Source organism: Haloarcula salina (assembly GCF_049603855.1).
In the GTDB taxonomy this organism is placed as follows: Archaea; Halobacteriota; Halobacteria; order Halobacteriales; family Haloarculaceae; genus Haloarcula; species Haloarcula salina_A.
The window spans coordinates 334,799-553,809 of record NZ_CP187146.1; the positions used below are offsets into that span (position 1 = coordinate 334,799).

The window sequence follows — 219,011 nt, forward strand, 5'->3', positions numbered from 1 at the left end:
AGCTCACCGACGAGCGAGTAGTAGTTGAAGTTCTTCGTACACATCAGCGCGATGGTGTAGTCGACCGCGCGGACGCCGTCCTCCTGGGCGGCGTAGTCCCAGTCGAAGTCCTGCAGGGCGCGGATTCCCTCGATCTCACACGGCGTTCCGACGAGCGCGAGCGACGCCTCGGCGAGCGGCACGTCGAGCTTGTGCGCCCAGCGCTCGAGGTTGAGGTTCCCGAGCGCGAGCGTCTGGTTGTAGAAGCTCCCGGCGTTCTCGATGCATTCGGCGGGCGTCGTCGCGAGGAACGACTCGGCCTTCCACTCGGCGTCGTCGCTCTCGGTCGCGATGAGCGCGCCGTCGATCTCGCCGGCGTCCAGCAGGTGACACAGGACCGAAGTTACGAGGCCACCGTCCTGGGCGTTCTCGCGCCAGTCCTCCTCGACTTTCGCGGAGTACTCCGTGATGGGGTCGCCCGCGCCCGAGACGTTGTCGTCGCCGCCGGTGATCTTCCACTGGCGCTCGTACCGCAGGCCCCCGCGCGGGCACACGTCCCAGCACAGCGAACAGCCGGTACACATCTTCACGAGCTCTGGCAGGTCGTCCTCGCCGACGCCGATGGAGTCGCTCGGACAGGCCGCGACGCAGGTCCCACACTGGATGCAGCGGTCGGCCTGGATGACCGCCTCGTCCAGTTCCATGAACCACGTCTTCCCGTCCGGTTCCTCGATGTCGCTCATCTCCGCACGGATGCCGTAGCCGGGCGTGTCGAGGTCGACGCCGTCGGGCACGCCGACGCGCTCGTCCGGTTGGCTGCTCTCCACGTCCTGACTGGTGCCCGATGCGGGCTCCGTGAACTGGATCGGCTTGAGTTTCCCGTCCGGTTCGACGTTCGCCGCGCCGGTGCCGCCGTCCGGTCGAGCGCGCTCCGTGCCGTCTCGAGTGCGTTCGCCACCGCCACAGCCACACGAGTCCCCACAGCCACAGCCGTCGCTCCCATCGCCCGGCACGCCGGGCATCGGTTCGCCGCCGTCGGTCACCAGCGGGGGGTCGCAGCGGCTCGGATCGGCGTCGGCTCGCTCGCCGTCCACCAGTTCGGGCGCGGCGTCGGCCGGTGCGACCTGCCGCCGGTAGCGCCGATCAGTCATCCTCGGCCACCTCCCCGCGGCCGCCGCCGTCGCCGTGCGCGACGCCACCGGCCACGTCGGCGTCGGCGCGCCGCATGACCGAACGGAGGCGGTCGTTGCCGACGCGGCGACACCACTCGTAGAAGCGCTCGCCCTCGTCGCGCTCGTCGGCGTAGGCGTCGAACAGTTCCTCCAGCGCCGGCACGACGGCGTCGGCCGGGACGGCGTGTTCGACCCAGTCGAGGAACTCGTTGTCCGCCCCGAGGCTCCCGCCCAGCCCGAAGTCCATCCCTTCGACGATCGCGTCCCCTTCCTCGTTCGTGGTCCGCTCGGGGTCGGCTACCTGCACGGTCTCGCCACGGAAGCCGATGTCGGCGATCTGGGGCTGGGCGCAGGAGGCCGAACAGCCGGACATGTGCATCCGTACGACATCGATCTCCTCGGGCACGTCGACGCGGCGGTCGAGGGCCTTCGCCCACCGACGGACGCGCCGTTTCGTCTCGATGATGCCGTAGTTACAGAACTCGGAGCCGGTACAACCGACCGCGCCGCGCGAGAACGGGCCCGGGTCCGGCCGGTAGTTCCGGGCGAACGGTTCGTTCAGCAGGTCGCCGAGGTTCTCCTCGGGCACGTGCGTCACGAGGAAGTTCTGGTCCGTCGCGAGCCGTATCGAGGCGTCGTCGGTCCCGAACTCCCGTGCGGCCCGCGCCGCGCGGGCGAACTCCTCGCCGCCCATCCGCCCCGCGATGACGTTGAACCCGACGTAGTGTAGTCCGTCCTCGCGCTGGTCGTGGACGCCGACGTGATCGCCTCGGTATCCCTCCGTGCAGTCGGTGCCGCGGGTCGGCAGGTCGACGGCACAGCGGTCCCGGACCGCTTCCTCGAACCGCTCGGGGCCCAGCTGCTGGACGAGGTAGCGCATCCGGCAGACGCCGCGGTTGTTCCGGTCGCCCAGTTCCTTGAACGTCTGGGCCACGGCGCGACAGAACTCCACGGCGTCTTCCGGCGGGACGAACACGTCGAGGTCCGACGCCATCCGCGGGCCGTCCGAGAGGCCGCCGCCGACCCGGACGTGGAAGCCGTAGTACCGCTTGCCGTCGACCTCGCGGCGGGCCGGCGTCAGTCCCACGTCGTTGATCTGTGACTGCGCGCAGTCCTGCCGACAGCCGGTGACGGTCATCTTGAACTTCCGCGGGAGGTTCGCGTACTCCCGGTTCTCCGTGAAGAACTCCGAGACGGCGTCGACAACGGGTTGAGCGTCGAAGCACTCGTGGTCGTCCAGCCCGGCGGCGGGACACCCGAGCACGTTCCGCGCCGAGTCCCCACACCCCTGAATCGTCGTCAGGCCGACCTCGTCGTAGCGGTCCCAGATCTCGGGCACGTCCTCGACTTCGATCCAGTGCATCTGGATGTCCTGTCTGGTCGTGATGTCGAGGAAGGCGTCGCCCCAGACCGGATTCTGGTCCTCGCCGCCGAACTCATCTGGCGCGGTGGCGTACTCGGCGGCCACCTCCCCGACGACCTCGGCCTGCTCGGGTGACAGGTAGCCGCCCGGGGCCTTCGTCCGCAGCATGAAGTACCCGTCTTGCCGGCCGTGGGCGTACAGCCCGGCCCACTTCAGGCGCTCCCACTCGCCGTCGCCCGCGCGGGCCTCGATCTCCTCGAAACTCAGCTCCTCGTCCGCGTACCGCCTGACGTCTTCGACGACGTCAAGCGGGTGTTTCTCCTGTTTCCAGCGTTCGACTGTGTTCATTGACCACACACCTCAATACTGTGTGGATTGATGATGGACGACCGGCCCCTTCAACGCGCCTCTGCCGGAGAATACGTCCACACCTCCCCCGATGCGGCAACACTGTCCGGGTCGGCAGCGTCGACACTCGTCGGACCGCTGAGGTGTCACGCGGTTCCACGAACGCGGGCCGCGCGGGCGTCGAACGTCGACCGCCTCTACCAGAAATAATTGCCGCGAGGTCGGTGGCTCACTCGCCGATCAGGCTGTCGACGATCTCCTCGGGGTCGAACTGTTCCAGGTCGTCGTAGCCCTGGCCGGTGCCGAGGAAGAGAATCGGCTTGCCGGTGACGTGCGCGACGGAGATGGCCGCGCCGCCCTGCGGATCGGCGTCGGCCTTCGTCAGGATCGCACCGTCGACCTCGGCGGCGTCGTCGAACTCGCGCGCCCGGTTGACAGCGTCCTGACCGGCGACCGCCTCGTCCACGAACAGCGTCATGTCCGGGTCGATGTTGCGGTCGATCTTCTCCAGTTGGGCCATCAGATCGTCGGAGGTGTGGAGTCGGCCGGCCGTATCGCCGAGCACCACGTCGATGTCGTTGGCCTTGGCGTACTCGACGGCGTCGTAGATGACCGCCGTCGGGTCCGAGCCCTGCTCGTGGGTGATGATCTTCTTGTCGAGGTTCTGGGCGTGTTTCTCCAGTTGCTCGTTCGCGCCGGCGCGGTAGGTGTCGCCGTTTGCGAGCACCGTCGAGAGCCCGCGGTCCTCGAAGTACTGCGCGAGCTTCGCGATGGTCGTCGTCTTCCCGACGCCGTTGACGCCGGTGAAGACGATGGTCACGGGCTTGTCGGCCGCCCGCACGCGCTCGTCGAAGTCGAACTGCCCGACGCTGATGACCTCGTACAGCGACTCGCGCAGGGCGTCGCGGACGAGGTTGCCCGTACTGGAGAGGCGACGGCGGGTCTGGCCGGTGAGGTTCTCCTTGACGCCCTCCAGAATCTCGTTGGCGACGCTCATCTCAACGTCGCTCGACAGCAGCGCCAGTTCGAGGTCGTCGAGGTGCGTCTGGAGGTCGTCCTCGTCGATGACCGTCTTCCCGGTGGCCATGAGCTTCGCCTTGGCGGCGAGCCCGCGACCGTCGTCGGACTCGTCGGCCGCTGGCTCGGACGCCGATTCGTCGGAGGCGCTCTCCGGGGGTGCCGCGTCGGTCTCGCCGTCCGCGGGGCTGTCCGGCATCGACTCTGCGTCGGGTTCCGCCTCGACGTCGGGTGCTGTGTCGGCCTCGACCGTCTCCTCGATTTCGGCGCCGACTTCGGATTCCGTTTCGGATTCTGCGTCCGCTTCGACCTGGGGTTCCCCCTCGGTCTCGGCTTCGGGTTCCGCTTCGGCCTCAGCTTCCGCCTCGGCATCCAACGCCTCCTCGTCGACGTCGTCCTCGACGTCGCTCGTGAACCCGCTAAGTTTGTCCTTCAGTCCGTCGAACATGCGGCCTTACTCGTCGTCCTGCTCTTGTTGCTGCTGCATCATCTGCTGCATCTGCTGCTGTTGCATCTGCTGGGCCTGCTGTTCGAGTTCCTCCATCTCGGTCTCGACTTCGGCCTTCTCTTCCTGCAGCTCGCCGATGTGGTCGTCGAGGGTCTCCTGTTTCGTGCCCAGCGTGTCGATGGCTCCGTCCTGCTCACGCTCGGCGGAGTAGCCGCCGCCCAGCGAGACGACGACCTCGTCGATGTCGTCGATGGTCGCACGGATGTACGCGTCGCCGCCGACCGGGACCTGCACCGTCGAACCGGATTCGAGGACCTTGATGGCCTCGATGGCCTCGTCGATGTCGGACTTCTTCTCGCGCAGGCGCTCGATCTCCTCGTCGATGGCGTCGATCTCCTGCTCCATCTGCTCGATCTCCTGTGCGACCTGCTGCATCTGACCGCCGCCACCGCCACCGCCGCCCATCATGCTGCCACCTCGTCGATGGTGATCTGGGTGCGCTTGAGGTTGTGCTGGGAGCCGAAGTCGGCGTAGACGCGCTCCGTCGCGACGTTTTCGTTGGGCGCTTCGACCTCCTTCTCGAACTCCTGCGGGCCGTCTCGGGCCGGGAAACTACCGCGAACAGTGAACGTGCTCATACACGCAGGTGCGGGCAGGGCAGGGAAGTATCTTCCCCTTCCGCCCGTGTGCGGTCGCACAACAGCGCGGCCGGAGCAGCCTCGAACGAGACTACTCCGATGTGTCTGGTGCGTACACCATGTCGCCGCCGCACTCGGGACAGGACGGCCGGAGCACGTCGGTCGAGTAGTCGCACTTCCGGCAGACGAGTCGAGTCGGGTCGTCGACGGCTGGGGTTCGTTGAACCATGTGTGTCAATTAGCCCGGTGACATATTATATCTTGACACGAATTGTCATGGACTATGTGCCGGCGGTCCCTAGCCGGCGCTATGAGTCGGACGACCTATCAGTGTCAGTGCGGTGCGACACTGCGATACAGGCAGGACCTGACGCTGGACCCGAGCGCCACGAGTCGGTCGTGGACCTGTGGGGACTGCGGGCTCCCCGTTCCGGGCGTCGTCGCGGAGCAACTCAGCCACCAGCACCCGTCCTGACGAGACGGCTACGGATAGAACAGTGGTCGGCCACTCGGGCCGGGCCGTCAGTCGATGTACCCGAGCGCCGCGTCGATGCGGCCCAGTTCGGGGCCGGACGTCTCGGAGCCACAGACGTAGCCGTAGTCGTTGGCGACCAGCCCGGAACCGACGAGCGGGCCGCCGTAGTTGATCGTCCCGATGTCGGCGGGCACGTCGAGGACGTCTTCGAGCGCGTCGAGTTCGCCGTCGGTCGCCTTCGGGTGACAGAGCACGCCGTTGTTGGTGGCGACGGCAGCGGTCCCGACGGTGTTGACGCCGGCGATGACGCCGCGTTCGACGGGCACGTCGAGGCCGTCGCGGACCGCCTGCACGGCCTCTTGTGAGAGGTCGGGGTGGACGTACGCGCCGTGGTCGTTACAGCAGACGACGTTGCCGGCGGCGTTGATCCGGCCGGGCAGTCGCGTCACCGGGAGGTCGACGACCTCCTGGATCCGCTCGATTTCCGTCTCGCGGACGCGCTCGGTGACGACGAGCCCGTTCGCGTTGCCGACGGCCAGCGCGCCGACCGTGCCGGACTGACCGACCGTCGTCGGCACGACCGGCACGTCCAGTTCCTCGCTCAGGTCCTCGACGAGCGATTCGTCTAAGTCGGGGCGAACCAGCACACAGTCGTCGGTCGCACGGGCGAACACGCCCACGTACGACGACCCGGAGAATGCCGCGCGGAGCAACGTTACTCGGCGGTTTCTGCTTCGACGACGGCTTCGCCCTCTTCTTCGAAGCGGGCGGCGCGGACGCGAATCTTGCTCGGTGTCTTGGCGCGGCCGCGGGCCCAGGCCGCCTCGTTGATCGAGGGGTCCAGACGGACGGCGCTCTCGTCGACCGAGAAGTGCTTGGCGAGGTGCTCGCGGATGAGGACCATCGCCTTGTCGGCGCGCTTGTGGTTCGGTTCTGCCCGTGCGTCGCGGAGCGGGACGGTCACGACGCGCTCCTCGAAGTCACTGGCGCTCATTATTCGTCAGTGTCGTTGCGCCGCCAGTGGCGTCGCTTGTGGTTTCGCTGCACGTCGCGGTCGGTCTTGAGCATGACCCAGGCCGGGACGCGACTGTTCTGGTTCTCCAGTTTGGCCAGTCGCTTCTTCTTGGCCTTCGACTTCTTACTCATGGTGTGCTGCCTCTTCCGCGCCGCGGCTTAAATTCCTTCCTTTTTGCACCCGTGCCGTCCCCGTTATCAGCGGCCATAACTGCGGACGTAGAACTAAGTGCAGTCATTTCCCTGATTTTCGGTAGATGAATCGCCGGACGTTCCTCCGCACGGTCGGAGCAGGGGTCACAGCCGCGGGCTCGGGCTGTCTGGGGGGCGGCGGTCAAGTCGTCGTGAGCGTCAAGCAGGACGTAACCGTCGATCCGCAGAGCGCCTGGATGAAAGAGGAGATCCCCGACGTGTCCGATCCCGGCGGGGAGATCCAATACATCGTCAAGGCGGACGTGCCGTTCAGCGTGTACTTCTTCACCGACCGGACCGCGTTCGAGCGCTACGACGCCTACATCAAGGGCCGGGAGCCCGACGAGACCCCGCCGGGGAACCCGGAGTTCAGCCAGACTGCGATCCAGCCAGCGGGGTCCGACATCTACGAGGCGTCGACCGCCAACGGCGGGGCGCGCGAACCGCTGGAGGAGCCCGGGCCGTACTTCTTCGCCGTCGACCACTCGAACTACCGCATGGAGACGCGCGTCGAGGAGTTCGACGACCCGCTGACAGCGTTCGTCGACCTGACCGTCATCGAGAAGCGCCTCCCGATCTAGACGAACGCGAGCGGGATCATCGCGAGCACGCCGACCGCGATGCCCGTCGTCAGTTCGCGCTTGCCGCCGCCGGGCAGGCCGGCCCCGTACTCCAGTGCTTCGGGAACGAACTCCGTGAGGACGAGGTACACCATCGCGCCGGCGGCGAAGCCGAACCCGAAGGGGAGGAAGGCCTTCGCCAGCGTGACGAAGTAGTAGGCGATGACGGCTCCGAGCGGCTGGGGCAGCGAGGAGAACACCGCCCACCACACCATCTTCCACTCGCTGACGCCGAGCGAGCGGAGCGGAATCGCGATGGCGGTCCCCTCCGGGATGTTGTGGATGGAGATGGCGACGGTCATGAACACCGCGAGCAACGGCACGGAGAGACCGGCGACGGCCATCATGCTCCCCGGTTCGGTCGACTCCAGTCCCAGTTCGGCGAACGAGACGCCGACCGCCACCCCCTCGGGGAAGCTGTGGACCGTCAGGATGCCCAGTATCAGCAGGAGCTTCTTGAAGTCGGCCTGCTCGAACTCCTGTGGCGAGTGTTCGAAGCCCTCCAGCGCACGGTGGGCGACCACGACGAGGCCCACGCCGGCGAGGATTCCGGGCACGAGCAGAACCGGCGAGCCGTAGGCAAGCCCCTCGCGGACGAGGCCGAACAGCGACGCCGCAACCATGATGCCGGACGCCAGCCCCCACAGGAGGACGTTCCACCGGTCGGAGAACTCCTCGACGAGGAAGAACGGCACAGCACCCAATCCGGTGGCCAGCGCCGTCAGCAACCCGGCGACGAACACGAACGCGACGTTCTCGAAGGCGACCATGCCGGTGCTACGCCGCTCGGGCGGTTAAGAATTATCACGAAGTTGATTGTTTTCGGTGGGCCTAAACGGTCCCCGGGAACGACGTAATATCCCTTATACAATATCGTCGGTCAATATGCACTAGTGGACAACACTTATCCAGATATTCTCTCAACTATGGTGTATGTCAAAAGCAGCTCGGCCAAATAACGCAAATTCCTACGTCATCGAGGCGAATAGTGACGAGGATGTGGAGTTCTCACTTCGAGCGATGAACAGCGGGAACCGATACGACGTGGTGGACTACGCCGACCCGATCCTGGCGGAAAAGTTACAGGCTCGCGAACCCGGGAACTCCGTCCGGGTCGATCTCGCGCCGGTCGACGAGGCGGCGAACCGCTGGGCGGTCACGCGACACCTCCCGGGCGCGTCACCCCGAATCGGTCTCGGTCGCTGAAACGGACTGCCGTGGGGCGGTTCCGACACCGCACACCTCGGACCCAGCTCACAGCGACACCGACGCCAGCGTCCGATACGTCGGGCCGTCGCTCCCGAGGACGCTCTCTTTCAGGCGAATCTCGTCTACCGTCATGAGGCCCACGTCCGGGTCGTCGGTCTCGACGACGCGCTGGACCGTCTCTTTTCCGCCGGCGTGGTCCATCCGAGCGATGGTCGCGTGGGGCGTGAAGTCGTGGTCTTCCGGGTCGAACCCCAGGTCGACCGCGTGTTCTTCGACCGCCTCGTGGAGCGCGGTCAGTTCTGCGTCGCCCGCGCCGTCTCGGACGCCGACCCAGACGACGCTGATGTAGTCGAGCGACGGGAACACGCCCAGGCCGCCGACCCTCGCATCGAACGGTTCGACACCGCTGTCGGCGACGGCGATTTCGAGTGCCTCGACCACTTCGTCGACGCGCTCCGGGTCCGTGTCGCCGAGGAACTTCAGCGTGACGTGGGCCTGGTCCGGGTCGGTCAGGCGGAGGCCCGACACGCCCTCGAAGCGCTCCTGTACGGCGGCGACGGCGTCGCTCAGTCCGTCGAGGTCGACGCTGACGAACAGGCGCTTGCTCACGTCTCGACGTTCCGCCGGCGGGCGCAAGAAACCACCGACGCACGGGGTTCCGACGGCGCGAGCCGGGTACGTAGCCCTTAACCGGATCGGTCGCCAAATCAGGTGTATGACAGAGCACGACCCCGACGACCACGCGTTCTCCGAGGGCCAGGGGTTCGACGACCCCTACGAGGGGTTCGACCTCGAACCCCCGGAGTTCGAGGTTGACCCGGACAAGGTCGACCCCGTCGACTCGCGCGTCGTCACCGACATGCTGGACCGGCGGAACATCCCCTCCGACGCCGTCGACCCCGAGCAACTGCTCGACGTGGGACTGGAGTACATGCACATCAACCGCCACGAACAGGCCGCCGAGACGTTCGAGCGCGTCGCCCAGTACACCGAGGACGACCGCCTCGAACAGGAGGCCTGGACGAACAAGGGCGCGGCCCACGCCGAACTCGAAGAGTGGGACGCCGCCATCGGCGCGTACCGGGAAGCGCTCGACTTCGGCGATGAGAGCGAGGCGCAACGCGCCTCGGAAGACGTGAGCGGTGCAACTGCGAACAGCGACCACGCCGCGACCGCCGAGACGAACCTCGCGTACGCGCTCTGGGAGTCCGGGCGCTCCGAGCAGGCGCTCGAACACGCCGAGCGCGCCGTCGAGATCGACCCGCGGTTCGCCGAAGCCTGGTACAACCGCGGCTTCTTCCTGCTCGAACGCGGCCTGTCCGAGGACGCGCTCGAAGCGTTCGACAACGCCATCCGACTCGGCTTTCGCAACGCCGACGTGCTGGAGGAGAAGGCCCGCGCGCTCGAGGAACAGGGCGAGTACGACCGCGCCGAGGAACTGGCCGAGGAAGTCGACGAGATGCGCGAGCAGGCCGAACAGCAGCTGCTTGAATGATACTCAACGAACGCGACACCGACGAGGGGTTGCTCGTCTCCGTCTGCGACCCGGACATCATGGGCGAGACGTTCGAGGACGGCCCCGTCTCGCTGACCGTCGACGAGGAGTTCTACGGCGGCGAGACCGCCTCGGAGGACGAGATCATCGACAGCCTCGCGCGCTGTTCCGTCGCCAACATCGTCGGCGACGACGCGGTGGGCGTCGCCGTCGAACACGGCTTCGTCGACGAGGAGAACGTCCTCGACGTGGGCGAGACGCGCCACGCGCAGTTGCTCTGGCTGTAGTCACACCCGCCGCGACACCTCTTTTGTCCGGCCGCTCGGAACGGCCCGTATGTACTCCAGAGACCACGCCATCGTCTCCGCCGTCGTCGGGGCCGGCGGCGTCGTCGGCCTCTCGGTTCCCGTTCCCTGGTGGGCGGCGCTCGGCTACGCGGTCGTGGTCGGGGTCGCCATCGACGTCGACCACTTCCTCGTGGCGCGACTGGAGACCGGCGACTGGGCCGCCCTCCGGCGCTGTCTCCGGAACCCGCGCCTCGTCGTCAGCGGCCAGGACGAGATCTTCGACCCGTTCGACCTCTGGCCGCTCCAGCGCCTCCTGAGCCACCACGTCATCGGCGGCCTCGCAGTCGGTGGCCTCTGGCTCGGCTCCGAACCACTGGCGCTGTTCACCGCTCTCGTCCTGTACGCGCACGTCCTCGCCGACCTCGTCTGGGACAACTATCGACTGGAGACCTACCGTGAACAGCACGCGCGGGCCGCAGAGCGGGCATCCGAGTGAGCGCCCTCCCGGTCCGTCGCAGCGGCAAGTCTAGGCGAACCGAAGGAATGTTGCCCGTCGAGTTCCTGTATTCCGGTAATGGGACACTCCGAATCCGAAGCGCTCGACGTCGAGCGAATCCGCGAGGACTTCCCCATCCTCAAGCGGGAGTTCGACGGCGAGCAGGTGGTGTACCTCGACAACGCGGCCACCACGCAGACGCCCGAGCCGGTCGTCGAGACCATCGCCGACTACTACCGGACGACCAACGCTAACGTCCACCGCGGCCTCCACCAGCTCAGCCAGGAGGCCAGTATCGCCTACGAGGACGCCCACGACCGCGTCGCGGAGTTCATCGGGGCCTCCGGCGAGCGCGAGGAAGTGATCTTCACGAAGAACGCCACCGAGAGCGAGAACCTCGTCGCCTACGCCTGGGGTCTGAACGAACTCGGCCCCGAGGACGAGGTGGTCCTCACGGAGATGGAACACCACGCCTCGCTCGTCACGTGGCAACAGATCGCAAAACGGACCGGCGCGACCTGCCGGTACATCCGCGTCGACGAGGACGGCACGCTCGACATGGACCACGCCCGGGAACTCATCTCCGACGACACGGCGATGCTCAGCGTCGTCCACGTCTCGAACACGCTCGGGACCGTCAACCCCGTCGCGGAACTGGCCGACATCGCCCACGACCACGACGCCTACATCTTCGTCGACGGCGCGCAGTCGGTCCCGAACCGCCCCGTCGACGTGGAGGCCATCGACGCCGACTTCATGGCCTTTTCGGGCCACAAGATGGCCGGGCCGACCGGCATCGGCGTCCTCTACGGCAAGAAACACCTCTTAGAGGAGATGGAGCCGTACCTCTACGGCGGGATGATGATCGAGAAGGTCACGTTCGAGGACTCGACCTGGCACGACCTCCCCTGGAAGTTCGAGGCCGGCACGCCGGTCATCTGCCAGGGCATCGCGCTCGCCGAGGCCTGTGACTACCTCGACGACATCGGGCTGGAGAACATCCGCCGCCACGAGAACGAACTCGCCCAGTACGCCTTAGAGCGCCTCGACGCCGAGGGCGACGTGACGGCCCTCGGGCCGCCGGCCGGCGTCGAACGCGGCGGCCTCGTCTCGTTCAACCTCGATTCGGTTCACGCCCACGACCTCTCCTCGATCCTCAACGACTCCGCCGTCGCCATCCGCGCCGGCGACCACTGCACCCAGCCGCTCCACGACAAGCTCGGCGTCCCGGCCTCCGCGCGCGCCTCTTTCTACATCTACAACACGCGCGAGGAAGTCGACAAGCTGGTCGAGGCTATCGACGACGCACGGCAGTTGTTCGCGTAATCGGACGGTCTGTGACTGACTGAGTGCGGCCGTTCCGTGAAAACGTGGCCTCTCGATACACGAGAGGAGCTCGACAAGCTGATCGAGGCTATCGACGGCGTACTGCACGAACGCAGTGAGTGCAGTGCCAGCGAGACATCGTCTCGCCCGGCACGGCAGCTGTTTGCATAACCAGGCGTGCCGCAAGCGAGCCGATTTTCGCTCAGACCTTCACGCAATGCTGGCCGCAGACCGGCCGACGAGAAAAGCGGAGAAAAACGGTGCGTTCGGGGCTTATTCGAGGTCGAAGCGGTCGAGCGTCATCACCTTGTGCCAGGTGTCGACGAAGTCCTGAACGAACTTCTCCTCGCCGTCGTCGGCGGCGTAGACCTCGGCGACGGAGCGGAGTCGGGCCTTCGAGCCGAAGACGAGGTCGACGCGGGAGCCTCTCCACTCGACCTCGCCGGTCTCGCGGTCGCGCAGTTCGAAGACGTCCTCGGACTCATCGGACTTCTCCCACCGGTAGCCCATGTCGAGCAGGGTCTCGAAGAAGTCGTTGGTCAGCGTCCCCGGCTGGTCGGTGAAGACGCCGAGGTCGGAGCCCTGGAAGTTCGCGTCCAGCGCCCGCATGCCGCCGACCAGGACCGTCATCTCGGCCACCGAGAGGTCCAGCAGGTCGGCCTTGTCCACGAGCAGTTCCTCGGCGGTGGCGTCGTGGTCGCCGCCGATGTAGTTGCGGAACCCGTCGGCGTCCGGCTTGAGCGCCTCGAAGGACTCCACGTCGGTCTGCTCCTGCGTGGCGTCGGTCCGGCCGGGCTCGAACGGGACCTCGACGTCGTAGCCGGCGTCCGCCGCAGCCGTCTCGACTGCCGCGTTACCACCGAGCACGACGAGGTCGGCCAGCGAGACTTTCGTCTCGTCGGTCCGGGAGTCGTTGAAGTCGGCCTGAATCCCTTCGAGGGTCTCGAGCACCGTCTCGAGTTCCGCGGGCTCGTTGACCTCCCAGCTCTTCTGGGGTTCGAGGCGGATGCGGCCGCCGTTGGCGCCGCCGCGCTTGTCGCTGTCGCGGTAGGTCGACGCCGCCGCCCAGGCGGTCTTGACCAGCTGCGGGACGGTCAGGTCCGAGTCGAGGATCTCCGCTTTGAGCTCGGCGACCTCCTCGTCCCCGATCAGGTCGTAGTCCGCGTCCGGGATCGGGTCCTGCCAGAGCATCACTTCGTCGGGGACCTCGGGACCGAGGAACCGCTCGGGCGGGCCCATGTCACGGTGGATCAGCTTGTACCACGCTCGCGCGAAGGTTTCCTGGAACTCGGCGGGGTCCTCCTGGAAGCGTTCGAGGACCGCCCGGAAGTCCGGGTCGTGCTTGAGGGCGATGTCCGTCGTCAGCATCATCGGCGTGACCGAGTCCGGTGCGCCCTCGACGTCGGGAACGGTGTTTTCCAGTTCGTCGCCGACCGGCTCCCACTGCCACGCACCGCCGGGACCTTTGACCGACGTCCAATCGTGCTCCAGCAGGTTGTCGACGTAGCCCATGTCCCACTGGGTCGGCGCCTGGGTCCACGGTCCCTCGATGCCGCTGGTGATCGTGTCGGGGCCCTTGCCCTCACCGTACTCGTTGTCCCAGCCGAGGCCCTGCTGTTCGATCGGCGCGGCCTCGGGCTCGGGACCGAGGTTGTCGCCGGAGTCGGCCCCGTGGACCTTCCCGAAGGTGTGCCCGCCGGCGATGAGGGCGACCGTCTCCGCGTCGTCCATCGCCATCCGGCTGAACGCCTGCCGGATGTTCTTCGCCGACCCCTCGACGTCGGGTTCACCGTTTGGACCCTCTGGGTTGACGTAGATGAGTCCCATCACGGTGTTGCCCAGCGGCTCTTTGAGGTCGCCATCCTCGTCGAAGCGCTCGGGGGACATCGTCTCCCACTCGTCTTCGGGGCCCCAGTCGACGGCGTCGTCGCCCTTGAAGTCGTCTTCGCGGCCGCCGGCGAAGCCGAACGTCTCGAAGCCCATGGACTCCAGCGCGACGTTGCCGGCGAGGACGATCAGGTCCGCCCACGAGAGCTGTCGACCGTACTTCTGCTTGATCGGTTCGAGGAGTCGGCGGGCCCGGTCGAGGTTGACGTTGTCGGGCCAGCTGTTGAGCGGCGGGAAGCGCTGTCGGCCGCCGGCGGCACCCCCGCGGCCGTCGATTGTTCGGTACGTCCCGGCGCTGTGCCACGCCATCCGGATGAACAGCGGGCCGTAGTGGCCGTAGTCGGCCGGCCACCAGTCCTGCGAAGAGGTCATGACCTCTCTGAGGTCCTCCTTCACCGCCTCGAAGTCGAGCTTCTCGAACTCCTCGGCGTAATCGTAGTCGTCGTCGTACGGACTGATGTCCTGCGTGTTCTGATCGAGTATCTCGAGGTTCAACTGGTCCGGCCACCAGTCTTGATTGGTTCGGTTCATCACGAGGCATTTGTTCCTTTCCCCTGTTAAAATTATCTAATTCTGAAAGCGATTGTTGGCAACAGCAAAATCATTCTTTCTCGTTTATCAAGCTTTCTCGGGACAATCGGTAGTGGGATTTCGTTCGGCCGGGCGACCGGCGTCACAGACGCACGGATCGGAACCGACGTATCGGCCACTGTGGGCGCTGTGAGCTAACTCTACGGGTCGATCGACGGAATGCGCGTCACAGCGCGGTCACCGTGGTCACGGACGCAAGACGCGGTGGAGAGGAAGCCTTTTCCGGCCGACAGTCGTACCTCGGGACAACAATGGGTATCGGTGGCTCAGACATGTACCGGCAGCAGATCCTCGATCACTACAAGAACCCGCGCAACTACGGGGAGATCGAGGAGCCGACGTTCACGCACGTGGGCGAGAACCCGATGTGCGGCGACGAGATTCGGATGGACGTCGTCCTCGACGACGACGAAGAGACGATCGAGCGCGTGGCGTTCCGGGGCGACGGCTGTGCGATCTCGCAGGCCTCGGCCTCGATGCTCTCGGAGAAACTCGCCGGAATGACCGTCGAGGAACTGGACGCGATGGACCGCGATGACGTGACGGAGATGCTCGGCGTCGACATCTCGCCGATGCGCGTCAAGTGCGCTGTCCTCGCCGAGAAGGTCGCCCAGGACGGGGCCGACATCTACTTCGGCGAGAAAGAGATCGACCGGACGTCGACCGAGGACTGAGCGCCGTCTCGTTTTTCCGCGACCGACCCGTGAGCAGCGTGCTTGGCGTCTGGATAGCACAGGTGACGGCGCGTGCTGTCGTGGTTAGGCCCCGGTGGGTTCCGGGTGGGGTGTCGTCACTTCGAAGCGCGCGCCGCCGTCTTCCCCGGTCGTCAGCGCGATGTCCCATCCGTGCGCTTGCACGATGCGCTCGACGATGGCGAGACCGAAGCCGCTCCCCTCCTCCGCGGTCGTGACGCCGAGGTCGAAGACCGATTCGCGCTTCGCCGGCGGGACACCCGGGCCGTCGTCGGCGACGAAGAAGCCGTCCGCGGTTTCGCCGACGGTGACTGTCAACGTCCGGTCGCTGTCTTCGTCGATGGGCATCTGTGCCCTGTCCGGTGCGCCGTGCTCCACCGCGTTCCGAAAGAGGTTCTCGAAGACCTGCCGCAATCGGTCGGGGTCCGCCAGCACCGTGATCTCGGTCTCGACTGCGAGCCTCGCACCGTTGGTCCTGACGGCGGCCCAGGCGTCGCGACAGCACGTCGCCAGGTCGACCTCCGTCTTCTCGTCGATGGTCTGGCCCTCGCGGGCGAGTCGGAGCAGGTCGTCGAGCATCTGCTCCATCCGCGCGACGGACTCGCTGGCGTCGTCGAGGTAGTCCAGGTTCCCCGTCTGTCTGGCCAGTTCGACCTTCCCGCCGACGACCTGCAGCGGGTTGCGGAGGTCGTGGCTGACGATGCCCGTGAAGGCTTCGAGTTGCCTGTTCTGGTTCTCCAGCGCCTGCTTTCGTGCCCGCCGTTCGGTCACGTCTCTGAGGACGACCACCGTCCCGCGGACGACCCCGTAGCGGTCGGTTACCGGGGTCGCCCGGACGTCGTAGGTCACGGGAACGTAGCGACCCCCGGCACGGAGCGCGGTCGTGACCTCCGCCCCTTCGAACGCTCCCGACCGCGTGCCGTTTTCGATGGCCGCGGCGAGGTCCGGGATCGCAACGTCTTCGAGCGTCGGCTGTCGGGTCTGCCCGACGAACTCGCTGGCCGCGCCGTTGTAGTCGACCACGCGGCCGCCCGAGTCGACGACGAACACGGGGTCTGCCATGTCTTCGAGGAGCGCGTTGGCCGCCAGCGGCGTCACGTCGAGGAAGTCGTACCGGTACAGCGCCACGCCGACGCCGACGGCCTGTGAGGCGAAGAACACCGGCGTGAGATCGAGTCGGGGATGCGGCGAGAGCCCGGCGAAGTACGCCACGTTCGCGACGACGATCAGCGCCGTCACGCCGAAGATGACGCCAGTCTGCTTGCGGTAGAGGTTCCGCGTGTGGATGAAAAACCGGCTCAGGAGCGCGAAGCTCACGCCCAGAATGCCATAGAGGACGAGCAACTCGGCGAAGACCAGCGGTCCGAACGTCGCGTATGGAAGGCGCAACCCGGCGAAGCCGGCCACGTCGCGGGCGGTGTAAGCGATGTCCCACGGATTGAGGGCGTAGAGGCCGGCGTAGATCGGCGCGTGGGCCACCGCTACTCGCTCGACGACGTCGGGAATCCACTCGCTGTCGCCGGTGTACTCCACGACGAACCGGAACCAGAACACCGCGGCGAGCGGGGCAACGAGCGCTACGGGAGTCATCCAGAAAACCGAGAGGCCATCTGTCGGACCCACCAGTTCCAATAGGGCCAACAGTGCCCAGGTCCCGTCGAGGACCATCAACCACGCGAATCGATCTGAGACGGGGTGGTCGGCCCGCCGCCACGAGTACCACGCGAAGCCGAAACTGCCGACGATCGCGATGACGTGAAGCGCGAGCAAAACGACACCGACGCCCGACAACATAGGCGAATCGATCCTCTGGACCGAGATATAGGCTTGGCCTTATATATCATGCGTGATAATGCCGGGCACCGCTCTGTACGGTCGAGTCGGCGCCGCGACGGATCGCTACGGCTCGTAACGGACGGCCCGCTCAGGCCAGGAAGACGTGTCGCGGCCGGTCGGCGAGCACGTCGCGGCCCCAGCTCACCGTGTCCGAGAAGGCGTCAGAGCGGAAGAACGCCATTGCGTCGTCCTTCGAGTCCCACTGACTCGCGATGAACATGTCGTTCTCGTCGTCGGTGTTCGCGAGCAGCGAGGTCTCGCGGTGACCGTCCATCTCTTCGAGCAGATCGCCCACCGTCGCGAACTTCTCGACGAAGTCCTCGCGATGCTCGGGCTTGACGGTGTAGAACATCCCCATCGTGCCGAAGCCGTCGCCCTCGCCGGCGCGGCCGACGACGCCGGGAAGGTCGGTCAGGTAGCCGCTCGCGGTCTCGGCGGCGTCTTCGGTCTCCCACAGGGAGGCGACGGCAGCGAGGTCGTCGCCGCCGTACACCGTCGTCCGGACGTGCGTGTCGTAGCGGTCGAAGGCGCTCCGGAGGTCCGCGACCTCGCCGTCGAGCGTCTCGGCGTCGGCCTCCGAGTAGACGACGAGCGCGTACACGTCCTCGCCGTGGGGTTTGCCGGCGTAGACGCCCTCGGCTTCGAGCTGGTCGCGGATGGACTGCGAGGACTCGGCTGGCCCGTGGCCGCGGTCCTCGCTGTCGCCGCCGTCGCTCGCGCCGAGCGGACCGCCGACCGTCTCCTCGATGCCGTCGATGTCGGTCAGGAACCCGGCGGCGGTCTCGGCGGCGTCCTTCGCCGTCCAGACGCTGACGACGTGGGTCTGGCCGCTGTCGGCGCGGACCGTCGTGGTCACGTGACGGTCGTAGTGGTCGAAGCTCTCGGCGAGGTCCGACACGTCGTCGACGATGTCCTCCGCGTCCGCCGAGGACCGGAAGACGAGCGCGTAGTCGCCGGCGTCGTAGTCCTCGCCCTCGACCATGCCGAGCCGGCCGACGCGCTGGACGGCGTCGTCGACCTCTTCGAAGTCGGCCGAGACGTCCGGTCGCCCGCCGCTCGAACCGCCAGACCCGCTCGGGTGGTCGGCGTCCTCGTCGGGCGCGTCCTCGGCGTGCGGGTGATCGCCCTGCCCGGCGCTTCCGGGGTGGGCGTTGCCGTGGCCCTCTGCATCGCCACCGGCGTGTCCGTGCGCCGACGCGCCCTGACCGCCGTCGTGCTCCGCGGCGCTGGCCGTCGCGGCACCGGCATCCGGTTCGGCCGCGGTCGGTCCCGAGTCAGTGGGGACGCGCTGGCCGGCCAGGACGGCCGGCAGGTCAGCGGGCGCGAACTTCCGACCGACGTAGAACGGGCCGAACTCGGCGTACTTCGACGAGGACGGGTCGAAGCGCATCTCCGTCAGCAGTTCCTTGATGTTCCGCATGTCGTCGGACCAGAGCGTGATGCCCCACTCCCAGTCGTCGAAGCCAATGGAGCCGGCGATCATCTGGTTCACGTCGCCGCCGTAGCCCCGGCCGATGTCGCCGTGGCGCTTGATGTGGGCCGCCCGCTCCTCGAAGGCCGTGTCGTACCAGTTCTGCTCCGGCTGGCGGCGCTTGCTCATCGGGTAGAAGCAGACGAACTCGTCGTCGGGCAGGTCGGGATGGAGGCGGGCCTGGATGTACTGCGCGAGGCCGGAGTCGTCGTCGACCTCGCCCTCGAAGTATTCCCGGGACTTCTCCGTGTAGCCGGAGGCCTCGGTCACCGAGAGATAGGAGTACTCCCGCTCGGTGAAGGCGGCGAACTCGGTCTGCTCGAAGTGGCGCTCGGCGGCGTCGAGGTCGCCCATCGTCGGTCGCAGGTGGAGGATCATGATGTCGGCCTTGTGCCCCATGACCGTGTACACCGCCGTCTGGCCCTCGTCGGCGTCCTCGACGGCCTCGTAGGCTTCGAGGAAGTCGATGCCCTCGGAGAGCGCGCGGTCGCGGACCCGCTGGGGAGCCTCCCGCCAGGCGTCCCAGTCGATGCTCCGGCAGTCGTGCAGCGCGTACCAGCCCTCTTCGGTGGCTGGGGGCTTGCGCTTGTCCATAGCCGACGGTTACAGGTCGATACTAACGAACCTTCCCATCTCCGCGTCGGGCGACGCCGACTGCTGGCTCGGCAGTTCAGGCCGCCCTTTTATTAGCCAGTCGTTGCAGCGGACGAATGTGGTCCCATGAACAACCCAATCGACAGACGGGTCGCGACTGCCCTCCGTTCGTACACGGTCCTCGCGGTCGTCGCCCTCCTCGTCGCCGCCGCGGTCGTTCCGTACGCGGCGTCGGTCGCTGCGACCGACGAGCAGTACGTCGCGGTCGTGAACGTCGACGAGACGATAACGAGTTCGAGCGCACAGAGCACCGTCCAGGAACTCCGCGATCTCCGGAGCAACGAATCGGTCGAGGCGGTCGTCCTGCGGGTGTCGAGCCCCGGCGGGAGCGCCGCCGCAAGCGAGTCGATGTACCTCGCGGTCAAGCGCCTCGCGGCCGAGAAGCCGGTGTACACGAGCGTCGGCCAGTACGCCGCCTCGGGCGCGTACTACACGGCGGTCCCGAGCGACCGCATCTACGTGACGCCGGCGAGCCTCGTCGGTCACGTGGGCGTCATCGGCACCGTCCCCGGTGACGGACTGAGTTCTTCCGCGACGACCGGGCCGGACAAGGCCCACCGCGGCATGACGCGCGACCAGTACTTCGCCAGCCTCGAGTCGATGAAGCGCTCGTTCGTCGGCGCGGTCATGACCGAGCGCGGCGACCGGCTGACGGTCTCCCGCCAGACCGTCGCCGAGGCGTCGGCCTACACCGGCGGCCGCGCTGTCCAGACCGGCTACGCCGACGAAATTGGCGGCCTCGAAGCGGCCATCGCGGGCGCGGCCGAAGCCGCCGGCCTCTCGGAGTACCAGGTCACGTATCGCAATCCCGCACAGGCCCAGAGCCTGCTGCTGCTCTCCGGCTCGAACGGGGCCGGACAGAACGCCACCGTCGCCGCCGAGCGCGCGCCCTACACGTTCCGCGGCGTCGACTCGGTCCACTTCCTCATGATCTACGGAACGCCGGAACACCAGCGCGTCGTCTACAACAGCAGCGCGACGGGGGGTGCCTGACGATGGCGCTCACCGGAACGGTCGCCCGCGTCGGCTTCTTCGTCGCCGTGGTCGTCGTCGCGTCCGCCGTCGGGGCGGCTCTGGTCGGCAGCGGCGGTCAGTCGGCCCCCGCCGTCTCCGAGGTCGACGCCCAGTCGTTCAACAGCGACGGGGCCGTCGCCGACGTGCCGGCGGAGAACGGCACGCTCTCGATGTCGGCCGACGCCGACGGGGCGGTCGTCGTCATCGACACCGCCCACTCGGCGAGCATCGACCGCGAAGAACTGTCGCCGCTCGTCTCGACGCTGACCGAGAACGGTGCGACGGTGCGCTACCACGTCGGCGAGCGCCAGGGCGGGCGGCCGCTGAACGCCTCGCTGCGCTCGGCCGACGCCCTCGTCGTCGTCGGGGCCCAGCAGCGCTACACCGAGAGCCAACTGGACGGGCTGTCGGCGTTCACCGACGCCGGCGGCCGCGTCCTGTTGCTGAACGAGCCCTCGCAGGCGACCGCCGCCGGCCTGGGCATCGTCGTCTCTCTCGGCAGCGAGGGCGTGACCAGCCCGATGGCCCCGCTGGCGAGCCAGTACGGCCTCGCCTACGAGAACGGCTACCTGTACAACATGCACCAGTACGACACCAACTACCGGAGCGTCTACGCGACGCCGTCCGGCGACTCGGCGCTCACCGAGGGCGTCGACCGTGCGGTGTTCCACGCCGCCATCCCGGTCAGCGGCGGCGAGCAAGCCGTCACGGCGACGGAGCGAACCACGCTCTCACAGACCAGACGACAGGGGACCTACGGCGTCGTCGCCCGGTCCGGTCCCGTGGTCGCCGTCGGCGATACGAACGTCATCAGCCAGGAGTACCTCTACCGTGCCGACAACGAGGAACTGGTCGGGAACCTGCTCGACTTCCTCGTCTCGGGCCAGAAGTCCCCCGCGAACGCCCCGCAGCCGGCCGGTCCGTCGCAGTCCGGTCCCGATGCAACCGTTCCCGGGAGCGGCGGTGCGACCATCGGCGGGGGCGGCGGTGCGCCGGCACCCCAGCCCACCCCCGAGTCGACGGTCGCCCCCGAGTCGACAGCAACGCCCGAACCGACGTCGACCCCTGACCCGACAGCGACTCCAGAATCGACGCCTGCCGAGTGAGGCACGCGAGTCCCGTTTTTTCGGCACCGACGCCTCGATCGTCTCCGACAGCACCGCCCGCCGCTCAGTCGTCCAGCCCGAAGACGCGCCGCAGTTCGGTCTCGATCTCCTCGACGTACGTCGAGAGCACGGCGTCGAGCTTCTCGTCGTCGACGATGATCGCCGTCAGGCGGTCGGTGGGGTCCTCGGGCAGCTCAACGGTGAACTCACCGTCCTCGTAGAATGGCTCGGACTCGTTGAGGATCTGCTGGTCGATGGCGTGGACCAGTTCCGAGTCGTAGGTGTCGTTCATCCGCTCGAAGGCGTTCTTGTACGCCTTCTGTAGCTCCGGGAAGTAGTTCGCGTACTTGTCCTCGAATTTCTCTGGGTCGAACTCCGTCATTGCCCGGACGGTCGGCGGCCGGGAATAAAGATGGCCCGATACTAGCGCTGCATGGTCCGGGCGTCCTTCTGTGGCAGATACACGGTGAGGTACGCGACGAAGCAGATGCCGAAGACGCCGCCGAGGACGAGGTACACCCGGACGTCGAGACCCGCCACGATTGCGAGTATCTCTTCGAGCGTGGCCCGCGGGCTCGCGAAGCCGAACGTCTCTGTGTAGGCCAGAAGCCCCGCGAGGGCGACCAGTGCAACGTCGAACAGGCCCCGAGAGTCCATCGGGTGGGTATCGGAGAACGACACGTATAATTTTATTGCTGATACTCGGTCGTGGCGAGAGAAACACACACTCATCACCCGAACGGCGTGTTTGGCCCCGCTCGTGCTACGACAACTGGTCGCTGATAATCTCGTCGGCGGCCTCGACGAAGGCGTCCTCCTCGCCGGCCGGCACGGTCGCGCCCGCCGCGATGTCGTGACCGCCGCCGTCGCCGCCGACGGACTGGGCGGCCTCTCGCATCACGGCCGAGAGGTCGACGCCGCGACCGACGAGCGGTCCCGTCGCGCGCGCGGACACCTTCGTCTCCTCGTCGTCCTTGCTGGCGAAGGCGATGATGGGCTTGTCCGAGTCGACGCCGTCGGTGCCAAGCGCCATTCCGGCGACGATGCCGACGATGGTCTCGCGGACGGCGTCGCCTGCGTCGAACCACTGGACCGACCCGGCCTGCGTGACGCCGCGCTCTTTGACGAGCGTCAGCCCCTCCGAGAGATTGCGGCGGTGGTTCGAGAGGAGCCGCCGGGCGCGTTCCAGGGGGGCGTCGCGCTCGCCGAGACACACCGCCAGCCCCACGTCCGCCCGCTCGTACCGGGCGGTGGCGTTCAGCAGCGTCGAGAACTCGCTGGCGTCGCGCAGTTCCGTCCCGCTGGGCTCGGCCGGCAGGGTGTAGGTGGTCCCGACGAGGGTCTCGATCTTGTCCGCCGGGACGCCGCGCTCGACCGCTCGCCGGACCAGGGCGCTCGCGACGGTCTGGCGCTCGTCGTCGGTGAGGTCGGCCCACGTCCGCCACTCGCCGTCGGCCTTCAGGTCGAGCCCGAGGCCTTCGAGGAACCGGGTCGCGCCGGCCTCGTCGTTGGAGATGCCGGGGATGGGGACCTCCGTCGCGTATTCGAGGAGTTTCGGGAGTGGGCGGGTCTGCTTGCCGTACAGCGAGAGGTCGGTCCCCTCCTCGACGACGCCGGCTTCGATCCCTTCTTCGACCAGTCCGGCGTTCGCGCCGACCAGCTCGCCGCCGACGGCCTGCATGTCCCCGACGGCCCCGACGACGGCCAGCGAGGCGAGGTCCCGGTTGTCGGTGTCCTCGTCCGCGAGCGCGCGGGCGAGGACGTACGCCGCGCCGGCGCCCGAGAGCTCCGACGCGCCGTCGATGCCCTCCAGCAGCGGATTGAGGTGCGTCTCGAAGTCGGCGTAGCCGTCGGTATCCATCACGGCGTCGGGGTGGCAGTCCGCGGGGTCCGACGGCTGGTGATGGTCGGCGATCACGGCCTCGAAGTCGCCCGCGGCGACGTGTTCGGAGATCACGTCGAGCTGGCCCGAGCCGAAGTCGGTGAACAGCACGGTGTCGTACTCGCGGGCAGCGATGCTCGCGATCTCCGTCGCGTCGAGTTGCTTCTTGAACACCGTCTCGACTGGAATGTCGGCCCGCGACAGCGCCGTCGTGGCGACGGCGGCGCTGGTCAGCCCGTCGGCGTCGATGTGGGACGCGAGCAGGACGCGGTCGGCCGCTCGGAGGCGGTCGGCACACGCCGTCGCGCGGTCGGCGAGCGCGGGGACCGGGCCGGTCGTTGTCATCGTACCGGGGGTAGGTGCGCCCCGGGATAAAAACGTTCAGACGCGGAGCGCTCGCGGCGTCGAAGTCCCGGAAACGCCGCTATACCGCTCGCCCGACGCTCCGCATGGCCTCGCGCTCATCCGACGTTGCGCTGGTCGGTGAGCGTGACGGTCCGGTCGGCCGTCGTCACGGTGGTCTGGACGGTGATCCAGCCGCCGGCCCGCTGAATGGCGAAGCCGTCCCGGTAGGACAGTTCGACGCGCCGCGTCGCGGTGTAGGTGTCGTCGCCGTCGAGCGTCCCGACGGGTTCGGATCCCGACCAGACCGGTTCGCCGCCGGTGTCGTTTCCGGCGTAGATGCGCGTGGTGACCGTGACGTTCCGTGCCGTCCGGTCCTGGCGGTTCGTCAGCGTCGAGGTCACGTCGCGGCAGGTCCGTCCGCAGGACTCGATGGCGTCGACGGCAAACGAAAAGGGAGGACGGCTCTGCGTCTCGCGCTCGGTCGCCGAGGGCTGTTGTGCACCACCGCCCGTTCTCTCGTCTCCGGCGGCCGCGTCGGCGTCTGCCGCCGGCGTCTCGGTCGGGAGCGGCGCAACCGGCTCACTCCCGCCGGGGACCGGGCCGACGCCCGCGACGAACGCCGCGACGCCGCCGGCGAACACCAGCGCGCAGACGCCGCTGACTGCGAGCAACTTCTCGTTCATTGCCTGTCCGTCCGGCCCGATCCCATATCAAGCGGGGAGACGTTGGACGCGAGTTTCGCTCACTTCGCTCGATTAACCACGTGTTAAGCCGTGGAGACACCGCGCTATTATAATGGTGTCAACCGTACGACTGGACATGTCTTCGTTCGCGACCAGAGAGCAGCCGATTCAGACACTCGATTGGGCGGGACAGCCATGAGTCTGCTCGGGCGGTTCCTGTTCGTCGTCAGGTCGAAGCTCAACGCCCTCCTGAACCGGGCGTCCGACCCGTCGGCGGAACTGGACTACTCCTACGAGCAGTTGCGAGACGAACTTCAGGACGTGACCCGCGGCATCGCCGACGTGACGACCCAGAAGAAGCGACTGGAGATCCACCGCCGTCGCCTGCGCGACAACGTCGAGAAACACGACGCCCAGGCCCGCTCGGCGCTCCAGCAGGGCCGCGAGGACCTCGCGCGGCGCGCACTGGAGAAGAAACAGGTCAACGTCGGCCAGATCTCGGAGCTGACGGCCCAGATCGACGATCTGCAGGAGACCCAGGACCGTCTGGTCGGCAAGCGCGCCGAACTCAGCAGTCAGGTCGAGCGGTTCCGAACGAGAAAGGAGACGATGAAGGCCCGCTACGAGGCCGCCGAGGCGTCGGCGCGGGTCTCCGAAGCGTTCACCGGGGCCGGGGACACGATGGCCGACGTACACCGGTCCATCGAGCGAGCGACCGAGCGCACGGAGCGCATGGAGGCCCGCGCGGCCGCGCTCGAAGAACTGGAGGAGAGCGGCGACCTCGAGTCGGTGCTGGACGAGGGCGACTCCATCGACCGCGAACTCGACCGCCTCTCCAGCGAGCGGGCCGTCGACAACGAACTGGAGACGCTCCGCGCCGAGATCGAGGGGACACGCGAGCGGGCAGAGGCGTCGGAGTAGCGTCCGGAGAGGAGACCTGGTGCGGGCAGTCGGTCGCCGCTTCCCGACCCGTCACTCGCGGTGCGTAGGCGCCGCCGCTTCGACGACCTCGCAGGCCAGTGCCTCGAAGTCAGCGCGCTCCGGAACCACGTCGACGACGATTCCGTGATCCTCGGCCGTCTCGCGCGTCGGCTCGCCGATCGCGCCTACCGTCGCCTCGTTCAGGCCGGACACCGCCTCGTCCCGGACGCCGCGTTCGGCGGCCGCCTCGAGGAAGTGCTCGACCGTCAGCGAGGAGGTGAACAGCGCCGCGTCGAGGTCGCCGGCGGCCGCCAGATCGGCCGACTCGCCCGACCCCTCGGGGCGGACGAGCCGATAGAGAATCGTCTCGTGGACGTACGCGCCGGCCGCCTCCAGCCCGTCGGTCAGCACCGCCGAGCCGTGGTCCGAGCGGGCGACCTCGACGCGCGCGCCGGCCACCTCGGCGTCGAGCGCCGCGACGAGTCCGGTCGAGGAGTACTCCTCGGGGACCACGTCGACGGTGTAGCCGGCCTCGCGGAGCGCGTCGGCGGTCGATTCGCCGATGGCACACACCGTCGCCGTTCCGGGCTCCCAGCCAGCGCCGGCGGCGAGTTCGACGCCGGTCTTGCTCGTCAGGACGACGTAGTCGGCGTCGGTCCGGGGTGCGACCTGCTCGCCGCCGTCGGTGGCCGGCTCGACCGCGAGCATCGGGTCGGGGACCGCGTCTGCGCCGAGCGATTCGAGGAGTTCCACGGCGTCGGCCAGTCGTTCGTCGTCGGGGCGAAACGCGGCGACGCGAAGGCGCGGGGCCTCGCGCATCAGTACCCCTCCAGGAACGACACCACCCGCTCGCGCTCGCCGGCCACGTCACCGATGACAGTGATCGCGGGCGGCTCGATATCGCGTTCGTCGCGGACCGAGACGATGGTGTCGAGCGTCCCGGTCGCCACGCGCTGTTCGGGCCGGGTCGCGCGCTCGACGAGCGCGACCGGCGTCTCGGGGTCCATCCCCGCCTCGCGCAGCGCCTCGGTGTACTGGGGCAGTTTGCCGACCCCCATCAGGACGACGAGCGTGCCGCCGGTCGCGGCCAGCGCCGCCCAGTCGACGGCCGACTCGTCTTTCGTCGGGTCCTCGTGGCCGGTGACAAAGGAGACCGACGAGGCGTGGTCGCGGTGCGTGACCGGGATGCCCGCGGCCTGGGGTCCGGCGATGGCGCTCGTGATTCCCGGGACGATCTCGACCGGAATCTCGTTCTCGGCGAGGTGCGCAAGCTCCTCGCCGCCGCGGCCGAATACCGTCGGGTCGCCCCCTTTCAGTCGGACGACGGTCTTGCCCGCTTCGGCGAGTTCGACCATCCGCGCGTTGGTGTACTCCTGTGGCGTCCACTCGCCGCCAGCGCGCTTGCCAACGTCCTCCCGTTTCTCCTCGGGGATCGCGCCGAGGATTTCCGGGCCGGGGAGCTTGTCGTGGAGCACCACGTCGGCCTCCTCCAGCAGGCGCTTTGCCTTGACCGTCAGCAGGTCGGGGTCGCCGGGTCCCGAGCCGACGAGGTACACCTTGCCGACCTCGGTCATGCGTCGTCTTCCTCCCGCGCGGTCGCGGCGTCGTCGTCCGCGCCGCCGGTCTCCCGCTTCGCCTCGGCGATGAGGTCGTCGGCCCCCCGCTCTGCGAGTTCGTCGGCGAGGTCCTGGGCCGCCGAGATGTGGCGCTCCGCCGGGAGGTCGCGGGCGACCGAGACCTCCTCGTCGCCATCGCGCGAGAGCACGCGGACGCGCGTGTGAACCACGCCGCCCTCGACCGTGGCGTGGACGCCGATGGGGGCGACGCAGCCGCCGCCCAGTTCTTCGAGAATCGTCCGCTCGACGGTCGTCTCGACGCGGGTCTTGGGGTCGTCGAGGCGCTCCTTGATGTCGAGCGCGAGGTCGCCGTCGACGGCGGTGATGGCCAGTGCGCCCTGGCCCGGCGCGGGGACGAACCGGTCGGGGTCGAGGTCGCTCAATTCGACGTAGCGCGTGAGGTCGGCGCGGTAGAGGCCGGCCCTCGCCAGCACGATGGCGTCGTACTCCACGTCGAGGTCGCGCTCCATCGAGCGCCGTTCCAGTTCCGTGAGGTCGTCGAACCACTCCTCGACCGTGCGGTCGTAGGGGTGATCCTCGCCGTCTGTCTCGTCAGCTTCGTCCACGTCGCCACCCGCCTCGCCCTTGCGCTCCTGTTCGGCCTCGTGGCGCTCCTGGTGGTCACGCTGGAGCGACGGGGCGAGTAGCTTCTCGATGCGCGTGTCGACGTTGCCCCGCAGCGGTTCCACGGTCAGGTCGGGCCGCTCGGCGAGCAACTGGGCGCGTCGGCGCAGGCTCGACGTGCCGACAGTCGCGCCCTCCGGGAGTTCGTCCAGCGAGCGGCCGTCGGGCGTCACCAGCACGTCGTCGGCCGGGCCCCGCTCGGGGACGCCCGCGACGACGAGGCGCTCGGGGCGCTCGGTCGGCATGTCCTTCATCGAGTGGACCGCCGCGTCGAGGTCGCCGTCGAGCACCTTCTCGTCGAGGCTCCGGACGAACGCGCCGGTCTTGCCCAGTCGGTGGATGAGTTCGTCCCGGATCTGGTCGCCCGTCGTCTCCACCTCGACGAGTTCGACCGAGAGCCGGCGGCTCGACAGCGCGTCCCGAACCGTCTCCGCCTGCCGCAACGCGAGGTCCGATCCTCGCGTCGCCAGTCGCAGCGTCTCCCCTCGTGTAGTCATACTCGACACTCCTCGGTCAGCGCGTAAAAACGCACTTCTTCGTCGGTTCGATGGAGCTACGCAGTTCGTTCGGCGAGGACCGTCTCGGACACGAACTGCGAAACGAACCCCGCGAGGAACGTCGTCACGCCGCCGGCGACGAGGGCGAAGTCGATCACGCTGTTGAGCGTCTCGACGGGACCGACGCTTATCGTGAGGACCACGTACGCGTGCAGGAGGACGTACATGACTGGGAGGAAGATCGCCGAACAGAGCACCCCGGTCGCCGTCGCGCGCCGAATGGGTGGCGGGGTCCGTCTGAGGATAGGGAGGGTGTTGGTCAGGGCCATCTGCTGTGACATTGTTGGCGACGCAGGTAGTTCTAGGGGGGACTCCGCGGGCCGGTACGGAGTGTTACCACGGCTCGTTCTTCAGGCCGAGGAAGTACGCGATGGCGTTGGTCACGACGTGGAGCACCGGCGTCGCCACGAGGACGACGACGAGCACGGGGAGGGTGAACGTCTCGCCGAACCACGACGGCGCGGCGACGAACGCACAGACGAGCGCGCCGACGACGAAGTCGAGCTGGTCCAGTCCGGGGAACGCGGCCCCGCGCTCGCGGCCCGACCGGCGCTTGAGGAACGAGGCCCCGATGTCGCCGACCATCGCGCCGAAGGCCAGCCCGACGCCGGCCAGCAGTGGGAAGGTCGGTAGCGTGTAGCCGACGGCGGCGCTCACGCTCGGTGACAGTGCGTTGAGGGCGACTGCGAGCGCCGCTCCGGCGAGCGTCCCGGCCGCGGTTCCGCGCCAGGTCTTGCCGTCGCCGAGGAGGCGGCTGTCGCCCCACGTTCGGCCGCCGTCGATCGGTCTCCCGCCGCCGGCGAGCACCGCGGCGTTGTTCGGAACGTACGCCGGCAACATCGCCCACAGCGCCCACACGACGGTCCCAACAGTCTCCATGTTCGCCGCGACTGTCCCCGTGGTCTTAATCGGTGTGGCTCTGGGCGGGCGCGACGGGGACGGTGACCCTTCCAACGGCGCGTCGCGACCTGTTCGACGAGCCGACGGCTCCGAGCCGTCGCGTCCGAAAAAAGCGAGTGCTGGCCTCAGAACGGCGCTTCGGGACCTTCGTCTTCGTCGCCGCCGACATCGCCGCCGCGGGACTCGCCGGGGAACGACGGGCTCATGCCGCCGCTGCCGCCGGCCATGCCCTCCTGCTGGTCCATCCCGGTTCGCGCGGTGACTTCCTCGATCTCCGGGATCTCCTTGGTCATGCGCGTCTTGATGGCCTGAATGGTCATCGGGGAGATGCCACAGCCGGAACAGGCACCGCCGAGCCTGATGGTGACGCTCCCGGACTCGCGGTCGATCTCCTCGATGGCGGCGCTGCCGCCGTGCATCTGGATCTGCGGGAAGTTCCGACGCAGGAAGTTCGTGATGCGCTCGCGCAGGTCGTCTCCGTCCTCTGTCTCGGTGCTCATAGTGACTCGTATTCGGTCCCGGGAGGGCTTAGACCTTTGGACTGACCCGTTCGCCCGCCACCCCTCGCGGCCGTCGTCGACTGCCGTCTGAAGGGGTTACCTCGGGCATACCTGACACTTCTATCGGCGCGGCTGCTACCGGACCGTATGGCAGACGACCGAGCCCAGATGCGGCCGTTCGAGTGTGTGATCTGCGACGGCGTAGCGCTCGCGAGTGAGCCGCCGCGCTGCTGTGGCGAGGCGATGGCCACCGTCGAGCCCACCGACGCGATCGTCGACCCATCGCTGGAGACGCTCACGCGCACGGTGTTCGAGATGTCAGGGACCGAACTCGAAATCTGCCTCTGCGTCATGGCGGGCGGTGAGCTCACCGTGGCCGAACTGGCGGAACAGATCGAGTACGACCGGAGCGTGGTGGCGCGCCACCTCAATCACCTCGCCGACCTCGGCGTCGTCGAGAAACGCCGACGGATCCGCCCCGCGGGCGGACACGTGTACGTTTACACGCCGCGGGACCCCGAGACCGTCCGAGCGCGCCTACGCGAGGCGTTCCTGTCGTGGGTCGGCCTCGCCGCCGGCCAACTGGACGGGCTTACCCGGGAGAAGGTGGAGTCGATCGCCGAGTCCGAGACGGGTGAGCGCCGCTGGCGGGTGTTTCAAGAGCCGAATAGCACCGGCTGAAACGAGTTACACGCCGAGCACGCCGTCGTCGTTCGCTCGGGCATACACTGATCAGCGGCCCCGCTGGCTCTCAGAGTCGGTCGGCGGTCAGCGCGTACACGCCGCCGAGGACGACGCCGAATCCGACGTGCCACAGCAGCGACGGCGGCGCGAAGTTCGGGACCGGCGGCGATGCGGGGGAGCCGACGACTCCGAGCCAGACCGGCATCACCAGCGCCGCGAACACCGCCCAGGTGGCGATGCCCCAGCCGATGCCGAGTCCGAGAAGCGAGCCGGTCGAGTCCGTCTCCAGTAGGCGGGCCAGGCCGGCGAAGACGACGCCGAACACCGCGCCGTGGGCGAGGTGCACTGCGAGTCCGGCGGCCGGGTTCGGCGGCGGCGCGAGCGCGTACAGCGAGGGAATCGCGACCGCGAGCGTCGGCGGGTTCATCGCGAGAATCAGCGCGCCCATGACGGCGCTACCCGCGATGCCACCGAAGACGCCTGCTTTCCAGTTGCCGATTCCGAGGTCGTGTGATCTTGTCGTTTCGGTCGTCGTCGACATGCGGCTGAACCCTCGCCGGGCGAGCGAAAAGAGCCGGTGAGGGTGTTCGGGACCGGGCCACGTTCCCGTAAGAGCTATGAGTGGTCCACCGAACGGGAATCAGGCGGCAAAGTTTCAAGCCCGGCCCTCCCGCATCGGGAGTATGGCAGACGATGGCACGGCGATGCGTCGATTCGAGACGCCCGATGTCGAGGATCTCCCGGAGGACCTGCGCGACCGGATCGAGGAGGAGACCGACCGCGCGGGCTTCACGCCGAACATCTTTCCGGCGCTTTCGTATCGGCCGTCGCACTTCCGGGCGTTTTTTGCGTACCACGACGCGCTGGTCGAGGAGACTGAACTGGAACGCGAGGAGATCGAACTCATCATCGTGGCGGTCAGCGGCGTCAACGACTGCCTCTACTGCGTCGTCGCCCACGGCGCGTTGCTTCGCATCTACGCCGACGCGCCGCAACTGGCCGAGCAGGTCGCCACCAACCACCGGACCGCCGACATCAACGAGACCCACGCGGCCATGCTCGACTTCGCCGTGAAACTCACCGAGTCACCGGAACGCATCGACCAGCGGGACTTCGAACGCCTCGAAGAACTCGGCTATAGCCGGCGAGCGATCTGGGACGTCGGCAGTGTCGCCGCGTTCTTCAACCTCTCGAACCGACTGGCCCATCTGGCCGACATTCGACCGAACGAGGAGTTCTACGACCTGGGCCGCTGAGCGCTCGTCACGACGCGTCGAACGGTCGGACCGCGTCGCTCCCACAGTCGGGACAGATCATGTCGTCTTCGCCGGTCGCCAGCTGTGCGAACTCCGTCCGGCAGTCGCGACACCGGTACCGGTAATGACTCCCTTCCGACCCGAATAGACGGGATACTGTGCTAATTATCCCCATACTAAACCTCTCGGCTCCACGTCCGAAAATATTCCGGCTCAGCGACAGCTTAGCGCCCGATCTAATACATATAGCGTCGCTCGTGGCGACCACCTATTCATCTAGCAGTTTCGGTCTTGCCCGTCTAGGGCATCCCTTCGTCCATGAACAAAACCCTCTATCTGATGCAGAAGGACAGCGAAACGCGGATCGAAGTCGACGCGGACGGGTACGACCGGATCATGGAGAACGGGCTCGTCGTCGGCCACCACATGAGCAACCCCATCGTCAAGCTGACGTAATCGATTCGCAGTACGCGGTCGCGAGGCCGTCGACATCCGGGAGTTTTTGCCGCTGGATGCAGAACCCGTCTCCAATGAGCGACGCCGACGGCGGTCCAAAGCAGGTGTCGGACCCGGCCTACCACAGCGAGAACCACACGGCGGCCCAGACCTGCGGCTGGACGAAGAACGCGCTGCGCGGCGAGGGCAAGTGCTACAAGTACATCTTCTACGGCATCGAGTCCCACCGCTGCATTCAGATGACGCCGGTCGTCAAGTGCAACGAGCGGTGCGTGTTCTGCTGGCGCGACCACGCGGGCCACGCCTACGAACTCGGCGACGTGGAGTGGGACGACCCCGCCGCGGTTGCCGACGCCTCAGTGAAACTCCAGCGCAAACTGCTGTCGGGCTTCGGCGGCAACGACGAGGTGCCCCGCGAGGTGTTCGACGAGGCGATGGAACCGCGTCACGTCGCCATCTCGCTCGACGGCGAACCGACGCTGTATCCCTACCTCCCCGAACTCATCGAGGAGTTCCACGACCGCGACATCACCACCTTCCTCGTCTCGAACGGGACGAACACGGAGATGCTGGAGCGATGTGACCCCACGCAGCTATACGTCTCCGTCGACGCCGCCGACCGCCAGACGTTCGATTCGACCGTGAAGGCCGTCGAGGACGACGCCTGGGACTCGCTCGTGGACACGCTCGACGTGCTGGCCGAAAAAGACGAGACCCGCACGGTCATCCGAACGACGCTCGTGAAGGGCCACAACATGCACCACCCCGAGTGGTACGCGGCGATGTGCGACCGGGCCGACGCCGACTTCGTCGAGATGAAGGCGTACATGCACGTCGGCCACTCGCGAGGCCGTCTCGACCGTGACTCGATGCCCGACCACAGCGAGGTCAGGGCGTTCACCGAGGAACTGGGCGAATACCTGCCCGACCACGACGTGCTCAAGGAAGTCGAGGAGTCCCGCGTGGCGATGCTCGCACGCGAGAAGGAGACCTGGGTCCCGAAACTGGAGAAGTCGAGCGAGTTCTGGGAGCGGGACCCGGTGGCGGAGTACTGAGTGGGTTTTTCGCCCACGTTTTTGCGCAAGGGTGTGCAGAGCACACCCGCAGTGGAAAAAGGTGGTCTCGGGAGCGGGACCCGGTGGCAGAGTACTGAGCCGTCTTCCGCTCCGAATCGGTTCGCCACTGGATTCAAAGGTGGCCGGCCCGAACGTCGAAGTAGCATCGTTCTCGCAACGCTTCGTGGGTTGTCCCCCGTTCCATTTATGGGATGCATCCCACATTCGGTATGCTTATCAGACGCGACTCCCTAACTCGGCACATGGCCGAATCGACGGGACAGGGCGTCGGTCGAGACGAGCTGGCGACGCTGAAGCTGCTCGCGCTCGACGGCGCGCTCGACGAGCCGACGAAGGTGTCCTGTGCCGACCTCGCGGGTCGGCTGGACGCCTCGAACCAGACCGCCTCGCGACGTCTCCAGCGGCTGGAGGACGCAGAGCTGATCTCTCGGGACATCGTCAGCGATGGCCAGGAAGTCACGCTCACCGGCAACGGCGAGCGCCGCCTCCAGTCCGAGTACGCGGACTACCGGCGCATCTTCGAGGCCGACGCCGGCGTCGACCTGACCGGCATCGTCACCTCCGGTATGGGCGAGGGTCGCCACTACATCACGCTGCCGGGCTACATGGAGCAGTTCATCGAGCGTCTGGACTACGAGCCGTTCGCGGGCACCCTCAATCTCGAACTCACCGAGGAGAGCGTCCGCAAGCGCGCGCGAATGGGCACGCTCGAACCGGTCACCATCGAGGGCTGGGAGGACGACGAACGGACCTACGGGCCCGCGTACTGCTACCCTGCCTCGATTCAGGCCGGCGATGGGGAGTACGAGCCGGCCCACGTCATCGCGCCCGAGCGGACACACCACGGCGAGGAGCAACTGGAGGTCATCGCGCCGGAGAAGCTTCGCGAGGTGCTGGACCTCGAGGACGGCGACGAGGTGATCGTTCATGTCTCGGAGTGAGGACGCCGCCGTCGACGCCGACAGCGTGGCCGACGCCGTCGCCGCCTTCGCCCGCGGCGAGCCGGTGCTCGTCCACGACGCCGCCGACCGCGAGGGCGAGACGGATCTCGTCTACCCGGCTGGCGCGGTGGCCCCCGAGGACGTGGCGCAGATGCGAAACGACGCCGGCGGGCTGGTCTGCGTCGCCCTTTCGGACCGTGTGGCCGACGCGCTCGGCTTGCCGTTCATGCAGGAGGTGCTCGACCACCCGACCGCGGCCGACCACGATCTCGCGTACGACGAGCGATCGTCGTTCTCGCTGACGGTGAACCACCGCGACACCTTCACCGGCATCACGGACGAGGACCGCTCGCTGACCATCCGCGAACTGGCCGCCGCCGCAACGGACCCAGACTCCGAGGCGTTCAGCGAGGCGTTCCGGTCGCCGGGGCACGTTCACCTCCTCCGCGCGGCCCCCGACGGCCTGACCGACCGCGAGGGCCACACCGAACTCGCGCTCGAACTCGCCGACGCGGCCGACCTGCCCGAGGCCGCCGTCGTCTGCGAGATGCTCGACGACGAGACCGGGGCGGCGCTCCCCCCGGCGGCCGCGCGGGCCTACGCCGACCGCGAGGGCCTGGTGTACGTCGAGGGGGCCAGCCTGCTGGACCGCTTCGCCTGAGTTCGGTTTTTCCTCGCCGGCGACACCGGCACGTTTGTCACCGTCGACGCCCTCGTTCCGACGATGCGACGGGTCACGCTGTCTCTCGCGCTCGCCGCCCTGCTCGTTCTCGCCGGCTGTAGCGCGCTCTCCGGCGCGCCGGCACAGCCGACCGACGCCGGACTCGGCGGGCAGTCGGCGGTCGACGCCCCCGACGCGGATCTGACGGTGTCGGTCACGGCGGTGGTCGACGGCGACACGATCCGCGTCGCGTACGCCAACGGCACGACGGACACCGTCCGTCTCGTCGGGATCGACACCCCGGAGGTCCACGTCGAGAACGATCCGGCGGAGTTCGAGGGCGTCCCCGAGACGACGGCCGGGTCGGCCTGTCTCCGGGACGCCGGCGTCGACGCGTCGACGCTCGCCAAACAGCGACTTCTCGGCGAATCCGTGGGGCTGGCGTTCGATCCCGCGCTCGACCGGCGGGGCTACTACGACCGCCTGCTGGCCTACGTCGTCGTCGACGAGACGCTGTACAACTACCGCCTCGTCGCCACCGGCCACGCGCGGGTGTACGACAGCGACTTCACCCGGGCCGAGGCCTTCTACGCCGCCGAGGAGACGGCCCGGACGGAGCGCCGCGGGCTCTGGCGCTGTACGAACCCCGAGGCGGTGACGGGGACGCCGCTCGCCGACGGCGGGACGGTCACCGCCGCGCCGAACGGCCTCGCGATCACCGACATCCACGCCGACGCCCCGGGCAACGACAACGAGAACCTGAACGGCGAGTACGTCACGCTCTCGAACACCGGCGACGCGCCGGTCGACCTGTCGGGCTGGACGGTCGCCGACGAGGCGGGCCACCGCTACGCCTTCGAGAATCTCACGCTCGACCCCGGAGCGTCGGTCACGCTGTACACCGGGCAGGGGACCGACACCGCGACCGAGCGCTACTGGGGGCGCTCCGGCGCGGTCTGGAACAACGGCGGCGACACAGTTACCGTTCGGAACGCAGGCGGCGACCTCGTGCTGGAGCGCTCGTACTGAGCCGGAGGTATAACCGAGTCGAGTGCCAACGATACCCATGAAGATCGGGCGGCTGACCCCGAATCCACGCGCGGTCGACTGGGGCCTGTTCGCCGCGGTGACGACGCTGCTCTCGACCGGCGTTGCGACGATGTTCGCCGGGACACCCAGCGCCGCGTGGATCATCGACGTCCACGCCCTCTCGGGGGTCGTGCTGGTCCTGCTCCTGCCGGTGAAGCTCCGTCGGGTGGCCCACCGCGTCGCCCCGTCGCGGCTCAGCGGCGGCCGCGCGCTGTCGCTCCTGCTCGCGGCCGTCGTCCTCGGCGCGCTCGGGACCGGGATCTGGTGGGTGTTCGGCGGCTCGCTCGACCTCGGGCCGTGGGGGCTGTTTCACCTCCACGTCGGCCTGGGACTGCTCGTTCCGCCGTTGCTCCTGTGGCACCTCCGGGAACATTTTCACTCCCCGGCGACCGTGACGCGCGGCGGGCGACGGGACGTGCTCCGGTACACCGGGCTGCTGACGGCCGGCGCACTCCTCTGGCGCGTCCAGGGGCCGGTCAACGACGCCATCGAGACGGCCGGCGCGGACCGGCGCTACACCGGGTCGCGCGAGGAGGGAACCGGCGACGGGAACCGATTTCCGGTCACGAGCTGGGTCGCCGACGACCCGGACCCCATCGACGCGACAGACTGGTCGCTGTCGGTCGGCGGCCGCGTCGCCCGCGAGCGGACCTACGACGCCGGCCAACTCACGCCGGACGCGACCGACCGAGCCATCCTCGACTGTACGAGCGGCTGGTACTCGGGCCACGAGTGGACCGGCGTCCGCGTGGGCGACCTGCTCGACGCCGCCGGCCCGGCCGACGACGCCGCGTGGGTGCAGTTCCGCTCGGTCACCGGCTACCGCTGGAGCCTCCCGCTGCCGGAAGCCCGCGACGCCCTGCTGGCTACCCACGTCGACGGTGAGCGCCTGGCCCACGGCCACGGCTACCCGCTTCGCCTCGTCGCGCCCGGACGCCGTGGCTTCCAGTGGGTGAAGTGGGTGGAGTCGGTCAGGGTCAGCGAGCGCCGCGAGGTCGGCGAGTGGCTCGCGATCTTCGTCAGTGGACTCTGAGCCGCGTGGCGGGCGCACGTTTTACGGCGCTGTGCGGGTCGAAAGGGAGGCTTACCGACGATTGATGTCAGTGAAGCGACTGCTAACGAAGTAGTGACCCCCGGTAGAGCGGGGCATGAACTGGCGTGGTTCCCCCGAGCGCGCGGCGCTGCCCTCCAACGTCGACGCGCACCTCTGGCTGGTCGCGGTCGCCTTCTTCGGCGTGGGCGATCTGGTCACGACGACCATCGGCTACAGCGTCGCCGGCGTCGTCGAACTCAGTCCGGTCGTCGCGCTCCTGCTCGAACAGCGCGCGCTCCTGTCGCTCACACTCCTGAAAACCGCGGTCATCGCGGCGTTCTTCGCCATCTGGAAGTACGCCTCGTGGCCGTACTCGGTCGGGATCCCGCTCGGACTGGCGCTCCTCGGCGTCGCGGTGACGGTGTGGAACACCGGCGTCATCCTCGTCGCCGTCACCGGGTGACGACGCCCAATCCACGCTTCTGGAAGAGTCCAAGCGCCTCAGCCGTCGAGGTCGATCTTCAGCGTCGCTGATTTGGTATCGTTGTTGAGTTCGACCGTTTGGTGGTCGCGGTACTCCTGCTTCTCGAGCGTGTCAGGGTCGTACTCCGTCTCACCCTCGGGGAGTAGGTAGCCGGCCAGCGTGATCGTACAGGACTTGTTGTCGGTCTCTAGTTCCACGTCGACACTTGCCGTGTTGTCGGAGTCATTGAAGCCGAGATTCTCCCACTTGATCTCACAGTCCTCTCTCGTTCGCGTTCCCGATGAATCGAGGTTCTGCTGGTTACTCCCGTCTTCGCAGATGGTGAAGTTTTCGAACCGTCGTGCGTCACCGTACCCCGCCTCATCGGGATCGTCGTCACCACCGAATTCTTTGATAACAGGACCTTCGACGAGGTCGATCTGGTAGCACTCCAGTTCGTCCCCGCCGGTCCCGCAGAACGAGACGTTGCTGATGGCCGCCTGCTGGCCGCCTGGGTTCGTCGGCGCGCACAGTTCCGTCCCCGCCGGGTCGTCGTCGTACGTCGCGGTGTCCGGCCCGCCCTTGATGCACACCTGCTCGACCTCGTCGTGGGTCGAGAACTCGAAGCACATGACCTCGCCGCCCTCCTTCTCGGTGACGCTCTCGATGGTCACGCTGAAACTGTCGCCGTCGGACTCGAAGGTGTACGTCTCGCCGTCTTCCGGCGCGCCCTCGATCTTGCCGCAGAACGTCCCCTCCGGACATCCGTCACAGGTGCATGGGCCGACGCCGTTGTTGCCGTTGGCCCCGTTTCCGTTCGTGCCGCCGTTCGCGTGATCCGGTCTCGCGGCACCGACGCCGGTCCCGAGCAACGCGCTCGCGGCCCCGCCGCCGATGACGCCGAGGAGTCGACGGCGGTCGATAGACTGTGCTGGGCCTGTTTTGTCAGTGTCTCCCATGGGGACCATTCTAAATCAGGCCATGATAGTTATTTGAGGATTATCTCGCTCTCACGACGGCGCTGTCGCGGTACTATCGCCTTACCCGGGATCGGGCCAATCGACGGCATGCAGACGGTTCGCGACGGTTATTTCGCCCAGTTCTGTCGATCGACGCCGTCCGACCCGGTCAGAGCAGCGCGTCGATAGTCGCCCAGAGGTCCGGGCCGTCATCGCCGTCCTCGTAGTGGATGGGGACGAACCCGGCGGCGCGTGCACCCTCCACGTCCGCCTCGTACTCGTCGCCGACCATGACGTACTCGTCGGCCGGCACTCGCTCCTGGACGGCGTCGAACGGGGCCGCGTCGGGCTTGTGCGCGCCAACTTCGTAGGAGGCGACGACGGCGTCGAACAGGTCCGTCAGACCGTGGTGGTCGAGTTTGCCGACCTGCCAGTCCCGGACGCCGTTGGTGACGACCGCGAGCCGGTTGTCCGCGTCGTCGGCCAGTTCCGCGAGGCTCTCGCGGGCGGCGTCGGGAACCGTCGTCGCGGCGTAGTCGTTCTGCCGGAGCGTCTCGACCATCGCGTCCGGGTCGGCGTCCGCGCCGGCCGCCTCGACGACCGCGGCCATCGACCGACGGTAGGGATCGGGCGCCAGCGCGTCGAACGCGGCCCGGAAGGCGTCTTCGCCCACCGACTCCAGATCGCTGGTGAACGCGATTCCGTGCGCCTCCAGCGTCTCGCGGACGACGGACTCGTAGGGTTCGGGATAGTGGACGACCGTCCCGTCGAGGTCGAAGCAGAGCGCGGTGGTCATTTGTCCGACGGACTGACCGGTGTGCCGTCCTCGGTCGGCGGGGCGACGTAGTCGATGTACGCCTCGGCATCCGGTTCGCGGACCGTCACGGTCACGTGGATGTCGCCCAGTTCCGAGGGGTCGCCGACGGCGAAGTTCACGCGGCCCTCGAAGGCGGCCTGTTTCTTCACGTCGAAGGCGAACGTATCGCCTTCCAGCGAGTCGAAGAAGACCGAGCGGGCGGTGTCGAGAATCTCGGCCCGGTGAAGCAGTTCGGAGAACTCCTCCATCGCGTGGACCTCCGCGACGAGTCCACCCTGTCGGTGGTCGAGGTCGGCCTCGGGGAAGAGGTTCCGAACCGCGTCCGCGACCCTGTCGGTCACCTCGGTGTCGTTGACCGGGGCCTCGATGCGCACGTCGACGCTGTAGACCGCGCTCATCCGTCGACCGCCTCCGGGCCGTCGCGGAGCAGCGTCCGTACCGTCCGCTGGAAGGCCGCCAGCGTCTCCGTGTTCTCGATGGTCACGTCGGCCATCTCCATCGCCTCGCCCATGCCGAAGCCGAGTTCGCGCTCGTCGCGGTCCTCGAGCGACTCCCCGCCGTCGGCCGCCGACGCGTCGCGGCCCCGCAGGTCGAGGCGCTCGGCGCGCAGTTCGAAGGGGGCGTCGACTTCGACGAGGAGGAAGTCGTCGCCAAAGGCCGACGCGAACGCCTCGGCCTCCACGTCCGAGCGGAGGCCGTCGACGAGAACCGTGTCGTGGTCGTCGAGCGCGTCCTCGATGATGGGGAGCGACCGCTCGGCGATGGCGGCCGGTCCGTTCTCCTCGCGGAGCGCCTTCGCGACGGTTCCGTGGTCCGCCGCGGGGTCGAGGCCCCTGTCGCGACACTCCTCGCGGATCACGTCCCCCATCGTCACCACCGGGACGCCCATCTCGGCGGCGACGTTGGCCGCCTCGCTCTTGCCGCTGCCCGGTAGCCCGACGATGCCGATAACTGTCATTGGCGGCCGTAATCGAGCGGCGGGCAAAAGCCTCCCGTTCGGTTAGCGCTCGCGGACGACGACGAACTCCGCGAGGTCGCGCAGGTACTCCATCGACTGGGAGTCGGGCGCGTCGACGGTCGACAGCGCCTCCAGCGCGGCGTCGGACTCGGCGTGGGCGCGCTCGTTCGCCTCCTCCGGCGTCAGGTCCGTCACCTCGACCAGCGACGGGCGCTCCATCTCCGCGTCGTGGCCGGTGGGCTTGCCCAGCGTCTCGGCGTCGGCCGTCGCGTCGAGCACGTCGTCGCGCATCTGGAACGCGACGCCGACCCGCTCGGCGTACCGCCCGACGGCCTCGACCGTGTACGGGTCCGAGTCCGCGGCGATTGCGCCCAGTTCCGCGGCCGCCCGGAACAGCGCGCCGGTCTTTCGCCGAGCCAGTTCCATGTACTCCTCCTCGTTCGAGGGCTGGTCGATCAGCTCCATCGCCTCGCCCTCCCCGAGCTCGACCATCGACTCGGAGACGGTCTGCATCGCCCGCTCGTCCGTCGAGAACAGGTCGAACGCCTCGCCGAGCAGGCCGTCCGAGGCGATGATCGCCGGCCCGTGGCCGAACGCCGCCCACGCGGCCGGGGTCCCCCGGCGAAGCTCCGACTCGTCGATGATGTCGTCGATGACCAGCGAGGCGTTGTGGACGAGTTCGATGCCCACTGCGTAGTCGACCGCGTCCGCCGGCTCCTCCCCGAGCGCTTCACAGACGAGGACCGTCACCGTCGGGCGGACCCGCTTGCCGCCGGAGAGCGCCACGTGGCGGATTTCCTCGGCGAGTTCGTCCGGCTCGACGCCGTCGAGGACAGCCTGTAGCCGTTCCTCGACCCGGTCGCGCCGGCGCTCCAGATACTCCATTATCGCCCCCTTAGGACTAGCGTAAAAAGTACCTTGCCACCCGCGACGGCGGTCGTCTGTCCGTTGTCCCCGACGGACGGGCCCGACCGAGACTCAGCCGCCGAACTCCTCGATGAGCGCCGGGACCACGTCGAACAGGTCGTCCTGGATGCCGTAGTCGGCGATGTCGAAGATCGGCGCGTTCGGATCAGTGTTGATCGCGACGATGGTGTCCGAGCCCTTCATGCCGGCGACGTGCTGGACGGCCCCGGAGATGCCGATGGCGATGTACACGTCCGGCGTGACGACCTGTCCGCTCTGGCCGACCTGCCGGTCTTTCGCCAGCCAGCCGTTGTCGATGAGCGGTCGGGACCCGGAGACCGTCGCGCCGAGCGCGTCGGCGAGGTCGAAGATCATGTCGAGGTTCTCCTCCTCCTCGATGCCGCGGCCCACCGACACCAGCACGTCGGCGTCGGTGATGTCCACGTCGCCGCCGCCGACCTCCTCGAAGCCGGTCACGGTCGACCGGACCGCGCTCTCGTCGACCGTCGCGTCGACGGCCTCGACGGTCGCGTCACCGACGCCCTCCGCCGCCGGCCACTCCGACGGACGGAGCGTCACGGCCGCCTGCTCGGCGTGTACGTCGATGGTCGTCTCGACCTTCGAGCCGTACAGCTCTCGCGTCACGGTGAGCCCGTCGCCGGCGTCGAGGGCGACCGCGTCGGTCACCAGCGGCCGGTCGAGGCGGCTGGCCACGGCCGGTGCGTAGTCCAGTCCGTTGACCGTGTTCGGCACGAGCAGGACCGCTGGATCCAGGTCCTCGGCGAGCTGGGAGACCACCTGCGTGTACACGTCGTGGTTGAACTCCTCGCCGGCGTCGACCGTGTGCACGGCGTCGACGCCCTCCCGGTTCAGCCGCTCGCCGAAGGCCTCCACGTCGCCGCCGATGACCGCCGTGTGCAGGTCGCCGTCCAGGCTGTCTGCCAGTTCGCGGCCGGCGGTCAGCAGTTCGAGGCTCACGTCGCGGAGTTCGCCGCGCCGGTGCTCGGCGACTGCGAGGACCGACATCAGCTCCCCACCCCCTTCTCGCGGAGGAGCGAGGCAAGCTCTCCGGCCGTCTCCTCGGCGCTCCCCTCGAACACCGTCGCCTCGCTCTCGCTCTCCGGTTCGTACAGCGAGGTCTGTTCGAGCGGGCTATCGAGTGACGCCGCGTCGAGGCCGACGTCCGACAGCGACTTCGCCGCCAGCTCCTTGCTCTGTGCCTGTCGGATGCCCCGGAGGCTCGCGTATCGCGGGTCGTTGATGCCGGTCTGGATCGTCAGCACGGCGGGCAGTTCCACGTCGGTCAGCTCCTCGACGCTCCCCTCCAGTTCCCGGCGGACGTGGGCGACGCCTGCGTCTCGGTCGAGGTCGAGGGCGTTGACGACGGCGGCCCACTCGAAGTCGATCTTCTCGGCGAGCGTGACGCCAGTCGCGCCGAACCCGTCGTCGGCCGACTGGACGCCGGTCAACACGAGATCAGGGTCCTCGTCGGCGGCCACGGCGGCGACGATCTCGGCCTTCGTCTCGGGATCGAGCAGCCCCGCCTCCGCGAGTGCGTCGTCCCAGACTCGGATCGCGCGGTCGGCCCCCTTCGCCAGCGCTTGCCGGATCGTCTCCTCGGTCCCCTCCGGCCCGATCGTGACGGTGACGACCTCCACGTCGTCACCGGCCTCCTTGATCTGGACGGCCTCCTCGACGGCGTACTCGTCCCATTCGTTGAGATCGGCCGTGACGTAGCGCTCGTCGATCCCGAGCCCGTCGATTTCGAACTCGTCGTCGACGACCGCCACCTCCTTCACCGTGACAAGGACTTTCATACTGGCCCGTGCGCCCGGACCGCGAATAAACGTTTCCGAACCAGAAACCACCGCGGGGTCGTTTATTGGGCCTGAGCGCCGCGGCGTCCCTACTCGTCGAAGTCGGTGATGTCCTCGTCGGGGAACGAGATGAGGTTCTCCCGGCCGATGCGGAGCTTGTCGATGCGATCGTCTTCGTCCATCGAGGAGAGCAACTGCGAGACCTTCGCGTTCGACCACCCGGTCTCTGTGACGATCCGGGCCTGTTTCATGCGGCCGCCGTTCTCCTCGAGCAACCGCTCGACCCGCTCCTCGTCGCTGAGCAGTTCGACGTCGACGTCGTCTTCCGTCTCGGCCTCGGGTGGGGACTCGGTCACACTCCCCTCGTGCTCGTCGTCGGTCTCGCGTCCCGCCGCCGGCAGCGACCCGGTGTGGCCTTGTCTGACCATGTAGCCCACGGCACCGATAAGGAGCACCGCCAGGACGGCCCCGCCGATCCAGAGTGACCCACCGTCACCGAGGAAGGGTCCCGGCGTGCCCGTTTCGGTCGGCTCCAGCGACTGCTCGCCCGTGTACACGATCGAGAGGTAGCCGGGCTCGAACGTCCGCGGGCCCTCGAACGTGAGCTTGCCGTCGTCGACGGCGCTCGGGGCGCTCTCGACTCCGTAGCCGGTCGGCGGCGAGATCACCAGCCGCTGGTCCTCGGTCAGACTGTTGAACCACGTCCCGCCGGTCGTGTTGAACGCGTCACCGACGACGATGTCCTCGCCGGAGCGCGTCGCGAAGTTCGTCCACGTGAACGCGAGGACGAGTTGCCCCTTCCGGTCCGAGACCGTGTAGTTACGAGAGACCGCGGTGATCTCCATTTCGCGGCCCGTCGCCGTGCTCGCCGCGTCGTTCGCGGTGCGGAACGCGTCCAGCCATCCCACCTCGGCGTCGCCGTTGGCGAAGTCTTCACCGAAGTCGCTGAAATCCCGACTCTCGTTCTCGGTCTCGAGCGCGTACGTGTCCGTGATCGTCCATCTCGCGTCGCCGTTCTCGCGGATCGCTAGCGAGAACGTCGTGTTCTCCGCGACCGGCTCCGGCGTCGCCGTCGTCTGCTGGAGGGGGGCGGCGGCCGACGGTGTCGCCGCGGTCGCGAGTGGGAGGGTCGCCAGCACGGCGACCAGGACGAGGAGGAGGGCACCTGATACCCGCGGGGTCATTCTCGTTCACTGCTCATCAGCCTGGGGGCAAAACCCTTTCCATCCGCGAATAAAACGTCAGAGCGCTCTTTGAAAGGTCTCGTGCCGTCTCAGGCGACTATCTTCGAGTGGAGAATGGTGGGGTTTTTGTACGGTCAGTGAGTAATCGCCGCTGATGCGCCCCCTCCTCGCACCCCTCGTCGCCCTCCTCCTGGTGGTGCCACTCGCCGTTCCGGCGACTGGAACCGTCGCGGCTCCGACCGCACCCGCACAGGCGGCCGGTGGCGAGTCCCTCCCGCAGATCACGGTCGTCGACAACACGACGAACCACCTCTCGATACCCGACAGCGAAGTCCGCGTGACGACCTACAACCGAACCTCGATCGACGTCGGGGTGGCCGTCGCGACGGGCTCCCGTGAGCTCCGCTCTCGCTACGCCGTCTCGAAGTTCGAACAGGAGTTCTTCCGTCGGGATTCCGACGGTGCGCGCGACCAGCTCGTCGCCGACACGTTGGCTGACATCGAGACGCGCGTCGAACGTCTGGAACGGCAGCAAGAGCTCTCGACGCAGCGATACGCGAGCGGCGCGCTCACAACCCAGGAGTTCCTTCGCCAGCGCGCGCTCGTCGACACCGAGTCCAGACAACTGACGCGGCGGCTCGAACGGATCCGAACCGCGGCGGGGACGGCCCCCGATTACTCGCTGTCGCAGGCCCAGCGGTTCCGCCTGGAGAACAATCGCGGCGTCCTCAAGACCTTCCGCGGCCCCATCAGCCGGCAGGTGGCCACTGAAGCCACCGGCGAGGCCGACGCGACCACGATGTACATCGAGGCGTCCTCGACCGGATACATGCTAACGGCGGTCACCGACGGGCAGTACACCCGCGAGACGTATCTCGGGAACGAGCGCCAGCCGGCGTCGCCGGACCAGTTCGCCGACACGCCGGACCCGCTCGGTGCGGTCAACTCGCGGGCCGAAGGCCTGTACCCATGGCTGTACAGCGAGCAGTACCCGGCCGTCCAGACCTACGGCCGAACCGCGATCTATCAGCTCCAGGCCGATCACCCGAACGGCCAGTTGACGGCCTTCCTCGACGGCGGAACGGGGAACGTCTTCTACGAGTACCAGTCGATCGAGCTGTCGACCGTCGAGCGCTCGACCGTTGCCAGCATAACGGACCAGTCGACGCGGCTCCAGGTCAGCCAGTCGTACGAGTCGGGACCGCTCCTGATCGCCGTCTCCGACAACGCGACTGGTGCGCCGGTCGAGGGAACCGTCGCCATCGACGGGCAGCCAGTCGGGACGACCGGCAGGGACGGCGCGCTCTGGACGATCGATCCACAGGGTGACTACACGGTCACCGTCACGACACAGGATGGCGAGCGGGTATCCGTTCGCGTCGGGAACACCGACTAAGGACTGTGTGCCGGCCGTGCCTCACTCCGGCACGGTCGCGATGGTCGTGATCGCGCGTGGGCTGCCGGGACGGGACTGCTGGATGTGGTGCTCGAAGTCCTCGAAACCGGCCTCCGTGAACATCCGGTCGGCCTCAGCTTCGTCGTAGAACAGCATGATGGCGTCGGCCATCTTCTGGAAGAGCGTCGAGTTGGGGTAGTCCGGCCCGACGATGAGGACCCGTCCGCCGGGCTTCGTCAGCCGACGGCACTCGGCGAGTGCGGTCACGGGGTTGGGCCAGTACTCGATAGACCCTGACGACCAGACCACGTCGAAGCTGTCGTCTTTGAACGGGAGTCGCTCGGCGTCGCCGAGGTGAAAGCGGACGTCTCCGTGCTTGCCGAACTTCCGGTAGGCCTTCGAGAGCTGGTGGGGACTCTGGTCGAGCCCGTACACCGTCTCGACGTGTTCGAGGAGACCCTCGGTGGCGAAGCCGGTCCCACAGCCCACGTCGAGGACGCGGTCGTCGGGGGAGAGGTCGAGCATCGCGATCGCCTCGTCGCGCATCCGCTCGTCCCAGATGAAGGGGTTGATCTGGTCGTACACCTTCGAGAGGTACTTGTAGAACGTCCGCGCGCGTGCTTTGTTCTCGAGGACTCCCATTGTCTCGGGGTTAGCGCTTGGCGGTCATAATTCCCCGGATTTCGGCCGGCGTGCCGCCACGGACGGGGACTCTCGACGGGCGAACTTCGCAACTACCAAATAGGCGCTCTGGCAACCCTCACGTGATTAGCAAATGCCACGGCCAGAAGTTCTCGACAGGATACAGGAGGCCGAGCAGGAGGCCGACGAAATCGTCGCAGAGGCCGAAGAAGACCGCGAGGAGCGGATCGACGAGGCTCGCGAGGAAGCCGAGGAAATCCGCGAGACGGCACGCGAAGAAGCCGAGGCGGCGGCCGAGGACCGCCTCGAAACGGCCCGCGAGAAAATAGAGGCCGAGCGCGAGCAGATACTCGAGGACGGCGAGAGCGCCCGCGCCGACCTCGAAGCGCAGGCCGCAGACGAGACCGAGGAGGTCGTCGAATACGTCATAGACCTGTTCGAGGAGGCGGTACATGCTCAGACCTGAGAAGATGTGCCGCGTTTCGGTGACGGGATCGAAGCGGGCGATGGAGGCCACTATCGAGGCGGTTCACGACCTCGAGATGCTCCACGTCACCGAGTACGACGGCTCGTGGGACGGGTTCGAGCCGGGCGACTCTCTCGAGGGGACCAACGAGGCGGCAGACAAGCTCGTCACGGTCCGCTCGCTGCAATCGATCCTCGGCGTCGACGAGGAAGACGCCGGGCCGACGCGTGTCGTCACCGACGAGGCCATTCAGGAACAGCTCGAAGAGGTCCGCACCGAGGTCAACGAACTCGACGACCGCCGCGACGAGATCCGCGACGACCTCCGCGCGGTCGAGGACCAGATCAACACGATGGAGCCGTTCGTCGCGCTCGGCATCGACCTCGACCTCCTGCGAGGCTACGACTCGCTGGCCGTCGCTGTCGGTGAGGGCGACCGCGACGAGATCGACACCACGCTCGTCGAGAGCGACATTCGGACGTTCGACCTGTTCACCGAGGACGGCATCGTCGCCGTCTTCGCGCAGGCCGACGAGGACGAGCTTCAGGACGCGCTCGTCGGCGCGACGTTCTCCCGGCTCGACATCCCCGAGGGAGACGGGAGTCCGACGGCGTACCTCGAGGAACTGGAACACAAGAAACAGCAGCTCGAATCGAAGCTCTCGACCGTCGAGGAAGAACTGGAGGCGCTCCGACTCGACTACGCCGGCTTCCTGCTCGCCGCCGAGGAGAAGCTGGCAATCGAGTCCCAGAAGGGTGAAGCGCCGCTGACGTTCGCGACGACCGAGAACGCCTTCATCGCCGAGGGCTGGATTCCGGACGAGCACTACACCGAGTTCAAGCGGACGGTCGACTCGGCGGTCTCCGAGGCCGTCGACATCGATAAGCTCGAAGTCGCCGAGTACGAGGAGGGCCACGCCCACTCGCGCGAGGAAGTCGAACACGGCGGCGGCGGTGGCGCCGACGAACACGAGGGCGCGACCATCTCCGAGGCTGACGACCAGTCTCAGGAGGCCGTCGCCGACGGCGGTCTCGTGACGATGAGCGACGACCAGCCGCCGGTCATCATGGACAACCCCGGCGTGGTCCAGCCGTTCGAGGACCTCGTCGAGGTCGTCAACCGGCCGAAGTACAGCGAGTTCGACCCGACCGCGGTGTTCTTCCTGACGTTCCCGGCGTTCTACGGGTTCATGATCGGGGACGTTGGGTACGGTATCCTCTACTTCCTCGCCGGGTACGGACTGTACGCAAACGTCGACAGCGACGTGCTCAAGAGCCTGGGCGGCGTCGCGATGTGGGCCGGCGGCTTCACGGTGCTCTTTGGCTTCCTCTACGGCGAGATCTTCGGCTTGCACACGATATCGAACGTCGTCTGGCCCGCGCTGGGCTTCGCAGAAGCACCGGTGCATAAGGGGCTCCAGCCAGCCTTCGGTGACTACGCCATCGCGTGGCTGACCATCAGCCTGCTCGCCGGCATGGTTCACCTCGCCGTCGGGTGGATCTTCGACTTCGTGAAGAACATGCGCCACGGCCTCTGGGACGCGATCACCGAGAGCGGGTCCTGGCTGCTGATGCTCTTTGGTCTGTGGGCGTGGGTGTTCTCCGGTGCCATGGGTTCCGCACCGAACTTCCTCTATACGGCCGAGGAAGGCATCTTCGCCGGTCATCCGTTCGCACTCGGATTCACCGGCGTGCCCGCTGTCAATCTGTTCAGCATCATGGGCTTCCCCATCTCGGCGTGGCTGATCGTGTTCTTCGTCGGTCTCGTGCTGCTGGCGATGGCTGACCTCATCGAGGTCGTCGAGTTCCTCAACGTCCTCGTGAACGTGCTGTCGTACACGCGACTGGCAGCAGTGCTCCTCGCGAAAGCCGGGATGGCGTTCGTGGTCAACCTGCTGTTCTTCGGCGTGTACGTCGTCGAGACCGACCACGGTGCCGAGTGGCACTTCGGAATCAACCACTCGCCGGCGTACATGCTCGAACAGGGGACCTACCACGGTCACGAGGTCTCGCAGGTCATGTTCGGTGGCCTGATGCACTCCGGCGTCGCCGGCGTCGTCGGCGGTCTCCTCGTGCTCGTGCTCGGTCACGTCCTCGTCCTCACACTCGGTGTCACCAGCGCGGGTCTACAGGGTGTGCGTCTCGAGTACGTCGAGTTCTTCGGGAAGTTCTTCGAGGGCGGCGGGAAGCCCTACTCCCCGTTCGGCTACGAGCGGACGTACACGACCGACGACTGAACACTGACCGTTCGACACTTTTTCCGCGTTTCTCCCCAGTAGCTTGGCTACAGTCCGTCCCCGAGAGCGACGGCTGGTATCAGCTCACAACCCCCGGCCAGAGAGTGGCTAAACCGCCGGGACAGCATCTTGGCGAAGCGTTTTGGGAAGCTTTATGAAGTACGTGGCGGCACATACGCCTGTTCGGACACGAGCAACCCCAGAGAGGACTTCAACAACATGATTGAAAACATCGCACTCGTTGTCAACGCTGTACTGCAGGAAGGTACCGCTGCTGCGCCGGCTATCCCAAACAAGGCTGCTGCGGCCCTCGCCGTCGGTCTGGCCGCGCTCGGTTCCGGGTACGCAGAGCGTGGGATCGGTGCCGCCGCAGTCGGCGCTATCGCGGAGGACGACAGCATGTTCGGTCGTGGCCTCATCCTGACGGTCCTGCCGGAGACACTCGTCATCCTCGCGCTGGTCGTCGTCTTCGTCGTTCCTAATTAACGCACCCCCCTTTTCCAACAATGAGCCTTGATACAGTCGTAGAGGACATCCGAGACGAAGCCCGCGCGCGTGCAGAGGAGATTCGCGACGAGGCCGACGAGCGCGCCGAGCAGATCATCGCGGAGGCCGAGGCCGACGCGGAGGAGATCCGCGAGGAGCGCGAGGCCGAGGTCGAGCGCACGATCGAGCAGGAGCGAGAGCAGCGGCTCTCCTCTGCGAAGCTCGAGGCCAAGCAGGCCCGACTGAACGCTCGACGCGACATCCTCGAAGACGTTCGCGAGAGCGTCGAGGACGCGCTCGCCGATCTCGAGGGAGACCGGCGAGAAGAGCTGACGCGCGCGCTGCTCGACGCCGCGACCGACGAGTTCGAGGACGGATCGGACCTGTCGGTGTACGGTCGCGCGTCGGACCAGGCGCTTCTCGAAGATGTGCTCAGTGACTACGACAACGTAACCTACGCTGGTGAACGGGACTGCCTCGGCGGCGTCGTCGTCGAGAGCAGCGAATCCCGCGTTCGTGTGAACAACACGTTCGACTCCATCCTGGAGAGCGTCTGGGAGGACAACCTGAAAGCAATCAGTGAGCGCCTGTTCGAAGACCAATGAGTCCGCGAACGACGGGACAGCGCGGCCAGGGAAGCAACTACGAATACGTCATCGCACGGGTCCGCTCTCGTCGTGCCTCGCTGTTCGACGACGACGACTACCGGAAGCTGGTCCGCATGGGGACGGGCGAGATCGCCCGCTTCATGGAGGAGACGGAGTACGAGACGGAGATGAACGCGCTCGGCTCCCGCTACGGCGGCGTCGACCTCGTCGAGTACGCGCTGAACCGGAACCTCGCGAAGCACTTCGACGACCTGCTGGAGTGGTCAGAGGGCGCGCTGTACGACTACATCGCCCGCTACCTCCGCAAGTTCGACGTGTGGAACGCGAAGACGGTGATCCGCGGACTGTACTCGGATATCGACCGCACCGAGGTCGAAGACGACCTCATTCGAGCCGGCGAGTTCTCCGACAGCCGCATCGAGTCGCTGCTGAACGCCGGGTCCATCGAGGAGGTCGTCGAACTGCTCGACGACACCGTCTTCGGTGAGTCGCTGGCCGAGGCCTTCGAGGTCTACGAGGAGAGCGACGTGCTCGTCCCCCTCGAGAACGCGCTCGACCGCGCCTTCTACGAGACGCTGCTGTCGGGGCTGCCGGCGAACCCGGAGATCGACAGCCCGACCGGCCTGTACGTCGAGTTCCTCGAGACCGAGGTCGACTTCCGCAATCTCAGGAACGCGCTCCGACTGGCCCACAGTGGGGCCGACGTCGACCCCTCGGAGTACTTCATCGAGGGCGGACAGCTCTTCGACGCCCAGGAGGTCGCCCAGCTGTCGACGAACCTCGACCAGCTGGTCAGCGCCGTCCGCGAGAGCAAGTACGGCGACGACTTAGACCAGGCACTCTCGGCGCTCGAAGACGCAGAGAACCTCCTCGACTTCGAGCGCGCGCTCGAAGCCGCGCTGCTCGAGTACGCGGACCGGCTCTCGAACCGCTATCCGCTGTCGGTCTGTCCGGTGCTGTCATACGTCCTCGCCAAGGAGCGCGAGGTCGACAACATCCGCGCCATCGCCCGCGGACGCGAGGCCGGCCTCGGACCCGACGAAATCGAACAGGAACTGGTGATACTATGAGCCAGGAGATCGCTGTCGTCGGCAGCCCGGAGTTCACGACGGGCTTCCGACTCGCTGGCGTCCGCAAGTTCGCGGACATTCCGGCCGAACAGAAAGACGAGCAGCTCGACGACGCCGTCGAGGAGATGCTCACGGACGACGACGTCGGCATCCTCGTGATGCACGACGACGACCTCTCGCATCTCTCGCGCGGCGTCAGGAAGGACGCCGAGACGAGCGTCGAGCCGGTGATGGTCACGCTCGGCGGTGGCACTGGTAGCGGCGGACTGCGTGAACAGATCAAGCGAGCCATCGGTATCGACCTGATGGACGAAGACTAATCATGAGTCAAGCAACAGAATCAGACGTCCGCGAGGACGGCATTATCGAAAGCGTCTCGGGACCGGTCGTAACCGCTCGGGACCTCGACGCCCGGATGAACGACGTCGTGTACGTCGGCTCGGAAGGGCTGATGGGCGAGGTCATCGAGATCGAAGGAAACATCACCACGATCCAGGTGTACGAGGAGACCTCGGGTGTCTCCCCGGGCGAACCCGTCGAAGGGACGGGCTCGCCGCTCTCCGTGGACCTCGGGCCGGGCATGCTCGACGCCATCTACGACGGCGTCCAGCGCCCGCTCGACGTCCTCGAAGAGAAGATGGGATCGGCGTTCCTCGACCGCGGCGTCGACGCGCCGGGCATCGACCTGGAGAAGACCTGGGAGTTCAACCCCGAAGTCGAAGAAGGTGACGCCGTCGAACCCGGCGACATCGTCGGAAGCGTCCCTGAGACTCCGAGTATCGACCACAAAGTGATGGTCCCGCCCGACTACGAGGGCGGCGAGGTCGTCGCCATCGAGTCCGGCAACTTCACCGTCGAGGAGACGGTCGCCGAACTCGACAACGGCGAAGAGATCCAGATGCGCCAGGAGTGGCCGGTCCGCAGTCAGCGCCCGGCCGCGGAGAAGGAGACGCCGACCGAGCCGCTCATCTCCGGCCAGCGCGTCCTCGACGGCCTGTTCCCCATCGCGAAGGGCGGAACGGCCGCGATTCCGGGTCCGTTCGGCTCCGGAAAGACGGTCACGCAGCACCAGCTCGCCAAGTGGGCCGACGCGGACATCGTCGTCTACGTCGGCTGTGGCGAGCGCGGCAACGAGATGACCGAAGTGATCGAGGACTTCCCGGAACTGGAAGACCCGACCACCGGCAACGCGCTGATGGACCGGACCTGCCTCATCGCGAACACGTCGAACATGCCCGTCGCGGCCCGCGAGTCCTGTGTCTACACGGGAATCACCATCGCGGAGTACTTCCGCGACATGGGGTACGACGTGGCGCTGATGGCCGACTCCACCTCCCGGTGGGCCGAGGCCATGCGCGAAATCTCCTCGCGACTCGAGGAGATGCCCGGCGAGGAGGGGTACCCCGCGTACCTCTCGGCTCGCCTGAGCGAGTTCTACGAGCGCGCCGGCTACTTCAACAACATCAACGACACCGAGGGCTCCGTGTCGGTCATCGGGGCCGTCTCGCCGCCGGGCGGGGACTTCTCGGAGCCGGTCACCCAGAACACGCTGCGTATCGTCAAGACGTTCTGGGCGCTGGACGCCGACCTCGCGGAACGCCGGCACTTCCCCTCGATCAACTGGAACGAGTCGTACTCGCTGTACCGCGACCAGCTCGACCCGTGGTTCGTCGATAACGTCCGCGACGACTGGCCGGAGACGCGCCAGTGGGCCATCGACACGCTCGACGAGGAGGCCGAACTGCAGGAGATCGTTCAGCTCGTCGGGAAGGACGCGCTGCCGGAGGATCAGCAGCTCACGCTCGAGATCGCGCGCTACCTGCGCGAGGCGTGGCTCCAGCAGAACGCCTTCCACGACGTGGACACCTTCTGTGAGCCCGAGAAGACCTACCGCATCATGGACGCCATCCAGACGTACAACGATGCGGCCTTCGAGGCGCTCGACGCGGGCGTCCCGGTCGAGGAGATCACCGACATCGACGCCGCGCCGCGGCTCAACCGTATCGGTGTCCAGGAAGACTACAACGAGTACATCGACGAACTCGAAGACGACATCGAGTCCCAGCTCCGGGAGCTGTACTAACAATGAAAGAGTACCAGACAATCACGGAAATCAGCGGACCGCTGGTGTTCGTCGAGACCGACGAGCCGGTCGGCTACGACGACATCGTGGAGATCGAGCTCAGCGACGGCGAGACCCGCCGTGGCCAGGTGCTCGAATCCGCGAGCGACTACGTCGCTATCCAGGTGTTCGAGGGGACCGAAGGCATCGACCGCGACGCCTCGGTTCGCTTCCTCGGCGAGACGATGAAGATGCCCGTCACCGAGGACCTCCTCGGACGGGTCATGGACGGGACCGGCCAGCCGATCGACGGCGGGCCCGAGATCGTCCCCGACGAACGACGCGACATCGTCGGCGAGGCGATCAACCCCTTCTCGCGGGAGTACCCCGAGGAGTTCATCCAGACGGGTGTCTCGGCCATCGACGGCATGAACACGCTCGTCCGCGGCCAGAAGCTGCCGATCTTCTCGGCGTCCGGTCTGCCGCACAACGATCTGGCGCTCCAGATCGCGCGACAGGCGACGGTGCCGGAAGAGGAAGAGGCCGGCGACGACGACGAGGGCTCGGAGTTCGCCGTCATCTTCGGTGCGATGGGTATCACGGCCGAAGAGGCCAACGAGTTCATGGACGACTTCGAGCGCACTGGCGCGCTGGAGCGCTCCGTCGTCTTCATGAACCTCGCGGACGACCCGGCCGTCGAACGGACGATCACGCCGCGACTGGCGCTGACGACCGCCGAGTACCTCGCCTTCGAGAAGGACTACCACGTCCTGGTCATCCTGACGGACATGACCAACTACTGCGAGGCGCTGCGCGAGATCGGTGCCGCGCGTGAGGAGGTCCCGGGCCGCCGTGGCTACCCCGGATACATGTACACCGACCTGGCCCAGCTCTACGAGCGCGCCGGTCGGATCGAAGGCCGCGAGGGCTCCGTGACTCAGCTGCCGATCCTCACGATGCCCGGCGACGACGACACGCACCCGATTCCGGACCTGACCGGGTACATCACCGAGGGGCAGATCTACATCGACCGCGACCTCAACAGCCAGGGCGTCCAGCCGCCGATCAACGTCCTGCCGTCGCTGTCGCGTCTGATGGACGACGGTATCGGCGAGGGTCTGACCCGCGCCGACCACGCCGACGTGAAAGACCAGATTTTCGCCGCGTACGCGGAGGGTGAAGACCTGCGCGACCTCGTGAACATCGTCGGTCGCGAGGCGCTGTCGGAACTGGACAACAAGTACCTCGACTTCGCCGACCGGTTCGAGGAGGAGTTCGTCGACCAGGGCTTCGACACGGCCCGCGACATCGACGAGACGCTCGAACTCGGCTGGGACCTGCTCTCGATGCTCCCGAAGGATGCGCTCAACCGCATCGACGAGGACCTCATCGAAGAGCACTACCGCGAAGACGAGTCCGCAGAGGCCGTCGAGGCCGAAGCGTAACGCGGTCACGCCGTTCGATTTCTCCCCTTTTTCGCCCGATCAGCGCCAGCGATATCCAACTGGTTGGGCAATCGAACGTTCAGCTGACAGTCCTCAGCTGGAGCTGTACGATCTGGGGCTGTTGGCGGGCGACGACCGGAACACCATCGCCACGCTGGTGAGCCGCGACGTGCCGATGATCGAGGTCGGCACAGGCGACGAGTCGGGGGCGACGCCCGCCGACGACTGACCGCGCTGAGCGGTCGTCTCGGACCGCTTCGGTGGGTGTCCGGCCCGTTCGGACCGGGATAACTGGAAACCGTTAACTGCCTACGTCGAAAAGAGCCCCGTAATGGCTAAGGACGTCAAACCCACGCGCAAGAACCTGATGCAGATCGAGGACCGCATCGAACTGTCCGAGCGTGGGCACGACACGCTGGAGAAGAAGCGTGACGGACTCATCATGGAGTTCATGGACATCCTGGACCAGGCACAGGACGTGCGCGAGGACCTCGACGGGTCCTACGAGCGCGCCCAGCGCGCCATCAACATGGCCCGTGCGATGGAAGGCGACGTGGCCGTCCGCGGCGCGGCCTCGGCGCTGAAAGAGCACCCGGAACTGACGACCCAGTCGAAGAACATCATGGGCGTCGTCGTCCCACAGATCGAGTCCAGCAAGGTCCGCAAATCCCTCGACGAGCGCGGGTACGGCGTCATGGGCACCTCCGCACGGATCGACGAGGCCGCCGAGGCCTACGAGGAACTGCTGGAGAACATCATCCTCGCAGCCGAGGTCGAGACGGCGATGAAGAAGATGCTCGAAGAGATCGAGACGACCAAGCGCCGCGTCAACGCCCTGGAGTTCAAACTGCTCCCGGACCTCTACGACAACCAGGAGTACATCGAGCAGAAGCTCGAAGAACAGGAGCGTGAGGAGATCTTCCGCATGAAGAAGATCAAGGCCAAGAAGGAAGAAGAGGAAGACGCCGTCGCCGCCGCCGAGGAGGAAGAGGAGCCCGAACCCGTCACCGCCGACGACTGACCGCTCTCTCCGCGTTCTTTTTGTCCGCGCCCGTCCGTGAGCCGATATGGCCTGTCCAGCCTGCGGCGGCGACACGATTTCGATTCCCGTCCCGTCAGAGCTACGCGAGTACCTCCCCGGTGAGACGACCGGCACGGCGCTCTGTCGGGCCTGTCTGTCGATTCACCCCGCCTCGGACCCGCCGGCCGAGCCGCCGGACCTCTCGGCCGTCGACGACGCGTTCCCTGAGAACCCGGCCGCGGCCGTTCCGCTGGCGCTGCTCGTGGGCCTGCTCGACTCGCTGGCGCTGAATCGACAGGAGATCACCGCGCTGCTCGAACGCGTCGAACGCGAGGGCGTCGACCCGCTCCTCGCCGTCGACCGACTCGCCGACAGCTACGGCGACAGCGCGCACGTCGACCTGGCGGCCCGCCGCCGGCAGCTCGAACAGTTGCTGTGAGCGGACGGACGCCGGGACCGATCGGTCGGCCTTACGGCGGACTCGCGTTCGGATCTTCGACAGCGGTCGCCCAGGCGGCCAGCCACTCGCGGAGGCCACTGTCGGGGACCTCAAGCGAGTGCGTGTTCTCGGGTAGGTCCGGGTATCCCCCGAAATCGGTGTCGTCAGCGACCCAGTAGTCGTACGGCGAATCGAGTCGGTCGTTGCCGGCCCGCTCGCTGATTTCGGTGACGATTCGCCGGTCGTTTGCCGTCCGGTCGGCGGGTCGTGCGCCGGCGTTCGCGAGGTTGTGCGCTTCCACGTCGGACGAGGACATGGCGTCGAGTCCGTCCGGCCACAGCGGTCTGGAGTCGAGTTCGTTGCCGCTGTATTTCGGTGTGCCCGAGTCGAGCGGTGGCGCTGCGACCGTGTTGTCCTCCATGTAGGCGTTGCCGCCCTCGAAGACTCTGTCGCTGGTGTCGATCTGGCCGAGGTACGTGTTTCCGACGAAACTCGCCTCCGTATCGCCGTCCATGTTACTGCCGCCGTCGAAGAAATACGCGAGGTTGTTCGCAACGACGGCGCTCGAGCCGGTTTTCAGCCTGGGCATCCGGCGACGGCACTTTGCCCAGACGTTGCCGGCGAGGGTGACGTCGGCCGCGTCGTCGCCGACGAGCGTCGCGTAGTGGTGGTCGGTCCTGTCGCCGTAGGGGCTGTACAGTCCCTCGTAGACGAGGTTGTTCGTGACCGTCGTCTGGCTGGTCTTGTAACCGACGGACAGACACTCGTCGGTTCCCCACGAGGCGGTGACGTGATCGATCACGTTGTTGTGGGTGTCGTAGGCCGTATTGACCGCGTCGTTGCCCTGGATGTCGCTGTCTGCACCCGGGCCGATCCGTGAACGGATGTGCTGTAGAACGCAGTTGTCGGCGCTTATCTGAACGCGGCCGTTGACGAAGGTGATTCCTGGTGAGGGAGCCGTCTGTCCCGCGACCCAGCAGTCGTCGACGGTGATCTTCAGCGGCGACCCGCCCAGGTCGACCGTCCCGCTGGTTTCGAAGACGACGACGCGCGGACCACTGCCGCCGATGGCCGTCTCGACCGCGCTTCGTGTCGGTTCGGTGACGGTCCTGACCGAGACGTCGTCGTCGAGCCAGGGTGCCGGATCGGCGAACCCCGAGTCGAGGCCGAACTGCGACGGCCCGCTGGTGGGCGGTTCCGATGGTTCTTCGGTCTCTTGGTCGGTGGGGTCGCTCTCGAAGCGCCATCGCTGACTGGCGGTGTCGCGCCACTCCATCTGGTGGACGTTCGCGCCGTCGTCCTCGGACCCGCCGCTTACGGCCATCACCTTGCCCGAATGCACCGATCGAATCCGGTACGCTCCGTCACCGGCGGTCTCGATGTTCCAGCGCTGGTTCTCGCTCCCGTGCCAGTCCCACTGGACGATGTTGGCTCCGTTCGCCTCTCGTCCTTTGTTGAGGTCGGCGGCCTTGCCCGAGTGTGTCGGCGTCAGGCGATAGGAGCCGTCGTCGAGCGACTCGACGGTCCACCGCTGAGACGGTTTGCCCTGATACGGTTGCTGGATCAGTGACGCCCGGTTTTCCTCGGAGCCGTTCTCGACGGTGAGTACCTTGCCGGAGTTGGCGTTTCGGACGCCGTAGGTCCCGGGATTGATCGGTTCGCCACCGTCGTCGGAATCCGTTTCAGTGGGCGTCTCACCCTCTTCGGAATCCGTTTCGGTGGGCGTCTCACCGTCATCAGTATCCCTCTCGGTTGGCGTCTCGCTACCGCCGCTCGTAGAGACGCCCCCCGCCGGATTTACGTTCCCGATGTCCCGGTTCTCTTCTGGGGAGAGCCCGGACAGTTCGTCGAACGTCGCCGAACACAGCGTCCCCCAGTCGAAACTCGACACCGCGAGACCGACGTACGTCTCGTCACTGAATTCGATGCGGCTGCTGGGGAGCCGACAGACCCGGGTCCAGTCGCTGCCGTCGGTCGAACCGTAGCCGACGATCGCGTCGTCCTCACGGGCAAGTCGGATCCAGTTACCGTCGGTCGTTCCGATTCCGATATCGCTCTGGGTCGTGCTGTTGGTTTCACCACCGGCGTCGGGCCGCCACTGGACGGAGCTTTCGTTGTCCGGCGTGTAGCGGATCATCACGTTCTTCGCGTCAGGCGCGACACCCTCTCTGACCAGTATTCCGGCTTTCGCCCAGTCACCGGTATCCTCGATGTCGGTGATGCGGACGGTCACCTCGAACGACCCGCTGACTTGTTCGTAGTAGAAGTGACACTGGTCCTCGGTTCCCCAGACGTCCGATCCACCACCGTCAATCGTAATTGTCTCTGATGCCGCCAGCGATTTGCCACCCAGCACTGCAGTTCCCACACATCCCACCGTGAGTGATTGAAGGAATCTCCGACGCGTGTTCATTCGTGTCGTCTCCCTGCCATTGCATCAGCGTATTATAGGAATTATTACTTATGGCTTTCTAATACCTCTATTTACGGGAATTTCTACTACTATTACACATAAAAGTTACATTACCTGTCAACCAGGGACACAACCGGGGCGGATTATCAAACCCCGGAAATTCACGTTCAATGGCGCGCTATCGAACGTGAGATTTTCACAATTGGATACCTCCCTGATTCGTGAGGTTGCTTCGTCACGGTAGACAAACACTTATAGTGATCGCTATCTAGATATAGGAAAAATATCCGATAGAATATATGTCGAGTGATTACTAACAGAGACTGGTCGGAAATCTAGCAGTCGTGCAGCGGACCGAGTCGGTACCGGTTCACCATCGTTCGCCGTTCGGCCGGCGGCTCGCGCATCCACGGTGGAGAGAGCACGAACGCCCCGGCAACCGCTTCGTGATAGCGGTGGGATCGCTGTCGTCACTTCAGAGAGGTCCTCGTTCGCGACGGTGTGACTCCCGTCTACCCGTGGAGAACTTGAGCAGATTCCGCTGTGGGTAGCTGACGAAACGGCCGCCTTGAGAACGAGTGGGAGCGCTAGACGCCGGTCGAGTACCGCAGCAGGCCGGCGACGCCGCCGAACGCGGTCAGGAGCTGCTCGCCCTTCTCGAAGTCCGTCGAGATGAACACCGTCTCGGTCCCGCGCTGGTCGGCCAGTTCCATCAGGTGGTCGATGGCGTCCTCGCGCTCGCCGTCGGCGGCGTCGACCGTCGCGGCACAGCGCGTACAGTCGTGGCCCGCTGTTTCGGTGTTACTGTCGATCAGCTCGTACTCGTCGTGGCCGTTCTCGCAGGTGTAGGCGACCACGTCCTTCCGGAGGTCCTCTGAGATGAGCAACTCTTCGACGGCCCCCATGTTGAGGTTCTTCCGCGTCTGGTCGAACCCGTAGGTGGCCTTCTCGCCGTCGTGGAGTTGCTTGAAGAACTCCTCCATGACCTCCTTGTCCTGGAGCATCTCGTGTTCGGCCAGCACGTCGTCGGCCGCGTCGACGAGGTCGTAGAGCCCAGACTCGTCGGTGTAGGCCACGTCGAACTTACCGAGCACCATGTCCTGCAGTTCGTGGTGGAGGTAGTCGCCGTCGAGGAACTCGTCTTTCGTCGGCGAGGGGCCGCCGACGAGGACGCCGTCCATCTCGTGGCGCTCGGGGACGAACAGTTCGTTGGCCATCCCCGCGACCTCCTGATAGAAGTTGTCGATAGCCTCCAGACGCAGGCGGGCGAATCGCTGTGCTGACTGGCCACCTTTGCGCTGCTTGCCGGGGACCAGCGAGGAGGCGGACTTGACGGGCTCGACGCGCTTGCCCTTCAGCCAGCCGACGTTTGCTTCCCGCCGGTCGAGCACGACGAGACCGAACAGGCCTTTGTCGGCCAGCATGTGCTCCAGCGGCTCGGTGAGGAACTCCGAGTCACAGTGATAGCGGAAGGACTCGATGGGGTCCGGCGGCGACTCCAGGACTTTCGTCACCATGTCCGTCCGGCCACCGCCGGTGTCGAACGCGCCCGAGAACAGCACGAGGCCGTTCTCCGGCGGTGTGTTATCGTAGTAGCGGAGCCGGTCCTTGATCGACGTGAGCGCGTCCTGCACCGCCGTCCGGGTGTCCTTCGATTTGATGTTCGAGGCTTCGGAGTGCTCCTGGGTGACGTGGGCAACGACGTCGCTGATCTGCTTGTCCTCGGGAACGTAGATAGAGACGAGCTGGGTCCCCGAGCCCTGGTAGTCCTTGAGCTCCTCGATGACCTTTCGGAACTCGTATTTCTGTTTGTCAGACTGCTCCTGTTCCTGCTGCTCGCTCATTACTTTGTCTAAGCCGAGGTGGTGTAAGAACCTGTTGACAGGGAGCGCGAGGGGGCGACCGAAGGGAGCGCCCTCGGTAGAGCGAACGGCGAAGCCGTGAGCCGCGGGAGGCGCGAGGGGCGGACCGAAGGGAGGGCTCTCGAATAGAGCGAACGGCGAAGCCGTGAGCCGCGGAAGGCGCGAGGGGCGGACCGAAGGGAGGGCTCTCGAATAGAGCGAACGGCGAAGCCGTGAGCCGCGGAAGGCGCGAGGGGCGGACCGAAGGGAGGGCCCTCGGTAGGGTGACCGGTGAACGGATGAACCGCCCGTAGCGGGCTGGCCGTCACAGCGACTGAGATCGAATCCCGCTCGTTGTGGCGCGTCGGCGCGTGACAGCCGGCTTTATATGACTGCCTGTGTTGTACCCAAGCAATCAGAATATGGCGGGGTACGTGTGTACGATCGCAGGCGGAAAAGGCGGCGTCGGGAAGACGACGACCGCGGTCAACGTCGGCGCCGTCTTACAGGAGTTGGGTCACGACGTCGTCGTCGTCGACGCGGACCTGGGTATGGCGAATCTCGGATCGATGCTCTCGGTGGAGCCGGACAAGAGCCTCCACGAGATTCTGGCCGGAAACGCGGCGGTCAGCGAGGCGCTCACCGACGCGCCGGGCGGCCTCACCGTCATCCCGGGCGAGCAGTCGCTGGAAGCCTTTGCCGACGCCGACCCGGCGAAGTTACGGAAGGTCATCAAGACGCTTCGCAACGCCTACGACGTGGTGTTGATCGACACCGGGGCCGGACTGAGCCACGAGGTGGCCGTGCCGCTGGGGCTGGCCGACGGCGTCGTCCTCGTGACGACCCCGGACGACGTGGCGGTCGGTGACACGGTCAAGACCGCCGAACTCGCCAATCGGATCGACGGCCCCGTCACCGGGGCGATCATCAACCGCGCGACCCGCCACACCGATGTCGCGGACATCGCCGACCGGCTCGAATTCCCGCTGCTCGCGGTCATTCCGGACGATCCGCAGGCGACGACCGACGAGCCGCTCGTGCTCAACGCGCCGGAGAGCACGGCCGCAGAGGCCTATCGACGACTGGCCGAGATGCTGGAGGGGGTCTTCTTCGAGGGCGCCGTCGTCGACGACGACGTGGACGCAATCGTCGACGAGGAGTGGTTCCTCGACGACGAAGAACTCGACTCGGACTCGGACGACGACTCCGGCGGCGTGTTCGGCCTGTTCAACTGACTTTTCTCCCCGTCACATCGAGGTCGGTGCCTCGACGCCCAGCGCGTCGAGCGCGTTCGCGACCGCAGTCCGCGTTCCGGCGACGAGCGCCAGCCGTGCGGCCCGGGTTTCCGGGTCCGCGTCGAGTACCGGGCACTCCCGGTAGAAGGCGTTGAACGTCTCGGCGAGGTCGCGGGTGTAGGTGGCGACGGTGTGGGGCGTCAGGTCGTCGGCGGCCGCCTCGATGACGGCCGGGAACCGGGCGAGTTCGCGGAGGAGGTCACGTTCCTCCGGCTCGGAGAGCGGACCGAAGTCCGGTTCCGCGGGGACCTCGCTCGCCACGTCGTCGAGGATGCCACAGCAGCGGGCGTGGACGTACTGGACGTACGGCGCGGACTGGGCCTCGAAGTCGAGGGCGCGGTCCCACTCGAACGTGATGCCCTTCGTCGGCTGTTTCGAGACGATGTCGTAGCGGACCGCGCCGATACCGACCTGGCGCGCGATGCGCTCGACGTCCGCGTCGTCGAGGTCGCCGCGGGTGCGGTCGTCGAGGCGGGACTCGACCTCGTCGCGGGCGCGGTCGATGGCCTCGTCGAGCAGGTCGTCGAGGTCGATGCCGGTCCCCTCGCGGGTACTCATCCCGCCCTCGGGGAGGTTCACCCAGGAGTAGAACACCTGCTGGAGCTGGTCGGTGTCGTTGCCCAGCAGGTCGAGCGCGGCGTCGAGCTGGTCGGCCTGGAGCTTGTGGTCCTCGCCCAGCACTGTCACGGCGCGGTCGTAGTTCTCGAACTTCCACTCGTGGTGGGCCAGGTCGCGGGTCGTGTACAGCGAGGTGTCGTCCGAGCGCAGGAAGACGAGGTGCTTCTCGAAGTCGGGCAGGGCCAGTTGCCAGGCGTCTTCCTCGTAGACGGCGCAATCGAGGGCCTTGAGGCGGTCGACGAGGGCGTCGGTGTCGCCGTTGCGCATGAACCGCGTCTCCTTGACGAACTCGTCGAACTCGGCGGGCAGGCGTTCGAGCGTCGTCCGCATCCCGCCCAGCACCGTGTCGACGACCTCGGCGACCCGCTCGTAGGTCTCCTCGTCGCCGTCTTCGAGGCCCTGCAGGATGGCCTGCACTTCCGCTTCGGCTTCCTCTACGTCCTCCGGATCGCCGTCTTCGAGGACGGCGTTGCCCTTGCGGTAGTACCGCACCATCTCGTACTCGGGGGAGTCCCGTTCAGGCTCGGGCAGGTCCTCCTCGTCGAAGGTCTCGTAGGCCCAGGTGAACACGGCGATCTGGCGGCCCGCGTCGTTGACGTAGTAGTGGCGGTCGACGTCGTAGCCGGCGTAGTCCAGCACGCGGGCGACGGCGTCGCCGATGATGGGGTTTCGCGCCCGGCCGACGTGGACCGGGCCGGTCGGGTTCGCCGAGGTGTGCTCGACGACGACGCTCGTCTCGCGGTCGGGGAGCCGGCCGAACCCGTCGTCGGTCACCGCGTCGAGGGTCTCCGCGAAGTACGCCTCGCTCGGCAGGAAGTTGACGTACGGGCCTTGCGTCGTCACGGCGCTGACGTAGGTGAGCCCGTCGGCGTCGATCGCGTCGGCGATGTCGGCGGCGACCGACGGCGGCGGTGCGCCGACCTCGCCGGCCAGTCGGAAGGCGGCGCTCGACGCGAGCACGGCGTCGACGCCCTCCGGGGGCTCCTCGATACCGAGGTCCTCGGCCGGCAGGTCGAGTGCTGTGAGCGCGTCGGCGAGGGCGTCCTCGACCTCCGCGCGGAGCTGCAGGAACATACGCCCGGCTTTCGCGGCGGGGAGTAAATGGGTAACGAAACCCCTTACGCGAGCAGCCGCGGCCCGAACACCATCACCAGCAAGCCGGCGATCATCGACACCGTGACGGCGATCGAGACGGCCGTCGTCACCCGGCGGCCGTCAGAGACGGGCAGGCGGGAGACGAACGACTCCGTCGCCGCTCTGAGGATGTGGCCGCCGTCGAGCGGGAAGGTCGGGATGAGGTTGAACTGGCCGATGACGAGGTTGATCCAGCCGGTCCAGAACAGGACGTTCGCCAGCAGGAACACCGGTGTCGTCCCGAGCGCGGCCAGCGGCCCCTCGACGGTGAAGAAGTTCGCCGCGATGCCGGTGAAGCCGGCGAAGTTGTAACCGAAGCCGCCGGCGACGCCGATGAAGGGGAGCAGGAGCGTGCTGAACACCCGCTGGGCGAACGAGAAGTCGGAGACGGACGTGGGAGTGTCGGGCGACCCGCCGAGGAACTCGAGGAACGCGGCGGCGGGGTAGGCGTCGATGCCGAAGTCGCTAACCTGCATCCCGCTGATGCCTCGCTGGATGCTGATACCGACGATGCCGTCGCCGGCGTCGTTCTCGCCGAGCGTCACGTCGAACGTCTCACGCTGGCCGTCGACGTAGCCGACGACGGTCACGCTGTCGCCCGGTTCGCCGCCGTCCAGCGCCTCGACGAGCGCGCTCCCGCTGTGGGTTCGCTGGCCGTCGACGGCGGTGATAATCATCGACTCACCGCCGGGCCCGCCGGCCTCGGCCAGCGGGCTGTCCTCGACGACGAGGACGTACGCCCCGAGCGGGGTCGTGACGGACTCGCCGCCCTCGGTCTGGAGCGTCGCGACGGTGTGGTTTCGCGCGGCCCGTTCGAAGCCGCTCCCGGTCGCGACCGCCGTGTCGTTGACCGAGACGACGGTGTCACCGGTCCCGAGCGGCGCGCTCTGGAGCGCGGCCGAGACGACCACCGACCGCTCGACCGTTACCGGAGCGGCGTTTCGCCTCGACACCTCGACCGTCTGCGCGTCGCTCTCGGCCAGCGCCCGTTCGAGTTCTTGGCCGTTCTCGACGGGCTGGCCGTCGATGGCCGTGATGACGTCGCCCGCTCCGATCCCGGCCTGGTCAGCCGGTGCGCCCCTGAGCGCGCCGCCGACCGGGACGCCGTCGACGACGGCGATCGAGCCGGCGATCGGCCCGAAAAGCAAGAGCAGCGCGACGAGCGCGAGCGCGAAGTTGTTCGTCACGCCCGCCGTGTACATCCGGACCTGTGCGCCGCGGTCGGCCCGTAGAAGTTCGTCTTCGTCAGGTTCGACGAACGCGCCGATGGGTACGATCGCGAGCAGCGCCAGCCCCATCGACTCGATGTCGATGTCCTCGACCCGACAGAACAGGCCGTGGCCGCCCTCGTGGACGACGAGGCCGAGCAGCAGGCCGAGGACGATTTCTGGGGCGACCGACAGCGGGAGGAAGTCGTTGACGCCGGGGATCGCGAGCGCGTTTCGCGGTTCGTTCAGCGCCGAGGGCTGGGGGTCGACGATCGCCTGGTAGGCCCCCAGCGCGACCAGCAGGAAGGAGCCGACCATCACGACGAGACCGAAGCCGACGCCGAGATTTCCCCACGCTCGCCAGGCCCGTTTCGGTCGCGCGAGCCAGTCGAGCACGGCTTTGCCCTTCTGCGTGTGAATCGTCGTTATCGGGCCGCTGAAGCGGACGTATTCCGGCACGACGCCGCGGGACCGCAACGCCATCGCGAGGAGGGTGTACGCAACAAGGCCAGCGAGGACCCACGTCAGCGTGCTCACCATTTGTCAGAAGGACGGTCCACCCAAGCAAGAGGGTTTGGTTTGGCGTACCGCCGTCGGCAAACGGTGAAGGGGCTGGCCGTCGAACCGCCGGACAATGTACGAGCACATCGCCATCGCCGTCGACGGGAGCGAGGAGGCCGAGCGGGCCGCGAAGCGAGGCTTCGACCTGGCTCGCCGCTTCGACGCGTCGGTCGAGGTCGTCCACGTCGTCGAACACCGCTCCCTTCGACTCACGAAGTCGTCGACGGAACGCGAGCGGCTCCGGGAGCGCGGCGAGTCGATACTTGCCGAGACGGCCGCTCTCGCCGGGGACTGCCCGGTTTCGACGACGCTCCTCGAGGGCAAGCCCGGCGTCCAGATCAGCGAGCACGTCCAGGAGACGGACGCGTCACTCCTCGTCCTCGGCCGGCAGGGGGCGACGGGGCTGGGGAAGCGACTCCTCGGTGGCGTGACGGAACACGTCGTCCAGCACGGTGGCGTCCCCGTCCTCGTCGTTCCCGCCGACGCCGAACCGACCGGGGAGTACTCCCGGGTCCTCGTTCCGACCGACGGGAGCGAGAACGCCGAAGCCGCGACGCCCCACGGTGGGGCGATCGCTTCCCAGTACGGCGCGGCCCTCCACGTCCTCAGCGTCGTCGACCTGCAGGCCGCGGGCGGGGCGTTCAACGCCGGCGGGCTGGAAGACGAGTTCGTCGACCGCCTCGAACGGGAGGGGCGCGAGGCCGTCGACGCCGTCGCCGAAGACGTCGCGGCCAGTGCGCCGGACGTGTCGGTGGAGACCGCCGTCAACCAAACGGCGTCGCTCGACGGCATCGCCGTCGGTATCCGCGAGTACGTCTACACCAACGACGTGGACATCGTCGTCATGGGGTCACACGGGCGGTCGAACCTGAAGCGCCAACTGCTGGGGAGCGTCACCTCGCAGCTACTCCGCGACATCGACGTGCCCGTGCTCGTGGTGAACAGTCGGGTGTGACGACTCGAAGTCCCGTCGACGGTGAGCGCCTCCGCCGCCTGCGATGTCCGCTCTCCCCGTAGTGACTCCCTGAACCGAATCCGTCCACGAAAACCATCCACCCGTTCTTTGGGTATTGAGAGCGCAACACATAGTGGTGCCAGTCGATGACAGAAGACTGCGGTATCTGCGGCGAGACCGTCCCGTTCGACGCGACGGTGCACGCGATGGTTCACACGCGGACCGAGGCGGGCGTCGTCGAGGCCTACGTCTGCCGGGAGTGCTACGACGAGCACCTCGGGCCGATGTTCGAGCGGGTCACGGAGAAAGGGCCGTCGGCCTGAGTGATCTTCGGCCGTGAACGGTCGAGTAAGCTGTTCTTACCGGCCGAGATCGCGTCTTGCTACCGTTCTCGCCGGAGCCGGGAAACGACGAACTCCCGGTCGAGCTTGGCCATGAACGGGCCGAGCTGCGGTCCCTCGGTGTCGTCGAACAGCAGCCGGTAGCCGGCCGAGAAGAACTCGCCGATGTCGATGTCGTTTCGCTTCGCCGTCTCGTAGATTTCACCCTGGATCGCCTCGCCGTCGTGGCCCTCGGCGACGAAGTCGGCCAGTTCGTCCAGCGCCGCCGCCGTCGCGTCGTCGAACGTCGCGTCGGGCAGCTCCGCGCGCTTCAGTTCGTAGTTGAACTCGTTGTCCGTGCGCCGCGCCCACTCCCGGGCGCGCTCGACGCGGGCGAGCGCCGCCTCGACGGCCCACTCCGGCGCATCGTCGGGGATGTGCCCCTCCTTGCGTGCGATCTCCTCGCGCAGGTCGGGGTCGTCGGTCATCCCCAGCACTGCGGCGAACGTGTAGGGGATGCGCACTCGCTCCTCTCGGGGCTCGTCCACGACCATCGGGTACGCCCGTTCGGCGAGTTCGCGCTCGTCGTCCTCGGCATCGACCTCGCCGAAGTACTGCCGCTCGAACCGATCGAACTCGTCGACGAGCTGGTCGACGTGCGCGACGGAGAAGTCCCGCTGCTTGCGCGGGTCCTTCACGAAGAAGTACCGGAACACCTCGGGTTCGAGGATGTCGAGCACCTCGTCGACGGTGATGACGTTGCCCGACGACGAGGAGAGGGGCTCGCCGTCCAGCGTGAACCACTCGTAGACCATCGGGACGGGGGGCTGAATGTCGAGGACGTTCTCGGCGATGTCCTCGCCGGAGGGCCAGGAGCCCTCGGCGTGGTCCTTCCCGAACGGCTCGAAGTCGACGCCCAGAAGCTCCCACTGGCCGGGCCACTCGAAGCGCCACGGGAGCTTCCCGTCGCGCAGCGTCGCCGTCCCCTCGTGGCCACAGCCCTCGATGGTCTGGTCGCCGGCCTCCACGTCCTCGCAGACGTAGCTGACCTCGCCGGCCTCCAGGTCGACCGCCGTGACCCCCTCGGTGAGCTTCCCGCACTCGGCGCACTGGGGCAGGAACGGGACGTAGTCGTCGTCGACCTTGTTCTGGTACTCGGCGAGCACCTCGCGGGCGCGGTCCGCGCGTTCGAGCACGCGGCGCGTGACCGCCTCGAACTCCCCGTCGGCGTACAGCTCCGTGTTGGAGACGAACTCCACGTCGACGCCGACCAGGTCGGCGCTCTGTTTCAGGAGGGTCGTGAAGTGCGCGCCGTAGGAGTCACAGCAGCCGAACGGATCCGGGATGTCCGTGTAGGGCTTCCCGAGGTTCCGGCCCAGCGCGCCCGCGTTGACCTCGCCCAGGCCGACGACGTTCCAGTCGAGGTCAGCAAGCTGGCGGGGGACCTTCCGCAGGCGGTCCTTGTCGTCGGCGGTGAACACCTGTCGGACCTCGTGGCCGCGGTCGCGCAGGGCCTCGGCGACGTAGTATCCCCGCATGATCTCGTTGAAGTGGCCGATGTGGGGCACGCCGGACGGCGAGACGCCGCCCTTGATGACGATTGGGTCCTCGGGGTCGCGCGCCTCGACGGCGTCGGCGACCGAATCGGCCCAGAACGCCCGGGTGCCGCCGCGGCCGACCTCGTAGGGGTCTTCTGCCATCTACGCCTCCGGCACGATCTCCGTCCCGTCGAACTCGTCGTCTTCGACCGCGCTGACGACGCGCTGGGGGTCCGTCCCGTCGAGCACGACCGTTCGGATGCCCGACCGCTGGATGATCTTCGCCGCGAGCAGGTCCACCGGCGCGCTGCTGCCGGCGTCCATCTCGATGTCGGCGATCACGTCGACGAGTTCGCTCGCCCCGAGTTCGTCGAACCGGGTCGCTTCCTCCTCGTCGTTGGGGTCCGCGTCGTAGACGCCCGGGACGGACGTGGCGTAGACGAGCAGGTCCGCGCCGACGTACTCGGCGAAGGCGGCCGCCACGGCGTCGGTCGTCTGTGCGGCGACGATGCCGCCCAGGACGGGGATGTCGCCCCGACGGATCGCCTCGCGGCCCTCGTCGTAGCTCTCGGCCGGCGTCGGCGCGGCCCGGTCGTCGAGCGCGGCGATGAGGAGCCGGCCGTTCAGCCGGGTCACGGCGATGCCGAGCTGGTCGAGTTCGATCTCGTTTGCGCCCAGTTCGCGGGCGCTCTCGATGTAGTCGCGGGCGGTCGGGCCGCCGCCGACGACCGTTCCGAGCGTGTGTCCCTGTGCGTCGAGCGAGTGAATGGCGTCCGCGTAGGCAGCTACCCGGTCCGAATCGAGGTCCGGGGCCAGTACGCTTCCGCCGACTGAGACGACGACTTTCATTAGCCCGGCGTAACCGCGATGCACTCTTAAGGGTTGTCAAGACCTCTCGCCGCCGTCTGTACCGAGGGCGATCCCGGCTGACACGCGTCTGACAGCGACGGGGGCGCTACCGGCGATTTATACCGTTTACCCGGCCGAGCGTAAGTGATATTCTGCTTTTACAGACCCGAAAAAATGGGTCAGATGGGAGGTGCAGAAACGTCCTGAGAATGCTCGATAAAACGTCTAAAGAAATCTAGAACGTTCGTAAAACGTGCGTTTTACTCCGATTTCGCCTGAAAGTGGCCGAATCGACCTGAAGGTTCCCTTCTTTATATACTCCCAGCGGGGTTACGGGTGAGTGAGGTGACACAGATGAGCGCTACCGTAACGCCCTCCGGCGAGGAAGAGCCCTCCAAAGAAGAGCGTCTGAAGTCCTTCCTCGCGGAGAAGGCCGCAGACGGCGAGATGTATTTCAAGAGCAAGTTCATCGCAGACGAAGTCGGACTCTCCCCCAAGGAGATCGGTGCCCTGATGGTGAAGCTCAAGGACAGCGCGTCCGAGATCGAGGTCGAGAAGTGGTCGTACACGAGCGCGACCACCTGGCGCGTCGAACCGGCGTAACGGATTGGTCCCCGCTGCCCGTTTTTGGTTTCGCACCCCGCGAGCGGTGCCGCCGTTCGCGGAGTATTAGTGGCAGCGACGTGTACCGGTAGTCGATGAGTGGCCCCGCCGGCGACCCGCCGTCGCCCGCACAGCTCTCCGGCGTGTTCCGCGTCTCGTCCGTCCAGCAGACCGACGGGACGGTGCGGTACGTCGGCGACCCGCTCGTGCCACCCGACGCCGTCGTCGAACAGCTCCGCCCAGTCTTTCGCCAGCGGGGCTACGACGTTCGGCTCGAAGGCCTCTCCGCGGCGGAGACGAACGGCGGCGTCGACGCCCAGGCACCTGACTCCGGGCCGATTACCGTCTCGGGCGGTCCCGGCCCGCCACAGCAGTACGCCCTGGTGGCCGAACCGACTGACTCGGTCGACGGCGGCGTGCCGTGGCTCAACGTCGTCCTGTTGCTCGCCACGATCGCCTCCACGCTGTACGTGGGGGCGAGCACCTGGTACTACATCCCCCTCGGCGAGGAACCGCTCCGCATTTTCGAGGCGTGGCCGTTCACGGTCGCCATGCTCGGCGTCCTCGGCATCCACGAACTCGGCCACTACGCCGCGGCGCGGTACCACGGCGTCGACGTGACCCTGCCCTACTTCATCCCGTTCCCCTCGCTGCTGGGGACCATGGGCGCGGTCATCAACATTCGCGGGCGCATCCCCGACCGCGAGGCACTGTTCGATATCGGCGTCGCGGGCCCGCTCGCCGGCCTCGTCGCGACAGCCGTCGTGACCGTCGTCGGCCTCTCGCTCGACCCGATCACGGTCCCCGAGCGGGTCGCAAACAGCGACACCGGCGCGGTCATCACGTTCAACTATCCCCTGCTGTTCCAGGCGCTCGAAGCGCTGGTCCACGCGCTCGGGACCGGCACGGAACTCGGCCCGCGCGAGTCGATTCACCCCATCGTCTTCGCCGGCTGGGCGGGGATGTTCTTCACGTTCCTGAACCTCCTGCCCGTCGGGCAACTCGACGGCGGCCACGTCGTCCGGGCCGTCGTCGGCCAGCGTCAGGAGACCATCGCCGCGGCGGTCCCGGGCGCGCTGTTCGCGCTCGCTGGTTACCTCTATTTCACCCAGGAGCAGGCGGCCATCGGCCTCGGCGTCTGGACGCTGTGGGTCTTCTGGGGGCTGTTCGCGACTGGGCTGGCCTACGCCGGGCCGGCACACCCGACCGTCGACCGGTCCCTCGGTCGGCCCCGGACGCTCCTCGGAATCGCGACGTTCGCCCTCGGGATCGCCTGCTTCACGCCGGTCCCGTTCGAGATCACGCCGATCTGAGCCGTCGGTCGGCCGACCCGGGTCCAGTCAGTGCGAGTAGCCGCGGTCCGGGAGCGGCTCGCCGTCGAGCGTCACCCCGCTTTCGGTGACCGATCCGATGCGGTGGAGCGGGCAGGGCGTCGCCTCGCGCGCCGCTGAAACCGCTGTTTCGGGCATCGTACAGACGAGTTCGAAGTCCTCGCCGAAGAACGCGCCCAGCTCCAGGCGCTCCTCGTCGCTCTCCGCTATCGACGCCACCCGCTCGTCGATGGGTAACGGCTCCTCGACGGCGAAGCCGCAGCCGCTGGCCTCGGCGAGCTGGTGGAGCGAGCGGGCCAGCCCGTCGCTCGAATCCATCATCGCCGTCGCGTGTGGTCGCAGGGCGACGCCCGCTCGCACGCGCGGGTCGAACCGAAAGAGGTCGTTCGCCCGCTCCGTCTCGCCGCGGTCGAACAGCGCCAGCGCGAGCGCCGACCGACCGAGCGTGCCCGTCACGCAGACCGCCTCGCCGGGGCTCGCACCGGAACGCAACACGGGCTCGCCCGCCGTTCCGAGTGCCGTGGTCGCGACGGTGAACTCGTCGTGGCTGTCGAGGTCGCCGCCGACGTACTCGCCGCCGACCGACTCGCAGACGTCGCGCGCGCCGTCGACGAACGCCCCCAGTTCGTCCGGGTCGAACGACGGCGCGCCGTAGGCGGCCACCGCGGCTGTCACGTCGGCACCCATCGCGGCCACGTCCGACAGCGAGGCCCCGACGGCCCGCCAGCCGGCGGTGTAGCGGCTGGTCCCGTCCGGGAAGTCCGTCCGTTCGTGGAGCATGTCCGTCGTGACGACCTGCCCGTCGACCACGGCGCAGTCGTCGCCCGCGGACGGGAGGCGGTCGGCGAGTTCGGCGAGGGCGGTCCGCTCGTCCATGGCGACCTCTCGGACGCCCCGGACCAAAACGCTCGGGATATCGGCCGGTGGGGCGGGGCGGCGGACAGACACCGCCGGCTCGGGGTCGGTGGGTTGAAATCGGAGACTCACGACGTGCCCGGTATGGACGGGAACCGGGTGGCCACGCTCGTCGGGTTCGCGGCGACGCTCGTCGTCCTCGCGGGGCTGGTGTGGGTCGTCGGCATCGACGACACGCTCGCGGCGCTTACCGCGGCCGACCCCGTCGCGCTGGCCGCCGTCGCCGGTATCGCGCTGCTCTGGCTGGTCTCGTGGGGACTCGCGCTGTGGACGGTCCTGCGGGCGCTCGGGTCGCCGGTCGCGCCCCACACCGCGGTCCTCGTGTTCGTCGCCGCGGTGTTCTCGAACAACGTCACGCCGTTTGGGCAGGCCGGCGGCGAGCCCCTGAGCGCGCTGCTCATCTCGACGGCCGCCGACACGGAGTACGAGACCGGCCTGGCAGCCATCGCCAGCGTCGACACCGTCCACTTCCTCCCCTCCGTCGGCTACGCCATCGTCGGATTCACGTTCGTCGCCGCCGGCGCGGTCCAGCTGACCCGGAACCTCGCGTTCGCCGCCGCCGCCGTCGCCGTCCTCGCGATCGGGATCCCCGTCGCCGCCGTCCTCGGCTGGCAGCACCGCTACCGCATCGAGGGCGCGGTCATCAGCGGGTTCACGCCGCTCGTCACCGCGGTCGCGAGAGTCGTTCCGCGGTGGTCACCGCCCGCCGCCGCCAGCATCGAGGCGCGCATCGAGCGGTTCTTCGCGGCCATCGACCGCATCGCGACGGACCGCCGGACGGTCCTCCAGACGTTCGGCCTCTCCGCGTTCGGGTGGGCCTGTCTGGCGGCCTCGCTGTGGACCTCGCTGTACGCAGTCGGCGCGCCGGTCCCCGCCGAAGTCGTCCTCCTGGTCGTCCCTGTCGGGAGCATCGCCAGCGTCGTCCCGCTCCCGGGCGGATCGGGCGCCATCGAGACGGTCCTGGTGACGCTGCTGGTCTCGACGGCCCCCGTGTCCGCGCCCGTCGCGACCTCGGCGGTCCTCATCCACCGCGTCGGGAGCTACCTCCTGCCGACGCTCGTCGGCGGCGGCGTCGCCACCGCGCTCGGTGTCGACCACGCGGCATCGCCGGAGACGTGACGACTGCCACGGCCCGCCGACGGCCGCCCTCGTCGCCGTCCGGGGCGAGTGAACGGTTCACGCCCACCGAGCGGTAACGACGCGTTTAAATGACGGCGACGGAAAGGAATCCCCAATGGCGACACTCTACGACGTTCCCCCCGAGGACCTCATCGAGGCGCTCACGGAGACGCTCGCAGACGACGACGAGATCGAAGCCCCCGAGTGGGCCGCGTTCACCAAGACCGGCGTCGACCGCGAACTCCCACCCGAACAGGACGACTTCTGGGCGCGACGCGCGGCCAGCCTGCTCCGAAAGGTGGCCGTCGACGGCCCCATCGGCGTCAACGCCCTCCGCTCTGAGTACGGCACCGCGAAGCAGGGGACCACCCGCTACCGCGTCCGTCCCCACCAGAAGAGCAAGGGCTCCGGAAACATCATCCGGACGGCGCTCCAGCAGCTCGAAGACGCCGGCTACATCGAGACCAGCGAGGCCGACGGTCGCCGCGTCACCGGCGAGGGCCGCAGCCTGCTCGACGACACGGCCGGCGAGGTCCTCGAAGACCTCGACCGCCCGGAACTCGAACGCTACGCGTAACTGACGGCTCTCACTTCTCTCGACCGACGCACCGATAGCGCTCGCTCCGAAATCGTTTTCCGACCGACTCCAGTAGTTTCACCCAACTATGAGCGGCGAACCAAGTGAGGAGGACATCGAAGAGCTCCGCAAGAAGAAGATGGAACAGCTCAAAGAACAGCAGGAGGGCGGCGACCCGGAGGCCCAGGAGGCTGCCCAGCAACAGGCCGACGCCCAGAAGAAGGCGCTGCTCCGCCAGCACCTCACCGACGGCGCGCGAAAGCGCCTGAACACGGTCAAGATGTCCAAGCCCCAGGTCGGCGAGCAGGTCGAACAGCAGGTCATCGCCCTGGCCCGGAGCGGGCGCGTCCAGGGGCAGATCGACGAGGACCAGATGAAAGAGCTGCTCTCGGAACTGACGCCGGACTCGAAGAGCTTCGACATCAAGCGCCGGTAGATGGACTGCGCCCTCTTGTTCAGCGGGGGGAAAGACTCGACGCTCGCCGCGCTCTTGCTCGACCCCTTCTACGACGTGACCCTCGTCAGCGGCACGTTCGGCGTTCGCGACGCCGAGCCGGCCCGCGAGGCCGCCGCGGCCGTCGGGTTCGACCACGCGACGGTCGACCTGGACCCCGACGTGGCTCACGAGGCCGTCGAGCGGATGCACGACGACGGCTACCCGCGAAACGGCATCCAGCGGGTCCACGAACACGCGGTCGAAACCGTGGCGGCCGGCGAGTGGGTCGCCGACGTGGCCGCTGTCGAGACCCTCGACGCCGTCGCCGACGGGACGCGACGAGACGACCGCGTGCCGACGGTGGACCGGCCGCTCGCCCAGAGCGTCGAGGATCGATTCGGCGTGGACTACCTCGCGCCCCTCGCCGGGATCGGTCGCGGCGCCATCGACGCGATGGCCGCCGATAGGCTCGTCGTCGAGCGTGGCCCCAGCGCCGAGATCCCGAAGGCCGACTACGAGGTGGAACTGCGGGCGCTCCTGCGGGCGGAGCACGGCGACGGGGCCGTCGACGATGTCTTTCCCGATCACACGCAGTCTCGGGTCCGGGGCCTGCGGTAGCTGCCACTGGCTAGTCGCGGCCCACCGGCGAGGGCCCGTTCTCGACGCCGGATACGGCGCTGACCGGCCCACCCGTGACGCCGGTGAACGGACAGCTTCAAGCGCGCCCTGCCTGTAGGCGCGGACATGTACGACTCCGTCAAGGGCTTTCGCGACTTCTACCCCGAGGAGATGCAGGCCCGTCGGTGGGCTATGGACACGCTGGAGGGCGTCGCGCGGCGCTACGGCTTCCGAGAGATCGGCACCCCGGCGCTGGAACCGACCGAGATGTACGTCGACAAGAGCGGCGAGGAGATCGTCGAGGAGCTGTACAGCTTCGAGGACAAGGGGGGCCGCGAGGTCGCTCTGACGCCGGAGCTGACGCCGACCGTCGCGCGGATGGTCGTCGCCAAGCAACAGGAGCTCTCGAAGCCGATCAAGTGGGTGTCGACGCGGCCGTTCTGGCGCTACGAAGAGCCCCAGCAGGGCCGGTTCCGGGAGTTCTACCAGACCAACGTCGACATCTTCGGGTCGTCGGAGCCGACGGCTGACGCCGAGATCCTGGCCGTCGCCGTCGATATGCTCTCCGAACTGGGGCTGTCCGACGACGACTTCGAGATCCGCGTCTCGCACCGCGACATCCTCGCGGGGCTGCTCGAATCGTTCGAGGCCGACGTGGACGTGCCCGCGGCCATCCGCGCCGTCGACAAACGCGCGAAGATCGACCGCGAGGCGTACCACGACGCCCTCGTCGAGGCCGGCCTCAACTACGGCCAGGCCGACAAATTCGACGAGATGCTCCAGGTCGACGCGGACGGTCTGGACGCCCTCGGCGACATCACCGGCTCTGACGACGTCCGGGCGGCGACCGAGAACCTCCGCGCGGTGCTCGACGCCGCCGCGGACTTCGGCGTCCGCGACCAGCTCACGCTGTCGCTGACGACCGCCCGCGGGCTGGATTACTACACCGGCGTCGTCTTCGAGTGCTTCGACTCCACGGGCGAGGTCTCCCGGTCGGTGTTCGGCGGCGGTCGCTACGACGACCTCATCGAGGGCTTCGGCGGTCAGCCCACGCCCGCCGTCGGGTTCGCGCCCGGCCACGCCACGCTCCAGTTGCTCTGTCAGCGCGCCGGCGTCTGGCCCGAGGAGGAGCTGTCGACGGACTACTACGTCCTGCAGGTCGGCGACACGCGGCCGACGGCGGCCCGCATCGCCCGCGAACTGCGCGAGCGGGGCCACGTCGTCGAGTCCGACGTGGCCGATCGCTCGTTCGGCGCGCAGATGGGCTACGCCGACAGCGTCAACGCCGAGACGGTCGTCATCGTCGGCGAGCAGGACCTCGAGAACGACGAGGTGACGCTCAAGGAGATGGACGACGGCGAGCAGGTGAGCGTGCCGCTGTCCGAGTTCCCCGGCGACCGCGACCGGCCGACGTTCGACGACTTCGCGGAGTAGGTCGCACGCACCAGACCGTTCGGCCCGACAGTAGTTTTTTGCGCCCGCCACGATGTCTCTCGGACATGGCCCTCCCGACCATTGCCCTCCCGCGCTGGAAGCTCGCGGCGGTCATCGGCGTCCTGTCGCTCGGCCTCGCCATGCTCGCCAGCGTGGCCGGGCTCGGCTCGACGCTCGCGCCGGTGGCCATCATCACCGGCTGGTTCGTCCTGGTTCCACTCGTCGCCCTCCTCGGTTCGGACCTTCCGCTGATCGAATCTCCGGAACAAGATGGCGACGAACGGACCGAAGCAGACGAAACGACAGTGAATTCGACGAGCCCGGTCGAGCACCTCCGGGAGCGGTACGCCCGCGGCGAACTGTCCGACGAGGAGTTCGAACGGCGACTCGACCGACTGCTCGAGACCGAGGGGCTCTCCGCTGCCGACCACGCGGACGCCGCGGACCCCGCGGCCGACGCTGACGACGCCTTCGAACTCGAACGGGAGTGACTACAGTGCCAGTTCCATTTCGAGTTCGACACGGTCGCGGGTGACCGTCTCGAAGCCGACCGACTCGTACAGTTCGCGCGCGATCTTGTTCGAGCGCGAGACGGTGAGCCAGACCGATTCGAGTTCGCTGTCCCGCCCGTAACCGAGCAGGACGCGAATGAGCTGTGAGCCGATTCCGGCGCGCTGGTAGTCCGGGTGGACGAAGATAGCGAGCTCTGACGTGTCCTCGTAGGGGACGAGGACGGCGTGGCCGACGGCGCGGTCGTCGTGCCAGGCGACGACGTTCAGTCCGTTGTCGAGGAGGTTCCCGAGCCAGGTTCGGATCTCGGGCTTCGTGCGCGGCGGCACGCCCTGGGACCGGGACTCCGACCCGAACGCAGCGTACATCTCGACGAGCGGTTCGTCGTCGCCGTCGTCGTACGCCTCTACGGTCACGGTCCGCCCCGCTTCGTCGGTAAATGTCTTCGGTGGGCGCGGAAGCTCTGTTTCCGCTCCGGTCTCGGCGGCGTCGGTCATAGGGGCCCTATGCACTCACGCCGCCTAAGGTCACCTATCCTTCCCAACATGTGGGATTCCGGGCGAGCCAAGTGTCTCGCCGGCCAAACGCCGGTATGCGCGCCTATCGGGTGGCCTACGACGGCCGAGCGTATCACGGCTTCCAGCGCCAGCCCGACGTGGACACCGTCGAGGGGCGACTGCTCTCGGCGCTCGCTCGACTCGGCGTCTGCGAGCGCGGCGAAGTCCCGCCGGGGTACGCCGCGGCCGGCCGCACCGACGCCGGCGTCTCCGCCCGGGCGCAGACGGTGGCGTTCGACGCCCCCGCGTGGCTCTCGCCGACCGCGTTCAACGGTGAACTCCCCGACGACGTTCGCGCGTGGGCCAGCGCCGACGTGCCCGACGACTTCCACGCGACCCACGACGCGACCGAGCGGGCCTACACCTACTACCTCTACGCGCCGCGGGGCGAGCGCGGGGACGGAGCGGACGGCGACGGCGGACGCGCGGCGCGATTCGACGACGGCCGCTGGGCCGACGCCGTCGACGCCCTCGCCGGCGAGCACGACTTCCACAATCTCACGACCGACGACGACGGCACCGTCAGAGCGGTCGACATCGAGTGGACGCGCGAGGGCGACGTGCTGGTCGTCCGATTCGCGGCGGGCGGCTTCTGTCGCCAACTGGTCCGGCGGCTCGTCGGCCTCGCCGCCGCGGTCGGACGGGGGACGGCGTCACGTTCGCGAATCGACCGGGTACTCTCGCCCGACCCGGTCAGCGGCCCGGACGGCGTCGCGCCCGCGCCGCCGGAACCGCTTGTGCTGACCGACGTGACCTACCCGGACGTTCGATTCACTGTGGACGAGGACGCCGCTGCGTCGGCACGAGCGGCCTTCGAGGCGCGGCGCGGACGGGCGCTCGCCATCGCTCGCGTCGCGGGCCATCTCAGCGACGGACTGTAGCGGGGGCTCGGAACCGGGCCGCCGAATCGATGGCGAGCCACAGCGGTTTTGCGCCCCGCCGTCACAGACTCGCCCATGCGAGCCGTTCAGGTCGCGGAACACGGCGATAGCTCGGTCCTCTCGGTCGCGGAGCGGTCGCGGCCAGACCCGGATCCGGGGCAGGTCCGAATCGACGTGGCCGCGGCCGGCGTCAACTTCGCCGACATCGCGAAGCGCCGCGGGACGTACCCCGGCGGCCCGGACACGCCTTACACGCCCGGCATCGAGGTCGCGGGGCGCGTCGACGCGGTGGGCGACGCGGTCGAGACGTTCGCACTCGGCGACCGCGTCATGGCCTACGTCCCTCGGGGCGGCTACGCCGAGGCCGTCACCGCCGACGCAGCTCGCGTTCGGGCGGTCCCCGACGCGCTCTCGCTCCGGGAGGCTGCGGGCGTCCCCATCCAGTGGCTCACCGCGCACAACGCGCTCTTCGAGTGGGGCGACCTCGCCGCCGGCGAGACCGTGCTCGTGCTCGCGGCGGCCGGCGGCGTCGGGTCCGCCGCGGTGCAGTTGGCGGCGGCGCGAGCGGACGCGACCGTCCTCGGGGCCGCGAGCACCGCCGAGAAGCGCTCGTTCGTCGCCGGCCTCGGCGCGGACGGGACGATCGACTACGCCGACCGGGACATCGCCGACGCCGTCGAGGAAGCGACCGACGGCGCGGGGGTCGACCTCGTGCTGGACGGCGTCGGCGGCGACGCCTTCGCGGAGAGCCTCGACGCGATCGCGCCCGGCGGCCGAATCGTCGCCTACGGGCTCGCCAGCGGCGACGTGCCGCGCGTCTCCACGCCGCGGCTCATCTTCGGGAACCACGCCGTCCACGGGTACCACCTCGGCGAGGCCGCCGACCGCGACCCGGACCGGGTGTTCGGCGCGTTCGACCCGGTCCTGTCGGCGCTGTCGTCGGGCGAAGTCGCCGTGCAGGTCGACCGCGCGTTCGATCTGGCGGAGGCCGCGACGGCCCACGAGCACGTCGAGAACCGGAAAACGAGGGGGAAGGTCCTGCTGGAACCGTAGGAGTCGCGCACCAACGCCGTCCGTCAACCCTCCGAAAGAAATAGGTTGACGACGCGACACCGCTCGGGCATGACCGTCGCCGTCGTGGGCGCGTCGATGACCGAGTTCGGTGTTCGCGAGCCGCGGCTTCGGGAACTGCTCGCGGACGCGGGCGAGGCGTGTCTCGACGACGCCGGCGTCGACCCGCGGGCCGTCGACCACCTCTACCTCGCCGAGTCCGGCGGGGCCTACGAGTCGAAGGGCGGCCTCGTGAACGCGCTGAAATCCGACCTCGGTCTCGGGAGCGCCTACGCCACCGGCATCGAGCAGACCTCGGCTGCCGGCGGGGCCGGCATCGCCGCGGCGTGGCGCTCCGTCGCGTCGGGCGAGAGCGACCTGTCGCTGCTCGTCGGTGGGGAAAAGATGACGCACCTCTCGACGCCGGTCGCCTCGGACGTGGTGTCGGCGATCACCCACCCAGCCGAGTACCGTCACGGCGTCACCATCCCCTCCTTTGCGGGCCTGACCGCGCGGCGCTACCTGGAGCGTTTCGACGCGCCCCGCGAGTCGCTGGCCCGCGTCGCCGTCAAGAACCACCAGAACGGCGTCGACAACCCCAACGCGCACTTTCAGACGGAAATCACGATGGAGACTGCGCTTGAGTCAGCGGTCGTCGCCGACCCGCTCCGACTGTACGACTTCTGTCCCATCTCCGACGGCAGCGCCGCGTTGCTGTTCACCACCGAGGAGCGCGCCCGCGACCTGACCGACGACTACGTCCGGGTCGCCGGCGTCGCGGGCGCGACCGGGCGGCAGGTCGTCCACGAGCGCTCCGACCTGACTGCGATGGACGCCGTCTCCACGGCGGGCCAGCGGGCCTACGAAATGGCCGGCCTCGGCCCGGCGGACCTCGACGTGGTGGAACTCCACGACATGTTCACAATTTTAGAGTTCCTGCAACTGGAGGCGCTCGGACTCGCCGAGCGGGGTCGGGCGTGGCGACTCGCCGAGGACGGGACCGTCGCCCGCGACGGCGCGCTCCCGGTCAACACCTCCGGCGGCCTCAAGTCGAAGGGCCACCCCATCGGCGCGAGCGGCGTGGCCCAGGCCGTCGAACTGTACGAGCAACTGACCGACGCCGCCGGCCCGCGGCAGGTCGACGCCGACGCGGGGCTGGCCTGCAACGTCGGGGGGTTCGGGAACGCCGCCGTCGCGACCGTGCTGGAACGTCGGTGAAACGAAGGCTTACTTCGCCGCCGGTCCAAGAGCGGGCCATGAGTTCGGTACCCGCACGGAGCGACATCGACGAGGCGTACAAGTGGGACCTCGACTCCCTCTACGCCAGCGACGAGGACTGGGAAGCCGCCTACGCGCGGGCGGAGGAACTGACAGCGGACCTGGCGGCCTACGAGGGGCGGGCCACGGAGGACGCCGAGACCCTGCTAGAGACGCTAGAGACCTACGAGGAGCTGATGCGGACGGTCTCGAACGTCGCGGCCTACGCCCGGATGCGCCGGGACGAGGACACGACCGACGACACCTACCAGGCGCTGACCGCGCGCTCGCAGTCGCTGTCCTCGGAGGCCAGTTCGGCGGCCTCGTTCCTCGAACCCGAACTGCAGGACCTGGAGTACGACGACATCGAGGCGATGATCGAGGCAGAGCCGGCGCTGGAACCCTACGAGCACTACTTCGACGACGTGCTCCGGATGAAGCCCCACACTCGCTCGGCCGAGGTCGAGACCCTGCTCGCGGAACTGGGCGAGGTCACCGGCGCGCCGGGCGAGGTGTACAACATGCTCGCCAACGCGGACATGGAGTTCCCGAGCGTCGAGGACCCCGACGGCGACCAGCAGCCCGTCACGCTCAACAACTTCACGACGCTCCAGAAGCACCCGGACCGGGACTTCCGCCAGCGGGTGTACGAGTCGTTCTACGACGAGTGGGAGACGGTCCGCAACGCCGTCGGCACGGCCTACAAGAACGCGGTCAAGACCGACGTGAAGCTGGCCAACGCGCGCGACTACGACACCGCCCGCGAGGCCGCACTCGACGGGCCGAACGTGCCGACAGAGGTGTACGACACCCTCGTCGACACCGTCCACGACAACCTCGATACGCTCCACCGCCACGCCGAACTCAAGCGCGAGGCCATCGGGGCCGACGAACTGCGGATGTGGGACCTCTACGTCCCGCTCGTCCAGGAGGAGTCGCCCGAAATCGAGTACGAGCAGGCCTGCGAGTACGTCACCGAGGCCGTCGCGCCGCTTGGCGAGGACTACCAGTCCCGGCTGGCCGAGGGGCTCGACTCCCGGTGGGTCGACGTCTACGAGACGAAGCACAAGCAGTCTGGCGCGTACTCCGGCGGGACCTACGACTCCCAGCCGTTCATCCTCATGAACTACCAGGACGACGTGGAGTCGATGTACACGCTGGCCCACGAACTCGGCCACTCGATGCACTCCGAGTACACCAGCGAGGAACAGCCGTTCGTCTACTCCGGCTACGAGATCTTCGTCGCCGAGGTCGCCTCGACGGTCAACGAGACGCTGCTGACCCACCACCTGCTCGACACCGTCGAGGACGAGCGACTGCGCCGGCACATCCTCAACGAGTACCTCGAGCGGTTCCGCTCGACGCTGTACCGCCAGACCATGTTCGCCGAGTTCGAACAGCGGACCCACGAGATGTCCGAGGCCGGCGAGCCGCTGACGCCCGACCGCCTTGACGACCTCTACGCCGACCTGAAGGGCGACTACTACGAGCCCGCGGTGCTCGACGACCGCATCGCCCGCGAGTGGATGCGCATCCCGCACTTCTACCGCGCGTTCTACGTCTACCAGTACGCGACCGGCATCTCGGCGGCCGTCGCGCTGGTCGACGGTATCCTGGAGGAAGGCGAGCCCGCCGCAGAGCGCTACGTGGACTTCCTCCGTAGCGGCTCCCGTCAGTACCCGCTCGAACTGCTGCGCGACGCCGGCGTCGACATGGCCAGCCCGGAACCGGTCGACGCCGCGCTGTCGACGTACGGCGACTACCTCGAAGAGTTCGCGAGCCTGCTGTAATCCGCGGTCGGGGATCGTCGGGGTCCCGTCTGTACCCGGCCGGCCTCTGTTTGCCACTGTTTCTCATCCCCGTGACCCGAAGGCACTTTGTGTCTCAACTGTTTAGTACCGCTATCCAAATGTCGCGCAGTCCCTCGCTTCCGGAACGACCACGGTTGGAACTCGATCCCGATATGACGCCTGACGAGCGTCTGGAGGCGCTCCGGGAACACTTCACGGAGATCGTCCAGGTCAACGAACAGCTCACCGAACAACTCGACGCCGCCCGGGACCGCCAGTCTGACCTCACCGACGAGGTCGACCAGCTCGAACGGGAGAACGAGACGCTCAAGACGTCCTCGCTGTACATCGCGACGGCGGAGGAACTGACGGACGACGGCGTCGTCGTCAAGCAACACGGCAACAACCAGGAGGTCCTGACCGAGGTGTCGCCGTCGATCCGCGACGACCTCGAAGCCGGCGACCGGGTCGCCATCAACGACTCCTTCGGCGTCAAGCAGATCCTCGACCCCGAGACGGACGCCCGCGCCCAGGCGATGCAGGTCGACGGCTCGCCCGACGTGAGCTACGACGACATCGGCGGGCTCGAAGAGCAGATCCTCGAAGTCCGCGAGGCCGTCGAGGAACCGCTCATCAACGCCGATCAGTTCCGAGAGATCGGGATCGAACCGCCGAGCGGCGTCCTGTTGCACGGCCCGCCCGGGACGGGCAAGACGATGCTGGCGAAGGCCGTCGCCAACGAGACCGACGCGACGTTCATCAAGATGGCCGGCTCCGAACTGGTCCGGAAGTTCATCGGCGAGGGCGCGCGACTCGTCCGGGACCTGTTCGAACTGGCCACCGAGCGCGAACCGGCCATCATCTTCATCGACGAGATCGACGCCATCGCGGCCAAGCGAACCGAGTCGAAGACCTCCGGCGACGCCGAGGTCCAGCGGACGATGATGCAGCTGCTCTCGGAGATGGACGGCTTCGACGAGCGCGGCGAGATCCGCATCATCGCGGCGACCAACCGCTTCGACATGCTCGACCGCGCCATCCTCCGCCCCGGTCGCTTCGACCGCCTCATCGAAGTGCCGAACCCGAACGTGACGGGCCGCGAGCGCATCCTCGAAATCCACACCGAGGACATGAACCTGGCCGACGACGTGGACCTCGGTGCGTTCGCCACCGAGACCGACGGCCTCTCCGGCGCGGAACTGGCCTCGCTCGCGACCGAGGCCGGGATGTTCGCTATCCGGGACAGTCGGACGACGGTCCAGCAGGCCGACTTCCACGATGCACTGGAGAAGATCGACGGCGACGACGACGCGAGCAGCGTCCCCGTCGCCTTCGCCTGAGTCTCGTTTTCGCCGTCGCTCGGGAACGTCATTCTCCGGCGCTCCCGCGCGAGACGACGTAGCTCCGTCCGCGGAAGCTGAAGCGCCGTTCGCCGTCGTCCGCGCCGAGCACCTCTGACACGCCGTACTCGTCGGTGCGGACCACGACCCGGTCGACGCCGTTCGAGAAGAACGGCAGGGCGGCGCGGAGGCCGTGCCCGTGTGGTCCGAACCGTCCAGACCCCATCAGCTGCTCGGCGACGAGTCGCTCGCCACCGCCGTCGGCCTCGCGGACCGTGAACGACGCGTCCGGCGGGCGCTCGCCGTCGCCGAACCGTTCTGTCGTGACGGTGACCGTCGAGCCGTCGCGCTCGCTGGTGACCGATTCGGGGGGACGGACCGTCACCTGCTCGCCGACGAGTTCGACGAGCGCGGCGCTCTCTCGGGTCTGATGGCCGTAGCCGGCGACGACGGCGTACTCGCCGCCGCCGAGGTATCCGCGGGTGAGGCCGCCGCGCAGCCCGTCGTCGCACGCAACGGGGTCTCCGTTGAACGCCCGGAGCGACCACTCCTCGCGGCCGCCGGCCGGGAGCAGCCCACACTCCGCCGTGTGTACCCGGGGTGCGACGTGGAACCACTGGCCGTCTACGAGCTTGTAGAGGTCCCAGTGACCACACTGGAGCCCCTCGCGGCTGTGGTTGACCATCTCGAAGTCGACGCGCCCGTCGAGGGCGAGCCGTTCGGTCGAGGGGCGGACGAACGCGGCCGTCTCGGCGTCGGCCTCGTGATACCACTGGACCCGGCCGTCGCCGGGGAGAGCGGGAGGCGAGCGGCCGGCGAAGCGGGACTCGGCTTCCGGACCGGGGCTGGTCGTGTCCCAGACCGACAGCGTCGCGTCCTCGCCGAACTCGTACGTCCCGGTCGGCCGCCCGGGCATGCCCGACTCCCCGACGACGGCGTACTCCAGGCGGACCCACTCGCCCGGGGCCAGCCGGCGGGTCTCGGGCATCCACGGCCCCACGTCGGCGACGCGCCAGTACCCGGACTCGTCGCGGACGACTTCGGGGACCGTCGCGGCGAGGGCGTTACCGTCGGTCGGCGCGAGGTGGAGGCTGGCCTCGTGGTCGTAGCCGTCGGGCTGGCTGCCGTGGACGCGGCCGACGGCGGGAAGCCGGTCGACGCGGAACGTGTTCTCGAAGTCGTTGCCGTTCAGGAGCCAGCCCCTGAGCCGCGCGGGGTGGTCGGCCGTCGCGGTCCGGTCGAACCACAGCGCTACCCGCCCGCCGTCGCTCGCTTCGATGTACGGCGAGAGGGCGTACGTCCGCGGTCCGGTCTCTAAGTCGACTACGAGTCGGGGGTCGTCCGGCCGCGGCGGCTCGTCGGGTCGTCGGCCCGTCTCGGTTCCGGTGAGGGGCTGTGAATGGGTCGGCGTGTCGGTTTCGGTGGCCGGCGTCGCGTCGTCAGCGCCGTCGCCGCCGAACGAACAGCCGGCGAGGCCGGCCGCACCGGTCGAAAGCGCGGCGAGGAGGGCTCGTCGTCGCATGGTCGAGAGCGCGCCCGCCGACAGTAAACGCCTTCTGGAGGGTCAGTCGCGGTTTGAGCGACCGATTCGCGTCGCGCCGTCGCGCGATTTAAGCCGTCCCGCCCGGTAGCGACTCGCGTGCACGGGACGGGACAGACGCGACGGGCCTTTCTCGCGACGCTCGGCGCGACGACGGTGGGGACGCTCGCGGGCTGTCTGGCCGAGTTCGACCCGCTGGCGTCGACGGCGCTGGACGAACACGCCGCCACGCAGTTCCGACAGGGACTCCTGAACCAGGGGTACCGGGACGTGTCGCTCCCCGAGTCGGTCGAGCAGGCGTGGGAACTGCCGGCGAACCGCGGCGACCACACCGCGGCGAAGGGCAGCCCGGTGCTGGCTCCGACGGGCGACCTGGTCCTGGCCGACGACACCGGCCGGGTGCGGGCGATTTCGACCGACGGCGAGGTCAGGTGGGAAACGACGATCACGCAGGCGACCCGCGGGAGCCACGGGACGCCCGCCATCGCCAACGACACGGTCTACGTCGGGGCCTACGACGGGGCCCTGTCGGCGCTGGATCTGGAGACCGGCCGGCGGCGCTGGCGAACGGACCTGGGCGACGCCATCGGCGCGAGCCCGACGTACTACAACGGGTCGCTGTACGTCGCCGTCGAACACGCCGCGCCGAGCGGGAGCGTCGCCGCGGTGAACGCAGCGACCGGCGACGTGCAGTGGCGCGATAGCTGGCCGACGAACCACCCACACTCGACGGTGGCGCTGGACCGCGAGCACGGCCGCCTCCTGTTCGGGTCGAACGACGGGTACTGCTATGCCTGGTCGTTCCCGGACCTGGAGCGCGCCTGGCGCTACGACACCGGCGGCGACGTGAAAGCGCCCGTCGCCGTCGCCGACGGGCTCGCCGTCGCCCCCTCGTGGGCCGAGACGATCACCGCCATCGACGTGACCGACGGCTCCGAGGCGTGGACCTTCTCGACGGACGCCGACGCGATGTGCGCGCCGGCGGTCCACGACGGCACGGTCTACGTCGGGAGCCACGACGACCGCGTGTACGCCATCGACCTCGCCACCGGCGAGGAGCGCTGGCGCTTCGAGACCGGCGGCTGGATCATCGGGAGCGTCGTCGCGACGCGAGACCACGTCCTCGTCGGCTCATACGACACGCGACTGTACGCGCTCGACCGCGACAGCGGCGAGCCGGTCTGGACCACGGCGAATCGCGGCCACGTCACCAGCGCCCCGCTGGTCACCGACGACGCGATCTACTACGCCGAGCGGGCCGTCGACGGCGAAGCCGACGACCCCGGGATGTGCTACAAGCTCGTTCAGACGTAGCGAAGCGAAACCCCTTACCTCTCGGACCGTCGAGTGTCGCCCATGAGCACCATTCGGGTCGTCTGGGGGACCGCCACCGGCCCGACCGCGCTGTCGTCGTACGACGCCGCGCTCGCCGAGGCGGGGGTCCACAACTACAACCTCGTCACCCTCTCGTCGGTCATCCCTGCCGGCCCGGACATCGAAGTCGTCGGACGCGCGCCCGACCTGGGGCCGCCCGGCGAAGCCCTCGAAGTCGTCCAGTCGTCGGCCACTGCCGAACCCGGTGAGCGAGCGGCCGCCGGCGTCGGGTGGGCCCGGAGCGCCGACGGGCCGGGCATCTTCTACGAGGTCGACGGGACGAGTCCCGACGAGGTCCGGATGGAGATCCGTGAGGGCCTGGCCGCCGGCAGGGACCTCCGCGACTGGGAGTTCGTCGAGGAAGAGGTGTACGTCGAATCCGTCGCGCCGGAGCGTGAATACGCGAGCGCCGTCGTCCTCGCGACCTACGGCCAGAGTCACCCGGTCGTCTAGCGGGGCCGCGGTCACCCTCGCGGAGTCGTGTCAGCGAGGGAGAAGGCCGCCGGTTTTTTAAGGACCCCACGCCTAGCAACTGAGAACGTTCATGTACGGCAATACGTCGTTCGGTGGGGAGTCCGAAGCGGTGACGCTGACCGCGGAACAGCGCCAGGAACTCAGGCGTGACCTGGCGAGCGTCGCCGCACGGACCCGCGAACTGCTCCCGGGGGAGTTCGTCGTCGGGTCCGAGATCAGCAACGGCGCGACGGGGCCGCGTGCCACCATCGCGGTCCAGCCGCCGGTGGGATCGGTCGTCAGCGCGGATTACACGCCCGAGGATCCCGAAAGCGCTAGTATCTCCGCCGACGAGCGCGACGACCTCGCACAGGGCATCGCCGCCTCCGCCGCGCTTCAGGTGAAACAGGTGATGAACGACGACACCACGCCGACGGCCCAGTAACCGTCTCCACTCCGTTCTCCCGCTGCCGTTCGCTCGTTCCACTTTCGCCCGGCGAGCGACGCTATCCGGCGCCGTCCGGGACGGGCGGATCGTAAAACAGCGCGTAGCCGATCGAACCGGAGGCCGGGAGACTCCCGGCGCTCAGCGCGGTGACGAGGCTGACGGACGTGAGGACCGCGCCGACCGCCGCCCCGACCATCGACAGCGCGATGCTCGCGAGAACGAGATCGGCCGCGGAGAGCGAGCGCGGGTGGCCGGTCATTCCTGTCTGTGCGGAGACACGCCTGCTAATTAAATATTATTACTAGCGGTGGCGCGGGGTGCCGTCGGGTGGACTCATTCGGGGCGCAGGTCGTCGAGATACCCGTTGACAGCCAGCGGTGCGAGCACGCCGACGCCCAGCAACACGGCGAGCAACACCCTGTCGTCCAGCGGTGTCAGCGCGCCGAGCAGGAACGACAGGACCAGTGCGGCGACCACGCAGGCGGCGATGACGCGGTTCTCGCGGGAGACCATAGCGGCGGTTCGAACGCCGGCGGAAAATGTGTGACGGCTCGCCTTACTTGCCCCAGAACGGGTCGCGATTCCGGTGTTTCTCGACGTACATCGACAGGGCCTCACGCTCGTCGACGGAGATGTCCTCTCTGAGCTCCTGTTCGAGGATCTTCGCGTGTTTCTCGGGGATCTCGACCCAGAGGTCGTCGCCCTCCTCGATCTGGCGGCCGACGGTCGGCCCCTCGATGGAGACGGCCATGCGCTCGCCGGCGCGCGCGGAGTCGACGTCCTCGCCCTCGTCCTGGATGGTCTTGAGGTGGCCGACGCGGGTCGGTTCGCCGTCGTCCCACCGGACGACGTTGACGTTCCGGCGGAGTTCGCCGGAGAGGATCTCGACGCCGACGACGGCGGGGTCGGACTGTCGGAAGGTGTGGTCCTGCAGGATGCGGAACTTCGCGGGCCGCGTGATGTTGTCGAGGATCTGCTCCTGCTGGGCCTCCTCGATGGCGGTGACGTGCTCGTCGTAGGCGTCGACGAGCTGGTAGATGACCTCGTCCTCGAACAGTTCGACGTCCTCCTGGTCGGCCAGGTCGCGGGCGTCGTCGAGCACGTCGACGCTGAACGCGAGAATCGCCCGGTGGGTAGACTCGTTGGCCGTGTCGGCGACGCGCACGTCACGCGGGGCGACGGCCCCGACCTCGGCGCGCATGACCGGAATCTCCTCTTCGGCGAGGGTACTGGAGAGGGCTTCGAGCGAGCCGAGCGTGTCGGCCTTGATGACGACGCCCTCCTCCTGTGTCCGCACCTCGATCTCGGCGAGTTCTTCCTCGACCTCTGCGATGACTTCGCTTCGCTCGCGGTTCCTGATGACGCGGATCGGCGCGCCCGCCATCGCATCGTCGAGGTCCGGCGCGGCGATCTTGACGCCGTCGGCGGCGACGACCTCGTCGACCTGCTCGAACTCCTGTTCGGTTCGGATCTCCTCCAGCGGGCGCGGCCGGAGCAGCGCGCGCACCTCGGTGACGATGGGCCCCTGAAGGCCCCCGACGACGATTGTGTCGTCGCTGCGGATGGTCCCGTCGTAGATGATGGCGTCGAGCGTCGTCCCGAAGCCCTGCGTGTCCTTCACTTCGAGGACGGTCCCGACGCCGGGGCCGGCGGTGTCGATCGCCATCTCCTCCTTCATGTAGCGCTGGGACAGCCCCATCATGACGGTCAGCAGGTCCGGGATTCCCTCGCTGGTCTCGGCGGAGACGGGCACGACGCCGATGTTGCCCTGGAAGTTCTGGACCCGCCAGTACATGTCCGCGGAGAAGCCGTTGTCGGAGAGTTCACCGATGATCTCGTAGAGCTTCTCGTTCAGGTCGGACTGGACGCGGTCGGACTGGTTCTCCATCGTCTGCTGGACCGGCGCGCCCTCGGTGGGGTTCCAGCCGGGGACGGTGTCGATCTTGTTGGCGGCGACGATGAACGGCGTCTGGGTCCGCTTGAGGATGTCGATGGCCTCCAGCGTCTGGGGCTGGAAGCCGTCGTTCACGTCGACGACCAGGATTGCGATGTCAGCGAGCGCGCCGCCGCGCGAGCGGAGCGTCGAGAACGAGTGGTGGCCCGGCGTGTCGATGAACAGCAGGCCGGGCAGGTCGAAGTCCGTCGGGTCGACCAGTTCGCCCGCGATTTCGGAGATCACGTCCAGCGGGACGGCGGTCGCGCCGATGTGCTGGGTGATCGCGCCCGACTCGCCGGCGGTCACGGCCGAGCCGCGGATCTGATCGAGCAGGCTGGTCTTCCCGTGATCGACGTGGCCGAGAACGGCGACGATCGGTGTCCGAAGGGTGTCGGTGGGTGGGGTGGCATCCGTGTCAGACATAGATGGCTCCAGAAGTTGTCAGAACGGAGTCGGCCATCGCAGTTAAGTTCGTCGTAATGGCGACGCGGGCCTCGAAAGCACGGTGCGACGGTCTCGGTGAACGCGGGTCGCCGTCACTCGGTGACGGTGAACGAGCCCGTCATCCCGGCCTTCTGGTGCGGGACGCAGTGGTACTCGTACTCGCCGGCGACCTCGAACGTCTCGATGTACTCGTGGCCGCCGGGATACGTGTCGTCGCCGGGCGTCCCGGCCCAGTCGCTGCCGTCCGGCGTCGCGGTCGGTTTGACGTTGTGCCCTCCGCTTTTCCACACCCAGCGCACGGTGCTTCCGACGGGAACCTCGAACGTCTCCGGGTCGAAGCGGAAGTCGCCCGGGCCGACGGCGACCTCCTGGGCGGCGTCGACCGGCGTCGATGTGGGAGTCGGTGTTGCTGTCTCTGTCGGCGTGTCTGTGGCTGTGGCCGTCTCCGTCGGCGTGTCCGTGGCCGTGGGCGGTTCCGTGTCGGCGTCGGTCGGCGACGCGGTGCCCGTCGGTGTCGCCCCGTCGCCGCCGTCGCCGGAACACCCCGCGGTCGATCCCACGACTGCCGCCCCGAGAACACCGAGTAGCTCTCGTCTGGTCCGCTCCATGTCCGGTCCTCGGCTGCCTGCGGTTTAGTACTGCCCCCGTGGCCACCCCCCGGATTCCGTCGGTCACGGACGCACTCGGGCGGTCACACCGTCAGACGTCCCCGTGGCGTTTATGTAACCGCGTTCGGAACAAGGGGGTATGGCTGCGATACTCGCAGAGAACCTCTCGGGGAAAGACGTGATGGGCACCGACGGCGCGGAGATCGGCAGTCTCTACAACATCACGATGGACTTCTCCTCGGGCGCGTTGCACAACCTCGTCATCGACCCCGCGGACTCGCTTCGCAACACAGACTTCGAGTACAGCGACCAGGGCCGCCTGCTCGTCCCCGTCGGGCGGGTCAAGGCCGTCAAAGACCACATGATCGTTCAGCGTTAGATGTACGTTCTGGATTCCTCGGCGTTTATCAACGAGTATCACACCGACGAGCAGATCGCGACGATTCCGCTCGTCCGCGAGGAACTCGAAGACGAGGCGGCCTACCGCTTCGACGCGCTCGAAGGCTCGGGGATGCACCTCCACATCCCCGAGGAGAACACCGTCGAGCGCATCGAGCGCGCCGCCCGCGAGACGGGCGATCTGGCGGAGCTCTCCGAGACCGACGTTCGCCTGATCGCGGCCGCCTTCGAACTCGACAGCCGACTGGTCACGGACGACTACGCCATGCAGAACGTCGCCGAGAAACTCGACGTGAGCGTCGAGGTCATCGCCCGCGACGGCATCACCGAACAGCGGGACTGGCGGTTCCAGTGTGCCGGCTGCGGTCGGGAGTTCGACGACAACCACGACCGCTGTCCGATCTGCGGGAGCCAGCTCTCGCGGAAGAACCCCGCCTAGGCCGTCTGGCCGTCTCTGGCTTCGAGACCGAGTTCGAGGAGTTGCTTGAGGACCTCCTCTTCGGTGATCCCGTACCGGCGGGCGAGCGTTTCGATGGCCCGCGTCTTGTCTTCGTCGCAGACGACTGTGAACCGCCGAGACATGCCCACCCGTACAACGACCGCTCGCATAAACACCCGTCAGACGGCAGTCAGACGACGCAGACGGACGGTTGCCGCTGTGTCTCGGCGGTCGTCGGCTCGGCCGCCGGTCTCCGGAACGAGGCGGCGACGAGCCGTCTCACGCCCCGAGGCCGCCCGTAATCTCCAGGTACAGCGTGAGGAATTGGATCGCGTTGAAGGCCCCGTGGATGAACACGGGGACGAGCAGATTTTCGGTCTTGAGATAGCTCGCTCCGAGCAGCGTCGAGAGCACGAAGACGAGCAACAGTGAGAGGAGCGTCTGCGTCGGCGTCCCGGTGCTGTACTGGCTGAAGTGGACGACGCCGAAGACGGCGCTGGTGAGGACGACGGCGCGGACCTCGCCGAAGCTGTCGTAGAGGTACTTCTGGATGAGGTTCCGGTAGAGGAACTCCTCGCTCGGCCCGATGGTGAGAAAGGACAGCGGCACCATCAGGAGCAGGAACGAGGGGTTCTGCCGGGCCAACTCTTCGACGCTGCTGGTCGCCGCTTCGAGGCCGAGGAGGCGCAGTGCCTGGCTAAACGCGATCAGTGCCACCAGGAGCACGACCACGCCGCCGACCGCGTAGCCCACGTCCCGAAGGGTTGGCACGGTCAGGTCGAGGTCGGCCCACGTCCGGCCGAGGCGCCAGGCGACCGCCGCTCCGAAGGCGATGAAGCCGACGCCGCTCCCGACAGTGATGACGAGGTACGCTGGGCCGGTGACCGTGCCGCCTTCGAGCGCGCCGGCGCTGACGAGGCCGGAAAGCATTGCCCCGAGGAGTGCGAACTGCGCGACGAGCGCGCCGACCACGTACCCGACGAGGCCGATCATCGTCGCGACGGAGAGTGCTCGGGCAACCGCGTACAGCCGGTCGGTCGGGACACCCGTCGCGAGCGCGCGACCGAGCGCGAGTGAAATCGCGCCGATGAGGACGGTCAGGTAGGGGGCGACGCCGATGGCTGTCTCGCCGCCGGCCTGGAACGTCGGCCCGAAGAACGCAACGAGGGTCGCCAGCACCGCGACGGCGCTCGCGGCCGCCGCGCCGAGCCCGCTCTGTCGCGACGTGACGGTCCCGTGACGGGCGAGCGAGAACGCCAGCGCCGCGAGCGCGAACCCGAGGCCCACGACGGCGCGGGCGCTTACCGGGCCAAGCGTCGTCGCCGGCGTCACCCAACTGACGAGGCCGCTCTCGGTCGCGGCGACGGCCACGAGGCCGAGGCCGGCGGCGAGCACCCCCCACTCCGCGGCAGTGTCGTCCATTGTCGGCAGTCGGGGTCGGCGTCCTAAATGGACTCCGTTTCGCCGACTCGAAGCCGCTCGCGGTCGTCGACGACGGCGGTCTCCTCGGTTTCCTCACCACGGACGAGCGCTCGCGTGGCGTTTTTCCCCCACTCGACGGCGGGCTGGGTGAACGTCTCCACGCCCGCGAGTTCGCCGACGAGGACGCAGGCCGCCTCCATCGCGTACAGCAGTTCACCGACGCTGTGGGCGTCGAGGCGGTCGATCTCGACTTCGAGCGCCGGGCGGTCGGCCGCGGGCAGGCTGGCGACTGTCGCCTCGTACTCCGCGTCGATGAGGTCGCCGAGGCCGGTCCCCGAGAGGTACGACAGGTCCTCGTGGTCCGGGTCGGGAATCGCCACGTCGGCGCGCTCGCGCGGCCTGACGAAGGTGACGACCTTGTCGCGCGGGCCGGCCCGGTACAGCTGGAGCTGGGAGTGCTGGTCGGTCGCGCCGAGCGCGCGGGCCGGGGTCTGGCCCCGGCCGTCCTTCCCGAGGCTCTCGGCCCAGAGCTGTGCGAACCACTCGCCGAAGGACTCCAGGCGCTCTGCGTAGGGCATGAAGGCGTTGATCGACGCGCCCCGCTCTTCGAGCGCGTAGCACATCGCGCCGTAGGCGTAGGCCGGCGAGTCATAGAGCGACGGCGCGAGGTCCTCGGCCGCGGCCCGCCCGCCGTCGAGCAGGCCCTCGATGTCAAGTCCGAGGACGGCCGGCGGGACGAGCCCCACCGCCGAGAGCGCGCTGAAGCGGCCGGGGACGCCCTCGGGAACCGGCAGCGTCGGCAGGTCGCGCTCGTCTGCGAGCGCCCGCAGCGGGCCGGACTCGCCCGTCGTGACGACGATGCGCTCGGTCCAGTCGACGCCCGCGTCCTCGTAGGCCGCCCGGACGACGAGGAAGTTCGCCAGGGTCTCCGCGGTGGTCCCGGAGCGCGAGACGACGTTGATGGCGGTGTCGGCGAGCGAGCGGCCAGCAAGCGTCCGCTCGACGTGTTCCGGGTCGACGTTGTCGAGGACGACGTGGCGGCCGGGGTCGTCGGCCAGCGCCTCCGTGATGGTCCGCGCGCCGAGCGCGGAGCCGCCGATCCCGACGGTGATGACCGACTCGGCGTCGGTCACCGGCTCGACGGCGTCCCGGATCGCGTCGGCGTCGGTCGTCTCCGGGAGATTCAGCGACGCGTAGCCGAACTCCCCGTCGGCTCGTCCCCGTTCGATTCGCTCGTGGGCATCGGCGACGCGCTCGTCCAGGTCGTCGAGCGCGTCCCGCTCGATGCCCGGGTCGGCGGCGCTCGCGAGTGCGGCCCCGATATCGACGTGCATACTCGGGCTGTCGAGGGGCGGGTACAAACAACTCCCGGACGGCGGCTGTTCGGCCGGCTCCCGGACAGCGGCTGTCCGGTCGATTTGGGTCGGCGGCGCGACAACGAGACGCTTAACGGCGCGGTGACCCTACGGCCCGCCATGACAGACGCGACGGCCGCCGACTCCGTCACCGGAGAGGACTCCGAGGCGGCGGGCGGTCAGGACGACGGCGCTGAGCCGTACCGCGGGCTCCCCGGCGCGTTCCTGTACGCGTTCCGGGCGACGGACTCGCTGCTGTGCAAGGCGTACGTGCCCGTCGCTCTGCTCCTGTCGGCGGTCATCGCCCTCGTCTTCACGTTCGGCCTGATCGTCCAGCTGGCCGCCACCGGGAGCGTCCGCGGCGGGACGTTCACCTTCTCGCGGACGTTCTTCCTGTTCGTCGGCCTGCTCGTCGTCGCACCGTTGCTCGCGCCGGTGCTTTCCGTGGCTCGCCGCCACCGCCGGACGGGGTCGTCGGTGGCCTACGATCGGGGCATCGCGTTCTCGGCGCTGCTGTTCGTCGGGTCGCTGTACCTCGCGCTGCTCGTCTCCGCACCGGCGGAGCTACGCGAGCCGACGGAGAGCGTCGTCGTCGGCTTCTTCTACTCGCTCACGCCGCTCGCGGGGCTGGTCCCGCCGCTGTTGGCCGTCGGGGTGATGTACCTCGTCCACCGCCTGCTGAAGTAGCGCCGCGTCGCACCGGCGGCGCAGGCTCGCTCCCGCGGTCGAAACGGGGAAAAACGCCCGTCGCCAAACCGGGGGTATGACAGCCATCGAGGGGACGTTCCTGGTCACGCACGCCGACGAGGACTCGGCGACGCTTCGGAACGTCGGCGACTCGCAGGTGCTCACGCTCTCGGACAACCCCGGCGTCGAGGCCGGCGAAGTGATCGAGGGGACGGTCGAACCGGAGCCGCCGATGGAGGTGACCTACACCGTCACCGAGGTCGAAGAACGTCGGACTATCCCGGTCGAGACGGTCGACCTCGCGCCGACGACGCAGGCCACCGACATCGCCGCCGAACAGCCGACTGGCGAACTGACCACGGTCGAGCGCGCCGGCGAGGGCGAGATCCACGTGCTGACCGTGCCCGAAGACGAGACCGAGTCGGCCGCGGCCGACGTTGTCGCAGACGAGGCGACCGTCTCGCGGGCGGCGCGCCTCGGCGTCGACCGCGTCGAGGTGCGCACCGAGCGCGGCGTCGTCAGCGTGCGCTACCTGCCCGACTGAAATCACTTCGAGACCGCGATCCGTCGACCGCTACTCCGTCGGCCCGGCGGCGCTCTGGACCTGCCAGCCGCCTGCGATTCCGCATGCTTCGCGCTCGCTGAAGGCGAACGCCGTGTCGTCGGTCACGCGGGAGCCGCCCTCGACGGACTCGACGCGGAGCGGGAAATCGAGCGTGTCGCCACAGCACCCGACGCCGACGAACTCCGTCCACACGTCGCCGACGGCGGCGCTGTCGTGGACCTTCCTGAGGTACGCGCGGAACGGCGACCCCTCGACTTTCTGGCGACCCCAGCCGCTGAGGTCCGCCGGGTAGGAGAGTTCGACCGTCGTGGCCTCGTCAGTCATGGTGTGCCGTACGTGCCCACACACCAAATTACTGCGGGAGACCGGGGCGCTCCCCGGGCGGATTGAGAAGGCTTATTCGGACCCGTCTCACACCGTTCGCTCATGTTCGAGTTCGAGGTCCCGGAAGTCGATTACACCCGGTATTCGAACCGCCAGTTGGTGGCGGTTCCGCTGGCGGTGCTGGTGCTCTCGCTCGCCGTCGTCGGCGGCTGGTGGGTCGTCACCGGCGCGCCCGTCGACCGGGGCATCGACTTCACCGGTGGGACGGAACTGACGATCGGGTCGAACTCCACGCTCACGAACGACGAGATCGCCGGGACCTTCGAGGAACCGGTGGTCTCCATCCAGGGCATCACCACCACCTCGGACTCCACCTACGAGAACCAGTACGTCGTCACGTTCGACAACTCGACCGACGTGTCCTCTGTCCGGTCGGCGGTCCAGTCGGCCGACGGGATAACCCTACTGGGGAGCGGGACCACGTCGCCGCTGTTCGGCGCGCAGAACCAGCGACTCGCCGTCATCGGCGTCGGCGTCGCGTTCGTGGGGATGAGCCTGCTCGCCTTCGCGTTCTTCCGCACGTTCGTGCCGAGCATCGCCATCGTCATCTCGGCGTTCTCGGACATCATGATCCCGCTCGCGATCATGAATCTGCTGGGAATCCAGCTCTCGCTCGGCATCGTCGCGGCCTTCCTCATGTTGATCGGGTACTCCGTCGACTCGGACATCCTGTTGAACAACCACGTCCTCCGGCGTTCCGGCGGGTTCTACGAGTCGACCTACCGCGCGATGCGGACCGGTGTGACCATGACGCTGACCTCGATCGCAGCGATGGCCGTGATGGCGATCTCTGCGACGTTCTTCGGGATCGGCCTGATGGCTGACATCGGGCTGATTCTGGTGCTCGGGCTGACAGCCGACCTCATGAACACGTACATGCTCAACGTGACGCTGCTTCGCTGGTACAAGTACGAGGGGGTGAACCGATGAGCGCCCTCCGTGAGAACTGGCGCATCGTCGCGCTGGTCGTCCTTCTCGTCGCCAGCGCCACGGCGCTGTTCGTCCCCGGGGTCCCGCCGGGGACGAGTGCCGACGGGGGAGGAGACGCCGGCGGTCCGGGAACTGAGAGCGCCAGCCAGCTGACGAACCTCAACTACGGCATCCAGCTCAGCGGCGGGACCCGTCTCCGCGCGCCCATCGTGGGCATCACCGCCGAGGGCGTCGACGTGCAGGCGACGGAGGCGACCCAGCTCGAACAGACGGTGGCCGACGAACTCGGCGTCGACACCATCGACGTTCGAGTTCGTCCCATCAGCAACGACCGCCAGACGGGAGCCGTCGAGGTCGTCATCGAGAACGTCACCCAGCAGGAACTGCGCGCCGCGCTCGAAGCCAACGGCTACCAGCCGGACACCGTCCGCGACGGCGTGACGCGGGAGACCCGCCAGGAGATGATCGCGACGATCGACGAGAAGCTTCGGACCTCGGCGCTCAGCGGCGCGTCGGTCCAGATCGTCAACGTCCCCGGCGGCGAGCACTTCGTCAGCATCACCGCCCCCGACCGGGACCGCGAGGACCTCGTCGAGATTCTGAACGAGCGCGGTGTGGTCAAGATATATGCCGTGTATCCGGGCGGGGAGAACGGCTCCTACGTCCGTGAGGAGGTGCTCCAGCGCTCTCAGATGGACGATATCTCGTCCGCGAACAGGGAGGGCGTCGGCTGGGCGGTGTACATCACCGTCAGGCAGGACGCGGCGGACGCGTTCGCCCAGCGGATGGTCGACGCCGGGTTCGGTGACGGCGCGTCCTGCGGGAACTACAACCACTCGGACATCCAGCAGACCACCGGCGACGGCTGTCTGGTCCACACGCTGAACGGCGAGGTCGTCACGGCCCGCGGGGTGACCCCCGGCCTCGGCGGGAGCTTCGCGAACGGCGAGTTCGCCAACGACCCGGTGTACGTGATGCAGACCAACGGCTCCGAGCAGGCCAACGAGATCGAACTGAACCTCGAGGCGGGCCAGCTGCCCGCCCCGCTCGACCTCTCTGAGGACTCCGGCGCGTCGCTCGACCCGGCGCTGGCTGAGCGCTTCAAGCAGAACTCCCTGCTGACGGGCCTCATCGCGGTCCTCATGGTCAGCCTCGTCGTCTACGTGCGGTACAAGCGGGTCGAGGTCGTCGTCCCGATGGTCGCCACCGCGCTCTCTGAGGTGTTCATCCTCCTCGGGTTCGTCGCGTTCGTCCAGTACCCGCTGAACCTCTCGCACCTGGCCGGCTTCATCGCCGTCATCGGGACGGGGGTGGACGACCTCATCATCATCGCCGACGAGATTCTCCAGCAGGGCGAGGTCGAGACGGGCCGCGTCTTCCAGAGCCGCTTCCGCAAGGCGTTCTGGGTCATCGGCGCGGCGGCGGCGACGACCATCATGGCGATGAGTCCGCTGATGGTCCTCCCGCTGGGTGACCTCTCCGGGTTCGCCATCATCACCATCGTCGGCGTCCTCGTCGGCGTGCTGGTGACGCGCCCGGCCTACGGCGACATCCTGCGGAACCTCGTGCTGGACGAGGACTGAGCCGCAGTCGCGTTTTTGCGTTCTCTGTCGGGGGAGTCGGCCGTGTCCCCCATCCTTGGTACGCCATCACAAATTACAACCGAATGACTTATTGTCGTCCGTGCCCTATGTTCACATCCCGTTAGATGCGGGGAGCGATCGGACGACGCGCTTCAGACTGTCCGTTCGGGACGGAACGGAACGCGTTGGGGGCAACAACCAAGCGACCGATAACACGGTTCCGAGGTTAACGCTCTGAAGGAGAACCGCACCAGTCCATCGCCGGTCCGGCCGGCAGGATCGGTGTCAAGGCCAAGTACCGGACGCCGCGCGAGGGGCGTTCGAGAACCCAGTACGCCGCCAAACGCTGGTGAAAGCCCAGCTAAAGCCCGTCAGGGCAAGGTCGGTGAGAGCCCGACTACAGGTGGCACGAAGTGCTGGCACGGCCGTACGGACTGCGGAAAACATCTCCCGTCCGACTCCAAGCCGCGTCTGCGGGAATTTTCGGTATTCAGAACTCGCCCAGCGTCGCCTGTTCCGCCGCCGCGAGCACGTCGTCACACGTCGACCACGACCGGCGGGCACAGGCCGGCAGGTCGCCGTGGCGCTCGACGTACTCGGCCAGGAACGTCCGCGTCGTCGGGTCGCTCGGGTAGCCGGATCCGACCGCGCCGTACTCCGCCGCCAGCGCGTCGACATGTGCGTCGCGGGCGACTTTCGCGACGATCGAGGCCGCGCCCACTAGCGGGTCCGTCTCGTCGGCCCCGTGGGCCGCCGTCACGCGCACGTCGGCGTCGACACCGGCGGCGACGCGGCGGCCGAACCGCTCGGCGTCCGTGTCGCCCGCGTCGACGGTGCCTTCGAGGCCGTCTCGAGCCACCTGTGCCAGCGCCTCGGTCTGCGCCGCGACGGTGAGCGCGTTCATGTCCGTCTCCTCGTCGTCGATGCGCTCGACGGGGATCTCGGCGACGCCGACCGTCGCGCACTCTCGAATCTCGCGGTCCAGTCGCTCGCGGCGCTCGGGCGCGATGTCCTTCGAATCGCCGACGCCCTCGGGGAGCGCCGCCGGGTCGGCCCGGACGGCGGCGGCGAACATCGACCCAAGCACCGGTCCCTTGCCGGCCTCGTCGACACCGAATCGCATGGCTGGTCGGTGTTCGTCCGGGGAGAAACCGATTCCGGTCGGCGGGCGGCTCCGACGGAGCGGCCGACCCGCACCGCCTACTCCTTCAGATACTCGTCCTTGGCGAAGGGCTCGTCCTCGCCCTGCACGTCGACCACGTCGAGGGCGGTCACTTCGGCGCCGACGCCGAGCAGGCCGGCCAGACTCGGCTCCGTCCGCCCCTCGTCGCTGGAGACGAGTTCCTTCACGTAGAGGCCGCCCTCGCCGTGGATGCGGAGTTCGGCGTGGCGGTCGTCGATCAGGTCGCCGGTCACCCCGTAGACGCTTCGCGTCCGCGTCAGGTCCGCGCGGCGGTGGGCGACCCGCTGGGGCGTCTCCTGCTTTACCGTCGCGCCGTCGAGTTCGGCCAGTGCGGCCTCGAAGTCGTCGGCTTCGACGGCCTCCTCGAACTCGACGTCCATCCGGTAGGTCTTCGACGCGTCCAGTTCCTTGACGCGCTCGACCATCTCGTGGGTCGCGAGTTCGAGCCCCTCGACCTCGACTTTTCCGTCGGCGAAGGCGTTGACCTCGGCTTCCAGTTGTTCCGTGTCCACGTCCCGCGTTCGCGGCTCCATCACTTCGATGACGAACGGCCGGCCCGATTCGAGCATCAGTGCGTCCACGTCCTCGCGGCCCGCGCCGTGGAACACCGCCTCCTCGCCGTCCATCGCCTCCAGGACGACCGGCGCGGACAACTGCTCGACGCTCTCGTCGTAGCGGTAGCCGGTCCCGTCACAGCCGTCGCAGGGCTCGCCCTGCCACAGCCCCGTCCCGTTGCAGTCGTTGCAGGGCCACTTCGTCTGCGGGATGTCCCGCTCCAGTTTGCGGTAGCGGCCGTAGACGAACGCGGAGTTGACATGGACCTCGACTTCGTCCGTCGAGAGGTCGAGCGTGAACTGGACCGCCGGCCGGCCGAAGTCGACCTCCGCGCCGGTCAGGTCGCCGATTCGCTTGCCGACCTCGCGGTTGAGTTCCGTCTTCAGCGCCTCGCCGGCGTCGGCGTCCAGGCCCACGTCTTCGCGGAGCAAGGCGTCGTTCTCTTCGAGCAGCGGCGGGACCTTGGTCCCGACCTGGTACGTGTCGAACTCGTAGCCGCGGACGGCGCTCGCGGCCTGTTCGGCCCACCAGTCGAAGCGGTCGCACTCGCCCTCGCAGACCCAGCAGTCCTCGCTCTCCTCGAAGGGGTCGTCGTCCGCCAGCGCGAGCGTCACCCGCAGGGCGTGGCCGCGCTCGGCGTTGGCAAGCCCGAAGCTCCGGTCGGCGAACAGCCGGCCGAGACAGGAATCGCACAGCGGCCCGGTCGCGAGCGCCGCGCGGGCGTCCTCCAGTACACTCATTGAGTGAGGCGACGCGACGCCCCCCTAACTGCGTTTCGACCTCTCCGCTCCGACTCAGGGGATCTTGACGTACTCGTGTCCCGCCGACTGCAGCCGAACCAGTTCGCTGACGCCGCTATCGACCAAGTCGATCCCGGCGGGAACGTCGTCGTGGGGAATGTCGCGAGCGTCGAGACACGTGGTACCGATGGTCGCCGACACGCCGCTATCGAGCAGTTCGACAAGCCGGTCCCGTTCCGGAGAGTCCGTTGTCGCAATCCACACGCCCTCTCTGTGCAGGAGCAGCGTCACGTCGTCGAGCGCCAGCGATTCGTTGTCCCGGAGCACGGCCGCACAGCGGAGCGCGTGCTGCTGGTCGTCCTCGGCGGCACTGGTGAGGTGGATGACTGCGCTCATGCGGTCTCGTTAGGTATCATTGAATAAATACGTTCTCGGCGGCCTGTCCGACGCGTGCCCGGCCGCTGTCGCGTCACTCGGGCCGGCGGCCGCCGTCCGTCGGCAGTTCCGTCGTGCGCTCACCGAACAGGTCGTCCGGGCTGTCGTCCCTGGTGACGGAGATGGACCGCTTCGGGAACGGAATCTCGACGCCCTCGGCCTGGAAGCGCTTGTAGATGGCTCGGTTGAGTTTGTGGGTGGCGCGGGCGGTCAGCGCCGGATTCCCGACCCAGCACAGCAGTTCGAGGTTCAGCGCCGAGTCGCCGAACGTGCGAAAGCGGACCCGAGGCCGCGGGCGCTCCTGGACGAGGTCCTCCGCCGTCGCGATATCGAGTAGCATCTCCTCGACGGCGTCGATGTCGGTGCCGTAGGCGACGCCGACGGGGACGCGGATGCGGCGCTTGCGCTTCGGCGTGGACTCGTTGACGATGGCGGCGCTGTTGAGCTTCGAGTTCGGGACCGTGACGAGGATGTCGTCGCGGGTGCGGATGACCGTCGAGCGGACCGAGATGTCCTCGACGCGGCCGCGTTCGCCGGTCTCCAGGACGACGAAGTCGCCGACCTTGTAGGTCCCGTCGAGGTACAGCGACAGCGACCCGAAGAAGTTCGAGAGCGTGTCGCGGGCCGCCAGGCCGACGATGATCCCCATGATCCCGGCCGAGGCGAGCAGCGGCGTCACGTCGATGTCCCACAGCACCAGCAAGAGCACGATGCCGCCGCCGGCGACGAGGGCGCTCCAGACGTTCTGGAGGATGGGGACCATCTGGCGGTCGATGTACGCCGAGTCGGTCGCGGCGGCCGACGCCTGTCGACCGACGCGCAGCAGCGTCGTCATCCAGACCACGACGATAACCGACAGCGTCCCAGCTTCGAGCGAGACGGCTATCGCCGGCCGGATGTCGTACAGTCGCGCGCCGACGTACGCGCCGGCGAGGCCGATCGAGACGTACAGCGCCGTGTGGACACCGCGGAAGACGATGTCGTCGACGTCGCCCTTGATGTGCGGAGTGACCTCCCTCAGCAGTCGGTCGCCGAGGACGCGGACGACTGCCGCCACGAGGAGGCCGCCCCCGATCAGGACGAGAAAGCCCTGCCAGGCCGGGAGCCCCGCCAGGAGCGACACCAGCCCACTTTCCAGTTGCATACCGTCTGTTGGTCAGCGAGATTATATATACCGTCGCCTTCCCCGAACCGAACGGCCTTTGTCGCCCGGCGTCCGCCCCGTGGGTATGAACCCGATTCTCGTCGCGATCTTGCTGGGACTCCTCCAGGGAGTGCTGGAGTGGATTCCGGTGTCGAGCGAGGGCGGCGTCGCGCTCGCCTCGACGGTGGTCACCGGGGTGTCCCCCGCCGCGGCCACCCGCCTCGCGCTGTTTCTCCACGCCGGAACGGCCGTCGCCGCGCTGGCGTACTACCGCGGCGAAGTCCGCGACATCGTCGACTCCGCTCGCCGCCTCTCTCGTCGCCCGTTCGCCGACGAGACGGCCGACCTCTCCTTTCTCGTCCTCGCGACGCTGGCGACGGCCGTCACCGGCCTCCCGGCCTACCTTGCGCTCGACGCCGCCGTCTCCGAGCTGGAGGGCGGGCTCTTTCTCGCGCTGGTCGGCGGCCTGCTCGTGCTGACGGGCCTGCTCCAGCGCTTCGCCGCGGCGCTGTCGCTCGGCGAGCGCTCCGTTCCCGACTGGGCCGACGCCCTCCTCGTCGGCGCGCTCCAGGGGCTGGCGATTTTACCGGGGGTCTCCCGCTCGGGGACGACGGTCAGCGCCCTGCTGCTGCGCGGCCACGAGGGCGAGTCGTCGCTGCGACTCTCCTTTCTGCTGTCGATCCCGGCCGCGCTCGCCGCCAACGCGCTGGTCCTGGTCGACGACGGCGTCCCCGTCATCGACCCGCTCCCGGCCGTCGTCGCGCTGGCCGTCAGCGCTGTGGTCGGCTACCTGACCGTCGACGCGCTGGTCCGTCTCGTCCGCCGCGTCCCCTTCTGGGCGGTCTGTACGGTCTTCGGCGGGCTGGGCGTCATCGGCGGCCTGCTCGTCGCGCTGTGAGCGCGGTGCTGGAACTTATATATCGTTCGGGGCCAAATCACCTGTATCAGGGGCAATGAGTGGTGACGAACGCAAACTGGTCGACACGTCGGGGGACTTCCAGTACGTCGTCCGAAACGGCGAGGAAGTGGCCGATCCGCAGTGGCGCTCGTGTCGGCTCATCGTCACCAACAAACGGCTCGTACTGGCGACGAACGGGTCGAAACAGCCCATCGCGCACTCGAAGATCAGGCTCGCCGAGGACTCGGACGACCTGATCCCCGCTGCCGCCGCCGGCGCGACAGCGCTGGAAGTCGGCGACAACGTGTTGCTCGTCGACGCGCCGAACGTCGACGACTTCGAGACGGAGTACGTTCGGGCGGCCCTGCAGGGGCAGGTCATCCTCGCGCGAAAGCAGGCGGTCGTCGGTGGTGTCGTCCAGGACGATGCGGCCTGGAGCAAGGCGCGCTTCCAGCTCGACGACGGTGTCGTCCGTCTCCAGTTCCCCGACGGCGGCGGTCTCTCATTCGAGGTCGAGGACGTGGGGACCATCGAGACCGGGACCAGCACCGTGATGGGCCAGCAGCGGACGGTCATCGAGGTCGAACACACCGACGAGCAGGACCGCAGCGTCGAGACGCACCTCTCGGGGATGGATCACCACACCCGCGCGCTGGAGACGCTGTTCACCAGCGTCGTCGAGAGCCGCGAGGACGACTACGAACTCTCCGAGATGGAGAGCCAGGTGCTCATGGCGCTGTACTCGGGTGTCTCGCCGTTCGAGATGTCCGACTTCGTCGGGACGACGCCCGACGAGGTCGAGGAGATCTACCAGCGACTGCTCGACATCGGCGCGGTCGACGAGGTCAGGGTGCGGACCGAGGTCGCGCTGAACGCCCAGGGGCGGAACATGGCGAGCGAAGCGATGAGCGAGAAGTAGGATTTTCGGTCGCGGGCGGGCCGCTGTCGGAGCCGCGGACGGGTCGACGGTACTCTGTCCCGCGTTCTGTTCGTTCAGTGGTCTTCGGCCGCTTCTACGTCGTCGATCTCCGTGACCGAGATCCCGTCGGGCAGTTCGGCTTCCGTGATCGGCGTCAGGGTGATGACCGTCCCGTCGTCGGCCCGGACCCACTCCTGTCCGGTCTCGTCGTCCCAGTCGTGTGGGGTCCACAGACCGGATTCGAAGCGCATCCAGATATCGAGGCCACTGTAGTACTCTCCCGAGGAACTTTCGTATATCATTGTGGCTCCACAGCGGGTGGTTCCGTGAAAGAGTCAATCGAACTACATTGGCTTATTAGTACCGGTGGGTGCGGATATCGCACACCTGAATATCGGGGGTGAGTGAGCGAGCGGGCCTGCTGGTCTCACAGTCGGTGTCGAGAAAACGGACAGCGGTATCGCCGCCTACGACCGTTGTTGTTCGCGCGCGATCTCCAGCGACCAGAAGAAGCCGTAGTAGGCGACGACGCCGCCGGCCAGCGTCAGGTAGTACGCCCACTGCGGGCCCTGGAGCAGGTCGAAGATGGCGCTGACGACGGTCACCCAGGCGATGGCGAACACGAGGTCGACGACCATGCCTCGCTGGTGGTCGCGGACGTGTTCGCGGATGGTGTCGACGAGGCTCATCGCGCTCCTCCCAGGGCGGTCCGCAGTGAGTTCGTGGTGATCATTCGTGGTGTCGTTTCGCGAGACGGTGTTTCGTCGGGCCGGTCACTCCGCTACCTCGGTGTCGCCGTGGACGTCGACGACGAGTACGGGCAGGCGGGTCCGTCGCAGCACCTTTTCGGTCACGCTGCCGAGGATGACGCGCTTGAGCCCCGAACGGCCGTGGGACCCCATCACGACGAGGTCGATGTCGTTGTCGTCGACGAACTTCCGGATGGCCCGGGCTGGCTCGCCGGCGGTGACGTGTTCGACGACCTCGACGCCGTGTTCCGCGCCGCGGGCGGCGACGTAGCCGGTGGCCTCGTCTGCGTCCGCTTTCACCTCGGTCATCTCGTCGAGGTGGCCCTGGCGGATGCGGTCGACCTGCTCGGTGCCCAGCGAGTAGCTCGTGGCGTCGACGTCGACCACGTACAGCGCGTGGACCGTCGAATCGTACTTCGAGGCGATGTCGATCGCCTGATCGACCGCGTTCTCCGCGGTTTCGCTACCGTCTGTCGGAACGAGGATGTGCTCGTACATTGGTTTAGTCGTCTGCGGGGGTGCCGCCGCTGCCGCCGCTGTCGCTGACGATGTCTTCGGCGGTCTGTTGCTGGCCCATCGGTTCTGGGCTGTGACACTGCCGGACCATCCGCTTGGTCTCCATCGGCGGTTCTTCGGTCACCAGCGAGACGCCGATCGTGACGAGGAACACGAGCGGCGTGCCGACGAGCGCCGCGCCGATCGGCGGGACGTACTGGGCGTAGATGGGCACGAGCGCGCCGCTCTCGCCCGCCGCCGCACCGAGCGCGCCGATGTAGTTCGGCAGGACGCTGTTGACGACGGAGCCGATCCACAGCAGGAGGCCGACCGTCATCCCGGCGAGCGCGCCCTCCCGGTTGGTGTTCTCCCACCAGAGTCCGAGGAAGAACATCGGGAACAGCACGGTCCCCGCGAGCGAGAACGCGTAGGCGACCAGTTCGCCGATCAGCGCCGGCGGGTTGAACGCGGTCACGGTCACCAGCGCGCCGATGGCGACGATGGTGGCGCGGCCGATGAGCACCTGCTGGCGCTGGGTCGCGTCGGGGTTGATGAGTTCGGTGTAGATGTCGTGTGCGACCGCCGAGGAGGCCGTGATGAACAGCCCCGCGGTGGTCGCGATCGCCGCGGCCATCGCGCCGGCGGCGACGAGGCCGACGAACCACGTCGGGAGGTTGGCGAACTGCGCGGCGAGCACGACGATCACGTCGCCTTCAGCGCCGGACATGCCGCCCTGTGCGGCGTAGGCGTTCGTGCCGGTCACTTCTCCGAAGAGGTCGACGCCGAAGGCCGCCATCGCGGGCGCGGCCCAGTACAGCAGGAGGATGAAGAACAGCCCCCAGACGCAGGACCAGCGCGCGGTCCGCTCGTTCTCGACGGTGTAGAACCGCACCAGCACGTGCGGGAGGCCGCAGGTCCCGAAGATGAGCGAGAACGCGGTCGCGACCCAGATGTAGTAGGAACTGGCCCGGAACGGAGCCGAGAACTGGCGGCCGAGTTCGCTGAACAGCGCGCCGTACTCGATCTGTGGCAGGATCGTCGAGTAGCCCTGCGAGAAGCCGACGACGTAGACGCCCGCGAGGAACGCGACGATGAGGATGACGTACTGGACCGCCATGTTCTTCGTCGCGCCCAGCATGCCCGAGAGCGCGAGGTAGCCGACGGTGATGGTCATCATCACGACGATCATCGGGATGATGTCCAGTCCGAAGACGTACTGGCCGACCAGACCCATGCCGCGGGCCTGTCCGACGGAGTAGACGTACGCGATGAGTAGCGTCGTGAACGCCCCAAGCGCGCGTGCGGTGGGCGAGTTGAACCGGTCACCGACGAAGTCGGGCGCGGTGTACTTCCCGAACCGGCGCATCTGCGCGGCGAGGAAGATGAGCAACACGAAGTAGCCGGTCGTCCAGCCGACGATAAACGCCAGGCCGTAGAAGCCCGAGAGCGCGACGAGTCCGGCCAGTCCGAGATACGAGGCGGCGGACATCCAGTTCGCGCCGATGGCCATCCCGTTCTCGATGTTGCCGATGCCGCGGCCGGCGACCCACATCCCCTCGGTGTCGGCCACCTTGAACACGTAGCCGATGACGAGGAACGAGGCCATCATCAGGAAGACGAGGATCGCGGGCACGAGCTTGAACGAGATGTCGAGGGCCTCGGCCTGCAGGGGAACCGTCACTGCTCGACACCCCCGTCGGTGGCCGCGGCGTCGCCCCGCTCACCGCCGTCTGACTCGGTGTCGGCTCCGGCGACGCTGTGGTCGATGCCGTACTTCTCGTCGAGCGCGTCGCGCTTGCGGGCGTACCAGAACGCGAGTAGCAGCGCTCCGGTCGGGCCGCCAAAGGCCACCGAGAAGTAGTGCAGCGGGAAGCCCGGCGGAACCGTTATCGAGGTCATGGTTTCGGGCGCGATGACCGTCAGCGTCACCGGTCCGAAGACGATGAGCGCCCAGACGATGAAGCCGGACCAGACGATCCGCAGGTGGTCGCGCATGTACGCCGTACTGGGGCTCAGGAGGTTCACCTCCTCTTCGAGGTAGTTCGTGTTCTGGTGTTCTCGCGCCGCGTCCGTCGTCGTCCCGCCGTCGGGAGCGACAGAGCGGCCGCTACTGCCGTCGTGTGAATCGCTATCTTTCATTGTCAGCGTCGGATTGTAGTGTGTTTAAATCGTAATTCGAGAAGGGCCGGTCAGTCTCCCTGGACCTTCCGCTCGATGTCGCTCACGACGTCCGGGTTTCGGAGGGTGCTCGTATCACCCAGCTCCTCGCCGTTGGCGATGTCTTCGAGTAGCCGACGCATGATCTTCCCGGAGCGAGTCTTCGGCAGTTCCGGCGTGAAGATGACCTGCTCGGGCCGGGCGATCGGCCCGATGGCGTCCTCGACGCCCTCGATGATCTGCTGTCGCAGTTCGTCGTTCTCCTCGTAGCCGTCTTCGGTGATGACGTAGGCGTACACCGCCTCGCCCTTGAGTTCGTGGTCACCGCCGACGACGGCGGCCTCGGCGACGCCCTCGACGCCGACGATGGCGCTCTCGATCTCCATCGTCCCGAGGCGGTGGCCCGAGACGTTGATCACGTCGTCGACGCGACCGAGAACGGTGATGTAGCCGTCCTCGTCGATCTTCGCGCCGTCTTCGGGGAAGTACACCCAGTCGTCGGGGTCGTCGCTGTCGGTGTCCGAGTACTCCGCCCAGTACTCCTCGATGAAGCGCTCGTCGTTCTTGTACAGCGTCCGGAGCATCCCGGGCCAGGGCTTGTTGACCGTCAGATAGCCGGCGCGGCCGGGCTGGACCTCCTCGCCCTCGGTGTCGACGATGCGGACGTCGTTGGCAGGCAGCGGCGGCCCGGCGGACCCGGGCTTCATGTCCTTGACGCCCGGCAGCGTCGTGATCATCATGCCGCCCGTCTCTGTCTGCCACCACGTGTCCACGACCGGGCACTCCTCGTTACCGATGTGCTTGTAGTACCACTTCCAGGCGCGGGGGTTGATCGGTTCACCGACCGTGCCCAGCAGGCGCAGGCTGGAGAGGTCGTGGCGCTCGGGGTACTCCTTGCCCCACTTCATGAACGCCCGGATGGCCGTCGGCGCGGTGTACAACTGGGTCGCCTCGTAGTCTTCGACGATCTCCCACAGGCGGTCGTTGTCCGGGTGGTCCGGCGTCCCCTCGTACATCATCGTCGTGGTCCCGAGCGCGAGCGGGCCGTAGACGATGTAGGAGTGGCCGGTGATCCAGCCGATGTCGGCCGAGCAGAAGTACGTGTCCTCGGGTTTGATGTCGAGCACCGCCTGCGAGGTCCAGGCCGACCATGCGAGGTAGCCGCCGGTCGTGTGCTTGACGCCCTTGGGCTGGCCGGTCGTCCCCGACGTGTACATCAGGAACAGCATGTCCTCGGCGTCGCGCTCGACCGGTTCGACCGTCGCGCCCTCGTTGTCGGCGACCACGTCGTCGAAGGCGACCTGGTTGTCGGCGTAGTCGTGGCCGAAGCCGTCGCCGTCCATCAGGCGCTCGGCGACGATGGCGCGCTCGACGTCGTGTTCGACGCCGCCGAGACCCTCGTTGGCTTTCGAGAGGTGGTCGAGCGGGTCACCGCGGCGGTAGTAGCCATCGCAGGTGACGAGGTACTCGGAGTCCGCGGAGTTCATCCGGGTCGCCAGCGCGTCCGCGGAGAAGCCGGCGAAGACGACGGAGTGTGGCGCGCCGATGCGAGCGCAGGCCAGCATGGCGATGGGAAGCTGCGGGATCATCGGCATGTACATCGTGACCACGTCGTCCTCGCCGACGCCCATCTCTCGCAGTCCGGCCGCGAACTCGTTGACCTCGCGGTGGAGTTCCTCGTAGGTGTACGTGACGTTGTCTTCGTCTACCGGTTCCCCGACCCACTCGATTGCGGCTTCGTCACCCCGCTCGTCGAGGTGGCGGTCCAGACAGTTGGCCGACGCGTTCAGCGATCCGTCGGTGAACCACTTGTAGAACGGCGGGTTCGAATCGTCCAGCACCTGGTCGTAGTCCTCGTCCCAGTCGAGGAGGTCTGCGGCCGCCTCCCAGCACTCCGGCCAGTTCTCCTCGAACTCCTCGTAGATCGACTCGTCGCTGACGTTCGCCTGTTCGACGAACGACTCCGGCGGCTCGAATACCTCCTGCTCCTCGAGTCGCGCCTCCAGTTGTACATCATCATCTGCCATGGTCTATCATCTATGTTCCACAGCGGGCATATAAACGGGGGGTCTAACTATGGTAACAGCAGTCACGAACTCAGTCGTCGAGCGGCTGTCTGGGCTCCGCCGGGTTGTCGTCGAAGAACGCCGTCAGGACCTTCTGCTGGGCCTTTCTGAGATGGTTGTGGAGTGTCGGCGAGGACACGTCGAGCGAGTCGGCCAGCTCCTCCGCGGTCGTCCCGCGTGGCCACTCGAAGTAGCCGCTGTGGTAGGCCGCCCGGAGGACGGTTTCCTGTCGGTCGGAGAGGCGATCGGTCAGACGCTCGCGGAACCCGGCGTCAGTCTCGGCCGGGCGTTCGGTCTGCCGTTTCGCCGTCAGCGAGGTCTCCGGGTAAGCGTCGACGACGGCGTCGACGAGCGGTCTGATGTCGACCTCGCCCGGCATCTCGACGGCGATTGTCGCCGTCCCGTTCGCGGCGGTCAGGTCGCTGACGCGCCCGCCGCTCTGGACCAGCTTCAGGGCGGGAGCGGCCGTCACGACCGCTTCCAGTAGCGCGCCGTCGCCGTAGTCTTCGATGAGTCGCGCGTCGGCGACGGTGTCGTCGTCAGCCGCGTAGGACAGCACCGCGTCCGCCGACGCGCCGTCGACCACGAGGTAGTACAGCAGCGACTGCCCGCCGACGGGGACGATGCCCGACAACTCTAGGTCGCAGTCGAGTGCGCGCGACAAGCCGACGGTGAACGCCCGCGCGTCGCCGCACTCGAACTCCAGTTCGGTGACGGTGTCGGCCAGCAGGAGGCGCTTGCGCTCGACGGCGGCGAGCGCGTGGCCCACCTGCGTGCCGAGCGCCGAGAGCAGATCCCGCTCGGCATCGGTCACCTCCTCGGTCGGGCCGACGCCGACGACGCCCGCGGTCGCGCCCTCCCTGACGATCGGGACGAACGCGACGGGTCCGTCGGCGGCCTCGCGCACGTGTACCTCGCGCCCGTCGAGCGTGGCGGTGAGCGTCTCCGCGTGGTCGTCGAGGTGGCGGTCGACCGCGGCGTCGGCCACGTCCGTCGCCGCGCCGAGTGTGAGCCCGTCCCCGGTCCGCTCGGCCAGCCACGCGAACCGATAGCCTTCGGTCGCCGCGAGGCGGTCGCAGACCGTCGTGGCGATCTCCGACGCCGTCGCGGCGTCCGTGAGCCCCTCGCCGACGGCCGACGTTGCGGCGATGACCTGCCGGAGGCGCGCCGAGACCTCGCCGCCGTCCGCGTTGCCGAGCGCCGCGACGATTCCCTCGCGGTCGGGGTCGTCGAGCAGGGGCGCGAGGCGGTCCAGCCGGTCCCAGCCGCCGAGCGCACAGACCACGTCCGGCGGAACGCCGTCGTCGAGGAGGCTCGCGGCGAACCGCCACCGGAGATCGCGTGAGGATACGTCCGCCAGCCGCGGTGCGGACTCGGCCGCCCGCTCGGCCACCTCCCTGACGAGCATCTGGAGGCGGCGCGCGGAGACTGAAAACAGCGGCTCGTCGTCGGCGACGCCGGCTGCGTTCGCGTACTTGCGCACGTCGTGTTCGACCGACTCGGGGAGGTACGCCTCGCGCGCGACCCCGTCGCCGTCGTGGACGGACAGCAGGTAGTGGCCCTCGAACTCGGTGATGTCGCCCGGCCGCAGGGCGGTCATCTCCGCCGGACGGAGCCCGACCTCAGCGCCGAGGCGGAGCACGAGATCCGAGCGGTGCGTCTCGGCCGCGCGTCGGAGGCGCTCGTAGCCGCGCTCGCCGAGTTCGTCCGCTGGCTCGTCCATGCCACTTCGGAAATATACAGAATATCGAAATAAGTGTTCGCATTGTCCGTAATAGAACTGGTCTGAGACGCCCACTGTGGGTGCCAGTCACTGTGGGTCGCGAGGCGGGAGCTCGTATTCCGTCTGTGTCGAGGACTCCGTGCACACATGTTTCGGAAAATAGTGGACTATCGAAACAACTACTCGCCCGCGGTGGACGACTGGATCTCACCGAGAATCTCGGGGTTGCGGAGCGCGCTGGTGTCGCCGAGGTCTTCGTCGTTCGCCACCGCCGTCAGCAGGCGGCGCATCACCTTGCCCGAGCGCGTCTTCGGGAGGTCTGGCGTGAAGACGATCTCCTCGGGTCTGGCGATGCCGCCGATGGCCTCCACGATGGCTTCCTCGATGTCCGCCCGGAGGCCGTTCTTCCCGTAGCCGTCCTCCGGGGAGACGAAGGCGTAGATCGCGGTTCCGGTGGTCTCGTGGTTCGCGCCGACGACGGCCGCCTCGGCGACGCCGTCGACGCCGGCCACGGTCGACTCCAGTTCCATCGTGCTGAACCGCCGCCCCGCGACGTTGATCGCGTCGTCGATTCGCCCGAGGAACGTAACGTAGCCGTCCGCGTCCATTGAGGCGCTGTCCTCCGGTCGGTATCGCCAGTCACCGTCCTCCGGCGGGACGCCCCAGTCTGTCCCGTCGAGCAGGGAGCGCGGCATCCCGGGCCAGGGCCGCGTCACGACGAGTTCGCCCGCCGCGTTCGGTTCCACGTCCGCGCCCGAGCGGTCCACGACGGTCGCCTCGACGCCGGGGAGGGGCTTACCGGCGACGCCAGGTTTCATCTCGTCGACGCCCGGTAGCGTCGAGACGAGGATGGCCCCGGTCTCGGTCTGCCACCACGTGTCGACGACCGGGCACTCGCCGCCGCCGATGTGCTCGCGGTACCACTCCCACGCGCGGGCGTCCATCGGTTCGCCGACCGTCCCGAGCAGGCGCAGGCTGGAGAGGTCGTGTTTCGCGGGGTGCTCTTCGCCCCACTTCATGAACGCCCGGACGGCCGTCGGTGCGGTGTAGAACACGTCGACGGCGTACTGCTCGACCAGTTCCCAGAGGCGGTCCTTCTCCGGGTGGTCCGGCGTGCCGTTGTACAGCACCGTCGTGGTCCCGAGCGCGAGCGGGCCGTAGACGATGTAGGAGTGGCCGGTGATCCAGCCGATGTCCGCCGAGCACCAGTAGGTGTCCGCGGGCTTGATGTCCAGTACCGCCTGCGAGGTCCAGGCGACGTGCGCGAGGTAGCCGCCGGTCGTGTGGGTGACCGCCTTCGGCCGGCCGGTCGTCCCCGACGTGTAGATGCGAAAGAGCGGGTCGCCGGCCGCCCGCGAGACGGGTTCGACCTCGGTCCCCTCGTGTGCCGCCAGCAGGTCGTGGTAGTCGTCGTAGTCCTCGCCCAGGTGGATGTCGTGGCCCAGGCGATCGAGCACCACGACGGACACGTCCTGTTCGACGGCGATGCGGGCGTTGTCGGCCTTGTTCTTCTGGGCGACGGCGCTCCCGCGGCGGTAGTAGCCGTCGCAGGTGACGAGGTACTCCGAGTCGGCCCGCTCCATCCGCGTCGCGAGCGCGTCCGCCGAGAAGCCGGCGAAGACGACGTTGTGGGCCACGCCGAGGCGCGCGCAGGCCAGCATCGCGACGGGGAGTTCGGGCACCATCGGCAGGTAGATGGTGACCACGTCGTCCTCGTCGACGCCCATCTCGCGCAGCGCCGCGGCGAAAGCGTTCACTTCCCGGTACAGTTCGAGGTACGTGTAGGTCCGCGACTCGCCGAGGTGGCCCTCCCAGACGAGCGCCAGCTGGTTCTTGCGCTCGGGGAGGTGCCGATCGATGCAGTTGTACGAGGCGTTCAACCGACCGCCGGGGAACCACTCGAACGGCGGTCCGTCCGCGCCGCGCAGCACCGCATCGAAGGACTCGTCCCAGTCGAGCAACGACGCCGCCGCCCGCCAGCAGTCGGGCCATTCCCGCTCGAAGCGGTCGTAGACGCCCGGGTCGCTGACGTTCGCCTGCTCGATGAACCACTCCGGCGGGTCGACCGTCGCGTGGTCCGCGTGCGAGCGGTCATCGGCCGGCTCGTCGCCGCTTGTCATCGATTGACAATACGGGTGTGCGTTTAAAAACGTTCCATCTAACCAGTCCGGTTGCGGCCCGCGAGCGGTGCCACCGTTATCGGCAGCGACACTCGCGGCGGAAGTTATATTCGAGCCTGCGGACAACGGAGTCACAGGAGGCCGGTGAGGGCATGAGCGACACCGAAAAGAAGATCGCCGATACGAAGGGACAGTACCTGCAGGCGGTCTCACAGGGCCAGCGCCTCACCGACGCAGAGTGGCGGAACTGCCGCATCGTTCTCACGACCGAACGGCTCGCCCTGCTGGGCGACAGCAAGCGCCAGATCTCACTCGCTGATATCGACCGCATCGCCGATCGGTTCGACGTCAACCAGCAGAGCGCCGGCGTCTCCGAGTACGTCGCGCTCCACGTCGGCGCGGACGTGATCCTGGTGTCGGCCTCGGACCACGAGACCTTCGTGACCGACTTCTACCGCGCGAGCCTCGACGGCGCGATCGTCCTCGTGCAACACCCCGCGCTGAAAGGCGGCGTCGTCCAGTCCGCCGAGTGGACGAAGGGACGACTCAAAGTGACCGACGAGGCGCTTCGCCTCGCGCTGGCCGACGGGCAGGCCGTCGACATCGAGCGGACCGACATCGGCGACCTCGAAGTCGAGGAGAAGCAGGTCTCCGGCGAGGAGCGGACGGTCATCCAGGTCGAACACAGCGAGGGCGACATCAGCGTCGAGACCCACCTGGCCGGCGAGGAGTTCCACGCGACGGTTCTGCGGACGATGCTCGAAGACAGCGCCGAACAGAACCGCGCCGACCTCGACCTGAGCTCGACCGAGAAGCGCGTCATCATGGCGCTTCACTCCGGCGTTTCGCCGTTCGACATCCCCAACTTCGTCGGTATCTCCGTCGAGAAGACCGAGGAGATATTCGACCGCCTCATCGAACTCGACGTCATCAGCGTCCTCCGCGAGCGGACCGAGGTGAATCTGACGACGAAGGGGCGTCGGGTTGCGGGTGAGCGGATGGGAGAGCAGTAGTCGGGCGGGGCGCGCGAAGCGCGGCCCGCCGGATGAGCGAACGGAGAGTGAGAGCGATCCGTGAGCGAGGCGGACGCCTTGCGTGGGCCTCGAAAGTGAGTGACAGTCGATACGCAAACGCACGACAGAGATGCGTGACATGCATCCTGGCGCCTCTGTCCCCGATTTTACCTGCGACGTGGCGTTCAGCGGGATGACGTGACATAACACGCCACTATCTGGTTCAGTCGTCCGTTTTCCCCGAGAAAATGTGGACGTGCGTCCGAGAGTAGACGCCGTACAATCGCGTTAGGGCCGCCATATTGAAACCCCTCCTCCGCCTGCATCCCGTATGCACATCGATACGGCCGTGGTCCTCGCCGCGGGCGAGGGGACTCGCCTGCGGCCGCTGACGCGCAACCGCCCGAAGCCGATGTTGCCGGCCGCGAACCGCCCCATCCTCGAACACGTCTTCGACGCGCTGGTCGAAGCGGGTATCGAGCAACTGGTCGCCGTGGTCGGCTTCAAGCGCGACCGCGTTCAGGACCACTTCGGTCCGACGTACCGCGGCGTCCCGATCACCTACGTCACGCAGCACAAACAGCTCGGCAGCGGACACGCCCTCCTCCAGTCCCGCGCTGCCGTCGACGGCCCGCTGCTCGTGATGAACGGCGACCGACTCGTCGACGCCGGGACCATCGAGGCGGTCGACGCCTCCTACGACGAGACGGGCGATACGAGCATCGCCGTCGTCGAGCGCCAGGACACGAGCCGCTACGGCGCGGTACAGGTCCGTGACAGGGATATCGTCGAAATTGTCGAGAAGCCCAGTCGGGACGACTACCGGCTCATCAACGGCGGCGTCTACGCGTTCGACGGCGACATCTTCGACGCCATAGACGAGACGACGCGCCACGCGGGCGAACTGGCGCTGACCGACACCATCGAACTCCTGCTGGAAACCGACCGCGTCAGGGCGGTCGAGGTCGACGGGATGTGGGTCGACGCGACGTACCCCTGGGACCTGCTGACCGTCGCCTGCGAGGTCCTCGCCCGCGGACGCGTGGTCGAGTCGGCCCGCGACGAACGGGTCTGGGTCGACGATTCGGCACGCGTCCACGACGAGGCGGTCCTGCAGGCACCCGTCGTCGTCGGCCCCGACTGCGAGGTGGGTCCAGACGCGGTCATCGGGCCGGACGTGGCCCTCGGCCGGAACGTCACGGTGGGGGCGAACACCGTCGTCCGACATTCCGTCCTCGACGCCGACACGCGCGTCGATCCGAGCTCGACGCTCATCGACACCGTGACCGGTCAGGACGTGACGCTGGGCGCGGCTACCGTCGCCCCCGGCGGTCCGGCCGACGTGCAGGTCGGGACCGAGGTGTTCGAGGACCAGCAACTCGGGGCCGTCGTCGCCGACCGGGCCGACGCCCGCGGCGACGTGAGCTTCGTCCCCGGTTCGCTCGTCGGACCGAACGCGCAGATCGCCACGGGTGTCACAGTCGACGGGACCGTCCCTGAGGACGCGGAGGTGGTCCGCTGATGTGTGGCATCATCGGCTGCGTCGGCCGCGGCGACGAGACCCTCGACACGCTGGTCCACGGGCTCTCGAAACTGGAGTACCGCGGCTACGACTCCGCCGGCGTCGCGCTGTCGAGCGACCACGTCGAGATCTGCAAGAACTCCGGCAAGATCGACGACCTCCGCGAGGCGCTGTCGGACCGCACGCTCTCCGGGTCGGTCGGTATCGGCCACACGCGCTGGAGCACGCACGGCCCGCCGACCGACGCGAACGCCCACCCGCACCAGGACTGCTACGGCGACGTGGCGGTCGTCCACAACGGCATCATCGAGAACTATCAGTCGCTACGCGACGAACTGGTCGGGGCCGGCCACACCTTCACCTCCGACACCGACACGGAGGTCGTCCCGCACCTCATCGAAGACGCGCTTGAGGCGGGAGCCGACCCCGAGGACGCCGTCCGGGAGGCGATTGCCCGACTGGAAGGGAGCTACGCTGTCGCCGTCGTCGTCGCCGGCTGTGACGCCGTCTTCGCCGCCAGAAACGACTCCCCGCTCGTCCTCGGTCTCGGTGAGGACGCGACGTTCCTCGCCAGCGACGTCCCGGCCTTCCGGGACTTCACCGACAAGGTCGTCTATCTCGCGGACGGCGAGTTCGCCCGGCTCGACGCCGACGGGTGGACGGTCACCGACACCGACGGCTCGGTCGTCGAGAAGGACGTCAACACCGTCGAGTGGGACCCCGAAGAGACCGGCAAGAGCGGCTACGAGCACTTCATGCTCAAGGAGATCCACGAACAGCCACGCGCCCTGCGACAGTGCCTCCGGGGGCGGGTCGACGAACTCGCCGGCACGGTCGACATCGGCGACCTCGGCGACCTCTCGCCGACGGGCGTCCAGTTCGTCGCCTGTGGGACCTCCTATCACGCCGCCCTCCACGGCGCGCAACTGTTCCGCGAGGCCGGCATCCCCTCGCAGGCGTTCCTCGCCAGCGAGTACGCCACCGCGACGCCGCCCATCGGCGACGCGCTCGTCGTCGGCGTCACCCAGAGCGGAGAGACCGCCGACACGCTTTCGGCACTCCGGGCAGCCCGTCGCCGCGGCGCACGCACCCTCGCCGTCACGAACGTCGTCGGCTCGACCGCCGCCCGCGAGTGCGACCACGCGCTCTACATCCGGGCCGGCCCAGAAATCGGCGTCGCCGCGACCAAGACCTTCGCCTCGCAACTGGCCGCGCTGAACCTCCTTGCGCTCGGCACGTCCTCGACCGGTGACGCTCGTCAGGTCATCAGCGCGCTTCGGGACCTCCCCGGACACGTCCAGGAGATCCTCGACGAGTCCGCCGCACAGGAGGTGGCCGAAATCTATCAGGACGCCGACGCCTACTTCTTCATCGGTCGTGGGTACCACGAACCGGTCGCCCTCGAGGGCGCGCTGAAGATGAAGGAGATCACCTACAAGCACGCCGAGGGCTTCGCCGCCGGCGAACTCAAACACGGACCGCTCGCGCTCGTGACCGAGAACACCCCCGTGTTCGCTATCGTCACCGGCGACGACGAGCGCGCCCGCAAGACCGTCGGCAACGTCAAGGAGGTCGAGGCCCGCGACGCGCCCGTCGTCGCCGTCACCGACGGCCAGAGCGACGTATCCCGCTACGCCGACCACGTACTCGAACTGCCCGAGACCCATCCCCGGGCCGCCGCCGTGCTCGCGAACATCCACCTCCAGCTCGTGTCGTATCACACCGCCGCGCTGCTCGGTCGGAACATCGACAAGCCGCGGAATCTGGCGAAGAGTGTGACGGTGGAGTGAGCCGGCTGCTACTTGCGACTCTGCCGGTCTGTTTCTGGTGATTTAGGCGGTGAAAGAACTGCGCTGACGACTTGGATGGCTTTTGACTCTGCAAACATTCGTTTGATGCCCGCGACCGCTGAGGCGAATCCCGACCGACGCCACGCCTTCTCCACCCGAGGCACGAGTCTATCGAGAATTGACAGCAGCGGGCCAACGGTGTAGGTCTCTCGCAAATCGATGACTACCATCTGTGGGTCTGGGTCTGCGGTAAGCCACTGGTAGATTTCTGACTTGCGGGCTATCTCCACCACGCGAACACCGAACCGACTGAGAGTCGACCGTTCGTAGGCTTTCGATAGCCTATCGAATACTGATCTGAGGAGTGAGTTCTCAACTGCACTGCGAATGCGTCGTTTGACCAGGTCGCTTCTATCCAGCTTACCCATTGTTGATACCCGAAACGACGGTCGCTTTGATCGTTACGGTGCCTAAGTCCAGCGTTATGACCCGTCCCTGCTGGAGTGTTTGCCCTTTGAACGTGACACCGGTATCAGTTTCCCGCACTGAGAGAGTCGCAGTGAGTGTCATATCCTGTTCCGTCGGGTGGTCTCGCTCGTATATCGTCCCGTTCTCCCCTCGAGTGATGACTGTGGTACTCTCACGTTCGACGTCGGTGATTTCTGCGACGGTCGTCTCACCATACGATTCGGTCATTCCTGGCGAGACACTCTCCGCTACCGTTGACGAGACACCGGACATTTCGAGTGTGACCTGCCGATTTGCTCGCTCACCACGCTGGCTGGTTGCACCCACCCGTTCGATCTCTCCTTCAAGATAGACCGACTCTGTTGGGAGTGTAAGATTTGCACCAGGTCGGAGCGTTGTATCACCGAATTCTCGATTTCCATTTTGAGCGACGGTCTGGAGTGTCAGTCCCACGAACACAGTCTTTCGGTCGGGATTACTGGTTCCGTATGTTGTCACTGACTCGATGGTGGCCATCTCTCGGTTTTCGACTCGGACGGACTGTCCAGCACGCAGTTGCCTGGCCTCGGTTTCGGACAGGTTTGTCTTGACCAAGACCTCGGTCTGAGTGGTTGTGAACTCGGCACCTCCGCCGACGTCTTGGATCACTCCAGTAGTAGCATACGTGTCAGATAAAACCTTCAACTGTCGCCCATATCGCGGGGGCTTGCCACCGTACTGGACTGTTCCTCTATTAAAAGGGGCCGACAGCTCTGCACGTATCACTGCTCGAGTTGATTTGCCTTGAGGGGTGAAATACACGTCCCTGACTGTTAGGTTTGAGTTCCCTCCCGGACTGTACTTGTCACCGACTTCGATTTGAGAGACGATGTAGTCCGGCTGCGGACCAAGGTCTATGGTTACGTTGACCGTTCCCGCTTCTGGTTGAGAACCCGCACTTCCGCTGTTATCACTCAGGAACACCAACCCGACTCCGGCTAACAGGACAGTCAGAAAACCTACAATGACGAGGGCATCGATAATGTTGATGACTCCAAACAGGTTGCCGTCAGCATCGATAATTCCGGACGACTCCTCCAGCGGCTCCATACAGAGCCATTTCTTGGGCGGTGTATGGCCCTTTCGGTTACCAGCCCCCGACAGAGGAATCATCTAAACACGACCTGACTGCTGGCGTTTGGTTACGTGTTAGCGCCGCTCAAAAACAGATCTCACGTCGAAAAGTACGTTCCACACCTGTCGCGCGACCAGTTTCATATCGTATCCAAACGATTGGTCACGGACGTACTCAAGGTCGTACCGCAACTTCTGGCTCGGCTCTTTTCCCGTCACCTTGTTCACCTGTGCTGGCCCGGTCAGCCCCGGTTTCACGAACCATCGCTTCTGCCAATCCACGACGCCAGTCTGTATATCCACGTCCAGCTCGGGGCGCTCGGGCCGTGGCCCGACGACACTCATATCGCCTCGCAGTATCGACCACAGTTGTGGAATCTCGTCCAGGTGTGTCTGTCGTAATATCCGCCCGACAGGAGTTACCCGTGCGTCAACACCGCCGGCATCCTCGTCGCTGATTGTCGCGCCGGTCTCGTCTTCCGCGTTCTCGACCATCGACCGGAACTTGTAGATAGAGAAAGTCTCGCCGAACACCGCTGTCCGGTCCTGACGGTACAGTATCGAACCGCCGTCGTCTAGTTTTATCGCACCGGCGATACACACAATCACCGGTAACAGTACGAGCAACCCTGCCGATGCAAATATGATGTCGAACCCGCGCTTGAGAATGTAGTCCTGTATGTCCCAGGGTTCGATTTCAACATCGACCAACGTCCCGATCCCGCTGCTGGCTGTCAGTACCGAATCCATGTGATCCCGGTGTGCCTTTGCGCTGACACCGTACTCATAGCAGGCATCGAGCGCGCCGAAGAACTCCGCCCGGTCGGCCTGTTCGAACGCTAGCACGACGGTGTCGACATCGTACTCCACGAGAACGTCCTCTATCCGTGAGAGCCCCCCCAGCCGTTCCAACCCTACAGATCCCGAACCCCCGTCGGCTATGGCCTCGGTTAGCTTGGCTGTTGAGACTGCACTCGTCGGACAGAGATACCCCAACAGCGTGCCGTCGACTTCGTTTGCGACATGCTCTATTACCGTAAGGTCATCACCGACGATGACAGTCCGCTCGCCGCCTGTGGATGGCCGTTTTCGGATCCACACGAACCACGCGGGAAGTGCCATAAGCAGCAGTGGTGTCACCAACACGACTGTCAGCCGTGGCAACCGATAAGTGTAGTCGAAGTAGCCTATTGTCGCCAGTACAAGCATTGCCACGAACACTCGTTTCTGGGCCAGTGAGACCGCATCGAGGATTCGCCGTGGCCGAGGCTTGTACAGTGGGAGAAATACACTGGCAACGACGATCACCGTAACAAGGAGCTCGAAGGTAAATTCTGGGCCACTCGGTGGGTCGGTCGGTAGCCGCCGGAGTAGCGGAAGTGTGGTCGCGATAGCTTGAATAATAGAATTATTGACAAGTGATGCTGCGATCGCCGTCAGCACAACGACCCCGAAGACACTCGCAACGCGGTACCGCCAGCCACTATCCATTACTAAAGTGATGAGCGAGTTCCAGTATAAGTCCTGCGTCCACCTTGTCAACAATTGTAGCCGTTGCAGTAGTGTTCCCTGATGAGCCAACCCCTGGGCAATATTGATGTCCCGTGTTATGAGACAGGAGCCAAGACGTAGCTGACGAGCTTAAGACACTCCGATAGACATCCTCGACTAGAACGTTTCGTCGCTCCCTGAGGTCGGGATCCCAGTGCCTACGGCTGTTGCATTGCTAGGGGACGTTATGGCGTACGAGATTGTCGCGTATCTGAACAGTTTCGTTTCGGTCTGTTCGAACCCGCCGTTCGAACCATTTATCACGAGCGTGGCATCCACGGTGAGAATCGTCAGTACTTCCAGTATAGTCAATTCATCTATGGCATTGATCAGTCCAAACAGACCTCCATCTTCGTCGATAATGTGCACCGGGTGTCGTGCCAGAGTGTGGACCTCTGTCCGCTCGACGGCGGACTGTCTATCTTGACTTTCAGACACACCGATCGTGTCGATGGTGACAAAAATCGTCCGAGAGGCAATTGCAGACAATCAATCTCGTCGGCTACTTCTGGGAACCGCAACACTTACTCTTGGTGCTGTGATACCCCGAATCACCATTCATTTCATCGGTGGTCTTCAAGTATGGCACCTACTGTCTCTGTAATCATTCCCACATACAATCGGGCTGACCTCATCGAAAGAGCTGTCCGGAGCGTTCTCGACCAGACATTCACTGACATAGAATGTCTCGTTGTTGACGATGGGTCGACCGACGAGACTGTGTCAATCGTCAGGTCCATCGATGACGACCGGGTAACAGTCATCGAACACGGTGAGAACGGCGGTGCGGCGGCGGCTCGAAACGCAGGCATCGATGCTTCGTTGGGCGAGTATATCGCCTTCCTTGACGACGACGATGTCTGGCGACCGGAGAAGCTAGCGAAGCAGATTGACATCCTCGAGTCCGCTCCCGATTCTGTCGGACTCGTGTACTGTTGGATGGACTATTACGACGACGACAACAGTCTCGTGACGGCCTATCGTCCCGAGCTACGTGGAGATATTTTCCTCGACGTGTTGGACAAGCAGCGGATCGGCAACAGTTCAACGCTCGTCGCTCCAGCGCCCGTTGTAAACGACGTAAACGGATTCGACGAATCTATCCTGCGAGGCGACGATGGTGACTTCATTCGACGTGTCGCTCTCGAATACGATGTCGAGTACGTCTCCGAGACACTTGTCGACGCTTACGTCGACCACGGCCACCGTCGGATAACGAGTCAGGACGAGAAGGGAGCCAGAAACGCGATTCACGACCAGAAAGCGAAACTGCGTAAGTTCTCGACGCAGTTCGATGAGCATCCGGAGAAGCGCGCCATCGTCGAGGCGCTGATCGCTCGCCGATACGTCCAATTAGGTCAATACGGTGATGCTGGAGCGCACTTCACACGTGCAGTCCGGAGTTATCCGTTTGATTCTGACGTCTACAAGGAACTGTATCGTGGGATCCGTTTCAGAGTTCGACGGGCGAGTCACGGGTGGTGATTAGTATCTCTTCAGTAAGGCAGGGGCCGCTATTCCTTCGGAGAATGCACCGATACAATTCCTCCCCTTCGGACACCCTAGGTGGTCGCTCAAGTAGGCACACCAGAGAGTCAGTATCCCGGCGTGGACAGACAAGCATCAAAATAGCGTGGTGTACCGACGACGTGAACTCACGCACTGAGGACCCTAGAGGTGACGATCGTGGACGGGCCTGATTCCTGTTCTGTCTCAGTCGTGGTCACGACCTACGAGCGTCCGGAACTTTGCAAACGAGCGCTTCGAAGCGTCGCGGCACAGACCTACGAGCCGGACGAGATCGTTGTTGTGGAAGACGCCAGTGAGAGCGGTATTGAGGACTGGCTGGAAGCTGAACTCCCCGATGCAACTTACGTTCGACACGACACGAACCGAGGCCTCGCGGCTACCCGGAACACCGGCTTGTCCGTGGCTTCCGGCGACTACGTCGCGTACCTGGACGACGATGACGAATGGCTTCCTGCACGACTCAAACGACAGATCGCGACCCTCGAGGGGCTCTCTGATGAGGAACGCAGAGACGTCGGTGCTGTCAACTGCGGCGTAGAACGCCGGAATCCTGCTGGAGAGACTCTCTCAATCGCACTTCCTGACAACGAAGGGGATCTCGCTGTGTCGATCAGGGATCTGGGTGCTTCAACGTACCCGTCGACGTTTCTCTTTCGTCGAGCGGCGTTGGAAACCGTCGGCGGATTCGACGAGTCGCTTCCGTCTTCGATCGACCACGACATCTGGATGGAACTCGCCGTGGCAGGATTCGAAGTTCGGCGCGTCATGGAACCGCTCGTCATCACGTACATTTCCCCTCGCGAACAGATGACTGGGGATACTGCCGAGCGAATCAGCGGCGTCCGTCAGTACCTTGAGAAGTGGTTACCCACGTACCGCGAGTGGTTCGGTGAAGAAGGTGGTCAGGCATACGCGGATCGGTACTTCGCCAGGGTTATCGCTCGGCTGGCCGCCTCCAACTTCGTCTGTGGTGACCTCCGTGGGTTCATCACCGCGGTGACAGCAATATTTCAATACAGCGACGAGACGTGGTACAACAGACGAGTCGTGTTCACCACCGTCGCTCGACGAATAGTGTCGGAAGTGGTTCCGACGCCAGTCAAGCGATGGGTGAAATCCGCAGGCTAACGAAGTGATACCGAAACCGCAAATAATTCGGTGATTTTCCCTCAGCGGTAGTAGTCGACTGTCGCGTTGAGACCGGATTCGAACGTCCGCTCGGCTTCCCATCCGAGGGATTGTAGCTTGCTGGAATCGAGCGCGTATCGCTGGTCGTGCCCCGGCCGATCAGCGACGAACTCGATGAGGTTTTGATCGGCACCGACCGCCTCAACTATCGACTCGGCAACATCAATATTGCGCTGTTCGTTCCCGCTCCCTGCATTGTATATCTCACCGACCGTGCCTTGCTCTAGTACTGTCTCCACGGCGCGGCACGTGTCCTCGACATACGTCCATTCACGGACGTTTGTCCCATCTCCATAAAGTGGTAGGGACTTCCCGGCGCTTGCACGCCTGATAAGCTTCGGAATGAGTTTTTCTGGATGTTGGTGTGGTCCGAAATTGTTCGATGGACGCACTAACATGACCGGGAGATCGTGAGTCTCGTAAAAACTCATCCCCAACAAATCCGCGCTCGCTTTCGTCGCGGCGTACGGGTTCCGTGGTGCGACTTCGTCTGCTTCAGTGAACGCACCATCTTCAATCTCTCCGTATACCTCGTCCGTAGATATCTGGACGAACCGCTCGATGTCGGCGTCAAGTGCTGCTTCGAATAACGTTTGGGCTCCGGCGACATTCGTCTGGACGAAAGGGCCCGCCCCTTCGATAGAACGGTCGACGTGAGTCTGTGCAGCGAAATTAACTACTCCATCACAGTCCTCCAGAAGGCCGGATATCAGGTCGCGTTCTCTGATATCCCCTTTGACAAATTCATGGTCCGGATGGTCCCGAACCGCATCGAGATTAGATTTCTCACCAGCGTAGGTTAACGAATCCACTGTGACGACCGAGTGCTTCGAGTGTTCGAGAATGTAGGAGACGAAGTTCGATCCGATGAATCCTGCACCGCCCGTTACGAGGAGACGCATTGGGTCTAAGACAGAGCGTACTTACTTATATGCTCGTCGGCTTTTTCGTGGTATGCGCACCCTCGTCCTCGGTGCGAACGGACTTCTCGGCAGTCAGACACTCCAAGCTGCAACCAACCGGGATTGGCCGGTGACTGGCACCGTTCACACCGAACCGCCGGAGTTCGAGTCCCCCTTCTTCCGACTCGATATCCGTGATTCAGATCGATTCAAACGCGTTCTCGACGCCGTTGAGCCCGACTGTGTCGTCAATTGTGCGGCGATGACAGATGTCGATGCCTGTGAGACGAACACGGTGCTAGCTCGGGAAGTAAATGAATCCGCCCCGGGCTCGCTCGCTGCGGTTTGTCACTGTCGCGGAATCCAGTTCTGTCATGTGTCCACCGATTACGTCTTCGACGGTCAGTCCAGCCAGCCCTACGGTGAGACCGACGAAACAGACCCAATTCAGACGTACGGTGAATCGAAATTAGCGGGTGAAAAGGCGGTCCGAGAGTCACACGACTCGGCACTGATCGTCCGTGTCTCATTTCTGTACGGACGCCACGGCGGTTCAGGAGCGCTCACTGGCTTCCCCGCATGGGTTTGCAAGCAATTAGAAAGCGAAGGATCGGTCCCCCTGTTTATCGATCAGTGGGTGACTCCCACCCGGGCCGGTCTGGCGGCGAATACGATTCTCCGACTCCTCGAGTACGATTCGACTGGTCTGTTCCACGTTAGTTCCAGATCCTGTCTCACGCCGTACGATTTCGGGAACCTGATTGCTGACCGATTGCAAGTGAGCGAGGCCGGACTCAAACAGAGTTCGATGGCTGATGTTGATCGTCAGGCTCCACGTCCACAATACACCTGCTTGGACGTTTCTCGGGTCGAAGACGAAATCAACCAGGCGCTTCCGACACTCGATACAGATCTGGACACTGTCGAAATGGGCCTCGGCGGTGGTTACTCGAGTCTGTAATCGTCTCGGTGTTCGAGGACGTATTCACGGTCTGCGGCTTCGATGTCGTCGAAACGAAGGACGGTGTCACACTCGAGCCCGGGACATTGCATGACTCGGCACTCTTCGAGTTCGTTTGCGGCTACGATCGTTCCGCACTCAGGACAGGTGTGAGTGATTATGTTCATTCTCAGAGCTTGAGATTCGATTGCTCACCGATAACGAGCCGGCGGCCCTCGGGGAGCAGGCCGGAAGCGCTCGTTACCGTCGCCCCCTTACCGACGAGGCTATCAACGATCTTTCCGTCGGACGAGATCTCGCTCTCTCCGACGATGACACTGTTCTCCAAGTGAACGGTACTGAGCCGAGTGTTCGGACCGACAGCGGTGTAGGGTCCGACGTACGTTCCCCCTTCGACGACGGTATCCGCTGCGATAGAGACAGGGCCGCGCACGACTGCTCCTCCTTCTATCGTCGCCGTCTCGTGGAGATCGACGTGACCACGCACGTCGGCGTCACTGTCAACGGTACCGTCAAGACTTCCGGGTCGCCCGTCGAGTACCAAGCGATTGGCTTCGAGAATATCTTCAGGTTTCCCGGTGTCTTTCCACCACCCTTGGATGACGTGTGAATCGATGGCGAAGCCATCGTCGAGTAGTTCTTGAATCGCGTCGGTGATTTCGAGTTCACCACGCCACGAGGGTTCGATCGTCCTGATGGCCTCGAAGATGGCCGGTGAGAAGACGTAAATCCCGACTAAAGCGAGATCGGATGCTGGGTCATCAGGTTTCTCAACGAGTTTGGTCACATTTCCGTCGGGGTCTATTTCGGCGATACCGAACTGCTCGGGGGTATCCACTTCTTGAAGCGCGATTCCCGCGGCGTAATCTCCCGTCTCGAAGCTCTGAACGAGGTCTGAAATGCCGTCGTTTAGAATGTTGTCGCCGAGATAGACGACGAAGTCGTCTTCACCGACGAACTCCTCTGTGCATCCGACGGCATGAGCTAATCCCAGGGGATTGCCCTGTACGATGTACGTGATGTCGACGCCAAGTTCGGTTCCGTCGCCGAGAAAGGATTGGATGTCGTCACGGCCGAGATTACCGAGTACCACGCCGATGTCAGTGATTCCGGCATCTCGAAGGTCTTCGATGGCGTACTGGATTACTGGTTTGTTCGCCACTGGAACCAACTGCTTCGGGCCGGTGTGCGTGATGGGACGGAGGCGTGTTCCCAGTCCTCCGGCTAAGATTATTCCTTTCATCGGTTACTCGTGTGGCTCAGCGTGCCAATCCAGCGGAATTCGGTCGGTATCATGGGGGAGTCGTTCTTCGTCGGGGTCGTCGTACTCGTACAACTCCGTCGGGAAGTTGAGCAGGAGTGCCGGCGTGTCCCCGATCGCTTTGAATCCGTGCCAACAGTCTCCAGGGATCCGAATCACTCGCTGGTCGTGTTCGCCAATAACGAACGTATTGAGTTCGCCCGTTGTCGGAGAACCGTCACGGTCATCGTAGATGCCAATCTTGATCCTTCCCTCTGGACAGGTGAAGTAGTCCACTTGCCCCCGAATGTGCCGATGCCATGCACGGACGATACCCGGATACGTCATCGAGTAGTACGTCATCTCGGGATCGGGTTCGAAGAGATCCCAGTCACTCCGATAGAGTTCACCGAGATGGCCTCGTTCGTCGGTATTTACCTCGACAGACTCAGTCGCTACGTCATGTATCATGGTTGGCATCCAAACAACGTCGATTCACGTCTACTGTCGTGAGTGTGGATGGTCCGGATAGAAGTATTTTGTCGTTGATCATCCCCATATACTACACTGATCGAATGAGAAGAGAGATAGCTGAGATACTGAAAATCCAATAACGATTTAATATTCGGCCAATAAACATGGGTATGATGTCAAAAGTCCGCTCTACACTCCGGACCCTATACACGAGCGGTCCAGTTGAACTCACGAGAACAGGAGCCCTCACGTTAGCTAGAAATACGGGCCCTGGTGAGCGCTTCCTCTATAGACGATCCTTGGCGGCAATCACGGACCGAATGGATACTGAGAGAAACCTTGAAGACGTACTTGATACTGTTTTGGAAATCAAGCCTGGGTATCCGCCGTTTCAATTGCGCGCTGCACAGTTACGTGACGAACTGGAGACTTTAGCCGAGGTCGTAGAAAACCACGCTCCGAGGACGATTCTGGAAATCGGAACTCATGATGGCGGTACGTTTTATACATGGGCGCGACATGTGGACTCGGCTGAGCAGATTGTGAGTCTTGACCTCCCTGGAGGAGCGTTTGGCGGTGGATACAGCGAAAAAAAGGCCACGATTTACCAAACTTTTAATGAAGATGTGGACATGACTTTTGTTCGGCAGAACTCCCATAAACACGAAACGTTTGAAGCCGTATCTGACGACCTCTCAAACCCAATTGATTTCCTATTCATTGATGGAGATCATACTTACGAAGGTGTCAAGCAGGATTTCGAAATGTATACCGACCTATGCTCGGATGATGCGGTAGTCGCACTTCATGATATTGTAACACACCCTGACAATCAAGAAGTGGTTACTCGTCGTCGCGAGGAGATTGACTCAATCTCTGATTCACATCTAGTTTGGGGAGATATCTTCTCTGAGTGCAACGTAGATGATTTCTGGGCTGAACTAATTGATGAATACGAAACCAGGGAAATAATCTCACATCCGAAGCAAACTTGGGGCGGGATTGGAATCGTCTATCTTTAAGCCCAGACAAAAGCACTCTCCAACATGTCCTCAGATATATTATTTTCTATCAACAAATTGGCTTGGGTGTTCCGATGGTCATCAGTGACTGAAAGGGGGGCAGTAACTGAAAAATCCGGTTCTATCGTTTCCCATAACAAGGGTGAAATAATGCGGTTGCTATCGTATAAATTGGATATGTTATGATCGTGGTAAGTATCAAAGGTGGTCTCGGAAATCAACTCTTTCAGTACGCAACCGCCCGGAGTTTAGCTGAAAAACATGACACTGTTGTCAAAATCGATCTAAGTTTTTTCGACTATTGGACGGACGAGAATCGGGCTTACCGTTCTCCGTCAGATACTGTGTACTACCATCTTGACAATTTTGACATTGTCGGGACTGAAGCTGATAGGGGAGATATTAACTCCGTCATTCGATTCGGTGAGCGTGGGAAACGAGTTGCAGAGGTGCTTACCAGTTCAAGGATATCTCCATATTTAGAACGGTTTAGGCGTGAATACGGTTTGGCTGGTCGTCTATTAAATTACTACGGAGAACGGACGCCGGACCAAGGTCGTTTCAATCCTGCTATCCTGGAGGCTGGACCAAACTGCTATTTGAATGGATACTGGGAGAGTCCAAAATACTTCGAAGACATCCGCGGGATCCTCGCATCTGAGTTTACTCCGGCTACTGAATTGTCGGCCCAAAGTCGACAGGTCTTGGAACGAATCCAAGAGATGCCCTCAGTCGGCCTCCACGTACGTCGGGGCGATCTCGTTGAGTTTGATAATGCTCTACCGGAGACTTACTTCGAACGCGCTATTGCAGAATTTGCCGACAAAGATATCCGATTTTTCATTTTTTCGGTCGATCCAGACTGGGTAGCAGAACACATCGATATTGACGCTCCTGTGGAATACGTTGATCACTATCATCCCGATGAAGGAACCCGGACTCCAATGGCGTGGGAATATCTGGTTTTGATGAACTGCTGTGACCACAAGATAATTTCCAATAGTACCTTCAGCTGGTGGGCGGCGTGGTTGGATTACGATAGCAATACTAAAATTTTGTGTCCTGCAATCTGGAGACCAAATCATCCGCAAGATGGGATGAAATATGTTCGCAATCTCAATTTAATACCGGATTCCTGGGAAGTAATTCAATGGTAGTGACGGCAGTCTACCGAGTAGTTTACCTGAACGTAGTGGTATGCGATGTACCGCTCCCTTATGTGTATCCAACTATCGTTTTCATTTTGTGGATCGCTCTGTCAACCAATCCTATAATTTTCTGAAACTCTCCGCGTTTATACTTGTAGTACCGGCGATCGAATTCCGCACTCGGTTCTACGCGTTCGGGGTGCTCAAGAGGGAACGATAGAGATCTCCGGCTTGGTAATAAGAATCGCTGTTGGAGATGAGGTGTAACCTCGTTGTGCATCGAATCATCACCGAATCCTGTATGGATGACTAGATTATTCTTGGGCATGATCGTCATACCCCTGTTCGCGACTAGTGAGTGATGCCAGATAACATCACAGTAGTTCCGCTCATCATCGTCGTCATATATGATATCGAGAATCTCATCGTGGTGTTCGGCCCAATCATCTATGTGATACCTCTCTTCTAACACCCCGTTCTCCCTAACCTCTGGCCACGCTTCCATATCGGGGTCGTATTTTTTCCACGCACTACGCCACGTCGCCCATCCCATACTGCGATGATGATTTGAAAAAAAGTACGATGCATCAATGTCGGGAGGGACTCCGGCGTTGTTCCCGCAGATTCCCATCACTTCTGGGGTATCCCGATAACGCTCCAGCAACTCTTGGCAATATGGGAAAAAGTCTATGCTCGGCAAGTGGTCGTCTTCAAAAAGCACTGCTTCCTCTGTATTTTCGAACACCCAGTCAAGGCCAGTAGGATATCGAATCGGACCGCCGAGGTTTTCATCGGCGTAGTTTGTATATACCTCACAGTCCCAGTTGATGCTCTCTTCTGCAAGAGATCGTGCCGCTTCGACTTTTGCCGCTTCGCCTTCAATCTCGTCTCTCGGCCCGTCACCGACGATATACATCTCCGGCGGTTCTACCTTGCGGACAACGTCCAGCAGTCGCTCTAACGGTTCAGTTCGTTTGAAAATTGTAACTGCAACCGGCGTATCAAACATTGCCCGTGCCTCATCAACATTCATTATTCGCTATAAGTTTTAAGACGATTGCTAGTGATATGTTTTTCTATACTTGTCTCAGTTGCGATAATTGACTTCATTAAGATTTACTTTGTTTGTAAGATTGCGTTTAGTTTGGATCATTGTGCCAGCGAGTGAACCTTTGAAGCCAATTTTCGGCTGTTCCCGGTTCGACGAGCCGGAGCAGTTCGAAAAACGACGAGGTTCGGCGCTTCAGTTCTCGAAAAATTCGCTTGATAGCGCTCCAATTTCTCTGGCGACGTATTTGAAATCGGAGCCCAGCTTGTTGCACTTTGGTGGGAGGTATTAAGTGCCATGAATTGAAACACGGACGCTCCGCCATTGTGTTTCGTCGCAGCTCACGCAAAAAGATTCCCATGACAGGGGTGGTTGTCGTCGCAAAACCGAACGTGAATCAGATCGTTCGTCTTGTGATCGGTGGCCTCATACAGCCAATAATTACTCGTCGTTTACTCGTATCATCCTTCCGCTAAGCACAATCTGATTTAAATCCTTCCCTGAATTTTGCGGTAGATCGGCCTTTTGGACATTTGTTCCTGTTGAGGCGGACTGATTTCTGTCATAGGCACCAAGAAATATGCTCGCCTCATTTTTCGCTAACTAAATACCGCCGTTCGTAATGAGTGCATTCATGCTCTAACAGCAGGATCAGTGATGTTCTTTGCTTGTTGTAACTGGTAAAACTGAAAAATAGGGGACTGACTTCACCTCTACCTATTCTCTGAATTCGGAACTTTCTTTTTCTCGTTTTCTTTCTTCGCCGTTCGGATATCGAATGGTCCATGAAGGTACGTCTTCATCTACAAACGTATTTGCCGCAACAGCCGCGCCGGTGTGAAGAGTAACCCCCGGCATAATTATAGAACCAGAACCAACAAAGCTTTCACTTTTTAGCCTCACGTCCCCAGAAATTGTTCGCCTTTCCTCTTTAGCTACTACGCTGGACGCCGGATAACCCAGATCCGCAGTAGAGGTGAGTACAACACAATTGTACGTCACTACTGATCGCGGCCCCATATCGAAACAGTTATTCCCAACCACATGACTCCCAGCGTGAATAACTGATTGTTCACGAAGGCGTACGCCTCCACTGGCATTAATTAAACAATAAGAATCTATCCGACTGGAATCATCGATTTCTAGCTCACTTCGGTTAATAATTGTTGTCGGTTGATGAATTGTAGCAGAACTCATTTGAAATAGATAGTTTTCCCTTACATATTATCTTTTTCCTCACGCTTTCATGACATGCAAGATAAATTATTCAAATTTACTGAATCAAAAAGGTCGTAACTAGGGAATTTAATAGTAGTGGAAACTTCCGTCTTGATAATGGACGACGACATGGTTAGTGTCGCCGAACCAATTCTCGGAGAGGCGGAACGCGATAATATTGAAGCAGTTTTGGATTCGGGGCGATTCCTACAAGGTCCGTTCGTAGAGGAGTTCGAACGGAAGTGGGCCGAACTAGTCGGTGTTGACCACGCTATCGCAGTTACGAACGGCACTGTCGCTATTCAACTCGCGCTAAACGCTATCGGGATAGAACCTGGTGACGAAGTAATAGTTCCCAGTTTAACGTTCGGTTCCACGGCCACTGCGGTAGTTCACCAAGCAGGAATCCCAGTTTTCGCCGATATCGATAGAGACCTCTATACAATTGACCATACCGATTTAGAGCGTTGTCTCACCGACCGCACCAAGGCAATCGTTCCGGTACATATGTACGGACATCCTGCGGAAATGGATGAGATAATCGCGTTCGCAGACACACATGACCTGAGAGTCATTGAAGACGCCGCACAAGCCCATGGAGCCAAGTACAAAGGAGATGTCGTCGGAAGCATTGGTGATGCAGGCTGTTTCTCGTTTTATGCAACAAAGAATATCACTACCGGTGAAGGCGGTGTAATTACGACCGACGACCCTCATCTCGCGGAGCGACTACGAACGCTTCGTAACCACGGAATGAGTGGCCGCGATAAGCACGTTACGCTCGGATATAACTATCGGATGAGCGAATTGAATGGTGCGATCGGTGTGGCACAAGTCGAAAAGTTACCCGAGTTCAACAAGAAACGTCGGGAGATCTCGGAATACCTGTTTGAGGAACTTGCCGATATTGAGTGGCTTAATGCTGCGACGGTTCGCGAATACGTTGACCACGCTTACTTCTGGGCCCCATTCGAAGTTGCGACAGATCAACTTGGTCTGCGGGGAAAGGAGGTTTGGAACGAATTACGAAACCGAGGCATTGAAACGCGACATCGATACATCACTCCGTTGTACAACCAGCCTGTGTTCACTGAGCATCGTGGATTCAATAGCGATTTTCCGTGGAGCACCAATCCACGGCCTCACAACTATGACCTCCATCTGGACAACGTTGAGGAAGTTGTCGGTGATGTAATCGGTTTGCCGAACCATCCAAATCTCATGCCGGAAGAGGTTGATCGTGTCATCAATGCCGTTAGGACATTCGATACGAAGCACTCGTAACGGAGAATTTAAATACGTAATTCAATTTTCCTACTGATATGCGGGTACTCGTCACTGGCGGAGCGGGCTACATCGGCAATTTCATCGTGGAGGAATTACTTTCGGGTGGACACCAGGTTCGCGTCCTAGATTCATTCCTCTTTGGTTCGGACGCACTTGCCCCATTTGAGACTCATGAGGCACTGGACATCTGTGAGGGAGATATCCGACATATTGATGATTTGAGTTATGCAATGGAGGATGTCGATGCCGTCATCCATATGGCTGGAATCGTTGGTGATCCAGCCTGTAGTGTAAACGAACAGGCAACTCAAGCTGTAAACGTTGAAGCAACCAAGGCACTCGTCGAAGTGTGTAAGATGCACGACATAGGCCGTCTGATCTTCGCATCGACGTGTTCCGTCTATGGGGCTTCAACGCTCAGTGAACTCAATGAGGGGTCCCATCTCAACCCGCTGTCGCTATATGCTGAATCGAAGAAGGAGTCAGAGGATATTATTCTACGTTCAACGCAGGACCGATACACAGCGGCAACCGATATTACACCGACTATCCTCCGAATGGGCACGATTTTCGGCTGGTCCCGTCGGATGCGATTCGATCTCGTTGTGAACCTACTAACGGCAAAGGCAGTTCTCGAGGACGATATCCCTGTGTATGGCGGTGAACAGTATCGGCCACTCGTTCATGTCCACGACGCTGCGAGGGCTTTCGTTGCAGTACTTGAAGCGCCACAGGAGAAAGTAGATCAACAAATCTTCAATGTAGGGGATAATGACTTGAATTATCCGATCAAGGAAGTGGGGCGGATCATCGAAGAAAACGTCGAGGGTGCTGAAGTTCGATTTGTAGAGCACAAAGAAGACAACCGAACGTATCAGGTTGATTTCACGAAAATCAACCATATCATTGGCTGGGAAGCGCAACAGGATATCACGGACGGCGTGAAAGAAATCCAAGAGTGGATAGAAGAAGCGGATATTACGGAATACGAATCGGACCAGTACCGGAACTCTACGTATCCATACCTGTAAGCTGATTCTGAAGTACAGATCTGAGACCTCAAATCAAGCGATTTCGACGCGGAAACTCTCTCAGCAGAAGAAAAAATATATTACGGTAAACCTACCAGAGTACATCTAATGACTGATGTCGTCTGGCTCATCTTAGACTCCCTCTCATACTCTGTCACTCCCTTCGCGAACGACGATTTGGGTACAATGCCGGCGTTTAAGCAACTCGCGGACGAAGATGGAGTTGTCTACTCGGAAGCCCGCGTTCCAGGACTGTTCAGTGCGTCGTCGCATGGATCGTTTTTCACCGGGTACCATCCATCTGAAACCGGAATGCATTATGTTCACCCACACTTCCCGGGAAACCACCAAACTATCGCACAGACGCTCTCGGATACCCACGACTCCTTTATAATCACTGACAATCCATTCGTTCACAAAGGTTTATCAGACACGTTCGACTACAGCCATCCGCTGAAGCTTGCGAACTACCAACTATTCAACGACGAGAATGCTAGCCTTGCCGACTTCGAGGAGCGATCCAACAGCTCTAGTCTTACCCGGTTCGCGAAATTTGCCCTTGAGGGCGGGAAACCTGTCAGATCGGTTCTCAATGGGTTGAGCTGTGCTCTACACGCGAATCTAGAATTCGGCCCATTCCAGACGAGACTGGGTTTCTCAGGTGAATATATCTCGAAAAAAATTGAGAAGTACGTCACTGATCGGACGAACGATTCTCTCGTCGTCGCAAATTATATGGACTTACACCCTCCCTTTGATCCGTCTGATGAAGCCCTAGAACGGTTTCTTCCTGACGTTCCTCAAGGGGAGTTGCCGATTAACATCAGTGGTGAGGTGCTCCAGTCGTACTCGTTTGAGCAACGGATCGGTCTCCTCAAAGCATCTGCGTGGGACCTAGACAAGCACTTGGGGCCGTTGCTGGAGACACTGCTCGCTGAAGACGCGTTCGTTGTCGTTACCGCAGATCATGGTCACGGTTTTAACCGGCAAAAACGATTCGAAGAAGAGCGGATCCACGTCCCGCTCGTTATATTTTCACCCGACCAACAGGCAGACAAAATCAAACACACCGTCAATATCATCGATCTTCCGGCGACTACGATGGACGCGCTCGGACGTGATCCGAACCAATTCCCCGGTAAGTCGTTACTCGAAGTTGAGGGGAATCGAATCTCGATTACTGAATCGATACGGACGAACGATCAGCTTAGCACACAGATCGATATCGGTGAAGGGCAGAGTTCGGCTGTCGTTCACGACATACTCGGCGTCGCAGGTCAATCACGAGTCGAATACGTCGACGGGAGCTTTACGGTCAGCTCGAACGAAATGGATCAGACTGAAGCGATTAAAACGGAACTGAAGGAATTACTTAATAGTCGATCGACAAATGAGGTGGATTCCCCAGAGTATTCGGATGAAACGCTCCAGCGACTCAAAGACTTCGGATATCTGTCTGACTAGCGAATTCGGATATGATTTGGGCACAACACTTATGAAACAGTATCTAAGATGGGGGCTATCAAAACTGTACTTTTCTCTCCTCTATCGATTTCACAAACCGTCTGCCCCGAAGATATTGATGTACCACTCGGTCGGTGACAGTGGCTCACTTTCAATCACGGAGCGAGAATTCCAAACCCAACTGGCGTTTCTTGATGCACGCTATAGGTTTGTTACGCTGTCTGAGATTGTGACCAAGAACGATAAAGAGAGTGTCGCATTGACCTTCGACGACGGATATCGGGACTTCTACGATACTGCACTCCCAATACTGCGAGAGAACGATATCCCTGCAACTGTGTTCGTCGTAGGCTCATCTCTGACAGAGGGAAAAGTCCCTGGCTTTCGGAAACCCACGATGACGATTGACCAACTGTGTGAACTTGCTGACGACCCGCTCATAACTCTCGGAAACCATACACAATCTCACCAAGACCTGACTTCTTTGCCACAAAAAGAGCAGAAGAATGAAATAATCCATGGGAAACGAATTATCGAAGATCAGGTCGGTGTCTGTGTTTCGCAGTTCGCGTACCCAGGCGGTGCCTACGACGATCATAGTGTCAGTGTGGTCAAAGACACCCACGACTGTGCCGTCACTGTAGACAAGCCTTGGAGTTCGTATTCGAACCACACGTTACCGAGGATTCACGCTCATGATGCAGAACTGGTCCGCTGGGGGTTAAACTCTACCAGCCATCTACTCCATAGGTAAAAGACACTGGGTTCATTTCTTTGAAATCACCTGTATCATTGGGTCTGTATCCAATTGAGACTTGCCCGTGGATCGCTCTTGATAAGTCATATGTAATGATAACCAGATCGGAGGACACATTGGTCAATTTCTTCTGCGTATTTCTCACTCAGGAAGAATATAGTTCGGCATAGGTCCCATCCCTCCGTAACAATTCTTCGTGAGTTCCCCTGTCAGTTATTTTTCCATCGACGAGCGTGTAAATCCGATCAGCATTCTGGACGGTGGAGAGCCGGTGGGCGATGGTGATGATGATGTATTCTCGTTCCATCGACTCAATAGCAGTTTGAACCCGTTCCTCGATTTTCGTGTCCAGATCACTAGTTGCCTCGTCGAGGACAAGTACGTCTGCGTCTTTCAGCAGGGCCCGTGCGAGAGCGACACGCTGCTTTTGTCCCCCTGACAATCGAACACCATCATCTCCCAGTTCTGTTTCGAGTCCATTGGGCAAATCATCAAGAAACTCGTCGATACTAGCTATTTTCGCAACTCGGTCTATTTCTTCTTGTGGAATCTGCCGATTTCCGATGGTAATATTGTACTTGAGTGTTTCGTTGAAAATAAATGGGTGTTGACGGACTACGGCAATCCGATCCCGCCACGCAGCCGTCTCGAATGAATCGAGTGGTATTTGATTGATTTGTATCTCACCACTGTCAGGGCTATACATCCGTGCGAGTAGAGACACAATTGTTGACTTACCTGCTCCTGATTGGCCGACGAACGCTACAAACTCGTTCTGGTCTACCTCAAATGAGACGCTCTTCAGCACTTGTTCCGAGTCATCGTACGAGAACGATACGTCATCGAAAACGACGGACTCAACCGCATCAGGGGGTGTCTGATCCCCACTTGGTTCCGCGTGGGACTCAATCTCGTCGACGAACCGTTGCGACCTAACGACATGTGCAAGGTTCGACTCGAGCTGGTAAAATAGATGATTGAGGCTGCTAACCCTCGGAGAGAGGCGAAACATGGCGAAGAGAAACACGCCCAAACTCCCGACAGTCAATGATGCGATCTCCAGGCCCAGATAAATTAGCACAAATACGGAAACCGCCGAAATAAGTTGTTGGAAATTCGATATTCCAGCACTGTTCCGCTGGCGAGCGACCTCTGAATTAACGTACTCATTCATCGCTGTTTCGAATTCAGCGAACAATTCTCCGGTCATGCCGAAGAGTTTAGCATCGCGGATTCCTTGGGTTCCAGCTTGAACAGTTTCTTGGACACGTTCGTTCGCAGTAGCGACGCTCTCCCCAATAGAAAACCCTCCACCGAAGACGTACCTGAGGAGATACGTTGAGGTTCCTAATACGACCACTGCAAATATTGTCAGATATGGAGTAATGAGGAGAGCGACCAGTAAGTACATACCGCTGACAAGACCTACTTGGAGGAGTTTGACTAAGTGACTGATTGCCGATCCAGAGTATTCTGATTGTGTGATGACCGCATTCAGGATGTCATCAGACCCTTCTTTATCGAAATATTCGATGTTGGCGGCTAATGCACCCTGAAATGATTCTCTACGCAGGAATCGAATATATTCGGTCTGGAGAGTTGCACTGAGCCACGTGACCGCGAAAGTTAACAGATACCTCAGTGTAATAACACACCCCACCCCAACAATGATATACTCGAGCGTGAACGGAATTCCCAGGAAGTCGTATACTCTTATAAACGTCTCCAAGAGACCGTTGGGATTCGACGTATTTCCCCGAGCGTACTCAACGATTGGCAAAATGAAGGTTAGGCCGAGACCCTCTAGAAGAGCGGCAGCAAAGCTGAGTGCCACCACCCCAACAGTAAATAGAGGTCTGAATGTCGCCGTTCTCAGGAGCGCAGATACCTTTTCACGTACTGTTATCTCGTCAGACATACTCGGAAGATACTCATCAGACTCTCTCTTGCGAAGATAAATAACAGACTCGATATCCGCTATCAATTTACTAAACGACGGTTGACACTTGTCGGTACTTTTATTTTTATCCTATATCTCCATTCAGCACTATCTAATAGTACCTCTAGAGAGAGTCAGTCCCGAATTTGATCGGATATTATGTTAGGAGTCAGCTTCGTGACAGCCTAAAACAGGTGTTAATGTAGTGTTACACCCCCTTCCATGTTGGAGACTCCAAGACCGCACTGCAGTAGATTTGGATAACTTTCTACACACCTCGAGTCACAAGATTCATCTCGTGCTATCGTATCTTGAGAGGTGTACGAATGAGGAGACTGTCCCTGAACACTTGGTATACGTCTGCTCGGACGAATCCAGCTGTCGGTGCTCTGGCCGTCTTCTTTGCAGCACTGATAATTCGGTTGGCTTACCTTGGACGTATCCTTCAGGGATCCCTCCGAACGCCACCGGATACCGGATCCTACATAGAGGCTTGCCAAGTTATATTCTCGGACCCCACTGCTTTGATTGGCATCAGAAAGGGTATCACATATCTCGGATTCACCGCACCGTTCTGTAGCGTTCGCGTCTTGAGTGGTGGATCAAATGTTCCGTGGGCGTTCGTCCAAGTCTTTCTCTCCGCCGTGACGGCCGTACTCATCTACTACATTTGTGTCCGTGTCGTGAGCGTTGCGGGGGGGATCATCGCAGGCTTCGGGTTCGCCCTGTTGTTCGAGGCACTCCGGTTTGTCGTGTTCATGCTCTCGGAAACAGTGTTTATCGCTGCCCTTGTCTTTTCGATGTGGGCGATCGCTTTCCACAGGGATGAACGTACGAAGACCAGTGCTGTGCTGGTAGTTGTCTCGTTTATTTGGCTCATTACGACGCGCCCGTTCGGGTTACCAATCGTCGCAGGGTGGCTCTTTTTCGATCTTTTCCCTGACGATAGCGGATACAGAATTGGGCTCCTCCCGAGATCCGTTTCGATTGCCGGAGTTGTTGGACTCCCAATACTTGTGCAAGCTCTCACCGATGTCTTTCGAAAACTAAACCAGGCCAGTTTGTCGTTTCGGGAGGGGTGGATATATTACAGAGGCCACTGGGACTCTCCACTTTCTCTCTACGAATATACGCCTCGCGTATCCGACACTGCGGTTGAGTTCTTCATCGTCAATATCGACCACGTCCTACAAATCATGCTGCTCCGCCTGTTCGTGTTCTACCTCCCGCTGGTTCCGCGACTCTCGCGGGGTGCGATAGTGTACACGGCGTTCAATGCGATCGTTCTGATTCCCTTGTTAGTGTGTACCCTTCTTGGACTGGTGCGATCGCTCCGACAACATTCGATCGTATTCAGTCTGTTCGGTACGCCAATCATCGTCGTAACGGGGGTGACGATGTTGATGTTCGTAAGTTCTTCCTGGCGCTACAGAGCACCGTTGGCACCGTCGTTCGCACTGATTACTGGGTATTTCCTCACGACAAATCCAAAACTCGTTAAGTTGCGCGAGGCAATAGAACAGCGGATGGCTCGCTGGAGAAATAGATTGTAGGCGATTCCTCTGGGATGGTACTAACGGACCAGACCGCACTTCCAACGTCGTCTCACATCACGCTTTCTGCTTACACCGTGCCTCTTTGATCAAGCTGGGCTTGGAAATATTCCGGTAACTGTTCGAGTCCGTCACGAAGTGAAACAGTGGGCTCCCAGTTGAGGTGCCGTCGAGCCTTAGTGATGTCGGGTTTTCGAACTTGCGGATCTTGATCGGGTCGCTCTTCGAACACGAGTTCGCTCTCGCTGTTGGTGACGTCGATAATTTCTTCAGCGAGCTTCTTGATTGTCCACTCATCCGGGTTCCCGATGTTGACTGGAGTATCCAAATCTGACCGCATCAGTTCGCGTAGCCCCTCTATGAGATCGGTAACGTAGCAGAAACTCCGTGTCTGCTTCCCATCTCCGTGTACCGTTAGCGGTTCATTTTGGAGTGCTTGCCTCATGAAGGTCGGAATCACGCGACCATCGTCGAGACGCATGCGGGGCCCGTACGTGTTGAACAATCTCCCGATCCGGACGTCGATATCGTGTTTATCCCGGTATGCCCTTACTAACGCTTCGGCGTACCGCTTCGATTCGTCGTAGCAGGATCTTGGGCCAAACGGGTCCACGTTCCCACGGTAGCTCTCTGGCTGTGGATTGACTTCTGGATCGCCGTAGACTTCGCTCGTCGACGTAAACAGGTACTTCGCGTTCTTTTCTTTAGCGAGCCCAAGCGTCTTGTGCGTCCCGAGTGCACCAACCTTCAGCGTCTTGATCGGGTTGTCCTGATAGAACACCGGAGATGCCAAACTGGCGAGATGCAGTACCCAGTCTATTTCTCCAGTCGAATGGATGAAGTTCGTAACGTCGTGTTCGTAGAAAGTGAAATTGTCATCATGAAAGACTTGTTCGAGATTTTCGGTGCGACCGCTGATGCGGTTGTCCATTGCTACGACCTCGTGGCCATCTTCGAGAAGTGATTCACAGAGATGCGAACCTAAAAATCCAGCACCACCAGTAACTAATACTCTCTGCATCTTGATTCACCAACAGCCCCCACTAGGATTAATAGCTTCGGTTCAGGCATTGCAATGCTCTTAACGAGGCAGAGTGATCGTCTGTCGAGTATTATTTTATCACATTCCGCTCGCTCCTCCTCGTACCACTCGATCGTCTGACGAAGTCCGTCCTCCAATTTAGTTTAGATCTTCCGGCCAAACCGCACTCGGGCGCTATACATGGTGAGTCGACCGGGTGGCTGGCCGTCAGGCATCGACGTATCCCACTCGATGTCGCCGTCGACCCCGGTCAGGTTAACCATTGTCTCGACCAGCTCCCGGATATTAATCTCGTTGTCGCTCCCGGGATTCGCCGACACGCTGCTGTTGTACCGCTCTGTCGCATCGGATTCCTTCGGCGGCGTCTTTTACGTACAGGAATTTTCTTGTCGGCTCACCGGGCCCCCACGCCGTAATGGTGTCGCCGCACCGCTCAGGGCCTCTCGATGGCTTTGAGGATCATCGCAGGAACCACCAGACTCGTTCCGAGATCGAAGTCGTCACGGGGTCTGTATAGGTTCTTCGGTAGGGCCTTCTTTGTATACCGTCCGGAGAATTCGTCTCCTTGGAGTAGCCGTCGAACAGGTCCTGTTCTCAAATTATATTCAGAGGATCCGGACTCAGGTCCGGTGCATACCAGTAAATTTCTTCAACAAGCCGTATCAGTCCCCTAACGCCGTCTCGATGACATCAACGACTTTCGACTGCTCATTCTCCCAATTGTACCGCTCCGCAACGGCGCGACGACCGTTCGTACCGAGGTGACGGGCCTGATCGGCGTCGTCGAGGAGGGCACCTAGCGCGTCTCTGAGCTCCTCGATATCGGTAGTATCAACAGTCACACCACATTCAGTCGTCTCGACGATCTCCGGAAACCCACCGAAATCAGGCACAACAACGGGGAGGGCGGCATTCATATAATCGGGAATCTTGCGGGCGTTCCAGCGGACGATTCGGTTCATCGGGACCGGCTGATAGGGTGCTGCGGCCACGTCGCCCCGGCCGAGGCTCTCGTGGACCTTGGCGTAGTCGACCCGGCCGGCGAACTCGACGGCATCGCGTACCCCAAGCTCGGCGGCTCGGCTCCGTAGTCGGTTTGCGGTGTCGTCGACTGAATCGCCGATGAACAGGAGTTCGACATCAGGCTGGCTTTGCCGGACCAGTGCGAACGCCTCAAGGAGCGCGGACACGCCCTTCCTGTCGTCCAGGACGCCGACGTACACGATCGTGTCGTGTGTACCGACTCGGTCGTGGGGGGGCTTCAGTTTGGGGACGTTGTAGACGACGGCCAGATTGTCCGTGAACCCCTCGTAGCGCTCCTTGACGACGTCACCGGAAGTGTCGATGACCGTGATGCCGTCAACGACGGTGAGACACGCATGCTCGATGGCCTTGACCGTCCACGAAAACAGCGGTGCCAGCATCGAGTCACGCTCGCTATAGTCCTCGACACGGGGGTCGACGACGTCGTAAACAACAGTGGTGCCAGAGAGTCCGAGGACCGCCGCGAGCGGCAGCAGTGAGACGTGGCCACAGAAGAGGACGTCTGTCTCGTTACCGTGCAGTTCCCGGACAAACTGAAGGTACAGTATCGGAACGAGGAACGCGTTCAGCATCGAGACCCGTAGCCCCGGACTACTGACTCGGGTACATGGGACCGCATCATTTGCGGCGTTCGAGCTCCCTTTGCGGTCCCAGCAGAGTGCGGTGACCTCGTGGCCCTCGGCGACTAGGGCCTCAGCGAACAGTTCAGCGCGAGGGTTGAGATGAGAGCGGTGAAACAAGATACGGATGGAGGCCATTTAGACGAATCTGACCGGCAGTAGATAAAAACGTTCGTTATCGGGTTTGCCGGAGACACGGTGCCTAGAGCGCTACGCTTAATTACCACGGTTATCGAACTCGTAACATGTCGACGTCGTTTTCGGTGCTCCTGTCGGTCTATCACGGTGACGATCCGGCCCAGCTTGACGCGGCGCTCGCCAGTTGTTTCCGGCAGACCCGCGAGCCCGACGAGCTCCTCGTCGTCGAGGACGGCCCGCTCACCGAGGCCCTCGAAGCCGTCCTCGACAGGTGGGCCACCGAGCGCCCAAAGCAGATCAGGCGCCACGCGCTTCCGGAAAACAGGGGGCTCGGGGAGGCACTCAGGATTGGGGTTCGGGAGTGCCGTCACCAGCTCATCGCACGGTTCGACGCGGACGACGTCAATGTGGAAACGCGGTTCGAGATCCAGTGTGACTTTATGGCCTCTCACCCTGAGATCGACGTCCTCGGCGGATACATCGGCGAGTTCACCGACGACCCGGAAACCCTGAATAGGCGACGCGAAGTCCCGACGGCGCACGACGCAATCAGACGGCGAGCCCGCTTTCGTAACCCGATCAACCACGTGACCGTCATGTTCCGGCGCGAGGCCGTCCTCTCGGTGGGGAACTACCGCCCGGTCATGCCGCTCGAAGACTACGACCTCTGGGTACGACTCCTCTGTGACGGCGCTACGTTTAGGAACCTTCCGGAGGTATTAGTGAAGGTCAGAGCCGGTGAGGAGATGATAGCGCGTCGTGGCGGGCTGGCGTATGCTCGCGCCGACGCCCGCCGTCAGTGGGACTTCTACCGGCGGGGATTTGTCTCACTCCCCGTCATGCTGGTGAACCTCGTCACCCGCGTCCCACTCAGGCTTGTCCCGCCGTCGATCCGTCATTTCATATATACGGCCGTTGCTCGCGATCCCGCGGACGCAACTCGGTGAACCGGCTTCTAACGGGTAGCGTACCGAACGCTATTTATATTGCCACTGAATTCATCACCAACATGTCTCGGTTCTCGGTGAGCGTGGTCACACCCTCTTTCGAGCAGGCGGAATTCCTTGAAGATAATCTGCAGTCTGTAATGGGCCAGTCGGGGGCGGAGATCGAACACGTTGTCGTAGACGGCGGGTCGACAGACGGGACGGTCGAGTTGCTCGAGGCCTACGAGGACCGCTACGATCTCAAGTGGGTGTCGGAGCCGGACGACGGCCAGTCCGACGCTATCAACAAGGGGATCGAGATGGCGACCGGCGATTGGATCTGCTGGGTCAACTCCGACGATTACCTGTTGCCCGGCGCGATGGAGACGCTGGGCGGGGCCGCCGAGGGCCAACCGGGGGCCGATGTCATCTACGGAGATTATCTCTTCGTCGACGCCGAGGGCAACGAAGTCGGTCGGAAGTACAGCACGCCACCCTCCCGGTTCGTTCATAAGCATTACTATCAGTTCACTGGAAACCACAGTATGGTTATCAGACGCGACACCCTGGACTCACTGGGCGGTGTCGACGAGGAACTGGAGTACGTGATGGACGCCGACCTGCTCTGGCGACTGCTCACTGCAGACCTCGAACTGGTCCAGGTGCAGTCGTTCATCGGCGCTCGGCGTCTCCACGAGGCGGCGAAGACGACGGGGACGCCACCTCCGGAACGGCAGGCTGAGATGCGGGAACTGAAATCCAGATATGGTCTCTCGCCATTCGAGCGAGTGGTGCCGGACAGGGCCCTGGCGGCGGCGGCACTCGGGCTGCAGGGGACGTATCACCTTCTCGACGGCCGGCCAGAAGCGCTTCGTTACATTCGCTCATGAGTGGCGATTCGTGGCCGAATCTGCTCGTCACGTTGTTCCTCATCAGTGTCCTGCTCTCGCTGCAGCTCCCGCTCCCGGGCGTGGGGTCGAAATACGCTTCAATAAACGCCTCCGATTTTGTCGTCGTGGCACTCGGAGGATTGTTCCTCGCCCGGCGACTGCGGAGCGACGATTGGCGGATTGAACTAACGGTTCCGGAGGTGACGGGTTGGTTCTGTCTCCTGGGTGGCTGGATTCTCGTCACGATTTTGGTCGCTGTCGTCCGCGAACCGGTTTCGGTATTCATCAACGTCCTCTGGACGCTGAAATGGTTCGAAATAGCCGGCCTCCTCGTCTTGGTACAGTCGTTCTCAGCGGCTGTCGACTGGGACCGGGCGCTCGTAGTTCTGACCGCTGGTGGGGCACTTATCGCCGCTGTCGCCGTCGTCCAGAACATCACTGCGGCAGGGACGTACGCGCAGTCGACGGTCCTCTGGCGAAATCCTAACACGATGGCCGTGTTTCTGGCCCTGCCGGCGCTACTCGGCTTGCTGAACGGCGCCCTCTGGGTTCGCGAACGACCGAGGCTGGCCGGGCTCAGTTTCCTCGCCGGGGCCGTCTGTCTAGTCGGCGTTCTCACTGCCGGTTCGCGGTCGGGGATGATTACGCTCTTCGGCGGCGGCACTATCGGCGTGGTATTACTGCGTGACAAGTTGCCTGTCCGCACACTTATCACTGCCGTCGCGGGGACCGCGTCGCTCGTTGTCCCCATCCTGCTTGCGACGAGGCCGTGGCTGTTCAAGCGGTACCTTCCCCTCGTACTCAGGAACGGGGAATTAACCCTGAATCCGTCGTTCTTCCATGGATTAGAGAGTCGATTCCAGCTCACACAGGAGGCGATCGATCTGTGGGTACAGCAGCCCATATTTGGCTACGGGTGGTTCGCCTCGCCGGAGAATCCCAGAGTCGGCTATCTCGACGTGCTGTACTCACAGTTGCTGGTTGATCTCGGCGCTGTCGGGTTCGTGCTCGCTATCGCGTTCTATTTGGTCATCGTCCGGACGTTTATCGGCCGCATCTCGGACGTGTCGCTGGTCGTCCCTATCGTCGGTGCCAGCTGGCTCGTCGGGCTCCTCGCTGCCGGCATCGGCGGGGCCCACGCCCGGGTGCCACGCCTGCTGTACATTCTCGTCGTTCTGCTCGTCGCCGCCGCCGCTCTTGAAACTCGCGATCGCCGGCGCTTCTGGGCCTGAGAGGTAGCTTTCCTGGGGAAGCTATGCGCAACCGGACCGGTTCTGTCCGGCTACCCTTGGCCATCGCCCCCTATCTGCCGGAAGCACCAGGAATGGAAAAAGAAATGTCCGGCCCACCAAGACATGTGGCACTGGTATGAATCTCGAATCGAAGCTCACCGAACGCCCTGTCTTCGTCACCGGCGGTGACGGCTTCGTCGGCTCCCATCTCGTTGACACGCTCGTCGAACACGGTGCCGACGTCCACGTATTCGTCCGTGCGACATCCAGCGGGGAACTGAACAATATCCGGCACCAGCGTGAGGCCATCACGGTCCATCGCGGCGACCTAAGGGACAAACACTCTGTCGAACAGGCTCTGCAGACGTTCACCGACCACAGTGAGACTCTCATCTTTCACTTAGCAGCCCAGGCCCACGTTGGCGAATCGTGGGACCGACCCTATGAGACCGTCGACACCAATGTCACTGGCACTCTCAATCTCCTCCAGTCCGTCGTCGATCTCGACCTCGACATCGCCAAGTTCGACACCGCTGGCACCAGCGAGGAGTATGGCAACGTCAAGGAGGAGATGGTCGAAAAACATGATTACGAGGACGACGGTCGCGTCCTCCTTAGTGAGCGCTCGCCGGTCAATCCCACGAGTATCTACGCCACTACCAAACTCGCTGCCGACTTCCTCACGATGAACTTCAACGACGCGTACGGGCTTCCGACGGTCACGACGCGGATGTTCAATAACTACGGTCCCAGGCAGAACCCACGGTACATCACGGGAACGATCATCACGCAGGCACTTGAACGCGACATCGTCGAACTCGGAAATCTCCAGCCAAAACGGGATATGTGTTACGTCAGCGACGGTGTCCGCGGCCATCTCCACGTCGCACTTAGTGGCAGCCCCGGTGAGCAGTACGTCTACGGGTACGGGGAGAACATTTCGATGCGGGAGTGGACAGAGACGATCCTCGATGTGGGTGCCGAACACGACTACTGGGAACGCCCGGAGATTGTTCAGGAAGATGATCGGTATCGCCCCGGCGATAGCGACGTAGAAGAGCTATTAGTTGGCTACGAGAAACTGAACGAGGAGACGGGCTGGGAACCGCACGTATCTTGGCGTGACGGCATCCGGAAAACCATCGACTGGTATGCGAACAACAAACCAGCGTGGTACGGGCGGGTGGACTGGCGATGAGCCACGGTTTTTGGGACGACCGCACGGTGATGGTGACTGGAGGGAGCGGCTTTCTTGGAAGTCATTTGGTCGAGGAACTGCGCTCTCGCTCCGACGACGTCGAGGTGTTCGTTCCCCGCAGCAGCGAGTACGACCTCCGAGAGCGGGCCGCCATTCGACAGGCGTTCGTCGAATCCGGTGCTGATACCGTTATCCATCTGGCGGCGACTGTTGGAGGCATCGGTGCTAACCGAAAGAATCCAGGTCGCTACTTCTACGATAATGCCGTGATGGGCATCGAGCTTATGGAACTCGCTCGCCAGTTCGGTGTCGAGAAATTCACCATTCTGGGGACCATCTGTTCGTACCCGAACCACACCGATGTCCCGTTCGAAGAGGACGACCTTTTCGATGGCTATCCAGAAGAGACGAACGCGCCGTACGGTATCGCGAAGAAAGCGCTACTCACACAGTCAAAGGCCTACCGAAAGCAGTACGATTTCAATAGTATCTATTTGATGCCAGTGAATCTCTATGGGCCGCGAGACGATTTTGATCTTGATTCCGCCCACGTCATCCCAGCGATTATCCGAAAGTGTCTGGAGGCGCGCGACCGGGGCGACGACTCGATAACTGCATGGGGAACCGGTGAACCGACCCGGGAATTCCTCTACGTGACTGACGCTGTACGTGGTATTCTTGATGCTACTGAGGAACTCAACCGGAGCGAACCGGTCAACCTCGGAAGCGGTTCGGAAATCAGTATCCGCGACCTCGTCGAGACAATAGCGAGTCTGACGGGTTTCGAGGGGCGCATCGAATGGGACACTTCGAAACCTGACGGTCAACCTCGACGGAAACTTGACATCAGCCGTGCCGAGAAGTACTTTGACTGGAACGCTCGTACCGACTTTGAGGATGGGCTCAAACAGACGATAGAGTGGTACAGGTCGGTTAGAGACGAATATCCGGCCGGAGGCGTGCACCACAGTAGATAGCTAAAACAGACTGAGTTGCTCGGCCCGATTGAGCCTGATCGGAGTCCGCCAGATGTCGAAGGGATTATTGTCCGATTCGTTCCTATTGTCTCGGTCGATCTGTTCTTCCTGAAACGGATACGCAAGACGATTTCGAATCCTCTGAGCGCAGAGAGTGTCGCATGACGACGTGGGCAAAAAGTTGGATGGTGTCGATGAGGCACAGTTACGTCGACAACTGCGCACAGAGACCGATGGGAGATGACATACCTCACGAGCATCGGCTGTCCAATAGAAAGAATCTGCGACAGCGATCGAGGAACTTCTCGGATACCCCCAACAACGGTGTATAACTGACTCATCACTGTTGTCGAGCACAGTTAGGTCGCGTTCGGAGACTTCTCAGGGCTCGGCCAATCAATTCGTCTTACCGACATGCTGTGAACGGAACTGACCACGACACTAATAATCTCGCCACCTAAGGCAGGCTATGACGAACCGATCTCGATACCCGCTCTCGTCCGTGACCGATTACTAGGATTCTAGGGGGCGGTACGTGTTTTGTGCCGTTGGCCGCTCACCTCTCGAGACGCAAGCGAATTCATCGATGAGGTCGCCGACCCGACTTCTTGGGCAGATATCGAGGAATCTCTGTCATGGAGACCGTCCATGGGAAGCCTCAATCTGTCGGCCCTGTACCGCCGTGTGCGTCCACGGAGAGATCAGTCTTTACGCTGGCCGCCTCTCATGAACTCAAACAGCAAGAGAGTTGATCTCGTGTGCTTTTCGGCTCGCATCCTCTTGGGAGGGGCCTCGGAAAGATAGAGAGTACGTTTCGTGTGCTTTCACTCGGTATGTCTGGCGATTTCTGTGCGGGTCTCCAAGACGATCGCCGGATCGAGATCGAGTTCGTACTCGTAGTACTGTCCGCCACTCAGGCCCTTGTTCTGATCGTGACGGCAGAGAAATCCCAGCATGTGGAGGTCCGAGAGATGATCCTGGATGCTTTTCAGGGTTGACAGCGGCGAGGCGGCATGTGAGTCGGCGACCTGCTCGTATTTTCGTTGGATCTCTTTCGACCGTGCCGGGACTTCATCCTGGGTCTGTAGGGTTGCAACCGCCTCCAGAATGTACTGTGCATGCTCGGTTTGGTCCCGGATCTTGTTCTCCAGTCGGCCACGCTGTACTTGCTCCCGTGCAGCTTCGATATGATCGTCCGTGACCGGCGACTCACCGTTTCGTTCGGCAAGTTCTGCACCAACACGGAGCAAATCAAGCGCCTGCCGTGCGTTCCCCATGTCCTGTGCGGCTAGGGCGGCCGAATTCGCGATTGCTGAGGTGTCATATGCCCCATCCACGAAGGCACGTTCTGCTCGATGCTCCAAGATCGTTCGTAGTTCACCAGCATCGTACGGGCTGAAGGAAATCTCGGTTTCCATCAACGTATCTTTGACTTTCGGCGATAGCGTCCGTCGAAATGTATAGTCGTTGCTGATTCCGATCACGCCTACCTTCGCATTCGAGACGTGACCGTTCGCTCGTGCACGAGGCAGTTCGTACAGGAGCGTGTTTGCTTCTTCCAGGTGGTCGATTTCGTCGAACACGACGATGTGTGTCCCACCAATCCGGTCGAGTTGTCGGTACAGTTCGTCAAACGCGTCTCCAGTCCCGAGTCCCCGCTTCGGGAATCGACTGGCGTGTTCTGGGAGCAAATCGTTGACGAGACTACGAACAACCATGAACAGCGTCCGCCCGTTACAGTTGATCGTGTGAATGTGGAGGTCGTCGGCCGTATCTCGCTTCGCTACTTCTTCACTGAGCTCGTCCATCATGTATTTCGTGACTGCTGTCTTCCCGAGTCCGGCTTTCCCGTACACGAAGACATTCTCTGGCTCACGGTTGAACAGCACATCCTGAAGTGCGTGGCTGTACGCTTCGATTTCCTCGTCACGTTCAAGGATTGTCTCCGGCTGATAGCTTTCCGTGAGTACCTCCTTGTCCGCGAACACCGTCTCTGTGAGATCATCGAACGGACTGGTCATGGATATCGCATCCAACTCGACATGAGTATATAAAACCAAGCGTTGTTTGTTTCGTATGCTACCGTGAAGATTGAGTTCCCATTGAGAACACCGTCACACTGGCCTGTGTCAGTAGAGCCGTGCGGAAAGCACACGAAACGTACTCTCTCATATCTGAGCTTGTCGCCACTATCGAAGTGGCAAGCACACGAAATCCACTCTCTTGGTAGTGTTTCCGATGTCGTCTCCAATCGTAAGCACACGAAACGTGCTCTCTCTTCATTAAACCGAGTTCACATGTGTCCTGTCTTCTCTTTTCAGATACTAATTAGTGACAGCTGTTATTTCATACCCGAGACAAAACTCTGAGACTGCTTCAAAGCTGTTTTATCGCTTTGTTAGTAGCTTATTCACCCTTCATAGCCGGCTCTATTGTCCGCAAGAGTACCTCTGTGAGCAAATTGAGTGCAACTAGGTGGTCTGAGTGGGGATGATTTGAGAGAGATGCCTGCTGGGTAATCAGATCGCGCCACGAACGTGTCTCGTAACGAAATGTCTCCGACTGAGTTGGTTTCCAGTGGTGACTTGCGCTCTCAAAACCACTGGAGGGAAACCGATTATGAACTCTCACTACCGGTTTTCCGATCGATGGGTAGTGACATTTTTCAAATCATATGGTAGCCACTGAAAGCCAACGCACATCCGATCGCACGATGGCGGTGCAATCGGTTTGTAAATCGTTTCAATTGTTACTATAGCTCGACACGTGCCTCTGTTGAGATAGGTGGGATTGGGACATCTGATACTGATAGCATACACGCTCGAATCGGACCGGATCGACAGCCTGTAAACTGTCCTCTTTTCCAGACACTCCCATTCCTGCATCTATTGGTGGAACGCATCAATCGTTCTTGGAGGCACTAGAACGTTATCTGTCTCCTGTGGGTCCCTTCGCTCGCAAACTATCGGCTTGGAGCACCCGTCAACGAAGGTTGGCTTTCTTTCTCCTGTCGGTGCCTGAGGCAGATTTCCCTCCAAGATGAGTGTCTCACCAGGCAAGAATATCGAATGTCTCCCAGTAATTGTATTCTGCAAAGGCAGCTGTGGGTATCACGACTCACCTGTTGGCATTGTTCCTAGTCCTACTTCGGACTCTACCCACTCCATCTCTTGCGGCCGCCAGTGGTGATTATGAACTACTAGTGGCTGTATTTAATCCTCGCAAACAGGATATTCGCCGTGGAGAAGCGTTTATACGGATTTTGGAAGCCTTCTTTGTTTAGCCAGGCCACGAGTCCATAACTTCTCTCAGTTTCTAAGCGTCTCTCCAGACGAATCGAATTTGAGATGATTTTGTACATCTTGCCGAGTTTACCCAAGTGAAATCCACCGGTAGAATATATTCAATTGGTTCCCAGACTCCCTGGATATCCACCGATAAGCACTAACAGCGGGCGAGCAGTCAAAGCCACGCCAGAATTGCAGCGAGCGGGGCGCTCCGTGGGAAACAGACCTGTCCGTTCCAAGAAATATAAAATACACAACTATATCCAACCTTAGATTGAATCGCACGATAGCGACGAGGGTTGGAAATTCGTTTGTGCTATGCCTATCAAAATAACTGAATAAGTTCACCGTGCCCAACATTTCCAAACTGGCGTTGAGTAGGGCGCTGTCACACGATTTCTGCCGCACTGATCTGTCAGAAACGGCATTCGCCGACTGGAATATCCATCGGTCTAGCCAGGTTCGACAGCGATCACACACGTTCTTTCGGTGATGATCTCTTGGGTTGGCCACTTGGAGATTGACAAAGGACGGTGTTCATCTGGTTTGTCGAACTCAATCGGCTCACACTAGCCTTGCAAATCGCACTGATCGGTTTGGTCGATGGGTTCAAGCAACTGATTGATAGTTACGGTAGCAGTAGAGCCGGGTTCGTCTCGGCCGGAGCAAGCGGTGCCGTGACGACCCGTCCCACTCACGATTCGTGGCCGTCCGCGAGCGTGCGTCGGTGGAAATCTTTCTGTGGGTGCTTCCGCCCAATTGTCGTTGCATCGACTGGAGAGCGGAGGAACATTCGTATTTTGCTGCGCTGCTATGCCCTCAAACCACACCATTGGTCCTTATTTCTGGTCGAGAAACACCCGCGTCAGGGCCGCCACTTCGGAGCGAAGCGCCCCCATATCGATCGTGTCTGTACCGTGATAGAGCCGCTTGTGCTCTTCTCGAACGATATCTTCGAGCGTCCGTTCGTAGAGCGTCTCGACCGTCACTGCTTGCTCACGGTGTTCGAGTGTGGCTGCAATCTTCCGGAACCGCTGTTGTGTCGCGTAACGGCGAGCAAGCGCGGTAGCGTCACCTTCGACCGGAATCGTCTCGTCGCCCTCCTGAAAGTCGGGATGGAGCAGTTTCGCGCGGCCGCCACGCTTGTTCCGAATTACGACGCCTTCGGCAGGCCCGTCGTACCAGACTGACTGCGGAATCTCGTAGCTGTCTGGATTGAGCTCCTGCGCTCGTCGCTCACGCTCAATGGCGTTGACAGATTGGAGGCCGAGACGGTCGAAAATACCCTCGATGACGTCCGGAGAGAGGAAGCGGTTGTCGTCGGCCGACCAGACGTCGAAGCCGAGAAACGACGGCGTTCGTTCCCAGTCGTAGTCGATTACGTGGTGGTGCATCGCTTCACCGAAGAAGATGTACGAATCGACATTGTCGACAGCACGCCGGAAAGCATCTCGATCAAGACCTTCACGTATGTCTCGGATGGCATGGCGGTACGGCTCTGGTACTGCGTTAGGATCCTCGTAAACGCGGTTTCGGTCGCCAAAGCGAAGTAGGCCCGACTCCCGAAGCTGAAAGCGCATGTTTGCCCCGTCTACCTTCTCCAGAATCCACAGATGGCCCTTGTGGAAGAGGTCGTCAGGCGCATCAGAGACGTGTGGAATCGACGGGAACTGTTTCATCCGGTCACCTGTCTTCCTCTAGCCTCTCAAGTGCCTCCCGATACTGCTCGGCATAGGGGCCGATAGCGTCACCGGCACGCTCTGCGAGCGCCGAGAGAGCATCCTGATACGCTTCGTCGGAGAGGTCGGCTGTTCGTACACACTCGACATAGCCGTCCAGCGCTCGCCGGAAGGTCTGTGCGTAGTGGTCGTATGCGGCGTCGATTCGGTCTTCGTTGTGCTCAATCTCCTCAGCGAGTGCCCGATAGACGGTCGCTGCTTCACGGTAGCGGTCGCGCGCGAGGTACTGCTGGGCTTGCTCGAAGAAGTGTGAGAAATCGATTGCCTCTGTTACGACGGGATACTCAGCAGTGTGATTGTCGAACAACTGTTCGATTTCGTCTCGGTATTCGTCGACCGAACGGCTGTCATTATCAAAACGGGCGCGGAAGCGGTCTCGGAGCTGTGGGTTCCGCGCAAGCTCGTCGAGAAGGAACGACTGTAGTGCATCCCGAGTCACGGTGTCGAGGATGCTCTCAATCTCTGCCTGCTCGTCGTCCGGTGGCGCGTCGGCGACTTCCAGCAGGACCGCGACGACGTGTTTGCACGTCCCCGGGCCGTCGTAGGGGCACGTACACGTGGCTTCGAACGGCGTCGTCGAAAAGTCGACTGCCACGTCATATGATCGTGAGCCCTGAACGTCGGCAGCTATACAGCCGCCAAAGCGGTGGACACGGCTGATGCGACCCTCCGACCGGTAGTTCTCTCCGCGCTCGAAAACCGCCTCCGTACAACGCTCACGTATCTGGTGCCTGTCAATCGACATAATTGACACGACAGGCACGCCACTCACTCGCTCGCAGTGATGTTCTCTGCGGCCATCTCAGGATCGACCTCGCCCTGCAATCGCCGTTCGGCTTCGTCGCGGTCTTCGGGATAGCCGATGTCGTTTCGCCAGCCGTCCATCCGGATGGCGTCGATGGTCCGCCCCGACTGGAGGAGGAGGTCGATGGCGTCGCTGATCTCGTACTCGCCGCGGTTCGAGGGCTGGACGAGGTGGCAGGCGTGGAAGATGGCCGGCGTGAACGTGTAGAAGCCGGTCATCACGAGGTTCGACGGCGGGTCCTCGGGCTTCTCGACTACTTCGGTGATCTCGCCGTACTTGTTGGTGTCACAGACGCCGTAGCGACTCGCCTCGTCCCACGGGACCTCCTCGACGAGGAAGGCGGCGTCGGCGCGGTCCTCCTGCTGACGGTTGACCACGTCCTGGAGGTTCGCCTCGAAGATGTTGTCGCCGAGCATCAGCATGAAGTCGTCGTCAACGTGCTCTTCGACGGTCAGCAGCGCGTGGGCGAGTCCGTTCTGCTCGCGCTGGTGCGTGTAAGTGATCGGCACGCCCTCGAACTCGTCTTCGTAGTGGTTGATGATGACTTGCTTCTTGTAGCCGACGACTACCAGGAGTTCGTCTGCGCCTAGTTCGATCAACTGCTCGAAACAGTGGGTCAAGATCGGCTTGCCTGCGACCTCTACCATCCCTTTGGGCTTGTCCTCGGTCAGGGGGCGGAGACGCGTTCCCTCGCCGGCTGCGAGCACGACAGCTTTCATATCAGTCCACTCGTCCGCCGGCCGGTAAAACTCTTGTCGAATATAGGACCCGAATTATAATATCCGCCCATCGACTACCCCTGCCCGATGAACGTCAGCATCGTCGGCAGCGGATATGTCGGCACGACTGTCGCGGCCTGTCTCGCCGACCTCGGACACGAGGTAACGACGGTAGACATCGACGAGGATATCGTCGACGCTATCAACGACGGGGACGCGCCGATCCACGAACCGGGACTCGACGAACTGGTCGCCGAACACGGCGGCGAGCGCCTGCGGGCGACGACGGACTACGACGTGATTCGGGAGACGGACCTGACGATGCTCGCGCTCCCGACGCCGTCGAACGACGATGGCAGCATCGACCTGCAGTTCATGGAGGCCGGGGCGGCGTCGGTCGGCGAGGCGCTGGCCGGCGGTGACGACGGCGACGGCCCCCACCTCGTCGTCACCAAGTCGACGGTCGTCCCGAACACGACCGAAGACCGACTGGCCGCCCGCATCGCGGCGGCCGGACTGGAGCGCGGCGAGGACTTCCTCGTCGCCTCAAATCCCGAGTTCCAGCGCGAGGGGACCGCCGTCGAGGACTTCCTGAACCCGGACAAGCTCGTCTTCGGAACGGACGACGAGCGCGCGACGGCGCTCCTACACGAACTTTACGAACCGCTTCGGGAGGCCGCCGACGGCGACGTGCCCGTCGTCGAGACGGGCATTCCGGAGGCGGAGATGATCAAGTACGCGAACAACACGTTCCTCGCGGCCAAGGTCAGTCTCATCAACGACATCGGGAACATCTGCAAGGAACTCGGCGTCGACGCCTACGAGGTGGCCGACGCCATCGGCCTCGACGACCGTATCGGCGAGCGGTTCCTCCGCAGCGGCGTCGGCTGGGGCGGCAGTTGCTTCCCGAAGGACACCGACGCCATCATCGCCGCGGCGCGCGATCTGGGATACGACCCAGCGGTCCTCTCGGCGGCCGTCGAACTGAACGACGCCCAGCCCGAGCGCCTGCTCTCGCTGCTCGACGACCACGTCGACGTGACCGGGAAGCGCGTCGCCGTCCTCGGACTCGCGTTCAAGCCCGGGACGGACGACATCCGGAACACGCGGGCCGTCCCGGTCATCGAGGGGCTTCGCGAGCGAGGTGCCGAAATCGTCGCGTACGACCCCGTCGCGACCGAGAACATGCGCGAGCGCTACCCCGACATCGAGTACGCCGACTCTGCCGCGGCGGCACTCGAGGGCGCCTCCGGCGCGGTCGTCGTCACCGACTGGGACGAGTTCGCGGCGCTCGACGCCGAGTTCGACGAGATGGCAGAGCCGGTGGTCGCCGACGGCCGCCGCGTCGTCGAACGACGCGACGGCATCACGTACGAGGGACTGACCTGGTAAGCGTCAGTCGCCGGTTCGGCGTCGGCGGTCGAGGACCGCCACTGCTCCGGCGACGACGACCGCGACGACGAGCACCCGCGGGTCCGAGGAGACATACAGGCTCGGCGTCGGCGGCCGCCAGTTCGTGAGCGGGTAGAGATACGCGCTCGCTCGTCCGTCGGCGTACACTCGCAATCCGTCGAGGACGAGCGAGGTGAGTCCGCCGAACGTCACGAGGCCGAACACGCGCGGCCAGTGTCGGCGGTCGAACGCCAGCGTAATCACGCCGGCGACCAGCAGGACGCCGCCGAGCGACGACACCGGTGCGTACGAGAACGGGATCCCGAGCGCGGCTTCGACGGCGTTGGAGTCGAGAACGATATTCAGCTTGACCAGGTCGGGGACGGCGGCGCCGCCCATCCCGACGACGACCCACCGCCGGTCGAGCCAGTCGACACGCCAGCCCGCGACTGTGAGGCACACGTACGGCACTAGGAGGTGGGTGAGCAGGTCAGCCATCTCTCGCCTCCAGCGTCCAGGTCGTTCGGTCGACGCGCCAGTACCGGAAGAAGAGTACCAGAAAGCCGAGTGCGCCGACGGCCGACGAGCCGTACTTGTACAGTTCCGCCCCGAAACTGCTGTTCACGACTTCGACGCGCTCGGCGGCGATGGTCCGTTCTGGCCTGATAGTGCCGTACACCTGGACGACCCCGCCCGGTTCGACCGGCGCGGCGACGCCGGTGACGCGGAGGCGGAGCACGGAACTCGGGGTGTCGGCTTCGACCACCATCTCTGTCCCGTCGACCGTAGCGACGGACCCGGTGACGAACGTTTCCTGGCCGACGTACCGGTCGTAGTCCGATTCGAGGGCTTCGGGACCCGGGTAGGGCCACCGGTCGTCCTCGGTTACGTCCGCGTGGACCGTGAGTCCGCCGAGACCGGCGAGCAGGACGAGCGCGACGAGCGCGCGATACCTCGCCTTCACGGGTTCGCCTCCGCGGTCGTCTCCGCTGGTCGCTTCGCACCACGCCGCTGCGCGCTCTCGACGATATCGACAGTACCTCCCTCGTAGACTGCCGTCTGCGACACGTCGACGCTCCCTCGCTCGCCCGAGTCAGACGTGGTTACGGCGTACGTACCGGGGTTGGCGACGGTCACGGCGAACGTTCCGGTGGCGTTGGCCTCGACCTGCCGAACGTACTCGAACGACGTCCCCGAGACGGTCCGGGTCGTCGCCACCGTGACCGTGGCGTTCGGCGCGGCCGTTCCCCGTATCGTCGCCCCCGGGACGACTGCGAACGCCCTGTGTCGTCCCGAATCGCTGACGTAGAGCGCCTGGTAGTGTTCCAGCCCGGAGACGTTTCCGCGCCGGCTTCCGTAGGACTCGTAGAGCCGGCTGTACATCGTTGTTCGATCGCCGACGTCGAGGTCGTCCAGGACGACGTAGCCCACGTCACCGTCGATTACGCTGTTGTAAGCGTCTCTCGGCGACCGCGAGGAGAGGAACTGGCCGTAGTTCACCTCGGCGTACCCGTAGCTCTCTGACTCGCCGTTGACGAAGTAGTTGTACATGCGGTTCCGACCCCACCGACTGAGGACGTAGTTCTCCGGGTAGTCGAGCTGGCGCTCCGTGGCGTCGTCCTCCATTGCGCTCGCCGCGCCGTACGCGCCGTCGCTGATGGTCACCTGACTTGTCTTGACCGGAACCTGGACAAGCCCGAGCGACCCGAACAGCAGGAACAACACGACCAGCGATCCGACGGTCCTCGCGTCGGGGACACGAACGTCCAGTCGGTCGGCGGCCCCGTCGGTCACCGGCCGGGCGATGTCGACCCACGACGCGGCCCAGACGAACGTGTAGCCGGCGAACAACGCGAGGAACACCGCCAGTTCGCCGACGAAGCGAACCTGTAGTACGGCCAGGCCGAACAGGAGCCAGCCGTAGCTCCCGACGACGAGCCAGCCCCGGTGTCCGTCGCGAGCCAGCTTGAGCCCCCGCCCCATCGCGGGGAGCGCCAGCGGGAGCGTCAGCCCGAGCAGGAACAGGAAGCCGAACGCGTCGGTGCTGAACAACCCGTACGTCTCCGCGACGCCGCCGGATCGAAGCAGCGTGCCCAACCGATCGCCGAACGCCGCCCACTGTTCGGGAAAGCCGAACCGGAACGCCGCGATCGCGAGAACGCCGGCGACGATGTCAACCGCCGCCAGCTGTCTGGCGGTTCCGTCCACCCGCCGCAGAAGTTCCTCGGCCGCGACCGCAACCACGATTCCACCAGCGAGCAGCGCCGGTGCGATGGCGACGAGCGTCGTCTGCCAGTCGGCAGTGAGGTGAACAACGCCGGTTAGCCCCGCCCCGAGGCCGACGCCCGCGAGCACCGGGCTGTTCGTGAGTAGCGACGACCGCCCAGCGTCGACATCGAGCAGCGTCTGTCCCGCGACGGCGAGCCCGATGGGGAGGAGCAGGAGCGGCCCCGCCTCCCAGGCCAGGACCTGGCCGGCGACGCCCACGCCGAGCGCGCCCGCGCCGAGCCACGGCAGGGGATCGCGAAGCGCGTCTCGGTCGGCAGTCGCGGTGAGTATTACCGCGAGCGAGAGCGCAGTGAGGCCCAGCCACGGGTAGTCGAAGGCGTGGTGGTCGGCGAACCCGAGGCTCGTTCGGAACGCGTGGCCCGGGATAAACGCCAGAAAGAGGACGGCAGCGAGCCCGACCCGGCGGTCGTTCGTCACCCGGAGCGCGAGCAGGTAGAGGAGGGCCGCGGAGACGAGCGCGGAGACGACGGGGTACCACGCGAGGACGTGGCCGATCGCGGCCTCGCTGCCGCCGAACAGGCTGGCGACCCACCAGAGCGTCGCGACCATGAGTGGCTCGCCCTTCGTCAGCCCCTCCGGGAGAACCGACAGCGCGCCCACGTCGGCGGCGTGGCTCGCCTCAGCGGCGACTTGCTCGACGTGGTACCGGTAGTAGTACGGGTCGTTCCCCGACAGCACGATGTCGCCGCCGCGATAGATCGACCCGACGACGTACGTGCGGGCGAGGGCGACGACGGCCAGCGCCCCCGCGAACAGGGCCGCGGCGCGCGCGTCGATCTCGAGGCTGACGCCGTCGAGGACCGATTCGCCGTCGCGGTCCGCTTTGACGGCGTCGGCCGACACGTCGCCGTCGAGGACGGCCCGGACGGCCTCGGGGTCGGCCAGCCGGTACTGGCCGTCAGCCTTCTCGACGATGCCCGCCGAGACGAGTTCGCCGAATCGCCCGGAGTCGACCGGCACGTCGTCGAACGTCCAGCTGTCCTGTTCGTCGTCGACGGGGAGAATCTCCCGCACGGCGGATTCGAGCTCGGGGCGGTCCTCGAGCGTCTCCAGCGCCCCGGGCTTGTCGCTCATGGTCCCACTCATTCCGGACGGGAGAATAAATCCATCGAGAGCGCGACCGCCGCCGCGGAGTCGGTCTCGCGACGGGGCTACCGCGCTTCCTCGGCGAACGCGTCTCGCACGGCCGACTCCACGTCGTGGACCGCTTCCCAGCCGAGCACGTCAGCCGCGCGGCTGGTGTCGACGGGGAAGGAGTCGACGAGCGTCTCGTCGTCGCCACGGGGGTTCTCCACGAGTTCGACGTCAGCGTCGATGTCGGCCACCTCGGCGGCGACGTCCCTGACCAGTTCGGCCACGGTGTGGACGCTCGGGTCCTCGTCGCTCGCGATCTCGTACTTCTCGACGCCTGTCTCGCCCGCGTCCAGTTGCTCCACCAGGCGCTCGCAGCTGTCGACGTAGGCGCGGGCCACGTCCTTGACGTGGATGAAATTCCGCGACTGGGTGCCGGGCTCGTAGACCGTCAGCGTCTCGCCGGCGAGCGCGCGGCGCACGAAGAAGTTGATGACGGTCCCCTTCGAGACCGTCTGGCCCTCGATCTCGTGGCCGCCGTAGAGGTTCGAGATCATGAACTGGTGGGCCGGGAACGCGCCGTCGGCGTACTCCTCGATGGCGCGCTCGTTGAGCAGTTTCGTCCGCCCGTACCAGTTCAGCGGGTCGCGCGGGTGCTCGACCGTGATGGGGAACTCCGTCGGGTCGCCGATGACCGCCATCGAGAACGGGAAGATCATCGCCGCGTCGGTCTTGCGACAGAACCAGGCGACGTTTTCTGTCCCCCGAACGTTCACCTCGTAGGCCAGGTCCTGCTTCTCCTCGCAGTCGTCGACGCCGGAGATGGCGGCCAGGTGCATCACCACGTCAGCGCCTGACAGCGCCGCTTCGAGTCGGTCGCGGTTCCGTATGTCGACGTGGTCGACGTCCACGTCGCCGATGGACTGGACCGTTCCGCGATAGAAGTTGTCGAAGGCGGTGAGCTCCCAGTCGGGGTGGGCCTGCTGTAGCTCGGAGACGACGCGGCTGCCGATGTAGCCCGCCGCGCCGGTGACGGCGACGTGCGGGGAGTCGTGGGTCTCAGTCATTGGCTGTGGTGAATTTGTCTGCGAGGTCGCGGACGCCCTCGCGGAGCGTCCACTCGGTCTCGAATCCGGTGTCTTGCAGGCGGTCGAAGCTGACGTGGTAGGACGGCCCGGGGTGTTCGTCTTCGAGGTAGGTCACGTCGACCGGCGCGACCTCGTCGGCGACGACTTCGGCGACGTCCGCGATCTGGTAGTTCCCGGCCGCCGAGCCGACGTTGTAGACGGGTTCGTCCCACGCGTCGGGGTCGCAGACCGCCTCGGCGTAGGCGCGGGCGGCGTCGCGGACGTGGATGAACGGCCGCCAGTTGGACCCGTCGCCGTACACCGTCAGCGGCCGGCCGGTCAGCGCGCGGAAGACGAAGTAGTTCACGACGAGGTTGAAGCGGACGCCCGGCGCGTGGCCGAAGTTGGTGGCCATCCGGAGCGCCGTCCCGGTCATGTCGAACTCCTCGCAGTACTCGGACAGGAGCGTCTCCGACTGGAGTTTCGTCTCCGCGTAGGGGTTGATCGGGTCCGGATCGACCGTCTCGTCGATGTCGGTGCTGGTCGCGCGACCGTAGACGTTACACGAGGAGGCGAAGACGACGTGGTCGACGCCGAGTTTGCCCGCCGCGGTCAGTACGTTCTCCGTCCCGTCGTAGTTGATGGCGAACGTCTCCTCGCGGCGGTCGTGAGTGCTCGACGCGCCCGTGATGGCCGCGAGGTGGATGACGCGGTCGACGCCGCGCATCGCGCTCTCCACGTCGCCGTACTCGCACACGTCGCCTCGCCGGAACTCGAGGCCGTCGCCGAGCGTCCCGAGCAGCGCGCGCGGGGACCCGGTCGAGAGGTCGTCGAAGACCACGACGCTATCGACGCGGTCGTCCGCGCGCAACAGCGGGACCAGCGCGCTGCCGATGTAGCCACAGGCACCGGTGACCAGGACGTCCACGGCTCAGTCCTCGCTGAGAACGCCCGGCAGGAAGCGGTCCTCGTGGGCCTCGATGGTGTCGGCGTACCGCGTCAGCGTCTCGAAGATGTCGTGGACGCCGTCCTCGAAGGACTGGGACTGCGCGCCGATAAGGTCCGCGTAGCGGTCGTTCTCGATCTCCATCTTGTGGGTCTCGTCCTCGTCGCGGGGGTTCTCGAAGTGCTCGACGGCGACATCCAGGTCGAACTCGCTGCCGACCTCGGCGATGGTCTCCGCGATCTCGACGATGCTGATGGCCCGCGTGACCTGGTTGTAGACCGTCAGCCCGTCCGGTCGGTCGCCGGGGTCGGCCAGCGCGACTTCGGCCAGCCCCTCGACGGTGTCTTCGAGCGAGATGAACGGCTTGCGCTGCTCGCCCTTGCCGTAGACGGTGACCGGGTAGCCCGCGACCGCCTGCGCACAGAAGCGGTGCGTGACGGTCCCGAAGTAGTAGTCGAAGTCGAAGCGGGTCTTGAGGCGGTCGTCCGCGCGGGTCTCCTCGGTCTCGGTCCCGTAGACGATGGCCGTGCGAACGTCCGAGATCGGAATGTCGAACTGCTTGTGGGCCAGCCGCATATTGGCCGCGTCGTGGGACTTCGTGAGGTGGTACCAGCTCCCGGCCATCGCCGGGAACGGCACGTCGTCGCGCTCGCCCTGGTTCTCCATCGTCGCGCCGCCCTCGGGGATGGGGAACTCCGGCGCGCCGTAGACGCCGGTCGTCGTCGTCTCGACGAAGTGGGTGTCCGTGAGGTCGTGCTCTTCGAGGCCCCACAGGAGGTTCCGCGTCGCCTGGAGGTTGTTGTGCTGGGTGTAGTTGGCCCGCTCGCCGTTGATCTGGGAGTACGGCGCGGAGGGCTGGGCTGCGGTGTGTACGATCACGTCGGGCTCGTGGACCGACAGCAGTTCGTCGACGAAGGACTTCTCGACGAGGTCGCCCTCGACGAACGAGAGGTTCGTCAGACCGTGGACCTCGCGGGCCGCCTCCAGACGCGCGTCGATGCTCGCGACCGGCGTCGCGCTCGTCGCGCCGACTTCCTCGACCCACTCCCGGCGCGCGAAGTTGTCGACGAGCAGCACGCGGTCGTCCGTCCGATCAGCGATGCGTAGCGCGGCCGGCCACCCGACGTAGCCGTCGCCGCCTGTGATGAGGATCGTCATAGTTACTCAAATAGTGAGTAACTGCGGTGTATAATCAATCTTCTGGTCAACGGGCTGTGAGGTTTCTCGGCGTTGTGACTCGGATTTCTACTTAAAACCGATGTTTCCGCCCGTTACTCGCCGATGTCGAACCGCTCGAAGTACTCCGTGACGTACCGGTTCGCCCCTTCCGGCGGGGCCGTGACGACCTGCGTCGCGTCGTGTTGCTCGTCCAGCGTGACGGACTGCTCGCCCTCGGGTTCGACCCGATAGACGATCGGAATCGTATGGCGAGTGTCGACGCCGTCGACGGCCGACGCCTCCCAGAAGTGTTCGCTGACGCCGAGCTGTTCCACCGAGACGGGGTCGAGACCCAGTTCCTCGCGCGCGATTCGGTGCGCCGCGTCCGTCAGTCGCTCGCCCTTGAACAGGCGACTACCCGGCCAGAACCACTCGCCTTTCGCGGGCTCTTTCTGCCGCCGCGTCAGCAGGATGCCGCCCTCGTACTCGACCACGAGGTCGACGCAGGGCTGTGGCATGTTGTCGAGGCAGGTCGCGAACGTCTCCGGCGGGATGAACTCGTCGTGGACCCTCATGAGCGGTGTCTCGGCGGGCCCACGGGAAACCGCTCCGCTTCCGGCCGTTTCGCAACCGTTAAAACTAACCGCGCCATCTGTTCTGTTGCTATCGCACGGGCCGGTGGGGTAGCCTGGTATCCTTCGGCCTTCGGGTGGCCGTAACCGCGATTCGAATTCGCGCCGGCCCATTTTCCACCAAATCGCCACGACCAGCACAGCGGTGCGTCCGCCCGAGACCGCCTGGGTCCGGGGAGCCACGGTACAGCGCGGCTGGCCCTGAAAAAGTGGGTGACGGTCGGTCGAGCAGGGGAGCGGTTCAGAGGCCTCTTTCCGGTCGCGTCAGTCGTCCACTCAGTCGCTTCGCCCGCCACCGAGGGCCGCCTCGAAGCACGTCGGACAGAGGCCCATACGGCCCGGAAGCCGCTGAATTTCGCGATAGGGCGACTCACACTCGTCGCAGTAGGTGGCGTCGCCGTCACCCAGTCGGTTGGTACCGTCGTCGGCCATCGGCCGGCGTATGCCACAGGTGGGTATCCGTCTGTCCCTTCAGTTGGCCACGTCGCTCGGGTCCACTGTGCGGAGCGCGAGCGGCGGCGCCCCGACCGTCGACCCGTACCCGGGCCGCTGTCGATGCACGTATATTCCAGACACCGCTCTCACCGGTATGCGTCAGTTCGTCATCATCGGCCACGACGCGCCGACGACGCCGGAGTTCTCGCTCGACGACCTCGCCGGCGGGGCCGGTCGGCTTGACGTGCTCTGTCGGTGCGTCACCAGCGCGTTCTTCCTGAGCCACGCGATCCGCGAAGACGTCCGCGTCCACGCCGTCCTGGGCGACGAGTACACGGTTACGTTCGAGGGGAGCGACCTCCGCCGGCTAAATCCGGACGAGCGGTCGACGGCCGCGCTGATCCGGAACGCGCTCGGCGAGCGAGAGGAGGCCATCGGACACATCCCGGTCGAGACTTCCCCCGGCGTGTCACTGACTCGACGGGGCTTCGAGGGGACGCTCGAAGCCGTCGCACGGCGCGGGACCGTGGTCCAGCTCCACGAGGACGGCGACCCGGTGGTCGACGTCGAGCCGCCGAGCGACCCCGTGTTCGTCCTCTCGGACCACGGCGACTTCCGCGAGGCGGAGGCCGACCTGCTCGCCGACCACGCCGAGCAGCGCGTCTCGCTCGGGCCCGAGCGACTCCACGCCGACCACGCCATCACGGTCGCGCACAACTACCTCGACACCGAGGGGTTCGAGCGGTACTGACCGGCCAGCGCGTCGCGCGACCGAGCCGGCGGCTGCCAGAAGGGTTTTGCCGAACGATTCGCTGGGTGGAGTATGAACGAATCGGACCGGACCGCGAGGGGCTGTCGCGTTGCGTCGGAGCCGACGGAAGCGGTGACGCGACTCCGTCGGCGATGAGCGGCGACGACTCGCTCTCTCGGCGCGCGCTCTTGCAGGCGGTCGCCGGTGCCGGAGTTGCCTCGGTGGCCGGCTGCTCGGCCTTCGAAGGGGAGCCCGACGGGACAGCGACGCCGGTCGACGGCGAGCGGGCGCGCGCCCTCGCCGAGCGGTTCGCGCCGACGCTGTACTTCGATCGGCACGAGCCGTGGTTTCCGACCGACCCGCGGCCGTACGCGAGCGAACGGGACGGCGAGACCGTCGTCGACGGCTTCGACGCGTTCGACGGCTACCACGAGCGCGCCGCCGCGGACGCGCCGCCGGATCCGACGGTGTTCTACCACGCGGTCGAGTACGCGGACTCCCCGCTCGCCGTCGTCCAGTTCTGGTTCTACTCGGCGTTCGACCAGTTCACGACGAACTTCCACTGGCACGACTGGGAGGTCTTGCACGTGTTCGTCGACACCGGCGGGGAATCGGGCGGCGGCGAAACCGCCGACGCGTCCGCCGCGGACCCGCAACTGTACGTCGCGAGCTCACACTCCCGCAAAGTCCCGAACAACGAGTTCCTCGACCCGGACCCGGAGATGGTGCCGCGAATTCTCTCGGAGCTCGGGTCGCACTCCAGCGCGCTGTCGCTCAACGACGTGCCAGACCGCTTCAGCCGGCTGCCCGAGGGCGACCGGCTGGCCGACATCACGAACAGCGCCATCGAGACCATCGAGGACATCGCGGCGATTCCGGTCGCCTACGGGCTTCCACGCGACGAGGGATCGCGGCTTCCCTACCTCGTGCCGGAGTACGAGGGCGCGCCGCTGTACGAACACGACCGGCTCCCGTCCGTCGGTCGGGAGGACCTCGTCCCCGAGGCACTGACGGTGCGCTCGTTCGACAGCCTCGCCGCGCCCCCGTCGTCGCTGCCGACGCGGGAGACCGGACTGGTCTTCCAGCACGCCGGGCGCGACGACCCCGACGCCGACATCGAGTACGACCTCGTGTCGACGGGCGAGATCGAACACATCGCGGACTTCACCGGCCCGCAACTCAGCTTCGAGTTCGCGGTGCCGTCGTTTGCCGAGGACGCTATCGCGGGCCACATCACGACCACGGGTGCGCCGTGGAACCAGCCACGGTACGAGAATCCGGCGGCGGACATCACGGAGCCGAACCACCGCGCCGCGCTGGCCGAGCGCTACGACGCAATCGGCGCGCCGGCCGCGGTGCGAACGGTCGTCGCGAGCCTCGCTGCGGCGGTCTCGGACGACGACGCGCCGGACGGCGAGGGGGTGACGACCGAGGACACGTCGGTCGAGTCGGTCGCCCTGCTGGAGAGCGACCCCGAGGCCGTCCCGACCTTCTCGGGGCTGGCCGTGGTCCGGGACGTGCCCGCCGGCGAGCACCGGTTCACCGTCAACGGGGCCGGCGTCGCGCCCCACAGCGAGACGGTCTCGGTCCCCGAGGCGACCGACGGCGGCCCGACGCGGGCGGGCGTCGACGGCGAGATTCCGCTCGTGGCGCGCGAGAACGCGCTCCGGCTGGAAGTCGACCCCACGACCGTCGACGACGACCTCACCGATCTCGCCGTCGAGGACGACTTCGGCGGCCGGCTGTACGACGCGCCGCTGTCGGGGCCGGACGCGGTGTACGTCCACGCCGGCGGGGCCTACACGGCGGAGGTCCGGGACAGCGCAGACGAAATAGGCGCGTTCCGGGTGAATCCCGACCCCGACGCTGGCGCGGCCGCGCGCATCGAGGACCCCCGCACGGGGAAGGCGTCGCTGGCCTCGTTCCTCGCCGACATCGCCGAGGAGACGCGCGCTGCGGTCGCTGCCCAGGCGGCCGAGGCGACCGACGGCGGCGGTTCGGCGAACGCGATTACCGGACTCGAACGGGCGCTCGGGGCGGTCGTCGAGGCCGCGCGACGAGCGACCGAGCGAGCCGAGGCCGGTGACCGGGCCAACGCGGACAAGCAACTCCAGGCCGTCGCCGACCGCCTCCAGCGCGTGGCCACGCGTCTCGACGAGGCGAGCGACGCGCTGTCGGACCCGCTCTCCCGGGCCGCCAGAAAGCGCCTGGAGCAAGCGAACCGGCGGACAGAGCAGGCGCAGAACGCGGACAAACTGTAGCGCGCCGCGCTGCCTGCTTGGTCAGAAGTCGAACCAGCGAGCGAGGCCGCCGAGCAGTAGCACCAGTCCGCCGGCGATGAACGTGCCGGGGACCGGGAGCGCGAACAGGACTGCGCCGATCAGGAGGACGCCCGTTGAGAGTCTCATTGTAACCCTTCGTACGTGGGCCCCACGGGAACCCTCGCTGTTTGCACACGCAAGTACCGTCAGGAGTATGTCGCTTCGGTCCGCAGCGCCGGTATGACCGACGAACTCGCCTGGGAGACGCTCGACGCCGAGGTCGCCTACGCTTGCCCCGGGTTCGACGTCGTCCACGAGGACGTTCGGCTCCCCGACGGCACGGACACCGACTTCGACTACATGCGCGAGGGTGACAGCGTCGTCGTCCTGCCCTTCACCGAGGGCGACGACGTGGTCGTCATCGAGGAGTGGCGACAGGCGGTCGACCGCGTCAACCGCGGCCTGCCGGCCGGGTCGATCGAGCCAGACGACGAGGACCCTGACGCCGCTGCCCACCGCGAACTCCGGGAGGAGACCGGTTACGCCGCCGACTCGGTCTCGCACCTATACACCGCCGAACCGGCCAACGGCTACGCCGACTCGACGTTCCACTACTACGTCGCCCGCGGCTGCGCCCCCGTCGACGACCAGGACCTCGACTACAACGAGTCTATCCGCGTCGAGACGACCGACTTCGACGCCCTGCTCGACGCCGTCCGCGACGGCACGCTCCGCGACGGCCGCTCTGCCGTGGGGATCATGCACTACGCGCTGTTCGAGCGGTGAGCGGTACCATTTCGCCTGGAGCGGTCTGCCAGCAATCGACCCGCTCTGGCGGAACGGTTCGACCCGAACTCGATCCGTTCGAATCGATCACGAAAACCTGGTGAAATTGATTCGCTTTGGCATGGTCTGGACGATACCACCCCCGTTTTCACAGGGCTCGTCCACAGTTCTGTCCAGTCGCTGATTGTCGTTCGTGTCGTTGAAAACCACGACAGTGACCGTGTGTTCACCCGTTCGCGGTTCGTCGAGTTCGATTGTGCCTCCATCGCTAACGACAGGCCTCTCTTGGGTCTGTTCTGCCGAGACGCCCGCAATCGAATCGTCTACATATGCAACGAACAACACACTCATATTTGCTGGCACTTCGGAGGTAATGCGAACCCGATCCTGACCCCAAAATCTGGGTTCTATGAGACCCCAAAACCCCACCTGAAGACCGTCTGTACACGCCGTTCCAGAATCGAGCAGCGCTGCTGATGTGGGTGCTTCAGATGGCGTCGTTTGGTTCGAATCTGGTGTCGCGTGAGGAGTCGCCGTCGAATCGCGGGTAGTGTCACTGAATGTAGTGCATCCGGAGAGGACGATAGATACCAGCACTACAGTCAGGAGGGCCTTCCTCATTGGTGTTGCTGCGATTTCCGAGCGAATCCTTGAGTAGTTTGTGACAGACTCTGTTTGAGTGGTGGCTGACGAACTTCGCTCATAGACTCTGGTTGGTGAGCCGACGGTAGATTGAAACCATTTGCCATGTTATATCTTCACATGGTGTCCGTCACACTCGACGAGCCGACCGCGCGTCGACTGGACAAGCTCCGGGCCGCCGTCCGCCGCCGGACGGGCCGCCCCGTCTCGCGGGCCGATATCGTCGGCCGGCTGATCGACGACGCGTACGCGTCTCGCGACGAGACCGTCGACCTCTTCAGGGACGCCCAGCTGTACGTCGCCGACGACGAGTCGGGGACGGTCGCGCGACCCCAGCGAGAACTCCTCGCCGGTCCAGACGAGCGAAGCGACGAGTAGCGCCGCGACCAGCGCGCTCTCGCGGGCGGGAACACAACCCTTAGGCGCGCCGCCCGCCGACGACGGGTAATGACGCACTTCGAGGTCCGCCAGTACGACGCCGCGGGCCGACTGGGCGAACTGACGGTGCCCCGCGCCGGCGTCACCGTCCAGACCCCGACGATCCTGCCGGTGGTCAATCCCCACGTCCAGACGGTCGCCCCGGCGACGCTCGAATCCGAGTTCGGGGCCGAGATTCTCATCACGAACAGCTACATCCTCCACGGCTCCGAGGACCTCCGGGAGCCGGTCCTGGAGCGCGGTCTCCACGACCTGCTCGACTTCTCCGGCGCGATCATGACTGATTCGGGATCGTTCCAGTTGGCCGAGTACGGCGACATCGACGTGACGACCGAGGAGATACTCGAATTCCAGCACGACATCGGCTCGGACATCGGGACGCCGGTCGACATCCCGACGCCGCCCGACGTGGACCGCGAGCGCGCCACCGAGGAGCTGGCGACCACACAGGAGCGACTGGCGCGGGCGGCCGAGGTCGACACCGGCGAGATGCTCGTCACCGCGCCGGTTCAGGGCGCGACCTACCCGGACCTGCGCGAGCGGGCCGCCGAGCACGCCGCCGCGACCGGGCTGGACGTGTTCCCGCTCGGGGCCGTCGTCCCGCTGATGAACGAGTATCGCTACGCCGACCTCGTCGACGTGGTCGCCGCCTGCAAGCGGGGTCTGGGTGAAGTCGGGCCGGTCCACCTCTTCGGTGCGGGTCACCCCATGATGTTCGCGCTGGCGGCGGCGCTCGGCTGCGACCTGTTCGACTCGGCCGCCTACGCGCTGTACGCCCGCGACGACCGCTATCTGACGGTCCGCGGGACAGAACTGCTCGACGAACTCTCGCAGTTCCCGTGTCACTGCCCGGTCTGCACCGAACACACGCCGGCGGACCTCGAAGCGATGGCCGACGACCGACGCGAGGAACTGCTGGCCCGGCACAACCTCCACGTCACCTACGGCGAGATTCGGACGGTCAGGCAGGCCATCCGCTCGGGAAACCTCCTCGAACTGGTCGACAGCCGCGCCCGCGGCCACCCGACGATGCTCGACGGCTACCGGGCGCTGCTGGACCACGCCGAGCAACTGGAGCGGACGGACCCCGTCTCGAAAGACGCGTTCTTCTACACCTCGGCCGAGGCCGCACGCCGGCCCGAGGTCCGCCGCCACCACGAGCGACTGGCCCGCCTCCCCGTCGAGGGCGACGACGTGTTGCTCACCGAGGGGAGTTCCAGCAACCAGTACGACGAGTCCTGGGGCGTCCTCCCGCCGTTCGGGCCCTACCCGCGCGAACTGGCCGATACGTACCCCCTGACCGCCGAAACTCCGGACCGGACCGACCGGGCGGCCCACGAGGCCGCGGCGACGGGCGTCGCTCGCCTCGTCGACCTGCACCCCGACGTGTCGTTCACGTTGCTCCACGACGACTGGCCCGTGACGGCGCTCGACCGCGTCCCCGACCGCGTCCGAGTGCGTGACCTGCACGCGAACGAGTGAGCGGGGCGTTCCCACGCCGACCCGTCCCGCACGTCACCTTCAGACCGTCGGCTCCGGAACGTCCTCGTCGGCCGCATCGCGCCAGGAGCGCGTCGGCTCCCAGCCGAGTCGCTCGGTGGCCTTCGCGGTCGAGTAGGCCGACGCGTCGCCCTCGACGGTGCAGTCCTCGGGGACCGCCCCGTAGTGCTCGCCCAGGAGCTCCGTCAGCGGGCGGCCGAGTGCGTTGTCGGGCCCGACGCAGTTGAACGCCTCGTGGCCGTCGAGGTCGGCCGCGAGCGCGGCCTCGACGAGGTCGACCACGTCGCGAACGTCGACGTAGGACCAGTAGTTGCCGGCTCCCGCCGCGATGTCTTCGACGTAGTCGTCGTCCCGGCAGTGGTACTCACCGGGGGCCTGTATCCACGAGGGCCGTATCGACGCGACGGAGACGCCGTCCCGCCGCGCGATGGTCTTCCCGATCTCTTCGGTGACGACCTTCGAGAGGCCGTAGTCGTCCTCGGGGCGGAGCGCGTGAGCCTCGGTGATCGGCAGTTCGTCAGGGAGCGGCGTCTCCTCGGCGAAGAAGAAGCCGTACGCGCCGTCGGATGAGCCCTGCACCACGTCCGCGCCGACGCGACCGGCCGCCGTCAGGACGCTGTGGGCCGCGAGCGTGTTGTTCCGGTAGAGGTCGACGCCGGGGTGGTTGCCCGCGACGGGGATGGCCGCCCAGTGGACGACCGCGTCGGGGGCGAGCGCGGTCAGTACGTCGAAGACGCTCCCGGCGTCCGTCAGGTCGAGCGCGCGGTAGTCGACGGCCGGGTGCCCCGCACCGTCCGGGAGGTTTCGGTCGAGCACGGTCACGTCGTGGTCGGCGGCGAAGCGGTCGACGATCCAGCGACCGGAGTTCCCCCGACCGCCGGTGACGGCTACGTTCATGTGCTCGCTGGGAGCGCGGTCGTCCAAAGCGTGGTGGTCCTCGAACGCGCGCCGGCCTACAGGTCGAGCCGGAACCGCTCGCCGTGGGAGAACGTCGTCCAGCCGAGGATGCGCTCGTCGCGGTGGGGGCGTCCCGGGTCGTCGATCGCCACCTGCTGGGCCGAGACGTACGTCGGGACGTTCTTCACCGGCTGGCCGCTCACCTTCACCGCCTCCAGGTACGCCTCCTTCTGGTAGTAGGAGTACGCGACCTCGTACAGGGCGGATGCGGCCTCCTGCTTGCGGGCGGGGAACCCGTGGACGTTTTCGAACACCTCGCTGTCGCCCTCGCCCAGCGCCTCCCACGCTTCGGGGTCGGCGACGTACGGTGCGTGGGCGTCGAGGATCAACTCGATCGCGCTCCGGTCGTCGCCGTCGAACTTCTGGTACTCGTAGAGCGTCGGGCCGTCGAGCTTGTCGGCGTAGAGCCGACTGAGTTCCGCGGCGGTGACGAGCGCTTTCGCCGCGTACAGCGAGTACGCGAGGCTCGACGCGCGGATGATCTCGTTCTCCAGCAGGCCGTCCTCCCGGAGCTGGGTGAAGCCGACCTCGCGGTTGCGCTGCATGGCCGTCCTGAAGCGGTCCCAGTCCCGGCAGTACACCGCGCCGGCGGCCTGGGCCATCTCCTGCCAGTTGAAGATGTTCTGCTGGCCCATCGAGGTCTCGACCTCGTGTCCAACGTCGTCGAGGAAGGTCCGAATCCACTCTTGCAGGTCGGCTTCGGTCCCCACGTCGCCGTCGTCCCAGGCCTCGTGACCGCGGACGAGTTCGGCGCCCCACCACATCTTCGGGAGCGTGATGAACTGCTCGATGCTGTTGGTCACGACCGGGGCCATCCGCGTCTCCGCGTTCAGGAACCAGTGGTCGAGGAGTTCCACGGCCTTCTCGGCGTACTGGTCCTCCTCGTGGTAGCGGTAGGCGAGACCGAGGTCTCTGATCCGGTCGCCGGTCCTGATCGCGGCGACGTAGTCCTTGCGCTCCTCGGGGTCGTTGGGGCCTTTCGTCTTGAACTCGTGACCGTCTCCGTTGTCGGTGACGCTCTCGGGCGCCGCGTCCATCGCCTCGCGGACGTCGGACATGAACGCCTCGTAAGCGGTGGACCACGGGCTGTCGCCGCGCTCGACTCGGGACCGTATCGCCGCGAGCGTGTCGATGTCGACGAACATCGCGGGGCTACCTGGCGGCAGATTCTGTGACGCGGTCGACTGCTCTTGGACCGAGGTCGACCGCTCTCCCTCTGGTGTCGTCTGGGAGGCGGAATCCGCGTTCGCGTCGTCGGAGGACAACCCTGTCGAACAGCCGCCCAGCGCGGCAGTCGCGCCGGAGAGCGCGAGCAACATCTCTCTTCGTGTCGGGCTCTGCACGCCCGGAGTCACGCCCACCGTACGGTTAGTTAAGAACCGGTTAACCGACCGACGGCGGCTTCCCGAAGCCCGCCGCGGATCGCCGTCAGGCCGGGACGGCGTGGTGTCCGCGCGCCGGTCGGCCCAAAGGCAAGATAGTTGGTCGCGCGCGGCCGACGCCATTGCATGACCGACTACTTCGAGGTCCACGAGCGCGACAGCGCCGCGCGGCTGGGCGAGCTCCGACTCGCCGAGTCCGTGACGACGCCGGCGCTGGTCGACGACGTGGACGCCGACACGCCGGGCGCGTGCCACCGCGTCCTCGACGACGCCGGGAGCGACTGGGCCACAGAGCGAGAGGTCCCCGCAGGCGACGAGTCGCGGATCACGGTGCTTCCCCACCGCGGCTTCCCGGCGGGCACGCCAGAGGAAGTCGCCGACGCCTTCGCCGTCGACTACCCCGACGTTGACGTTCCGAGCGCAGCGGTCGTCTCGCCAGACACCGCCGCCGGCCACTCGTGTGACGTGTCCGTCCTCGCCGGCGCGCCGGGCTACGTCGGCCACGCCTCGGCCTTCGTCGACGCCGTGACCGCCGTCAGGGAGGCGACGCCCGCCGACACCGCGCTCTACCTCCCCGGCGTCGCCACGCCGCGAAACGTCGCGACGCTCGTCTACGCTGGCGTCGACCTCGTCGACCCGCACCGCGCCGTCGTCCGCGGGACCGAGGGCCGCTACCTCACGACCGACGAGGCGTACTTCCTCGAAGACCTCGACGAGCTCCCCTGTTCGTGTCCGGCCTGTCAGACCCCTCGCGAGGACTTCGACCGCGAGGACTGCGTCGAGCACAACGTCAACGCCCTCGCCGCGGAACTCCGACGGGTCCGCCGCCGCATCCGCGACGGCCGCCTCCGCGACTACGTCGAGGGCCAGGCCCGGCAGGACAACTGGCTCACGGCGACGTTCCGCCGACTTGACCAGCAGTACGGCTACCTCGAAGAGCGGACGCCGCTGATTCGCCGGGCCGACCTCTCGGCGGCCAGCGAGGACTCGCTCCGTCGGGTCGAGATTCAGCGCTTCGCCGAGCTGGTCACCGACCGCTACGTCCCCCGCTTCGACGACCGGCCGCTCGTGCTCGTCCCCTGTTCCGCGCGAAAGCCCTACAGCGACTCCCAGAGCCACAAGCAGTACCACGACGCCATCAAGTGGCGCGCCCACGTCGTCTCGATGACCTCGCCCATCGGCGTCGTCCCGCAGGAACTCGAACTCACCTACCCCGCCCAGCACTACGACTCCGTCGTGACCGGGCGCTGGACGGCCAACGAGATCGAGTTCGTCAGCCGCGTCCTCGAACGCTATCTCGAAGACGCTGAGTATCCCGAAATCATCGCCCACGTTCCGGGCGAGGGCTACCGCGACATCTGCGAGCGCGTCGCCGACTCGCTCGGCCGGGAGTTCACGTTCACCGTCACCGACCACCCGACGACGGCCGACTCGCTCGGCAATCTCGCGGCGGAGCTGGAAGGATGGGACCGCTACCCGAAGCGCGAGCGCGAGCACAACACGATTCGCGCCGTCGCGGACTACCAGTTCGGCGCGGGCGCGGGCGACGAACTGTTCGACGACCTCTCGACGGCGGGCCGCTACCCGCAGTTGCGCGCCGAGGACGGCGACGGGACCCAGCTGGCGACGCTGGCCCAGCAGTACGGCGTCCTCTCGCTGACCACCGCCGGGGCGCGCCGCTGGGTCGAGAGCGACGTGCCGACTAAAGCGGTCGACATCGAGCCGTTCGTCCCGCATGGGTCCGTCCTCGCGCCGGGCATCACGGACGCCAGCGACGACATCCGCGTCGGCGACGACGTGGTCGTCCGGGGCGACGCGGCCTTCGGCGTCGGCCGCGCCGAGATGAGCGGGCCGGAGATGCGGTCCTCGACGCGGGGCATCGCCGTCCAGATGCGCCACGTCGAAGAGCGGTGAGCGGTCCAGACGCCCGGTCGCGGCTCACCGCGACACTCTTGGGGTCGCGGTAGCGCTTGACTATCGATGACTGCTGCGCTCGGCCTGTATCTCGTCGTCCTCGCCGCAGTCGTCCTCTTCTTCGTCGGGGCGCTGGCGTACTACCAGGCGGCCGCCGCACCGGGACAGGCGCTCCGGAAGCGCGGGCTGACGCCGCGGTGGGTCGCGGCCGCGTTCGTCGCCTCGTTCGGCGTCGTGGTCGGCTTCGGCTCTCTCGGCGACGTGAACGTGTTCGCCCTCGGTGGCGATATCAGGGGGTTCGGGTTCGTCGTCACGCTGTTCGGCGTCCCGCTCCTGCTCGGCCTATTGGGTCTCGGCGCGGGATACGGACAGGGCCGTCGCTGGCGGCGCTTTCACCCGACCAACGACGCGCCGACCGGCGCTGTCACGTCGGGGACGGTCGCCTGCACCGGCCCGGTGACCGACACCGAGACGGCGACGGCCCCCGTGACGGGTCGCGAGGGCTGTTGCTGGTCGTGGTCAGTCGAGGTCCTCGACCCGCACGGCGCGAGCGCCGCCGGCCAGCGCGAGCGGTGGGCGACTGTCGCCGGCGGTGTCGGCGGCGTGCCCTTCGAGATAGACGACGGGAGCGGTCCGCTCGCGGTCGACCCGACGGGTGCGACCGTGGACCTCGCCGCCGAGCGGACGCTGCGATTTGCGGCCGACGAACGCCCGCCTGACTCGTTCGGGACGCCCGACCCGGACGTGGAGCGGATGCACGGCGACAAGCAGCGCCGGTACACGGAGACGTTGCTCGCGCCCGGTGACCACGCCGCCGTCACCGGGACCGCGACCCGGTCCGAGGAGGCCCTCGTCGTCGCCGGCGACCACACCCACGTCGCCGTCGGGTCGCTCGCCACCGCCGCGACCCGGTATCGGAACCGCGCCCTCCTGTACGCCTGCGGGGGCCTCGTGGGCGTCGCCGTCGGGCTCTGGGGGCTCACCGGCCTGTTCGGCGTCGGCCCGTGACCGCCCGACTTATCCGCCGAGACCCCCTCTCACCGGTATGGAACGGTCGGCTCTCCGCCGATACCGACGCTACCTGCCGGCGGCCGGGTTCGCTCTCGTCCTGCTTGTCACATCGCTCACCCCGGTCCCCGAGGGCGCGAGCGAGCAGGTCCCCGCGCTGTTCGGTATCGCCCTCGACAAGTGGGTCCACGCGCTGAGCTACGGAGTCCTGACGGCGCTGCTCGCGTGGGCCCGTCGCGCCAGCTCGGTACCGCTCGTCGCGGCACTCGCGGCGGTCGCCGTCTGCTACGGGGCCGGCGTCGAACTCCTGCAGGGGCTCGTGCCGTCTCGCGGCCTCAGCGGTGCTGACTTCCTCGCCAACGGCATCGGGGCGGTGCTCGCCGGCGTGCTGTGGCTGGCCCTCGCGCGCGCCGACACCGCTGCGGACGGCACGGAGTCTTTCGCCCGGCGGTAACGAAGCGGCTTTACGCACACATCAGCTACCCCGCCCTAATGAGCAAGCCCAGTCCCGAGGTCTACGAGGAGGGCAAGGGCATGGACGCCCACAACGCCGTGATGCGTGACATCCGGTCGCGTAACGACTCGACGTACGACCCTCGCGAGCCGACCCGCGTCTGGCTCGACGAGGACAACACGCCCGACGGCGTCTACCAGAGCCTGACCATCATCCTGAACACCGGCGGCTGCCGGTGGGCCCGCGCCGGCGGCTGTACGATGTGTGGCTACGTCGCCGAGAGCGTCGAGGGCGGCAGCGTCGCCCACGAGGACCTGATGGCCCAGATCCAGCACTGCCTCGACCACGAGGCCGAGAACGCCGACGAGCCGTCGGGGCTCATCAAGATCTACACCTCCGGGAGCTTCCTCGACGAGCGCGAGGTCCCCGCCGAGACGCGACAGGCCATCGCGGAGACGTTCGCCGACCGCGACCGCATCGTCGTCGAGTCCCTGCCGGACTTCGTCGACCGTGAGACCGTCGGCGACTTCGTCGACGCGGGGCTGGAGACCGACGTGGCGGTCGGCCTCGAGACCGCGACCGACCGGGTGCGCCACGACTGCGTGAACAAGTACTTCGACTTCGCCGACTTCGAGGACGCCTGCGAGGCCGCGCGGGACGCCGGCGCTGGCGTCAAGGCCTACCTGCTGATGAAGCCGCCGTTCCTCTCTGAGTCGGAGGCCGTCGAGGACATGAAGCGGTCGGTGCGCCGGTGTGCCGCCGTCGACGGCTGTCACACCGTCTCGATGAACCCCTGTAACGTCCAGCGCTACACGATGGTCGAGGAGCTGTACCACGACGGCGGCTACCGGCCGCCGTGGCTCTGGTCGGTCGCCGCAGTGCTGGAATCGACCGCCGAGGAGGACGTCATCGTCGTCTCCGACCCCGTCGGACACGGCAGCGACCGCGGCCCGCACAACTGCGGCGAGTGCGACGACCGGGTCCAGCGGGCCATCAAGGACTTCGACCTGCGACAGGACCCGTCGGTGTTCGAGCAGGTGTCCTGCGAGTGCGAGGCGACGTGGGACGCCGTGTTGACCCGCGAGCGGAGCTACTCGCTGCCGCTCGCGCGCTGAGCGCTCGGGCAGATCTTGAATCGCCGCCACAGCACGATACCAAGCGCCAATCAGCTCGATTTCACTTTCACCGCGGTAAGCGTGCGCTTATACCGCTCCACCGTCTAACTGTCTACAGGGGCCGTCGGGCACTGTCACACGCTCCGCTGGTCCCTCTCCCCTTGATACAGCACTCGTGAGCCATCGGTCTCTCGATTCGAGCGGCGTTACTCGGCGAACCCGCGGAGCACGCCCTGTCCGTCTGTCCGGCCGAGGTCCGAGAGCGTCGCCCGCTCGGGGTGGGGCATCATGACGGCGACGTGGTCGTCCTCGCCGGTGACGCCAGCGACGCTGTGTTTCGAGCCGTTCGGATTCGCTTCCGGCGTCGCGTTGCCGTCCGCGTCGCAGTACTTGAACAGGATGCGGTTGTCGGCCTCCAGTTCGTCGAGGCGGTCGTCGGTGATCTCGTAGCGGCCCTCGCCGTGAGCGATGGGCAGTTCGACGACTTCGCCCTCGTCGTACTGGCTGGTCCAGGGCGTCTCGGCGTTCTCGACGCGCAGGTGGACGTGTTCGCACTGGAAGCGAGCGCTCTCGTTGGTCGTGAACGCGCCGGGCGTCAGCGACGACTCGCAGCCGATCTGTGCGCCGTTACAGATGCCGAGCACCGGCGTTCCCCCGTCGGCGGCCTCGCGGACCTCGGCCATGATCGGCGAGCGGGCGGCCATCGCGCCGGCACGGAGGTAGTCGCCGTAGGAGAAGCCGCCGGGGAGGACGATGCCGTCGACGCCCGCGGGGAGGCCGTCCTCGTGCCAGGCGAGTTCGGCCTCGAAGCCGAGCGATTCGAGCGCCTGGACGGAGTCGCGGTCGCAGTTCGACCCGCCGAACTGGATAACGGCGATGGTCACAGCGACCACCTCGTGTGGGAACAGCGCATCGCCGGTAGTTTCACTGCAATCGTCATTCCGCGGGGTCGACCTCCACGTCGTAGTCGTGGATGGTGGGGTTGGCGAGCAGGCGCTCGGCCATCTCCTCCGCGCGGTCGGCCGCCGCGTCGGCGCTCTCTGCGTCGAGGTCGAGTTCGAACACGTCGGCCGAGCGCAGGTCGTCGAGTTCGAAGCCCAGCCGTTCCAGGGACCGCTGTGTGGTCTCGGCCTCGGGGTCGAGGACGCCCCGCTTGAGCCGGACGGTGACGGTCGCGGTGAAGGCAGTCATTACTGGCAAGCGAGCGGCCGGCGGAGAAAACGCTTGTGTTCTCCTGCGGTCGTCACGCCGCGGGGTCGACCGCCGTCCAGTCGGCCGGTTGATCCGGCAGCCCGTCGACCCGGAGTTCGACTCCCTCGTCACCGGCCCGGACGTGGACGCGGCCGTCGAAGCACTGGACCAGGCTCTCGACCACCTGCTCGTCGTGGGCCTTCGGGTCGAGGACGCACGCGCCGATGCCGCCCGCGGTGTCGATCCGGCCGGTGACGGTGTTGACGAAGCGATACACCGGCCGCACGTCGTCGCTGTAGACGAGCAGCGGGGTCGCGGTCAGGACACCGGTCCTGACGCGTTCGTACCCCGCGGCGTACAGCCGCTCGTAGTGGTCAGAGTACTCGATGCCGATGCCGGTCAGGTCGCCCGGGGTCCCGACGGTCGAGACGCAGTTTTCGGGGGACTCGCGCCCGTCCTGTGCGCAGTCGACGACCCCGATCCGCTTCGGGTCGAGCGTCCCACCGTGGCGTTCGAAGTCTTCGAGCGTCGCGGCCGCGCCGCTGTCCGTCGCGACGATGAGGGTCCCGCAGTCAGTCTCGTCGCACTTGAGCAGCCGCAGCCCGAGCTCGCGGGCGCCGTTGAGGACCGGTCCCGTCACGATGACGCTCGTCCCCGGGTCGACTGGGCCCAGCGGGAGGTCGTCGAACGCGTAGGGGGCGTCCCGACGCGCCGTCATCAGGGCGCTCCCGTGAGCTGTCGCCGCAACCGGAGCTGTTCTTCGACCTCGTCCGCGAACCGCCTGAGGTCGTCCAGTTCCGCGCGGCTGTATCGGCGCGGCTCGCTGTCGGTACAACAGACCGCTCCGAGCGCGTTCCCGTCGTCGTCCGTGATTCTCACGCCCGCGTACGACCGGATGTCCAGTTCCGCCAGCGCGTCGACGGCAGCGAACCGCGGGTCTTCCTGTACGTCTTCGACGACGAGCGTCTCGTCGGTGAGAATCGTGTGCGTACAGATCGAGTCCTCTCGGGCGAGCGTCCGCCAGTTGGCCCCCTCGCAGGCCAGGAACCGCTCCTCGTGCTCGTCGACGAGGCCGACGAAGGCCACGTCGATGTCGAAGTGGCGGGCCATGAGCGTCGTCAATCGGTCGAACGCCTCGGCGGCCGACAGCGAGGCCACGTCGTACTGTCGCACGGCGGCCAGCCGCTCGGATTCCGCCTCCGGGAGGGGGTAGGCCGCCTGCGTCGTCTCCGCTGCTGCCGCCGCGGCCACCTCGGCCAGTCGGTCCCGCGACCCGTCGTCCGGTTTCGGGACGTACTCGACGACCTGTTCGGGCGCGCCTCGCGGCAGGTCGGACGGCCCGCGGTCGGTGAACAGGATACAGACGCAGTCGGGGTTCACGGCCCGGACGGTGTCGACCGCGTCGAAGCCGTCGCCGTCGTCGAACTCGAACGCCGTCACGACGCAGTCGACGGGGTCATCGAGCGTCGATTCGAGGTCGCTGATCGACGCTGCCTCTCTGACAGCCAGCCCGGCGCTCGCGAGCGCGTCGACCGTCGCCGCTCTCGACGCGTCGTCCGGGTCGGCACAGAGAACCGTCGGCGAATTGCTCGTCACGACCGAACGTCGGTCGCTGGGCACAAAGGCGTGGTGACCGAAAACGAAGGCTTTTGGCTCGGGCCTGCCGAATCAGCAGCAAATGAACGACGAATTCGTCCGGAGGTGGGTATCGTGAGACATTCGCTGACCGAGATCACGGTCGTCGGCGAGGACGACACGGGACTCATCGCCGAAGTGACCTCGTTGCTGTTCGAACGCGGCATCAACATCGAGGACCTCGACCAGGCCGTTCGCGAGGGCGTGTTCCGCATGACCATGCACGTCGACACGGCCGAGATGGTGACGACCGAGGAGAAACTCCGCGAGGACCTCACCGAACTCGGGGACGAACTCGGCGTCGACCTGCAGGTCCGGTTCCCCTCGGACCGCGAGACGCAGTCCATCGCCGTCCTCGTCACGAAGGAGTCTCACTGTCTCGAAGCCCTGTTCGAGGCGTGGGCCAACGGCGACCTCGGCGCGGACATCGAGGTGGTCATCGGCAACCACGACGACCTCGAACCGCTGGCCGCGAAGTACGACGTGCCGTTCCACGACATCGGCGACGAGAAGGGGACGCCGGACGAGGAGCAACTCCTCGACCTGCTGGCGCAGTACGACGCGGACCTCATCGCGCTGGCCCGCTACATGCGCATCCTCTCGCCGGACGTGGTCTTTCGCTACGAGAGCCGCATCATCAACGTCCACCCGAGCCTGCTGCCCGCGTTCCCCGGGGCGTCGGCGTACATGCAGGCCATCGAGGAGGGCGTCCGCATCGCCGGCGTCACCGCCCACTACGTGACGACAGACCTGGACCAGGGCCCCATCATCACCCAGCGGGCGTTCAACGTCCCCGACGACGCCACCGAGGAGGAACTCCAGCAGATCGGGCAGCCCCTCGAAGCCGAGGCGCTCATCGAGGCCATCAAACTCCACCTCAACGACGAGGTGACCGTCCACCGCGGCCGGACGAAGCTCCGGGACCCGGACGAGACGGACGCGCAACTCGGCGCGCCCGACGAACTCGACCGGCTCAACCCCGACCGGCCCATCGACGGTCTGGGTGAGTTTGTGGCAGGCGAGGACGGGGAAGTCGAAGCGGGCGACTAAGCCAGCGAGGATCGCGCGATAGCGCGTATCCGATCCCTTCGTCGGCCGGTTCGCAGAAGCAGACGACTAAGCCATGGAAGGCCGCACGAAAGTGCGGGCCTGACAACTTCGTCGGCTGTCTCGCAGAAGTGGGCGACTAAGCCAGCGAGGATCGCGCGATAGCGCGTGTCCGATCCCTTCGTCGGTCGGATTGCAGAAGCAGACGACTACGCCATCGAGTAGACCGCGAAAAGCTGGACTGCCTTTTCCTCTCAGAGGTCGCGAGCGGCGTCGACGGCCGCGTCGAGCGACGGCGCGTCGAACACGTCGCCACCGACGTAGGCGTTCGTCCCGGCGCAGTAGAGGTCGCGGGCTATCTGGATGACGCGCTCGTCGAGCGGTTCGGGCGACTCGTCACAGAGCGATTTCCAGTCCGCGACGCCCCGTTCGCCGGCCTGTCGCTTGGCTTCGCCGACGGCCTCGACCCACGCGGGCTGGGTGCGCTTGTGGTACTGGCGGATGACCTCCTTGCTGACCTGCTGGCCGTCGTACGAGAAGCGGTTCTCGTCGAACGTGCCGACCACGTCGGCGACGCGGATCTCGCCCTCGTGGTACAGGCACTCGATCTTCCCGTCTTCGTGGACGAGGTCGGCTTCAGTGGCCTGCTCGGTGACGACGTGGTTCACGGCGAGCGCCAGCTCTTCGAGGCGGTCGATGCTCGCCGTGCCGGCGATGCGGTCTGCGGCCTCGCGGTCGAGGTAGCGGTCCTGCTCCTCGTATTTCGTCGAGAATTCGACGATGGGCTCGTCGAGGTCGACCACCTCGTCGGGCCACTCGTCGGCGTCGAGGCCGTGGTCCGACGGGTCGGTCCGCGAGCGCAGCGAGGAGCCGACGGGGACGCGGTTCCGGAAGACGATTTCGAGCGGAATCAGGTAGTTCTCGCCAGCGTCGGCGTGGTAGGCGTCGTAGTCGTAGCCGCCGTCGGCGAAGGGGAGGTCGGGCACCTGCGTGAGCGAGATGACCATCTCCTCGGGGGCCGTGCCGGCCGACAGCGCCTCGCCGAGGTCGAGCACCTCGTCGCCGTCCGGAAGCCGGACGCCCTCGTAGTGGGTGGGGAGGTGGTTCTCTTCGAGCAACTGGAAGTTGTACGCGCCCATCGTGCACAGCGACGCGCCCTTGTCCGGGATCTCGTCGGGCATCTTCCCCCAGTCGAATACCGAGTAGTCGTCCGTGAACACGAACGCGCCACGGCCCAGGTCGTCGGCCGTCGCGGGTTCGTCAACGCGGAACTCCTTGACGCTCGTCATTGTGCCCGCCTTTCGGGCCGGGGACAAAGACGTTTCTCACTCGCGCCGTCCGGGAAGGGTTTTCCCGCTCGCCGCTGACCATCGGACGATGGCGGCGAACCTACTGGTCGAGGCGGCGATCATCGTGGCCGCGACGGGGGCGATCTGGAAGGGCAGCGACTGGCTGGAGACGTCGAGCGAGCGGCTGGCGGCCTACTACGGCCTGCCGGAGGTCGTCCAGGGCGCGATCATCGTCGCCGTGGGATCGAGCTTCCCCGAGGTCGCGACCGTCGTCGTCGCCGCGCTCGGCGGGGCGATGCCGCTCGGGGTCGGTGCGATCGTCGGCTCCGCGATTTTCAACGTCCTCGTCATCCCCGCTGCGGCGGGGCTCGCGACGGACGATCCGCTGGAGTCGAATCGGACGCTGGTGTACAAGGAGGCGCAGTTCTACATGCTCTCCGTCTCCGTCCTGCTCATCACGTTCGCGCTGGCGGTCATCTACTACCCCAGCCAGGCGGCGCTGTCGGGCGTCGTCACACGGCCGCTGGCGCTCGTTCCACTGCTGCTGTACGGCCTCTACATCTTCATCCAGTACCAGGACACGGCCGACCACGAGGCGGGCACCGAGGCCGGAAGCGAAATCGCTGTCGGCCGGCAGTGGCTCTTTCTCGCGCTGGGCCTCGGCGTCATCCTCGTCGCGGTGGAGCAACTGGTCCACTCGGTTGGCGTCCTCGGCCGCACCGCGGGCATCCAGGAGTTCTTACTGGGCGTGACGGTCCTCGCGGCGGCGACGAGTCTGCCCGACACACTCGTCAGCGTCAGGGCCGCCCGACAGGACCGCGGCGTCACGTCGCTGGCGAACGTCCTCGGCTCGAACACCTTCGACCTGCTCGTCGCCATTCCGCTCGGCGTCCTCATCGCCGGGACGTGGACCGTCGACTTCGCGATGGCCGTACCGATGTTCGGCGTCCTGACGGCGGCAACCATCCTGCTGTTTACGGCCCTCCGAACCGACCTCGTGCTGAGCGAGATCGAGTCGTACGCGTTGCTCGGCGCGTACGCGCTGTTCGTGGGATGGATCCTCGCAGAGACAGCCGGTAGCACTGTTGGGCTCTTGCCGACGGGATGATCGTGACGGCCGGGTGGCCGTGACGACCGGCACCCGACGGGGCAAGACTGGACACAGATTCGGCCACATCTTGTCTGTGACCCACACGTTTTTGGCGGTGCTTTCCCTCCAGTTCAGCAATGCCGGATGTCTCAGAGCCCGTCGATTCGCCGGACGGTTCCGTCGAGTTCGACCACCGTCCGACGACCGAGCAGTCGTTCGAGAACGCACTGGCGAAGGCGCGCGATGGGACGCGACTGACGGTCGACGACGCGGTCGAACTGCTGACGACGGGCACCGACCGGGACGGCATCGACCACTACCGAAAGGAGCGCGTTCTGGAGGCGGCCGACCGCCGGCGGGCCGAGGTCGTCGGCGACGAGGTCACGTTCGTCGCGAACCTCAACAACAACGTCACCACGGCCTGTAACACCGGCTGCCTGTTCTGTAACTTCAAGGACCGCTCCGAGCAGTTCCGCAGCGAGTACCAGGAAGACCACGGGGGGTTCACCAAGACGCCCGCCGAATCGCGCGAGATCGTCCGAGACGCCGTCGACCGCGGCATCTACGAGGTGTGTTCGGTCAGCGGCCTCCATCCCGCGTTCGCGCTCGACGACGAACACCGGGAAATCCTCGAAGCCAGCGACCGTGGCGACCTGAACTACCGCCCGCCGGCCGAGTACGACACCGACCCGGCCACCTACTGCGAACAGCTCTCGGCGATGAACGTCGGCGGCGTCCACGTCCACTCGATGACGCCGGAAGAGGCCTACCACGCCCGACGGGGGACCGACTGGTCCTACGAGGAGGTGTACCGACGGTTGAAGGACGCCGGTCTCGACAGCGTGCCGGGGACGGCCGCTGAGATACTCGTCGACGAAGTCCGGAACGTTATCTGCCCGGGCAAGATCGACACCGGCGAGTGGCTGGAAGCGATGGAGGCCGCCGCCGCGGTCGGACTCGACATGACCTCGACGATGATGTACGGCCACGTCGAGAACGAGCGCCACCGCGCGCTCCACTTACAGCGCATCCGGGACTTGCAGGACCGGACCGGCGCGATCACGGAGTTCGTCCCGCTGTCGTTCGTCCACGAGGAGACGCCGCTGTACGAGCGCGGCATGGTCGAGGACGGGGCCAGTCGGGACGAGGACGAACTGCTCGTCGCCGTCGCCCGCCTGTTCCTCGACAACGTCGAGCATATCCAGTCCTCGTGGGTCAAGTACGGCGACGCGCAGGGCCTGAAGCTGCTCAACTGCGGCGCGGACGACTTCATGGGGACGATCCTCTCCGAGGAGATCACCAAGCGCGCCGGCGGCGGCTACGGCGAGTTCCGCTCGTTCCGGGAGTACGCGGACATGATCACTGCCATCGGCCGGACGCCGGTCGAGCGCTCGACCGACTACGAACAGCGCCGCGTTATTGACCCCGACGCGGACGTGCTCGGTCCGACGCTCGGCCCGCGAGCGGACGGCACGCCGCTACTGGAGTGAGTGCCGTCGCTCTGCGCTCGTATCTGGCCGCGAAAACGGTCGCGGCTGGGCAGGGCCGCGACCGAACCGGACTCGCTTCGTACCCGGGATAGCTGTCAGAGGCACGCCCAGGCATGATAACTATTGGTCTTGCAACCGTTGTGTAACTACTGCCTAGGTACCTAGGTGGTCGTCTCGTGACACGGTGCCGGCCGGCCGTACGATTCAGGCGCTGACCGGGTTCTCGCCGCGTTCGAGTATCGCCCGGAAGCGCTCGCCGGCCTCGTCGTCCGCCTCGATGGCGGCTTCGATCGGGTCGGACAGCCATCCGTCGTCCACGAACCGCTCGTAGACGGGGAGTCGCTCGCGCAGCGGCACGTCGGCGGTGTCCGCGACGGCCGTCAGTTCCTGCAGTGCCGGCCACTCGTACTCTGGGTTGATGTGGTCGACGGTGACCGGCGAGACGCCGCCGAGGTCGTCGATGCCGCAGTCGGTCAGGTCTCTCGCGGGCGCGAGGTTCGGCGGGACCTGCACCGACACCGCCTCGGGAAGGACCGCGCGGGCCATCGCGGTCACCCGGCGCATCGTCGCCAGGTCGGGCGAGCCGTCCGTCCAGCGCTCGTTCTCGACGACCGGCTGGACGATGACCTCCTGGATGTGACCGTAGCGCTCGTGGAGTTCGCGGATGGCGAGCAGGCTCTCGGCGCGGTGGTCCCAGTCCTCGCCGATGCCGACGAGGATACCGGTCGTGAACGGGACGCCGAGTTCGCCGGCGACCCGGAGCGTGTTGAGCCGCTGGCCCGGCGTCTTCGAGCGCGGGCCGCCGTGGGCCTGCACCTCGGTGGTCGTCTCCAGCATGACGCCCATCGAGGCGTTCAGGTCGGCCACGTGGGCCATCTGCTCGCGGGTCTGGTCACCGGGGTTCGCGTGGGGGAGCAGCCCCTCGTCGAGCGCGATCTCGCAGGCCGCCCGGAGGTACTCGTGGATCGAGTCGTGGCCCCACTCGGCGAGCTGATCGTGGATCTCGGTGTAGCGGTCGTCCGGGTCGTCGCCGAAGGTGAACAGCGCCTCGGTACAGCCGGCGTCGGCCCCCCGGCGACACGTCTCGCGGATCTCCTCGCGGCTCAGCAACTCGGCCTGACCCGGCGGGTCGTAGTAGGTGCAGTAGGTGCAGGTGTACCGGCAGGCGGTCGTCAGCGGCAGGAAGACGTTCCGGCAGTAGGACAGCTCCGGCGCGGCCGAGACGTCCTCGGGCATCACCGACAGCGCCCGCTCAACGTCGGCGTCCCGAATCTCGATGTCGATGTCGTAGTCCTCCGCGCCGGGAATCACGTCACGGGATCTGCGTCCCACGGACAAAAAGCTTCACTCGCGCACGGCGGTGACACGGCCGTCTGTGAGCGACAGCCTGAAGCCGGCGTCGGCGAGCCAGTCGGCGGCCGCGCCGTCGCCGTGGAGCAGGACCTCGGCGAGGTCGCTCGGCTCGTCGATGTCTGTCGCGAGTCGTCGGGAGTCGATTTCTGCGAGGTCGGCCGCCACGTCGCGGGCGATTCGGCGGTGGTCGCGGATCGACGCGCCGTGGTAGTCCACGCAGAAGTCGGGGTGACGACAGACGAAGGCGTTCGTCCCGCCGCCCAGCCCCGGGGCGAGCACCACGTCGCCGTCGGCCGTCACCAGCCGGTCGACGCTCTCGGGCGTCGCGAGCGGCAGGTCGGCCATGACGATCGCGAGCGTCCCGCCGGACTCGGAGACGGTCGACGCGAGCAGATCGTTGACCAGTGCATCCAGTCCTCGGTCGTCGACGGTGACCGGCGCGTCGCAGTCGACCGGGGCCGTCGAGACGACCTCCGGTTCGAGGTCAGCGCCGGTCAGCGCGTCCAGCACGTCGGCGAGCATGGCCTCGGTGAATCCGCGACGCTCGTGGAGCGTGAGAACAGAGGCGAGACGCGTTTTCGGGTCGGACCCCGAGACGGGGACGACGACGCGCATTACAGCTTGCTGTAGTCGTCGCCGCTCATCTGGGTGTAGACGTAGTAGCCGCCGCCCGCGAGCAGCAGGAGGACGACGAGTGCGCCGCCGACCATGAGCAGCGTTCGCTGGGTCTGGGCGCTCTGCTGGGCCTGCTCGGCCACGCCCTGTGCCTGGCCGGCGAGGTCCTGTGCGTTCTGGAAGTTCCCGTTCTCGTAGGAGGAGATTGCGCTCTGGACGAGCGCCTGGGCGTCTTCGTTCCCGCCGGCCTCGTCGATCGCGAGCTGTGCGTCGTCGATGGCCTGTCGCGCCGCGCGGCTCTCCTCGGTGTAGTGGTGGGCGGTGTCGTTGCGGAACTCGGCTTCGTTGTTCCCGGTCACGCGGCTCAGCGTCGCGACCTGGTAACTCTGTGCCGGCTCGTACGTGTAGTTCCCGACGGCGGGCGTCGTTCCCGTCAGCTCAACGCGGACCTGATCCCCGTTGTTGCCGATGTTGAGGCCCTGTTCGAAGGACTGGGAGCCGTAGGTCTCCTGACTGACCTGATTGCCCGCGCGCAGGACGGTGACCGTCCAGCTGATGTTCTGGAGTTCGGTCTCGCCCGTCAGCGTCCACTCGTCGGGCGCGTCGGTGAACGGGTCGTCGATAGTGTACGTGACGGTGACCTCCTCGTCGACGGCCGATTCGGACGGCACACCCTCAGCAGAGACAGAAAACGCGCTGGCTGTGCCGGCGAAGGCGAGCAACACGACGACACAGAGCAACGTCGCGGTTCGCTTAGAACAGCGGATCGAGTTCATCTTCGTCGTCTTCGACCAAGTCCTCCAAGTTATCTTCGCTTTGGCTCCGGATGTCGTCGATGTTGTCCTGGGCCTCGATCGCGACCTGCTGTAGCTCCTTGATTCGCGGGACGTTGTGGACGCCGGCGAGCAGGATCGACGCGGCAACTTTCGGGGCGTTGGTCGGGTAGTCCCCGCCGCGGACCTCCATCGAACCGGTCTGCTCCTCGAGCCACTTGCGCCCGCGCTCGATTCCCTTCCGGTTCAGGTGCTCCGGCGGCCCGGCCATCACGAGCAGGGCGCGCTCCGCGCCCTCGATCTCGCAGGGGAGCGTCAGTCGGCCGAGCGCGGCCTTCCTGACGAGTGACGTGATCCGGTTGGTCGTGTTCGCCGTGTCCATGCCGTCGTCGGTGCTGCCGTCGCCGCCCTTGAATCGGGAGAGGAGTCCACCGCTCGAAGACACTTCGACGTCCTCGGAGGCGTAGCCGACTGTGGAGACGCCGCCGCCGTCGAGCGTGTTGATGATCTCGGAGGAGTCGACGACGCTCTCTGCGACGTTGTCGCCGGCCTCGACCTCACCGGCCCCGAACAGCACGCCGAACCGGCGGACGATCTCCTCGTTGATGTGGTCGTAGCCGCCCTCGACGGACTCGCCCGTCTGTCGCCAGGCGTCGTTGTCGAACACCATCAGGTTGTCCACCTCGCGCACGAAGGTCTGGAACGAACGGGCGGCGTTCAGCGTGTAGATACCGCCTTCGTCGCTGCCGGGCAGGACGCCGAGCCCGTACACCGGCTCCGTGTAGATGCGCTTGAGGTGCTTCGCGACCACCGGCGAGCCGCCGGACCCGGTCCCGCCGCCGAGGCCGGCGACGATGAGGAAGGCGTCCACTTCGTGGACGGGGATGTTGTCGATCGCACCCTGCACCTCGTCGATGTCTTCCTCGGCGATCTCCGCGCCGAGTTCGTTGTCTGCGCCCACGCCGTGGCCCTTGACGCGGGCCTGGCCGATGAGCACTCGATTCTCTTCCGGAATGTGTTCTAGCCCAAGCAGGTCTGCTTTTGCTGTGTTGACTGCAACAGCAGAGCGGACGATTCCCGAGCCGGTTTCCCTGTCGTACTCGAGGAACTTGTCCACAATTTTACCACCGGCCTGCCCGAAGCCGATCATCGCGAGTTTCATAATCTAGTTCTCCGCTTAAGGGGTCAAAGAGCGATGGCGAGCATAAGTGTTTTGCCCAAGTTTCATATGCGAGATTTCGAACTGGAAATAAATGCATACTGATAGTAAGCAGTGGCTAACGCTCGTTTCCGGCAGTTATCTCTGATTCCTCTCTGGCCTGAATTATCAGACGATAGTAACAAACCACTACTGAGTCTGGGAAGCTATCGAGATGAGCGAACCAGCAACTCGGTTCGATGCAAGCGACGCCCCGCTAGAGACAGTTATCTCGGGTCGACTGTCGCCCGGTCGCTACTGGTCCAGTCCGAGGTACGATCGGAAGGTCTTCATCGACGACGGGTCGCGCCCGAACACCGCCGCGTCGTTGTCTCGGGGGACGTTCTCGAAATCGAGCCCCTCGTACTGATCGCTCCCCATCGGGAACCCGAGCAGGCCGAGCACTGGCAGTCCGATCTTCGCGAGCGGCATCGGCAGCGGGACGATGGTGATGGACTTCCCCTCGCTCTCGAAGACGAGTTCAGTCGACTCTCGCAGGCTCAGTATCTCGGGACCGCCGATTTCGTACGTCTTCCCGACGTGTTCGTCGTCCTCGAGCGCGTCGGCGAGCATCGGGGTGAAATCCTCGATCCAGATGAGTTGGAAGTGAGCTTTCCGACCGCCGCCAGGGAGCGGATACAGGGGGACGCCCGGTGCGAAGATCTGCTTGAGGCGCTTGACGAAGTAGGTGAACTCGTCGCCGTCGCCGAAGACGATGGATGGTCGGAAGATGATCCAATCGAGGTCGGAGCTCCTGACCACTTCCTCCGCCTTCCCCTTCGCGCGGAGGTAGTGAGTCGCCCCGTCGGGATCGGCCGCGAGCGCGCTCATCTGGAGGTACCGGTCCACGCCGTGTTCTTCGGCCGCGCGGACGGCGTTCTCGGTCCCGCCCAGGTGGACCCTCTCGTGCATCTCGTTGCCGCCGTCGGGTTCGAACAGCGGGGTCAGGGCCGGGAGGAAGACCACGGCGTCTTTCCCCTCGAAGGCGCCCTCGATGCTCTCGTAATCCGTCACGTCGCCCGAAACCCGGTCGACGCTCGCCGGGAGGTCGGCGTCGTCCGGTGACCGGGAGAGGGCGGTGACGGCGTGCCCGCGGTCGTCGAGTTCGCGGCAGAGGTGCTGTCCGACGAATCCGGTCCCGCCGACGACGAGTACGTCCATGCCACTACGTAGGCCCGGTACAATCCTAAAGCTTGGGCGCAATCAGTGGGGCAATTCGCCCGCTGGTGGCGCAATTTCGCCCGGTCACGACCCTGACATGTCGGGTGATACGTGCCGCAGGCGGCCTGTCGGGGGGCTTACGTACCCCCCAGACAGATGGAGGCGTATGCTGGTCACGCTCGAAGGGCTGGACGGAAGCGGGAAGACCACCGCGTGGGAGCGCCTCCGAGCCGACGACGCCGTGCCGTCGGACACCGTGTTCACACGCGAGCCGACCGATTCGTGGTACGGGGACGCCGTCCAGCGGTCTATCGACGACGACGACGCGGACTCGCTGGCGGAACTGTTCCTCTACACCGCCGACCACGCCGCCCACCTCTCTGACACCGTTCGCCCGGCGCTCTCGGACGGTCGCGTCGTCGTCTCCGACCGCTACAGCGACTCCCGGTTCGCCTACCAGGGCGCGACCCTCGCGTCGAGCGACCGGTTCGACGACCCGCTCCAGTTCGTCCGGGAGGTCCACGCGCCCTGGACGCGCCCGCCGGACCGGACCGTCTATCTCGACATCGACCCCGAGACCGCCGCACGGCGGAGCGGCGCGACGAACAAGTTCGAGACCGCCGACTACCTCGCCGACGTTCGGGACAACTACGAGCGACTCATGCGGGACGACCCCGACCGGTTCGTTCGCGTCGACGCGACCGCGGATCCAGAAACGGTCTACGAACGCGTCCGCGCGGCGGTGCTGGAGTGAGCGGTCGTCGACTTACTCCATCGTCGCCGGCAGGTCGACCTCGTCCGGCGAGGGCATCCAGAAGTAATCGAAGGTGATGCCGGTCGCCAGCGGGATGACGAGTGTAACGAGCACGACGGCCGCCGGGCTGCCGAGGTTCGCCCCCAGGCTGAACACGCCGCTCAGAAGCAGGACGATGACGAGCATGACGACCGGACAGAGCAACAGCGCGTAGACGAGGCTCCCCCACCGCGTGTTGAGTCGGACCCGGAAGAAGCGCGTCATGAGGGCCGTCACGGCACTGTTGACCAGCACGATGACGAGCAAGCCGGCGATACCGACGACGCTGACCATACCTGCGGTTGGTGGGCGAGCGCCTTTGCCGTGTCGGAACGCACCCGCCGGCGTCGACCGTGGGTCACTCCAGGCAGATGTAGGTCCGCGTGTCAGACACACCCTCCAGGTCCCGGACGTGGTTCGAGACCGACTGCATGATGTCGTAGACCTCCGTCCCGGTCGCCTCGGCGATGATGTCGTACTGGCCGGCGACGATGTGGGCCTCGGTGATGCCCTCAGACTCCCGGACCGCGGAGAGGAGTTCGTCGGATTTCCCGGCGGCGGTCTTGACCATGATGAACGCAGTGACCATATTGTGATATGTCGTCACATAACACGAAAAGGTTTCTGCCCGCGGACCTGCGGCGACCGGTCGCGTCCGTGCGGTCAGGACGTCCGGCGGTTCCGCCGGGGTGGGTACTTTTATTCACCCCCGTCCCATATGGCCGTGTATGCGATTCGTTATCGTGGGTGCAGGTCGTGTCGGATTGCGGACGGCTCGCGTCCTGCAAGAGAGCGGTCACGAGGTCGTCCTCATCGAGCGCGACGACAGCGCAGTCGAGCGGGCGCGTACCGCCGGGTTCGAGGTGATCGCCGGCGACGGGGCCATCGAAGACACGCTCGACGACGCGGATCTGGCGGCCGCCGACGCGGTCGGCGCGCTCACGGGCGACCTGAACGACAACTTCGTCGCGTGCATGATCGCAAAGGAGCACGGCTGTCGGACCGTCATGCGAATCGACGAAGACTACCGCGAGGAGATCTACCGGCGCTACGCCTCCGACGTCGACGAGATCATCTACCCCGAACGACTCGGCGCGATCGCCGCCAAGAACGCCCTGCTGGGGGGCAACATCCGCGCGGTCGCCGACATCGCGCAGAACCTCCAGCTCGTGGAGTTCACCATCCAGGAGACCTCGCCGATGCAGGGGTACTCGCTGTCGGAACTGGAACTCCCAGCCGACTCGCGGTTGCTCGCCCACGGCAAGGGCGAGGCCCCGCTCTCGATTCCCAATCCCGACGAAACGCTCGAGACCGGCGACAGAGTCGTGATCCTCGCGGACTTCGGAACGCTCGCTGACGTCCGCAGCATCGTCGTCGGCGAATCCGGCCGCGCGACTGCGCTTGGAGGTGCCTGATATGGTTACTGCATACGTCATGGTCAAAGCTCACACCGGAGACGCGGACCGCTTGCGAGACGAAATCGAGGCCGTCGCCGGCGTCGTCGAAGCCCACATCGTCGCTGGCGACGTCGACCTCATCGCGAAGGTCGAGGTCGAGACGCCCGCCGAAGTCAAGGACGTGGCGGCGACACACATCCAGGACATCGACGGCGTCGAGAACACCCAGACGTACATCGCGATGGACTGACCGCGCGCACGGATCGCCTTCTCTCGGGTCGGTTACAGGGGCGTGCCGCCGCGACTCCCCTCGCTCGCGCCGCTGCTCGCCGAGTTCAGAAGCTCCGCGACGACCCCGACGTAGTCGTAGCCGGGCACGATTCCCTCGACGTACGTCCCCTCGACGTACTCGACGAAGGTCTTCGCCACGTCCGCGGCCTGGCGCTCGCCGCCGAGGCTGAACCGGAACGTGACGACGATCTCGTCGCCATCTTCGGCCACTGCGTACTCGTCTAGGTCGACGGTCGTCCGGGTGGCCTTCGGCGCGTCTTCGAGTCGCCGCTCCAGCGTCTCGAACCAGCCGTCGGCGACGGCCTCGCCCACCTCGTCCTCGGTCGCGGCCTGTAGCGACGGCGCGCGGACCGTCACCTCGTAGTCTGTTCGCCACTCCTCGCCCTCGATCGCGGTCACGCGCCCGACGAAACTGGTCGTCTGCACGGCGTAGCCGTCGCCGTCCGCCTCGAACGCGTCGTGTCGGTCGAACGCCGCGGCAACGTCGTCTGGCACGTCGGTCATGGTTTCCCAGTAGGCCGGTTGGCTGGAAAAACGCATCGCGTTCCCCCGCTCCCCGACAATTCAGGTGGTATCAGACCCATACCACAGCGGCCACTCGGTAGCCTCCTGATACCACAGCGAATGTGCGATCCACAGATCGTTTGCCACAGTGTGTGGGTGGCGTGGTCGAACGGGCCGTCGGCCGGATTCCGTCTTTGCGCTCTCCGACGGTCTGTCTCGCTCCCACGACTGTGCCCGGTTCTGTGTCGGAGAAACCACGACTGGTGATTCTGTGCGACGCGAATTCGCGTCGCACACGGATGCGAGGGCTGGGATTCGAACCGGATCCAGACGGTCGCTCACGGTCGTTCGCGCTGCGACTGGCAGGGCTCGAATCCAGAGACGCACCCGCTGCTCGCGGGATCGCTCGCAGCAGGATGCGAGGGCTGGGATTCGAACCCAGGGACCCCTACGGGAGCGGGTCTTAAGCCCACCGCCTTTGGCCAGGCTCGGCTACCCTCGCGCGGTTCAAACTCTGCGGTGGCCCGGGAATGGTCCTTTCGATTCGCCCCTGATAACTCTCGGACATGTGTCTGTGGCCACATATTACCCAAATCTCCGATTAAGCGGCAGTATAAGCCCGGTGCATCCGGACTGGCCGAGATATAACGAGGAAACAACCTAGGCATTTATTACAACTACACTTCACGATGGCGCTGTGCTATATTGACAATGACCGCACCTGAAACTCCCTCACGAGAGAGCGTCTCACGACGAACCCTGCTGCGAGCCGTCGCGGGTGGTACCGCCGCGTCGCTGCTGGCCGGCTGTCAGGGATCGACGAACAGTGGCGAGGGCGGGACCAGCAACGGTGAGAGCGGCGGGTCGCGCCTCCGACTCGCCCAGGCGAAGTCGCCGGTGGAGTTCGACCCTATCGTCCTGAACGACGTCCCCTCCGACGAGGTGGCGATGATGCTCTTCGACCCGCTCTATGCCTACAACGAGTCGGGGACCGAGATCACGCCGGCGGTCGCCGCGGAGATGCCGACGGTCGAGCGGGGCGGCCAGCGCTGGATCGTCCCCCTGAACACCGACGTGACGTTCCAGAACGGGGAAACGGTCACCGCGGAGGACGTGAAACACACGTTCCTCGCGCCGGTCGAGGAGGAGACGGAGAACGCCGGCGAGGTCAACATGATCGACTCCGTGACGGTGGTCGACGAGTCCACGGTCCAGTTCGACCTCAAGTACCAGTTCGGGGCGTTCAAGCAGTACATGACGCGCGACATCGTCCCCAAGAGCGTTCGAACTGAGGACAGGGAGGCGTTCAACAAGGAGGACCCGGTCGGCTCGGGGCCGTTCAAACTCGAAAGCTGGGCGGAGGGCGAGTCCGTCGTCCTCTCGCGGTGGGACGACTACTGGGGCGACCCCATGCCGAACATCTCGACGCTCGAGTTCGTCCCCGTCGAGGAGCCGACGACCCGCATCACGACCCTCAAGAACGGGAAGAACGACATCGTCAAGAGCATCCCGCCGAAGTCCTGGCAGACCGTCGAGGGCATGGAGAACGCGGCGATCCAGTCGGCGCTGGGCATGAGCTACTTCTACCTCGCGTTCAACTGCAACGAGGGCCCGACCGCGGACCCCGCGGTGCGGAAGGCCATCGACCAGACGTTCTCGATGCAGACCGCCGTCGAGCGGTTCGTCCAGCCCTCGGGCGTCCGGGCCGTCTCGCCGATCCCGGAGACGCTGGCAGAGGCGTGGGAGTTCCCCGTCGACGAGTGGGGATCCATGGGTAGCGAGAAGGACGTGGACGCCGCGAAGGCGACGCTCGACGACAGCGACAACGTCCCGGACGACTGGCAGGCCACCATCATCGTCCCGCCGGACGACAAGCGCGAACAGATCGGCACCTCGGTCGCGAACGGCATCAAGGAGGCCGGGTACGGCGCGTCCGTCCAGCGCCTCGACTGGGGCGCGTTCCTCGATCGGTACGTCTCCGGCAAGTCGAGCGACTACAACATGTTCACGCTCGGCTGGTCCGGCTCGCCGGACCCGGACACGTTCATGTACTTCCTGTTCGCCCAGGAGCAGATCGGCGTCACGAACGGGACGTACTACCGCAACGACGAGGTGGACTCGGCCATCATGAACGCCAGACAGTCGACCGACCACGAGGAGCGCCGCGACCTGTACGTCTCGGCGGTCGAGACCATCCTCGAAGAGCGGCCGCACATCCCCGCCTACACGCTGAAAAACAGCTTCGGCGTCCGTAGCCGGGTCGAGGACTTCCTCGCACATCCCATCGACCAGTTCTCCATCGTCAGCGACTACAACAACGTCTCGGTCCAGTAGCTCGGGCCGAAGATCTATCGAACATGAGTCTCATACGCTATTCCACCAGACGCGTCCTGCAGGCAGTTCCCGTGCTCCTCGGCGTCGTCGCCATCACGTTCGCGCTCATCAACGCCGCGCCGAGCAACCCCGTCGAGATCATGCTCGGCCCGTCGCCCAACCAGGCCGCCGTCGAGACGCTCAAGGCGAAGTACGGCCTGGACCAGCCGATTCACATCCGGTTCTGGAAGTACCTCGTCAACCTCGTCCAGTTGGACATGGGCCGGAGCATCTACTACGACGCGCCCGTGACCGCGAAGATCGCCCAGCGGCTCCCGGCGACCCTGCTGTTGATGGGGTCGAGTTTCGCCTTCGCCATCGCGGCGGCGGTCCCGCTGGGGGTCATCTCGGCACATCGCCGAAACAAGCCGGCCGACCACCTCACCCGCATCGTCTCGCTCGTCGGCGTCAGCACCCCGTCGTTCTGGATCGGGCTCGTCCTCATCCTCGTCTTCTCGTTCCACCTCGGGATGTTGCCGGCGACGAACCTCGTGATGCCGTGGGCACCGCCCTCGGCCGTCACCGGCGCGAGCACCCGCCTCGGCGTCCTGTTCGTCGCGGGCGAGCATCTCCTCCTCCCGATGCTGTCGCTCGGGACGCTCCAGATGGCGGCGATCACGCGCATCGAGCGCTCGTCGATGCTCGAAGTACTGTCCGACGACTACGTTCGCCTCGCCCGCGCCTACGGGGTGAAAGAGAAAACCATCCTCCGCAAGCACGCGTTCCGGAACGCACAGCTTCCGGTCATCACCATCATCGGCCTCCAGTTGACGACGGCCATCGGCGGCGCGGTGCTGACCGAGACGGTATTCGAGATCAACGGAATGGGGCGGCTCATCGTGAGTTCGATCAGCAGACAGGACTTCCCGCTGGTGATGGGGACGACGCTCGTGTTCGCGTTCGTGTTCGTCGTCGGCGTCATCCTCACGGATATCTCGTACGCGTACGTCGACCCGCGGGTCTCGTACGGTGATCAGGAGTAACTATGGCTACGACACATTCAGATTCGGAGACGGTAGGGGGCGAGTCGGTCGAGGACTTCGACGAGTCGGAACAGTCCGTCGAGGCACGCGTGGGCTGGCGCTACACGCTCGCGCAGGTCCGCGAGGACCCGACGGCCTTCGGCGGCTTTCTGGTGATCGTCGCCGCCACCGCCGTCGCCGTCGTGACGACCATCGACGCCGTGGTTTTCGAGTACCTCGCGCAGTACCAGGTGTTCGCCCAGTTCGGCGTCGAGCAGTACTGGCTCGCCAAGACCGTCTGGATGAGCCCTATCCAGGAATCGGCCGACACGACGGCGCTGTTGCCCCCGGTCGGCATCGAGAACGCGTACGGACAGGGCACCTGGGCACACCCGCTCGGGACCGACAACCGCGGCCGCGACATCCTGTTGCGACTCATCTACGGCACGCGCATCGCCATCATGGTTGGCGTGCTCGCGACCGCCATCGGGCTGGTCGGCGGCATGCTCGTCGGCGCGGTGTCGGGCTACTACGGCGGCTGGGTCGACGACGTGCTGATGCGACTGGCCGAGACCCTGTACGCCATCCCGTTTCTCGTGCTCGTGCTCGCGTTCATCGCGGCCTTCGGGCGGAGCATCACGTTCGCGATGATCGGCGTCGGCGTCGCCTCCATCCCGAAGTTCGCCCGCCTCATCCGCTCGCGCGTCGTCAGCGTCCGCGAAGACGAGTACGTCGACGCGGCGCGGGCGGCCGGCGTACGCGACCGGAACATCATCCTCCGGCACGTCATCCCGAACAGTTTCGCGCCGGTCCTGGTCCAGGCGACCCTGCAGGTCGGCACGGCGATCATCATCATCGCCGGCCTCTCCTTCCTCGGGTTCGGCATCCAGCCGCCGACGCCGTCCTGGGGCCAGATGCTCTCTGTCTCCCGCGACCACATGATCGCCGACCCGTGGTTCAGCATCTGGCCGGGGCTGTGCATCCTGGTAACGGTGGTCGCGTTCAACATGTTCGGTGACGGCCTCAGAGACGCCCTCGACCCCCGACTCGACAACTGACAATGTCTAATCCACTCCTCCGCGTCGACGATCTGAAGGTACAGTTCTTCACCGAAGACGGCGTCGTCCGCGCCGTCGACGGCATCAGTTTCGACGTCCACGAGGGCGAACTGGTCGGCCTCGTGGGCGAGTCAGGGGCCGGCAAGAGCGTCGCCACCTCGGCGATCATGCGGCTCATCGAATCGCCGGGGAAAATCGTCGGCGGCCGCATCGAGTTCGACGGCGAGACGCTCGTCGAGGTCGAGACCGACCCCGACGGCGACCCGTACCGGACCGAGGCCACGATGCCGGACGGTGAACTCCGCGAGCGCATCCGCGGTCGGGAGATCGCCATCATCTTCCAGGACCCGATGGAGTCGCTCAACCCGGTGTTCACCGTCGGGGGTCAGCTCCGGGAGTTCATCGAGCTCAACCGCGACCTCTCCGAGCGCGAGGCCCGCGAAGAGGCGGTGTCGATGCTCCGGGAGGTCGGCATCCCCGAGCCCGAGGCCCGCTACGGCGACTACCCCCACCAGTTCTCCGGCGGGATGCGCCAGCGGGTCCTCATCGCGATGGCGCTGGCCTGCGAGCCGTCGCTCATCATCGCCGACGAGCCGACCACGGCGCTGGACGTGACCGTCGAGGCGCAGATACTCGACCTCGTCGAGGACCTCCAGGACCGCTACGGGACCAGTTTCCTCTGGGTGACCCACGACATGGGCGTCGTCGCCGAGATCTGCGACCGCGTGAACGTGATGTACCTCGGCGAGATCGTGGAGCAGGCCCCGGTCGACGACCTGTTCTACGACACGAAACATCCCTACACGGCGGCGCTGCTCGACTCCGTCCCGCGGCCCGACCAGACGGTCGAGGAACTGAACCCCATCAGAGGGGTGATGCCTGAGGCCATCGACCCGCCCGCCGGCTGTCGGTTCCACACGCGCTGTCCCGAGGCCCGCGAGGCCTGCAAGACGACGAACCCCGACTGCCGGGACGTGGGCGACGGCGACCAGCCACACCGGGCCGCCTGCATCAAACACGACGCCTTCGAGACGGCTTACAACGGCTCGCCGCCGCTTGACGCGGCCGCCCAGCAGGGGTTCGACGTGTCGCTCTCGGGCGGTGAGACCGATGACTGAGCGCGCCGCGGCGGCCGCCGAGGGCGTCGACGCCGTCGGCTTCGGCGACCCGCTCGTGGAGATCGAGAACGTCAGCAAGTACTTCCCGACCGACGAGGGCCTGTTCTCCTGGCTCTCCGTCGACCGGGACGCGGACGGCCTGCCGATAGAGACCGGACGCGAGTGGGTCAAGGCGGTCGAGGACGTCTCGTTCACCATCCGTAAAGGCGAGACGCTCGGGCTGGTCGGCGAGTCCGGCTGTGGCAAGAGCACGCTCGCCCGGACGATCATCCGCCTGCTGGAGCCGACCGAGGGCAGCATCTACTTCAAGGGCCGCGACCTCGCCGACCTCTCCGGCGAGGACCTCCGCAACACCCGCAAAGACGTCCAGATGATCTTCCAGGACCCCCAGTCCTCGCTCGACCCGCGGATGAAGGTCGGGAAGATCGTCGAGGAACCGATGCAGGCCCACGGGATGCTCGACGCGGAGGGGCGGGCGGCCCGGGCGCAGGAACTGCTGGAGAAGGTCGGGCTCGACCCGCAGCACTACAACCGCTACCCGCACGCCTTCTCCGGCGGCCAGCGCCAGCGCATCAACCTCGCACGGGCGCTGTCGGTCAACCCCGACTTCGTCGTCTGTGACGAGCCGGTGAGCGCACTAGACGTGTCGATACAGGCGCAGGTGCTGAACACCATGCGTGACCTCCAGGAGGAGTTCGGGCTCACCTACCTGTTCATCGCCCACGACCTCTCGGTCATCAGGCACATCTCCGACCGCGTGGCGGTGATGTACCTCGGCCAGCTTGTCGAACTGGCCGACAAGCGAGAGCTGTTCGAGAACCCGAGCCACCCGTACACGCAGGCGCTGCTGGACTCGATTCCGGTTCCGGATCCGCGGGCAGACGGCCGCCGCGGCGTTCTGGAGGGCGACGTGCCCTCGCCGATTCAGCCGCCGTCGGGCTGTCGGTTCCGCACGCGCTGTCCGAAGCTCATCGCGCCCGCCGAGTACGACCTGTCCGACGAGGCGTGGGACAGCGTTCGAGCGTTCATGCGCCACGTGAAGCGCCGCGACTTCACGGAGACGGACCCCGACGCCATCCGCCGGCGGTACTTCGACGGGCGCGTTCCCGACGGCCCCGCCGGCGACGTGGTCTCGGCGGCCATCGACGACCTCGCGGCCGACGACTGGGACGCCGCGACAGAACGGCTCCAGGAAGCGTTCGCAGAACAGAGCGTCTGCGCGCAGGAGGAACCCGACTACGAGGTCGACCCCCAACACGGATCAGATCGCCACACGGTGGCCTGTCACCTCCACCAGGAGTGAGCGCCGCACGCCCCGGCGGCCGGCGCGCCCGGGCTACCAGTCGACCGACAGCGTGCCGTCGCCGTTGGGATCCGGCGCGATTTCCTCGTTCGTCCGGCGGTCGACGACGTGGATAATGCCGCGGTCTTTCTTCGCCGGGCAGGCCTCGGCGGCCGCGACGTTGTGCTCCAGATCCTCCTCGCCGAAGAAGTAGGTCTCGGGCCGGGCGATGCCGGTGTCGAGGTCGAGCGTCCAGTTGCGCGACTTCTCGGCGCACTTGCCCGCGCCGAAGCACTTGTTCGCCTCGAAGATGAGTTTGTAGGGCTTCTCGTCGACGGGCGGGGCGTCCTGCTCGCCGACCTCGCTCGGGTCGATCGGGTCGTCCGCGTCTGCCATTACCTCCGGTTCGCGCCGGACGGCCTTTCGATTGTCGGTCCCCGCCAGCCTCGCCCCGTCCTGCTCACTCGACGACCGAGACGGGGTCGCCGACTGCGAGGGTCTCCCCGCGGTCGGCCTCGGGGACGCGCGCGATGAGCATCAGCGTGTAGAAGTGGTCGAACGCGTCGCGGTCGGCCCACTCGGGGAACGTCTCCTCGCGGCGTTCGAGGAAGCGCGACCGGAACTCCGGCGTCTCCTCGCCGGTGTCGGGGTCGCGCTGGGGGACGACACAGCGGCCACAGGGGGTGACGCCCTCGATGCGGACGCCGCCGGCCTCGAACGCCGGCGCGTCGGCCCCGACGAAGCGGTCCTCCCAGAACGCCGGGACGCCGCCGACCTCGACGTTCGCCCGCATCCGACGGCGCAGTCCGTCGACGGTCACGTCGTCGAACCACCCGGCGACGGTTTCGAGCGTCGCGGTGCTGATGACCGACGGCCCCATCTCCCGGCGGTCGACGTAGCCCAGCGAGGCGTCGCGCTCGACGGTCAGGTCCACGTCGAAGAACGCGCCGAGCCAGTCGGCCGCCCGGTCGCGGCCCGCCGCCTCGCGGAGCGCGAACGATTTCCGCTCGTCGCCGTGCTCGACGGTCAGGGTCCCGTCAGCCGGGTCGTACGCGGTGTCGAGGTCGTGGACGCGGGCCGTCCGCTTGCCGTTGACGACCTCGCCCGCGTCGTCGAACAGCGCGAACTCGCGGTCGTGGGCGAGCGTGCCGCCCGGCCGGATCGATGCCGATTCGCAGTCCGTGCCGTCCAGCGCCTTGACGGGGTAGACGGTGAGTCGCTCGACGTGTGCCACTGTCTGGCCCTTCTCGCGCCGCCGTTATAGCCGTGCCCGATTCCGGCGTGCCCGTCGGGGGCGATACGGGTTTGAGCCTCCCGTCCGTATGACAGCCAATGGCACGGACCGCGGCCGTCGTCCTGGTGCTCGCCATCGCGGCTGCCGGCTGTACGGGGTTCGTCGGCGAGGACGTGGAGCCGGTCACTCCCGCTCCGGTTCCGACGCCGGGAGCGGCCTCTCCGCCCGGCGTGAGCGAGGACGGCGTGAACGCAGCAGCGCTCGGCAGCGCCCACGCACGCACGCTCGCGACGCGGAACTACACGGTGGTCCACCGCCAGCGGGTCACCGACCGCAACGGCACGCTCCTCCGGCGGTCGAACCACACCCGCTGGGTGGCGCGAAACGCCACGGAGTACGCGGGTCGCTTCAATCAGACCAGCCGGGCCGTCCGCTCGCGGACCGCCCGCTTCGACTACTGGACGAACGGGTCCGTCGTCGCCGTCCGGTACGACGAGCGGGTCAATCGGCCCCAGATCGTCCGATGGGAGGTCCAGGAGGCCGGTCCCGTGGCCGATCTCCCCGACAGACGGACGATCCAGGGCGTCGCCGGTGCTGTCGACCTGTCCGTCGCCGAGCGGCGGGCGAGCGGCGACGTACTCCTCGTCGGCCACCGCTTCGTCCGCCCCGATCGACTGGTGACGCCGCTGTTCATCGACAATCCGACGAACGTCTCCGCCCAGTTGCGCGTCAGCCAGGACGGGACCGTCGAGGCGCTACGGCTGGTGTTCGACGCCGAGCGAGGCCGGGAGTCGGTTCGCGTCACGCAGGACATCCGCGTGCGTAACGTCGGGTCGACGACGGTTTCGCGGCCGGTCTGGGTCGCGAACGCGTCACAGCGGTCCGTCTGACGGTCGCAAATCGGGCCAGAGTCTCGTTCTTCAGGCCGTGAGGCGACCGATAGCGGGCAGAACGCGCTGGTACCCGAGGAGGTAGACGCCGGCGTACAGCAAAACGAGCCCCATGTAGAGCTCCCAGAGGCCGAACGCGGAGACGCCGCCCGACAGGTCGCTGATGGCGGCCTGTTCGGTGAGGGTGCCGACGGCGGTGAACGCGGTCGCGAGCAGCACCGATAGTACCAGTTCGAGCAGTTCCGGCAGCGTTTCTGAGCCCACCATTGCTGCGAGAGAGCAGCACAAACGCGGTTGTAGCTCTTTCGGTTCGAGTGGAAAGCGCTTAGTGAACGAGCGCGAATCCCCGCACATGGCGCAGAACTGGAACGCCGACTACGCGACGCTGGCGAAGCGAGGGTTCATGCTCGGTGCTGGACTGTTCCTGCTCGCCGCCGCCGTCGAGATCGGCGGCCACGCCGTCGGAACGATCCCCGCGTGGGGTAACACGCTGTTGATCGACATGGAGATCATCGGTCTCGCGATCGGACTGCTCTCACCGCTGATTTTCGGCGTAGTCCTTCCGCTGACGGAGTGACGAAAGCGGAAAACGGCAGTCAGGTACGGGCGTGTCAAAGCGAGCCTGCATAGTCTGCGGTCAGTCGCGGGGGCACCTGTCGCCCGCGAACCGTTCGAGCGTCCGTCGAGGACGCTCGAATCGCGTTACGCCAGTTTCTCTATGTTCTGGCGGCTCTGCCGCCAGAGTACGAGCGGCTCTCTACGAGAGTCGCTCGATGTTCTCGACGATCTTGTCGGCGAACTCGCTGGTGGCGAGCTTGTTGCCACCTTCGATCTGGCGCTCCAGGTCGTAGGTCACGTCGCCCGAGGAGATGGTCTCCTCGACGGCGTCGCGGACGAGTTGGCCGGCGTCCTTCCAGCCCATGTACTCGAGCATGAGTCGGCCGGAGAGGATCATCGCGGTCGGGTTGACCTTGTCCTCGCCGGCGTACTTCGGCGCGGAGCCGTGGACCGGTTCGGCGAGACAGCGGGCCGAGCCGAAGTTTGCACCGGGGGCGATGCCGAGGCCGCCGATCTGTGCGCCGGCGGCGTCGGACATGTAGTCGCCGTTGAGGTTCATCGTCGCGATGACGTCGTACTCGTCGGTGCGGGTCAGGAGCTGCTGGAGCATGTTGTCGGCGATGCGGTCGTTGACGACCAGCGCGTCTTCGGGCGCTTCACCGTCGTACTCGTCCCACAGCTCGTCCTCGGTGATGACGTTCTCGCCGTACTCCTCTTCGGCCACCTCGTAGCCCCAGTCACGGAAGGCACCCTCGGTGAACTTCATGATGTTGCCCTTGTGGACCAGCGTGACGCTGTCGCGGTCCTCTTCGAGGGCGTAGTCGATGGCCTCGCGGACGAGGCGCTTGGTCCCGAACTCGGTGATCGGCTTGACGCCGATGCCGACCGGGCCGTCGTGGATGGTGCTGTCGAAGCCCATCTCGTCTTCGACGAACTCCTTGACCTCCTCGACCTCGTCGGTGCCGGCCTCCCACTCGATGCCGGCGTAGACGTCCTCGGTGTTCTCCCGGAACGTGACCATGTCCATCTCCTCGGGGTCCTTGACGGGAGACGGGACGCCCTCGATGTGGTAGGTCGGGCGGACGTTCGCGTAGAGGTCGAGCGTCTTGCGGAGCGCGACGTTCAGCGATCGGAAACCGGCTCCGACGGGCGTCGTCAGCGGGCCCTTGATGGCGACGTTGAACTCCTTGATGGCCTCGACGGTGTCGTCGGGCAGGTTCTCGTCGTACTTGTCACGGGCAGACTGGCCGGCGTAGACGCGCATCCACGAGATGTCGCGGCCGGTGGCGTTGGCGGCGGCCTCCAGAACCTTCTGGGCTGCCGGGCCGACGTCGGTACCGATACCGTCCCCGTGGATGATGGGGATGATCGGATTCTCCGGCACCTCGAGTTCGTTGTCGTCTGTGACCTGAATCTGCTGGCCCTCGTCGGGCACCTCCACTTTGTCGTAGTCGTAGCCCATATTCCGCCCATCGATAGTCGCCCCTAAAGGATTGCCGCTTTGCGCATCCTTTGGTAACAACCCTCATTAATAATCACCACGTTAGTGTTTTTGGGACAGATAGCGACTGTGTCGGCTGTTTTCGAGGGGCGGACCGAACCGGCCAGTGACCGATTTCGACTGCGGTCGGACGGCATTTCGACGGTGGTCGCACGCCGATTCGGTCGTCGGTTGGACCAGCGACTCCGGCCGGACGCCAGAGGGAAACCCCTTTGCCCGAAAGCGACGAACCGGCGTGCATGACCGACGTGGACCTCGACGGCGAGCAGTACGAGAAGTGTCGCGAAGCGGGCGAGATACTCGCGCAGGTACGCGAGGAGGCCGCCGAACGCGTCGAGGTGGGCGTGTCCCACCTCGAGGTCGCCGAGTGGGCCGAGGACAAGATCCGGGAACTGGGCGGTAAGCCCGCTTTCCCGGTGAACATCTCCATCGACGAGGAAGCGGCCCACGCCACGCCCGAGCGCGACGACGAGGCCACCTTCGGCGAGGAGATGATCAACCTCGACATCGGCGTCCACGTCGACGGATGGCTGGCCGACACCGCCGTGACGGTCGACCTTTCCGGCCAGGACGAACTCGCAGAGGCCCCGGCGGAAGCGCTCGAGGCCGCGCTCGAAGTGGCCGGTCCCGGCGTCGACGTTGGGCGAATCGGTGCGGCCGTCGAGGAGGTCATCGAGGGCTACGGCTACAACCCCGTCGTGAACCTCACGGGCCACGGTCTGGGCCACTGGGAACAGCACACCGCGCCGAACATTCCGAACCGGGAGGTCGCCCAGGGCGCGACGCTGAACGTCGGCGACGTGGTCGCCATCGAACCGTTCGCGACCGACGGCCGCGGGAAGGTCCAGGAGGGCTCGTCCGAGGAGATCTTCGCGCTCGAACGGGAGGGGAGTGTCCGGAATCGACAGGCTCGGCAGGTTCTCGAACAGATCACCGAGGAGTATCGGACCCTGCCCTTCGCCGCCCGCTGGCTGGACTCGCCCCGGGCGGAGATGGCGCTCCGTCGCCTGAAACAGCAGGACATCGTCCACGGCTACCCCGTCCTCAAGGAGCAGGACGGGGCCTACGTCAGCCAGAAGGAACACACCGTCATCATCACCGAGGACGGCTGCGAAGTGACGACCAGATCGCGGTAAGGCCGCACGGAAGGGCGCGTCCGCTGCCGGAATAGGCCGACGACCTGTTCGCTCGACGGACGATTGCGACACCGCCTGTGCAGCGGCTGTATGGAGTGAAATGGGGGGTGTGTGGGCCGCGAGGTTATTCACCACGCGGCGTATCGAAATGGGGTGTGTGGAAATTGGGGGTGTGTGGGCCACGCAGTCCACGACCGCGTGGCGTACTGAAATGGGGGTGGGGGTGGTGTGGGATGGTCAGGCGTTGTTCATCCGCGTGCTCGTCGTGGTGCCACAGACCTGGCACTCGCTGACCCGGTACGGTTCGCGGGAAAATTCCGCGTTCTCGGGTTCGGTGCTCTCCGTCTGAATCTGGACACGGACCGCGTGGGGTGTCTCTCTGTCACACGTTGAACACGCTTCGGCCATGTCGACGCCGTCGTTAGTCGCTGCCATCCCGTCTCTGTCTACCTCGGAGATTTGCATAAAAACCCCCATCCGTTGTGGTCCGTTCAACACTGTTTATCGACGGACGGAAGCCCGATATGCCCCTTTAACCGTTCGAGAGGGCCGTAGAACGTTTAATACCGGCTCTCGACAGCTTAATTGGGTGTTATGACCGTGAACGGCCACTGGATTTATATACTGGTTTCAGCGTTCTCTCGAAGCCGTTTTTGCCGCGGGACCGGTGGGGTCGGTCATGGACAAGGTGTTCGCGCCGTGGCGCATCGAGTGGGTCGAACGCGAGGAGACCGATCCCGACGTCGATTGCGTCTTCTGTGCGTTCGCGGCCGACGACGACGACCGGGCGAACAACGTCGTGGCGCGAAGCGACCGCGCGTTCGTGCTGTTGAACAACTACCCGTACAACCCAGGCCACGTGATGGTCATCCCCCACGACCACACCGGTGACTACGGCGATCTCGACGACGAGACCCTGCTCGACCACGCCCGCCTGAAACAGCGAACGTTCGACGCGCTGGAAGCGGCGCTCGGCCCCGACGCCTTCAACGCCGGTCTGAACCTCGGTGGCTCGGCGGCCGGGGGCTCCATCGACGACCACCTCCACACCCACGTCGTGCCGCGCTGGGAGGGCGACACGAACTTCATGCCCGTCGTCAGCGACACGAAGGTCATCGTCGAAGCCGTCGAAGACACCTACGATCGCCTCCACGAGGCCTTCGCCGAGCAGGAGGGCGCGACCGTCGTCGGCGACGACGCCGCGATCAGGATCGAGTGACGCCCCGCGTGCCGGGATGGGGGCCCATCGCGGTCCCGAACGGGTGTCGAAGCGGCTTTGACCGGGGCCCGACAACCATCGGTAGATGTCGCGCCGCGTGACGCTCCGACGGGTCGGGCTGCTCGTGCTCGTCGTGAACCTCGTTCTCGTGCTGGCGAAAGGAGCCGTTTGGTTCTCGACGGGCAGTCTGGCCGTGCAGTCCGAAGCGGTCAACAGCGCGGCCGACACCGCCTACTCGCTTGTCATCGTCGCCGGACTCTACCTGACGACCCAGCCGCCGGACTTCGAACACCCCCACGGCCACGAGCGCATCGAGCCGTTCGTCTCGCTGTTCGTCGCAGCGGGTATCTTCCTCGCGGGGGGCGTCGTCCTCTGGGGGGCCGGAAACGCGCTCCTGACCGGTGATATCGAGGTTACCCAGGGACCCACGGCCGTCGGGGTCCTCGTGTTGTCGGCCGCCGCGAAGTACGGGCTGTACCGCTACTGCCTCCGCGCCGGCCGGGACAGTCACTCCCCCGCGCTCGTCGCGACGGCGAAGGACAACCGCAACGACATCCTCACCGCCGCCGCGGCCCTCGTCGGCGTCGTCGGCGCGATGGTCGGCTACCCCGTCGCCGATCCGCTGGCCGCCGTCGTCGTCGCCGTCGGGATCATCTACACCGGCATCGAGGTCGTCCAGGACAACGTCACCTACCTCGTGGGCGGCGCACCGCCCGAGGACCTCCGCCGGGAGATCCTCCGCCGGGCGCTCGACCACCCGAAGGTCGAGGGCGCACACGACGTGATCGCCCACTACGTCGGCCCGGAGATCGACGTGAGCCTCCACATCGAGGTCGAGGGCGACCTGACGCTGTTCGAGGCCCACGACATCGAGACGGCGGTGATCCGCTCCATCGAGGACCTCCCGGAGGTCGACGACGCCTTCGTCCACGTCGACCCGAAGGAACTCGGGGAGTGGAAAGACGACGCCGAAGTCGAACGGCTGGCCGATCTGGAGTGAGTCGTCCGGCGGCGCTGGGCTGACGACGATCGCTGGCCCCGTCAAGCACGCCTCCGTCCCGCACCTGGAATCCGCAAGCCGCGGCTTCAGTGTGGCCGCGCCCCGACACGCGTGCAACGGATGAACGCTACTGTGATTGCAGGCGTCGGTGTCCTCGCAGCCGTCTTCGTCGGCGTCAACATCGGGGGATCGTCGACCGCCGCCGCGTTCGGTCCTTCGGTGGGGAGCGAGGTGCTGACGAAGGCGGCCGCCGGCGCTCTCATGACTGTCTTCGTCCTGCTCGGCGGGTGGACGGTCGGTCGCAACGTGATCCACACGCTGAACCAGGGGATCGTGCCGTCGCGGACGCTCACGCTCACTGCCGGCGTGGTCGTACTGGTGTTCGTGGGACTCAGCCTGGTGCTCGCCAACTGGCTCGGAATCCCGGCCTCGACGTCCGAGACGACGGTCGGTGCGATCGTCGGACTCGGGGTAGCGACCGGTACGTTGCGGGTCTGGAAGGTCGCCGAGATCACCGCGTGGTGGGTCATCTCACCGCTTGCGGCCTTGCTCGCCGCTGGTGCGCTGGGTCGCTACTGCTACCCGTGGTTCGAGCGCCGACTCGTCGGCAGTGACGGCGTCGACGGGCCGGTGTTCCGGATCGAGCGAGACGGCTGGCGGCCGCGCCTGGCACTCCAGGGGGATCTACGGGGCCGCCGCGGCGTACTCGCCGGCGTCACGGTTCTCATGGGCTGTTACATGGCGTTTTCGGCCGGGGCATCGAACGTCGCGAACGCGGTGGCCCCCATCGTCGGTGAGGGGTCGCTCACGATCGGTCCGGCGGTCCTCCTGGCGACGGTCGCCATCGGCGTCGGCGCGCTCACCGTCGCTCGCCGGACGCTCGAAGTGCTGGGAAACGATCTCGCGAAACTCCCGCTCGTCGCGGCGCTGGTCGTCGAGGTCGTCGCGGCATCGGCCATCACGGTGCTCTCGATACTCGGCATCCCCGCGAGCCTCGCGATCACGACCATCTGCTCCATCATCGGGCTGAACTGGGGGCGGCGACGACGGCGCGAGCAGCGGGCGGTCGCGACGGACGGTGGCACGTCGGAGACCGAGGAACTGCTGGACACCGGAACGACGTGGCGCAGTATTGGCGTCTGGATCGCCACACCCACGCTGTCGGCTGCGGCGACCTACGCGGCGTTTACGGTCCTCCTCGCGTGAGGGCGAGGGGCTCTTGACGGTCGGCCACCGCCCCGAAGATCTCGACGGTCGATCGCCGCGCTGCTCACCTGCCTCGACCCACCGCATTGTCGCGGATTTTACAGCAGTCGGAACAGCCAATACCGCCGACACCGATAGCGAGTCATGTCCCGCGCGTCCCTCCCAGATTTCGCCGAACTCCTCGACGTGACGCTCCTCCTCCACGACCCCGTGACAGACGCGATACTCGACGCGAATGCCGCCGCAGAGAAACTCTACGGCTATACGAAGGCGGAACTGCGAGAGCTGACAATCGGTGACATCAGCACCGAGTCGCCGCGGTTCAGCCGCGACGAGGCGGTCGACGCGATCCGGGCCGCCGCCGTGGGCGAGCGCCAGGAGTTCGAGTGGCAGATACGGCGGGCCAACAGCGAGATGCGCTGGGTCACGGTCCGGCTACGGCCGTTCGCCCCCGACGGTGAAACCCTCGTTCTCGCCGAGATCCAGGAAACCACCGAGTTCAAGAAGCGGGCCCGTCGCCTCCAGTTGCTCAACCGCATCATCCGGCACAACCTCCGCAACGAGATGACCGTCGTCATGGGGCACGCCGAGAGCCTGGAACGGGCGCTCGAAGACGAGGACTACGAGCGACAGGCGGAGCTCATCCAGGACGTCGCCGAGAACGTCGGCGGGCTGACCAAGTCCGTCTCACAGATCGAAAACATCGCCACGAACGACGCCTCGGACTTCTCGCCGACGAGCGTCGCCGCGGTCCTCGAACGGCTGGCCGGGGAGTTCGAGTCGACGTATCCCCACGCGACGGTGTCGCTCGACGCCGACGAGGACGCTCGAATCGCCGCGGATCGAGGCCTCGAATACGTTCTCGAACACGCGATCGAAAACGCGGTCGAGCACCACGACGGAGCCGCTCCCAAAATCCGACTGGAGGCGACGGCCGAAGCCGCGTCCTCGCGCGTCGTCGTCAGGGTCGTCGACGACGGCCCCCCGATTCCCCAGCGGGAGATCGACGCCATCAACCCGGACGCGGAGTTCTCCGAGATCTATCACGGAACCGGGGTGGGCCTGTTCGTGATGCAGTGGTGTGCGGAGTCTCTGGGGGGCAATCTCGAAATCCGCGACAATACTCCCCGCGGGAACGTCGCCGAATTCACGTTCCCCCTGCTGACGGAGTGAGCGGTCGGCCGAGTCGGCCGGTTCGCGACCCGACGTGTCCCTCATCGTATAAGAATACCCAATCAATTGCCCACGCTCCTGATGCTCAGATAACATTACTAGTCAGGTGGGTTGTTCCAATGACAGACCACGATCGACGACGGGTGCTGAAAGCACTGGGAACCACGGGCGCGCTACTCGCCACCGGTGGCGTGGGCGCTGTGTCGGCGAAGCGCGACGGTGCGAGCGGGGACGACTCGCTGGTCGACCTGGCTATCGACCTGAACACGGGACAGTTCGACGTGCTGATCGCCGCGTTGCAGGCGAACCCCGACGTACTCGACACGCTCGACGGACGGGGACAGTACACGGTGTTCGCCCCGACGGACGCGGCGTTCGGCGACGCCGGCTTCACCGAGGCGAACGCCGACGAGGTGCCGGCCAGCGTCCTCACGTACCACGTCACGCCGGGGCGACGCTACTCGGAGTCCGTGCTGGGTGCGCCGCGACTGCCGACGCTGAACGGCGCGTTCATCGAGCAGGACGACGGCGTCCTCAACGGCGGCCAGGCGACCATCACGGACACGGACTACGAGGCGTCGAACGGCGTGTTACACGTCATCGACGGCGTGTTGCTCCCCTGAGGCCACGGACGGCCGCCCTCGGCGGCCTGTCAGTCCGCGACTCGTGCCCGCTCGACGGGCTCGCCGAAGGCGTAGACGGTGTTGTGACTCGTGATCTCCGCCTCGACCACGTCGCCCAGTTCCAGGCCGCGCGTCTCCGCGTCGGCGATCACGACCTGCCGGTAGGCCTCGTCGTAGCCGACCAGCGACTCGTCGGTGCCGTCCTCGACGAGCAGGACCGACGACGTGCGCCCGACCATCTCCTCGTAGGCGTCGGCCATCAGCTCCATCTTCGCCTCGCTCATCTCCTTCGAGCGGTCCTTCTTGATCTGCCCGCCGAGGCCCTTCATGTCCGCGGCGTCGGTGCCGGGGCGCTTCGAGAAGCGCGTGACGTTGATCTTCTCCGGGCGTGTCTCCCGGAGCAGCGCCATCGACCGGTCGTGGTCCTCGGGGTCCTCAGTGGGGAAGCCCACGATGAAGTCCGTCGAGAGCGTCCAGTAATCGAGCGCCTCGTCGAACGCCGAGACGACCTCACGGTACTCCGAGACGGCGTGTTGGCGGCGCATGTCGCCCAGCACGTCGTCGCTGCCGGACTGGACCGGCGCGTGGATGAAGTTGTACAGTTCGTCGTGTTCGGCGAACACCGCCGCGAGTTCCTCGCGGACGCCGTGCAGGCCCTTCGGGTTCGCCATCCCGACGCGAACGCGGAACTCGCCGTCGATTTCGGAACAGATGCGGTCCAGGAGCTCCGGCAGGAGGCTCGTCCCCTGGTTCCGGTCCCAGCCGTAGACGCCGGTGTCCTGGCCGGTGATGCGCAGTTCCTTCGCGCCGGCGTGGACGAGCGCGCGGGCCTTCTCGACGTTCTCGTCGACCGACGGCGACTCGATGCGACCGGTCGCCTGCTTGGTGATGCAGTACGAGCAGTCGGACATACAGCCCCGGGCGATGGGGAGGATGCCGACCACGCCGTCCAGCACGGTCTCGGTGTCCGGCGTGACGGTCGGGCACTCGCCGTTGAGGACGTGCTGGGGCACGTCGTCCCAGTGGAGTACCTCGGCGTCCACGTCGGCCTCGCGGAACTGCTCTCCCTGGGCCAGCGCCATACAGCCAGTGACGACCAGGTCCGCCGGCGTCTCCGCGTCCAGTTCTTTGGCCCGCGCGAGCATGTTGCGCTCGGTCTTCTCGAGCACCGTGCAGGTGTTGAGAATCGCCACGTCGGCGGTCTCCGGGCCGTCGGCCGGGTGGTGGCCGCCCGCCCGGAGCGCCTGCTCGATCTCCTGGGTCTCACCCCGGTTGGAGGTGCACCCGTACGTCTCGATGTGATAGCGGGCCATTCGTTCTACTCCTGTAGCCAGGACGGCAAAAGGGCGACGGATTGGGGCGGTCCCGCGTCAGTAGCCGTCGCCGGCGTCGTCGTCGGGGTCGTCGGTCTCACTGCCGCCGTGTGCCTCGGCGGCGTCGCCGCCCTCCCGCTCGGCGCGCCACTCCCGGACGATGGTATCGCCGCTCGACGCGCCGATGCGCTCGGCCCCGGCCTCGAACATCGCCTTCGCCTCCGTCCACGAGCCGACGCCGCCGCTGGCTTTCACGGGCAGGTACGTGCTCAGGATCTCGACGTCGTGGACCGTCGCGCCGCCCTCGCTGAAGCCCGTCGCGGTCTTGAGGTAGGCGGCGTCGGCGTCGGCGACGAGCCGGCCGACCCGTTCGAGTTCGTCGTCGGTCAGCAGCGGCGCTTCGACGATGACCTTCACCGGGATCGGCACGCTGGCGACGACCTCGGTGAGGTGGTCGGCCAGTGCGTCGTCCTCGCCGGCCTTGAGCAGGCCGACGTTACAGACCACGTCCAGTTCGTCGGCCCCGGCGTTCCAGGCGAGCTTGGCCGCCCGGCAGACGGCCTCGGTCTGGCCCTGGCCGTGGGGGAAGTCGACGACGGCCGTCAGCGGGACGTTGGCGTAGTCGCTCGCCAGCGGGAGGTAACACGGCGCGATGCAGGCTCGCGTCCCGTACTGGAGCGCCTCGTCGAGACAGGTCCGAACGTCGTCCGGCGTCGTGGTCGGCCCGAGGACCGTGTGCTCGATCCGGTCTGGCAGGTCGTCCATAGGCCCGGGTGACGCGCGGACGGTACGTAAAGACAGCGGGCGCGTGCCGTCGCGAGACGTAAATGACCGCGGCCGTGGCTGGTAATACCAACGCCGCCGCGGGCCGGAAGCTTTTCCCTTACAGACGACGGCGTGGGGGACATGATACTGCCTTCGGGGCTCGCGCTGCCACCGGTCGAGTACGCGGTGGCGCTGCTCGGCGGGACGCTCGTCGTGACGGCGCTGCTGTACGCCCTCGAACCGCCGGTCGACCAGCGGACGGTGGTGGCGCTGACGCCGTGGATGGCGCTCGGCGGCGCGCTGCACGCGCTCCACCAGCCCCCCATCGAGGCCTACCGCCCCGTGGTCGCGCCGCTCTTCGGCGCTCCGGCGGTGTATCTGACCACCTACGTCACGCTCGGGGTCATCTGGGTCGCGCTCTCGCTGTTCAGCGTCCGACGCGGCCACAGCGAGACCATCTCGCGGAACCTCGGGCTGGTCGGGACCGGCTTTCTCACCGTCGTGCTCGTCCTCAGCGTCATCATGGCGCTGCGGTCCGACCTGCTCGCGCTCGTCTGGCCGACCGTCTCGGTCACCGTCGCCGCCGTCCTCGCGGCGCTGACGGTCCTCGCCGTCGCGCTGTGGCGGACGCCCGTCGCGGTCCGGATGCGCTATGCGGCCCCGACCGTCGTGTTCGCCCACGCACTCGACGGGGCCTCGACGGCGGTCGGCGCGGACGTCATCGGCGTCACGGAGCGAACGCCCATCCCGGCCGCCATCATGGAGTTCGCCGCCTCGCTCCCGACGGCCCCGTATCTGGGCCGGGGCTGGCTGTTCGTCCTCGTCAAGCTCGTCGTCGCGGTGGTGATCGTCGTCCTGCTCGACGACTACCTCGAGGAGGAGCCCGTCGAGGCGAGCCTCCTGCTCGCCGTCGTCACCGCCGTCGGGCTCGGCCCGGCCGCGAACAACATCGTCCTGTTCCTGTTCACGCCGGTCTGACCGCGCGACGCAACGCTCATACGCGGCGACCGCGAGGATGTCACCGTGCTCGAAGTTCCACTGGCGCAGTGGGCCGCGATCTGCGCGGTCGCCGGCGTCGTCACCGGCCTGCTGCTCAACATCCCGATGGTCACACAGTCCGAGGGGTACCTGCCCGCCTACGTGGCGGCCGGCGGCCTCACGGGCGTCGACCCGACCGAGGCGAGCGACGCGCTGGCGGTCGCCGTCCACCACGTCGTCGCCGTCGTCGCATCGCTCCTGTACGGTGCGGTCGTGGCGGTCCTCTCGCTGGTGGTGCCCACGGCCGTCTCGATCGGCGGCCTCCCGCTCGTGCCCCACCTCGTCGGCGCGGTGATCGTCACGGCAGGTATCTTCGCCTTCTTCGCTCGGATCGCCATGCCGCGGTTCGGCGGGAGCCTGCACGACCGCGCCGACGAGATCGTCGAGCAGTGGGCGCTGACGGCGTTCATCTACGGGGCCACGCTCGCGCTGCTGGTCCCGATTCTCGTCGTCCAGCTCTGACCGGTCCGGCGGCGCTTCGCCGACTACTATAAGCTCCCGTTCGATGGGCCGCTATGGCGAAACAGCCCCACCTGCTCGTCGAACAGGGCGACCTGACCGACATCGCGCTCGTCCCCGGCGACCCCGGGCGCGTCGATCGCATCGCCGGCCTCTGTGACGACCACGAGGTCGTCTCGCAGAATCGCGAGTACAAGATCGTCAACGCGACCTACGAGGGCCGCGAGTTGACGATCTGCTCGACCGGCATCGGCTCGCCGTCGACCGCCATCGCCGTCGAGGAACTGGAGGCCGTCGGCGTCGAGACGCTCATCCGCGTCGGGACGACCGGCGCGCTCCAGCACGGCATCGAGATCGGCGACATGGTCGTCGCCAACGGCGCGGCCAAGGACGAGGGGACGACGAAGCGCTACGAGGACGTGGAGATTCCGGCCGTGCCGGACTACGACGTGCTCTCGTCGCTGGTCGACGCCGCCGAGGCCAACGGCGAAGACGTCCACGTCGGCCCCATCGCGACGGACGACGCCTTCTACGCCGAGACCGACGAGTACGTCCGCGACTGGGAGGCGGCGGGCCTGCTCGCCGTCGAGATGGAGGCCGCCGCGCTGTTCTCGCTGTGTCGCCGCAAGGGCCTGCGCTCCGGCGCGATCTGTACGGTCGACGGCAACCTCGTCGAGGGCACACAGAAGGGCGAGACCGACGACAGCGAACTGCCCGAGAAGGCCAGGAACAACGTCGAGCGCGCTATCGAGATCAGCCTGACCGCGGCGTCGTCGCTGTAGGCGGTCGCGCGTCGGTCACGGCGCGCTGTCGTGTCGCTCCACGCCCGGCCGGATCACTGTGGCGTCGTTTCGCCCCCGCGGCGGAGGGCTTAACAGACCGTCTCTCGTGCATCGAGGTATGCTCGACCGTCTCCGAGACCGGATTCGAGCGGCGGTCGCGCGAGCGCGACGGGTCGAGCGCCGCGAAGTGCGGGACTTCAGGCGCTGGGCGGAGGTGACCGACAACCTCGTCCACCTCTCGATGCTGGTGGTCGTCCCGCTGGCCATCGCGCTCGTGACGGCGCTGGCGAACGCGGTCCCGCGGCTGACGTTCCTGCTCTTTCCGCCGCTGGCCGCCGGGACGTACACGCTGTTCGTCGACCCCACCGGCAAGTACTCAGAGCCGGGGCGGTTCGTGGCAGGCCTGACCATCGGGGCCGTCTGCGGGCTCGTCGCACTCGCCGTCTCCAACGCGGTCCTCGGTCCCTCGTCCGGCCAGTTCCAGGCCAGCGCCCTTGGCGCGGGACTGGCGGTGTTCGCCACGGGCGTCGTCACCTGGCCCCTCGACATCGAGGAGCCGTCGTCGTACTCGACCGCGCTGCTGGCGCTGCTCGTGGGTCCGAACCAGCGGGCGGCGTTCGTCGGGAGCATCTTTCTCGCGAGCACGCTCGTGGCCGGCATCTTCGTCGTCTGGCGCGACCAGTTCTACGAGCGCCGCGCCTCGTACCTCTACGAGTCGATGACCGGTGACGACCACGTCCTCGTCCCGATGCGCGGGGAGTCCGCGGGGCGAACCGCGATGCTCGGGGCGCGCCTCGCCGCGGCCCACGAGGCCGGCAAGGTCGTCCTGCTCGACATGGTGGGTGACGCCGACGCCGCGGCCAGCGAGGAGGCGCTCTTGCGCGATACGATCAGCGTGGACATGTTCTCCGAGGCGGACCGCGACGGCACGGCGACGGACGGCGACCCACCGGTGGCGGACCACCGTCTCGTCGGCGACGGCGGCGACCCGGCCGACGCCCCGACGGACCGCGCCCGGACCGACCTCGACGCGCAGGTGAACTGGCTGGAGACCCACGCGGACCGCATCGAGACGCGGACGGGCGTCCCCTGTCAGGTCGTGGTCGCGAACGACGGCGGGTCGCCGGCCGCGACGACACTCCGAACCGCGGCCGAGACCAACTGCGACCTCATCGCCGCGCCCTACGAGACCCAGCGCGGCGCGCTGTCGCCGTACCTCAAGCGCCTGTTGCAGAGCGAGTCGGACGTGGTCGTCCACCGCTCGCGGGGCGACCGGACGCGCTGGAAGCGGGTGCTCGTCCCGGTCCGGTCGGTCAGCGACGTCTCGCACAACATGGTCGACTTCGCCTGCCGGCTGGCGGGCAAGAGCGGCCGCATCGCCGTCGCGACCTGCATCGGTCCGCGCGGCGACCGCCGGCGGGCGGAGGAACTGCTCGCCGACCTCATCGAGCCCTTCGAGGGCTCGTTCGAGACGCGGGTCCCGCGGACCGACATCCTGTCGTTCCTCTCAGAGACGGGCCCGCAGTACGACCTCGTCGTCATCGGTGCGAGCCGCGACCGGAGCGCGGCCTCGCGGTTCGTCTCGCCGCCGACGTTCGAGCGCCTCGAAGACGTGGACACGGACGTGGCCATCGTCGACCGCGGCCGGTCGTAGCGGGCTCGTGGCGAAGCATCCGGCTACGCGAGTTCGCCGCTCGCCTCAGCGCTCGGACGCCGGGCCGTACTCCTCGTCTGTGACGTGGTCCAGCCAGGTGACGGCCTCACCGTCGCGCTCCTCCTGGACGGCGATGTGGGTCATCGCGGTGTCCGGCGTCGCCCCGTGCCAGTGCTTCTCGCCCGGCGGGAACCAGACCACGTCGCCCGCTCGAATCTGCTCGATCTCGCCGCCCTGGCGCTGGACGAGGCCGCAGCCGCTCGTCACGATCAGCCGCTGGCCGAGCGGGTGGGTGTGCCATGCGGTGCGCGCGCCGGGCTCGAACGTGACGCTCGCCGCCGCTGCGCGGGCCTCGTCCCGCGAATCGAACAGCGGGTCGATCCGTACAGATCCAGTGAAGTACTCGTCGGGTCCGTCGACGGACGGTTGTGAACAGCCGTTGGTGATATCCATCGTTCGTCTCCACGTCTCAGTTGTGCGTCGCGTGACTTGGATCCGGGGCTATCCACAAAGGGGGCTTAAGAAGCAACTCGCGCCAGACGCGATCGGTGACGAGTGTGAGAACAGCGTGGGCTGTAGGAAGATACAGCCACGGCGGGCCCGTCTCGCCGTCCGGGTACCGCGACCCCGCGGCGGGACGCTACGGTGACTGCCGGGAATACTCACCCATAGGTTTACCCGCACGCCTGCCGATTCCGACGTATGAGCGGGTTCAGTCACGAGACGGACTCTGGACCAGAATTCGACGGCGACGTCGAGCGAGATGCGCCCACGGCCGCTGAGCAGGGCCATCTCGGAACTGAGTTCACCGAAGAACGGATGCTCCCCGCGGAGGCGTTTTCGCTGCTCGGAAACGACACCCGAATCGACATCTTGCAGGCGATGCTGGACGAGAACGCCGACAAAGCGCCGGTCGGCTTCACGGAACTGTTCGAACGAGTCGAGATTGCAGACAGTGCCAACTTCAACTACCACCTGCAGAAGCTCACCGGCCACTTCATCAAGCAGACCGAAGACGGCTACGAGTTCCGCCACCCCGGCCGAAAGGTCGTGAGTTCGATCTTCGCTGGCACGCTCACTGACCGCGCGCAGCTGGGGTTCTTTCCGGTCGACGGCTCCTGTCACACGTGCGAGGGGGACCTGCACGGCTGGTACGTCGACGAAACGCTCACCATCGCCTGCGTCGATTGTGCGACCGTCCTCGTGCGGTATCCGTTCCCACCGGGCGGCATCGACGAACGAACGCCCGAGGAGCTACTCCAGGCCTTCCATCACTACGTCCGGCATCACTACTGCATCGCCGCCGATGGCGTCTGTCCCGAGTGCACCGGCCCCGTCGAGACGGAACTGGGCTACGAACCGGCGGAAGCGGACAACCTCGACGTGTCGGTCGAACACACGTGCCAGCGGTGCGGCTACGACCTCCAGTCGAGCGTCGGCGTGAACCTCCTCGACAACGCCGAGGTGCTCCTGTTTCACTCCGAGCGCGGCATCGATCTGAGCACGGAACCGTTCTGGCACTTCGAGTGGTGCGTGAGCGACGCTCGCACGGAGATTCTGTCCGAGGACCCGCTGCGCCTGCGTCTCGATATCCCGTGTGCGGGGGACGAGTTGCGCGTCGTGCTGGACGAGACTCTCTCGGTGACCGAGACCGCGCGACGGGAACACCTCTCGTATTGAGTTCTGCCTGCGGGCAATCGGTTGGAACGAGGGCCGACCGCTGATGCCCACGGTCGAAAAAACGGATTGCAGTCCGTCAGTGGCCGCCTATTCGAATAGCTGCACGGCCTCGTCGTACCGGGAGCTGGGTTCCTCCCAGTCGACGACCTCGAAGAAGGCGTCGACGAAGTCGCCGCGGGCCGGGCCGTAGTCGTAGTAGTAGGAGTGCTCCCAGACGTCGAGCGCGAGGATGGGGTGGCTGCCCCAGAGCGCGCCCTGGTCGTGCTTGTCGACCGTGACGGTGCGCAGTTGGTTGCTGAAGCTGTCGTAGACCAGCAGCGCCCAGCCGCCGGCGGCCGAGGCCGCAGCCTCGAACTCGCCCTTCCAGGCCTCGTAGGAGCCGAAGTCCTCCTCGATGCGGTCTGCGAGGTCGCCCGTCGGCTCGTCGCCGCCCTCGGGGCCCATCGACTGCCAGAACAGGTCGTGGAGGATGTGTCCGGAGCCGTTGTGGGTCACGTTGCCGATCGCCGAGGCGGTCGAGGAGTAGTCTCCCTCCTCGCGGTTCGCCGCGAGCGTCTCTTCGGCGCTGTTCCAGCCGTTGACGTAGCCCTGGTGGTGGGTGTCGTGGTGCCACGTCAGGACCTGTTCGCTGATGTGCGGTTCGAGTGCGTCGTAGTCGTACGGGAGCGGCGGAAGTTCGTAGTCTGCCATTGGTATCGACACTTGTGGCCAGGTGTGAGAGGAATATGAGCGTTTTCTGTAACGCAGTATAGTAGCGATACCGTCATGTGCCAGACGCAAGCCCGGGCAGTGAGGAACCGCGGTCGGCCCGGGACGGGAGCGTCGAAAGCGACGGCGCGCTCGGACCCTCGATTAGGGCTGGACCTGGTCCAGCGGTCGAATCAGGACCTCGTTGATGTCGACGCGCTCCGGCTGGGTGACGACGAACGTGATGGTTCGGGCGATGTCCTCGGGCGCAAGTGCGTCCATCGACCCGACGTACTCTTTGACCCCCGCCTGGAGGTCGTCGTCGGGGATGTGTTCCAGGAGCTCCGTGTCGACCGCGCCCGGTTCGATCGTGGCGACGTGGACGCCGTCTTCGGCCACGTCGAGGCGGAGCGAGTCGCCGAACATCTTCACGCCCGCTTTCGTCGCGTTGTAGTGGGCGCTGTTCTCCTGGAGGAACCGCCCGACCACGGAGGAGATGTTGACGACGTGGCCGCTTTCCTGGTCCAGCATCGTCGGGACGACGGCGTGGGTGAGTTTGATGAGGCCGCTGAGGTTCACGTCGATCGTCGTCTGAAGCGTCTCGCGGTCCGCCTCTGCGATGTGTGCGAGCGGCATGAGACCGGCGTTGTTCACGAGGACGTCGATGCGGCCGTACTCGTCGAGCGTCGTCTCGACGAGGTCGTCGATGTCGTCGTCGCTCGTCACGTCGGTCGAGACGACCAGCGCCTCTCCGTCGTCGTCCTCGATACTGGCTGCGACCTCGTCGAGTTCGTCCACGCGGCGAGCGGCGAGCACGACGCTCGCCCCTCGTGACGCGAGCGACTCGGCGGTCGCCCTGCCGATTCCAGACGACGCGCCGGTGACGATCGCGACCTGTCCGTCAAGTTCCGAACCGAATTCTGTTGCCATCGAGTATCAGAAGAGCGAGCGCACGGTTCGCCGTTATGCTATCTGAAAAGTGTGTTTAAATACTCCTTGCACAGCGCGATTCTCGTAGTCCGGGGAGTCGAAGCTATCTGGAGAGCGTGTCGATCTCTGTCTGTGTGCCGAGCGCCGAGGTGAGGAGTTGGCGCTCACCGCGCCGCAGGAGACTCGACATCGACGGCTGGGAGATCCCCATCTCCTGGGCCAGTTCCTCGGTGCTGACCTGCCGCGGGCTCTCGTAGTACCCACGACTGATCGCCAGGGTAAGCGCCTCGTGCTGTCGGTCGGTCAGTCCGTACTGCGACGACTCGTCTCCCTCGGGGGCGTTCTGGGAGATGGAGAGCAGTTCGATATCGACTCCGTACTCCTCACAGCGGGTCCGCATCCCGTTGAACGCGTTGTAGTTCTGAAAGAGCTTCTTCTCGTACCAGCCCTCCGGCGTGACGACCGTCGGTTCCATCTGGGTCGCGGTGAACCGCTCAGGGGCGAACGCCTCCGAGATCACGTCCGCCAGTTCGATCGTGACCTGATAGACGTCCTTCCCGCTCGCCCGTCCGAGCGCCGTCGCTTCCACCACCTCGTCCAACGCCAGGAGATCGCTTTCGGAGACGTCTTCGGTCGGTTCGAGATAGACGACGAACACGCGGGCGTCGTGTTCGAGGCAGAGTCCGTGGACGCACTCGAACTGGTTCGAAGTCACTGATTCTGCAAGGCTCACGAGCGGTAGTGACGACGAACTGAGGAGGAATTCGGTCGTGACGGTCATGTGTCGGCTCCATGCGTCACTCGCAGTTAAGTTCAGTGTCCGTACTCCGGAGTCACAGGACGTACGTACGTCTCCTAGCGGCTATTTCACCGGCCGACCGAACCGGTCACGAGCGCTGCATTGGTTCGGGGACGCCGTCGCCGACCGCTTCAGATGTCCGCGTCGGACTCGTCTTTCACGTCGAGCAAGTGGTCGGCGATGTTCTCCATGCCTTCCCGACCGAGCGCGGACTGGACGATGAGGTGGCCGCCGAGGACTGCCGGGCTGATGACGGTGTCCGCACCCGCCCGCCGGAGTT

At 65.4% G+C, this 219,011-nt stretch carries 226 protein-coding genes and 2 tRNA genes (2 of these 228 running past the window's edge); 111 read left to right on the forward strand and 117 right to left on the reverse strand.

Annotation, left to right across the window (positions count from 1 at the left end; all coding sequences use genetic code 11):
• From ACOZ4I_RS01680 to ACOZ4I_RS01705, 6 genes are all read right to left on the reverse strand, one after another.
• Window positions 1-1,130, reverse strand: partial view of a Coenzyme F420 hydrogenase/dehydrogenase, beta subunit C-terminal domain gene (locus ACOZ4I_RS01680; protein ID WP_424002388.1) — the 5' portion only. The gene continues 457 nt to the left of window position 1, outside the view; 1,130 of the gene's 1,587 nt are visible here — the first part of the coding sequence; the start codon lies at window positions 1,128-1,130; its stop codon lies beyond the left edge, outside the window.
• Window positions 1,123-2,862 carry a nitrite/sulfite reductase gene (locus tag ACOZ4I_RS01685; RefSeq protein WP_424002390.1) on the reverse strand — a complete coding sequence of 580 codons (1,740 nt, stop codon included), beginning with the start codon at window positions 2,860-2,862 and terminating at the stop codon, window positions 1,123-1,125. Before ACOZ4I_RS01685 ends, ACOZ4I_RS01680 begins: the two co-directional genes overlap by 8 nt.
• A gap of 229 nt (window positions 2,863-3,091) precedes the next feature.
• Complete coding sequence (gene ftsY / locus ACOZ4I_RS01690; protein WP_424002392.1) at window positions 3,092-4,327, reverse strand: signal recognition particle-docking protein FtsY; 1,236 nt, start codon at window positions 4,325-4,327, stop codon at window positions 3,092-3,094.
• Between the two features lie 6 nt (window positions 4,328-4,333).
• A complete protein-coding gene (gene pfdA / locus ACOZ4I_RS01695; protein ID WP_424002394.1) occupies window positions 4,334-4,795 on the reverse strand; it encodes a prefoldin subunit alpha in 462 nt (153 codons plus the stop codon).
• Window positions 4,792-4,965, reverse strand: coding sequence for a 50S ribosomal protein L18Ae (rpl18a, locus tag ACOZ4I_RS01700; RefSeq protein ID WP_424002396.1), 174 nt, complete (start codon window positions 4,963-4,965; stop codon window positions 4,792-4,794). The genes pfdA and rpl18a overlap by 4 nt, the downstream gene beginning before the upstream one ends.
• Before the next feature lie 91 nt (window positions 4,966-5,056).
• On the reverse strand, window positions 5,057-5,194 hold the full coding sequence (locus ACOZ4I_RS01705; protein ID WP_424002398.1) for a hypothetical protein: 138 nt from the start codon (window positions 5,192-5,194) through the stop codon (window positions 5,057-5,059).
• An 81-nt stretch (window positions 5,195-5,275) separates the two neighbouring features.
• Here ACOZ4I_RS01705 and ACOZ4I_RS01710 point away from each other — a divergent pair, with 81 nt between their 5' ends.
• Window positions 5,276-5,440: a hypothetical protein gene (locus ACOZ4I_RS01710; protein WP_424002400.1), complete on the forward strand. Its 165-nt coding sequence runs from the start codon at window positions 5,276-5,278 to the stop codon at window positions 5,438-5,440.
• 47 nt (window positions 5,441-5,487) lie between these two features.
• Here ACOZ4I_RS01710 and ACOZ4I_RS01715 read toward each other — a convergent pair whose 3' ends face one another.
• The 3 genes from ACOZ4I_RS01715 to ACOZ4I_RS01725 are packed head-to-tail and all read right to left on the reverse strand — an operon-like array spanning window position 5,488 to window position 6,586.
• Window positions 5,488-6,153 (reverse strand): translation initiation factor IF-6, encoded by a 666-nt coding sequence (locus ACOZ4I_RS01715; protein WP_424002402.1) that lies wholly within the window; start codon window positions 6,151-6,153, stop codon window positions 5,488-5,490.
• A gap of 2 nt (window positions 6,154-6,155) precedes the next feature.
• Window positions 6,156-6,434, reverse strand: coding sequence for a 50S ribosomal protein L31e (locus tag ACOZ4I_RS01720; RefSeq protein WP_162412410.1), 279 nt, complete (start codon window positions 6,432-6,434; stop codon window positions 6,156-6,158).
• Complete coding sequence (locus ACOZ4I_RS01725; protein WP_162412409.1) at window positions 6,434-6,586, reverse strand: 50S ribosomal protein L39e; 153 nt, start codon at window positions 6,584-6,586, stop codon at window positions 6,434-6,436. The genes ACOZ4I_RS01720 and ACOZ4I_RS01725 overlap by 1 nt, the downstream gene beginning before the upstream one ends.
• A gap of 188 nt (window positions 6,587-6,774) precedes the next feature.
• Between ACOZ4I_RS01725 and ACOZ4I_RS01730 the strand changes: the two genes are divergently transcribed.
• Window positions 6,775-7,227 (forward strand): hypothetical protein, encoded by a 453-nt coding sequence (locus ACOZ4I_RS01730; protein WP_424004771.1) that lies wholly within the window; start codon window positions 6,775-6,777, stop codon window positions 7,225-7,227.
• Here the strand turns inward: ACOZ4I_RS01730 and ACOZ4I_RS01735 are convergent.
• Window positions 7,224-8,036: a ZIP family metal transporter gene (locus ACOZ4I_RS01735; protein WP_424002405.1), complete on the reverse strand. Its 813-nt coding sequence runs from the start codon at window positions 8,034-8,036 to the stop codon at window positions 7,224-7,226. The genes ACOZ4I_RS01730 and ACOZ4I_RS01735 overlap by 4 nt on opposite strands.
• A 163-nt stretch (window positions 8,037-8,199) precedes the next feature.
• Between ACOZ4I_RS01735 and ACOZ4I_RS01740 the strand changes: the two genes are divergently transcribed.
• Window positions 8,200-8,472, forward strand: coding sequence for a hypothetical protein (locus ACOZ4I_RS01740; RefSeq protein WP_424002407.1), 273 nt, complete (start codon window positions 8,200-8,202; stop codon window positions 8,470-8,472).
• Between the two features lie 48 nt (window positions 8,473-8,520).
• Here the strand turns inward: ACOZ4I_RS01740 and thpR are convergent, their stop codons facing one another.
• Window positions 8,521-9,084: an RNA 2',3'-cyclic phosphodiesterase gene (thpR, locus tag ACOZ4I_RS01745; protein WP_424002409.1), complete on the reverse strand. Its 564-nt coding sequence runs from the start codon at window positions 9,082-9,084 to the stop codon at window positions 8,521-8,523.
• A gap of 106 nt (window positions 9,085-9,190) precedes the next feature.
• On the opposite strand from thpR, the gene ACOZ4I_RS01750 reads away from it, so the two are divergent.
• The 4 genes from ACOZ4I_RS01750 to ACOZ4I_RS01765 all read left to right on the forward strand — a co-directional run bounded on the left by ACOZ4I_RS01750 (window position 9,191) and on the right by ACOZ4I_RS01765 (window position 12,079).
• On the forward strand, window positions 9,191-9,970 hold the full coding sequence (locus ACOZ4I_RS01750; protein ID WP_424002411.1) for a tetratricopeptide repeat protein: 780 nt from the start codon (window positions 9,191-9,193) through the stop codon (window positions 9,968-9,970).
• The gene (locus ACOZ4I_RS01755; protein ID WP_424002413.1) at window positions 9,967-10,257 is read left to right on the forward strand and encodes a DUF424 domain-containing protein; all 291 of its coding nucleotides are present in this window, start codon (window positions 9,967-9,969) and stop codon (window positions 10,255-10,257) included. Before ACOZ4I_RS01750 ends, ACOZ4I_RS01755 begins: the two co-directional genes overlap by 4 nt.
• Window positions 10,258-10,306: 49 nt before the next feature.
• The gene (locus ACOZ4I_RS01760) at window positions 10,307-10,753 is read left to right on the forward strand and encodes a hypothetical protein (protein WP_424002415.1); all 447 of its coding nucleotides are present in this window, start codon (window positions 10,307-10,309) and stop codon (window positions 10,751-10,753) included.
• A 78-nt stretch (window positions 10,754-10,831) separates the two neighbouring features.
• Window positions 10,832-12,079 carry an aminotransferase class V-fold PLP-dependent enzyme gene (locus tag ACOZ4I_RS01765; RefSeq protein WP_424002417.1) on the forward strand — a complete coding sequence of 416 codons (1,248 nt, stop codon included), beginning with the start codon at window positions 10,832-10,834 and terminating at the stop codon, window positions 12,077-12,079.
• Between the two features lie 273 nt (window positions 12,080-12,352).
• On the opposite strand, the gene katG is transcribed toward ACOZ4I_RS01765, so the two are convergent.
• Window positions 12,353-14,497 carry a catalase/peroxidase HPI gene (gene katG, locus ACOZ4I_RS01770; RefSeq protein ID WP_424002419.1) on the reverse strand — a complete coding sequence of 715 codons (2,145 nt, stop codon included), beginning with the start codon at window positions 14,495-14,497 and terminating at the stop codon, window positions 12,353-12,355.
• Between the two features lie 311 nt (window positions 14,498-14,808).
• Here katG and sufU point away from each other — a divergent pair, with 311 nt between their 5' ends.
• Entirely contained in the window at window positions 14,809-15,231 is a 423-nt protein-coding gene (gene sufU / locus ACOZ4I_RS01775) for a Fe-S cluster assembly sulfur transfer protein SufU (RefSeq protein WP_424002421.1), read from the forward strand.
• A gap of 84 nt (window positions 15,232-15,315) precedes the next feature.
• On the opposite strand, the gene ACOZ4I_RS01780 is transcribed toward sufU, so the two are convergent.
• Window positions 15,316-17,043 carry a histidine kinase N-terminal 7TM domain-containing protein gene (locus ACOZ4I_RS01780; protein WP_424002423.1) on the reverse strand — a complete coding sequence of 576 codons (1,728 nt, stop codon included), beginning with the start codon at window positions 17,041-17,043 and terminating at the stop codon, window positions 15,316-15,318.
• A 130-nt stretch (window positions 17,044-17,173) separates the two neighbouring features.
• On the reverse strand, window positions 17,174-19,150 hold the full coding sequence (locus ACOZ4I_RS01785; RefSeq protein WP_424002425.1) for a heme-binding protein: 1,977 nt from the start codon (window positions 19,148-19,150) through the stop codon (window positions 17,174-17,176).
• Window positions 19,151-19,276: 126 nt separating this feature from the next.
• Here ACOZ4I_RS01785 and ACOZ4I_RS01790 point away from each other — a divergent pair, with 126 nt between their 5' ends.
• The gene (locus ACOZ4I_RS01790) at window positions 19,277-20,203 is read left to right on the forward strand and encodes a S49 family peptidase (RefSeq protein WP_424002427.1); all 927 of its coding nucleotides are present in this window, start codon (window positions 19,277-19,279) and stop codon (window positions 20,201-20,203) included.
• Between the two features lie 2 nt (window positions 20,204-20,205).
• Window positions 20,206-21,330, forward strand: a complete 1,125-nt coding sequence (locus tag ACOZ4I_RS01795; RefSeq protein ID WP_424002429.1) for a DUF4350 domain-containing protein — start codon at window positions 20,206-20,208, stop codon at window positions 21,328-21,330.
• A gap of 64 nt (window positions 21,331-21,394) precedes the next feature.
• On the opposite strand, the gene ACOZ4I_RS01800 is transcribed toward ACOZ4I_RS01795, so the two are convergent.
• The 4 genes from ACOZ4I_RS01800 to ACOZ4I_RS01815 form a co-directional block, all read right to left on the reverse strand.
• Window positions 21,395-21,712: a DUF5783 family protein gene (locus tag ACOZ4I_RS01800; RefSeq protein ID WP_424002431.1), complete on the reverse strand. Its 318-nt coding sequence runs from the start codon at window positions 21,710-21,712 to the stop codon at window positions 21,395-21,397.
• 41 nt (window positions 21,713-21,753) lie between these two features.
• Complete coding sequence (locus ACOZ4I_RS01805; RefSeq protein WP_424002433.1) at window positions 21,754-21,987, reverse strand: hypothetical protein; 234 nt, start codon at window positions 21,985-21,987, stop codon at window positions 21,754-21,756.
• Between the two features lie 106 nt (window positions 21,988-22,093).
• Window positions 22,094-23,557: a DHHA1 domain-containing protein gene (locus ACOZ4I_RS01810; RefSeq protein WP_424002435.1), complete on the reverse strand. Its 1,464-nt coding sequence runs from the start codon at window positions 23,555-23,557 to the stop codon at window positions 22,094-22,096.
• A gap of 116 nt (window positions 23,558-23,673) precedes the next feature.
• Entirely contained in the window at window positions 23,674-24,240 is a 567-nt protein-coding gene (locus ACOZ4I_RS01815) for a hypothetical protein (RefSeq protein WP_424002437.1), read from the reverse strand.
• Window positions 24,241-24,435: 195 nt separating this feature from the next.
• Here ACOZ4I_RS01815 and ACOZ4I_RS01820 point away from each other — a divergent pair, with 195 nt between their 5' ends.
• Window positions 24,436-25,161 carry a PspA/IM30 family protein gene (locus ACOZ4I_RS01820; RefSeq protein WP_424002439.1) on the forward strand — a complete coding sequence of 242 codons (726 nt, stop codon included), beginning with the start codon at window positions 24,436-24,438 and terminating at the stop codon, window positions 25,159-25,161.
• 51 nt (window positions 25,162-25,212) lie between these two features.
• Here the strand turns inward: ACOZ4I_RS01820 and ACOZ4I_RS01825 are convergent, their stop codons facing one another.
• The 6 genes from ACOZ4I_RS01825 to ACOZ4I_RS01850 all read right to left on the reverse strand — a co-directional run bounded on the left by ACOZ4I_RS01825 (window position 25,213) and on the right by ACOZ4I_RS01850 (window position 29,358).
• Window positions 25,213-25,980, reverse strand: coding sequence for a uroporphyrinogen-III synthase (locus tag ACOZ4I_RS01825; RefSeq protein WP_424002441.1), 768 nt, complete (start codon window positions 25,978-25,980; stop codon window positions 25,213-25,215).
• Window positions 25,980-26,735: a uroporphyrinogen-III C-methyltransferase gene (gene cobA, locus ACOZ4I_RS01830; protein ID WP_424002443.1), complete on the reverse strand. Its 756-nt coding sequence runs from the start codon at window positions 26,733-26,735 to the stop codon at window positions 25,980-25,982. The genes ACOZ4I_RS01825 and cobA overlap by 1 nt, the downstream gene beginning before the upstream one ends.
• On the reverse strand, window positions 26,732-27,898 hold the full coding sequence (hemC, locus tag ACOZ4I_RS01835; protein WP_424002445.1) for a hydroxymethylbilane synthase: 1,167 nt from the start codon (window positions 27,896-27,898) through the stop codon (window positions 26,732-26,734). Before hemC ends, cobA begins: the two co-directional genes overlap by 4 nt.
• A 56-nt stretch (window positions 27,899-27,954) precedes the next feature.
• A complete protein-coding gene (locus tag ACOZ4I_RS01840; protein ID WP_424002447.1) occupies window positions 27,955-28,227 on the reverse strand; it encodes a hypothetical protein in 273 nt (90 codons plus the stop codon).
• Between the two features lie 64 nt (window positions 28,228-28,291).
• Entirely contained in the window at window positions 28,292-28,837 is a 546-nt protein-coding gene (locus ACOZ4I_RS01845) for a CDP-2,3-bis-(O-geranylgeranyl)-sn-glycerol synthase (RefSeq protein ID WP_424002449.1), read from the reverse strand.
• A gap of 146 nt (window positions 28,838-28,983) precedes the next feature.
• Window positions 28,984-29,358, reverse strand: a complete 375-nt coding sequence (locus tag ACOZ4I_RS01850) for a NifU family protein (RefSeq protein WP_424002451.1) — start codon at window positions 29,356-29,358, stop codon at window positions 28,984-28,986.
• A 147-nt stretch (window positions 29,359-29,505) separates the two neighbouring features.
• Between ACOZ4I_RS01850 and ACOZ4I_RS01855 the strand changes: the two genes are divergently transcribed.
• Window positions 29,506-30,039 carry an ArsR family transcriptional regulator gene (locus ACOZ4I_RS01855; protein ID WP_424002452.1) on the forward strand — a complete coding sequence of 178 codons (534 nt, stop codon included), beginning with the start codon at window positions 29,506-29,508 and terminating at the stop codon, window positions 30,037-30,039.
• Between the two features lie 70 nt (window positions 30,040-30,109).
• Here ACOZ4I_RS01855 and ACOZ4I_RS01860 read toward each other — a convergent pair whose 3' ends face one another.
• Window positions 30,110-30,583: a DUF6789 family protein gene (locus ACOZ4I_RS01860; protein ID WP_424002454.1), complete on the reverse strand. Its 474-nt coding sequence runs from the start codon at window positions 30,581-30,583 to the stop codon at window positions 30,110-30,112.
• A 142-nt stretch (window positions 30,584-30,725) separates the two neighbouring features.
• On the opposite strand from ACOZ4I_RS01860, the gene ACOZ4I_RS01865 reads away from it, so the two are divergent.
• From ACOZ4I_RS01865 to ACOZ4I_RS01900, 8 genes are all read left to right on the forward strand, one after another.
• The gene (locus ACOZ4I_RS01865) at window positions 30,726-31,298 is read left to right on the forward strand and encodes a peroxidase-related enzyme (protein ID WP_424002456.1); all 573 of its coding nucleotides are present in this window, start codon (window positions 30,726-30,728) and stop codon (window positions 31,296-31,298) included.
• Window positions 31,299-31,616: 318 nt separating this feature from the next.
• Window positions 31,617-31,754 (forward strand): hypothetical protein, encoded by a 138-nt coding sequence (locus ACOZ4I_RS01870; protein ID WP_424002458.1) that lies wholly within the window; start codon window positions 31,617-31,619, stop codon window positions 31,752-31,754.
• 74 nt (window positions 31,755-31,828) lie between these two features.
• Window positions 31,829-32,809, forward strand: coding sequence for a 4-demethylwyosine synthase TYW1 (gene twy1 / locus ACOZ4I_RS01875; RefSeq protein WP_424002460.1), 981 nt, complete (start codon window positions 31,829-31,831; stop codon window positions 32,807-32,809).
• 263 nt (window positions 32,810-33,072) lie between these two features.
• Window positions 33,073-33,771: a DUF120 domain-containing protein gene (locus ACOZ4I_RS01880; RefSeq protein ID WP_424002462.1), complete on the forward strand. Its 699-nt coding sequence runs from the start codon at window positions 33,073-33,075 to the stop codon at window positions 33,769-33,771.
• Window positions 33,758-34,432, forward strand: a complete 675-nt coding sequence (gene ribB / locus ACOZ4I_RS01885) for a 3,4-dihydroxy-2-butanone-4-phosphate synthase (protein ID WP_424002464.1) — start codon at window positions 33,758-33,760, stop codon at window positions 34,430-34,432. The genes ACOZ4I_RS01880 and ribB overlap by 14 nt, the downstream gene beginning before the upstream one ends.
• Window positions 34,433-34,495: 63 nt before the next feature.
• A complete protein-coding gene (locus ACOZ4I_RS01890) occupies window positions 34,496-35,461 on the forward strand; it encodes a lamin tail domain-containing protein (protein WP_424002466.1) in 966 nt (321 codons plus the stop codon).
• Between the two features lie 37 nt (window positions 35,462-35,498).
• On the forward strand, window positions 35,499-36,554 hold the full coding sequence (locus tag ACOZ4I_RS01895; RefSeq protein WP_424002468.1) for a molybdopterin-dependent oxidoreductase: 1,056 nt from the start codon (window positions 35,499-35,501) through the stop codon (window positions 36,552-36,554).
• Window positions 36,555-36,669: 115 nt separating this feature from the next.
• Window positions 36,670-37,017 carry a hypothetical protein gene (locus ACOZ4I_RS01900; protein ID WP_424002470.1) on the forward strand — a complete coding sequence of 116 codons (348 nt, stop codon included), beginning with the start codon at window positions 36,670-36,672 and terminating at the stop codon, window positions 37,015-37,017.
• 38 nt (window positions 37,018-37,055) lie between these two features.
• On the opposite strand, the gene ACOZ4I_RS01905 is transcribed toward ACOZ4I_RS01900, so the two are convergent.
• The 8 genes from ACOZ4I_RS01905 to ACOZ4I_RS01940 form a co-directional block, all read right to left on the reverse strand.
• Complete coding sequence (locus tag ACOZ4I_RS01905; RefSeq protein ID WP_424002472.1) at window positions 37,056-37,976, reverse strand: hypothetical protein; 921 nt, start codon at window positions 37,974-37,976, stop codon at window positions 37,056-37,058.
• Window positions 37,977-38,145: 169 nt separating this feature from the next.
• Window positions 38,146-38,772, reverse strand: a complete 627-nt coding sequence (locus ACOZ4I_RS01910) for an HAD family hydrolase (RefSeq protein ID WP_424002474.1) — start codon at window positions 38,770-38,772, stop codon at window positions 38,146-38,148.
• Window positions 38,769-39,191, reverse strand: coding sequence for an RNA-binding domain-containing protein (locus tag ACOZ4I_RS01915; protein ID WP_424002476.1), 423 nt, complete (start codon window positions 39,189-39,191; stop codon window positions 38,769-38,771). The genes ACOZ4I_RS01910 and ACOZ4I_RS01915 overlap by 4 nt, the downstream gene beginning before the upstream one ends.
• Window positions 39,188-39,751 (reverse strand): AAA family ATPase, encoded by a 564-nt coding sequence (locus ACOZ4I_RS01920; protein WP_424002478.1) that lies wholly within the window; start codon window positions 39,749-39,751, stop codon window positions 39,188-39,190. Before ACOZ4I_RS01920 ends, ACOZ4I_RS01915 begins: the two co-directional genes overlap by 4 nt.
• A gap of 42 nt (window positions 39,752-39,793) precedes the next feature.
• The gene (locus ACOZ4I_RS01925; RefSeq protein WP_424002480.1) at window positions 39,794-40,636 is read right to left on the reverse strand and encodes a polyprenyl synthetase family protein; all 843 of its coding nucleotides are present in this window, start codon (window positions 40,634-40,636) and stop codon (window positions 39,794-39,796) included.
• 93 nt (window positions 40,637-40,729) lie between these two features.
• Entirely contained in the window at window positions 40,730-41,683 is a 954-nt protein-coding gene (locus tag ACOZ4I_RS01930) for an electron transfer flavoprotein subunit alpha/FixB family protein (protein WP_424002482.1), read from the reverse strand.
• On the reverse strand, window positions 41,683-42,474 hold the full coding sequence (locus ACOZ4I_RS01935) for an electron transfer flavoprotein subunit beta/FixA family protein (protein ID WP_424002484.1): 792 nt from the start codon (window positions 42,472-42,474) through the stop codon (window positions 41,683-41,685). Before ACOZ4I_RS01935 ends, ACOZ4I_RS01930 begins: the two co-directional genes overlap by 1 nt.
• Before the next feature lie 89 nt (window positions 42,475-42,563).
• Window positions 42,564-43,658: a helix-turn-helix transcriptional regulator gene (locus ACOZ4I_RS01940; protein ID WP_424002486.1), complete on the reverse strand. Its 1,095-nt coding sequence runs from the start codon at window positions 43,656-43,658 to the stop codon at window positions 42,564-42,566.
• A gap of 154 nt (window positions 43,659-43,812) precedes the next feature.
• Between ACOZ4I_RS01940 and ACOZ4I_RS01945 the strand changes: the two genes are divergently transcribed.
• Window positions 43,813-45,054 (forward strand): DUF7096 domain-containing protein, encoded by a 1,242-nt coding sequence (locus ACOZ4I_RS01945; RefSeq protein ID WP_424002488.1) that lies wholly within the window; start codon window positions 43,813-43,815, stop codon window positions 45,052-45,054.
• 21 nt (window positions 45,055-45,075) lie between these two features.
• Here the strand turns inward: ACOZ4I_RS01945 and ACOZ4I_RS01950 are convergent, their stop codons facing one another.
• Window positions 45,076-45,696 (reverse strand): methyltransferase domain-containing protein, encoded by a 621-nt coding sequence (locus ACOZ4I_RS01950; protein ID WP_424002490.1) that lies wholly within the window; start codon window positions 45,694-45,696, stop codon window positions 45,076-45,078.
• Between the two features lie 133 nt (window positions 45,697-45,829).
• On the opposite strand from ACOZ4I_RS01950, the gene ahaH reads away from it, so the two are divergent.
• The 10 genes from ahaH (at window position 45,830) to ACOZ4I_RS02000 (ending at window position 55,529) form a co-directional block, all read left to right on the forward strand.
• Window positions 45,830-46,162 carry an ATP synthase archaeal subunit H gene (ahaH, locus tag ACOZ4I_RS01955; protein WP_424002492.1) on the forward strand — a complete coding sequence of 111 codons (333 nt, stop codon included), beginning with the start codon at window positions 45,830-45,832 and terminating at the stop codon, window positions 46,160-46,162.
• Window positions 46,149-48,398: a V-type ATP synthase subunit I gene (locus tag ACOZ4I_RS01960; protein ID WP_424002494.1), complete on the forward strand. Its 2,250-nt coding sequence runs from the start codon at window positions 46,149-46,151 to the stop codon at window positions 48,396-48,398. Before ahaH ends, ACOZ4I_RS01960 begins: the two co-directional genes overlap by 14 nt.
• A 219-nt stretch (window positions 48,399-48,617) precedes the next feature.
• Entirely contained in the window at window positions 48,618-48,884 is a 267-nt protein-coding gene (locus ACOZ4I_RS01965) for a F0F1 ATP synthase subunit C (RefSeq protein ID WP_162412364.1), read from the forward strand.
• A gap of 20 nt (window positions 48,885-48,904) precedes the next feature.
• Window positions 48,905-49,489 carry a V-type ATP synthase subunit E gene (locus tag ACOZ4I_RS01970; RefSeq protein ID WP_424002496.1) on the forward strand — a complete coding sequence of 195 codons (585 nt, stop codon included), beginning with the start codon at window positions 48,905-48,907 and terminating at the stop codon, window positions 49,487-49,489.
• On the forward strand, window positions 49,486-50,562 hold the full coding sequence (locus ACOZ4I_RS01975; RefSeq protein ID WP_424002498.1) for a V-type ATP synthase subunit C: 1,077 nt from the start codon (window positions 49,486-49,488) through the stop codon (window positions 50,560-50,562). The genes ACOZ4I_RS01970 and ACOZ4I_RS01975 overlap by 4 nt, the downstream gene beginning before the upstream one ends.
• Window positions 50,559-50,882, forward strand: a complete 324-nt coding sequence (locus tag ACOZ4I_RS01980) for a V-type ATP synthase subunit F (RefSeq protein ID WP_162412361.1) — start codon at window positions 50,559-50,561, stop codon at window positions 50,880-50,882. The genes ACOZ4I_RS01975 and ACOZ4I_RS01980 overlap by 4 nt, the downstream gene beginning before the upstream one ends.
• A gap of 2 nt (window positions 50,883-50,884) precedes the next feature.
• A complete protein-coding gene (locus ACOZ4I_RS01985; protein WP_424002500.1) occupies window positions 50,885-52,645 on the forward strand; it encodes an ATP synthase subunit A in 1,761 nt (586 codons plus the stop codon).
• 2 nt (window positions 52,646-52,647) lie between these two features.
• On the forward strand, window positions 52,648-54,069 hold the full coding sequence (locus ACOZ4I_RS01990) for an ATP synthase subunit B (protein ID WP_424002502.1): 1,422 nt from the start codon (window positions 52,648-52,650) through the stop codon (window positions 54,067-54,069).
• Window positions 54,070-54,400: 331 nt separating this feature from the next.
• Entirely contained in the window at window positions 54,401-55,090 is a 690-nt protein-coding gene (locus tag ACOZ4I_RS01995) for a V-type ATP synthase subunit D (RefSeq protein ID WP_424002504.1), read from the forward strand.
• Between the two features lie 46 nt (window positions 55,091-55,136).
• Window positions 55,137-55,529 (forward strand): DUF6276 family protein, encoded by a 393-nt coding sequence (locus tag ACOZ4I_RS02000; RefSeq protein ID WP_424002506.1) that lies wholly within the window; start codon window positions 55,137-55,139, stop codon window positions 55,527-55,529.
• A 31-nt stretch (window positions 55,530-55,560) separates the two neighbouring features.
• Here the strand turns inward: ACOZ4I_RS02000 and ACOZ4I_RS02005 are convergent, their stop codons facing one another.
• Both ACOZ4I_RS02005 and prf1 read right to left on the reverse strand, forming a co-directional pair.
• Entirely contained in the window at window positions 55,561-57,897 is a 2,337-nt protein-coding gene (locus tag ACOZ4I_RS02005; RefSeq protein ID WP_424002508.1) for an RICIN domain-containing protein, read from the reverse strand.
• Window positions 57,898-58,529: 632 nt separating this feature from the next.
• On the reverse strand, window positions 58,530-59,786 hold the full coding sequence (gene prf1, locus ACOZ4I_RS02010) for a peptide chain release factor aRF-1 (RefSeq protein WP_424002510.1): 1,257 nt from the start codon (window positions 59,784-59,786) through the stop codon (window positions 58,530-58,532).
• 419 nt (window positions 59,787-60,205) lie between these two features.
• Here prf1 and ACOZ4I_RS02015 point away from each other — a divergent pair, with 419 nt between their 5' ends.
• Window positions 60,206-61,018 carry a MinD/ParA family ATP-binding protein gene (locus ACOZ4I_RS02015; RefSeq protein WP_424002512.1) on the forward strand — a complete coding sequence of 271 codons (813 nt, stop codon included), beginning with the start codon at window positions 60,206-60,208 and terminating at the stop codon, window positions 61,016-61,018.
• 12 nt (window positions 61,019-61,030) lie between these two features.
• Here the strand turns inward: ACOZ4I_RS02015 and argS are convergent, their stop codons facing one another.
• Window positions 61,031-62,770 (reverse strand): arginine--tRNA ligase, encoded by a 1,740-nt coding sequence (argS, locus tag ACOZ4I_RS02020; protein WP_424002514.1) that lies wholly within the window; start codon window positions 62,768-62,770, stop codon window positions 61,031-61,033.
• Between the two features lie 44 nt (window positions 62,771-62,814).
• Window positions 62,815-64,578 carry a site-2 protease family protein gene (locus tag ACOZ4I_RS02025; RefSeq protein WP_424002516.1) on the reverse strand — a complete coding sequence of 588 codons (1,764 nt, stop codon included), beginning with the start codon at window positions 64,576-64,578 and terminating at the stop codon, window positions 62,815-62,817.
• 94 nt (window positions 64,579-64,672) lie between these two features.
• On the opposite strand from ACOZ4I_RS02025, the gene ACOZ4I_RS02030 reads away from it, so the two are divergent.
• Window positions 64,673-65,554 (forward strand): universal stress protein, encoded by an 882-nt coding sequence (locus ACOZ4I_RS02030; protein ID WP_424002518.1) that lies wholly within the window; start codon window positions 64,673-64,675, stop codon window positions 65,552-65,554.
• Between the two features lie 146 nt (window positions 65,555-65,700).
• On the forward strand, window positions 65,701-65,877 hold the full coding sequence (locus ACOZ4I_RS02035; RefSeq protein ID WP_424002521.1) for a hypothetical protein: 177 nt from the start codon (window positions 65,701-65,703) through the stop codon (window positions 65,875-65,877).
• Between the two features lie 59 nt (window positions 65,878-65,936).
• On the opposite strand, the gene lysS is transcribed toward ACOZ4I_RS02035, so the two are convergent.
• Window positions 65,937-67,574: a lysine--tRNA ligase gene (lysS, locus tag ACOZ4I_RS02040; protein ID WP_424002523.1), complete on the reverse strand. Its 1,638-nt coding sequence runs from the start codon at window positions 67,572-67,574 to the stop codon at window positions 65,937-65,939.
• The gene (pyrH, locus tag ACOZ4I_RS02045; RefSeq protein ID WP_424002525.1) at window positions 67,575-68,261 is read right to left on the reverse strand and encodes a UMP kinase; all 687 of its coding nucleotides are present in this window, start codon (window positions 68,259-68,261) and stop codon (window positions 67,575-67,577) included.
• Between the two features lie 354 nt (window positions 68,262-68,615).
• On the opposite strand from pyrH, the gene ACOZ4I_RS02050 reads away from it, so the two are divergent.
• Window positions 68,616-68,864, forward strand: a complete 249-nt coding sequence (locus ACOZ4I_RS02050) for a DUF7123 family protein (RefSeq protein ID WP_162412347.1) — start codon at window positions 68,616-68,618, stop codon at window positions 68,862-68,864.
• Between the two features lie 95 nt (window positions 68,865-68,959).
• Window positions 68,960-70,177 carry a site-2 protease family protein gene (locus tag ACOZ4I_RS02055; RefSeq protein ID WP_424002527.1) on the forward strand — a complete coding sequence of 406 codons (1,218 nt, stop codon included), beginning with the start codon at window positions 68,960-68,962 and terminating at the stop codon, window positions 70,175-70,177.
• A 27-nt stretch (window positions 70,178-70,204) separates the two neighbouring features.
• On the opposite strand, the gene thiL is transcribed toward ACOZ4I_RS02055, so the two are convergent.
• Window positions 70,205-71,071: a thiamine-phosphate kinase gene (thiL, locus tag ACOZ4I_RS02060; RefSeq protein ID WP_424002529.1), complete on the reverse strand. Its 867-nt coding sequence runs from the start codon at window positions 71,069-71,071 to the stop codon at window positions 70,205-70,207.
• Between the two features lie 123 nt (window positions 71,072-71,194).
• Here thiL and ACOZ4I_RS02065 point away from each other — a divergent pair, with 123 nt between their 5' ends.
• The 6 genes from ACOZ4I_RS02065 to ACOZ4I_RS02090 all read left to right on the forward strand — a co-directional run bounded on the left by ACOZ4I_RS02065 (window position 71,195) and on the right by ACOZ4I_RS02090 (window position 75,785).
• Window positions 71,195-72,229 (forward strand): lysylphosphatidylglycerol synthase transmembrane domain-containing protein, encoded by a 1,035-nt coding sequence (locus ACOZ4I_RS02065; protein WP_424002531.1) that lies wholly within the window; start codon window positions 71,195-71,197, stop codon window positions 72,227-72,229.
• Window positions 72,230-72,344: 115 nt separating this feature from the next.
• Complete coding sequence (locus ACOZ4I_RS02070; protein ID WP_424002533.1) at window positions 72,345-72,806, forward strand: 30S ribosomal protein S19e; 462 nt, start codon at window positions 72,345-72,347, stop codon at window positions 72,804-72,806.
• An 88-nt stretch (window positions 72,807-72,894) separates the two neighbouring features.
• Window positions 72,895-73,242, forward strand: coding sequence for a DNA-binding protein (locus ACOZ4I_RS02075; protein WP_424002535.1), 348 nt, complete (start codon window positions 72,895-72,897; stop codon window positions 73,240-73,242).
• On the forward strand, window positions 73,243-73,860 hold the full coding sequence (locus ACOZ4I_RS02080) for a DUF7411 family protein (RefSeq protein WP_424002537.1): 618 nt from the start codon (window positions 73,243-73,245) through the stop codon (window positions 73,858-73,860). It abuts the gene before it with no gap.
• Window positions 73,861-73,986: 126 nt separating this feature from the next.
• Entirely contained in the window at window positions 73,987-75,294 is a 1,308-nt protein-coding gene (gene hisS / locus ACOZ4I_RS02085) for a histidine--tRNA ligase (RefSeq protein WP_424002539.1), read from the forward strand.
• A 65-nt stretch (window positions 75,295-75,359) separates the two neighbouring features.
• Window positions 75,360-75,785, forward strand: a complete 426-nt coding sequence (locus ACOZ4I_RS02090; protein ID WP_424002541.1) for an SHOCT domain-containing protein — start codon at window positions 75,360-75,362, stop codon at window positions 75,783-75,785.
• Here ACOZ4I_RS02090 and ACOZ4I_RS02095 read toward each other — a convergent pair whose 3' ends face one another.
• Entirely contained in the window at window positions 75,786-76,301 is a 516-nt protein-coding gene (locus tag ACOZ4I_RS02095) for an N-acetyltransferase family protein (protein ID WP_424002543.1), read from the reverse strand.
• Between the two features lie 95 nt (window positions 76,302-76,396).
• On the opposite strand from ACOZ4I_RS02095, the gene truA reads away from it, so the two are divergent.
• From truA to pan2, 5 genes are all read left to right on the forward strand, one after another.
• Window positions 76,397-77,242, forward strand: coding sequence for a tRNA pseudouridine(38-40) synthase TruA (gene truA / locus ACOZ4I_RS02100; RefSeq protein ID WP_424002545.1), 846 nt, complete (start codon window positions 76,397-76,399; stop codon window positions 77,240-77,242).
• Between the two features lie 75 nt (window positions 77,243-77,317).
• Window positions 77,318-78,295, forward strand: a complete 978-nt coding sequence (locus tag ACOZ4I_RS02105; protein ID WP_424002547.1) for a quinone oxidoreductase family protein — start codon at window positions 77,318-77,320, stop codon at window positions 78,293-78,295.
• A 69-nt stretch (window positions 78,296-78,364) separates the two neighbouring features.
• Window positions 78,365-79,510, forward strand: coding sequence for a thiolase C-terminal domain-containing protein (locus tag ACOZ4I_RS02110; protein WP_424002549.1), 1,146 nt, complete (start codon window positions 78,365-78,367; stop codon window positions 79,508-79,510).
• A gap of 38 nt (window positions 79,511-79,548) precedes the next feature.
• On the forward strand, window positions 79,549-81,339 hold the full coding sequence (gene pepF, locus ACOZ4I_RS02115; RefSeq protein WP_424002551.1) for an oligoendopeptidase F: 1,791 nt from the start codon (window positions 79,549-79,551) through the stop codon (window positions 81,337-81,339).
• Between the two features lie 119 nt (window positions 81,340-81,458).
• On the forward strand, window positions 81,459-82,679 hold the full coding sequence (gene pan2, locus ACOZ4I_RS02120; protein WP_424002553.1) for a proteasome-activating nucleotidase Pan2: 1,221 nt from the start codon (window positions 81,459-81,461) through the stop codon (window positions 82,677-82,679).
• A 28-nt stretch (window positions 82,680-82,707) separates the two neighbouring features.
• Here the strand turns inward: pan2 and ACOZ4I_RS02125 are convergent, their stop codons facing one another.
• Complete coding sequence (locus ACOZ4I_RS02125) at window positions 82,708-84,201, reverse strand: hypothetical protein (RefSeq protein WP_424002555.1); 1,494 nt, start codon at window positions 84,199-84,201, stop codon at window positions 82,708-82,710.
• A 117-nt stretch (window positions 84,202-84,318) separates the two neighbouring features.
• On the opposite strand from ACOZ4I_RS02125, the gene ACOZ4I_RS02130 reads away from it, so the two are divergent.
• From ACOZ4I_RS02130 to ACOZ4I_RS02140, 3 genes are all read left to right on the forward strand, one after another.
• Window positions 84,319-85,533 (forward strand): PQQ-binding-like beta-propeller repeat protein, encoded by a 1,215-nt coding sequence (locus tag ACOZ4I_RS02130; protein WP_424002557.1) that lies wholly within the window; start codon window positions 84,319-84,321, stop codon window positions 85,531-85,533.
• A gap of 42 nt (window positions 85,534-85,575) precedes the next feature.
• On the forward strand, window positions 85,576-86,046 hold the full coding sequence (locus ACOZ4I_RS02135) for a pyruvoyl-dependent arginine decarboxylase (RefSeq protein WP_424002559.1): 471 nt from the start codon (window positions 85,576-85,578) through the stop codon (window positions 86,044-86,046).
• 91 nt (window positions 86,047-86,137) lie between these two features.
• Window positions 86,138-86,491, forward strand: coding sequence for a DUF5811 family protein (locus ACOZ4I_RS02140; RefSeq protein ID WP_162412329.1), 354 nt, complete (start codon window positions 86,138-86,140; stop codon window positions 86,489-86,491).
• Between the two features lie 61 nt (window positions 86,492-86,552).
• On the opposite strand, the gene ACOZ4I_RS02145 is transcribed toward ACOZ4I_RS02140, so the two are convergent.
• The 4 genes from ACOZ4I_RS02145 to ACOZ4I_RS02160 all read right to left on the reverse strand — a co-directional run bounded on the left by ACOZ4I_RS02145 (window position 86,553) and on the right by ACOZ4I_RS02160 (window position 89,482).
• On the reverse strand, window positions 86,553-86,753 hold the full coding sequence (locus ACOZ4I_RS02145; protein WP_424002561.1) for a hypothetical protein: 201 nt from the start codon (window positions 86,751-86,753) through the stop codon (window positions 86,553-86,555).
• Between the two features lie 74 nt (window positions 86,754-86,827).
• On the reverse strand, window positions 86,828-87,007 hold the full coding sequence (locus tag ACOZ4I_RS02150) for a hypothetical protein (RefSeq protein ID WP_424002563.1): 180 nt from the start codon (window positions 87,005-87,007) through the stop codon (window positions 86,828-86,830).
• 43 nt (window positions 87,008-87,050) lie between these two features.
• Window positions 87,051-88,853, reverse strand: a complete 1,803-nt coding sequence (infB, locus tag ACOZ4I_RS02155) for a translation initiation factor IF-2 (RefSeq protein ID WP_424002565.1) — start codon at window positions 88,851-88,853, stop codon at window positions 87,051-87,053.
• 113 nt (window positions 88,854-88,966) lie between these two features.
• Window positions 88,967-89,482 (reverse strand): plastocyanin/azurin family copper-binding protein, encoded by a 516-nt coding sequence (locus ACOZ4I_RS02160; RefSeq protein WP_424002567.1) that lies wholly within the window; start codon window positions 89,480-89,482, stop codon window positions 88,967-88,969.
• A gap of 139 nt (window positions 89,483-89,621) precedes the next feature.
• On the opposite strand from ACOZ4I_RS02160, the gene ACOZ4I_RS02165 reads away from it, so the two are divergent.
• A complete protein-coding gene (locus tag ACOZ4I_RS02165; protein WP_162412324.1) occupies window positions 89,622-89,861 on the forward strand; it encodes a PRC-barrel domain-containing protein in 240 nt (79 codons plus the stop codon).
• Window positions 89,862-90,320 carry an NOB1 family endonuclease gene (locus ACOZ4I_RS02170; RefSeq protein WP_162412323.1) on the forward strand — a complete coding sequence of 153 codons (459 nt, stop codon included), beginning with the start codon at window positions 89,862-89,864 and terminating at the stop codon, window positions 90,318-90,320. It abuts the gene before it with no gap.
• Here ACOZ4I_RS02170 and ACOZ4I_RS02175 read toward each other — a convergent pair.
• The 3 genes from ACOZ4I_RS02175 to ACOZ4I_RS02185 all read right to left on the reverse strand — a co-directional run bounded on the left by ACOZ4I_RS02175 (window position 90,317) and on the right by ACOZ4I_RS02185 (window position 93,076).
• On the reverse strand, window positions 90,317-90,463 hold the full coding sequence (locus ACOZ4I_RS02175; protein ID WP_424002569.1) for a CopG family transcriptional regulator: 147 nt from the start codon (window positions 90,461-90,463) through the stop codon (window positions 90,317-90,319). The genes ACOZ4I_RS02170 and ACOZ4I_RS02175 overlap by 4 nt on opposite strands.
• A gap of 136 nt (window positions 90,464-90,599) precedes the next feature.
• A complete protein-coding gene (locus ACOZ4I_RS02180; RefSeq protein WP_424002571.1) occupies window positions 90,600-91,742 on the reverse strand; it encodes a lysostaphin resistance A-like protein in 1,143 nt (380 codons plus the stop codon).
• A 23-nt stretch (window positions 91,743-91,765) separates the two neighbouring features.
• Window positions 91,766-93,076 (reverse strand): glucose-6-phosphate isomerase, encoded by a 1,311-nt coding sequence (locus tag ACOZ4I_RS02185; RefSeq protein ID WP_424002573.1) that lies wholly within the window; start codon window positions 93,074-93,076, stop codon window positions 91,766-91,768.
• 141 nt (window positions 93,077-93,217) lie between these two features.
• On the opposite strand from ACOZ4I_RS02185, the gene ACOZ4I_RS02190 reads away from it, so the two are divergent.
• Together ACOZ4I_RS02190 and ACOZ4I_RS02195 are read left to right on the forward strand one after the other, a co-directional pair.
• The gene (locus ACOZ4I_RS02190; RefSeq protein ID WP_424002575.1) at window positions 93,218-93,784 is read left to right on the forward strand and encodes a hypothetical protein; all 567 of its coding nucleotides are present in this window, start codon (window positions 93,218-93,220) and stop codon (window positions 93,782-93,784) included.
• A 76-nt stretch (window positions 93,785-93,860) separates the two neighbouring features.
• A complete protein-coding gene (locus ACOZ4I_RS02195) occupies window positions 93,861-94,328 on the forward strand; it encodes a DUF5812 family protein (protein WP_424002577.1) in 468 nt (155 codons plus the stop codon).
• 30 nt (window positions 94,329-94,358) lie between these two features.
• Here the strand turns inward: ACOZ4I_RS02195 and ACOZ4I_RS02200 are convergent, their stop codons facing one another.
• Window positions 94,359-94,673, reverse strand: a complete 315-nt coding sequence (locus tag ACOZ4I_RS02200) for a hypothetical protein (protein ID WP_424002579.1) — start codon at window positions 94,671-94,673, stop codon at window positions 94,359-94,361.
• A 102-nt stretch (window positions 94,674-94,775) separates the two neighbouring features.
• Between ACOZ4I_RS02200 and secF the strand changes: the two genes are divergently transcribed.
• A complete protein-coding gene (gene secF / locus ACOZ4I_RS02205) occupies window positions 94,776-95,663 on the forward strand; it encodes a protein translocase subunit SecF (protein WP_424002581.1) in 888 nt (295 codons plus the stop codon).
• Window positions 95,660-97,246 (forward strand): MMPL family transporter, encoded by a 1,587-nt coding sequence (locus ACOZ4I_RS02210; protein ID WP_424002583.1) that lies wholly within the window; start codon window positions 95,660-95,662, stop codon window positions 97,244-97,246. The genes secF and ACOZ4I_RS02210 overlap by 4 nt, the downstream gene beginning before the upstream one ends.
• A gap of 490 nt (window positions 97,247-97,736) precedes the next feature.
• On the opposite strand, the gene rnhB is transcribed toward ACOZ4I_RS02210, so the two are convergent.
• The 4 genes from rnhB to ACOZ4I_RS02230 all read right to left on the reverse strand — a co-directional run bounded on the left by rnhB (window position 97,737) and on the right by ACOZ4I_RS02230 (window position 101,303).
• Complete coding sequence (gene rnhB, locus ACOZ4I_RS02215; RefSeq protein ID WP_424002585.1) at window positions 97,737-98,369, reverse strand: ribonuclease HII; 633 nt, start codon at window positions 98,367-98,369, stop codon at window positions 97,737-97,739.
• Between the two features lie 77 nt (window positions 98,370-98,446).
• A complete protein-coding gene (locus tag ACOZ4I_RS02220; RefSeq protein ID WP_424002587.1) occupies window positions 98,447-99,724 on the reverse strand; it encodes a tRNA pseudouridine(54/55) synthase Pus10 in 1,278 nt (425 codons plus the stop codon).
• A 54-nt stretch (window positions 99,725-99,778) separates the two neighbouring features.
• Window positions 99,779-100,120, reverse strand: coding sequence for a DsrE family protein (locus tag ACOZ4I_RS02225; RefSeq protein ID WP_424002589.1), 342 nt, complete (start codon window positions 100,118-100,120; stop codon window positions 99,779-99,781).
• 73 nt (window positions 100,121-100,193) lie between these two features.
• Window positions 100,194-101,303: a mechanosensitive ion channel family protein gene (locus ACOZ4I_RS02230; RefSeq protein WP_424002591.1), complete on the reverse strand. Its 1,110-nt coding sequence runs from the start codon at window positions 101,301-101,303 to the stop codon at window positions 100,194-100,196.
• Window positions 101,304-101,388: 85 nt separating this feature from the next.
• On the opposite strand from ACOZ4I_RS02230, the gene ACOZ4I_RS02235 reads away from it, so the two are divergent.
• Window positions 101,389-102,201, forward strand: coding sequence for an undecaprenyl-diphosphate phosphatase (locus ACOZ4I_RS02235; RefSeq protein ID WP_424002593.1), 813 nt, complete (start codon window positions 101,389-101,391; stop codon window positions 102,199-102,201).
• Window positions 102,202-102,256: 55 nt separating this feature from the next.
• Window positions 102,257-103,120, forward strand: coding sequence for a CheF family chemotaxis protein (locus ACOZ4I_RS02240; protein WP_424002595.1), 864 nt, complete (start codon window positions 102,257-102,259; stop codon window positions 103,118-103,120).
• 74 nt (window positions 103,121-103,194) lie between these two features.
• On the opposite strand, the gene ACOZ4I_RS02245 is transcribed toward ACOZ4I_RS02240, so the two are convergent.
• From ACOZ4I_RS02245 to acs (ACOZ4I_RS02280), 8 genes are all read right to left on the reverse strand, one after another.
• The gene (locus tag ACOZ4I_RS02245; protein ID WP_424002597.1) at window positions 103,195-103,422 is read right to left on the reverse strand and encodes a hypothetical protein; all 228 of its coding nucleotides are present in this window, start codon (window positions 103,420-103,422) and stop codon (window positions 103,195-103,197) included.
• A 165-nt stretch (window positions 103,423-103,587) separates the two neighbouring features.
• On the reverse strand, window positions 103,588-103,809 hold the full coding sequence (locus ACOZ4I_RS02250; protein WP_424002599.1) for a hypothetical protein: 222 nt from the start codon (window positions 103,807-103,809) through the stop codon (window positions 103,588-103,590).
• A gap of 84 nt (window positions 103,810-103,893) precedes the next feature.
• Complete coding sequence (locus ACOZ4I_RS02255; RefSeq protein ID WP_424002601.1) at window positions 103,894-104,367, reverse strand: universal stress protein; 474 nt, start codon at window positions 104,365-104,367, stop codon at window positions 103,894-103,896.
• 4 nt (window positions 104,368-104,371) lie between these two features.
• Complete coding sequence (locus ACOZ4I_RS02260) at window positions 104,372-106,045, reverse strand: sodium:solute symporter family transporter (RefSeq protein WP_424002603.1); 1,674 nt, start codon at window positions 106,043-106,045, stop codon at window positions 104,372-104,374.
• On the reverse strand, window positions 106,042-106,503 hold the full coding sequence (locus ACOZ4I_RS02265) for a DUF4212 domain-containing protein (RefSeq protein WP_424002605.1): 462 nt from the start codon (window positions 106,501-106,503) through the stop codon (window positions 106,042-106,044). The genes ACOZ4I_RS02260 and ACOZ4I_RS02265 overlap by 4 nt, the downstream gene beginning before the upstream one ends.
• 50 nt (window positions 106,504-106,553) lie before the next feature.
• Complete coding sequence (gene acs / locus ACOZ4I_RS02270) at window positions 106,554-108,548, reverse strand: acetate--CoA ligase (protein WP_424002607.1); 1,995 nt, start codon at window positions 108,546-108,548, stop codon at window positions 106,554-106,556.
• Window positions 108,549-108,618: 70 nt separating this feature from the next.
• Window positions 108,619-110,310, reverse strand: a complete 1,692-nt coding sequence (locus ACOZ4I_RS02275) for a bacterio-opsin activator domain-containing protein (RefSeq protein ID WP_424002609.1) — start codon at window positions 110,308-110,310, stop codon at window positions 108,619-108,621.
• Between the two features lie 179 nt (window positions 110,311-110,489).
• Complete coding sequence (acs, locus tag ACOZ4I_RS02280; protein ID WP_424002610.1) at window positions 110,490-112,430, reverse strand: acetate--CoA ligase; 1,941 nt, start codon at window positions 112,428-112,430, stop codon at window positions 110,490-110,492.
• Between the two features lie 152 nt (window positions 112,431-112,582).
• On the opposite strand from acs (ACOZ4I_RS02280), the gene ACOZ4I_RS02285 reads away from it, so the two are divergent.
• From ACOZ4I_RS02285 to glmS, 3 genes are all read left to right on the forward strand, one after another.
• Entirely contained in the window at window positions 112,583-113,443 is an 861-nt protein-coding gene (locus tag ACOZ4I_RS02285) for a CheF family chemotaxis protein (RefSeq protein ID WP_424002612.1), read from the forward strand.
• A 331-nt stretch (window positions 113,444-113,774) separates the two neighbouring features.
• Window positions 113,775-114,965, forward strand: coding sequence for a bifunctional sugar-1-phosphate nucleotidylyltransferase/acetyltransferase (gene glmU / locus ACOZ4I_RS02290; protein ID WP_424002614.1), 1,191 nt, complete (start codon window positions 113,775-113,777; stop codon window positions 114,963-114,965).
• Entirely contained in the window at window positions 114,965-116,755 is a 1,791-nt protein-coding gene (gene glmS / locus ACOZ4I_RS02295) for a glutamine--fructose-6-phosphate transaminase (isomerizing) (protein ID WP_424002616.1), read from the forward strand. The genes glmU and glmS overlap by 1 nt, the downstream gene beginning before the upstream one ends.
• Window positions 116,756-116,763: 8 nt before the next feature.
• On the opposite strand, the gene ACOZ4I_RS02300 is transcribed toward glmS, so the two are convergent.
• The 4 genes from ACOZ4I_RS02300 to ACOZ4I_RS02315 all read right to left on the reverse strand — a co-directional run bounded on the left by ACOZ4I_RS02300 (window position 116,764) and on the right by ACOZ4I_RS02315 (window position 120,325).
• Window positions 116,764-117,183, reverse strand: coding sequence for a hypothetical protein (locus tag ACOZ4I_RS02300; RefSeq protein ID WP_424002618.1), 420 nt, complete (start codon window positions 117,181-117,183; stop codon window positions 116,764-116,766).
• On the reverse strand, window positions 117,176-118,312 hold the full coding sequence (locus ACOZ4I_RS02305) for a DUF4330 family protein (RefSeq protein ID WP_424002620.1): 1,137 nt from the start codon (window positions 118,310-118,312) through the stop codon (window positions 117,176-117,178). Before ACOZ4I_RS02305 ends, ACOZ4I_RS02300 begins: the two co-directional genes overlap by 8 nt.
• A gap of 99 nt (window positions 118,313-118,411) precedes the next feature.
• On the reverse strand, window positions 118,412-119,827 hold the full coding sequence (locus ACOZ4I_RS02310; RefSeq protein ID WP_424002622.1) for a sugar transferase: 1,416 nt from the start codon (window positions 119,825-119,827) through the stop codon (window positions 118,412-118,414).
• A gap of 177 nt (window positions 119,828-120,004) precedes the next feature.
• Window positions 120,005-120,325 (reverse strand): hypothetical protein, encoded by a 321-nt coding sequence (locus ACOZ4I_RS02315; protein ID WP_424002624.1) that lies wholly within the window; start codon window positions 120,323-120,325, stop codon window positions 120,005-120,007.
• Window positions 120,326-120,469: 144 nt separating this feature from the next.
• On the opposite strand from ACOZ4I_RS02315, the gene ACOZ4I_RS02320 reads away from it, so the two are divergent.
• A complete protein-coding gene (locus ACOZ4I_RS02320; RefSeq protein WP_424002626.1) occupies window positions 120,470-121,372 on the forward strand; it encodes a glycosyltransferase family 2 protein in 903 nt (300 codons plus the stop codon).
• A 192-nt stretch (window positions 121,373-121,564) separates the two neighbouring features.
• Window positions 121,565-122,545 (forward strand): glycosyltransferase family 2 protein, encoded by a 981-nt coding sequence (locus ACOZ4I_RS02325; RefSeq protein ID WP_424002628.1) that lies wholly within the window; start codon window positions 121,565-121,567, stop codon window positions 122,543-122,545.
• Between the two features lie 41 nt (window positions 122,546-122,586).
• Here the strand turns inward: ACOZ4I_RS02325 and rfbB are convergent, their stop codons facing one another.
• A complete protein-coding gene (gene rfbB, locus ACOZ4I_RS02330) occupies window positions 122,587-123,507 on the reverse strand; it encodes a dTDP-glucose 4,6-dehydratase (protein WP_424002630.1) in 921 nt (306 codons plus the stop codon).
• A gap of 52 nt (window positions 123,508-123,559) precedes the next feature.
• Here rfbB and rfbD point away from each other — a divergent pair, with 52 nt between their 5' ends.
• Complete coding sequence (rfbD, locus tag ACOZ4I_RS02335) at window positions 123,560-124,468, forward strand: dTDP-4-dehydrorhamnose reductase (RefSeq protein WP_424002632.1); 909 nt, start codon at window positions 123,560-123,562, stop codon at window positions 124,466-124,468.
• Between the two features lie 169 nt (window positions 124,469-124,637).
• Here rfbD and ACOZ4I_RS02340 read toward each other — a convergent pair whose 3' ends face one another.
• Together ACOZ4I_RS02340 and ACOZ4I_RS02345 are read right to left on the reverse strand one after the other, a co-directional pair.
• Entirely contained in the window at window positions 124,638-125,711 is a 1,074-nt protein-coding gene (locus tag ACOZ4I_RS02340; RefSeq protein WP_424002634.1) for a glucose-1-phosphate thymidylyltransferase, read from the reverse strand.
• Window positions 125,712-125,714: 3 nt separating this feature from the next.
• Complete coding sequence (locus tag ACOZ4I_RS02345) at window positions 125,715-126,179, reverse strand: dTDP-4-dehydrorhamnose 3,5-epimerase family protein (protein WP_424002636.1); 465 nt, start codon at window positions 126,177-126,179, stop codon at window positions 125,715-125,717.
• Window positions 126,180-126,355: 176 nt separating this feature from the next.
• On the opposite strand from ACOZ4I_RS02345, the gene ACOZ4I_RS02350 reads away from it, so the two are divergent.
• Window positions 126,356-127,204, forward strand: a complete 849-nt coding sequence (locus ACOZ4I_RS02350) for a class I SAM-dependent methyltransferase (protein WP_424002638.1) — start codon at window positions 126,356-126,358, stop codon at window positions 127,202-127,204.
• A 182-nt stretch (window positions 127,205-127,386) separates the two neighbouring features.
• Entirely contained in the window at window positions 127,387-128,361 is a 975-nt protein-coding gene (locus ACOZ4I_RS02355) for an alpha-1,2-fucosyltransferase (protein WP_424002640.1), read from the forward strand.
• Between the two features lie 58 nt (window positions 128,362-128,419).
• Here ACOZ4I_RS02355 and ACOZ4I_RS02360 read toward each other — a convergent pair whose 3' ends face one another.
• Window positions 128,420-129,385 (reverse strand): hypothetical protein, encoded by a 966-nt coding sequence (locus ACOZ4I_RS02360; protein ID WP_424002642.1) that lies wholly within the window; start codon window positions 129,383-129,385, stop codon window positions 128,420-128,422.
• A 732-nt stretch (window positions 129,386-130,117) separates the two neighbouring features.
• The gene (locus ACOZ4I_RS02365) at window positions 130,118-130,597 is read right to left on the reverse strand and encodes an acyltransferase (protein ID WP_424002644.1); all 480 of its coding nucleotides are present in this window, start codon (window positions 130,595-130,597) and stop codon (window positions 130,118-130,120) included.
• A 138-nt stretch (window positions 130,598-130,735) separates the two neighbouring features.
• On the opposite strand from ACOZ4I_RS02365, the gene ACOZ4I_RS02370 reads away from it, so the two are divergent.
• The 4 genes from ACOZ4I_RS02370 to ACOZ4I_RS02385 all read left to right on the forward strand — a co-directional run bounded on the left by ACOZ4I_RS02370 (window position 130,736) and on the right by ACOZ4I_RS02385 (window position 135,154).
• Window positions 130,736-131,902, forward strand: a complete 1,167-nt coding sequence (locus ACOZ4I_RS02370) for a DegT/DnrJ/EryC1/StrS family aminotransferase (protein ID WP_424002646.1) — start codon at window positions 130,736-130,738, stop codon at window positions 131,900-131,902.
• Window positions 131,903-131,940: 38 nt separating this feature from the next.
• On the forward strand, window positions 131,941-132,936 hold the full coding sequence (locus ACOZ4I_RS02375) for an NAD-dependent epimerase/dehydratase family protein (protein WP_424002648.1): 996 nt from the start codon (window positions 131,941-131,943) through the stop codon (window positions 132,934-132,936).
• 108 nt (window positions 132,937-133,044) lie between these two features.
• On the forward strand, window positions 133,045-134,400 hold the full coding sequence (locus ACOZ4I_RS02380) for a sulfatase-like hydrolase/transferase (protein ID WP_424002650.1): 1,356 nt from the start codon (window positions 133,045-133,047) through the stop codon (window positions 134,398-134,400).
• Window positions 134,401-134,518: 118 nt separating this feature from the next.
• Window positions 134,519-135,154, forward strand: a complete 636-nt coding sequence (locus ACOZ4I_RS02385) for a polysaccharide deacetylase family protein (RefSeq protein WP_424002652.1) — start codon at window positions 134,519-134,521, stop codon at window positions 135,152-135,154.
• A gap of 148 nt (window positions 135,155-135,302) precedes the next feature.
• Here ACOZ4I_RS02385 and ACOZ4I_RS02390 read toward each other — a convergent pair whose 3' ends face one another.
• Window positions 135,303-137,075, reverse strand: a complete 1,773-nt coding sequence (locus tag ACOZ4I_RS02390; RefSeq protein ID WP_424002654.1) for an ABC transporter ATP-binding protein — start codon at window positions 137,073-137,075, stop codon at window positions 135,303-135,305.
• Window positions 137,076-137,422: 347 nt separating this feature from the next.
• Here ACOZ4I_RS02390 and ACOZ4I_RS02395 point away from each other — a divergent pair, with 347 nt between their 5' ends.
• Window positions 137,423-138,649 carry a hypothetical protein gene (locus tag ACOZ4I_RS02395; RefSeq protein WP_424002656.1) on the forward strand — a complete coding sequence of 409 codons (1,227 nt, stop codon included), beginning with the start codon at window positions 137,423-137,425 and terminating at the stop codon, window positions 138,647-138,649.
• Window positions 138,650-138,719: 70 nt separating this feature from the next.
• Here ACOZ4I_RS02395 and ACOZ4I_RS02400 read toward each other — a convergent pair whose 3' ends face one another.
• Both ACOZ4I_RS02400 and ACOZ4I_RS02405 read right to left on the reverse strand, forming a co-directional pair.
• Complete coding sequence (locus tag ACOZ4I_RS02400) at window positions 138,720-139,670, reverse strand: UDP-glucuronic acid decarboxylase family protein (RefSeq protein ID WP_424002658.1); 951 nt, start codon at window positions 139,668-139,670, stop codon at window positions 138,720-138,722.
• Between the two features lie 683 nt (window positions 139,671-140,353).
• Window positions 140,354-141,493, reverse strand: coding sequence for a glycosyltransferase family 4 protein (locus tag ACOZ4I_RS02405; protein ID WP_424002660.1), 1,140 nt, complete (start codon window positions 141,491-141,493; stop codon window positions 140,354-140,356).
• A 107-nt stretch (window positions 141,494-141,600) separates the two neighbouring features.
• Between ACOZ4I_RS02405 and ACOZ4I_RS02410 the strand changes: the two genes are divergently transcribed.
• From ACOZ4I_RS02410 to ACOZ4I_RS02430, 5 genes are all read left to right on the forward strand, one after another.
• A complete protein-coding gene (locus tag ACOZ4I_RS02410) occupies window positions 141,601-142,440 on the forward strand; it encodes a glycosyltransferase (protein ID WP_424002662.1) in 840 nt (279 codons plus the stop codon).
• Between the two features lie 140 nt (window positions 142,441-142,580).
• The gene (locus tag ACOZ4I_RS02415; protein ID WP_424002664.1) at window positions 142,581-143,309 is read left to right on the forward strand and encodes a glycosyltransferase family 2 protein; all 729 of its coding nucleotides are present in this window, start codon (window positions 142,581-142,583) and stop codon (window positions 143,307-143,309) included.
• Entirely contained in the window at window positions 143,306-144,541 is a 1,236-nt protein-coding gene (locus tag ACOZ4I_RS02420) for an O-antigen ligase family protein (RefSeq protein ID WP_424002666.1), read from the forward strand. The genes ACOZ4I_RS02415 and ACOZ4I_RS02420 overlap by 4 nt, the downstream gene beginning before the upstream one ends.
• Before the next feature lie 136 nt (window positions 144,542-144,677).
• The gene (locus ACOZ4I_RS02425) at window positions 144,678-145,739 is read left to right on the forward strand and encodes a GDP-mannose 4,6-dehydratase (protein ID WP_424002668.1); all 1,062 of its coding nucleotides are present in this window, start codon (window positions 144,678-144,680) and stop codon (window positions 145,737-145,739) included.
• Window positions 145,736-146,716 (forward strand): GDP-L-fucose synthase family protein, encoded by a 981-nt coding sequence (locus tag ACOZ4I_RS02430; RefSeq protein ID WP_424002670.1) that lies wholly within the window; start codon window positions 145,736-145,738, stop codon window positions 146,714-146,716. Before ACOZ4I_RS02425 ends, ACOZ4I_RS02430 begins: the two co-directional genes overlap by 4 nt.
• Window positions 146,717-147,540: 824 nt before the next feature.
• Here ACOZ4I_RS02430 and ACOZ4I_RS02435 read toward each other — a convergent pair.
• From ACOZ4I_RS02435 to aglF, 4 genes are all read right to left on the reverse strand, one after another.
• Complete coding sequence (locus tag ACOZ4I_RS02435; protein ID WP_424002672.1) at window positions 147,541-148,737, reverse strand: orc1/cdc6 family replication initiation protein; 1,197 nt, start codon at window positions 148,735-148,737, stop codon at window positions 147,541-147,543.
• A 2,105-nt stretch (window positions 148,738-150,842) separates the two neighbouring features.
• Window positions 150,843-151,682, reverse strand: coding sequence for an RNA ligase family protein (locus ACOZ4I_RS02440; RefSeq protein ID WP_424002674.1), 840 nt, complete (start codon window positions 151,680-151,682; stop codon window positions 150,843-150,845).
• Between the two features lie 4 nt (window positions 151,683-151,686).
• Complete coding sequence (locus ACOZ4I_RS02445; protein ID WP_424002676.1) at window positions 151,687-152,505, reverse strand: SWIM zinc finger family protein; 819 nt, start codon at window positions 152,503-152,505, stop codon at window positions 151,687-151,689.
• Window positions 152,506-152,510: 5 nt separating this feature from the next.
• A complete protein-coding gene (gene aglF, locus ACOZ4I_RS02450) occupies window positions 152,511-153,266 on the reverse strand; it encodes a UTP--glucose-1-phosphate uridylyltransferase AglF (RefSeq protein ID WP_424002678.1) in 756 nt (251 codons plus the stop codon).
• Between the two features lie 87 nt (window positions 153,267-153,353).
• On the opposite strand from aglF, the gene aglM reads away from it, so the two are divergent.
• On the forward strand, window positions 153,354-154,658 hold the full coding sequence (gene aglM, locus ACOZ4I_RS02455; protein ID WP_424002680.1) for a UDP-glucose 6-dehydrogenase AglM: 1,305 nt from the start codon (window positions 153,354-153,356) through the stop codon (window positions 154,656-154,658).
• Window positions 154,659-154,661: 3 nt separating this feature from the next.
• On the opposite strand, the gene ACOZ4I_RS02460 is transcribed toward aglM, so the two are convergent.
• From ACOZ4I_RS02460 to ACOZ4I_RS02490, 7 genes are all read right to left on the reverse strand, one after another.
• The gene (locus ACOZ4I_RS02460) at window positions 154,662-155,156 is read right to left on the reverse strand and encodes a hypothetical protein (RefSeq protein WP_424002682.1); all 495 of its coding nucleotides are present in this window, start codon (window positions 155,154-155,156) and stop codon (window positions 154,662-154,664) included.
• On the reverse strand, window positions 155,149-155,622 hold the full coding sequence (locus tag ACOZ4I_RS02465; RefSeq protein ID WP_424002684.1) for a hypothetical protein: 474 nt from the start codon (window positions 155,620-155,622) through the stop codon (window positions 155,149-155,151). Before ACOZ4I_RS02465 ends, ACOZ4I_RS02460 begins: the two co-directional genes overlap by 8 nt.
• Window positions 155,619-158,021, reverse strand: coding sequence for an STT3 domain-containing protein (locus ACOZ4I_RS02470; RefSeq protein ID WP_424002686.1), 2,403 nt, complete (start codon window positions 158,019-158,021; stop codon window positions 155,619-155,621). The genes ACOZ4I_RS02465 and ACOZ4I_RS02470 overlap by 4 nt, the downstream gene beginning before the upstream one ends.
• A 77-nt stretch (window positions 158,022-158,098) precedes the next feature.
• Complete coding sequence (locus ACOZ4I_RS02475) at window positions 158,099-159,085, reverse strand: NAD-dependent epimerase/dehydratase family protein (RefSeq protein ID WP_424002688.1); 987 nt, start codon at window positions 159,083-159,085, stop codon at window positions 158,099-158,101.
• Window positions 159,078-160,013 carry an NAD-dependent epimerase/dehydratase family protein gene (locus ACOZ4I_RS02480; RefSeq protein ID WP_424002690.1) on the reverse strand — a complete coding sequence of 312 codons (936 nt, stop codon included), beginning with the start codon at window positions 160,011-160,013 and terminating at the stop codon, window positions 159,078-159,080. Before ACOZ4I_RS02480 ends, ACOZ4I_RS02475 begins: the two co-directional genes overlap by 8 nt.
• Before the next feature lie 3 nt (window positions 160,014-160,016).
• Complete coding sequence (locus ACOZ4I_RS02485) at window positions 160,017-161,189, reverse strand: NAD-dependent epimerase/dehydratase family protein (protein WP_424002692.1); 1,173 nt, start codon at window positions 161,187-161,189, stop codon at window positions 160,017-160,019.
• Between the two features lie 113 nt (window positions 161,190-161,302).
• On the reverse strand, window positions 161,303-161,764 hold the full coding sequence (locus ACOZ4I_RS02490) for a GDP-mannose mannosyl hydrolase (RefSeq protein WP_424002694.1): 462 nt from the start codon (window positions 161,762-161,764) through the stop codon (window positions 161,303-161,305).
• Between the two features lie 97 nt (window positions 161,765-161,861).
• Here ACOZ4I_RS02490 and ACOZ4I_RS02495 point away from each other — a divergent pair.
• Window positions 161,862-161,934, forward strand: a tRNA-Pro gene (locus ACOZ4I_RS02495).
• A gap of 163 nt (window positions 161,935-162,097) precedes the next feature.
• Here ACOZ4I_RS02495 and ACOZ4I_RS02500 read toward each other — a convergent pair.
• The gene (locus tag ACOZ4I_RS02500; RefSeq protein WP_424002696.1) at window positions 162,098-162,253 is read right to left on the reverse strand and encodes a hypothetical protein; all 156 of its coding nucleotides are present in this window, start codon (window positions 162,251-162,253) and stop codon (window positions 162,098-162,100) included.
• 157 nt (window positions 162,254-162,410) lie between these two features.
• Here ACOZ4I_RS02500 and trmY point away from each other — a divergent pair, with 157 nt between their 5' ends.
• On the forward strand, window positions 162,411-163,007 hold the full coding sequence (gene trmY, locus ACOZ4I_RS02505; protein ID WP_424002698.1) for a tRNA (pseudouridine(54)-N(1))-methyltransferase TrmY: 597 nt from the start codon (window positions 162,411-162,413) through the stop codon (window positions 163,005-163,007).
• 152 nt (window positions 163,008-163,159) lie between these two features.
• A complete protein-coding gene (locus ACOZ4I_RS02510; RefSeq protein ID WP_424004772.1) occupies window positions 163,160-165,268 on the forward strand; it encodes a hypothetical protein in 2,109 nt (702 codons plus the stop codon).
• A 21-nt stretch (window positions 165,269-165,289) separates the two neighbouring features.
• On the opposite strand, the gene ACOZ4I_RS02515 is transcribed toward ACOZ4I_RS02510, so the two are convergent.
• Entirely contained in the window at window positions 165,290-165,415 is a 126-nt protein-coding gene (locus tag ACOZ4I_RS02515) for a hypothetical protein (protein ID WP_424002700.1), read from the reverse strand.
• Window positions 165,416-165,508: 93 nt separating this feature from the next.
• Between ACOZ4I_RS02515 and ACOZ4I_RS02520 the strand changes: the two genes are divergently transcribed.
• Window positions 165,509-166,054 carry an NUDIX hydrolase gene (locus tag ACOZ4I_RS02520; RefSeq protein ID WP_424002702.1) on the forward strand — a complete coding sequence of 182 codons (546 nt, stop codon included), beginning with the start codon at window positions 165,509-165,511 and terminating at the stop codon, window positions 166,052-166,054.
• An 87-nt stretch (window positions 166,055-166,141) separates the two neighbouring features.
• Here ACOZ4I_RS02520 and ACOZ4I_RS02525 read toward each other — a convergent pair whose 3' ends face one another.
• Window positions 166,142-166,675, reverse strand: a complete 534-nt coding sequence (locus ACOZ4I_RS02525; protein ID WP_424002704.1) for a hypothetical protein — start codon at window positions 166,673-166,675, stop codon at window positions 166,142-166,144.
• A 141-nt stretch (window positions 166,676-166,816) separates the two neighbouring features.
• On the opposite strand from ACOZ4I_RS02525, the gene ACOZ4I_RS02530 reads away from it, so the two are divergent.
• Together ACOZ4I_RS02530 and tgtA are read left to right on the forward strand one after the other, a co-directional pair.
• The gene (locus ACOZ4I_RS02530; RefSeq protein ID WP_424002706.1) at window positions 166,817-167,074 is read left to right on the forward strand and encodes a hypothetical protein; all 258 of its coding nucleotides are present in this window, start codon (window positions 166,817-166,819) and stop codon (window positions 167,072-167,074) included.
• Window positions 167,075-167,143: 69 nt separating this feature from the next.
• On the forward strand, window positions 167,144-168,616 hold the full coding sequence (tgtA, locus tag ACOZ4I_RS02535) for a tRNA guanosine(15) transglycosylase TgtA (protein ID WP_424002708.1): 1,473 nt from the start codon (window positions 167,144-167,146) through the stop codon (window positions 168,614-168,616).
• Window positions 168,617-168,655: 39 nt separating this feature from the next.
• On the opposite strand, the gene ACOZ4I_RS02540 is transcribed toward tgtA, so the two are convergent.
• Entirely contained in the window at window positions 168,656-169,531 is an 876-nt protein-coding gene (locus tag ACOZ4I_RS02540; RefSeq protein ID WP_424002710.1) for an NAD-dependent epimerase/dehydratase family protein, read from the reverse strand.
• 56 nt (window positions 169,532-169,587) lie between these two features.
• Window positions 169,588-170,910 carry an alginate lyase family protein gene (locus tag ACOZ4I_RS02545; protein ID WP_424002712.1) on the reverse strand — a complete coding sequence of 441 codons (1,323 nt, stop codon included), beginning with the start codon at window positions 170,908-170,910 and terminating at the stop codon, window positions 169,588-169,590.
• A 189-nt stretch (window positions 170,911-171,099) separates the two neighbouring features.
• On the opposite strand from ACOZ4I_RS02545, the gene arcS reads away from it, so the two are divergent.
• The 4 genes from arcS to ACOZ4I_RS02565 all read left to right on the forward strand — a co-directional run bounded on the left by arcS (window position 171,100) and on the right by ACOZ4I_RS02565 (window position 175,464).
• Window positions 171,100-172,887, forward strand: coding sequence for an archaeosine synthase subunit alpha (gene arcS, locus ACOZ4I_RS02550; protein ID WP_424002714.1), 1,788 nt, complete (start codon window positions 171,100-171,102; stop codon window positions 172,885-172,887).
• A 66-nt stretch (window positions 172,888-172,953) separates the two neighbouring features.
• Window positions 172,954-173,895, forward strand: coding sequence for a GIDE domain-containing protein (locus ACOZ4I_RS02555; protein WP_424002716.1), 942 nt, complete (start codon window positions 172,954-172,956; stop codon window positions 173,893-173,895).
• 37 nt (window positions 173,896-173,932) lie between these two features.
• Window positions 173,933-174,349, forward strand: a complete 417-nt coding sequence (locus tag ACOZ4I_RS02560; RefSeq protein ID WP_424002718.1) for a VanZ family protein — start codon at window positions 173,933-173,935, stop codon at window positions 174,347-174,349.
• Window positions 174,350-174,387: 38 nt separating this feature from the next.
• Complete coding sequence (locus ACOZ4I_RS02565; RefSeq protein WP_424002720.1) at window positions 174,388-175,464, forward strand: archaeosine biosynthesis radical SAM protein RaSEA; 1,077 nt, start codon at window positions 174,388-174,390, stop codon at window positions 175,462-175,464.
• Between the two features lie 206 nt (window positions 175,465-175,670).
• On the opposite strand, the gene purQ is transcribed toward ACOZ4I_RS02565, so the two are convergent.
• The 4 genes from purQ to ACOZ4I_RS02585 are packed head-to-tail and all read right to left on the reverse strand — an operon-like array spanning window position 175,671 to window position 178,251.
• The gene (gene purQ / locus ACOZ4I_RS02570; RefSeq protein WP_424002722.1) at window positions 175,671-176,348 is read right to left on the reverse strand and encodes a phosphoribosylformylglycinamidine synthase I; all 678 of its coding nucleotides are present in this window, start codon (window positions 176,346-176,348) and stop codon (window positions 175,671-175,673) included.
• 52 nt (window positions 176,349-176,400) lie between these two features.
• Entirely contained in the window at window positions 176,401-176,655 is a 255-nt protein-coding gene (purS, locus tag ACOZ4I_RS02575) for a phosphoribosylformylglycinamidine synthase subunit PurS (protein WP_424002724.1), read from the reverse strand.
• 52 nt (window positions 176,656-176,707) lie between these two features.
• Window positions 176,708-177,373 carry a DUF7504 family protein gene (locus ACOZ4I_RS02580; RefSeq protein WP_424002726.1) on the reverse strand — a complete coding sequence of 222 codons (666 nt, stop codon included), beginning with the start codon at window positions 177,371-177,373 and terminating at the stop codon, window positions 176,708-176,710.
• Window positions 177,373-178,251, reverse strand: coding sequence for a GAF domain-containing protein (locus ACOZ4I_RS02585; RefSeq protein ID WP_424002728.1), 879 nt, complete (start codon window positions 178,249-178,251; stop codon window positions 177,373-177,375). The genes ACOZ4I_RS02580 and ACOZ4I_RS02585 overlap by 1 nt, the downstream gene beginning before the upstream one ends.
• A gap of 105 nt (window positions 178,252-178,356) precedes the next feature.
• Here ACOZ4I_RS02585 and ACOZ4I_RS02590 point away from each other — a divergent pair, with 105 nt between their 5' ends.
• Window positions 178,357-179,340, forward strand: coding sequence for a formyltetrahydrofolate deformylase (locus tag ACOZ4I_RS02590; RefSeq protein ID WP_424002730.1), 984 nt, complete (start codon window positions 178,357-178,359; stop codon window positions 179,338-179,340).
• Window positions 179,341-179,591: 251 nt separating this feature from the next.
• On the opposite strand, the gene ACOZ4I_RS02595 is transcribed toward ACOZ4I_RS02590, so the two are convergent.
• The gene (locus tag ACOZ4I_RS02595) at window positions 179,592-180,626 is read right to left on the reverse strand and encodes a phosphoribosylaminoimidazolesuccinocarboxamide synthase (protein ID WP_424002732.1); all 1,035 of its coding nucleotides are present in this window, start codon (window positions 180,624-180,626) and stop codon (window positions 179,592-179,594) included.
• Window positions 180,627-180,714: 88 nt separating this feature from the next.
• Here ACOZ4I_RS02595 and ACOZ4I_RS02600 point away from each other — a divergent pair, with 88 nt between their 5' ends.
• Together ACOZ4I_RS02600 and cofH are read left to right on the forward strand one after the other, a co-directional pair.
• The gene (locus ACOZ4I_RS02600; protein ID WP_424002734.1) at window positions 180,715-181,734 is read left to right on the forward strand and encodes a sodium:calcium antiporter; all 1,020 of its coding nucleotides are present in this window, start codon (window positions 180,715-180,717) and stop codon (window positions 181,732-181,734) included.
• Between the two features lie 119 nt (window positions 181,735-181,853).
• A complete protein-coding gene (cofH, locus tag ACOZ4I_RS02605; protein WP_424002736.1) occupies window positions 181,854-183,206 on the forward strand; it encodes a 7,8-didemethyl-8-hydroxy-5-deazariboflavin synthase subunit CofH in 1,353 nt (450 codons plus the stop codon).
• A gap of 204 nt (window positions 183,207-183,410) precedes the next feature.
• Here cofH and cofG read toward each other — a convergent pair whose 3' ends face one another.
• The 5 genes from cofG to ACOZ4I_RS02630 form a co-directional block, all read right to left on the reverse strand.
• Window positions 183,411-184,517: a 7,8-didemethyl-8-hydroxy-5-deazariboflavin synthase subunit CofG gene (gene cofG / locus ACOZ4I_RS02610; protein WP_424004773.1), complete on the reverse strand. Its 1,107-nt coding sequence runs from the start codon at window positions 184,515-184,517 to the stop codon at window positions 183,411-183,413.
• A gap of 33 nt (window positions 184,518-184,550) precedes the next feature.
• Window positions 184,551-185,174, reverse strand: coding sequence for a 2-phospho-L-lactate guanylyltransferase (cofC, locus tag ACOZ4I_RS02615; protein ID WP_424002738.1), 624 nt, complete (start codon window positions 185,172-185,174; stop codon window positions 184,551-184,553).
• A complete protein-coding gene (locus tag ACOZ4I_RS02620; protein WP_424002740.1) occupies window positions 185,174-185,950 on the reverse strand; it encodes a hypothetical protein in 777 nt (258 codons plus the stop codon). Before ACOZ4I_RS02620 ends, cofC begins: the two co-directional genes overlap by 1 nt.
• Window positions 185,928-187,109, reverse strand: coding sequence for a tubulin/FtsZ family protein (locus tag ACOZ4I_RS02625; protein WP_424002742.1), 1,182 nt, complete (start codon window positions 187,107-187,109; stop codon window positions 185,928-185,930). Before ACOZ4I_RS02625 ends, ACOZ4I_RS02620 begins: the two co-directional genes overlap by 23 nt.
• Window positions 187,110-187,400: 291 nt before the next feature.
• Window positions 187,401-188,306, reverse strand: a complete 906-nt coding sequence (locus ACOZ4I_RS02630; RefSeq protein WP_424002744.1) for a complex I NDUFA9 subunit family protein — start codon at window positions 188,304-188,306, stop codon at window positions 187,401-187,403.
• Between the two features lie 166 nt (window positions 188,307-188,472).
• Here ACOZ4I_RS02630 and tmk point away from each other — a divergent pair, with 166 nt between their 5' ends.
• Window positions 188,473-189,060: a dTMP kinase gene (tmk, locus tag ACOZ4I_RS02635; protein WP_424002746.1), complete on the forward strand. Its 588-nt coding sequence runs from the start codon at window positions 188,473-188,475 to the stop codon at window positions 189,058-189,060.
• A 12-nt stretch (window positions 189,061-189,072) separates the two neighbouring features.
• On the opposite strand, the gene ACOZ4I_RS02640 is transcribed toward tmk, so the two are convergent.
• Both ACOZ4I_RS02640 and ACOZ4I_RS02645 read right to left on the reverse strand, forming a co-directional pair.
• Entirely contained in the window at window positions 189,073-189,393 is a 321-nt protein-coding gene (locus ACOZ4I_RS02640) for a hypothetical protein (protein WP_424002748.1), read from the reverse strand.
• Window positions 189,394-189,457: 64 nt separating this feature from the next.
• The gene (locus ACOZ4I_RS02645) at window positions 189,458-189,688 is read right to left on the reverse strand and encodes an Lrp/AsnC family transcriptional regulator (protein WP_424002750.1); all 231 of its coding nucleotides are present in this window, start codon (window positions 189,686-189,688) and stop codon (window positions 189,458-189,460) included.
• 139 nt (window positions 189,689-189,827) lie between these two features.
• On the opposite strand from ACOZ4I_RS02645, the gene ACOZ4I_RS02650 reads away from it, so the two are divergent.
• Both ACOZ4I_RS02650 and ACOZ4I_RS02655 read left to right on the forward strand, forming a co-directional pair.
• Complete coding sequence (locus ACOZ4I_RS02650) at window positions 189,828-190,514, forward strand: potassium channel family protein (protein WP_424002752.1); 687 nt, start codon at window positions 189,828-189,830, stop codon at window positions 190,512-190,514.
• Window position 190,515: 1 nt separating this feature from the next.
• On the forward strand, window positions 190,516-190,746 hold the full coding sequence (locus ACOZ4I_RS02655) for an Lrp/AsnC family transcriptional regulator (protein ID WP_424002754.1): 231 nt from the start codon (window positions 190,516-190,518) through the stop codon (window positions 190,744-190,746).
• Between the two features lie 32 nt (window positions 190,747-190,778).
• Here the strand turns inward: ACOZ4I_RS02655 and ACOZ4I_RS02660 are convergent, their stop codons facing one another.
• Together ACOZ4I_RS02660 and ACOZ4I_RS02665 are read right to left on the reverse strand one after the other, a co-directional pair.
• The gene (locus tag ACOZ4I_RS02660) at window positions 190,779-191,291 is read right to left on the reverse strand and encodes a DUF5813 family protein (protein ID WP_424002756.1); all 513 of its coding nucleotides are present in this window, start codon (window positions 191,289-191,291) and stop codon (window positions 190,779-190,781) included.
• A gap of 417 nt (window positions 191,292-191,708) precedes the next feature.
• Window positions 191,709-191,793 (reverse strand) — tRNA-Leu (locus ACOZ4I_RS02665).
• Between the two features lie 209 nt (window positions 191,794-192,002).
• Here ACOZ4I_RS02665 and ACOZ4I_RS02670 point away from each other — a divergent pair.
• From ACOZ4I_RS02670 to ACOZ4I_RS02690, 5 genes are read left to right on the forward strand one after another with little or no spacing between them, the layout of a single operon-like run.
• Window positions 192,003-193,625 carry an ABC transporter substrate-binding protein gene (locus tag ACOZ4I_RS02670; RefSeq protein WP_424002758.1) on the forward strand — a complete coding sequence of 541 codons (1,623 nt, stop codon included), beginning with the start codon at window positions 192,003-192,005 and terminating at the stop codon, window positions 193,623-193,625.
• Between the two features lie 23 nt (window positions 193,626-193,648).
• The gene (locus tag ACOZ4I_RS02675) at window positions 193,649-194,647 is read left to right on the forward strand and encodes an ABC transporter permease (RefSeq protein ID WP_424002760.1); all 999 of its coding nucleotides are present in this window, start codon (window positions 193,649-193,651) and stop codon (window positions 194,645-194,647) included.
• 2 nt (window positions 194,648-194,649) lie between these two features.
• Window positions 194,650-195,684: an ABC transporter permease gene (locus tag ACOZ4I_RS02680; protein WP_424002762.1), complete on the forward strand. Its 1,035-nt coding sequence runs from the start codon at window positions 194,650-194,652 to the stop codon at window positions 195,682-195,684.
• Between the two features lie 2 nt (window positions 195,685-195,686).
• On the forward strand, window positions 195,687-196,802 hold the full coding sequence (locus ACOZ4I_RS02685) for an ABC transporter ATP-binding protein (RefSeq protein WP_424002764.1): 1,116 nt from the start codon (window positions 195,687-195,689) through the stop codon (window positions 196,800-196,802).
• On the forward strand, window positions 196,795-198,105 hold the full coding sequence (locus ACOZ4I_RS02690; protein ID WP_424002766.1) for an ABC transporter ATP-binding protein: 1,311 nt from the start codon (window positions 196,795-196,797) through the stop codon (window positions 198,103-198,105). The genes ACOZ4I_RS02685 and ACOZ4I_RS02690 overlap by 8 nt, the downstream gene beginning before the upstream one ends.
• 33 nt (window positions 198,106-198,138) lie before the next feature.
• Here the strand turns inward: ACOZ4I_RS02690 and ACOZ4I_RS02695 are convergent, their stop codons facing one another.
• Both ACOZ4I_RS02695 and ACOZ4I_RS02700 read right to left on the reverse strand, forming a co-directional pair.
• A complete protein-coding gene (locus tag ACOZ4I_RS02695) occupies window positions 198,139-198,480 on the reverse strand; it encodes a ferredoxin (protein WP_424002768.1) in 342 nt (113 codons plus the stop codon).
• 64 nt (window positions 198,481-198,544) lie between these two features.
• Window positions 198,545-199,318 carry an MOSC domain-containing protein gene (locus ACOZ4I_RS02700; protein ID WP_424002770.1) on the reverse strand — a complete coding sequence of 258 codons (774 nt, stop codon included), beginning with the start codon at window positions 199,316-199,318 and terminating at the stop codon, window positions 198,545-198,547.
• Between the two features lie 98 nt (window positions 199,319-199,416).
• Here ACOZ4I_RS02700 and ACOZ4I_RS02705 point away from each other — a divergent pair, with 98 nt between their 5' ends.
• The gene (locus ACOZ4I_RS02705; RefSeq protein ID WP_424002772.1) at window positions 199,417-200,208 is read left to right on the forward strand and encodes a hypothetical protein; all 792 of its coding nucleotides are present in this window, start codon (window positions 199,417-199,419) and stop codon (window positions 200,206-200,208) included.
• A gap of 30 nt (window positions 200,209-200,238) precedes the next feature.
• Here ACOZ4I_RS02705 and ACOZ4I_RS02710 read toward each other — a convergent pair whose 3' ends face one another.
• Window positions 200,239-200,475 carry a hypothetical protein gene (locus ACOZ4I_RS02710; RefSeq protein WP_424002774.1) on the reverse strand — a complete coding sequence of 79 codons (237 nt, stop codon included), beginning with the start codon at window positions 200,473-200,475 and terminating at the stop codon, window positions 200,239-200,241.
• 85 nt (window positions 200,476-200,560) lie between these two features.
• On the opposite strand from ACOZ4I_RS02710, the gene ACOZ4I_RS02715 reads away from it, so the two are divergent.
• Entirely contained in the window at window positions 200,561-200,785 is a 225-nt protein-coding gene (locus ACOZ4I_RS02715) for a hypothetical protein (RefSeq protein WP_424002776.1), read from the forward strand.
• A 180-nt stretch (window positions 200,786-200,965) separates the two neighbouring features.
• On the opposite strand, the gene icd is transcribed toward ACOZ4I_RS02715, so the two are convergent.
• Window positions 200,966-202,228: an isocitrate dehydrogenase (NADP(+)) gene (gene icd / locus ACOZ4I_RS02720; protein WP_424002778.1), complete on the reverse strand. Its 1,263-nt coding sequence runs from the start codon at window positions 202,226-202,228 to the stop codon at window positions 200,966-200,968.
• 278 nt (window positions 202,229-202,506) lie between these two features.
• Here icd and map point away from each other — a divergent pair, with 278 nt between their 5' ends.
• Window positions 202,507-203,403: a type II methionyl aminopeptidase gene (gene map / locus ACOZ4I_RS02725; RefSeq protein WP_424002780.1), complete on the forward strand. Its 897-nt coding sequence runs from the start codon at window positions 202,507-202,509 to the stop codon at window positions 203,401-203,403.
• Window positions 203,404-203,640: 237 nt separating this feature from the next.
• Here the strand turns inward: map and ACOZ4I_RS02730 are convergent, their stop codons facing one another.
• Window positions 203,641-203,838 carry a hypothetical protein gene (locus ACOZ4I_RS02730; RefSeq protein WP_424002782.1) on the reverse strand — a complete coding sequence of 66 codons (198 nt, stop codon included), beginning with the start codon at window positions 203,836-203,838 and terminating at the stop codon, window positions 203,641-203,643.
• A 244-nt stretch (window positions 203,839-204,082) separates the two neighbouring features.
• Here ACOZ4I_RS02730 and ACOZ4I_RS02735 point away from each other — a divergent pair, with 244 nt between their 5' ends.
• The 5 genes from ACOZ4I_RS02735 to ACOZ4I_RS02755 all read left to right on the forward strand — a co-directional run bounded on the left by ACOZ4I_RS02735 (window position 204,083) and on the right by ACOZ4I_RS02755 (window position 208,624).
• Window positions 204,083-204,622 carry an HIT family protein gene (locus tag ACOZ4I_RS02735; protein ID WP_424002784.1) on the forward strand — a complete coding sequence of 180 codons (540 nt, stop codon included), beginning with the start codon at window positions 204,083-204,085 and terminating at the stop codon, window positions 204,620-204,622.
• Between the two features lie 85 nt (window positions 204,623-204,707).
• On the forward strand, window positions 204,708-205,622 hold the full coding sequence (locus ACOZ4I_RS02740) for a cation diffusion facilitator family transporter (RefSeq protein ID WP_424002786.1): 915 nt from the start codon (window positions 204,708-204,710) through the stop codon (window positions 205,620-205,622).
• A gap of 120 nt (window positions 205,623-205,742) precedes the next feature.
• Window positions 205,743-206,828: an anion permease gene (locus tag ACOZ4I_RS02745; RefSeq protein ID WP_424002788.1), complete on the forward strand. Its 1,086-nt coding sequence runs from the start codon at window positions 205,743-205,745 to the stop codon at window positions 206,826-206,828.
• A 144-nt stretch (window positions 206,829-206,972) separates the two neighbouring features.
• Window positions 206,973-208,001, forward strand: a complete 1,029-nt coding sequence (locus ACOZ4I_RS02750) for an ATP-binding protein (protein ID WP_424002790.1) — start codon at window positions 206,973-206,975, stop codon at window positions 207,999-208,001.
• A 119-nt stretch (window positions 208,002-208,120) separates the two neighbouring features.
• Window positions 208,121-208,624 (forward strand): fasciclin domain-containing protein, encoded by a 504-nt coding sequence (locus tag ACOZ4I_RS02755; RefSeq protein ID WP_424002792.1) that lies wholly within the window; start codon window positions 208,121-208,123, stop codon window positions 208,622-208,624.
• 29 nt (window positions 208,625-208,653) lie between these two features.
• Here ACOZ4I_RS02755 and ACOZ4I_RS02760 read toward each other — a convergent pair whose 3' ends face one another.
• On the reverse strand, window positions 208,654-209,937 hold the full coding sequence (locus ACOZ4I_RS02760) for a tRNA (N(6)-L-threonylcarbamoyladenosine(37)-C(2))-methylthiotransferase (RefSeq protein WP_424002794.1): 1,284 nt from the start codon (window positions 209,935-209,937) through the stop codon (window positions 208,654-208,656).
• A gap of 57 nt (window positions 209,938-209,994) precedes the next feature.
• Window positions 209,995-210,702, reverse strand: coding sequence for a deoxyribose-phosphate aldolase (deoC, locus tag ACOZ4I_RS02765; RefSeq protein WP_424002796.1), 708 nt, complete (start codon window positions 210,700-210,702; stop codon window positions 209,995-209,997).
• A 141-nt stretch (window positions 210,703-210,843) separates the two neighbouring features.
• Between deoC and ACOZ4I_RS02770 the strand changes: the two genes are divergently transcribed.
• The 4 genes from ACOZ4I_RS02770 (at window position 210,844) to ACOZ4I_RS02785 (ending at window position 214,635) form a co-directional block, all read left to right on the forward strand.
• Window positions 210,844-211,680: a DUF63 family protein gene (locus ACOZ4I_RS02770; protein ID WP_424002798.1), complete on the forward strand. Its 837-nt coding sequence runs from the start codon at window positions 210,844-210,846 to the stop codon at window positions 211,678-211,680.
• A gap of 45 nt (window positions 211,681-211,725) precedes the next feature.
• Window positions 211,726-212,202 (forward strand): hypothetical protein, encoded by a 477-nt coding sequence (locus ACOZ4I_RS02775; RefSeq protein ID WP_424002800.1) that lies wholly within the window; start codon window positions 211,726-211,728, stop codon window positions 212,200-212,202.
• 53 nt (window positions 212,203-212,255) lie between these two features.
• Window positions 212,256-212,981, forward strand: coding sequence for a nucleoside phosphorylase (locus ACOZ4I_RS02780; protein WP_424002802.1), 726 nt, complete (start codon window positions 212,256-212,258; stop codon window positions 212,979-212,981).
• A 118-nt stretch (window positions 212,982-213,099) separates the two neighbouring features.
• The gene (locus tag ACOZ4I_RS02785; RefSeq protein WP_424002804.1) at window positions 213,100-214,635 is read left to right on the forward strand and encodes an HPP family protein; all 1,536 of its coding nucleotides are present in this window, start codon (window positions 213,100-213,102) and stop codon (window positions 214,633-214,635) included.
• 45 nt (window positions 214,636-214,680) lie between these two features.
• Here ACOZ4I_RS02785 and ACOZ4I_RS02790 read toward each other — a convergent pair whose 3' ends face one another.
• Window positions 214,681-215,088, reverse strand: a complete 408-nt coding sequence (locus ACOZ4I_RS02790; protein ID WP_424002806.1) for a (R)-mandelonitrile lyase — start codon at window positions 215,086-215,088, stop codon at window positions 214,681-214,683.
• A 249-nt stretch (window positions 215,089-215,337) separates the two neighbouring features.
• Here ACOZ4I_RS02790 and ACOZ4I_RS02795 point away from each other — a divergent pair, with 249 nt between their 5' ends.
• Window positions 215,338-216,315: a DUF7351 domain-containing protein gene (locus tag ACOZ4I_RS02795; RefSeq protein WP_424002808.1), complete on the forward strand. Its 978-nt coding sequence runs from the start codon at window positions 215,338-215,340 to the stop codon at window positions 216,313-216,315.
• Window positions 216,316-216,402: 87 nt separating this feature from the next.
• Here the strand turns inward: ACOZ4I_RS02795 and sod are convergent, their stop codons facing one another.
• The 4 genes from sod to ACOZ4I_RS02815 all read right to left on the reverse strand — a co-directional run.
• A complete protein-coding gene (sod, locus tag ACOZ4I_RS02800; protein WP_424002810.1) occupies window positions 216,403-217,005 on the reverse strand; it encodes a superoxide dismutase in 603 nt (200 codons plus the stop codon).
• A 162-nt stretch (window positions 217,006-217,167) separates the two neighbouring features.
• Entirely contained in the window at window positions 217,168-217,932 is a 765-nt protein-coding gene (locus ACOZ4I_RS02805; RefSeq protein ID WP_424002813.1) for an SDR family oxidoreductase, read from the reverse strand.
• A gap of 103 nt (window positions 217,933-218,035) precedes the next feature.
• Window positions 218,036-218,713, reverse strand: coding sequence for a helix-turn-helix domain-containing protein (locus ACOZ4I_RS02810; RefSeq protein WP_424002815.1), 678 nt, complete (start codon window positions 218,711-218,713; stop codon window positions 218,036-218,038).
• Window positions 218,714-218,862: 149 nt separating this feature from the next.
• Window positions 218,863-219,011, reverse strand: the 3' portion of a protein-coding gene (locus ACOZ4I_RS02815) for an NAD-binding protein (RefSeq protein WP_424002817.1). Its footprint extends 1,021 nt past the window's final position; only the last 149 of its 1,170 coding nucleotides appear in the window; its start codon lies off the right edge, out of view; the stop codon is at window positions 218,863-218,865.

Bases quoted from the DNA above. Each gene is read 5' to 3' on its own strand.
- ACOZ4I_RS01970 (WP_424002496.1), top strand. From the start codon at position 48,905: ATGAGCCTTGATACAGTCGTAGAGGACATCCGAGACGAAGCCCGCGCG.
- ACOZ4I_RS02385 (WP_424002652.1), top strand. From the start codon at position 134,519: ATGTACCACTCGGTCGGTGACAGTGGCTCACTTTCAATCACGGAGCGA.
- rfbD (WP_424002632.1), top strand. From the start codon at position 123,560: ATGCGCACCCTCGTCCTCGGTGCGAACGGACTTCTCGGCAGTCAGACA.
- ACOZ4I_RS02245 (WP_424002597.1), bottom strand. From the start codon at position 103,422: ATGATATACGAAAGTTCCTCGGGAGAGTACTACAGTGGCCTCGATATC.
- arcS (WP_424002714.1), top strand. From the start codon at position 171,100: ATGACCGACTACTTCGAGGTCCACGAGCGCGACAGCGCCGCGCGGCTG.
- ACOZ4I_RS02075 (WP_424002535.1), top strand. From the start codon at position 72,895: ATGAGCGGCGAACCAAGTGAGGAGGACATCGAAGAGCTCCGCAAGAAG.
- ACOZ4I_RS01985 (WP_424002500.1), top strand. From the start codon at position 50,885: ATGAGTCAAGCAACAGAATCAGACGTCCGCGAGGACGGCATTATCGAA.
- ACOZ4I_RS02795 (WP_424002808.1), top strand. From the start codon at position 215,338: ATGAGCGGGTTCAGTCACGAGACGGACTCTGGACCAGAATTCGACGGC.
- ACOZ4I_RS02470 (WP_424002686.1), bottom strand. From the start codon at position 158,021: ATGAGCGACAAGCCCGGGGCGCTGGAGACGCTCGAGGACCGCCCCGAG.
- ACOZ4I_RS01965 (WP_162412364.1), top strand. From the start codon at position 48,618: ATGATTGAAAACATCGCACTCGTTGTCAACGCTGTACTGCAGGAAGGT.
- ACOZ4I_RS01850 (WP_424002451.1), bottom strand. From the start codon at position 29,358: ATGAGCACCGAGACAGAGGACGGAGACGACCTGCGCGAGCGCATCACG.
- ACOZ4I_RS02225 (WP_424002589.1), bottom strand. From the start codon at position 100,120: ATGAGCGCAGTCATCCACCTCACCAGTGCCGCCGAGGACGACCAGCAG.
- ACOZ4I_RS02275 (WP_424002609.1), bottom strand. From the start codon at position 110,310: ATGGACGAGCCAGCGGACGAACTCGGCGAGCGCGGCTACGAGCGCCTC.
- ACOZ4I_RS02785 (WP_424002804.1), top strand. From the start codon at position 213,100: ATGCTCGACCGTCTCCGAGACCGGATTCGAGCGGCGGTCGCGCGAGCG.
- ACOZ4I_RS02545 (WP_424002712.1), bottom strand. From the start codon at position 170,910: ATGTTGCTCGCGCTCTCCGGCGCGACTGCCGCGCTGGGCGGCTGTTCG.
- thiL (WP_424002529.1), bottom strand. From the start codon at position 71,071: ATGGACGAGCGGACCGCCCTCGCCGAACTCGCCGACCGCCTCCCGTCC.
- ACOZ4I_RS02025 (WP_424002516.1), bottom strand. From the start codon at position 64,578: ATGGTGAGCACGCTGACGTGGGTCCTCGCTGGCCTTGTTGCGTACACC.
- ACOZ4I_RS02055 (WP_424002527.1), top strand. From the start codon at position 68,960: ATGAGTGGCCCCGCCGGCGACCCGCCGTCGCCCGCACAGCTCTCCGGC.
- ACOZ4I_RS01720 (WP_162412410.1), bottom strand. From the start codon at position 6,434: ATGAGCGCCAGTGACTTCGAGGAGCGCGTCGTGACCGTCCCGCTCCGC.
- ACOZ4I_RS01810 (WP_424002435.1), bottom strand. From the start codon at position 23,557: ATGACAACGACCGGCCCGGTCCCCGCGCTCGCCGACCGCGCGACGGCG.
- truA (WP_424002545.1), top strand. From the start codon at position 76,397: ATGCGCGCCTATCGGGTGGCCTACGACGGCCGAGCGTATCACGGCTTC.
- ACOZ4I_RS02760 (WP_424002794.1), bottom strand. From the start codon at position 209,937: ATGGCCCGCTATCACATCGAGACGTACGGGTGCACCTCCAACCGGGGT.
- ACOZ4I_RS01710 (WP_424002400.1), top strand. From the start codon at position 5,276: ATGAGTCGGACGACCTATCAGTGTCAGTGCGGTGCGACACTGCGATAC.
- ACOZ4I_RS02070 (WP_424002533.1), top strand. From the start codon at position 72,345: ATGGCGACACTCTACGACGTTCCCCCCGAGGACCTCATCGAGGCGCTC.
- glmU (WP_424002614.1), top strand. From the start codon at position 113,775: ATGCACATCGATACGGCCGTGGTCCTCGCCGCGGGCGAGGGGACTCGC.
- ACOZ4I_RS02210 (WP_424002583.1), top strand. From the start codon at position 95,660: ATGAGCGCCCTCCGTGAGAACTGGCGCATCGTCGCGCTGGTCGTCCTT.
- pan2 (WP_424002553.1), top strand. From the start codon at position 81,459: ATGTCGCGCAGTCCCTCGCTTCCGGAACGACCACGGTTGGAACTCGAT.
- map (WP_424002780.1), top strand. From the start codon at position 202,507: ATGACCGACGTGGACCTCGACGGCGAGCAGTACGAGAAGTGTCGCGAA.
- ACOZ4I_RS01910 (WP_424002474.1), bottom strand. From the start codon at position 38,772: ATGACCACCGCGCTCTGCTTCGACCTCGACGGGACGGTCGTCCACTAT.
- pfdA (WP_424002394.1), bottom strand. From the start codon at position 4,795: ATGATGGGCGGCGGTGGCGGTGGCGGCGGTCAGATGCAGCAGGTCGCA.
- ACOZ4I_RS02110 (WP_424002549.1), top strand. From the start codon at position 78,365: ATGACCGTCGCCGTCGTGGGCGCGTCGATGACCGAGTTCGGTGTTCGC.
- ACOZ4I_RS02140 (WP_162412329.1), top strand. From the start codon at position 86,138: ATGTACGGCAATACGTCGTTCGGTGGGGAGTCCGAAGCGGTGACGCTG.
- ACOZ4I_RS01725 (WP_162412409.1), bottom strand. From the start codon at position 6,586: ATGAGTAAGAAGTCGAAGGCCAAGAAGAAGCGACTGGCCAAACTGGAG.
- ACOZ4I_RS02740 (WP_424002786.1), top strand. From the start codon at position 204,708: ATGTCGCGCCGCGTGACGCTCCGACGGGTCGGGCTGCTCGTGCTCGTC.
- trmY (WP_424002698.1), top strand. From the start codon at position 162,411: ATGCGTCAGTTCGTCATCATCGGCCACGACGCGCCGACGACGCCGGAG.
- ACOZ4I_RS02600 (WP_424002734.1), top strand. From the start codon at position 180,715: ATGGCGGCGAACCTACTGGTCGAGGCGGCGATCATCGTGGCCGCGACG.
- ACOZ4I_RS02230 (WP_424002591.1), bottom strand. From the start codon at position 101,303: ATGCAACTGGAAAGTGGGCTGGTGTCGCTCCTGGCGGGGCTCCCGGCC.
- katG (WP_424002419.1), bottom strand. From the start codon at position 14,497: ATGAACCGAACCAATCAAGACTGGTGGCCGGACCAGTTGAACCTCGAG.
- pyrH (WP_424002525.1), bottom strand. From the start codon at position 68,261: ATGAAAGTCGTCGTCTCAGTCGGCGGAAGCGTACTGGCCCCGGACCTC.
- tmk (WP_424002746.1), top strand. From the start codon at position 188,473: ATGCTGGTCACGCTCGAAGGGCTGGACGGAAGCGGGAAGACCACCGCG.
- ACOZ4I_RS01795 (WP_424002429.1), top strand. From the start codon at position 20,206: ATGGCGCTCACCGGAACGGTCGCCCGCGTCGGCTTCTTCGTCGCCGTG.
- ACOZ4I_RS02460 (WP_424002682.1), bottom strand. From the start codon at position 155,156: ATGGCTGACCTGCTCACCCACCTCCTAGTGCCGTACGTGTGCCTCACA.
- ACOZ4I_RS02035 (WP_424002521.1), top strand. From the start codon at position 65,701: ATGACAGAAGACTGCGGTATCTGCGGCGAGACCGTCCCGTTCGACGCG.
- ACOZ4I_RS02555 (WP_424002716.1), top strand. From the start codon at position 172,954: ATGACTGCTGCGCTCGGCCTGTATCTCGTCGTCCTCGCCGCAGTCGTC.
- ACOZ4I_RS02750 (WP_424002790.1), top strand. From the start codon at position 206,973: ATGTCCCGCGCGTCCCTCCCAGATTTCGCCGAACTCCTCGACGTGACG.
- glmS (WP_424002616.1), top strand. From the start codon at position 114,965: ATGTGTGGCATCATCGGCTGCGTCGGCCGCGGCGACGAGACCCTCGAC.
- ACOZ4I_RS02675 (WP_424002760.1), top strand. From the start codon at position 193,649: ATGAGTCTCATACGCTATTCCACCAGACGCGTCCTGCAGGCAGTTCCC.
- ACOZ4I_RS01705 (WP_424002398.1), bottom strand. From the start codon at position 5,194: ATGGTTCAACGAACCCCAGCCGTCGACGACCCGACTCGACTCGTCTGC.
- ACOZ4I_RS02080 (WP_424002537.1), top strand. From the start codon at position 73,243: ATGGACTGCGCCCTCTTGTTCAGCGGGGGGAAAGACTCGACGCTCGCC.
- ACOZ4I_RS02165 (WP_162412324.1), top strand. From the start codon at position 89,622: ATGGCTGCGATACTCGCAGAGAACCTCTCGGGGAAAGACGTGATGGGC.
- twy1 (WP_424002460.1), top strand. From the start codon at position 31,829: ATGAGCGACGCCGACGGCGGTCCAAAGCAGGTGTCGGACCCGGCCTAC.
- ACOZ4I_RS02510 (WP_424004772.1), top strand. From the start codon at position 163,160: ATGAGCGGCGACGACTCGCTCTCTCGGCGCGCGCTCTTGCAGGCGGTC.
- ACOZ4I_RS02560 (WP_424002718.1), top strand. From the start codon at position 173,933: ATGGAACGGTCGGCTCTCCGCCGATACCGACGCTACCTGCCGGCGGCC.
- infB (WP_424002565.1), bottom strand. From the start codon at position 88,853: ATGTCTGACACGGATGCCACCCCACCCACCGACACCCTTCGGACACCG.
- ACOZ4I_RS02175 (WP_424002569.1), bottom strand. From the start codon at position 90,463: ATGTCTCGGCGGTTCACAGTCGTCTGCGACGAAGACAAGACGCGGGCC.
- ACOZ4I_RS02660 (WP_424002756.1), bottom strand. From the start codon at position 191,291: ATGACCGACGTGCCAGACGACGTTGCCGCGGCGTTCGACCGACACGAC.
- ACOZ4I_RS02410 (WP_424002662.1), top strand. From the start codon at position 141,601: ATGTCGACGTCGTTTTCGGTGCTCCTGTCGGTCTATCACGGTGACGAT.
- ACOZ4I_RS02160 (WP_424002567.1), bottom strand. From the start codon at position 89,482: ATGGAGCGGACCAGACGAGAGCTACTCGGTGTTCTCGGGGCGGCAGTC.
- ACOZ4I_RS02090 (WP_424002541.1), top strand. From the start codon at position 75,360: ATGGCCCTCCCGACCATTGCCCTCCCGCGCTGGAAGCTCGCGGCGGTC.
- sod (WP_424002810.1), bottom strand. From the start codon at position 217,005: ATGGCAGACTACGAACTTCCGCCGCTCCCGTACGACTACGACGCACTC.
- ACOZ4I_RS01845 (WP_424002449.1), bottom strand. From the start codon at position 28,837: ATGGAGACTGTTGGGACCGTCGTGTGGGCGCTGTGGGCGATGTTGCCG.
- ACOZ4I_RS01920 (WP_424002478.1), bottom strand. From the start codon at position 39,751: ATGACAGTTATCGGCATCGTCGGGCTACCGGGCAGCGGCAAGAGCGAG.
- ACOZ4I_RS01855 (WP_424002452.1), top strand. From the start codon at position 29,506: ATGGCAGACGACCGAGCCCAGATGCGGCCGTTCGAGTGTGTGATCTGC.
- ACOZ4I_RS02355 (WP_424002640.1), top strand. From the start codon at position 127,387: ATGATCGTGGTAAGTATCAAAGGTGGTCTCGGAAATCAACTCTTTCAG.
- ACOZ4I_RS02710 (WP_424002774.1), bottom strand. From the start codon at position 200,475: ATGGTGGGCTCAGAAACGCTGCCGGAACTGCTCGAACTGGTACTATCG.
- ACOZ4I_RS02530 (WP_424002706.1), top strand. From the start codon at position 166,817: ATGGTGTCCGTCACACTCGACGAGCCGACCGCGCGTCGACTGGACAAG.
- ACOZ4I_RS02395 (WP_424002656.1), top strand. From the start codon at position 137,423: ATGAGGAGACTGTCCCTGAACACTTGGTATACGTCTGCTCGGACGAAT.
- ACOZ4I_RS02255 (WP_424002601.1), bottom strand. From the start codon at position 104,367: ATGTACGAGCACATCCTCGTTCCGACAGACGGTAGCGAAACCGCGGAG.
- ACOZ4I_RS02435 (WP_424002672.1), bottom strand. From the start codon at position 148,737: ATGACCAGTCCGTTCGATGATCTCACAGAGACGGTGTTCGCGGACAAG.
- ACOZ4I_RS01950 (WP_424002490.1), bottom strand. From the start codon at position 45,696: ATGGGAGTCCTCGAGAACAAAGCACGCGCGCGGACGTTCTACAAGTAC.
- ACOZ4I_RS02305 (WP_424002620.1), bottom strand. From the start codon at position 118,312: ATGGAGCCGCTGGAGGAGTCGTCCGGAATTATCGATGCTGACGGCAAC.
- ACOZ4I_RS02200 (WP_424002579.1), bottom strand. From the start codon at position 94,673: ATGACTGACGAGGCCACGACGGTCGAACTCTCCTACCCGGCGGACCTC.
- ACOZ4I_RS02220 (WP_424002587.1), bottom strand. From the start codon at position 99,724: ATGAGTGTACTGGAGGACGCCCGCGCGGCGCTCGCGACCGGGCCGCTG.
- ACOZ4I_RS02805 (WP_424002813.1), bottom strand. From the start codon at position 217,932: ATGGCAACAGAATTCGGTTCGGAACTTGACGGACAGGTCGCGATCGTC.
- ACOZ4I_RS02595 (WP_424002732.1), bottom strand. From the start codon at position 180,626: ATGACGAGCGTCAAGGAGTTCCGCGTTGACGAACCCGCGACGGCCGAC.
- ACOZ4I_RS02415 (WP_424002664.1), top strand. From the start codon at position 142,581: ATGGGCCAGTCGGGGGCGGAGATCGAACACGTTGTCGTAGACGGCGGG.
- tgtA (WP_424002708.1), top strand. From the start codon at position 167,144: ATGACGCACTTCGAGGTCCGCCAGTACGACGCCGCGGGCCGACTGGGC.
- ACOZ4I_RS02235 (WP_424002593.1), top strand. From the start codon at position 101,389: ATGAACCCGATTCTCGTCGCGATCTTGCTGGGACTCCTCCAGGGAGTG.
- ACOZ4I_RS01990 (WP_424002502.1), top strand. From the start codon at position 52,648: ATGAAAGAGTACCAGACAATCACGGAAATCAGCGGACCGCTGGTGTTC.
- argS (WP_424002514.1), bottom strand. From the start codon at position 62,770: ATGTTCCTGCAGCTCCGCGCGGAGGTCGAGGACGCCCTCGCCGACGCG.
- ACOZ4I_RS02400 (WP_424002658.1), bottom strand. From the start codon at position 139,670: ATGCAGAGAGTATTAGTTACTGGTGGTGCTGGATTTTTAGGTTCGCAT.
- ACOZ4I_RS02240 (WP_424002595.1), top strand. From the start codon at position 102,257: ATGAGTGGTGACGAACGCAAACTGGTCGACACGTCGGGGGACTTCCAG.
- ACOZ4I_RS01940 (WP_424002486.1), bottom strand. From the start codon at position 43,658: ATGACCCCGCGGGTATCAGGTGCCCTCCTCCTCGTCCTGGTCGCCGTG.
- ACOZ4I_RS01740 (WP_424002407.1), top strand. From the start codon at position 8,200: ATGTCAAAAGCAGCTCGGCCAAATAACGCAAATTCCTACGTCATCGAG.
- ACOZ4I_RS02430 (WP_424002670.1), top strand. From the start codon at position 145,736: ATGAGCCACGGTTTTTGGGACGACCGCACGGTGATGGTGACTGGAGGG.
- ACOZ4I_RS01925 (WP_424002480.1), bottom strand. From the start codon at position 40,636: ATGGAGTATCTGGAGCGCCGGCGCGACCGGGTCGAGGAACGGCTACAG.
- ACOZ4I_RS02645 (WP_424002750.1), bottom strand. From the start codon at position 189,688: ATGGTCACTGCGTTCATCATGGTCAAGACCGCCGCCGGGAAATCCGAC.
- ACOZ4I_RS01860 (WP_424002454.1), bottom strand. From the start codon at position 30,583: ATGTCGACGACGACCGAAACGACAAGATCACACGACCTCGGAATCGGC.
- ACOZ4I_RS01880 (WP_424002462.1), top strand. From the start codon at position 33,073: ATGGCCGAATCGACGGGACAGGGCGTCGGTCGAGACGAGCTGGCGACG.
- ACOZ4I_RS02310 (WP_424002622.1), bottom strand. From the start codon at position 119,827: ATGGATAGTGGCTGGCGGTACCGCGTTGCGAGTGTCTTCGGGGTCGTT.
- ACOZ4I_RS01685 (WP_424002390.1), bottom strand. From the start codon at position 2,862: ATGAACACAGTCGAACGCTGGAAACAGGAGAAACACCCGCTTGACGTC.
- ACOZ4I_RS02360 (WP_424002642.1), bottom strand. From the start codon at position 129,385: ATGAATGTTGATGAGGCACGGGCAATGTTTGATACGCCGGTTGCAGTT.
- ACOZ4I_RS02190 (WP_424002575.1), top strand. From the start codon at position 93,218: ATGACAGACGCGACGGCCGCCGACTCCGTCACCGGAGAGGACTCCGAG.
- secF (WP_424002581.1), top strand. From the start codon at position 94,776: ATGTTCGAGTTCGAGGTCCCGGAAGTCGATTACACCCGGTATTCGAAC.
- ACOZ4I_RS01935 (WP_424002484.1), bottom strand. From the start codon at position 42,474: ATGAAAGTCCTTGTCACGGTGAAGGAGGTGGCGGTCGTCGACGACGAG.
- ACOZ4I_RS02150 (WP_424002563.1), bottom strand. From the start codon at position 87,007: ATGGTCTCCCGCGAGAACCGCGTCATCGCCGCCTGCGTGGTCGCCGCA.
- ACOZ4I_RS02340 (WP_424002634.1), bottom strand. From the start codon at position 125,711: ATGAAAGGAATAATCTTAGCCGGAGGACTGGGAACACGCCTCCGTCCC.
- ACOZ4I_RS02655 (WP_424002754.1), top strand. From the start codon at position 190,516: ATGGTTACTGCATACGTCATGGTCAAAGCTCACACCGGAGACGCGGAC.
- ACOZ4I_RS01945 (WP_424002488.1), top strand. From the start codon at position 43,813: ATGCGCCCCCTCCTCGCACCCCTCGTCGCCCTCCTCCTGGTGGTGCCA.
- ACOZ4I_RS02015 (WP_424002512.1), top strand. From the start codon at position 60,206: ATGGCGGGGTACGTGTGTACGATCGCAGGCGGAAAAGGCGGCGTCGGG.
- ACOZ4I_RS01815 (WP_424002437.1), bottom strand. From the start codon at position 24,240: ATGAACGAGAAGTTGCTCGCAGTCAGCGGCGTCTGCGCGCTGGTGTTC.
- lysS (WP_424002523.1), bottom strand. From the start codon at position 67,574: ATGGCAGAAGACCCCTACGAGGTCGGCCGCGGCGGCACCCGGGCGTTC.
- ACOZ4I_RS02565 (WP_424002720.1), top strand. From the start codon at position 174,388: ATGAGCAAGCCCAGTCCCGAGGTCTACGAGGAGGGCAAGGGCATGGAC.
- ACOZ4I_RS02375 (WP_424002648.1), top strand. From the start codon at position 131,941: ATGCGGGTACTCGTCACTGGCGGAGCGGGCTACATCGGCAATTTCATC.
- ACOZ4I_RS02365 (WP_424002644.1), bottom strand. From the start codon at position 130,597: ATGAGTTCTGCTACAATTCATCAACCGACAACAATTATTAACCGAAGT.
- ACOZ4I_RS02515 (WP_424002700.1), bottom strand. From the start codon at position 165,415: ATGAGACTCTCAACGGGCGTCCTCCTGATCGGCGCAGTCCTGTTCGCG.
- ACOZ4I_RS02755 (WP_424002792.1), top strand. From the start codon at position 208,121: ATGACAGACCACGATCGACGACGGGTGCTGAAAGCACTGGGAACCACG.
- ACOZ4I_RS02630 (WP_424002744.1), bottom strand. From the start codon at position 188,306: ATGGACGTACTCGTCGTCGGCGGGACCGGATTCGTCGGACAGCACCTC.
- ACOZ4I_RS02345 (WP_424002636.1), bottom strand. From the start codon at position 126,179: ATGATACATGACGTAGCGACTGAGTCTGTCGAGGTAAATACCGACGAA.
- ACOZ4I_RS02265 (WP_424002605.1), bottom strand. From the start codon at position 106,503: ATGAAAGATAGCGATTCACACGACGGCAGTAGCGGCCGCTCTGTCGCT.
- ACOZ4I_RS01755 (WP_424002413.1), top strand. From the start codon at position 9,967: ATGATACTCAACGAACGCGACACCGACGAGGGGTTGCTCGTCTCCGTC.
- ACOZ4I_RS02525 (WP_424002704.1), bottom strand. From the start codon at position 166,675: ATGAGGAAGGCCCTCCTGACTGTAGTGCTGGTATCTATCGTCCTCTCC.
- ACOZ4I_RS02730 (WP_424002782.1), bottom strand. From the start codon at position 203,838: ATGGCAGCGACTAACGACGGCGTCGACATGGCCGAAGCGTGTTCAACG.
- ACOZ4I_RS01825 (WP_424002441.1), bottom strand. From the start codon at position 25,980: ATGCGCGAGGCCCCGCGCCTTCGCGTCGCCGCGTTTCGCCCCGACGAC.
- ACOZ4I_RS02185 (WP_424002573.1), bottom strand. From the start codon at position 93,076: ATGCACGTCGATATCGGGGCCGCACTCGCGAGCGCCGCCGACCCGGGC.
- ACOZ4I_RS02000 (WP_424002506.1), top strand. From the start codon at position 55,137: ATGGCCTGTCCAGCCTGCGGCGGCGACACGATTTCGATTCCCGTCCCG.
- ACOZ4I_RS02685 (WP_424002764.1), top strand. From the start codon at position 195,687: ATGTCTAATCCACTCCTCCGCGTCGACGATCTGAAGGTACAGTTCTTC.
- aglF (WP_424002678.1), bottom strand. From the start codon at position 153,266: ATGAAAGCTGTCGTGCTCGCAGCCGGCGAGGGAACGCGTCTCCGCCCC.
- ACOZ4I_RS01805 (WP_424002433.1), bottom strand. From the start codon at position 21,987: ATGGACTCTCGGGGCCTGTTCGACGTTGCACTGGTCGCCCTCGCGGGG.
- ACOZ4I_RS02640 (WP_424002748.1), bottom strand. From the start codon at position 189,393: ATGGTCAGCGTCGTCGGTATCGCCGGCTTGCTCGTCATCGTGCTGGTC.
- ACOZ4I_RS02135 (WP_424002559.1), top strand. From the start codon at position 85,576: ATGAGCACCATTCGGGTCGTCTGGGGGACCGCCACCGGCCCGACCGCG.
- ACOZ4I_RS02580 (WP_424002726.1), bottom strand. From the start codon at position 177,373: ATGACGGCGCGTCGGGACGCCCCCTACGCGTTCGACGACCTCCCGCTG.
- ACOZ4I_RS01900 (WP_424002470.1), top strand. From the start codon at position 36,670: ATGAACTGGCGTGGTTCCCCCGAGCGCGCGGCGCTGCCCTCCAACGTC.
- ACOZ4I_RS02790 (WP_424002806.1), bottom strand. From the start codon at position 215,088: ATGGATATCACCAACGGCTGTTCACAACCGTCCGTCGACGGACCCGAC.
- cofC (WP_424002738.1), bottom strand. From the start codon at position 185,174: ATGCGCGTCGTCGTCCCCGTCTCGGGGTCCGACCCGAAAACGCGTCTC.
- ACOZ4I_RS01785 (WP_424002425.1), bottom strand. From the start codon at position 19,150: ATGGACAAGCGCAAGCCCCCAGCCACCGAAGAGGGCTGGTACGCGCTG.
- ACOZ4I_RS01865 (WP_424002456.1), top strand. From the start codon at position 30,726: ATGGCAGACGATGGCACGGCGATGCGTCGATTCGAGACGCCCGATGTC.
- deoC (WP_424002796.1), bottom strand. From the start codon at position 210,702: ATGGACGACCTGCCAGACCGGATCGAGCACACGGTCCTCGGGCCGACC.
- ACOZ4I_RS01890 (WP_424002466.1), top strand. From the start codon at position 34,496: ATGCGACGGGTCACGCTGTCTCTCGCGCTCGCCGCCCTGCTCGTTCTC.
- ACOZ4I_RS02680 (WP_424002762.1), top strand. From the start codon at position 194,650: ATGGCTACGACACATTCAGATTCGGAGACGGTAGGGGGCGAGTCGGTC.
- rpl18a (WP_424002396.1), bottom strand. From the start codon at position 4,965: ATGAGCACGTTCACTGTTCGCGGTAGTTTCCCGGCCCGAGACGGCCCG.
- ACOZ4I_RS02425 (WP_424002668.1), top strand. From the start codon at position 144,678: ATGAATCTCGAATCGAAGCTCACCGAACGCCCTGTCTTCGTCACCGGC.
- ACOZ4I_RS02405 (WP_424002660.1), bottom strand. From the start codon at position 141,493: ATGGCCTCCATCCGTATCTTGTTTCACCGCTCTCATCTCAACCCTCGC.
- ACOZ4I_RS02625 (WP_424002742.1), bottom strand. From the start codon at position 187,109: ATGAAACTCGCGATGATCGGCTTCGGGCAGGCCGGTGGTAAAATTGTG.
- ACOZ4I_RS02125 (WP_424002555.1), bottom strand. From the start codon at position 84,201: ATGCGACGACGAGCCCTCCTCGCCGCGCTTTCGACCGGTGCGGCCGGC.
- ACOZ4I_RS01975 (WP_424002498.1), top strand. From the start codon at position 49,486: ATGAGTCCGCGAACGACGGGACAGCGCGGCCAGGGAAGCAACTACGAA.
- ACOZ4I_RS01895 (WP_424002468.1), top strand. From the start codon at position 35,499: ATGAAGATCGGGCGGCTGACCCCGAATCCACGCGCGGTCGACTGGGGC.
- ACOZ4I_RS02690 (WP_424002766.1), top strand. From the start codon at position 196,795: ATGACTGAGCGCGCCGCGGCGGCCGCCGAGGGCGTCGACGCCGTCGGC.
- ACOZ4I_RS01930 (WP_424002482.1), bottom strand. From the start codon at position 41,683: ATGTCGGTCCTCGCAGTCGCCGAGCACCGGCGCGGCGAACTCCGCGAC.
- ACOZ4I_RS02195 (WP_424002577.1), top strand. From the start codon at position 93,861: ATGACAGCCATCGAGGGGACGTTCCTGGTCACGCACGCCGACGAGGAC.
- ACOZ4I_RS01760 (WP_424002415.1), top strand. From the start codon at position 10,307: ATGTACTCCAGAGACCACGCCATCGTCTCCGCCGTCGTCGGGGCCGGC.
- ACOZ4I_RS02520 (WP_424002702.1), top strand. From the start codon at position 165,509: ATGACCGACGAACTCGCCTGGGAGACGCTCGACGCCGAGGTCGCCTAC.
- ahaH (WP_424002492.1), top strand. From the start codon at position 45,830: ATGCCACGGCCAGAAGTTCTCGACAGGATACAGGAGGCCGAGCAGGAG.
- ACOZ4I_RS02370 (WP_424002646.1), top strand. From the start codon at position 130,736: ATGGACGACGACATGGTTAGTGTCGCCGAACCAATTCTCGGAGAGGCG.
- ACOZ4I_RS02285 (WP_424002612.1), top strand. From the start codon at position 112,583: ATGAGCGACACCGAAAAGAAGATCGCCGATACGAAGGGACAGTACCTG.
- ACOZ4I_RS02105 (WP_424002547.1), top strand. From the start codon at position 77,318: ATGCGAGCCGTTCAGGTCGCGGAACACGGCGATAGCTCGGTCCTCTCG.
- acs (WP_424002607.1), bottom strand. From the start codon at position 108,548: ATGGCAGATGATGATGTACAACTGGAGGCGCGACTCGAGGAGCAGGAG.
- ACOZ4I_RS01915 (WP_424002476.1), bottom strand. From the start codon at position 39,191: ATGAGCGCGGTCTACAGCGTCGACGTGCGCATCGAGGCCCCGGTCAAC.
- ACOZ4I_RS01820 (WP_424002439.1), top strand. From the start codon at position 24,436: ATGAGTCTGCTCGGGCGGTTCCTGTTCGTCGTCAGGTCGAAGCTCAAC.
- ACOZ4I_RS02250 (WP_424002599.1), bottom strand. From the start codon at position 103,809: ATGAGCCTCGTCGACACCATCCGCGAACACGTCCGCGACCACCAGCGA.
- ACOZ4I_RS02390 (WP_424002654.1), bottom strand. From the start codon at position 137,075: ATGTCTGACGAGATAACAGTACGTGAAAAGGTATCTGCGCTCCTGAGA.
- ACOZ4I_RS01870 (WP_424002458.1), top strand. From the start codon at position 31,617: ATGAACAAAACCCTCTATCTGATGCAGAAGGACAGCGAAACGCGGATC.
- ACOZ4I_RS02095 (WP_424002543.1), bottom strand. From the start codon at position 76,301: ATGACCGACGCCGCCGAGACCGGAGCGGAAACAGAGCTTCCGCGCCCA.
- cobA (WP_424002443.1), bottom strand. From the start codon at position 26,735: ATGACCGAGGTCGGCAAGGTGTACCTCGTCGGCTCGGGACCCGGCGAC.
- ACOZ4I_RS01800 (WP_424002431.1), bottom strand. From the start codon at position 21,712: ATGACGGAGTTCGACCCAGAGAAATTCGAGGACAAGTACGCGAACTAC.
- ACOZ4I_RS02485 (WP_424002692.1), bottom strand. From the start codon at position 161,189: ATGACGATCCTCATCACAGGCGGCGACGGCTACGTCGGGTGGCCGGCC.
- ACOZ4I_RS02770 (WP_424002798.1), top strand. From the start codon at position 210,844: ATGATACTGCCTTCGGGGCTCGCGCTGCCACCGGTCGAGTACGCGGTG.
- prf1 (WP_424002510.1), bottom strand. From the start codon at position 59,786: ATGAGCGAGCAGCAGGAACAGGAGCAGTCTGACAAACAGAAATACGAG.
- ACOZ4I_RS02440 (WP_424002674.1), bottom strand. From the start codon at position 151,682: ATGAAACAGTTCCCGTCGATTCCACACGTCTCTGATGCGCCTGACGAC.
- ACOZ4I_RS01765 (WP_424002417.1), top strand. From the start codon at position 10,832: ATGGGACACTCCGAATCCGAAGCGCTCGACGTCGAGCGAATCCGCGAG.
- ACOZ4I_RS02475 (WP_424002688.1), bottom strand. From the start codon at position 159,085: ATGACTGAGACCCACGACTCCCCGCACGTCGCCGTCACCGGCGCGGCG.
- ACOZ4I_RS02500 (WP_424002696.1), bottom strand. From the start codon at position 162,253: ATGGCCGACGACGGTACCAACCGACTGGGTGACGGCGACGCCACCTAC.
- ACOZ4I_RS02145 (WP_424002561.1), bottom strand. From the start codon at position 86,753: ATGACCGGCCACCCGCGCTCGCTCTCCGCGGCCGATCTCGTTCTCGCG.
- ACOZ4I_RS02065 (WP_424002531.1), top strand. From the start codon at position 71,195: ATGGACGGGAACCGGGTGGCCACGCTCGTCGGGTTCGCGGCGACGCTC.
- ACOZ4I_RS01960 (WP_424002494.1), top strand. From the start codon at position 46,149: ATGCTCAGACCTGAGAAGATGTGCCGCGTTTCGGTGACGGGATCGAAG.
- ACOZ4I_RS01735 (WP_424002405.1), bottom strand. From the start codon at position 8,036: ATGGTCGCCTTCGAGAACGTCGCGTTCGTGTTCGTCGCCGGGTTGCTG.
- ACOZ4I_RS02735 (WP_424002784.1), top strand. From the start codon at position 204,083: ATGGACAAGGTGTTCGCGCCGTGGCGCATCGAGTGGGTCGAACGCGAG.
- ACOZ4I_RS02670 (WP_424002758.1), top strand. From the start codon at position 192,003: ATGACCGCACCTGAAACTCCCTCACGAGAGAGCGTCTCACGACGAACC.
- ACOZ4I_RS02620 (WP_424002740.1), bottom strand. From the start codon at position 185,950: ATGAACTCGATCCGCTGTTCTAAGCGAACCGCGACGTTGCTCTGTGTC.
- ACOZ4I_RS02780 (WP_424002802.1), top strand. From the start codon at position 212,256: ATGGCGAAACAGCCCCACCTGCTCGTCGAACAGGGCGACCTGACCGAC.
- ACOZ4I_RS02810 (WP_424002815.1), bottom strand. From the start codon at position 218,713: ATGACCGTCACGACCGAATTCCTCCTCAGTTCGTCGTCACTACCGCTC.
- ACOZ4I_RS01905 (WP_424002472.1), bottom strand. From the start codon at position 37,976: ATGGGAGACACTGACAAAACAGGCCCAGCACAGTCTATCGACCGCCGT.
- pepF (WP_424002551.1), top strand. From the start codon at position 79,549: ATGAGTTCGGTACCCGCACGGAGCGACATCGACGAGGCGTACAAGTGG.
- ACOZ4I_RS01790 (WP_424002427.1), top strand. From the start codon at position 19,277: ATGAACAACCCAATCGACAGACGGGTCGCGACTGCCCTCCGTTCGTAC.
- hemC (WP_424002445.1), bottom strand. From the start codon at position 27,898: ATGACTACACGAGGGGAGACGCTGCGACTGGCGACGCGAGGATCGGAC.
- ACOZ4I_RS01780 (WP_424002423.1), bottom strand. From the start codon at position 17,043: ATGTTGTCGGGCGTCGGTGTCGTTTTGCTCGCGCTTCACGTCATCGCG.
- ACOZ4I_RS01840 (WP_424002447.1), bottom strand. From the start codon at position 28,227: ATGGCCCTGACCAACACCCTCCCTATCCTCAGACGGACCCCGCCACCC.
- rfbB (WP_424002630.1), bottom strand. From the start codon at position 123,507: ATGCGTCTCCTCGTAACGGGCGGTGCAGGATTCATCGGATCGAACTTC.
- ACOZ4I_RS02350 (WP_424002638.1), top strand. From the start codon at position 126,356: ATGTCAAAAGTCCGCTCTACACTCCGGACCCTATACACGAGCGGTCCA.
- sufU (WP_424002421.1), top strand. From the start codon at position 14,809: ATGGGTATCGGTGGCTCAGACATGTACCGGCAGCAGATCCTCGATCAC.
- ribB (WP_424002464.1), top strand. From the start codon at position 33,758: ATGTCTCGGAGTGAGGACGCCGCCGTCGACGCCGACAGCGTGGCCGAC.
- ACOZ4I_RS02715 (WP_424002776.1), top strand. From the start codon at position 200,561: ATGGCGCAGAACTGGAACGCCGACTACGCGACGCTGGCGAAGCGAGGG.
- ACOZ4I_RS02695 (WP_424002768.1), bottom strand. From the start codon at position 198,480: ATGGCAGACGCGGACGACCCGATCGACCCGAGCGAGGTCGGCGAGCAG.
- aglM (WP_424002680.1), top strand. From the start codon at position 153,354: ATGAACGTCAGCATCGTCGGCAGCGGATATGTCGGCACGACTGTCGCG.
- ACOZ4I_RS02300 (WP_424002618.1), bottom strand. From the start codon at position 117,183: ATGGGTAAGCTGGATAGAAGCGACCTGGTCAAACGACGCATTCGCAGT.
- acs (WP_424002610.1), bottom strand. From the start codon at position 112,430: ATGACAAGCGGCGACGAGCCGGCCGATGACCGCTCGCACGCGGACCAC.
- ACOZ4I_RS02180 (WP_424002571.1), bottom strand. From the start codon at position 91,742: ATGGACGACACTGCCGCGGAGTGGGGGGTGCTCGCCGCCGGCCTCGGC.
- cofH (WP_424002736.1), top strand. From the start codon at position 181,854: ATGCCGGATGTCTCAGAGCCCGTCGATTCGCCGGACGGTTCCGTCGAG.
- purS (WP_424002724.1), bottom strand. From the start codon at position 176,655: ATGACTGCCTTCACCGCGACCGTCACCGTCCGGCTCAAGCGGGGCGTC.
- ACOZ4I_RS02420 (WP_424002666.1), top strand. From the start codon at position 143,306: ATGAGTGGCGATTCGTGGCCGAATCTGCTCGTCACGTTGTTCCTCATC.
- ACOZ4I_RS02380 (WP_424002650.1), top strand. From the start codon at position 133,045: ATGACTGATGTCGTCTGGCTCATCTTAGACTCCCTCTCATACTCTGTC.
- ACOZ4I_RS02170 (WP_162412323.1), top strand. From the start codon at position 89,862: ATGTACGTTCTGGATTCCTCGGCGTTTATCAACGAGTATCACACCGAC.
- ACOZ4I_RS02540 (WP_424002710.1), bottom strand. From the start codon at position 169,531: ATGAACGTAGCCGTCACCGGCGGTCGGGGGAACTCCGGTCGCTGGATC.
- ACOZ4I_RS02320 (WP_424002626.1), top strand. From the start codon at position 120,470: ATGGCACCTACTGTCTCTGTAATCATTCCCACATACAATCGGGCTGAC.
- ACOZ4I_RS02490 (WP_424002694.1), bottom strand. From the start codon at position 161,764: ATGAGGGTCCACGACGAGTTCATCCCGCCGGAGACGTTCGCGACCTGC.
- hisS (WP_424002539.1), top strand. From the start codon at position 73,987: ATGTACGACTCCGTCAAGGGCTTTCGCGACTTCTACCCCGAGGAGATG.
- ACOZ4I_RS01750 (WP_424002411.1), top strand. From the start codon at position 9,191: ATGACAGAGCACGACCCCGACGACCACGCGTTCTCCGAGGGCCAGGGG.
- ACOZ4I_RS01980 (WP_162412361.1), top strand. From the start codon at position 50,559: ATGAGCCAGGAGATCGCTGTCGTCGGCAGCCCGGAGTTCACGACGGGC.
- ftsY (WP_424002392.1), bottom strand. From the start codon at position 4,327: ATGTTCGACGGACTGAAGGACAAACTTAGCGGGTTCACGAGCGACGTC.
- rnhB (WP_424002585.1), bottom strand. From the start codon at position 98,369: ATGCGATTCGGTGTCGACGAGGCCGGCAAGGGACCGGTGCTTGGGTCG.
- ACOZ4I_RS01995 (WP_424002504.1), top strand. From the start codon at position 54,401: ATGGCTAAGGACGTCAAACCCACGCGCAAGAACCTGATGCAGATCGAG.
- ACOZ4I_RS02050 (WP_162412347.1), top strand. From the start codon at position 68,616: ATGAGCGCTACCGTAACGCCCTCCGGCGAGGAAGAGCCCTCCAAAGAA.
- ACOZ4I_RS02745 (WP_424002788.1), top strand. From the start codon at position 205,743: ATGAACGCTACTGTGATTGCAGGCGTCGGTGTCCTCGCAGCCGTCTTC.
- icd (WP_424002778.1), bottom strand. From the start codon at position 202,228: ATGGGCTACGACTACGACAAAGTGGAGGTGCCCGACGAGGGCCAGCAG.
- ACOZ4I_RS02650 (WP_424002752.1), top strand. From the start codon at position 189,828: ATGCGATTCGTTATCGTGGGTGCAGGTCGTGTCGGATTGCGGACGGCT.
- ACOZ4I_RS02705 (WP_424002772.1), top strand. From the start codon at position 199,417: ATGGCACGGACCGCGGCCGTCGTCCTGGTGCTCGCCATCGCGGCTGCC.
- ACOZ4I_RS02030 (WP_424002518.1), top strand. From the start codon at position 64,673: ATGTACGAGCACATCGCCATCGCCGTCGACGGGAGCGAGGAGGCCGAG.